236 protein-coding genes, 2 tRNA genes and 6 pseudogenes (2 of these 244 cut by a window edge) are annotated in these 221,019 nt (G+C 61.1%); 103 read left to right on the top strand and 141 right to left on the bottom strand.

All coding sequences use genetic code 11. From position 1 onward, the window contains the following. On the top strand, positions 1–254 hold the 3' end of the coding sequence (locus tag QMO82_RS28920; protein WP_183606102.1) for an MFS transporter. Its footprint begins 1,186 nt before the window's first position; 254 of the gene's 1,440 nt are visible here — the last part of the coding sequence; its start codon lies off the left edge, out of view; the stop codon is at positions 252–254. Between the two features lie 26 nt (positions 255–280). Here QMO82_RS28920 and QMO82_RS28915 read toward each other — a convergent pair whose 3' ends face one another. The 4 genes from QMO82_RS28915 to QMO82_RS28900 all read right to left on the bottom strand — a co-directional run bounded on the left by QMO82_RS28915 (position 281) and on the right by QMO82_RS28900 (position 4,436). Continuing rightward, a complete protein-coding gene (locus QMO82_RS28915) occupies positions 281–1,279 on the bottom strand; it encodes an NAD(P)H-quinone oxidoreductase (RefSeq protein WP_183606101.1) in 999 nt (332 codons plus the stop codon). A 180-nt stretch (positions 1,280–1,459) separates the two neighbouring features. Then, the gene (locus tag QMO82_RS28910) at positions 1,460–3,283 is read right to left on the bottom strand and encodes a GGDEF domain-containing protein (protein ID WP_183606100.1); all 1,824 of its coding nucleotides are present in this window, start codon (positions 3,281–3,283) and stop codon (positions 1,460–1,462) included. A 155-nt stretch (positions 3,284–3,438) separates the two neighbouring features. Then, positions 3,439–3,681, bottom strand: coding sequence for a type II toxin-antitoxin system ParD family antitoxin (locus QMO82_RS28905; protein WP_126826347.1), 243 nt, complete (start codon positions 3,679–3,681; stop codon positions 3,439–3,441). Positions 3,682–3,887: 206 nt separating this feature from the next. Further along, complete coding sequence (locus QMO82_RS28900) at positions 3,888–4,436, bottom strand: HdeD family acid-resistance protein (RefSeq protein WP_183606099.1); 549 nt, start codon at positions 4,434–4,436, stop codon at positions 3,888–3,890. Between the two features lie 154 nt (positions 4,437–4,590). Between QMO82_RS28900 and betI the strand changes: the two genes are divergently transcribed. From betI to betA, 3 genes are all read left to right on the top strand, one after another. After that, positions 4,591–5,172 (top strand): transcriptional regulator BetI, encoded by a 582-nt coding sequence (betI, locus tag QMO82_RS28895; protein WP_246718198.1) that lies wholly within the window; start codon positions 4,591–4,593, stop codon positions 5,170–5,172. Between the two features lies 1 nt (position 5,173). Continuing rightward, positions 5,174–6,637 (top strand): betaine-aldehyde dehydrogenase, encoded by a 1,464-nt coding sequence (gene betB / locus QMO82_RS28890; protein WP_183606097.1) that lies wholly within the window; start codon positions 5,174–5,176, stop codon positions 6,635–6,637. 179 nt (positions 6,638–6,816) lie between these two features. After that, the gene (gene betA, locus QMO82_RS28885) at positions 6,817–8,466 is read left to right on the top strand and encodes a choline dehydrogenase (protein ID WP_183606096.1); all 1,650 of its coding nucleotides are present in this window, start codon (positions 6,817–6,819) and stop codon (positions 8,464–8,466) included. A gap of 68 nt (positions 8,467–8,534) precedes the next feature. Here the strand turns inward: betA and QMO82_RS28880 are convergent, their stop codons facing one another. The 5 genes from QMO82_RS28880 to QMO82_RS28860 all read right to left on the bottom strand — a co-directional run bounded on the left by QMO82_RS28880 (position 8,535) and on the right by QMO82_RS28860 (position 10,775). Then, positions 8,535–8,942 (bottom strand): type II toxin-antitoxin system HigA family antitoxin, encoded by a 408-nt coding sequence (locus tag QMO82_RS28880; protein ID WP_183606095.1) that lies wholly within the window; start codon positions 8,940–8,942, stop codon positions 8,535–8,537. Positions 8,943–8,946: 4 nt separating this feature from the next. Next, positions 8,947–9,234: a type II toxin-antitoxin system HigB family toxin gene (locus QMO82_RS28875; protein WP_183606094.1), complete on the bottom strand. Its 288-nt coding sequence runs from the start codon at positions 9,232–9,234 to the stop codon at positions 8,947–8,949. Positions 9,235–9,342: 108 nt separating this feature from the next. Then, entirely contained in the window at positions 9,343–9,816 is a 474-nt protein-coding gene (locus QMO82_RS28870; protein ID WP_183606093.1) for a DUF6644 family protein, read from the bottom strand. A gap of 18 nt (positions 9,817–9,834) precedes the next feature. Beyond that, a complete protein-coding gene (locus QMO82_RS28865; RefSeq protein WP_183606092.1) occupies positions 9,835–10,221 on the bottom strand; it encodes a DUF6152 family protein in 387 nt (128 codons plus the stop codon). Between the two features lie 107 nt (positions 10,222–10,328). Next, a complete protein-coding gene (locus QMO82_RS28860) occupies positions 10,329–10,775 on the bottom strand; it encodes an Rrf2 family transcriptional regulator (protein WP_183606091.1) in 447 nt (148 codons plus the stop codon). Between the two features lie 420 nt (positions 10,776–11,195). On the opposite strand from QMO82_RS28860, the gene QMO82_RS28855 reads away from it, so the two are divergent. The 5 genes from QMO82_RS28855 to QMO82_RS28835 all read left to right on the top strand — a co-directional run bounded on the left by QMO82_RS28855 (position 11,196) and on the right by QMO82_RS28835 (position 16,149). Further along, entirely contained in the window at positions 11,196–11,954 is a 759-nt protein-coding gene (locus tag QMO82_RS28855) for a phosphoadenylyl-sulfate reductase (RefSeq protein WP_183606090.1), read from the top strand. Positions 11,955–12,089: 135 nt separating this feature from the next. Beyond that, the gene (gene cysD / locus QMO82_RS28850; protein ID WP_183606089.1) at positions 12,090–13,043 is read left to right on the top strand and encodes a sulfate adenylyltransferase subunit CysD; all 954 of its coding nucleotides are present in this window, start codon (positions 12,090–12,092) and stop codon (positions 13,041–13,043) included. Position 13,044: 1 nt separating this feature from the next. After that, positions 13,045–14,541: a sulfate adenylyltransferase subunit CysN gene (cysN, locus tag QMO82_RS28845; RefSeq protein WP_183606088.1), complete on the top strand. Its 1,497-nt coding sequence runs from the start codon at positions 13,045–13,047 to the stop codon at positions 14,539–14,541. Positions 14,542–14,896: 355 nt separating this feature from the next. Beyond that, positions 14,897–15,538, top strand: a complete 642-nt coding sequence (locus QMO82_RS28840) for a peroxiredoxin-like family protein (protein WP_183606087.1) — start codon at positions 14,897–14,899, stop codon at positions 15,536–15,538. Between the two features lie 197 nt (positions 15,539–15,735). Then, positions 15,736–16,149 carry a GFA family protein gene (locus tag QMO82_RS28835; RefSeq protein WP_183606086.1) on the top strand — a complete coding sequence of 138 codons (414 nt, stop codon included), beginning with the start codon at positions 15,736–15,738 and terminating at the stop codon, positions 16,147–16,149. Between the two features lie 80 nt (positions 16,150–16,229). On the opposite strand, the gene QMO82_RS28830 is transcribed toward QMO82_RS28835, so the two are convergent. The 6 genes from QMO82_RS28830 to QMO82_RS28805 form a co-directional block, all read right to left on the bottom strand. Beyond that, positions 16,230–17,174, bottom strand: a complete 945-nt coding sequence (locus QMO82_RS28830) for a phosphotransferase family protein (RefSeq protein ID WP_183606085.1) — start codon at positions 17,172–17,174, stop codon at positions 16,230–16,232. After that, positions 17,171–17,575 (bottom strand): GFA family protein, encoded by a 405-nt coding sequence (locus tag QMO82_RS28825; protein ID WP_183606084.1) that lies wholly within the window; start codon positions 17,573–17,575, stop codon positions 17,171–17,173. The genes QMO82_RS28830 and QMO82_RS28825 overlap by 4 nt, the downstream gene beginning before the upstream one ends. 157 nt (positions 17,576–17,732) lie before the next feature. After that, entirely contained in the window at positions 17,733–18,869 is a 1,137-nt protein-coding gene (locus tag QMO82_RS28820; RefSeq protein ID WP_183606083.1) for an MFS transporter, read from the bottom strand. Next, on the bottom strand, positions 18,862–19,629 hold the full coding sequence (locus tag QMO82_RS28815; RefSeq protein WP_183606082.1) for a DUF6065 family protein: 768 nt from the start codon (positions 19,627–19,629) through the stop codon (positions 18,862–18,864). Before QMO82_RS28815 ends, QMO82_RS28820 begins: the two co-directional genes overlap by 8 nt. Positions 19,630–19,644: 15 nt before the next feature. Continuing rightward, positions 19,645–19,935 (bottom strand): hypothetical protein, encoded by a 291-nt coding sequence (locus tag QMO82_RS28810; RefSeq protein ID WP_183606081.1) that lies wholly within the window; start codon positions 19,933–19,935, stop codon positions 19,645–19,647. Positions 19,936–20,017: 82 nt separating this feature from the next. Next, complete coding sequence (locus tag QMO82_RS28805) at positions 20,018–20,950, bottom strand: LysR family transcriptional regulator (protein ID WP_246718197.1); 933 nt, start codon at positions 20,948–20,950, stop codon at positions 20,018–20,020. Positions 20,951–21,019: 69 nt separating this feature from the next. Between QMO82_RS28805 and QMO82_RS28800 the strand changes: the two genes are divergently transcribed. After that, positions 21,020–21,991, top strand: a complete 972-nt coding sequence (locus QMO82_RS28800) for a quinone oxidoreductase (RefSeq protein ID WP_183606656.1) — start codon at positions 21,020–21,022, stop codon at positions 21,989–21,991. A 182-nt stretch (positions 21,992–22,173) separates the two neighbouring features. Here the strand turns inward: QMO82_RS28800 and QMO82_RS28795 are convergent, their stop codons facing one another. The 10 genes from QMO82_RS28795 to QMO82_RS28750 form a co-directional block, all read right to left on the bottom strand. Then, positions 22,174–22,677: a hypothetical protein gene (locus QMO82_RS28795; RefSeq protein WP_027685534.1), complete on the bottom strand. Its 504-nt coding sequence runs from the start codon at positions 22,675–22,677 to the stop codon at positions 22,174–22,176. Between the two features lie 447 nt (positions 22,678–23,124). Further along, positions 23,125–24,306, bottom strand: coding sequence for a cellulase family glycosylhydrolase (locus QMO82_RS28790; RefSeq protein ID WP_183606080.1), 1,182 nt, complete (start codon positions 24,304–24,306; stop codon positions 23,125–23,127). A gap of 16 nt (positions 24,307–24,322) precedes the next feature. After that, a complete protein-coding gene (locus tag QMO82_RS28785) occupies positions 24,323–25,702 on the bottom strand; it encodes a hypothetical protein (RefSeq protein ID WP_183606079.1) in 1,380 nt (459 codons plus the stop codon). Between the two features lie 2 nt (positions 25,703–25,704). Beyond that, positions 25,705–26,706: a glycosyltransferase family 2 protein gene (locus tag QMO82_RS28780; protein ID WP_183606078.1), complete on the bottom strand. Its 1,002-nt coding sequence runs from the start codon at positions 26,704–26,706 to the stop codon at positions 25,705–25,707. Continuing rightward, the gene (locus tag QMO82_RS28775) at positions 26,699–27,523 is read right to left on the bottom strand and encodes a hypothetical protein (protein WP_183606077.1); all 825 of its coding nucleotides are present in this window, start codon (positions 27,521–27,523) and stop codon (positions 26,699–26,701) included. The genes QMO82_RS28780 and QMO82_RS28775 overlap by 8 nt, the downstream gene beginning before the upstream one ends. Continuing rightward, complete coding sequence (locus QMO82_RS28770) at positions 27,520–28,407, bottom strand: DUF6492 family protein (RefSeq protein WP_183606076.1); 888 nt, start codon at positions 28,405–28,407, stop codon at positions 27,520–27,522. Before QMO82_RS28770 ends, QMO82_RS28775 begins: the two co-directional genes overlap by 4 nt. Then, positions 28,404–30,503, bottom strand: a complete 2,100-nt coding sequence (locus tag QMO82_RS28765) for a hypothetical protein (RefSeq protein ID WP_183606075.1) — start codon at positions 30,501–30,503, stop codon at positions 28,404–28,406. The genes QMO82_RS28770 and QMO82_RS28765 overlap by 4 nt, the downstream gene beginning before the upstream one ends. Continuing rightward, positions 30,490–31,650 (bottom strand): glycosyltransferase family 4 protein, encoded by a 1,161-nt coding sequence (locus QMO82_RS28760; protein WP_183606074.1) that lies wholly within the window; start codon positions 31,648–31,650, stop codon positions 30,490–30,492. The genes QMO82_RS28765 and QMO82_RS28760 overlap by 14 nt, the downstream gene beginning before the upstream one ends. Before the next feature lie 26 nt (positions 31,651–31,676). Next, positions 31,677–32,450, bottom strand: coding sequence for a glycosyltransferase family 2 protein (locus tag QMO82_RS28755; protein WP_183606073.1), 774 nt, complete (start codon positions 32,448–32,450; stop codon positions 31,677–31,679). Positions 32,451–32,566: 116 nt separating this feature from the next. Continuing rightward, on the bottom strand, positions 32,567–33,823 hold the full coding sequence (locus QMO82_RS28750) for a polysaccharide biosynthesis/export family protein (RefSeq protein ID WP_246718196.1): 1,257 nt from the start codon (positions 33,821–33,823) through the stop codon (positions 32,567–32,569). A gap of 549 nt (positions 33,824–34,372) precedes the next feature. Between QMO82_RS28750 and QMO82_RS28745 the strand changes: the two are divergent. Beyond that, positions 34,373–34,480, top strand: a pseudogene (locus QMO82_RS28745) (NmrA/HSCARG family protein); the annotation flags it as partial. On the opposite strand, the pseudogene QMO82_RS28740 reads toward QMO82_RS28745, so the two are convergent. Both QMO82_RS28740 and QMO82_RS28735 read right to left on the bottom strand, forming a co-directional pair. Continuing rightward, positions 34,466–34,592: pseudogene (locus QMO82_RS28740) on the bottom strand (LysR family transcriptional regulator); the annotation flags it as partial. The pseudogenes QMO82_RS28745 and QMO82_RS28740 overlap by 15 nt on opposite strands. A 110-nt stretch (positions 34,593–34,702) precedes the next feature. Then, complete coding sequence (locus QMO82_RS28735) at positions 34,703–35,740, bottom strand: LacI family DNA-binding transcriptional regulator (RefSeq protein WP_183606072.1); 1,038 nt, start codon at positions 35,738–35,740, stop codon at positions 34,703–34,705. A 470-nt stretch (positions 35,741–36,210) separates the two neighbouring features. On the opposite strand from QMO82_RS28735, the gene QMO82_RS28730 reads away from it, so the two are divergent. Continuing rightward, complete coding sequence (locus tag QMO82_RS28730; RefSeq protein WP_183606071.1) at positions 36,211–37,716, top strand: DegQ family serine endoprotease; 1,506 nt, start codon at positions 36,211–36,213, stop codon at positions 37,714–37,716. 192 nt (positions 37,717–37,908) lie between these two features. Here QMO82_RS28730 and QMO82_RS28725 read toward each other — a convergent pair whose 3' ends face one another. Together QMO82_RS28725 and QMO82_RS28720 are read right to left on the bottom strand one after the other, a co-directional pair. Further along, on the bottom strand, positions 37,909–38,280 hold the full coding sequence (locus QMO82_RS28725) for a hypothetical protein (RefSeq protein WP_183606070.1): 372 nt from the start codon (positions 38,278–38,280) through the stop codon (positions 37,909–37,911). A gap of 64 nt (positions 38,281–38,344) precedes the next feature. Beyond that, positions 38,345–38,734: a hypothetical protein gene (locus QMO82_RS28720; RefSeq protein WP_183606069.1), complete on the bottom strand. Its 390-nt coding sequence runs from the start codon at positions 38,732–38,734 to the stop codon at positions 38,345–38,347. A 169-nt stretch (positions 38,735–38,903) separates the two neighbouring features. Between QMO82_RS28720 and QMO82_RS28715 the strand changes: the two genes are divergently transcribed. From QMO82_RS28715 to QMO82_RS28680, 8 genes are all read left to right on the top strand, one after another. After that, the gene (locus QMO82_RS28715; RefSeq protein WP_183606068.1) at positions 38,904–39,206 is read left to right on the top strand and encodes a hypothetical protein; all 303 of its coding nucleotides are present in this window, start codon (positions 38,904–38,906) and stop codon (positions 39,204–39,206) included. 38 nt (positions 39,207–39,244) lie between these two features. Continuing rightward, positions 39,245–39,508, top strand: coding sequence for a DUF1488 domain-containing protein (locus tag QMO82_RS28710; RefSeq protein ID WP_183606067.1), 264 nt, complete (start codon positions 39,245–39,247; stop codon positions 39,506–39,508). 40 nt (positions 39,509–39,548) lie between these two features. After that, positions 39,549–39,911: a hypothetical protein gene (locus tag QMO82_RS28705; protein WP_183606066.1), complete on the top strand. Its 363-nt coding sequence runs from the start codon at positions 39,549–39,551 to the stop codon at positions 39,909–39,911. Positions 39,912–39,981: 70 nt separating this feature from the next. Then, positions 39,982–40,128: a hypothetical protein gene (locus tag QMO82_RS28700; protein WP_183606065.1), complete on the top strand. Its 147-nt coding sequence runs from the start codon at positions 39,982–39,984 to the stop codon at positions 40,126–40,128. 84 nt (positions 40,129–40,212) lie between these two features. Further along, a complete protein-coding gene (locus QMO82_RS28695) occupies positions 40,213–40,653 on the top strand; it encodes a pyridoxamine 5'-phosphate oxidase family protein (protein ID WP_183606064.1) in 441 nt (146 codons plus the stop codon). A gap of 207 nt (positions 40,654–40,860) precedes the next feature. Then, a complete protein-coding gene (locus QMO82_RS28690) occupies positions 40,861–41,097 on the top strand; it encodes a hypothetical protein (protein WP_183606063.1) in 237 nt (78 codons plus the stop codon). 63 nt (positions 41,098–41,160) lie between these two features. Further along, positions 41,161–41,328, top strand: a complete 168-nt coding sequence (locus QMO82_RS28685) for a DUF3606 domain-containing protein (protein ID WP_183606062.1) — start codon at positions 41,161–41,163, stop codon at positions 41,326–41,328. Between the two features lie 289 nt (positions 41,329–41,617). Beyond that, on the top strand, positions 41,618–41,815 hold the full coding sequence (locus QMO82_RS28680) for a hypothetical protein (RefSeq protein ID WP_183606061.1): 198 nt from the start codon (positions 41,618–41,620) through the stop codon (positions 41,813–41,815). Between the two features lie 581 nt (positions 41,816–42,396). Here QMO82_RS28680 and QMO82_RS28675 read toward each other — a convergent pair. The 17 genes from QMO82_RS28675 to rffA all read right to left on the bottom strand — a co-directional run bounded on the left by QMO82_RS28675 (position 42,397) and on the right by rffA (position 54,281). Further along, positions 42,397–42,582, bottom strand: coding sequence for a hypothetical protein (locus QMO82_RS28675; RefSeq protein ID WP_097619236.1), 186 nt, complete (start codon positions 42,580–42,582; stop codon positions 42,397–42,399). 192 nt (positions 42,583–42,774) lie between these two features. After that, entirely contained in the window at positions 42,775–43,122 is a 348-nt protein-coding gene (locus QMO82_RS28670) for a DUF1515 family protein (RefSeq protein ID WP_183606060.1), read from the bottom strand. Between the two features lie 15 nt (positions 43,123–43,137). Next, a complete protein-coding gene (locus QMO82_RS28665; protein WP_246718194.1) occupies positions 43,138–43,596 on the bottom strand; it encodes a hypothetical protein in 459 nt (152 codons plus the stop codon). Positions 43,597–43,660: 64 nt separating this feature from the next. After that, complete coding sequence (locus QMO82_RS28660; protein ID WP_246718193.1) at positions 43,661–44,083, bottom strand: hypothetical protein; 423 nt, start codon at positions 44,081–44,083, stop codon at positions 43,661–43,663. Continuing rightward, a complete protein-coding gene (locus tag QMO82_RS28655) occupies positions 44,084–44,311 on the bottom strand; it encodes a hypothetical protein (protein ID WP_183606654.1) in 228 nt (75 codons plus the stop codon). Between the two features lie 4 nt (positions 44,312–44,315). Next, entirely contained in the window at positions 44,316–44,678 is a 363-nt protein-coding gene (locus QMO82_RS28650; RefSeq protein ID WP_183606059.1) for a hypothetical protein, read from the bottom strand. Next, positions 44,678–45,142, bottom strand: coding sequence for a lysozyme (locus QMO82_RS28645; protein ID WP_183606058.1), 465 nt, complete (start codon positions 45,140–45,142; stop codon positions 44,678–44,680). The genes QMO82_RS28650 and QMO82_RS28645 overlap by 1 nt, the downstream gene beginning before the upstream one ends. Beyond that, the gene (locus QMO82_RS28640; RefSeq protein ID WP_183606057.1) at positions 45,117–45,371 is read right to left on the bottom strand and encodes a hypothetical protein; all 255 of its coding nucleotides are present in this window, start codon (positions 45,369–45,371) and stop codon (positions 45,117–45,119) included. Before QMO82_RS28640 ends, QMO82_RS28645 begins: the two co-directional genes overlap by 26 nt. 90 nt (positions 45,372–45,461) lie before the next feature. Next, entirely contained in the window at positions 45,462–46,592 is a 1,131-nt protein-coding gene (locus tag QMO82_RS28635; RefSeq protein ID WP_183606056.1) for an acyltransferase, read from the bottom strand. 721 nt (positions 46,593–47,313) lie between these two features. Further along, the gene (locus tag QMO82_RS28630) at positions 47,314–47,568 is read right to left on the bottom strand and encodes a hypothetical protein (protein WP_183606055.1); all 255 of its coding nucleotides are present in this window, start codon (positions 47,566–47,568) and stop codon (positions 47,314–47,316) included. A 255-nt stretch (positions 47,569–47,823) separates the two neighbouring features. Further along, a complete protein-coding gene (locus tag QMO82_RS28625) occupies positions 47,824–48,186 on the bottom strand; it encodes a hypothetical protein (protein ID WP_183606054.1) in 363 nt (120 codons plus the stop codon). 64 nt (positions 48,187–48,250) lie between these two features. Continuing rightward, positions 48,251–49,702, bottom strand: a complete 1,452-nt coding sequence (locus QMO82_RS28620; protein ID WP_183606053.1) for an FAD-binding oxidoreductase — start codon at positions 49,700–49,702, stop codon at positions 48,251–48,253. Positions 49,703–49,730: 28 nt separating this feature from the next. Then, complete coding sequence (locus tag QMO82_RS28615) at positions 49,731–50,495, bottom strand: TylF/MycF/NovP-related O-methyltransferase (RefSeq protein WP_183606052.1); 765 nt, start codon at positions 50,493–50,495, stop codon at positions 49,731–49,733. 37 nt (positions 50,496–50,532) lie between these two features. Further along, entirely contained in the window at positions 50,533–51,474 is a 942-nt protein-coding gene (locus QMO82_RS28610; protein ID WP_183606051.1) for a glycosyltransferase family 2 protein, read from the bottom strand. Positions 51,475–51,565: 91 nt separating this feature from the next. Then, positions 51,566–52,276 carry a WbqC family protein gene (locus QMO82_RS28605; RefSeq protein WP_183606050.1) on the bottom strand — a complete coding sequence of 237 codons (711 nt, stop codon included), beginning with the start codon at positions 52,274–52,276 and terminating at the stop codon, positions 51,566–51,568. Next, entirely contained in the window at positions 52,273–53,157 is an 885-nt protein-coding gene (locus tag QMO82_RS28600; RefSeq protein ID WP_183606049.1) for a methyltransferase domain-containing protein, read from the bottom strand. Before QMO82_RS28600 ends, QMO82_RS28605 begins: the two co-directional genes overlap by 4 nt. Further along, positions 53,154–54,281, bottom strand: coding sequence for a dTDP-4-amino-4,6-dideoxygalactose transaminase (gene rffA, locus QMO82_RS28595; RefSeq protein ID WP_183610820.1), 1,128 nt, complete (start codon positions 54,279–54,281; stop codon positions 53,154–53,156). Before rffA ends, QMO82_RS28600 begins: the two co-directional genes overlap by 4 nt. A 395-nt stretch (positions 54,282–54,676) precedes the next feature. On the opposite strand from rffA, the gene QMO82_RS28590 reads away from it, so the two are divergent. Next, entirely contained in the window at positions 54,677–56,305 is a 1,629-nt protein-coding gene (locus QMO82_RS28590; protein ID WP_183606048.1) for a hypothetical protein, read from the top strand. Positions 56,306–56,448: 143 nt separating this feature from the next. Here the strand turns inward: QMO82_RS28590 and QMO82_RS28585 are convergent, their stop codons facing one another. The 18 genes from QMO82_RS28585 to QMO82_RS28500 all read right to left on the bottom strand — a co-directional run bounded on the left by QMO82_RS28585 (position 56,449) and on the right by QMO82_RS28500 (position 74,073). Then, entirely contained in the window at positions 56,449–57,006 is a 558-nt protein-coding gene (locus QMO82_RS28585; protein WP_183606047.1) for a DapH/DapD/GlmU-related protein, read from the bottom strand. 91 nt (positions 57,007–57,097) lie between these two features. After that, positions 57,098–58,441, bottom strand: a complete 1,344-nt coding sequence (locus QMO82_RS28580) for a hypothetical protein (protein ID WP_183606046.1) — start codon at positions 58,439–58,441, stop codon at positions 57,098–57,100. Between the two features lie 112 nt (positions 58,442–58,553). Then, complete coding sequence (locus QMO82_RS28575; RefSeq protein ID WP_183606045.1) at positions 58,554–59,192, bottom strand: hypothetical protein; 639 nt, start codon at positions 59,190–59,192, stop codon at positions 58,554–58,556. A gap of 279 nt (positions 59,193–59,471) precedes the next feature. Beyond that, on the bottom strand, positions 59,472–59,777 hold the full coding sequence (locus tag QMO82_RS28570) for a hypothetical protein (RefSeq protein ID WP_183606044.1): 306 nt from the start codon (positions 59,775–59,777) through the stop codon (positions 59,472–59,474). Continuing rightward, positions 59,777–60,781, bottom strand: coding sequence for a tail fiber domain-containing protein (locus tag QMO82_RS28565; RefSeq protein ID WP_183606043.1), 1,005 nt, complete (start codon positions 60,779–60,781; stop codon positions 59,777–59,779). The genes QMO82_RS28570 and QMO82_RS28565 overlap by 1 nt, the downstream gene beginning before the upstream one ends. Then, positions 60,747–61,163: a GNAT family N-acetyltransferase gene (locus QMO82_RS28560; protein ID WP_183606042.1), complete on the bottom strand. Its 417-nt coding sequence runs from the start codon at positions 61,161–61,163 to the stop codon at positions 60,747–60,749. The genes QMO82_RS28565 and QMO82_RS28560 overlap by 35 nt, the downstream gene beginning before the upstream one ends. After that, positions 61,160–62,983 carry a hypothetical protein gene (locus QMO82_RS28555; protein WP_183606041.1) on the bottom strand — a complete coding sequence of 608 codons (1,824 nt, stop codon included), beginning with the start codon at positions 62,981–62,983 and terminating at the stop codon, positions 61,160–61,162. The genes QMO82_RS28560 and QMO82_RS28555 overlap by 4 nt, the downstream gene beginning before the upstream one ends. Next, complete coding sequence (locus QMO82_RS28550) at positions 62,980–63,687, bottom strand: hypothetical protein (protein ID WP_183606040.1); 708 nt, start codon at positions 63,685–63,687, stop codon at positions 62,980–62,982. The genes QMO82_RS28555 and QMO82_RS28550 overlap by 4 nt, the downstream gene beginning before the upstream one ends. Before the next feature lie 45 nt (positions 63,688–63,732). Continuing rightward, positions 63,733–64,302: a hypothetical protein gene (locus QMO82_RS28545; RefSeq protein WP_183606039.1), complete on the bottom strand. Its 570-nt coding sequence runs from the start codon at positions 64,300–64,302 to the stop codon at positions 63,733–63,735. Between the two features lie 277 nt (positions 64,303–64,579). Next, positions 64,580–65,365: a hypothetical protein gene (locus tag QMO82_RS28540; RefSeq protein WP_183606038.1), complete on the bottom strand. Its 786-nt coding sequence runs from the start codon at positions 65,363–65,365 to the stop codon at positions 64,580–64,582. A gap of 23 nt (positions 65,366–65,388) precedes the next feature. After that, positions 65,389–66,363, bottom strand: coding sequence for a phage major capsid protein (locus QMO82_RS28535; RefSeq protein ID WP_027664943.1), 975 nt, complete (start codon positions 66,361–66,363; stop codon positions 65,389–65,391). A gap of 32 nt (positions 66,364–66,395) precedes the next feature. After that, positions 66,396–67,478 carry a hypothetical protein gene (locus tag QMO82_RS28530; RefSeq protein WP_183606037.1) on the bottom strand — a complete coding sequence of 361 codons (1,083 nt, stop codon included), beginning with the start codon at positions 67,476–67,478 and terminating at the stop codon, positions 66,396–66,398. A gap of 41 nt (positions 67,479–67,519) precedes the next feature. Beyond that, positions 67,520–67,831 (bottom strand): hypothetical protein, encoded by a 312-nt coding sequence (locus QMO82_RS28525; protein WP_183606036.1) that lies wholly within the window; start codon positions 67,829–67,831, stop codon positions 67,520–67,522. Positions 67,832–67,844: 13 nt separating this feature from the next. Continuing rightward, the gene (locus QMO82_RS28520) at positions 67,845–69,971 is read right to left on the bottom strand and encodes a hypothetical protein (RefSeq protein ID WP_183606035.1); all 2,127 of its coding nucleotides are present in this window, start codon (positions 69,969–69,971) and stop codon (positions 67,845–67,847) included. Next, positions 69,971–71,542 carry a terminase gene (locus QMO82_RS28515; RefSeq protein ID WP_183606034.1) on the bottom strand — a complete coding sequence of 524 codons (1,572 nt, stop codon included), beginning with the start codon at positions 71,540–71,542 and terminating at the stop codon, positions 69,971–69,973. The genes QMO82_RS28520 and QMO82_RS28515 overlap by 1 nt, the downstream gene beginning before the upstream one ends. Continuing rightward, a complete protein-coding gene (locus QMO82_RS28510; RefSeq protein WP_183606033.1) occupies positions 71,508–71,978 on the bottom strand; it encodes a terminase small subunit protein in 471 nt (156 codons plus the stop codon). The genes QMO82_RS28515 and QMO82_RS28510 overlap by 35 nt, the downstream gene beginning before the upstream one ends. A gap of 13 nt (positions 71,979–71,991) precedes the next feature. Further along, complete coding sequence (locus tag QMO82_RS28505; protein ID WP_183606032.1) at positions 71,992–72,228, bottom strand: hypothetical protein; 237 nt, start codon at positions 72,226–72,228, stop codon at positions 71,992–71,994. A 1,290-nt stretch (positions 72,229–73,518) separates the two neighbouring features. Then, positions 73,519–74,073: a hypothetical protein gene (locus QMO82_RS28500; protein WP_246718191.1), complete on the bottom strand. Its 555-nt coding sequence runs from the start codon at positions 74,071–74,073 to the stop codon at positions 73,519–73,521. Between the two features lie 171 nt (positions 74,074–74,244). On the opposite strand from QMO82_RS28500, the gene QMO82_RS28495 reads away from it, so the two are divergent. Beyond that, complete coding sequence (locus QMO82_RS28495) at positions 74,245–75,096, top strand: dienelactone hydrolase family protein (protein WP_183606031.1); 852 nt, start codon at positions 74,245–74,247, stop codon at positions 75,094–75,096. Between the two features lie 198 nt (positions 75,097–75,294). Here QMO82_RS28495 and QMO82_RS28490 read toward each other — a convergent pair whose 3' ends face one another. Both QMO82_RS28490 and QMO82_RS28485 read right to left on the bottom strand, forming a co-directional pair. Next, positions 75,295–75,831 carry a YidB family protein gene (locus QMO82_RS28490; RefSeq protein ID WP_183606030.1) on the bottom strand — a complete coding sequence of 179 codons (537 nt, stop codon included), beginning with the start codon at positions 75,829–75,831 and terminating at the stop codon, positions 75,295–75,297. Between the two features lie 130 nt (positions 75,832–75,961). After that, complete coding sequence (locus QMO82_RS28485) at positions 75,962–76,300, bottom strand: hypothetical protein (RefSeq protein WP_183606029.1); 339 nt, start codon at positions 76,298–76,300, stop codon at positions 75,962–75,964. 438 nt (positions 76,301–76,738) lie between these two features. Here QMO82_RS28485 and QMO82_RS28480 point away from each other — a divergent pair, with 438 nt between their 5' ends. Beyond that, a complete protein-coding gene (locus tag QMO82_RS28480) occupies positions 76,739–77,515 on the top strand; it encodes an alpha/beta hydrolase (RefSeq protein WP_183606028.1) in 777 nt (258 codons plus the stop codon). 383 nt (positions 77,516–77,898) lie between these two features. Here the strand turns inward: QMO82_RS28480 and QMO82_RS28475 are convergent, their stop codons facing one another. Then, a complete protein-coding gene (locus tag QMO82_RS28475; protein ID WP_183606027.1) occupies positions 77,899–78,645 on the bottom strand; it encodes a glucose 1-dehydrogenase in 747 nt (248 codons plus the stop codon). Between the two features lie 107 nt (positions 78,646–78,752). On the opposite strand from QMO82_RS28475, the gene QMO82_RS28470 reads away from it, so the two are divergent. From QMO82_RS28470 to QMO82_RS28460, 3 genes are all read left to right on the top strand, one after another. Then, positions 78,753–79,097 (top strand): helix-turn-helix transcriptional regulator, encoded by a 345-nt coding sequence (locus QMO82_RS28470; protein ID WP_272783140.1) that lies wholly within the window; start codon positions 78,753–78,755, stop codon positions 79,095–79,097. A gap of 406 nt (positions 79,098–79,503) precedes the next feature. Continuing rightward, positions 79,504–80,598, top strand: coding sequence for a GSU2403 family nucleotidyltransferase fold protein (locus QMO82_RS28465; RefSeq protein ID WP_183606652.1), 1,095 nt, complete (start codon positions 79,504–79,506; stop codon positions 80,596–80,598). A 159-nt stretch (positions 80,599–80,757) separates the two neighbouring features. Further along, the gene (locus QMO82_RS28460) at positions 80,758–82,095 is read left to right on the top strand and encodes a TadE/TadG family type IV pilus assembly protein (protein ID WP_183606025.1); all 1,338 of its coding nucleotides are present in this window, start codon (positions 80,758–80,760) and stop codon (positions 82,093–82,095) included. 82 nt (positions 82,096–82,177) lie between these two features. Here QMO82_RS28460 and QMO82_RS28455 read toward each other — a convergent pair whose 3' ends face one another. Next, the gene (locus QMO82_RS28455; protein ID WP_183606024.1) at positions 82,178–82,651 is read right to left on the bottom strand and encodes a nucleoside deaminase; all 474 of its coding nucleotides are present in this window, start codon (positions 82,649–82,651) and stop codon (positions 82,178–82,180) included. Positions 82,652–82,733: 82 nt separating this feature from the next. Between QMO82_RS28455 and QMO82_RS28450 the strand changes: the two genes are divergently transcribed. Further along, entirely contained in the window at positions 82,734–83,012 is a 279-nt protein-coding gene (locus QMO82_RS28450) for a hypothetical protein (protein WP_183606023.1), read from the top strand. Here the strand turns inward: QMO82_RS28450 and QMO82_RS28445 are convergent. Together QMO82_RS28445 and QMO82_RS28440 are read right to left on the bottom strand one after the other, a co-directional pair. Then, the gene (locus tag QMO82_RS28445) at positions 82,996–83,253 is read right to left on the bottom strand and encodes a GlsB/YeaQ/YmgE family stress response membrane protein (protein ID WP_183606022.1); all 258 of its coding nucleotides are present in this window, start codon (positions 83,251–83,253) and stop codon (positions 82,996–82,998) included. The genes QMO82_RS28450 and QMO82_RS28445 overlap by 17 nt on opposite strands. A gap of 158 nt (positions 83,254–83,411) precedes the next feature. After that, positions 83,412–83,630, bottom strand: coding sequence for a hypothetical protein (locus tag QMO82_RS28440; protein WP_183606021.1), 219 nt, complete (start codon positions 83,628–83,630; stop codon positions 83,412–83,414). Between the two features lie 558 nt (positions 83,631–84,188). On the opposite strand from QMO82_RS28440, the gene QMO82_RS28435 reads away from it, so the two are divergent. Further along, on the top strand, positions 84,189–84,980 hold the full coding sequence (locus QMO82_RS28435) for an aldolase (protein WP_183606020.1): 792 nt from the start codon (positions 84,189–84,191) through the stop codon (positions 84,978–84,980). 15 nt (positions 84,981–84,995) lie between these two features. Here the strand turns inward: QMO82_RS28435 and QMO82_RS28430 are convergent, their stop codons facing one another. Further along, positions 84,996–85,346, bottom strand: coding sequence for an AraC family ligand binding domain-containing protein (locus QMO82_RS28430; RefSeq protein ID WP_183606019.1), 351 nt, complete (start codon positions 85,344–85,346; stop codon positions 84,996–84,998). A gap of 104 nt (positions 85,347–85,450) precedes the next feature. Here QMO82_RS28430 and QMO82_RS28425 point away from each other — a divergent pair, with 104 nt between their 5' ends. Together QMO82_RS28425 and QMO82_RS28420 are read left to right on the top strand one after the other, a co-directional pair. Continuing rightward, entirely contained in the window at positions 85,451–86,662 is a 1,212-nt protein-coding gene (locus tag QMO82_RS28425; protein ID WP_246718189.1) for an IS110 family transposase, read from the top strand. 717 nt (positions 86,663–87,379) lie between these two features. Then, a complete protein-coding gene (locus QMO82_RS28420; protein ID WP_246718187.1) occupies positions 87,380–88,666 on the top strand; it encodes a serine hydrolase in 1,287 nt (428 codons plus the stop codon). 141 nt (positions 88,667–88,807) lie between these two features. On the opposite strand, the gene QMO82_RS28415 is transcribed toward QMO82_RS28420, so the two are convergent. Then, the gene (locus QMO82_RS28415; protein ID WP_183606017.1) at positions 88,808–89,323 is read right to left on the bottom strand and encodes a hypothetical protein; all 516 of its coding nucleotides are present in this window, start codon (positions 89,321–89,323) and stop codon (positions 88,808–88,810) included. A gap of 209 nt (positions 89,324–89,532) precedes the next feature. Here QMO82_RS28415 and QMO82_RS28410 point away from each other — a divergent pair, with 209 nt between their 5' ends. Further along, entirely contained in the window at positions 89,533–90,216 is a 684-nt protein-coding gene (locus QMO82_RS28410; RefSeq protein ID WP_183606016.1) for a winged helix-turn-helix domain-containing protein, read from the top strand. Positions 90,217–90,274: 58 nt separating this feature from the next. After that, entirely contained in the window at positions 90,275–91,675 is a 1,401-nt protein-coding gene (locus QMO82_RS28405) for a HAMP domain-containing sensor histidine kinase (protein ID WP_183606015.1), read from the top strand. 50 nt (positions 91,676–91,725) lie between these two features. Here QMO82_RS28405 and QMO82_RS28400 read toward each other — a convergent pair whose 3' ends face one another. After that, a complete protein-coding gene (locus QMO82_RS28400; protein WP_183606014.1) occupies positions 91,726–92,529 on the bottom strand; it encodes a glycosyltransferase family 25 protein in 804 nt (267 codons plus the stop codon). Between the two features lie 543 nt (positions 92,530–93,072). Here QMO82_RS28400 and QMO82_RS28395 point away from each other — a divergent pair. Both QMO82_RS28395 and QMO82_RS28390 read left to right on the top strand, forming a co-directional pair. Continuing rightward, positions 93,073–94,056 (top strand): phosphotransferase enzyme family protein, encoded by a 984-nt coding sequence (locus QMO82_RS28395; protein WP_183606650.1) that lies wholly within the window; start codon positions 93,073–93,075, stop codon positions 94,054–94,056. A 63-nt stretch (positions 94,057–94,119) separates the two neighbouring features. Then, positions 94,120–94,240 (top strand): annotated as a pseudogene (locus QMO82_RS28390) (kinase); the annotation flags it as partial. Positions 94,241–94,262: 22 nt separating this feature from the next. Here QMO82_RS28390 and QMO82_RS28385 read toward each other — a convergent pair. Further along, positions 94,263–94,925 (bottom strand): hypothetical protein, encoded by a 663-nt coding sequence (locus tag QMO82_RS28385; protein WP_183606013.1) that lies wholly within the window; start codon positions 94,923–94,925, stop codon positions 94,263–94,265. A 352-nt stretch (positions 94,926–95,277) separates the two neighbouring features. Here QMO82_RS28385 and QMO82_RS28380 point away from each other — a divergent pair, with 352 nt between their 5' ends. Next, a complete protein-coding gene (locus QMO82_RS28380; RefSeq protein WP_183606012.1) occupies positions 95,278–95,511 on the top strand; it encodes a hypothetical protein in 234 nt (77 codons plus the stop codon). 209 nt (positions 95,512–95,720) lie between these two features. Here QMO82_RS28380 and QMO82_RS28375 read toward each other — a convergent pair whose 3' ends face one another. The 7 genes and pseudogenes from QMO82_RS28375 to QMO82_RS28345 form a co-directional block, all read right to left on the bottom strand. Further along, entirely contained in the window at positions 95,721–96,314 is a 594-nt protein-coding gene (locus QMO82_RS28375; protein ID WP_183606011.1) for a hypothetical protein, read from the bottom strand. Between the two features lie 13 nt (positions 96,315–96,327). Then, positions 96,328–96,525, bottom strand: coding sequence for a response regulator transcription factor (locus QMO82_RS28370; RefSeq protein ID WP_183606010.1), 198 nt, complete (start codon positions 96,523–96,525; stop codon positions 96,328–96,330). After that, positions 96,522–96,821, bottom strand: a complete 300-nt coding sequence (locus tag QMO82_RS28365; RefSeq protein WP_183606009.1) for a GcrA family cell cycle regulator — start codon at positions 96,819–96,821, stop codon at positions 96,522–96,524. Before QMO82_RS28365 ends, QMO82_RS28370 begins: the two co-directional genes overlap by 4 nt. Beyond that, on the bottom strand, positions 96,818–97,213 hold the full coding sequence (locus tag QMO82_RS28360) for a hypothetical protein (RefSeq protein WP_183606008.1): 396 nt from the start codon (positions 97,211–97,213) through the stop codon (positions 96,818–96,820). Before QMO82_RS28360 ends, QMO82_RS28365 begins: the two co-directional genes overlap by 4 nt. After that, the gene (locus QMO82_RS28355) at positions 97,179–97,544 is read right to left on the bottom strand and encodes a hypothetical protein (protein WP_183606007.1); all 366 of its coding nucleotides are present in this window, start codon (positions 97,542–97,544) and stop codon (positions 97,179–97,181) included. The genes QMO82_RS28360 and QMO82_RS28355 overlap by 35 nt, the downstream gene beginning before the upstream one ends. 65 nt (positions 97,545–97,609) lie before the next feature. Further along, positions 97,610–97,880, bottom strand: a pseudogene (locus tag QMO82_RS28350) (sigma-70 family RNA polymerase sigma factor). Between the two features lie 142 nt (positions 97,881–98,022). Further along, positions 98,023–98,250, bottom strand: a complete 228-nt coding sequence (locus tag QMO82_RS28345) for a hypothetical protein (protein WP_246718185.1) — start codon at positions 98,248–98,250, stop codon at positions 98,023–98,025. A gap of 77 nt (positions 98,251–98,327) precedes the next feature. Here QMO82_RS28345 and QMO82_RS28340 point away from each other — a divergent pair, with 77 nt between their 5' ends. The 4 genes from QMO82_RS28340 to QMO82_RS28325 all read left to right on the top strand — a co-directional run bounded on the left by QMO82_RS28340 (position 98,328) and on the right by QMO82_RS28325 (position 100,507). Next, positions 98,328–98,975 (top strand): S24 family peptidase, encoded by a 648-nt coding sequence (locus tag QMO82_RS28340; RefSeq protein WP_097619290.1) that lies wholly within the window; start codon positions 98,328–98,330, stop codon positions 98,973–98,975. Positions 98,976–99,777: 802 nt separating this feature from the next. Continuing rightward, a complete protein-coding gene (locus tag QMO82_RS28335; RefSeq protein WP_183606005.1) occupies positions 99,778–100,041 on the top strand; it encodes a hypothetical protein in 264 nt (87 codons plus the stop codon). Between the two features lie 11 nt (positions 100,042–100,052). After that, on the top strand, positions 100,053–100,286 hold the full coding sequence (locus QMO82_RS28330) for a hypothetical protein (RefSeq protein WP_183606004.1): 234 nt from the start codon (positions 100,053–100,055) through the stop codon (positions 100,284–100,286). After that, positions 100,283–100,507 carry a hypothetical protein gene (locus QMO82_RS28325; protein WP_183606003.1) on the top strand — a complete coding sequence of 75 codons (225 nt, stop codon included), beginning with the start codon at positions 100,283–100,285 and terminating at the stop codon, positions 100,505–100,507. Before QMO82_RS28330 ends, QMO82_RS28325 begins: the two co-directional genes overlap by 4 nt. Before the next feature lie 26 nt (positions 100,508–100,533). Here the strand turns inward: QMO82_RS28325 and QMO82_RS28320 are convergent, their stop codons facing one another. Then, positions 100,534–100,773: a DUF982 domain-containing protein gene (locus QMO82_RS28320; protein WP_097619294.1), complete on the bottom strand. Its 240-nt coding sequence runs from the start codon at positions 100,771–100,773 to the stop codon at positions 100,534–100,536. 276 nt (positions 100,774–101,049) lie between these two features. Between QMO82_RS28320 and QMO82_RS28315 the strand changes: the two genes are divergently transcribed. Continuing rightward, positions 101,050–101,673 carry an outer membrane protein gene (locus QMO82_RS28315; RefSeq protein WP_183606648.1) on the top strand — a complete coding sequence of 208 codons (624 nt, stop codon included), beginning with the start codon at positions 101,050–101,052 and terminating at the stop codon, positions 101,671–101,673. Positions 101,674–101,899: 226 nt separating this feature from the next. After that, a complete protein-coding gene (locus QMO82_RS28310; protein ID WP_183606002.1) occupies positions 101,900–102,058 on the top strand; it encodes a hypothetical protein in 159 nt (52 codons plus the stop codon). A gap of 1 nt (position 102,059) precedes the next feature. Here the strand turns inward: QMO82_RS28310 and QMO82_RS28305 are convergent. Then, positions 102,060–102,136, bottom strand: a tRNA-Pro gene (locus QMO82_RS28305). A 263-nt stretch (positions 102,137–102,399) separates the two neighbouring features. On the opposite strand from QMO82_RS28305, the gene QMO82_RS28300 reads away from it, so the two are divergent. Then, complete coding sequence (locus QMO82_RS28300) at positions 102,400–102,807, top strand: hypothetical protein (RefSeq protein ID WP_183606001.1); 408 nt, start codon at positions 102,400–102,402, stop codon at positions 102,805–102,807. A gap of 80 nt (positions 102,808–102,887) precedes the next feature. Here the strand turns inward: QMO82_RS28300 and QMO82_RS28295 are convergent, their stop codons facing one another. Beyond that, positions 102,888–105,863, bottom strand: coding sequence for an NAD(P)-dependent oxidoreductase (locus QMO82_RS28295; protein WP_183606000.1), 2,976 nt, complete (start codon positions 105,861–105,863; stop codon positions 102,888–102,890). Positions 105,864–106,500: 637 nt separating this feature from the next. Here QMO82_RS28295 and QMO82_RS28290 point away from each other — a divergent pair. After that, a complete protein-coding gene (locus QMO82_RS28290; protein WP_183605999.1) occupies positions 106,501–107,703 on the top strand; it encodes a TCR/Tet family MFS transporter in 1,203 nt (400 codons plus the stop codon). On the opposite strand, the gene QMO82_RS28285 is transcribed toward QMO82_RS28290, so the two are convergent. The 4 genes from QMO82_RS28285 to QMO82_RS28270 all read right to left on the bottom strand — a co-directional run bounded on the left by QMO82_RS28285 (position 107,695) and on the right by QMO82_RS28270 (position 113,352). Beyond that, on the bottom strand, positions 107,695–108,759 hold the full coding sequence (locus QMO82_RS28285) for a dipeptidase (RefSeq protein ID WP_183605998.1): 1,065 nt from the start codon (positions 108,757–108,759) through the stop codon (positions 107,695–107,697). The genes QMO82_RS28290 and QMO82_RS28285 overlap by 9 nt on opposite strands. 87 nt (positions 108,760–108,846) lie before the next feature. Continuing rightward, positions 108,847–112,242 (bottom strand): acyl-[ACP]--phospholipid O-acyltransferase, encoded by a 3,396-nt coding sequence (locus tag QMO82_RS28280; protein ID WP_183605997.1) that lies wholly within the window; start codon positions 112,240–112,242, stop codon positions 108,847–108,849. A 92-nt stretch (positions 112,243–112,334) separates the two neighbouring features. Continuing rightward, complete coding sequence (locus tag QMO82_RS28275) at positions 112,335–112,616, bottom strand: YiaA/YiaB family inner membrane protein (RefSeq protein ID WP_003546080.1); 282 nt, start codon at positions 112,614–112,616, stop codon at positions 112,335–112,337. Between the two features lie 49 nt (positions 112,617–112,665). Then, positions 112,666–113,352: a PspA/IM30 family protein gene (locus QMO82_RS28270; RefSeq protein ID WP_183605996.1), complete on the bottom strand. Its 687-nt coding sequence runs from the start codon at positions 113,350–113,352 to the stop codon at positions 112,666–112,668. A gap of 111 nt (positions 113,353–113,463) precedes the next feature. On the opposite strand from QMO82_RS28270, the gene QMO82_RS28265 reads away from it, so the two are divergent. From QMO82_RS28265 to QMO82_RS28250, 4 genes are all read left to right on the top strand, one after another. Next, positions 113,464–114,072, top strand: a complete 609-nt coding sequence (locus tag QMO82_RS28265; RefSeq protein ID WP_183605995.1) for a TetR/AcrR family transcriptional regulator — start codon at positions 113,464–113,466, stop codon at positions 114,070–114,072. Between the two features lie 467 nt (positions 114,073–114,539). Next, positions 114,540–115,337 (top strand): SDR family NAD(P)-dependent oxidoreductase, encoded by a 798-nt coding sequence (locus QMO82_RS28260; protein ID WP_183605994.1) that lies wholly within the window; start codon positions 114,540–114,542, stop codon positions 115,335–115,337. Positions 115,338–115,559: 222 nt separating this feature from the next. After that, a complete protein-coding gene (locus QMO82_RS28255; protein ID WP_183605993.1) occupies positions 115,560–116,351 on the top strand; it encodes a helix-turn-helix domain-containing protein in 792 nt (263 codons plus the stop codon). Then, entirely contained in the window at positions 116,326–117,864 is a 1,539-nt protein-coding gene (locus QMO82_RS28250; protein ID WP_183605992.1) for a GNAT family N-acetyltransferase, read from the top strand. The genes QMO82_RS28255 and QMO82_RS28250 overlap by 26 nt, the downstream gene beginning before the upstream one ends. Before the next feature lie 134 nt (positions 117,865–117,998). Here the strand turns inward: QMO82_RS28250 and QMO82_RS28245 are convergent, their stop codons facing one another. The 4 genes from QMO82_RS28245 to QMO82_RS28230 form a co-directional block, all read right to left on the bottom strand. Then, a complete protein-coding gene (locus tag QMO82_RS28245) occupies positions 117,999–118,856 on the bottom strand; it encodes a hypothetical protein (RefSeq protein WP_183605991.1) in 858 nt (285 codons plus the stop codon). A 109-nt stretch (positions 118,857–118,965) separates the two neighbouring features. After that, positions 118,966–119,100: a hypothetical protein gene (locus QMO82_RS28240; protein WP_277544201.1), complete on the bottom strand. Its 135-nt coding sequence runs from the start codon at positions 119,098–119,100 to the stop codon at positions 118,966–118,968. A 20-nt stretch (positions 119,101–119,120) separates the two neighbouring features. Continuing rightward, positions 119,121–119,603: a GIY-YIG nuclease family protein gene (locus QMO82_RS28235; RefSeq protein WP_183605990.1), complete on the bottom strand. Its 483-nt coding sequence runs from the start codon at positions 119,601–119,603 to the stop codon at positions 119,121–119,123. A 145-nt stretch (positions 119,604–119,748) separates the two neighbouring features. After that, positions 119,749–119,822: transfer RNA gene (locus tag QMO82_RS28230), tRNA-Gln, on the bottom strand. A 162-nt stretch (positions 119,823–119,984) separates the two neighbouring features. Here QMO82_RS28230 and QMO82_RS28225 point away from each other — a divergent pair. From QMO82_RS28225 to QMO82_RS28215, 3 genes are read left to right on the top strand one after another with little or no spacing between them, the layout of a single operon-like run. Beyond that, complete coding sequence (locus QMO82_RS28225) at positions 119,985–120,896, top strand: MBL fold metallo-hydrolase (protein WP_183605989.1); 912 nt, start codon at positions 119,985–119,987, stop codon at positions 120,894–120,896. Positions 120,897–120,926: 30 nt separating this feature from the next. Next, complete coding sequence (locus tag QMO82_RS28220) at positions 120,927–121,385, top strand: thiol-disulfide oxidoreductase DCC family protein (protein ID WP_183605988.1); 459 nt, start codon at positions 120,927–120,929, stop codon at positions 121,383–121,385. After that, positions 121,382–123,103 carry an SDR family oxidoreductase gene (locus QMO82_RS28215; protein ID WP_183605987.1) on the top strand — a complete coding sequence of 574 codons (1,722 nt, stop codon included), beginning with the start codon at positions 121,382–121,384 and terminating at the stop codon, positions 123,101–123,103. Before QMO82_RS28220 ends, QMO82_RS28215 begins: the two co-directional genes overlap by 4 nt. Before the next feature lie 541 nt (positions 123,104–123,644). Here the strand turns inward: QMO82_RS28215 and QMO82_RS28210 are convergent. Then, on the bottom strand, positions 123,645–124,553 hold the full coding sequence (locus QMO82_RS28210) for a DUF1499 domain-containing protein (protein ID WP_183605986.1): 909 nt from the start codon (positions 124,551–124,553) through the stop codon (positions 123,645–123,647). Positions 124,554–124,829: 276 nt separating this feature from the next. Here QMO82_RS28210 and QMO82_RS28205 point away from each other — a divergent pair, with 276 nt between their 5' ends. Next, positions 124,830–125,219, top strand: coding sequence for a hypothetical protein (locus QMO82_RS28205; RefSeq protein WP_183605985.1), 390 nt, complete (start codon positions 124,830–124,832; stop codon positions 125,217–125,219). A 15-nt stretch (positions 125,220–125,234) separates the two neighbouring features. Here the strand turns inward: QMO82_RS28205 and QMO82_RS28200 are convergent, their stop codons facing one another. Continuing rightward, a complete protein-coding gene (locus QMO82_RS28200; RefSeq protein ID WP_183605984.1) occupies positions 125,235–125,480 on the bottom strand; it encodes a hypothetical protein in 246 nt (81 codons plus the stop codon). A gap of 122 nt (positions 125,481–125,602) precedes the next feature. Here QMO82_RS28200 and QMO82_RS28195 point away from each other — a divergent pair, with 122 nt between their 5' ends. Both QMO82_RS28195 and QMO82_RS28190 read left to right on the top strand, forming a co-directional pair. After that, the gene (locus QMO82_RS28195; RefSeq protein WP_183605983.1) at positions 125,603–125,800 is read left to right on the top strand and encodes a hypothetical protein; all 198 of its coding nucleotides are present in this window, start codon (positions 125,603–125,605) and stop codon (positions 125,798–125,800) included. Between the two features lie 165 nt (positions 125,801–125,965). Beyond that, entirely contained in the window at positions 125,966–126,241 is a 276-nt protein-coding gene (locus QMO82_RS28190) for a hypothetical protein (protein ID WP_183605982.1), read from the top strand. A gap of 19 nt (positions 126,242–126,260) precedes the next feature. Here the strand turns inward: QMO82_RS28190 and ppdK are convergent, their stop codons facing one another. The 7 genes from ppdK to QMO82_RS28155 all read right to left on the bottom strand — a co-directional run bounded on the left by ppdK (position 126,261) and on the right by QMO82_RS28155 (position 135,167). Continuing rightward, positions 126,261–128,945, bottom strand: a complete 2,685-nt coding sequence (ppdK, locus tag QMO82_RS28185; RefSeq protein ID WP_183605981.1) for a pyruvate, phosphate dikinase — start codon at positions 128,943–128,945, stop codon at positions 126,261–126,263. A gap of 23 nt (positions 128,946–128,968) precedes the next feature. Beyond that, on the bottom strand, positions 128,969–129,187 hold the full coding sequence (locus QMO82_RS28180) for a hypothetical protein (protein WP_183906950.1): 219 nt from the start codon (positions 129,185–129,187) through the stop codon (positions 128,969–128,971). Between the two features lie 593 nt (positions 129,188–129,780). Continuing rightward, entirely contained in the window at positions 129,781–133,242 is a 3,462-nt protein-coding gene (locus tag QMO82_RS28175) for a chromosome segregation SMC family protein (RefSeq protein ID WP_183605980.1), read from the bottom strand. A 96-nt stretch (positions 133,243–133,338) separates the two neighbouring features. Beyond that, positions 133,339–134,115 (bottom strand): DsbA family protein, encoded by a 777-nt coding sequence (locus tag QMO82_RS28170; protein ID WP_183605979.1) that lies wholly within the window; start codon positions 134,113–134,115, stop codon positions 133,339–133,341. Positions 134,116–134,264: 149 nt separating this feature from the next. Further along, positions 134,265–134,570, bottom strand: a complete 306-nt coding sequence (locus tag QMO82_RS28165; protein ID WP_183605978.1) for a type II toxin-antitoxin system RelE/ParE family toxin — start codon at positions 134,568–134,570, stop codon at positions 134,265–134,267. Beyond that, positions 134,557–134,832 (bottom strand): type II toxin-antitoxin system ParD family antitoxin, encoded by a 276-nt coding sequence (locus tag QMO82_RS28160; protein ID WP_183605977.1) that lies wholly within the window; start codon positions 134,830–134,832, stop codon positions 134,557–134,559. Before QMO82_RS28160 ends, QMO82_RS28165 begins: the two co-directional genes overlap by 14 nt. 110 nt (positions 134,833–134,942) lie before the next feature. Next, positions 134,943–135,167 carry a TraY domain-containing protein gene (locus QMO82_RS28155; RefSeq protein ID WP_183605976.1) on the bottom strand — a complete coding sequence of 75 codons (225 nt, stop codon included), beginning with the start codon at positions 135,165–135,167 and terminating at the stop codon, positions 134,943–134,945. A gap of 59 nt (positions 135,168–135,226) precedes the next feature. Here QMO82_RS28155 and QMO82_RS28150 point away from each other — a divergent pair, with 59 nt between their 5' ends. Further along, positions 135,227–135,592: a hypothetical protein gene (locus QMO82_RS28150; protein WP_183605975.1), complete on the top strand. Its 366-nt coding sequence runs from the start codon at positions 135,227–135,229 to the stop codon at positions 135,590–135,592. Between the two features lie 65 nt (positions 135,593–135,657). Here QMO82_RS28150 and QMO82_RS28145 read toward each other — a convergent pair whose 3' ends face one another. Then, positions 135,658–136,155, bottom strand: coding sequence for a DUF721 domain-containing protein (locus QMO82_RS28145; RefSeq protein WP_183605974.1), 498 nt, complete (start codon positions 136,153–136,155; stop codon positions 135,658–135,660). 107 nt (positions 136,156–136,262) lie between these two features. On the opposite strand from QMO82_RS28145, the gene mutY reads away from it, so the two are divergent. From mutY to QMO82_RS28130, 3 genes are read left to right on the top strand one after another with little or no spacing between them, the layout of a single operon-like run. Then, positions 136,263–137,351 carry an A/G-specific adenine glycosylase gene (gene mutY, locus QMO82_RS28140; RefSeq protein ID WP_183605973.1) on the top strand — a complete coding sequence of 363 codons (1,089 nt, stop codon included), beginning with the start codon at positions 136,263–136,265 and terminating at the stop codon, positions 137,349–137,351. 2 nt (positions 137,352–137,353) lie between these two features. Further along, positions 137,354–137,968: an HAD family phosphatase gene (locus QMO82_RS28135; RefSeq protein ID WP_183605972.1), complete on the top strand. Its 615-nt coding sequence runs from the start codon at positions 137,354–137,356 to the stop codon at positions 137,966–137,968. A gap of 5 nt (positions 137,969–137,973) precedes the next feature. Then, entirely contained in the window at positions 137,974–138,339 is a 366-nt protein-coding gene (locus QMO82_RS28130; protein ID WP_183605971.1) for a nuclear transport factor 2 family protein, read from the top strand. Between the two features lie 111 nt (positions 138,340–138,450). On the opposite strand, the gene QMO82_RS28125 is transcribed toward QMO82_RS28130, so the two are convergent. The 3 genes from QMO82_RS28125 to QMO82_RS28115 all read right to left on the bottom strand — a co-directional run bounded on the left by QMO82_RS28125 (position 138,451) and on the right by QMO82_RS28115 (position 140,404). After that, positions 138,451–139,605, bottom strand: a complete 1,155-nt coding sequence (locus QMO82_RS28125; RefSeq protein ID WP_183605970.1) for a site-specific DNA-methyltransferase — start codon at positions 139,603–139,605, stop codon at positions 138,451–138,453. Between the two features lie 122 nt (positions 139,606–139,727). Further along, positions 139,728–140,078 carry an antibiotic biosynthesis monooxygenase gene (locus QMO82_RS28120; protein WP_183605969.1) on the bottom strand — a complete coding sequence of 117 codons (351 nt, stop codon included), beginning with the start codon at positions 140,076–140,078 and terminating at the stop codon, positions 139,728–139,730. Then, positions 140,075–140,404, bottom strand: a complete 330-nt coding sequence (locus tag QMO82_RS28115) for an NIPSNAP family protein (RefSeq protein ID WP_017993201.1) — start codon at positions 140,402–140,404, stop codon at positions 140,075–140,077. The genes QMO82_RS28120 and QMO82_RS28115 overlap by 4 nt, the downstream gene beginning before the upstream one ends. 72 nt (positions 140,405–140,476) lie before the next feature. On the opposite strand from QMO82_RS28115, the gene QMO82_RS28110 reads away from it, so the two are divergent. Beyond that, a complete protein-coding gene (locus QMO82_RS28110; RefSeq protein WP_183605968.1) occupies positions 140,477–141,163 on the top strand; it encodes a helix-turn-helix transcriptional regulator in 687 nt (228 codons plus the stop codon). Between the two features lie 106 nt (positions 141,164–141,269). On the opposite strand, the gene QMO82_RS28105 is transcribed toward QMO82_RS28110, so the two are convergent. After that, positions 141,270–142,073 carry a DUF3800 domain-containing protein gene (locus tag QMO82_RS28105; protein ID WP_183605967.1) on the bottom strand — a complete coding sequence of 268 codons (804 nt, stop codon included), beginning with the start codon at positions 142,071–142,073 and terminating at the stop codon, positions 141,270–141,272. Between the two features lie 179 nt (positions 142,074–142,252). Between QMO82_RS28105 and QMO82_RS28100 the strand changes: the two are divergent. Together QMO82_RS28100 and QMO82_RS28095 are read left to right on the top strand one after the other, a co-directional pair. Further along, positions 142,253–142,426, top strand: a pseudogene (locus tag QMO82_RS28100) (transcriptional regulator); the annotation flags it as partial. 269 nt (positions 142,427–142,695) lie between these two features. Beyond that, positions 142,696–144,528, top strand: a complete 1,833-nt coding sequence (locus QMO82_RS28095; protein ID WP_183605966.1) for a methyl-accepting chemotaxis protein — start codon at positions 142,696–142,698, stop codon at positions 144,526–144,528. A 93-nt stretch (positions 144,529–144,621) separates the two neighbouring features. Here QMO82_RS28095 and QMO82_RS28090 read toward each other — a convergent pair whose 3' ends face one another. Then, positions 144,622–145,521, bottom strand: a complete 900-nt coding sequence (locus QMO82_RS28090) for a LysR family transcriptional regulator (protein ID WP_183605965.1) — start codon at positions 145,519–145,521, stop codon at positions 144,622–144,624. 119 nt (positions 145,522–145,640) lie between these two features. Here QMO82_RS28090 and QMO82_RS28085 point away from each other — a divergent pair, with 119 nt between their 5' ends. Both QMO82_RS28085 and QMO82_RS28080 read left to right on the top strand, forming a co-directional pair. Continuing rightward, on the top strand, positions 145,641–147,029 hold the full coding sequence (locus QMO82_RS28085; RefSeq protein ID WP_183605964.1) for an MFS transporter: 1,389 nt from the start codon (positions 145,641–145,643) through the stop codon (positions 147,027–147,029). A 169-nt stretch (positions 147,030–147,198) separates the two neighbouring features. Next, positions 147,199–147,888 carry an HAD family hydrolase gene (locus QMO82_RS28080; protein WP_183605963.1) on the top strand — a complete coding sequence of 230 codons (690 nt, stop codon included), beginning with the start codon at positions 147,199–147,201 and terminating at the stop codon, positions 147,886–147,888. A gap of 50 nt (positions 147,889–147,938) precedes the next feature. Here QMO82_RS28080 and QMO82_RS28075 read toward each other — a convergent pair whose 3' ends face one another. Then, positions 147,939–148,508 carry a TetR/AcrR family transcriptional regulator gene (locus tag QMO82_RS28075; protein ID WP_183605962.1) on the bottom strand — a complete coding sequence of 190 codons (570 nt, stop codon included), beginning with the start codon at positions 148,506–148,508 and terminating at the stop codon, positions 147,939–147,941. A gap of 115 nt (positions 148,509–148,623) precedes the next feature. Next, positions 148,624–149,460: an enoyl-CoA hydratase/isomerase family protein gene (locus QMO82_RS28070; RefSeq protein WP_183605961.1), complete on the bottom strand. Its 837-nt coding sequence runs from the start codon at positions 149,458–149,460 to the stop codon at positions 148,624–148,626. 78 nt (positions 149,461–149,538) lie between these two features. Between QMO82_RS28070 and QMO82_RS28065 the strand changes: the two genes are divergently transcribed. Next, positions 149,539–149,715: a hypothetical protein gene (locus QMO82_RS28065; RefSeq protein WP_183605960.1), complete on the top strand. Its 177-nt coding sequence runs from the start codon at positions 149,539–149,541 to the stop codon at positions 149,713–149,715. 176 nt (positions 149,716–149,891) lie between these two features. Here QMO82_RS28065 and QMO82_RS28060 read toward each other — a convergent pair whose 3' ends face one another. Continuing rightward, a complete protein-coding gene (locus QMO82_RS28060) occupies positions 149,892–150,539 on the bottom strand; it encodes a hypothetical protein (RefSeq protein ID WP_183605959.1) in 648 nt (215 codons plus the stop codon). 263 nt (positions 150,540–150,802) lie between these two features. Between QMO82_RS28060 and thrC the strand changes: the two genes are divergently transcribed. Genes thrC through QMO82_RS28040 form a run of 4 tightly spaced genes read left to right on the top strand, consistent with a single transcriptional unit; the run spans position 150,803 to position 157,083 of the window. Then, positions 150,803–152,227 carry a threonine synthase gene (gene thrC / locus QMO82_RS28055; RefSeq protein ID WP_183605958.1) on the top strand — a complete coding sequence of 475 codons (1,425 nt, stop codon included), beginning with the start codon at positions 150,803–150,805 and terminating at the stop codon, positions 152,225–152,227. Between the two features lie 3 nt (positions 152,228–152,230). Beyond that, positions 152,231–153,529, top strand: coding sequence for a pitrilysin family protein (locus QMO82_RS28050; RefSeq protein ID WP_183605957.1), 1,299 nt, complete (start codon positions 152,231–152,233; stop codon positions 153,527–153,529). A gap of 30 nt (positions 153,530–153,559) precedes the next feature. Continuing rightward, positions 153,560–154,174 (top strand): GNAT family N-acetyltransferase, encoded by a 615-nt coding sequence (locus QMO82_RS28045; RefSeq protein WP_183605956.1) that lies wholly within the window; start codon positions 153,560–153,562, stop codon positions 154,172–154,174. Continuing rightward, positions 154,171–157,083: a sensor domain-containing phosphodiesterase gene (locus QMO82_RS28040; RefSeq protein WP_183605955.1), complete on the top strand. Its 2,913-nt coding sequence runs from the start codon at positions 154,171–154,173 to the stop codon at positions 157,081–157,083. Before QMO82_RS28045 ends, QMO82_RS28040 begins: the two co-directional genes overlap by 4 nt. Before the next feature lie 14 nt (positions 157,084–157,097). On the opposite strand, the gene QMO82_RS28035 is transcribed toward QMO82_RS28040, so the two are convergent. Further along, positions 157,098–157,583 (bottom strand): Lrp/AsnC family transcriptional regulator, encoded by a 486-nt coding sequence (locus QMO82_RS28035; protein WP_097619337.1) that lies wholly within the window; start codon positions 157,581–157,583, stop codon positions 157,098–157,100. Positions 157,584–157,688: 105 nt separating this feature from the next. On the opposite strand from QMO82_RS28035, the gene QMO82_RS28030 reads away from it, so the two are divergent. The 6 genes and pseudogenes from QMO82_RS28030 (at position 157,689) to QMO82_RS28005 (ending at position 162,395) form a co-directional block, all read left to right on the top strand. Further along, positions 157,689–158,900 carry a diaminopropionate ammonia-lyase gene (locus QMO82_RS28030; protein ID WP_183605954.1) on the top strand — a complete coding sequence of 404 codons (1,212 nt, stop codon included), beginning with the start codon at positions 157,689–157,691 and terminating at the stop codon, positions 158,898–158,900. A 92-nt stretch (positions 158,901–158,992) separates the two neighbouring features. After that, positions 158,993–159,175 (top strand): annotated as a pseudogene (locus QMO82_RS28025) (M20/M25/M40 family metallo-hydrolase); the annotation flags it as partial. After that, on the top strand, positions 159,172–160,332 hold the full coding sequence (locus QMO82_RS28020; protein WP_183605953.1) for a M20 aminoacylase family protein: 1,161 nt from the start codon (positions 159,172–159,174) through the stop codon (positions 160,330–160,332). The pseudogene QMO82_RS28025 and the gene QMO82_RS28020, both read left to right, overlap by 4 nt. A 119-nt stretch (positions 160,333–160,451) precedes the next feature. Then, positions 160,452–160,877: a hypothetical protein gene (locus QMO82_RS28015; protein ID WP_246718183.1), complete on the top strand. Its 426-nt coding sequence runs from the start codon at positions 160,452–160,454 to the stop codon at positions 160,875–160,877. Positions 160,878–161,000: 123 nt separating this feature from the next. After that, positions 161,001–161,309, top strand: a complete 309-nt coding sequence (locus QMO82_RS28010) for a Dabb family protein (protein ID WP_183605951.1) — start codon at positions 161,001–161,003, stop codon at positions 161,307–161,309. A gap of 381 nt (positions 161,310–161,690) precedes the next feature. Then, positions 161,691–162,395, top strand: a complete 705-nt coding sequence (locus QMO82_RS28005) for a substrate-binding domain-containing protein (RefSeq protein WP_183606647.1) — start codon at positions 161,691–161,693, stop codon at positions 162,393–162,395. 38 nt (positions 162,396–162,433) lie between these two features. Here the strand turns inward: QMO82_RS28005 and QMO82_RS28000 are convergent, their stop codons facing one another. The 6 genes from QMO82_RS28000 to QMO82_RS27975 all read right to left on the bottom strand — a co-directional run bounded on the left by QMO82_RS28000 (position 162,434) and on the right by QMO82_RS27975 (position 166,776). Continuing rightward, positions 162,434–163,333 carry a metal ABC transporter solute-binding protein, Zn/Mn family gene (locus QMO82_RS28000; protein ID WP_183605950.1) on the bottom strand — a complete coding sequence of 300 codons (900 nt, stop codon included), beginning with the start codon at positions 163,331–163,333 and terminating at the stop codon, positions 162,434–162,436. 16 nt (positions 163,334–163,349) lie between these two features. Next, complete coding sequence (locus QMO82_RS27995) at positions 163,350–164,222, bottom strand: metal ABC transporter permease (protein WP_183605949.1); 873 nt, start codon at positions 164,220–164,222, stop codon at positions 163,350–163,352. Further along, positions 164,219–164,968 carry a metal ABC transporter ATP-binding protein gene (locus tag QMO82_RS27990; protein ID WP_183605948.1) on the bottom strand — a complete coding sequence of 250 codons (750 nt, stop codon included), beginning with the start codon at positions 164,966–164,968 and terminating at the stop codon, positions 164,219–164,221. The genes QMO82_RS27995 and QMO82_RS27990 overlap by 4 nt, the downstream gene beginning before the upstream one ends. Continuing rightward, positions 164,965–165,093 carry a hypothetical protein gene (locus QMO82_RS27985; RefSeq protein ID WP_277544211.1) on the bottom strand — a complete coding sequence of 43 codons (129 nt, stop codon included), beginning with the start codon at positions 165,091–165,093 and terminating at the stop codon, positions 164,965–164,967. The genes QMO82_RS27990 and QMO82_RS27985 overlap by 4 nt, the downstream gene beginning before the upstream one ends. A 253-nt stretch (positions 165,094–165,346) precedes the next feature. Beyond that, the gene (locus tag QMO82_RS27980; RefSeq protein WP_183605947.1) at positions 165,347–165,832 is read right to left on the bottom strand and encodes a peroxiredoxin; all 486 of its coding nucleotides are present in this window, start codon (positions 165,830–165,832) and stop codon (positions 165,347–165,349) included. A gap of 92 nt (positions 165,833–165,924) precedes the next feature. Beyond that, positions 165,925–166,776 carry a protein-disulfide reductase DsbD domain-containing protein gene (locus tag QMO82_RS27975; RefSeq protein ID WP_183605946.1) on the bottom strand — a complete coding sequence of 284 codons (852 nt, stop codon included), beginning with the start codon at positions 166,774–166,776 and terminating at the stop codon, positions 165,925–165,927. Positions 166,777–166,916: 140 nt separating this feature from the next. Here QMO82_RS27975 and QMO82_RS27970 point away from each other — a divergent pair, with 140 nt between their 5' ends. From QMO82_RS27970 to QMO82_RS27960, 3 genes are all read left to right on the top strand, one after another. After that, positions 166,917–167,522, top strand: coding sequence for a YqgE/AlgH family protein (locus QMO82_RS27970; protein WP_183605945.1), 606 nt, complete (start codon positions 166,917–166,919; stop codon positions 167,520–167,522). A 135-nt stretch (positions 167,523–167,657) separates the two neighbouring features. Next, on the top strand, positions 167,658–167,849 hold the full coding sequence (locus tag QMO82_RS27965; protein WP_003546001.1) for a CsbD family protein: 192 nt from the start codon (positions 167,658–167,660) through the stop codon (positions 167,847–167,849). Between the two features lie 91 nt (positions 167,850–167,940). Continuing rightward, positions 167,941–169,014 (top strand): putative zinc-binding metallopeptidase, encoded by a 1,074-nt coding sequence (locus QMO82_RS27960; RefSeq protein WP_183605944.1) that lies wholly within the window; start codon positions 167,941–167,943, stop codon positions 169,012–169,014. 302 nt (positions 169,015–169,316) lie between these two features. Here the strand turns inward: QMO82_RS27960 and rnhA are convergent, their stop codons facing one another. The 5 genes from rnhA to QMO82_RS27935 form a co-directional block, all read right to left on the bottom strand. After that, on the bottom strand, positions 169,317–169,772 hold the full coding sequence (gene rnhA, locus QMO82_RS27955; protein ID WP_003584727.1) for a ribonuclease HI: 456 nt from the start codon (positions 169,770–169,772) through the stop codon (positions 169,317–169,319). Further along, positions 169,769–170,734, bottom strand: coding sequence for a homoserine kinase (locus tag QMO82_RS27950; protein WP_183605943.1), 966 nt, complete (start codon positions 170,732–170,734; stop codon positions 169,769–169,771). The genes rnhA and QMO82_RS27950 overlap by 4 nt, the downstream gene beginning before the upstream one ends. A 57-nt stretch (positions 170,735–170,791) precedes the next feature. After that, on the bottom strand, positions 170,792–171,793 hold the full coding sequence (gene ispH / locus QMO82_RS27945; protein WP_183605942.1) for a 4-hydroxy-3-methylbut-2-enyl diphosphate reductase: 1,002 nt from the start codon (positions 171,791–171,793) through the stop codon (positions 170,792–170,794). Between the two features lie 63 nt (positions 171,794–171,856). Next, positions 171,857–172,612, bottom strand: coding sequence for an SURF1 family protein (locus QMO82_RS27940; protein WP_183605941.1), 756 nt, complete (start codon positions 172,610–172,612; stop codon positions 171,857–171,859). After that, positions 172,605–172,985 (bottom strand): DUF983 domain-containing protein, encoded by a 381-nt coding sequence (locus QMO82_RS27935; protein WP_183605940.1) that lies wholly within the window; start codon positions 172,983–172,985, stop codon positions 172,605–172,607. The genes QMO82_RS27940 and QMO82_RS27935 overlap by 8 nt, the downstream gene beginning before the upstream one ends. Positions 172,986–173,219: 234 nt before the next feature. Between QMO82_RS27935 and QMO82_RS27930 the strand changes: the two genes are divergently transcribed. Further along, the gene (locus tag QMO82_RS27930; protein ID WP_183605939.1) at positions 173,220–173,861 is read left to right on the top strand and encodes a chloramphenicol phosphotransferase CPT family protein; all 642 of its coding nucleotides are present in this window, start codon (positions 173,220–173,222) and stop codon (positions 173,859–173,861) included. A gap of 163 nt (positions 173,862–174,024) precedes the next feature. Here QMO82_RS27930 and QMO82_RS27925 read toward each other — a convergent pair whose 3' ends face one another. The 7 genes from QMO82_RS27925 to QMO82_RS27895 all read right to left on the bottom strand — a co-directional run bounded on the left by QMO82_RS27925 (position 174,025) and on the right by QMO82_RS27895 (position 179,641). Beyond that, positions 174,025–174,903 carry a cytochrome c oxidase subunit 3 gene (locus tag QMO82_RS27925; RefSeq protein ID WP_183605938.1) on the bottom strand — a complete coding sequence of 293 codons (879 nt, stop codon included), beginning with the start codon at positions 174,901–174,903 and terminating at the stop codon, positions 174,025–174,027. A 60-nt stretch (positions 174,904–174,963) separates the two neighbouring features. Further along, positions 174,964–175,572, bottom strand: a complete 609-nt coding sequence (locus tag QMO82_RS27920; protein WP_183605937.1) for a cytochrome c oxidase assembly protein — start codon at positions 175,570–175,572, stop codon at positions 174,964–174,966. Further along, positions 175,569–175,709 (bottom strand): hypothetical protein, encoded by a 141-nt coding sequence (locus QMO82_RS27915; RefSeq protein WP_028755765.1) that lies wholly within the window; start codon positions 175,707–175,709, stop codon positions 175,569–175,571. The genes QMO82_RS27920 and QMO82_RS27915 overlap by 4 nt, the downstream gene beginning before the upstream one ends. After that, positions 175,709–176,659, bottom strand: coding sequence for a heme o synthase (locus QMO82_RS27910; protein WP_097619438.1), 951 nt, complete (start codon positions 176,657–176,659; stop codon positions 175,709–175,711). The genes QMO82_RS27915 and QMO82_RS27910 overlap by 1 nt, the downstream gene beginning before the upstream one ends. A 67-nt stretch (positions 176,660–176,726) precedes the next feature. Further along, the gene (ctaD, locus tag QMO82_RS27905; protein WP_183605936.1) at positions 176,727–178,433 is read right to left on the bottom strand and encodes a cytochrome c oxidase subunit I; all 1,707 of its coding nucleotides are present in this window, start codon (positions 178,431–178,433) and stop codon (positions 176,727–176,729) included. Between the two features lie 18 nt (positions 178,434–178,451). Then, entirely contained in the window at positions 178,452–179,336 is an 885-nt protein-coding gene (gene coxB, locus QMO82_RS27900; protein WP_032983170.1) for a cytochrome c oxidase subunit II, read from the bottom strand. Then, positions 179,336–179,641 (bottom strand): hypothetical protein, encoded by a 306-nt coding sequence (locus tag QMO82_RS27895; RefSeq protein WP_143540721.1) that lies wholly within the window; start codon positions 179,639–179,641, stop codon positions 179,336–179,338. The genes coxB and QMO82_RS27895 overlap by 1 nt, the downstream gene beginning before the upstream one ends. A gap of 11 nt (positions 179,642–179,652) precedes the next feature. On the opposite strand from QMO82_RS27895, the gene QMO82_RS27890 reads away from it, so the two are divergent. The 3 genes from QMO82_RS27890 to QMO82_RS27880 all read left to right on the top strand — a co-directional run bounded on the left by QMO82_RS27890 (position 179,653) and on the right by QMO82_RS27880 (position 182,543). Then, positions 179,653–180,315 carry an invasion associated locus B family protein gene (locus QMO82_RS27890; RefSeq protein ID WP_179874161.1) on the top strand — a complete coding sequence of 221 codons (663 nt, stop codon included), beginning with the start codon at positions 179,653–179,655 and terminating at the stop codon, positions 180,313–180,315. Positions 180,316–180,618: 303 nt separating this feature from the next. After that, complete coding sequence (gene tldD, locus QMO82_RS27885) at positions 180,619–182,034, top strand: metalloprotease TldD (RefSeq protein ID WP_183605935.1); 1,416 nt, start codon at positions 180,619–180,621, stop codon at positions 182,032–182,034. Positions 182,035–182,051: 17 nt separating this feature from the next. After that, complete coding sequence (locus QMO82_RS27880) at positions 182,052–182,543, top strand: GNAT family N-acetyltransferase (RefSeq protein ID WP_183605934.1); 492 nt, start codon at positions 182,052–182,054, stop codon at positions 182,541–182,543. Positions 182,544–182,562: 19 nt separating this feature from the next. On the opposite strand, the gene QMO82_RS27875 is transcribed toward QMO82_RS27880, so the two are convergent. Both QMO82_RS27875 and QMO82_RS27870 read right to left on the bottom strand, forming a co-directional pair. After that, on the bottom strand, positions 182,563–182,880 hold the full coding sequence (locus tag QMO82_RS27875; protein ID WP_183605933.1) for a pyrophosphatase: 318 nt from the start codon (positions 182,878–182,880) through the stop codon (positions 182,563–182,565). Between the two features lie 81 nt (positions 182,881–182,961). Continuing rightward, positions 182,962–184,245: a D-alanyl-D-alanine carboxypeptidase family protein gene (locus QMO82_RS27870; RefSeq protein WP_183605932.1), complete on the bottom strand. Its 1,284-nt coding sequence runs from the start codon at positions 184,243–184,245 to the stop codon at positions 182,962–182,964. A 222-nt stretch (positions 184,246–184,467) separates the two neighbouring features. Here QMO82_RS27870 and QMO82_RS27865 point away from each other — a divergent pair, with 222 nt between their 5' ends. After that, positions 184,468–185,505: a polysaccharide deacetylase family protein gene (locus QMO82_RS27865; RefSeq protein ID WP_183605931.1), complete on the top strand. Its 1,038-nt coding sequence runs from the start codon at positions 184,468–184,470 to the stop codon at positions 185,503–185,505. Positions 185,506–185,510: 5 nt separating this feature from the next. Here QMO82_RS27865 and pdxH read toward each other — a convergent pair whose 3' ends face one another. Next, a complete protein-coding gene (gene pdxH / locus QMO82_RS27860) occupies positions 185,511–186,131 on the bottom strand; it encodes a pyridoxamine 5'-phosphate oxidase (protein ID WP_183605930.1) in 621 nt (206 codons plus the stop codon). Positions 186,132–186,196: 65 nt separating this feature from the next. Here pdxH and QMO82_RS27855 point away from each other — a divergent pair, with 65 nt between their 5' ends. From QMO82_RS27855 to QMO82_RS27840, 4 genes are all read left to right on the top strand, one after another. Beyond that, positions 186,197–186,655, top strand: a complete 459-nt coding sequence (locus QMO82_RS27855) for an RT0821/Lpp0805 family surface protein (RefSeq protein ID WP_183605929.1) — start codon at positions 186,197–186,199, stop codon at positions 186,653–186,655. A 302-nt stretch (positions 186,656–186,957) separates the two neighbouring features. Continuing rightward, positions 186,958–188,139: a DnaJ C-terminal domain-containing protein gene (locus tag QMO82_RS27850; RefSeq protein ID WP_183605928.1), complete on the top strand. Its 1,182-nt coding sequence runs from the start codon at positions 186,958–186,960 to the stop codon at positions 188,137–188,139. A 122-nt stretch (positions 188,140–188,261) separates the two neighbouring features. Next, positions 188,262–189,080, top strand: coding sequence for an enoyl-ACP reductase FabI (fabI, locus tag QMO82_RS27845; protein WP_049736024.1), 819 nt, complete (start codon positions 188,262–188,264; stop codon positions 189,078–189,080). 24 nt (positions 189,081–189,104) lie between these two features. Beyond that, positions 189,105–189,695, top strand: a complete 591-nt coding sequence (locus tag QMO82_RS27840) for a histidine phosphatase family protein (protein ID WP_183605927.1) — start codon at positions 189,105–189,107, stop codon at positions 189,693–189,695. A 271-nt stretch (positions 189,696–189,966) separates the two neighbouring features. Here the strand turns inward: QMO82_RS27840 and QMO82_RS27835 are convergent, their stop codons facing one another. Beyond that, a complete protein-coding gene (locus tag QMO82_RS27835; RefSeq protein WP_003569889.1) occupies positions 189,967–190,227 on the bottom strand; it encodes a DUF1344 domain-containing protein in 261 nt (86 codons plus the stop codon). A 253-nt stretch (positions 190,228–190,480) separates the two neighbouring features. On the opposite strand from QMO82_RS27835, the gene QMO82_RS27830 reads away from it, so the two are divergent. From QMO82_RS27830 to ribB, 3 genes are all read left to right on the top strand, one after another. Then, on the top strand, positions 190,481–193,660 hold the full coding sequence (locus QMO82_RS27830) for an EAL domain-containing protein (RefSeq protein WP_183605926.1): 3,180 nt from the start codon (positions 190,481–190,483) through the stop codon (positions 193,658–193,660). Positions 193,661–193,844: 184 nt separating this feature from the next. Next, complete coding sequence (aroC, locus tag QMO82_RS27825; protein ID WP_183605925.1) at positions 193,845–194,942, top strand: chorismate synthase; 1,098 nt, start codon at positions 193,845–193,847, stop codon at positions 194,940–194,942. Positions 194,943–194,952: 10 nt separating this feature from the next. After that, a complete protein-coding gene (ribB, locus tag QMO82_RS27820) occupies positions 194,953–196,056 on the top strand; it encodes a 3,4-dihydroxy-2-butanone-4-phosphate synthase (RefSeq protein ID WP_183605924.1) in 1,104 nt (367 codons plus the stop codon). 143 nt (positions 196,057–196,199) lie between these two features. Here the strand turns inward: ribB and QMO82_RS27815 are convergent, their stop codons facing one another. Continuing rightward, the gene (locus tag QMO82_RS27815; protein WP_183605923.1) at positions 196,200–197,390 is read right to left on the bottom strand and encodes a winged helix-turn-helix domain-containing protein; all 1,191 of its coding nucleotides are present in this window, start codon (positions 197,388–197,390) and stop codon (positions 196,200–196,202) included. Between the two features lie 332 nt (positions 197,391–197,722). Here QMO82_RS27815 and QMO82_RS27810 point away from each other — a divergent pair, with 332 nt between their 5' ends. From QMO82_RS27810 to QMO82_RS27780, 7 genes are all read left to right on the top strand, one after another. Next, on the top strand, positions 197,723–198,397 hold the full coding sequence (locus QMO82_RS27810) for an energy-coupling factor ABC transporter ATP-binding protein (RefSeq protein ID WP_183605922.1): 675 nt from the start codon (positions 197,723–197,725) through the stop codon (positions 198,395–198,397). Next, positions 198,397–199,005, top strand: a complete 609-nt coding sequence (locus QMO82_RS27805; RefSeq protein ID WP_183605921.1) for an energy-coupling factor transporter transmembrane protein EcfT — start codon at positions 198,397–198,399, stop codon at positions 199,003–199,005. Before QMO82_RS27810 ends, QMO82_RS27805 begins: the two co-directional genes overlap by 1 nt. 24 nt (positions 199,006–199,029) lie before the next feature. Continuing rightward, on the top strand, positions 199,030–199,593 hold the full coding sequence (locus QMO82_RS27800) for a biotin transporter BioY (protein ID WP_183605920.1): 564 nt from the start codon (positions 199,030–199,032) through the stop codon (positions 199,591–199,593). Positions 199,594–200,072: 479 nt separating this feature from the next. Beyond that, positions 200,073–203,207 (top strand): chemotaxis protein CheB, encoded by a 3,135-nt coding sequence (locus QMO82_RS27795; RefSeq protein ID WP_183605919.1) that lies wholly within the window; start codon positions 200,073–200,075, stop codon positions 203,205–203,207. 47 nt (positions 203,208–203,254) lie between these two features. Next, a complete protein-coding gene (locus QMO82_RS27790) occupies positions 203,255–203,590 on the top strand; it encodes a response regulator (RefSeq protein ID WP_246718181.1) in 336 nt (111 codons plus the stop codon). Between the two features lie 163 nt (positions 203,591–203,753). After that, positions 203,754–204,542, top strand: coding sequence for an alpha/beta fold hydrolase (locus tag QMO82_RS27785; protein WP_183605917.1), 789 nt, complete (start codon positions 203,754–203,756; stop codon positions 204,540–204,542). Continuing rightward, positions 204,542–205,681 (top strand): PAS domain-containing sensor histidine kinase, encoded by a 1,140-nt coding sequence (locus QMO82_RS27780; RefSeq protein ID WP_183605916.1) that lies wholly within the window; start codon positions 204,542–204,544, stop codon positions 205,679–205,681. The genes QMO82_RS27785 and QMO82_RS27780 overlap by 1 nt, the downstream gene beginning before the upstream one ends. Before the next feature lie 260 nt (positions 205,682–205,941). Here the strand turns inward: QMO82_RS27780 and QMO82_RS27775 are convergent, their stop codons facing one another. The 3 genes from QMO82_RS27775 to QMO82_RS27765 all read right to left on the bottom strand — a co-directional run bounded on the left by QMO82_RS27775 (position 205,942) and on the right by QMO82_RS27765 (position 209,248). Then, on the bottom strand, positions 205,942–207,081 hold the full coding sequence (locus QMO82_RS27775; protein ID WP_183605915.1) for an acyltransferase: 1,140 nt from the start codon (positions 207,079–207,081) through the stop codon (positions 205,942–205,944). A gap of 232 nt (positions 207,082–207,313) precedes the next feature. Beyond that, positions 207,314–207,535 (bottom strand): hypothetical protein, encoded by a 222-nt coding sequence (locus QMO82_RS27770; RefSeq protein WP_183605914.1) that lies wholly within the window; start codon positions 207,533–207,535, stop codon positions 207,314–207,316. Positions 207,536–207,703: 168 nt separating this feature from the next. After that, positions 207,704–209,248 (bottom strand): methionine--tRNA ligase, encoded by a 1,545-nt coding sequence (locus tag QMO82_RS27765; protein ID WP_183605913.1) that lies wholly within the window; start codon positions 209,246–209,248, stop codon positions 207,704–207,706. Between the two features lie 349 nt (positions 209,249–209,597). Here QMO82_RS27765 and QMO82_RS27760 point away from each other — a divergent pair, with 349 nt between their 5' ends. Beyond that, entirely contained in the window at positions 209,598–209,987 is a 390-nt protein-coding gene (locus tag QMO82_RS27760; RefSeq protein ID WP_312865055.1) for a cupin domain-containing protein, read from the top strand. 99 nt (positions 209,988–210,086) lie between these two features. Here QMO82_RS27760 and QMO82_RS27755 read toward each other — a convergent pair whose 3' ends face one another. After that, positions 210,087–210,488 (bottom strand): thioesterase family protein, encoded by a 402-nt coding sequence (locus QMO82_RS27755; protein WP_097619390.1) that lies wholly within the window; start codon positions 210,486–210,488, stop codon positions 210,087–210,089. Positions 210,489–210,731: 243 nt separating this feature from the next. On the opposite strand from QMO82_RS27755, the gene QMO82_RS27750 reads away from it, so the two are divergent. From QMO82_RS27750 to dxs, 5 genes are all read left to right on the top strand, one after another. Beyond that, positions 210,732–211,667, top strand: a complete 936-nt coding sequence (locus QMO82_RS27750) for a histone deacetylase family protein (protein WP_183605912.1) — start codon at positions 210,732–210,734, stop codon at positions 211,665–211,667. 2 nt (positions 211,668–211,669) lie between these two features. Further along, complete coding sequence (locus QMO82_RS27745; RefSeq protein ID WP_003545921.1) at positions 211,670–211,921, top strand: exodeoxyribonuclease VII small subunit; 252 nt, start codon at positions 211,670–211,672, stop codon at positions 211,919–211,921. Positions 211,922–212,008: 87 nt separating this feature from the next. Then, positions 212,009–212,776 (top strand): SDR family NAD(P)-dependent oxidoreductase, encoded by a 768-nt coding sequence (locus tag QMO82_RS27740; RefSeq protein WP_183605911.1) that lies wholly within the window; start codon positions 212,009–212,011, stop codon positions 212,774–212,776. A 210-nt stretch (positions 212,777–212,986) separates the two neighbouring features. Next, a complete protein-coding gene (locus QMO82_RS27735; protein WP_183605910.1) occupies positions 212,987–213,910 on the top strand; it encodes a pirin family protein in 924 nt (307 codons plus the stop codon). A 154-nt stretch (positions 213,911–214,064) separates the two neighbouring features. Beyond that, complete coding sequence (dxs, locus tag QMO82_RS27730; RefSeq protein ID WP_183605909.1) at positions 214,065–215,981, top strand: 1-deoxy-D-xylulose-5-phosphate synthase; 1,917 nt, start codon at positions 214,065–214,067, stop codon at positions 215,979–215,981. Between the two features lie 206 nt (positions 215,982–216,187). On the opposite strand, the gene QMO82_RS27725 is transcribed toward dxs, so the two are convergent. The 3 genes from QMO82_RS27725 to QMO82_RS27715 all read right to left on the bottom strand — a co-directional run bounded on the left by QMO82_RS27725 (position 216,188) and on the right by QMO82_RS27715 (position 220,097). Continuing rightward, positions 216,188–216,649: a hypothetical protein gene (locus QMO82_RS27725; protein ID WP_183605908.1), complete on the bottom strand. Its 462-nt coding sequence runs from the start codon at positions 216,647–216,649 to the stop codon at positions 216,188–216,190. 292 nt (positions 216,650–216,941) lie between these two features. After that, the gene (locus QMO82_RS27720; protein ID WP_183605907.1) at positions 216,942–218,879 is read right to left on the bottom strand and encodes a methyl-accepting chemotaxis protein; all 1,938 of its coding nucleotides are present in this window, start codon (positions 218,877–218,879) and stop codon (positions 216,942–216,944) included. A gap of 222 nt (positions 218,880–219,101) precedes the next feature. Next, positions 219,102–220,097, bottom strand: coding sequence for a DUF4424 domain-containing protein (locus QMO82_RS27715; RefSeq protein ID WP_183605906.1), 996 nt, complete (start codon positions 220,095–220,097; stop codon positions 219,102–219,104). Between the two features lie 126 nt (positions 220,098–220,223). On the opposite strand from QMO82_RS27715, the gene QMO82_RS27710 reads away from it, so the two are divergent. Together QMO82_RS27710 and QMO82_RS27705 are read left to right on the top strand one after the other, a co-directional pair. Further along, positions 220,224–220,970, top strand: coding sequence for a TlyA family RNA methyltransferase (locus QMO82_RS27710; RefSeq protein WP_183606645.1), 747 nt, complete (start codon positions 220,224–220,226; stop codon positions 220,968–220,970). Further along, positions 220,967–221,019 carry the start of a class I SAM-dependent RNA methyltransferase gene (locus QMO82_RS27705; RefSeq protein WP_183605905.1) on the top strand. 1,198 nt of this gene lie beyond the right edge of the window, so the window shows 53 of its 1,251 coding nt (coding positions 1–53); it begins with the start codon at positions 220,967–220,969; the stop codon falls past the right edge of the window. Before QMO82_RS27710 ends, QMO82_RS27705 begins: the two co-directional genes overlap by 4 nt.

The following is a 221,019-nucleotide window of genomic DNA, read 5'->3' as shown; positions in this document are numbered from 1 at the left end:
TGCTGACGCTCGTGGCCGACAGCGAACAGGACAAGGCTTCTTCGGCGATTCCGACGATGAGTTCGCTCGGCGGCGCCTTCGGGGCCGCCTTCTCAGGCGTCATCGCCAATGGCGCCGGCCTCGTCGATCCCGGCGGCATATCGGGCGCGCTTGCAGCGGCGCGCTGGCTTTATCTGCTGATGGCGCTGCCGGGGGTCCTCGCCGTCGGCATATCCCTGACGCTCGGGCGCCGCGCCTCCAGCAGGACGCGCTGAGAGTGCTTTCTCCTGCTGGAATTGCTCTAGCCCAAACGCAGCATGATCTTGCCGACATGGCTGCCGTCTTCCATCAGCCGGTGCGCCTCGATGACCTCCTCGAAGGCGAAGACCTTGTGGATAACAGGGGCAACAGAGCCGGACTCCAACAGCGGCCAGACCTGCGACAGCAGATCGTCGCGGATGGCGCGTTTTTCCTCCGCCGTGCGCGGGCGCATGGTGGAGCCGGTCACCGTCAGGCGCTTCACCATGATCGGCGACAGATTGACCTTTTCGGCGAGCGCGCCGCCGAGAAAGGCGATGATCGACAGGCATCCATCCTTTGCCAGCGAGGCGAGGTTGCGCTCGAAATAGGAGGCGCCGATCATATCGAGGATGATATCGACGCCGCCGCCGGTCTCTGTCTTGATCACCTCGGCGAAATCCTCGGTCCGATAGTTGATCGCGCGCATGGCGCCGAGCGCCTCGCAGGCCTCGCATTTCTCGCGTGAGCCGGCCGTCACATAGACCTCGGCGCCGAAGGCGCGGGCAAGTTGGATCGCCGTGGTGCCGATGCCGCTGGAGCCGCCATGGATCAGCACCGTCTCGCCTTCCGTCAGCCCGGCCATCTGGAAGAGATTGGCCCAGACGGTGAAGAAGGTCTCCGGGAGAGCGGCAGCCTTGACCGCGTCATAACCCTTGGGAAAGGGCAGGATCTGGCCTGCCGGCAGCAGGCAATATTCGGCATAGGCGCCGCCATTGGCCAGGCCGCAGACCTTGTCGCCGATGCGATAGCCGCTGACGCCGGGCCCGATCGCAACGATTTCGCCTGCAAGTTCCAGGCCGAGAATCGGGCTCGCATCCCTGGGCGCGGGATAGCTGCCCTGACGCTGGGCGACATCGGGGCGGTTGACGCCGATAGCCTCGGCGCGCACCAAAACCTCGCCTTGACCGGGCACCGGCAGCGGCCGCTTGCCGATCATCATCACCTCCGGCCCGCCGAAGGACGGCAGATCGACGAAACGCATTTGCTGAGGCAGTGACATGACCCGACCCTCCCTGATCCGAAGCAACCGGAATAAATCAGCCCCGGAGGCTTGGGAAGGCTGGAAGTGGCAAGGGCGTCAATTCGCCTCGCCCGCGGCATCCGTGCAACTTGCGCGTCAGGTCTTTATTTTCTCGCATATCGTTGCTGCAAAACCGCTGCACAGTTTTGCGCGGCATGCTCAGAAAGACGCGCTGGGCTGCAGAAGATGGAAGACCAGACCTTCGTCGCTGTCCTTGGCGGCCGACTTGATGACGGCGATTTCGGCGCTGACGCGGTTGATATCGTCGATGACGAGGCCTTCCGGCAGTTCGATGACGCCGATCGAGCAGCGCATCAGCGGGAACAGGGCTTCGGCGCCGGTGCGGTCGTGACCGAGGATGCGGCCGGCGGCGCGGTGTTCCTCGGAATAGAGATCAAGCACGTCGTCATGGAAATCGCCGATCAGCCGGTCGAGAATTTCCGTCAATTCCTCCTGCGTCCAGCCGACGACGCCGATGAAGAAATCGTCGCCGCCGACATGGCCGAGGAAATGGCGCTCGGCGAAGAAATAGCGGCGCATCAGCGCGGCAAACAGCGAGATCGCGTGGTCGCCGAGATGGAAGCCGTAGGCATCGTTGAACGGCTTGAAATTGTCGAAATCGCAATAGCAGAAGTGGCGGACCTCATCGCCGTCGCGGCCGGACTGGCGCATGAAATCGCGAATGGCGCGATTGCCCGGCAGGCCGGTCAGCGGGTTCTGGTCCTGGGCGGTCTTCAGCTGCTTCTCGTTGATGACCTTGATCAGCGAGGCGGCGGAGACGACGCCGGCATAACGCATATTGTCGGTCAGGATCAGGCAGTTGCTGCCTTCCATATTGGCGAAGATCGCCATCAGTTGCTCGGCATCACTGTCGAGGCCGACGATCGGCGCCATCTCGACGAAATGGGAAATGCTGCGCTCGTACATCTTGTTCTTCAGGAGATCACGGCCGAAGGGCTGGTAGATATATTCCTTGAGATGATGCTCGTGGATGATGCCGCGCGGCTCGTCATTGGCGTTGAGGACGGGAAAGAAAGCCTGACGCGGGTTGCGGCGGAAGAGTTCGAAAACGCTGTCGATGCTGTCGTTCTCGTAAACCGTCGGCAGGAGTTCGATCTGCTTGCGGATCAGGATTTCGTCGAGCGACTGGCTGCCCCGTTTGCCTTTGCCGAGCTCCTGCAGATGCGGGAAGGACGACGCCAGCTCCGATAAATGCGTCGTCGGGCGGGAGACGAACCAACCCTGGACGAGGTCGACGCCGTATTCGCGGCAGGCGATGAATTCGGCCTCGGTCTCGATGCCTTCGGCGATGACGCGCGTGCCGAGCACATGGGCGATGTTGACGATGCTCTTCAACAGATGGCGCTTGCGCGGGCTGCGGTCGATCTCGGCGACGAAATGCCGGTCGATCTTGAGGTAATCGACGGCATAATCGCAAAGCAGCTTCATCTCGCCATGGCCGACGCCGAAATCGTCGATCGCCAGCTTGAAGCCGGCCTTGCGCAGCTTCGAAACCAGGCCGGCAAATTCCGGCACGCTGGTATTGTCGAACCGCTCGGAGAATTCGAAACAGACGGAGGATGGCGGAATATTGGCCTTGCGCAGATCCTGCAGCAGGTTCTCGACCAGGCGTTCGCCATGCGGGATCAGCCGGACATCGAGATTGAGGAACAATGTCGCGGTGGAAAAATTCGACAGCGTGGCGAATTTGGCGAGCGCCCGGCTCGCCAGCATCTGTTCGAACTGCAGCAGCTGGCCGGCCTGATGGGCCTCGTCGAGGATGTCGAGGGGCGTGTCGTAGCCGATGCGTTCCTGGCCGCGCATCAGCGATTCATAACCGAAAACCGTGCCGGTGCCGGCCTCGACGATCGGCTGGAAGGCGTTCTCGACCACCAGCTTGGCCAGCGTGACGATCTGATCGCTGGCATAGCGGCGCAGGACGCCGGGCTCGACGGCGGCAGCCGCAGACGTTCCAGTCTTCATGTGGGCCGATCTCCACTGTGACTTGTTCTTTTTCGTCCGGAACTTGCCGCAGAAGGATCAATGAACCCTTTCGCCAATGTGAAAGTTTTATGAAACGCGCAGGGCACCCACGCGTTCCGGCCCATTCAATTTTTCCAATGCAATCAAATGCTTGCTCAGGCGGAGCGACGGCGCTCCGCCTCGTGATCGGCGAACATGTCGGCGACGCATCTGCCGCCGGATGGCGCGCCCTCGTCGCCCAGAACATCGTCCCGGAATTCGTTGAGCTTCCGAGCGGTGTCCCAGAGGCGCAGCGCCTCGCGGACGACCTCGCTGCTCGAGGCATAACCGCCATTGTCGACGGCGGCGCGGATACCCGCTGCCTGTTGCGGAGAGATGGAAACGGTGACCATCGGCATGAACTTCCTCCCTTTCTGATCAGGCAGAACCCTGCCTTTGGGGGACGCATGACCATTTTCAGCATTCTCGGCGATATCAGCCGGTGCCTTGGTGCATTCGCACATAGGACGATCCGCGTGCTCGGACCAAGCCCTAACCCCTAAAGTCTAATCCCCTGTCATCCCCTTGTCAAAAAAGAACGGCCGGAACGCCGATTTCCACAGCTTCAACTGCGGATACCGAAGCCGAAAGCGATCATCATCCAGCCCTGGACGATGAGATCTGCCGCCAGGAAAAGGCCGAGGATCCAGAGACTGTTCACCGGCCAGCCGAGCGCGATGACGAAACCGGCAAGCGCAGTGATGAGACCGCTTGCGGTGATCCAGCCCCAGCCCTTGAGTGGCCGCATGCGCATGCCGACCCAGAGACGGAAGATGCCGGCCACGAGCAGCGCAATGGCCAGCAACAGGGTCAAGGCCGCCGAGGTGAAGATGGGATTGATGAAGGCGCAGATACCGGCAAGCAAGTAGAGCACGCCGCTCAAAGCCCAAAAGAGCACATGATCCCAGCCGCGCACTTGGAAGGCATGGATGAGATAGATGAGGCCGCCTGCCAGCATGAGCATGCCGACATAAAAGACCGAAGCGACGGTCGCCATCAACAGGTTGCTGAGAGCGATGAGGCCGCAGATGAGAAGCAGTACGCCGAGGCCGACGAACCATACCCATTTCGACCGTAGCGAGGATTCGGGCATTCCATCGAAGAGACTGGTCATAACACACCTCCTGATCAACTTCGCATATGTTGCGCCAGTTCTTCCGGAAAAGATCTGCGCCAGATCAAATTGACAAAGATTTTTATTGATTGGTCAGTCAATCAAAAATAATCTGGTCTGGTTTTCAGGGAGTTTTCGTTTGCCGAAGGTCGGAATGGAGCCAGTGCGCCGCAAGGCGCTTGTCGATGCGGCGCTGCGGGTGATCGGCGATCACGGCTCGCTTGCCGTCACCATGTCCGACATCGCCCGCCAGGCCGGCGTGTCGCCAGCCCTTGCGCATCATTATTTCGGCAGTAAGGAGCAATTGCTGATCGAGACGATCCGCTCGCTTCTGCGGCAGCTGCGCAGCGATACGGTGGCGGCCCTCAAGGCCGCCAGGACGCCGCGGGCACGGCTTTCGGCCGTCATTCGTGTCAGCTTCCACGCCGACCAGTTCGCGCCGGAGACGATAGCCGCCTGGCTTGCCTTCTACGCCGAAGCGCAGCGCTCGGAGGAGACCCGGCGCTTCCTGGTGATCTATGCCCGGCGGCTGCGCTCGAATCTGTTGGCCAATCTCAAGGCATTGCTGCCGTCCGACGCCGCAGAACGCATTGCCGAGGGCGCAGCAGCGATGATCGACGGGCTCTATATCAGGCAAAGTCTGAAATCCGCGCCGATCGGCATCGAAGCCTCGATCGCGCTGACGGAGGATTATCTGAACGCGCTTCTTTCCACCACCTCCCCCAAGGACAAATGACATGAAAGCCCAGCCGAAAGCCTCGCACTTCATCGACGGCGAATATGTCGAGGATACCGACGGCACCGTCATCGAGAGCCTCTATCCCGCGACCGGCGAGGTGATCGCCCGGCTGCATGCGGCAACGCCTGCGATCGTCGAAAAGGCGATTGCCGCAGCCAAACGCGCCCAGCCGGAATGGGCGGCGATGAGCCCGATGGCGCGCGGTCGCATCCTCAAACGCGCCGCCGACATCATGCGCGAGAGGAACCGGGCGCTTTCCGAACTGGAGACGCTCGATACCGGCAAGCCGATCCAGGAGACTATTGTCGCCGACCCGACCTCGGGCGCCGATGCCCTCGAATTCTTCGGCGGCGTCGCGCCGGCCGGGCTCAACGGCTCGCATATCCCGCTCGGGCAGGACTTTGCCTATACCAAGCGGGTGCCGCTCGGCGTCTGCGTCGGCATCGGCGCCTGGAACTATCCGCAGCAGATCACCTGCTGGAAAGCCGCCCCGGCGCTCATCTGCGGCAATGCCATGGTGTTCAAGCCATCCGAGAACACGCCGCTCGGCGCATTGAAGATCGCCGAAATCCTGCATGAGGCAGGACTGCCGAAGGGGCTCTTCAACGTGATCCAGGGTGACCGCGACACCGGGCCGCTGCTGGTCAACCATCCCGACGTCGCCAAGGTGTCGCTGACCGGCTCGGTGCCGACCGGCCGCAGAGTGGCGGCGGCGGCCGCGGGCAACCTCAAGCACGTGACGATGGAACTCGGCGGCAAGTCGCCGCTGATCGTCTTCGACGATGCCGATCTCGATTCGGCGGTCGGGGGCGCGATGCTCGGCAATTTCTATTCGACCGGCCAGGTCTGCTCGAACGGCACGCGCGTCTTCGTGCAGAAGGCTGTTAAGGACGAGTTCCTGAAGCGGCTGAAAGTCCGCACCGAAGCGATGTTGATCGGCGATCCGATGGACGAGGCGACGCAGGTCGGGCCGATGGTCTCCTGGGCGCAGCGCGAGAAGGTGATCGTCTATATCGAGAAGGGCAAGGCCGAGGGCGCAAGGCTGATTGCCGGCGGCGGCATTCCGAACAACGTCTCCGGCGAAGGCTATTACGTGCAGCCGACGGTGTTTGCCGACGTCACCGACGACATGACCATCGCCCGCGAGGAGATCTTCGGGCCTGTGATGTCGGTGCTCGATTTCGACGATGAGGACGAGGTGATTGCGCGCGCCAATGCCAGCGAATTCGGCCTGTCCGGCGGCGTCTTCACCGCCGACCTCACCCGCGCCCACCGCGTCGTCGATCGGCTGGAAGCCGGCACGCTGTGGATCAACACCTACAATCTCTGCCCGGTGGAAATCCCCTTCGGCGGCTCGAAACAATCCGGCTTCGGCCGCGAGAATTCGCTGGCGGCGCTGGAGCATTATTCCGAGCTGAAGACGGTCTATGTCGGCATGGGACCGGTGGTGGCGCCTTATTGAATTGAAACACATCTGCCCTTTGCCCCTCACCCTAACCCTCTCCCCGCTCGCGGGGAGAGGGGGCGTGCCAAACGCAGCGTCGAGGTTGGGGAAGCCGGTGCGGCATGTCCCTTCTCCCCGCAAGCGGGGAGAAGGTGGCGGCAGCCGGATGAGGGGCAGGCTCTAGGAAAGACAAGACTATGCAAGCAGATTTCGTCATCATCGGCTCGGGCTCGGCCGGCTCCGCCCTCGCCTACCGCCTGTCGGAAGACGGCAAGAACAGCGTCCTCGTCATCGAGGCGGGCGGCAGCGATTTTGGGCCGTTCATCCAGATGCCGGCGGCGCTTGCATGGCCGATGAGCATGAAGCGCTACAATTGGGGTTATCTGTCCGAGCCGGAGGCGAACCTCAACAACCGGCGCATCACCGCGCCGCGCGGCAAGGTGATCGGCGGCTCCTCCTCGATCAATGGCATGGTTTATGTGCGCGGTCATGCCGAGGACTTCAACCGCTGGGAAGAGCTCGGCGCCAGCGGCTGGGCCTATGCCGACGTGCTTCCCTATTTCAAGCGGATGGAACATTCGCATGGCGGCGAAGAGGGCTGGCGCGGCACCGACGGGCCGTTGCACGTGCAGCGCGGCGGCTTCACCAACCCGCTCTTCCGCGCCTTCATCGAGGCCGGCAAACAGGCGGGCTTCGAGACGACGGAGGATTATAACGGCAGCAAGCAGGAAGGTTTCGGGCTGATGGAGCAGACCATCTTTTCCGGCCGCCGCTGGTCTGCCGCCAATGCCTATCTGAAACCGGCGCTGAAGCGGGACAATGTCAAGATCGTCTACGGCCTGGCGCAGAAGATCGTGATCGAGGACGGGCGGGCGACGGGCGTCGAGATCGAACGCAAGGGCAGAACAGAGGTGGTGAAGGCGAACCGCGAGGTGATCGTCTCGGCCTCCTCCTTCAATTCGCCGAAGCTCTTGATGCTGTCGGGCATCGGTCCCGGCCAGCATCTGCAGGAGATGGGCATTGCGGTGAAGGCCGACCGGCCGGGCGTCGGCGCCAATCTACAGGACCATATGGAATTCTACTTCCAGCAGGTGAGCACCAAGCCAGTGTCGCTCTATTCCTGGCTGCCGTGGTTCTGGCAGGGGGTGGCGGGCGCGCAATGGCTGCTCTCGCGCGGCGGGCTCGGCGCCTCCAACCAGTTCGAGGCCTGCGCCTTCCTGCGCTCCGCACCCGGACTGAAGCAGCCCGATATCCAGTATCATTTCCTGCCGGTGGCAATCAGCTATGACGGCAAGGCGGCGGCAAAAAGCCACGGCTTCCAGGTGCATGTCGGCTACAACCTGTCGAAATCGCGCGGCAGCGTCAGCTTACGCTCCGCCGATCCCAAGGCCGATCCGGTGCTGCGCTTCAACTATATGAGCCATGCCGAGGATTGGGAGAAGTTCCGCCACTGCGTGCGCCTCACCCGCGAGATCTTCGGCCAGAGCGCCTTCAACGACTATCGCGGCCCGGAGATCCAGCCCGGCGAAGGCGTCCAGAGCGACGAGGAGATCGATGCCTTCCTGCGCGAACATCTGGAAAGCGCCTACCACCCCTGCGGCACCTGCCGGATGGGCGCCAAGGACGATCCGATGGCGGTGGTCGATCCGCAAACGCGGGTGATCGGCGTAGAGGCCTTGCGCGTCGCCGACAGCTCGATCTTCCCGCATGTCACCTATGGCAATTTGAACGGACCCTCGATCATGACCGGCGAGAAGGCCGCCGACCATATCCTCGGCAAACAGCCGCTGGCGCGCTCGAACCAGGAACCGTGGGTCAACCCGCGCGCGGCCGTCAGCGACCGCTGAAGCGCAGAGCGCTATTGGGCGCCAACTGCCACCGACCGATAGTCGCTGGTCGTCAGGGATGTCTATCGTCAGAGCGATAGAAATGCGGATGCCGGAATCAGAAATCGCTCGCTCAGCGCGCGGGCTTGTCGAACATTGATTTGCCGCTTCCCGCTCAAAATCTCAGACACGACGGACTGAGCGCCCACTTCCGGCAGCTCGGACTGGCCAAGGTTGCGCTCCTCCATGACATAACGGAGCGCATCGGCGCCGGTCACCGGAGGCATTGGACGGTTCTGCTCGTCATAGGCCTCAACGAGGTCCGCCATACGAGACGCAAGCAACGCCAAGGGATGATCCTCGTCGTCGCCAACTTCGGCAAGAATCTCGTCGAGTTGCTCCACGAGATGATCATACTCAGCTTCATTGGCCGGCGTGGCAAGAAGAGGAGCCACATGCGTCCAGTGCTCGCTGACCAGTTTTACAAGTGCGCTCATCGGCCTACCCCTTCCACGCTCCTTTGTCGTACTCGGCATGATCCATCATCCGCTGAATATAGACCTTCCTGAATTTGTAATGCACCACCGCGATCAAGCGCAGCTTGTTGCCGCCAATGTCGAACACGTGGTGTTGCCCGACTTTGTCTGTTGCTGGAAACAGTGCCTTCATATCCGCGAAGTCTGTCGGCTCCGACGATTTCATCAGTCGATACCAAGTATCCAGGGCATTGGCTGCTTGAGGCCATCGGTCTTTCGCCTCCCAGATCTTTTTCTGTGTGATGACGTGCATAAATCCGGAATCGCGACATCGCATTTTGCTATATACAATCTAGCGCAACCATCTGACTATAGCAAGTTGCTATGAAGGAGATCGAAGGCCGACGGGCGGATCTGTGCCTCAGAGGAAACCAATCCACCGACCGGCGAGCACGGCAGCGATCCAGACCGTAGCCGACAGCGCCGCAGAGAAGCGCAGGCCGGGCCGGACGATGCCTGTCGACACTGCCGTTTTCCAGCCTCGCCCGAAATGCACGATCAACAGGTTGAGGAGGCCGAGGGCGATCAGACCAAGCTTGGCGAGGAAGGCGGGATTGGCGGCATATTCGACCGCCCGGACTGTGAACAGGCAGAAACCGGTCAGAACAGCCGCGGCAAGGCCGACGCCGGCGGCGCGGGAGAGAAACGGGGCGAGGATCTCAACCGGCACCTTGCGGAACAGACCGGCGAGCCTCAGATCGAGCGGCAGGATGGCGCCGACAAGAATGCCGATCGCCAGGATATGGCCCGCATTGACGAACATATAGGCTGTTGCGGAGCGCCGCAGCGCGCCCGCGGGCGCGGTGGCTGACAGCCATTCGAGAATGTCGATCACGGCTCGGTTCGCCCGGGGTCAGTTCGTCCGGATGCGGTCGGGATAAATATCGTAGCGCTTCTCGCCGATGGTGAGGCGCACCGCCTTCATCCGCTTCTCCTTCGGATCCTGCGAACGATTTCCGAGCGCCACCACCTTATCGCCGGGCTTGGCGACGCCTTCGACGAAGCCCGAGCGTTCCGTCTGGCGCGGATTGCCGAGTTCGACCAGCCAGACGCCATCATCGGCGGTGGCGACATTCAGGGTCGGATGCGGCCCGCCCGTCGAGATCTTCTCTATGGTGCCGGCAAGCTCGATCTGATCCGCCTCGGCCCACGACCAGCCGTGATGGGCGGCGGCGCCTGTGGCGAAAACTGCCGAGAGCATGGCCGCAGCAACGATTCTCTGTGCTGAGATTCTAAACATGATGTCCTCCCTACCCGTCTGGGCAGGCAGGTGGAGCATCACCGGGCGAAGAAAAGGGATTTCACCAAATCTTGAAGAAAGATGTGGGCGTCAGCTCAACCCAATGCTCAGGCCAGCAGTCGGGTGACTTCGGCGCTGTGTTTTGGGGCGACGGCATCGGCGATGGTGGTCGAGAACAGCACCTTGCGGGTGGCGTCGGCCACCTTGGCGAAGACGTGGCGGATCTGGCAGTTCTGCTCACCGTCGCAATCGTCGCATCGGCGGTAGGCGGTGATCGACAGACATGGCAACGGCGCGATCGGGCCGTCAACGATGCGCAGGATCTCGCCGAAGGTGATGGCGTGGGCAGGTTTGAGCAGGAGATAACCGCCCTGCTTGCCGCGGCGGCTGGCGACGACGCCGTGATGTTTGAGGTCGAGCAGGATCTGTTCGAGGAACTTTTTCGGGATCTTTTGCTGCGCCGCGATATCGGAAATCATCACCGGTTCATCGGCATCGGCATCAGCCAAGACCGTGAGCGCCCGCAGCGCATATTTCGCCTTTTGCGTAATCATTTTTGACCATCGACACACACAGGCAGTGCAGATTTCCGCACTGCTACGGAAGTACTTTCGTCTCTATGGCACAACCCGCATGAACGGAATTTGAACGCGCCGGAGAAAGCCTTGAGAGACAAGCGTTTTGGCCTTGTTTTTTGCTCTCGGCCAAGCTCTGTTAATCTATGCCAAAAGCGCGCCTTCTGCACCATTTTCGGCATCACTTCAGATTTCCGATTGACAGGCCGCGTGTAACTCTACTATTTCTATAGACATTCAAGCTGCTCGTGTGGATTTTCATCCGCAGGCGGCTGCTTTTCTGTATCGCGGCGGCTTCGGAGAGATATTTGCTCCTCCGGCCGCAGCTTTCGAAATCCCTTTTTCTGTCCGATCCCTGTGTGAACTGCGATACTCCCGTCAACAAAGGACAGGATTCTCATGACTGCTATCAATCTGATTGCGGCAGACGGGCCGATTGCAGAAGCCAAGGCGCTGAATGACAGGCTGGCGAGTCTCGACCTTGCCGGACGTCTGTCGCTGGTTTCAGGCCTTGGCGGCCGTGTGGTGTTCACGACGTCACTCGGCATCGAGGACCAGGTGATCACCGCCGAGATCGGCACGCACCGCCTGCCGATCGATGTCGCGACACTGCAGACCGGCCGGCTGTTTGGCGAAACGCTGGCGCTGATCGAAGAGACCGAAAACCAGTACGATATCGAGATCCGCCGCTTCGAGCCGGAGAAGGCTGATATCGACGCCTATGCGGCGCAATATGGTCTCAATGGTTTCTACGAGAGCGTCGAAGCCCGGCATGCCTGTTGCGGCGTGCGCAAGCTGAAGCCGCTTGCCCGCGCACTCGATGGTGCTGCAATCTGGATCACCGGCCTGCGCCGCGGCCAATCGGCCAACCGCGCCGAAACGCCCTTTGCCGAATATGACGCCGAACGGCATCTGTTGAAGGTCAATCCGCTCGCCGATTGGGACCTGGAGGCGATCAAGGCCTTCGTTGCCGCAAACGGCGTGCCGATCAATCCGCTGCATGCCCGCGGCTATCCCTCGATCGGCTGCGAGCCCTGCACGCGGGCGATCAAGCCCGGCGAGCCGGAGCGCGCCGGCCGCTGGTGGTGGGAGCAGGACGAGACGCGCGAATGCGGCCTGCATGTCGCCGAAGAGGCCGCGGTGGTCGCCGCACAATAATCAACTTCACGGCTTACCGGATCAGGGCGCGGCGATCGCCGCGGGCTCTTGGGGGAAGCGAGCTTCCCCGGGGAAGCCAACACTTAAGAAATTGCCTTGCGGGCAGCCGTAAGGATCGACAGTCTGGAGTAAGACATGCCCGATAGCCGTCCGGATACGGAACTCAGCAATCCGCAGAGCACCAAGGCGCCGCTCGACCCGCATCTGAAGGCGCTGGAAAACGAATCCATCCATATCTTCCGCGAGGTCGCGGCCGAGTTCGAGCGTCCCGTGATGCTCTATTCGATCGGCAAGGATTCCTCGGTGCTGCTGCACCTGGCGCGCAAGGCCTTTTATCCTGGCCGTGTGCCCTTCCCGCTGCTGCATGTGAACACCGGTTGGAAATTCCGCGAGATGATCGCCTTCCGCGACGAGACCGCGAAGAAGTATGATCTCGATCTGATCGAGCACATCAACCCGCGCGGTGCGGCCGAAAACATCACGCCCTTCACCCATGGTTCGGCCGCCTTTACCGACATCATGAAGACCGAAGGCCTGCGCCAGGCGCTTGATGCCGGCCAGTTTGATGCCGCTTTCGGCGGCGCGCGGCGCGACGAGGAAGCCAGCCGCGCCAAGGAGCGGATCTATTCCTTCCGCACCCCCGACCATCGCTGGGATCCGCGCAACCAGCGGCCGGAACTCTGGAATATCTATAACGGCATGATCCGCAAGGGCGAGAGCGTGCGCGCCTTCCCGCTGTCGAATTGGACGGAGGTCGATATCTGGCGTTACATCCAGGCCGAAGACATTCCGCTGGTGCCGCTCTATTACGCCAAGAAGCGGCCCTTCGTGGAGCGCGACGGCATGATGATCCTGGCCGAGGATCCGCGCCTGGAACTGCTGCCCGGCGAAGTCCGCCAGGAAGGCATGATCCGCTTCCGCACGCTCGGCGACTTCCCGCTGACCGGCGCCATCCGCTCTGAGGCCACCACCCTCGAAGAGGTGATTGCCGAACTCGAAATTGCAACGGTGTCCGAACGCCAGGGCCGCGCCATCGATCGCGACCAGTCCGGCTCCATGGAAAAAAAGAAGCGTGAAGGATATTTCTGAGATGACCGCAGCCCAAACCGCCGTCTCGGCCGCCACCGTCGTCACCCTGCCCGCCGCCGAGCAGCAGAAAGCTCTGCGCGACTCGCGCCCGCTGCGCCTGATTACCTGCGGCAGCGTCGATGACGGCAAGTCCACCTTGATCGGCCGCCTGCTCTGGGACACCAAGGCGGTCAAGGAAGACCAGGCCGCCACCCTGCAGCGTGATTCCACCGGCAAGCAGAACGATCTCGGCCTGCCTGACTTCGCACTGCTGCTCGACGGCCTGCAGGCCGAGCGCGAACAGGGCATCACCATCGATGTCGCCTATCGCTATTTCTCGACCGACAAGCGCTCCTTCATCGTCGCCGATACGCCCGGCCATGAGCAATATACCCGTAATATGGCGACCGGCGCCTCGACCGCCGATCTCGCCATCCTGCTGGTCGACGCGCGCTACGGCATTCTCGAGCAGACGCGCCGCCACGCGACGATCGCCTCGCTGCTCGGCATCAAGCAGTTCGTGCTCGCCGTCAACAAGATCGACCTCACGGGCTACGACCGCGCCGGCTTCGACAAGATCAGCCATGACTTCCGGGAATTTGCCCTGTCGCTCGGCGTCAAGCAGATCACCGCCATTCCGATGTCGGCGCTGAAGGGCGAAAACGTCGTCTATTCCGGCCAGGCCGCCATGCCCTGGTACAGCGGCCCGACGCTGGTGGAGACGCTGGAGCTTGCCACTGTGCGCTCGTCGCAGACGGTCGGCTTCCGCCTTTCGGTGCAGCGTGTCTCGCGTCCCGGCGAAAGCTTCCGCGGTTATCAGGGCACGGTTGCCGGCGGCTCGGTCAAGCCGGGCGACAGCGTCATGATCCTGCCGTCCGGCATGGTCGCGAATGTCTCCAAGATCGTCACCTTCGATCTGGTGCGCAACGCCGCCGTCGCCGGTGACGCGATCACGCTGGTGCTCGACCGCCAGGTGGATGTGGCGCGCGGCGACATGATCGTCTCGATCGACGCCCAGCCGCAGGTCGGCCTTGCCTTCGACGCGCAGATCGTCGCCCTCCAGCCCGAGGGCATCGAGCCCGGCAAACGCTACTGGCTGAAGAGTGGCAGCCGCCGCCAGCGCGTGCAGGTGCAGCCGCTCAGCCAGCTCGAACTGAAGACCGGCACATGGAACGCCGCCCAGCGGCTCTACATGAACGCCATCGGCAAAGTCCGGCTCGTCTTCGACGAAGCGGCGATCTTCGACCCCTATGAGCAGAACCGCAATTCCGGCTCCTTCATCCTGATCGATCCGGAGACCAACAACACCGTCGCCGGCGGCATGGTGACCGGCAAGCGCACCGAACTCGGCGGGCTGCATAATGGCGAAGGCCGCGTCATCCTCTCGCTGCCGGCCGACCTTGCCGAACAGATCATGGCCAGCGAACTCTTCGCCAGCCGCAGCCACGAGGCCGAGGTGCGGCGGATGACGGCAGCCGAAGCGGCCGACCTCTGGTCGAGCGCTGCAAGCGATATCTGACAAGGGATAAGGGATAAGGGGCCAGCAAGACTGGCCCCTCACCGCAGCCGAATCCGCTGGCAAGGCTGGCGGATTCCCTGTCGAGCGGCAAAGAACCGATCAGAACCTGAGACTTTGCGATAGCGGCTTCGTGTCCGCTTCCGGCCCTAAAAAATCAGAGTTTGCATAAAACGGACTTTTCCCATTCACGATTCGCTGTTTACCGCTTGCCCGCGGGCCAATGTGGGGCCATGCTTAGATCGGATCCTGGCGGTGCGGTAAGGACGAGAGGTCAGGCCTTGCAACGCTCAATCTCGACCTCGAAGCACTAACGTGGCGCCTTTTCTCGACTGATCCCCGAGCGAGGAGGTTGTCCATGTCCACGCGCTATGTCGACCATCCGCTACAACCGGGCGACCGGGTCCCGAACGTTGTGTTTGATGCGATCTCACGCGAGGGGAAGATCGCACTTGATGATTTTCGTGGCCGCAGCCCATTGTTGATCGGTTTGTTTCGAGGCCTGCATTGTCCGTTCTGCCGGCGCCATGTCGCGGCCATGGCATATCTCAACCCGATGCTGCGTGAGAAAGGCGTCCAATCGCTGGCGGTGGTAAACACCCCGGTCGAACGCGCGCGGCTCTATTTCCGCTACCATCCGATACCCGATCTTCTTGCTGCTTCCGACCCGTTACGGGCTTCGCACCAAGCCTTCGGCTTACGCGAGGTCGGGATCGACACGGTCATGGCGATACGGATCGATCTTCCGGGCGAGTTGCCCGAGCCTATGGGCGTAATGGCAATGGACGAATTTATCAACGAGAAGGAAGGATATCAGATTACGGAAGCCGATCAGCAGATGATGACTGCCGACCACGGGCAGCTTGTCGGTGAGTTCCTAATTGACCGGGAGGGCATCGTACGCTGGAGCTTCACTGAAGTTCTGGAGGCTGGGCTCCAGACATTCAAGGCACCGAATTCCCAGGAGTTGATGTCGGCCGCTGCCCAAGTCGCACATTAACAACGAAAAACTCGCTCGACGACCCACCGCCCGGATGGTGCTCAGTGGCATTTCCGCGATCTACATTTGAGCTTCCGTGAGCCTGAATCATATCAGGTCTCACCCCCTTCGCATCGCCCACCCTGACCATTTGCGGTTCGGGCCTGCGCTTCACCCCCATTCAACGTAATTTCACCGTGCAAGCGGGAGGAGTTTCCATGGCCAATGCCCAATGCGCCTGCGGCGCTCTGAGACTGATGCTCAGCGAACCACCACAATTGACTGCGCTGTGTCACTGTTTGGCTTGCCAGCGCAGAACGGGTGCGCCGTTCAGCGCAAATGCTTTCTATTGGATTGGCTGTGTCGAAATATCTGGAACGTCTACAGAATTCATTCGCACTGCCGAGAGCGGTCGCAAGGTCCGAATGCATTTTTGCCCAACTTGCGGCTCGACCGTCTATTGGAAGGCCGATGCTGCGCCGTCCTGGATCGGGGTGGCGGTCGGTTCCCTTGCCGACCCGGCCTTCGCGCCACCTGCCATATCAGTCTTCGAACAATCGAAACATAAGTGGGTGCAGCTCGACGAAGCGGTAGAGCACTTTCAAAGCCATCCAATCCGCCAATTGGAATGAATTGACGCGGGCACCGAAACTCGGCTTTTCGGGCCTGAGCCGACTTCGAGATCAGCGGAAGCTCTTTCGCTGCCTGATTGCTAGATAACCATTTCTCTGAGATCGCGGATAAGTCCGCCAGGGCCATCCTCGGCCGCAGCGTCTACGCCAATCTTCGTTAGCCAGCCCCACATGCTGACCCGACGGAAAAGAGTGTAGAGCCGAAGCGCCCTTTCGCTGTCCGGGTGATCGACTGAGCCGTAACCTTCCAGAATGGGCTGATAGCTGCGCGGGTCTTTATGTGCAGAGCAGAAAAGGGCCTTGGCCAAATCGAAGAGCCTATCCGCAGCGCGTGCGTTTCCAAAATCGACAAGCCCGCTCAATTCAAGTCCGCCAGCCTTGCCACGCAACGCCAACACGTTGCCCTGATGAAGATCGTCGTGGGCGAGGACTGCGGCATCGCTTGCGTCAAGAAGATCGAAGCTGCCCTTGGCAAATTGTTGCATACGGCGAGCCAGCTCGGGATCGCCGCCAAGGTCGCGAAACCGCCGAAACACATCGTCAAACGCTGCCGTCATGTATTCTGCGTTCGTGTGTACCGGTTTGTCGATGCCGTGGCCACGCACGTAGCCATACCCAGGCATCGGTACCGCATGAATACGTCTCAGAAGCTCCCCCATCTGGCGATAGACGTTTTTGATATCAGGCTCGGCCATCCAGTGACGAAGCGAGCGGCCCGGCAGGTGCGTCAACAAGGAATAGCGCAGCGGCAGAAGGGACCGCGATTCATCGACGCGCAGCCAGGTGGGAACCGGCAGCGTCAAACCTTTTAGCCAGCCCGCGACGAGCGCCTCCTTAGACGGTCCCCACTCGGGCTCGTCCGGATAAATCTTGAGAACCAGCGCCCCATAATCGGAATTCGCAAGATCGATCTTGTAGACCTCAGTGCTGCCGCCCTCCAGCCGGGAGAGCCCGCTGATGGTGAGGCCAGGCTCGAGCTGCTGGATGAGCTGCAAGACAGTTCCAGCGTCCAGTTCGAAAGTCATCCTTCGTCTTTTCCCGAAACGATCTCATTTCCTTCGTGAAGCACAGCTCCGACGACCGCTGCCAGCCAAGGTTCACGTCGAATGGCCCACACTTCGACCATCGGACTGATAGCGTAAGGCGCTTCATCAAGGGTCCCCAGAAACACTTCTACGCCGTCATCGAAGAAAAAGAAGAGCCGAGAACCACAGGCAGGACAGAAGGATCTTTTATCGAAAGTGCTGACTTCTCCGGACATCTGGAATTGCCGACGATGCCAATTTGCCGTTGCGGAGAAGGCGGAGCCAGTGATCTTTCTACACGTCTTGCAGTGGCACAATCCTGACTGATAGGGCTCGCCCCGGACCTCATAACGCACTGCACCGCATAAGCATCCACCTGTTCGAATTGCTTCGGCTGGCATGTTCTCCTCCCGCTTAAAGGCGTGACAACTAACTAAAGACACCAGCAGAAATTAATGACGCCAACCGTGAACATCAGGTTCGTCAGCTCTTCGGCTTCATCACGTATCAAGGTATCTCCGAAATTGGCCCCCATGCTCACACGGCGTGTGGTGTCACCTATCCGGCCTTCCGCTGAGGCATGGAGGTACACCACAGCAGGAGTACCAGTGGCACCGAGGACAGGACGATTGACGGGCTTCGCGAGCTCCAGTCGAACTGATACAGATAAAAGGCGCCGCCCAAGCGGGCCGAAAGGATGTCGAGACACGATACCAGACCGAATTTCGATGAATCGACGTATGAAAATGCGAGCGCGGTCGACGGAATGTTCGCTAACGCCATGGCAATCCCCACCGTGAACATGACCCCGAGGAGCCCAGGCGCGGAATTGACTGGAAGCCCGGCAAAGGCGACGAGTGCAAGGCCCGAAAGGATCGCCGAGAAAATGAGGCAGCGGGGAAAATAATCACTGCGAACTTTTCTCATCGCATACGACAGCGCAGTGAACGCGATCCAAGGACACGCGCCGAGAAGGGCAAGTTGGGTATCGGAAAATCCATCCCGGGCCGCCCTGAGTGGGACGGCGTACATGAGCCAGGTTAGCTGCCCGTAGATGATGAAGACGGTCCCGAGGACCGACAGCAGCCCCACCAGTGAGTTCGTCGTTGGATTGCCGGCCGCCGGCGCAGTTTCCTCGTCGGATCCGGTGGATGACCCTACCGCGATCAGCGAAAACGCCACAACCGACAAACCGAGGATCAGGGCCACCGAACTGCGAAGTTCGAAGAGTTGCGCCACAGCGATCAACGCCAGGGGAGCAGCTACGCAGACAACACCTGTGGTGGTTGCCCAATAGGAAAGATATCTGGTTTTATCTTTGAAGGTCACGGAGATGATGGATGGAATAAGGGGCGAGAAGACGCCAGCGCCGAGCCCCATGAGCACCCGGCCGAACAGCAGGCCAGAGAAGGCATTCGAAGTGACGAGCAGCAGCGCGCCCAGAGAAAATATCACCAATCCCCCGCGGAAAAGCGCGATAAGGACGCGAGAATTCTTGGCGAAGTAGGACGGTACAATGCCCGTCACCAGGGCAATGTTGTAGGAATAGGCCAGGAGGACGCTGTTTTCAGAACTAATGCCGAAATCTTTCGAGAGGCTCGCCAGAACGATCGGAAAGATCGATATATCCGCCGTGTAGGATGACGCGGCCGACAGCACCGACAGGAAGAGCCTCCGATTCCGGGGTTCACTCATTCTTTCGAGACTTCCGTGACCGCCGCGCGTAGCTGCCCTTTTCCCGTCGGGGACCGACGCGATCCACGATCGTTTGCTTGTACGCCGCCCAATCGTCTTCCTGGAAATCATCCAGAGATTCTACAAAGTCGAAATCCCTGACGCTTCCCAGTGCCAGAAAACGAAGATCGATGGGATATATCTGTAAAATCGGCTCATTCCGCCGGAAGATGACTTCAGTATCGGTCTTCAAAATCTTGATATTGGTAAAGAGCGGGCCGAACCATTCGTCCGTCTCGATGATGCCCTCATACGTAAAGGTATGATTGTTCTGCATGTAGTTAATGGGCGGCCGGACATAGGCGAAAATGCCGGGCGTGGTCTTCAGGACCAGTCCGCTCCACAGCTGAAATGAACCAGGCTCCGGCACCGAGGAAATGAACGGCGGAGAATATCCCTGCACGTCCGCCGGGGCGGAGGCGTTGAACTGGTCCTTGAACTTGGGAAACTGGAGGGTGTCTGCCTGAATCCAGTCCTCGATCCCTGCACATTTGAAGAAAATCACCTTGCCGTCCCACATGACACGGAAGTCGAGGGGCGGAAAGACGTACCATCCCAACTGGGAGGCGAGTCTCACGGGTTCGCAATACCTATACGCGCGCACGGGCAATGTGCCGGACGCGGAGGAGTCCGCAGGAATCGGCTTTACGGCGGAAGGAACCATGCGCAGGAAGGTTACACCAACGTCAGCGCCTGACTTGGCCACGACTGGACTGCGCATGGTTGGATTGTCCCGTTAGGCTGCTTCGTCAATCAAAGTGACATCGAATGCCGGGCTCTTATTCGCGATATGGACCCGGCCGTCATCGCTGAAGTCGGCAACGTCAAACGCAGGGCTCTTGTTGGCAATATGTACCTTACCATTGTAGATAAAATCGCCGATATCAAACGCAGGACTCTTGTTAGCAATATGCACTTTACCACCGTCGATAAAATCGCCGATGTCGAACGCAGGGCTCTTGTTGGCAATATGAACGTTGCCGGTGTCAGCAAAATCAGCGCTGGCGAAAGAAGCGTCATGTTTCATGTCACCACCTATGGTTAAAGCGGCAATATCGCCGCGCACTCAACTTAGCATTGAGCGTCTGTTTGTCAACGCAGAGGCCGAATCACCCGGGTCTGTCAACTCGCCGGATCTTCCGAGCTTGCGGCGCACCACCGGCCAACTGAGCGGACGACTTCCCCAGAGCATTCTTCAGCGCATCGACGACGACGCGGACGGAAGGGACGTCTTTGATATCAGAATGGACAACCAGCCAGACCTCTCTTGTCAAAGGCCGTTCGGTCTCAATGCGCTGGAGACCAGCGGACTCCAGGGCGGCAAAATCGGGGAGCATGACGACACCGGCGCCAAGGCTTGCGGTTGCGGCCTGAAACTCCAGAACGGATGACCTCACGGCGATCGGCCGGCCGGCGGCCAGTTCGATCAGCCGCAGCTGTTGCGGCGAGGTGTTCATGGTTTCGTCGTAACCGATGAAGGTCCAGTCCGACGGCGGAACCGTTTCGAGATAGGTCTTTGATGCGTAGAGATGAAAGCTTGTCTCACCGAGCTTGACGATGGCGTAATCGCCGTCCTCGGGACGCGACATTCGTACGGCGATATCCGCCTCTCGTCTGTTCAGGGACGCGAGGCGCTTTTCTCCGACGAGCGTGATCTGAACACCGGGATGGTCTCGCCTGACGGCCGCGATCGGCTCTGCCAGGAACACGCTTGAGAGAGCGGGAGGCGCGCTGATCCTCACATGGCCATGCAATTCCGTGGCGCTGCTGCGACCAAGCTGCTCGATTGCCGCAGTCTGCGTCGCGACAAGAGCTGCGCGCTTGGCAACCTGCTCTCCGTCCGCGGTCAACATGATGCGCCGTCCGCGGCGGTCTATGAGCTTGCGACCCAGGCTGGCTTCAAGCGACGAAATGCGCCGACTGATCGTCGCGTGTTCGACGCCGAGCTGCTTTGCGGCGCCAAGCAACGTTCCGGACTGCGCGAGCGCCAGGAAATGCCGAAGGTCGTCCCAGTCGATCTTTGTGAATTCTCTCCCAATCATTGTGCAGCAATAGGGAATTTTCACACATCATGCCATCGCTTAGTTTGTGCCCATGAAGGAGCACGAGAGATGACTGACCAGATCATATGGCTGAACGCCCCTGGTGACATCACCCAGTTCCATATCGAGCATCACCGTTGTGAGCCTCCCGGTGATGGCGAGATAAAAATCCGTCATCAGGCGATCGGAACCAACTTTCTCGACGTCTATCAGCGAAGGGGCATCTACCCCATGCCCTCCTACCCCGCGGTGATCGGTGCCGAGGCGGCGGGCATCGTCGACGATGTCGGTCCTGGTGTCTCCATGTTCCAAAAAGGTGACCGCGTTGCCTATGCCGGGCCTCCGGTTGGAGCCTATCGCTCCACGAGGAATATTGCCGCTGAAAGGGCGATCAAGCTTCCCGGTGCCGTTTCAGCAAAAACGGCAGCGAGTTCGCTGCTCAAAGGCATGACCGCCTACTTGCTGTTGAAAAAGACCTATGATGTGCGTGCAGGAACTCAGGTGCTGATCCATGCCGCAGCGGGCGGGCTTGGGAGCATCCTCGTTCGTTGGGCCAGATCGCTCGATGCCACGGTGATCGGGACGGTCGGCTCTTCCGAAAAGGCTGCACTCGCCGCATCTTATGGAGCCGATCAGCTTATTGTCGGACGAGACGCCGATATCGTCGCGGAAGTGAAACGCCTGACGAACGGGATTGGTGTCGACGTCGCCTATGACGGGATAGGCGGCGACACGCTTCTCAAGAGCATACGCTCTGTCCGCCCATTCGGCATGGCTGTCACCATCGGCCAGGCCGCCGGTGCTATCCCACCGGTGCCTGTCGAGGAACTTCGTCCGGGCAAGGCGCTCTGCCATCCGAGCATCATGGCCTGGTGCGCCGATATCGGACAGTATCGCGAGGCTGCTCTCGCTGCAGTCCGGATGATGGAAACAGGCATCGTTTCGCAGATCGGTGCCGAATATCGTTTGGCCGATGTTGCGAAGGCGCACGAAGAGATGGAATCCGGACGCTCGGCGGGCAGTATCCTGCTGATCCCTTGATTGCTCAGAGTCCGTTCAAGACAGCGGGTAGCGGGGCGGCCTTCTCGTCATGAGCTTAATCATTGCGGCCTGGATGAAGAAGAGGCTTAGAGCTGAACCGCACCCAGGGCACGCATGTTGCAGCTCGGCCGACTTGGTCACACACAAAGCGAGGCAGACCTCGATTCCCTGCCAAGCTACAGTTATTTGGGCTTACGCAGATCGAGAGATCCAGTCGGAATAGGAACCACACTGGCAAGTCGTTGGCCTACCACCGCACCGATTGTGGCAACCCCGGAGGTATTCCTGGATGCGGGCTCGATCTGGCGAAGAAACAGCCCGCTATCGTCTGCAAGTGATCCGATGGTAATCATCGGCTCATCGTCCACGAAAAGTATCAATCCAATGCCGGATCCAACCTTATCCTCCACCCTGCATGGCAGAGCTCGCAGCACGGTCTCCGCGTTTGTCGAAAACAGGGATTTCACAAGCCCGCCAAGTGCTTCGACCTTATTGACGAACGGCCGCACGACAAGCGTCACCGCTTCTTCTTCAGATAGAGTGAGTTCGACGGAAAACTGAGCCGGCGCAGAACCGGTCGGCAGGCAAGCGCTATAAAGCTGAAAAATCGCGGCGCGGGCGAAATTCAAGCGTGTATCATGGGATTCGGCTTCGACGATTGATTGGAGAAAGCGTGAAGAGTTCACTGCCGGAATCCCTCTTTCGAATCGGGATAGCCCGATGATGAGTCAATATACGATACCGCTTCTGGGAGCGAGCCGTCCGCATTATTCATGTTACCAACTGCTGACCTTCGAAAATCTCCCGTTTGTCCCCAATATCCTGGATATACCGCGAATATCTGGCGAAGCTAGACCCAGTTTAGATCGCAAGAAAATATGGAAGTATTTAGGTCAATATTCCGGCGTGTTGAGAACGCTATCACTCGTCCGTTCGCGCCACCATCCCGGTTCGCGGGCCGCTTCCGATCATCGGGTCACGCGTGTTTTCGTCTTGAAATCGGTTTCCGCCTTCGAACGATATGCCACATGTTGTTGGCAGCCATCAAATCGAATGGCAACACCCGGTGCCGTAACCGATCCATCGCTCAAGACGACGAATGGTGAACGGCGGAATGGCTCCGGTGGCCCTGCTTATTGAAGCTTGAGGGCGGCGTCGCGCAGAGCCTGCCAAGCAGGGCTTCCATCGTTATGGATGTCGAATTTGTCGTAGTCGTCCTGGGGATAGAGGCCCGAGTCCTGGGTGCTGGTGAGCCGCCAGACCACCCAGCCTCCGCAATCCGAGGTGGCGATCGTGTTCAGCCACGTTCCATAGGCGTTTGCCTGATCGGCATCGGATCGCGGAATTCCAAACTCCTCCAGGATCACCGGTTTTCCGATATTTCGCCCGATCGCGCAGTATTCGCGAATGCGGGCATCGAAATCGGAATGGCTCATTTTGACGTAGGATGGGTAGCCATGCCACGTGCCGAAATCGACGCTCGGAATGTTCATATCCGCCAGCTTCTGATCCATGTTCCCATGGCCCGTCGTTACGAGCTGTTTCGGTGCCAGGGATTTGACATAGGCTGACATTTCCGAGACCCAGTCATGAAGGAGCGGTTTGGGATGGATGTCTGGTTCGTTGGCCAGATCCCAGGCAAATATGGTGGGGTCATCGGAATAGCGGACACCGGTAATCGTGTTGACGCGCGACAGAACGTGCCGGACCCATGCCTTATAATCGCGTCGGGTTCGCGGATCAGCGGCAAAAAAGGTGTATTTGTCCGAACTCCCGTACCAGGCGTTCATCTGCTGGGCACCGCCCGTGTAGGCCCAGAAATCGACGAATGCGAGGATCAGCTTAAGCTTGCGCTTCGCCGCTTCGGCGATGAGGTAATCGACCTTTTGCAGGCCGTCAGGCCCGTCGTTGGGAACCATCTTGTTGGTTACCGGATCCCAACTCATCATATAGATGCCCTTGGTTCCCAGATTGCTGGAATCGGCCGTGCTTTTTGAATTCCAGATCGTCGGCACCCGGCCATCGAGCGACCCTATAACCGGTTGTAGGAAGGTGCGCACCACATTGGCACCCATTGCCGTGGCATCGTCCAACACGCGGGTGACTTCGCCTGACGAGCCAAATGTCAGATAATGGTTGTTTACGCCGGCGACGTGAAATGGCTTGCCGTTCAGCAGGAAGCCCCCCTCTTTCGTCGTGACGAAAGATTGCTGCGCAGATGACTGCGCGTCCGTCGATCCGACTTGAGCAGACCAAAAAAGCGCCAGCGCCGCAGCGCCGATAGCGAAATTCCGGAAATTGTGAACACGTCTCATGCGAAGAAACTCCCTTTCAAGCCCTTGACGCAATGCCGATTTGGTCTGTCTCGTCGAGGGAATTGCCGCATGTCGAGACACCGGCTGCCGCTGATGGCGCGATGGTGGACGGCGTCGCAGTGTGCCGTGTGGCCCGATACAATGCCGGGGATAGAAGCAGGCCTTCCAGCGAAACAGCAATGACCCAGAAGTTGGCTGTGCCTGCGATCCCGAATTGCGCACCACCGACGGCGGCCGCGATCTCCAGCACCGCACCGCCGGTCAGAACGAGCGTGGCAAAACCCAGGCGCCGTCGGACACGTTGAACCGCCAGATAATGATACTTCAACGCCATTCCGAAAGCGGCGACGCCCAGAAACTGGAGGCCATTTCCTGCAGTCACAGCATAGGCCGGATTGAATATCCAGAGCATGAAGCGCGACAGGAAGAGGAACGCCAAGGCGGTCGCCGCGCAGACCAGCATCGACAAGCCGAGCGACAGGCGCAGGCGCGAAGGAAATAGCTCCGGCTCCCGCATGGCGATGGCAAACAGCACGGAGGCGAGTGAAGCAGGGACTAGAAGCGCGACGTTCAGCACCGTCCAGGCGGCATAGAAGGCGGCGTTGATCTCAGCGGACAGCATCACCGTGACGACAAAGGGCAGCAGCAGCGCCGGCGCCTGAACAGCCATGCTGAGCGTATGATGGCCGAAAACCTGTCCGAGCACCGGGCGGAAGGCGTGGATCTCCGGCCGGTGGAAAACGCGCCTGCCGGCATAAACAAGAAGCCCGGCCACGACGACCAGCGAGACAAGCTGCCCGGCAAACCAGGTGGTGAAGATCGCCAGTCCGCTGGCCCCCCGGCCAAGTGTCAGGCCGAGAGTGATCAGTAGAAGAAGCTTGCTGGCGGCGAAGACGACATTTCGGGCCAGTTGAAGGCCGCTGCGCAGAAGGCCAACCAGGGCTTGGTCGAGCACGAGGGTCACGGCCGTCAGAGCGCAACCAACGACGAAGAAGAGATCGGTCGCGGAGGAACCGACGATCGAGCCAAGCTGCGTCGATGTACAGGCTGCGATAACAAGATAGATCAGCCCCACGACGATGGAGGCGCTGAACGAGGCCAGGAGGGCGCCCGTCAGAAACGAGCCTGCTCTTTTCTGACGGCCTATCTCGCCCATCAGGAAGGGCCCGAGACCGACTTCACCGAGATTCGCGAGGAGATTCATCAACGATATGGCAGCGGCGGCGAGCCCAACAGCTTCAGCCGAGAAGGAACGCGCCGCGAACCACCAGTAGACGAAGCCGAGAATGGCCGTCATCAGCGTTCCAAGCCCCAGCATGCCTGCATTGAGGAGCAAAACCGCCTGATTCATCAGGAGGCTGCGGACCTTAGTCATGGCGGCGCTGAGGGTCATCATGCCTATTCCACCGGTTCGAGAGCGCGAGCAGGAATGGAGGTGAACGGTCGCGTGAGGGCAGCGCGGGTCCGGCCGAGAGCGAAGCCGGCCGCAGTGGCCGCCAGGCCGGCGCCCAGCGCGACGGCGCGAAGAAGGCCGCTCGGCTGGCCGAGCAACATATCAGCGAATCCCCGCATAACCCCTTGGGGCAACGTCCTCGTCATATAGGTCTTTTCCGACGCCAGCGCCTCGCCGGAGCCTGCCATCAACGATAGGCTGGCCTTTGAAAGCCCTTCGGCCCAGCATCGATAAAGGAAATATTTCCACGTCGCGCGATCGGCGGGTATGGCGTGATCGCTGCCGCTCGATGGCTCGAAGACGAAACGGCTATGTGGCAGAGCCTTGGTTGCCCGGATGCAGAGTTCAGTTTCCTCGCATCCGAGCGGCAAAGCCTTGGCCGTTCGGCCCAAGCCGGAAGCGAAACCGCCCGTATGATCGAAGACGTAGCGGCGGATGCACATGGACGCGCCGATGAGGTTGCGCACCGGCCCCGGATGAAGGCCGCGATAGGTGCAGCCGAGGGTCCACAGGAATTCGTCGGGAAACCAGGACGGACGGTCTGTTTCCCACAACGGGCGGATAGCGGACACGGCGCCCAGAACCGAGGGATCCTCGAGTTGCCGCACCAAGGTCGCCAGCAAATCCCGATCCGACACGGCGTCGTCGTCGAGAAACAGGATGACCTCGCCGCGGCTGACAGAAATTCCGGTGTTGCGGGCGCCGGAGAGGCCGGGCGGATGAATGTTCTCGACGATCCTGACCGGGGTTTCGAAGCGCTTGGCGCGCAAACGCAGCGCCAGTGCCGGATTGTGATCGACGATGACGACGATCTCATCCGCGCCCGGGACCTGGCGCGCTGCCGCCTCGATTGCTTTGTTGAGAATGTCCCAACGCTGGTCGGAATAGCAGCAGATGACGATTGCCGTCGTGAGCTTGCCGGGCACGGGGTGCTGGAAATTATCCATTTTTCCTCTCCGGAGCGAACTGAAGGGTTATTCCGGTCGGTGCCGGCGACTGGAGCGTGTCGATGGTCATCCAGACCTTGCGGTAGATCGTTCCCCTGTCGCCGCCCTTGTAGAGCCAGGCTTCCAGCCGTGCGGGCGGGCGCGTTTTTGTCGGTACGGAGAATTCGAAGGTTTGGCTGGAGGAAGGCGCCAGTTCGAAGGCTGGCATCTTTCCGATCAACGCGCCGCCCAGCACAAGATCAAGACTGTAAAGCGTCTTGGCGTCTTCCGAATTGCGCACGCCGACCGTTACCACATTGTTCGTCCAGTTCCATTTGGGCACCATCCAAAGCTCGGTGAAATGAAACGGCTTGCGTTCAAGCGCGACCGGGCGCGCCACGAGGACGGAACTTGTCGCCAAGATCATTGAAGCTGCGAAGGCCCCAAAACGGCGGCCGGGCCAAGCCCAGAGAATGGCTGGAACCGGCCTTGCGCGCTGCAAAACGACATTCAGCCACCGAACGGCAATAGTCGTCAGGCCCAGCGCGTAGACCCAGCCTCGCGCATCGAGATGCCCGACGACATGCAGCAGAAGCCCCAAAAAAATGCAGGCCGCGAAGCTCAGGAACACCGAGAGCGTCCCCCTCATGACCATATCGCCCTCTATGCGCAGGGTGTCCACCAGCATGCGGCCCGGGAGATACAGTATCAGCGGCGCGCAGAGCGCCAGGCGGACCGCCTTCCAGGTCGCAAAGGTTTCGGGCAGCCACGTTACGACCAACGCAGCGGCAAGAACCCACAGCGGAATGATTCCCAGAAAGACACGGCGGGCCATCATCGGGGACGAGCTCCTGCATCCGCCCATGCCGTCGCGCCGATGATCTGAGCGGCGCCCGGGTTCACCTTCACGAGCTTCCGCCGTATCACGTTCGGGTCGAAGGATTTCTGGACGAGATGAACGATCTTGCTGTCCAGCCGGCTCACGGTGAGACCGAGACGGCTATGGATCTGCGTCAGATAGGTCCCGCGCGCATCGCGCATTGTCGGCGACTGGTGCATCACGTCGAGCAGAAAGACCGAATAGAGCGTCCATTCCCCGAACCGTGTCTGGTCTTTTGACGCACTGAGACCCTTGAGCAGCTCGACATAGGGTTTTGAGCCGTATTTCGACGCGATGTAGTCATTCAGCGCGATGAGCCATTCGCGCTTGAAGCAGAAGAAATCGTTGATGAAATCGACGTAGCGAGAAGACCGGGCCGGCTCGACGCCGAGGATCTTTGCAACATTGCGCAACCGTTTCTTCTCGAAACGGTAGTGCAGATCGGGAAGCCTGTGGCTGGAATAATAGAGAACCGGCTCGCGCCCGTCGATCAGATCGGTCCTCGCGATGGGCCGCAGCAGCAGTGTATCCGCGCCGAGATTGCAGAAATGCTCGGTCCGGCAGAATTCGAAGGCGCGCAGCTTGATGATCTGCTGCCGAAACCAGCCCGGAAGTTCCAGTTCGCTGGCCGAAAGCCAGTCTGTGTCGCCGGTGACGGCGGCGCCAGGCATGAGACCCTTCGCGTCGAGGAAGGCTCTTAAAGCCGCCGGGTTGTCGGTGACCATGGTCAGGTTTCCCTTGTCGGGGAAATGCTGCTGGTAGGAGCGCAGGGACGCTTCGAGAAAATATTCGATGTCCCGCGAATGGACGCACATGAAAGCGTCGATACGGCTATCGATCATCGCAAATCTCCGTCTGTTCGTCCCAAGGATTGCACCGGCTCGCCGGTCCGCTTACCAGGGACGCCGGGCTGCCGTGTTTTCCCGAGCCGCCCGACGTCGAAAATGACCATGAAGCCGTTGTCGAAGGTGCGGTCGACATCGGGCTCGGAGTTGAATTTGAGCAGCGACGACGACTGGAGCGGGACCACGTGGTTTCGGTCCTGCGCGCCGCCGTCGAAATAGACGCCGACGCCGGGCAGGCCGGTGGTCATGCGCAGGTCGACCATGACGAAACCGATGCCCGAGTCGATCAGCAGCTTGCGTTCCATCGGACCGAGATCGGCTGCGGTGATGGCCATGCCTGTATCCTGCCCACTCTCAAGCGTGGTCGAGACCTTTTGCCGGCCGTAGGTAGACAGGAGCAGGCGATTGATCCGGTCGGCTGCGAAATGCTGGTCGCCGCCCAGCCATTCCCGGGTCCACCTTGCGGCGCTGATCCCCATCGGTTCTATCGACGAGGAGTCGGCCGACACTTCATAGCCGGCCGGAACCAGGATACGTGGTCCCTCGGAGCTGATGACGCCAGCAATCAGCACCGTCGTTGCGGCGGCGGCAAGCGCCGTTGCGCGCAGCCAGCCACGCGACGTGCCGTGCCAGAACGCCGCGACGGCCACCGCGACGACAATTGCCACGCCGAGGAAGGATAGCGAGCCGATGCGGTTGCCGATCTCCCACCCACTGCGCGTCAGGCGGAAGATGATACTGACGGGATAGGCCAGCGTCACCAAGACGAGGACCTGGAGAAGGCTTGACCGCCATAGGCGCCATCTGGTCGGCGGCCAGAGGATACTCGCATTCCGGTGCTGCCCATTGAAAACGAGCGAGCGGAGAAAGCCGGTGAGAAGTCCCAGGCAGATCAGCGCGACGCCCGCCATCGTCAGGTAACGTTGCCAAGCCGGCGCCAAGGCTCCCGTGTCCGATACGAAAAGCTTACGCGTCGAGGTCGAACTCGATACGAGTTGCGCTACCTCGTGTATGCCGCCTGCCAGTACGGGAAGGATGTAGCTGCCGGTGGGGTTCCCGACGATCTTCGACCAGACGACCGGAGCAATCACGGCGATCGAGGCTAGCAGGATCGCCTGCCGCCTCTGCATAGCGGACGCGCCCTGCCTCAGGCATTCCATCACCGCCGTGCCGCACAAAAGGGCCGCGCAAAAATAGGAGGTGAGATGATGAGTAGCCGCGAGCGCCACGATCAGGACCGTGGTGGCGACGACCGTCGGCCAGCCTGCCGCGCCGCTTCGCTCCATGTGTCGGCTTTCCGAAGCCAACAGCACCGCCGCAAGCATGGGGATCGCCAGGCTTTCATAGGAATAGTGGACGTCGAACAGCAAAAACGTGGACGAGCCCATGTAGATCAGGCAGGCGATCGAGGCGATCCGTGCCGAGCCCGTGATCTTCTCGAAGAGCAGGAATAGCGTGAGCATCAGCATCATCCGCGCCGCCGCCAACACAATCAGGCCTGCCGCGAAAACGGACAGTCCGGACAGGTTGACCAAAGCGGACGTTATCAGCTCTAGCCCGGGATAGAGCGGGCTGACCGGCAAAAGCGGATTGGGCAGGAACAGTCGCCCCGCCTCCAGAATGTCGTTCACCGTCGCCCAGTGCAGGAATTCATCATGGTCTATGAAGGCGACAGGCGCGCGGATGAGGCGTACCACGAAGAGGGCTGAGGTGACGATCACTATGAGCGCCAAGCGCTCCAGGCGGCTGGCACCCGGATGGATGATTCGCGCCGCCGCAGGGAGAAAGATCGCGGCGACGGCGCAATAGAACGTGGGAACCGCCCAGCCCTCTCCCAGGCGACTGGCATTTGCAGCAAGAGCGGCCACAACAAGGGCGCAGCTGCATAGGAAGGCAAAGACCGGCGACATCCCCAGCGACGAAGGATCGGCAACACCCTCGACCGCGCTGTCCTGCCTGCGCAGGCCCAGAAATGCGGCGATCCACAGATCGACGCGGGGAATGGAACCCCTTCCCGTATAGCCATGACGATAAGCTCCGTCCTGGTAGGCCTTCTGCCGGCCTGGAGAAGCCCGCCCCTTAACAACGGTCATCGTGCTTCAAATCTCCAAGCAGTGCTGGACCGGTTCGCAGTTCAGGCTGCGGATGCGAAAGTACGCGTCTGTACACCATCAGCAGCCGGTCCGTGCAATCGTCCCAGTCCGGCAACCTCGTCTCGATTGAGATCGGCCCCGCGTCCATGGCAGCGAGCATTTCACGCGCGGTGAAGGCTGGCGAAGCGTTGAGCGGAACGGATCGCACGAGGCCCTCCTCAGCCAGCTCCCGAAAGCCGGATGTGTCGGTGGTCAGTACGGGAGCCTTGACCGAAAGCGCCTCCATAACCGCCACGGGATGAGCTTCATAATCGCTGAGGAGCACGACCAGAGCGGCCGAAGACAAAAGAGCGGCCATTGCGGACCGGTCGGTCGGCGGAATTGCCCCGATCTCGACACGGTTGCCGAGCCCGAGTTCGGCCACCTGCTGACGCAGCTTCGCCTCATAGGGCCCCTCTCCCAGGATCCGAAGGCGCATATCAGGGATTTTTGTTGCCAGCACACTAAATGCAGCAAGCGCGCGATGATGACCTTTATAACGCTCCAGCCTGCCGAGCGAGACAATCAGCGGCCTGTCGTGAGGTGGAGCCGGCCGCCGCCCGGACGTTTCGGGCAGGCGCGCGCCATTGGGGATAACGATGAACCGGTCTCGCTCGATTGCCATATTCCGGCTGAATAGATCGGCTTCGAACCGCGACACACCAATGAGTTGCGCTGCCCTGGCAGCCAGAGGCGCAAGCATTCTATGTTGGAAGCGCCGGATCGAGGACCGAAATCGTGACGAATGGCCACCGCTGTGAAAGGTGACCACGAAAGGAAGCCCCTCGCGCGATGCGGCGGCCATTCCCAGCGGTGCCAGAAAGGTGTGGTAGCCCTGAACATGCATCAGGTCCCAATCACCTTCGGCGACCGCCCTGAAGACGCCGGGGGCGAAGCACCAATCCCGCCCACGGGGAAACGTCTTCAGCCTGACAATCTGCACGCCGTCTCGGGTTTCCGTAGGCGGAAGAAGGCCGTCGGGATTGCCCGTCAATACCGTCACCGTATGCCCCTTGCGCACGAGCCGGATTGCGACCTCGCTTACATGGGTTTCCGTTCCTCCGGCAAAAGGCAGGTATCTCGCGCTGAGCATCAAAATGCGCATCATGCGGCCTCGCCAATTAAATCCAGACCTCAGGAAATGCCCTGCTCGAGGACTTGGACGCCCGTCGGCGTACTGACGCGTTCTCGGAAGATCGTCTTCAGCACGCGCCAGCCATCCGGAAGGGCACGCAGATTGCTGACGCCGTAGATACGCTCCGATTCAAAGCTCGCGACTTCCATGATTTTGAGATTGTTCTTCAAGGCCCGCAAATTGATCAGCGTCTCAATTTCGAAGCCGTCGCAATCGGCACGCAGCAAGGGAACATGCCGTCTCCAAAAACCCATGTAGCCGTAGCACAGATCGCTAAAAGAGCTGCCATAGAGCATCCGGACCAGGAGGGTCAGGCCCAGATTGCCGAAACGGCGGATGACCGTCATGTCGCTGGTGCCGCCACCCTGCATAAAGCGCGACCCCTTGACGAAATCCGCACCTGCAACAAGAGCCGCGACGAACAGGATGATTTCGTAGGGATCCATCGATCCGTCAGCATCAAGCATCACGATCATATCACCAGATGCGGCTTCGAAGCCCGTCCGCAATGCGATGCCTTTGCCCTTCTTAGGCTGAAGTACGATCTTGACATCATCGCGCATGCTTCGCGCTATGTCAGGCGTTCCGTCTGTCGATCGCCCATCGACGATGATAATTTCATGCACCCATGTCGGTATGCGGGGCAAAAGCAGCTTAATGTTTTCCGCTTCGTTCAAGGTCGGAATGACGAGTGAGGTCCTTGGCAAATTGAACATCGGACCTTGGACCGGCATCGAGGAATGCGATGATTCTAAAGCTTCGATTGTAGACATAAGCTCTCCTTGGCGTTTTGGACCGCGTGACAAATCGCAAATCGACGATGCCCCTGAGCTCTTTGCCCGAGAGGAGGACTAAACTCTCCCAGTCGGGAAGAGTATGTGGTTAAGCCTCAATGTACTTTGATCAGATCGCCAGGCTGTAAGACCGTTTCTTCGGTCGCAGGTTCGACGATGACACCATTCGGTCCAGGCCGGACGATTTCGAATTCAACATCAGCGGTATCATTCGACGATACCATGGACCGAAAAATTTCAAGATCGCTCTCGGTCGTCTTCAACGCCGTGGATAGGCCTCTTTCGGCATCCGCTGCCGACTTTTCGATCTCGATCTTGCGTTCGATACGATCGCGCTCAACGTCCTGTTTCGCTGCCGCCAGCCGTTGCTTTGCGCTCTCGACATCGATGACGGCTTGCTGCTTTCGATCTTCCGACTCGGTCAGTTCGCTCTGAGCCCGGGTCAACTCAATGCTGGTGACAAGTTTGTTTTTGGCCAAATTCTCGATACTTGCCAGCCGATCCTGACGGACCCGAATGGTGGCGTCATAATTGCCGACGCGTGCCTGACGCAGATCGAGATCGGCCTGAGCATTGACAACAGATTGTGCGTAAGCACTGCTCTGCGCATCCTTGCTCGTCGTTACCAATTGGCGCTGCCATGTCTCATCATCCAGCAACCGTTGGGCATCGGGATCGGGACCAAGAACAGGTGTCCCAATGCTGGCAATTTGCACGGAATCGCGCTTCGCCCTGAGCACCTCGGTTCGCGACGCAAGCCGCTTCAGATCGGCCAACTCAGCCTTCAACCGCTCGATCTGGCGTGTAATTTCCACGCTCTGCCATGGCTCGATACTCTTCGCCGCCATGCCACCCGCTTGCGCAACGGCATGCAGAACAGTCATGCCGTCAACATATCGAAACGAGCCGGGATTACGAACCGGGCCGGTAATATAAACAGGCTGGTGCTCAATCTTGACGATACTCACGAACCCCTTTCTGCCGACCAAGCTTTCGTACGAAGGAAGAATTATCGCCTCCACATCCGCCGGAGGAAGCCCTCGAACCGGGAAGCGTCCCAAAAGCGGAAGCGAAATCGTTCCGTCCGCTTCAACGACGTATTCGCCGGTGAGCTCGGGCCGCTGGTAAAAGTTCCAGGGAACCGTGCCCCGTGAGCCCGTCCAGCGATCTTCGACGGAGGCCAAGCTTTCGTAAAATGCGAGATTCAATTTATCGCCTGAGCGAAGACCGTCACGCAACAATTGAGGCTGCCGGGCCGAAGTCTCACCAGATGTCACAACCGAGACAGATTCCGTGGGCGCAGGCAACTCTTCCGCTGCTGACGTCAATGGAACAATTACTGCAAATACCATACAGAGTATTGTTTGCTTTAGGCGAGAACCGCTTCTCAACCTATATTCAGGCATATCTGGCGATATTATCTTCGAAAGCTTCATGTTTTCGGATTTCCGCCTTGAAAGCGCTGGATCGCCCCCGGATCTGTTTAAGGTTAACATAATATTAATCATATTCAATAGTACTTAAGAATGATTAATACATCTTCCAAGCAGCCCAAGAGTCTAACTTGGAAAAAATTCAATAAACGTAATAACTTGCAGCGACGGGCAGGACTTCTAAACCCTTGGTCTTATCGATTTATTTGACGATTTGCAGGGTGATCTTTACGACCTTTTGCAATCCAGGCCTTAGCTTTGGTCCACCAGCCATCGGCGGGGAGATTTCTGAACCAAGCCCAGGGTTAGAGAATGGCTTCGAGGACGATACTTGCGCCGTCGCGATCCTGGATGTCGGCAGATTCCGGGGATGGCTTCCGGTCATCCGGCCCGACATTCTGATCCGGCGGGCGAACCGATTTGTATCCGCCTGGCTGGCAAAGCCATTTATCCGAAAAATGGCATTATGTTGCGATAGGCCGTCAAAAGGATCTCGTTGCTGCCTTCAACGGCGCCCATGGCGCATTTCTGATGACACCGCCGATCGCCCCGCCGGAGAAGTTCATTGAGGTGCCGTGTCACAGTGGATTGACCGACACCCAGCTCTCTTGCAACCATCGACAGGTTACCGCGTTCTGCGACGAACAAAGGTGCGCATTCTGCCGAGAGACAGTCCCGCGCTATCCATTTTTCAGTACAGTGATGCTCATTCATTCCATATAGGGAATAATCTGGGCTGCGCCTAGTTCGAGCATGGCCGACAATTCAGTGGTATTTCATTCGGCAGATCGTACCGCGCTACCGCGTCGAACCGCGCGCTATGATGGAGAAGCCGAGGTCGGCCTTGTCCTCGTCGGGGGGCTCGTCGCGGACGGCGCGCAGCAGCATGTCGGCGACGCGGTAGCCGATATCGTAGCGCGGTATATGCACCGTCGTCAGCGACGGCTCGATGAAGGCCGAAAATTCCAGATCGTTGAAACCGCAGACGCCGAGATCCTCCGGCACGCGGATGCCGCGCTCCTTGCATTCGATGAGGACGCCGAGCGCCATTTCGTCGCTCTGGGCAAAGACGGCATCGACATCGGGCACGCGCTGCAACAGGCGGGAAAACAGCTCCCTGCCGAGGCCGGTGCGGCTTGCCGCCTCCCCGCCGATGATGAGATCGGGGTCGAAATGCCCGGCCTCCCGCATCACCGCCTCATAACCTTCGATGCGCCGGCGCGAGCGGACATCGGCGCCGCGGCCCATGAAAGCGATCCGCTTGTAGCCTCTCGACAACAGGAAACGGGTGGGTTCGACGCCTGCCGTATAGTGATCGAGGCCGACGACCAGCGTTTGCGGCTCCTGGCTGAGATCGGTGATATGGGCGATCGGACAGGCGGCGCTGTCGATCAGCGGCAGAAGATTACGATAGGATTCGGCGCCGACGATGATGACGCCGGCCGGTTTCTGCGTCAGGAAGGATTTCAGCAGGCCGGCCTCGCCCTCGGCATGGCGCAGCGTATTGGAATATTGCACGGTGAATTCGGTGTCGCGGAAGCGTTCCTCGATCCCGATCATCAGGCCGGTGAAGCCGTACTGGTGCAAGGCGGGGGTGATGACGCCGACGACGCCGTTGTGGCGGCCGGCCAGCGCCCGGGCAGCAAGATTGGGAATATAGCCCATCTCGTCGACCGTGCGCAGGATCACCTCGCGAAGATCCTCCGAGACGATCTGAGGATTGCGAAGCGCGCGCGAGATGGTGATGGGGCTGACGCCCACCTTTTTCGCAACATCGCTCAGTTTCACCTGCGTGCCGCGCCTGGCCTTCCGCCCCGGCCCCACTGAATTGGTCATTGCCCCTCAAATACTGCCTGCGAGACTCACCTGCCCTCGATTCGAGGCCCTTTACTTTCTGAAGAAGAAATAATTTAGAGTCTACTAACGTTTTAAATTAGCACCAGAATCTGGGAATTAACCGGCGGGAAGAGCCGCTGGATCGTCTGACGTGACATACGGGCGTGCCGGGCGGCCGGATCACCGCCTTCGGGAAGAGGTGCATTTACTTTCGAACGGAAACGAAGATTAAATTCCAGTAATGTCTTACAAATCGGCAATATAAACATGATCAATATTTAATTTGTAAATCCGCGGGCCGCAATCATATGAATCCCGAGCGCGAATTCTTCTTTTCGCCCGGCCGCACCCAACGACTGCGCTGCGACGAGAGAATTGCCGCCAAACGCCATCCGACGCCAGGTCCAGGGGGAAACCCGACGCCATCCCAAGCCAACGCTCCCGCAAGCGCCCATCCAAGGACCATCATCATGTCACACATCCTCCGCAAACATCGCGCCGCAGCCCTGGTCGGGGCCGCCATCATCGCCGGCGCGGCATGCCTGCCGTTCGCCATCAACGCCTCCAACGCCATCGCCGCACCCGCCGATGCCGGCGGCATTCTCGCAGCCAGCGGCTCCTTCGCGTCGATCGTCGACGCCGACAAGCCTGCCGTCGTCACCATCACCACGACGATGAAGGCAACCGATGTCAGCGCCGGAGAGCAGGATTCGCCGATGGACGAGCAGTTCCGCCAGTTCTTCGAGGATCAGGGCATCCCGCTGCCGCGCCAGGCCCCGAAAAACCGGCCGTCGCAGCAGGCCATGGCGCTCGGCTCCGGCTTCATCATCAGCCCGGACGGCGTGATCGTCACCAACAACCATGTCATCGACAATGCCGTCGACATCAAGGTGATGCTCGACGACGGCACCGAACTGCCGGCCAAGCTGATCGGCACCGACCCGAAATCCGATGTCGCCGTCGTCAAGATCCAGGCGCCGAAACCGCTGCAGACCATTGCCTGGGGCGATTCCGACCGGCTGAAGCTCGGCGACCAGATCCTGGCGATCGGCAACCCCTTCGGCATCGGCACCACGGTGACGGCGGGCATCGTCTCGGCGCGCGGCCGCGACCTGCACAGCGGACCCTATGACGACTTCATCCAGATCGACGCGCCGATCAACCACGGCAACTCCGGCGGGCCGCTCGTCGACCGCAGCGGCAATGTCGTCGGCATCAACACCGCGATCTATTCGCCGAACGGCGGCAGCGTCGGCGTCGGTTTCGCCATTCCTTCCGACGAGGCCAAGGCGATCGTCGCCAAGCTTGAGAAGGACGGTTCGATCGATCACGGTTATCTCGGCGTGCAGATCCAGCCGGTCACCCGGGATGTCGCCGATGCCGTCGGCCTCGATAAAACAGGCGGCGCGCTGGTTGCCGCCGTCACCGCCGATACGCCGGCGGCGCATGCCGGTGTGAAGCCGGGCGATATCATCACATCGGTCGGCGGCGAGACCGTCAAGACGCCGAAGGACCTGTCGCGGCTGGTGGCCGACCTTTCGCCGGGGGCCCAAAAGTCCCTCGGCGTCTGGCGCGACGGCAAGACGATCGATCTCAATGTCACCGTCGGCGGCAATGAGGACGGCCAGAAACAGGCCGCCGTCGAAAGCCCCGACACTCAAGGCCAGAGCAGCGGCCAGCCGAGCCTCGGCATCGGCCTTGCCGATCTGACGCCCGACATGCGCCAGCAGCTCAACCTGCCGCGCGCCGTCAGCGGTGCGGTGGTCGCCAGCGTCAATCCGGATAAGTCGGCGGCTGCCGCCGGCATCCAGCCGGGCGATGTCATCGTCTCGGTCAACGACAGGCCGGTCCACAACACCCGCGACGCCAAGACCGCAATTGCCGACGCCGGCAAATCAGGCCGCAAATCGGTGCTGCTGCTCGTCGAACGCGACGGCAGCAAGACCTTCGTCGCCGTGCCATTCACCGCGGCCTGAGGCGGCCGCGTCCGGCAGCAAGACCTTCGTCGCCGTGCCATTTGCCGCGGCCTGAGACGGATCGCGTGGGAAGGAGAAGCCCGCAAAAGCGGGCTTTTCGACCGGCCGGCGTGCAGCGCCTTCGAACCGCGCTCGGCTCCGTCAGCGAAGAAGTCCATACAGGAAGCCGTCGGCTCCTGCTTCCTATCTTGTTCAGGGGGATGTCAGCTTCGTCTTCTTTGCGCGAATGCGGGATCTGCCTCTTTGGCGGTTTGCCTCTTGCTGTTTTATCGCATCGGATTGGCTGCGTTGGGCGGCCTCCAATTGCTGCCGCGTCGGCAGATCATGCTCGTAGATGGGATCGCTGAAGGCCGTCGCGTTGTCGAACGGCCCCTTATGTGTCCGCGCCACACCATAGGCTTGGCTATCGGCGCTATCTATCCCCTGCTCCGCTGACGGGGAGCGCGCACGACGAGCCTGTGTTATCAGATCGTCTGCGGTCGGGCTTGGCGTTGCGCTCTTCTGGGCGGAAGAGACGATTTCGCCTTTCCTGGCGCCGTCCTGATCGGCGCGATTCCGGGACATGTCTTCATCCTTGTCGTTGTGTCATCACCGCTGCTGCGTTGCCACCTTCGGCGGCGTTCGCCGGTTATCGCTCAGGCAGCCTGGTTTTTGGAAAGCGGTAACCGAGCGGCCGTTGCCATGCGTTCGCACGCCTCGGCGCCGTATACCGGGCAATGCGATAGGCCTTCGCCGGAGCGCCGCCATCATCCTGCCATCTCGCAAAGGAAGCGTCGTCGATCGCCGGAGGAAGCGGGCCCGAACTCAACTGGGTTGCGAGATACATTCTCAGAGCGGATTTCAGCGCGGCCTCATCGACGATTCCCATTTGGAAACAGTGAATGAGAAAACTTGTCGCGCTGATCTCGCTGATATCGATCGCGTAAGTTTCGCCACCGCGAAAGCCGGCCTTTCGAAGAATGCGCTCCAGCATTCTCAAATTGGTGACATCGAAAAACGGATCAGGTGTGGAAGACATACAGTCCTCCTTCGTTGGGGCTAGGGTTCACGCCCCAAGCAGCGGTGCCCTTGTCGTGCCCGCCGATAGATCAGCTTGCGCCCTTTGTCGTCCGACCGCAACCTCATTCGGCAGCAGCCATTGATAACGCCGTGGCGGAACCCATTTTAGGGAGAGGAGGATACGCATCATGCTGTTCAACGGTGAAGCGACCCTCAGAAAGCCGTCGGCTCTTTCGGTTTCGGAGAGACGTGCTCTCATAGATCACCTGAGGGCGGCGATCGCGCGTCTGAGCCACGGGCTGGCCGCCGGCGGATTGGTGGAATTCGTGCCGCCTCTCGTGGAAATTAACCGGGTTCTGCGGGACATGACCGACGAAATTTCCCGCGCCGACCCTCTTCATTCCGACGAGGTCATCACCGGCACGGTGCACTTGATCAAGAGATCACAAGCTTTGCTTGATAACCGGGTCATCGTCGAGACCATCCACTGAGAACAGCCGGCCGCACTCACTTCCAAGGATCAACCGCAATGGCACTTATCTTTCCCAACAGAAGTCGGAGTTTCGACGAAGCGAGAAAAGCTGTCCGTTTCACCGGATATGATGGTATGTTCGAGGTGAGGTTTCTGGTCGAAGAAGCAGCACTCGGCGGTGCGATCACCCGGAATTCTTCCGAAGCCGAATACCTGAATGCCTTCGATGCTGCGCGCGCTTCCATTCAGGAAGCCGCATCGAGAGCTTATCAGCATCGACGCGGCAACAACTTCACGCTCAAGGCCGAAGACTTTCGCTAATCGCTGGAACGCGGCGAGCTGAGACAGGGGAGCAAAGCCTATGGTTTCCACACGATTCCGCCCGAAAGACCTGAAGCTGGCACGCTGCCATATCGTGAAAGCGGCGCACCGCGTTGCCGATCAGGAAATGGTGATCAGAAAACTGTCGCTCAAAGGCAGACCTTCAGGATTGGCCTACGAGCTGTTGGGCAGGCTCTACGACGATCAACGGCGAAAACTCGATCGCCTGAAATTGATCGAAGCGATGGTTGAGGTAAAGGCCCCATCTTGTACGGGCGCGCTCCACCATCCTGGCACGCCGGCGCCGCCCTGTGCAATTGTGCGCAGTTGTGTGATCGTTCTGCCGGACCGGCAATCCCCCACGCCTTGTAGTGAAACTGACGGGCGCCCATATTTGCTATAGCGGCAGTTTGTGAACGGGCGCTGCTTCCGGGGTAGTGAGAGACCCCCAGCCCCAACAGAAGGAGGACATCATGTCTTCCATGGTAAGCATCCATTCTTGGAAAAGCCTGGCCCAGTCTATCGGCAGGTTCCGGTACATCGACTTCCTGGTGAAATTGACACCCGCAGTCAGTGTGGCCTTTATCGTCTACATCATCTTCAAGGATATTTTTTGGTAGGCGCTGCAAGGTTATTGCGGCGAGCAAGACGGTTTGCTGCCGATCAAACGAAGGGCTGTAACGCTGACGGGATTGGATAATGCGATGCAACTGCGAGAAATGGCTGAACGAGACTGCCTCGCCTTTCTGGCAGGCCACAGCCGGGGCCACTTAGCGTGCCTGGGCGACAGATATCCCTATATCGTTCCGATCCAGTATGCGTATGAGAAAGATCGGCTTTTCATGTTTTCCATGCCGGGCCTGAAGATCGATCTCATGCGGGCCAACTCACCGGCCTGTGTTCAGGTTGAAGAATTCGGCGAGAACGGCACCTGGAAGAGCGTTCTTGTCCAGGGGATCTACGATGAATTGACCGATACGCCGTCCCGCCATGACGAACGTATCCACGCCTGGTCTCTTCTGCAGAAGCAACCGTTTTGGTGGGAACCCGGATCGCTGGCCCTGAACTCGGAAAGCGAAGACGCCGGCCCGTCCATATTCTTCGGCATCTCAATTGACATGGTGTCGGGGAGGCAAGTGGTTTAAGGTGCAGCCTTGAGATTGGCCGCGCCTTACCTTCGATTCGCAGGGCGGCGTTGCTGCACGATATATGGAACTCCAGACAGACACGGCTGAGCGCTGTCCGATACCAGCCTTCCCATAGGGGCGCGGATTGCTTGATGCATTTTACGAACGCGGCTGCTGAAGCGGCATTGCGCGTTTAATCGCACGCGACCACCCATAGGGAAAACGATGAACCAGGCACCTCAGACCGAAGCGCTTTTCAACATCACCGGACACTTCGTGGAGGAACTGAAGGCCGTTCTTCACAGCGAGAGCATCGTCGAAGGCTCCGACTACGAAAACAGCGCCTTCGATGAAAAGCGAAGGGCGGAAGGATTTCACCTGCTGCGCTTCCACAAGACCGCCACCGCAGATCAGGCAACGCAGATCTGGGAAAAACATACGATAGCCCGGTCTCATCGGTAATACGGAACGAAGCCAATCCGAGCCAGGATTTCCGTGACCAGGATTTCCGTGAAAGGAAAAATCATGACCAATGACAAGACGAAAAAAGCTGGCGCGACCGACGGCCCCTACGACGTCATCTATTTCGCCAAGAAGCACCGCATTTCCAACGAGGATGCCAGGGACATCGTCGAAAAATATGGCACCAATCGCAAAGAGGCAGACAAGGCGGGCCGCCGCATCAGCGCCTGAACGGGAAGCGGAAGCGCGTCGCACGAATTCAGTTCGATGCGACGCGCGTCAACCGATGCCCCCTGCTGCTGGCTGCGATGCCACGATGCAACATCGGCGGACGAATTAACCCTACTGGCTTACCTTAATATCAGCATGCCCTTGAATACATCGGGCCCTATGCCATCCTGTCTCCAGGGTAGCATTTCTGGTTCCTGAAGCAGCTCGCCGGAACCCCTGGCCCGCCCTCCAATCGGAGAGGCCGGCTTCCAGGCATCGGGCCCGAGCAAGATCAAATGGAGGGTGTGCGATGAACAACGTGTTGGAATTTCGGGCAAAATGCCCGCATGCCGACAGTCTGTCCGACTGCCGGGAAGCGCTTGAATCGGCCGTCATGAAAATCGTCAGTGACGCGGTCTGCAAGGGATATCAGCCTGCGGAAGCCGCCATGGTGGTTGCCGATATCGCCGACGACTACATTCTCATGCTGTCGCGGCAACGGCATTAGAACTACGGGATCGTGCTATCACTCTTTCATAGAGCAGGATGGTTTTAGGCCGGGCCGGCCTAAAGTCATCCTGTTCTCTTTCCGGCTCGCCCATTGCGTCGAGGCGGCGGCGGGCGCGCAGTCTGGCGCGATCGCATCTGAAATCGCAGATGGCCAGTGGACCGCACAGCAACTGCAGGGGTAGCAGCAATGGCACAGGAGACGAAGCCTGCTGCACGGTCCGTCGGCCACAACGCCGGTCCTTGTCGGAAGTTCCCGCGGGTGCGGGGCTGAAAATGAGCCGGCGTTCGGGCCTCTCTGCCGAAGCAACAAGCAAGAATTGTTCCCGTTATATTCCAATCGTTAGACTGGTATGCCCCCGGCGCCTGAAAAAAGAGAGACCTCCATCATCGTGCCGACAAAACCCCGCCGGAGCGGGGTTTTCTGCTGGTACGAGCGACGTAAGCCGGAGATCGGTCACCTCGGAAGTCCGGCAACAGGATTTCTGTCCCTCACCTTCGCGGGTCTTTGCTCCGTCCACTCAATCTTTAAATCATCGCCGTAACGCGGCGTGAATGACCCCAAGTCAAGCGCCGCCGCCGCTAACGCCAGCGCGGCTGGCGCGGCGGAGCATTGGCCCGGATCTCATGAAGCGGCGCGTGGGACCCGAGAAGTTTCTTCAGCTTCTTCTCCTCCGCCGGACCGATTCCGAACTTGCGGCAATGTTCTGCAACATCATGCTCCCGCGGACCGGGAATGCGAACTTGGCGATCGTTCATGCTCTTCATGACTGTTTCCTCCTGAGAGGAGAACCAGCAGGGCGGGGATTTGTTCGTTAGCAAATGCTAAAATTTAGAAGGTCCGGTTGGGAGCAGGCAGCAAGGGAAATCCCGCGGCGACGAGGCCCCCTGCCTATTGTGAATCTCTGAGTTCACTTGTCATCGACGGCATCCGGGATCGTCAATGCCGGTAAAAGCTCTTCACCGGTGCAGGTACTTCATCACCTGGTCGAACACGCCGGCGAGGCTGACACCGAGGGCCGTGCCGCCGACCCCGACGATCCCGAGAGCACCAAGCCCCATCAGTTTCCATCTGCGCACGTCGTCGGTCACCGGCCGCATTTCCGAGATATCCTCTTGCACGGCCGAGACGGTGCCTTCGACCTTGGCGACCCGGTCGACGAGCAAATCCAGCCGGCCGTGCATCTGCGACCGGCTGTTATCCGATTTTATCTCTGACTGCCGGAAGGCGTCACGGAGATTGCGGACCTCGGCAAGGAGTTCCCCCATTTGCTGATGCAGGCGCGGGTCGAATTCGGATGCGTTCATGCTGATGCCTCTGAATTAGGGATAGAATTTCAGCTTCTCGGCTTGCGACAGGCGGCTGACAAATCGCAGCCACCCTTGCAAGGTCGGATGGACATAAGACGTGCTGTCGAGATTCATGCCATGGGCAAGCAGCGCGGCATTATCCTGGACGTTGGTTGCGAAGATTTCCTGCATTTTGTAGTCGGCGGTCCCGTCGCCGTTGTCGACGCGGCCATAGGTGTTTCTCGACGTCCATAGGCCAGGCTGATATTCGAACATGATACGGGTGCCGTCCGGCACCGAAGCCGGCAGCTTGAACGTGTCCCATGTGGTCACGCCGTCCTGGTTGCCGGGATGGCCAATGACGTTCCCGCGGGGAAACATCTCGGCGGCCGCCGACTTCGTCGGATCGGCGGCCGCCGTAAACGCAAGCAGCTGCTCAATGACCTTGGCGTAACGAGAGCTCGCCTCGATGGTGTTGTTCACCGTCGTCAACGTGGTTGTCCACAAGGCGGGAACGGTATAGCCCGCGACAGTCCGCCGCTGTCCGACGAGCCGGTCATGGTCGGAATGATGGTGGCGCCGACGACATGGATGCTGGCCCCATAGCGCGTCTTGACGCGGTCGACCAGGCCGAGCTTGGCGTTTGACCAGGTGCTTGCCGTGGCGCTGTTGTCGTTGCGGCGGCCGGACTGGCGATGTCGGCGTTCGGCAAGATCGTCTCTTGCGGCGCGAGATTTCCCTCGCTGCAGCCAAAGCCGACGAAGGGAATGAGGAAATCATTGGTCGGATAGTCCGGAGAGCCGAAGAACAGCTTCGAGCACTGGTAGTTGAGGCCGGCCGTGCAGGTCTGCGTGAAGCCGGCCGGCCAGCGGGTGCCGGTGGCGGCCGGCATATAGCGGTTGGCATCCGCCACCCATGGCGGCGGCGCTGGATCAGTTCCGCCGATCGGATTAACAAGGGCAAGCGAGATGGCATTCATTTATCGCCGTGGTCCAAATCTGCTGCTGAGGTCGTCATAAAATTGCGCGCTGCGCCGCTGGCGGGCATTGGCGCGGTCGAGCGCCTGGCGCTCGCGGGCGAGGATGGCGATGACAGGCTCGCCTTCCCTGACGGGCGCATGCGCTTCCTGCCGGCGCAGATCGTCGGGCAAGGGCGGCAGAGCGATGCCGGCCGCCGCCTGCCCCTTCGTCGCCGAGGCCCTGTTCAGCCGCTCAGTGGCGGAGCAGCCACTGACGATCAGCAGCAGTGACAGCGCAAGCGCGGTTCTTTTCCGAAAGCTGACGTTCATAGGATTGGATCTCGATTTCGAGTGTGTCTCTGGCCGCCTGCTCGGCCGCTTCTGCGGCCAGCAGGCGCTTGCGGTGCTCTTCGGTGGCGAGCGACGCCGCGTTGCGCTGGCGTTCCATCTCGGCCGCCTTTGCCTCGGCCGCGGCCTTCTCGGCCAGCAGGACATAGCCGGCCCGCGCCTCCCGGGCCGCCGAGGGATAGCCGATCGAAACGGCATAGAGGTGATAGAGGAGAAGGCCGGCGGCGATGCCGGCGCCCATTTTGAGGGTGTCGAACAGGGAGAACATCAGATGCCCTCCAGGCAGAATTGGCGCTCTTTCTGCCGGCGCCGGGTCAGGCCCGGAAAGACGATGCCGGCGGCGCGGTTCCACTTCAAAAGCGCCTCGCAGCCCTCGGCCGTCCTGCCCTGGTTGATCAGCCTGACCGCGCTCGAGCCGCAGGCCGCCTTGACGCCGACATTGTAGGCGAAGGAGGTCAGCGCCACGAAGCGGGCATCCGGCAGGGCCACGCGCACGCAGCTCTCGACGCCGCTCGCATAGGTCTTGAGCTCCAGCGCCAACAGCGCCTTGCACTCTTCCACCGTCCTGCGGTCGCCGGGTTTGACGCCATTGGTGCTGCCGTAACAGATCGTCCACGGCTGCCCCTTTGTGGCCGGATCGGGATAGGCATTCTGGCGCAGTCCCTCGAACGAGCCGACCAGCGCCACAGCCATCGCCGCGGCGGCACTACCCTTCTGCAGGCGGTTTGCCATTCAGATCTCCTGAAATTGTCTGCTGAACGAAAATGCGGGCGACGATCGCCGCAACGGCCACGAGGCCTGTGATCACCGACATGGCGAGCTGGATGTAAAGATTGTGCGACACCCAGGTCGCGGTGACGAAATTGATGACGGGCTCGAGGACGATGCAGAGCAGCGCCAGCGCCATCAGACGGATGGACCAGGCGTGCTTGATCACCGCCCGCCAGTTATGGACGAGCATGGATAGGATTGTGGATGCAGAAAAACACCCTGCTCGGGGAACAGGGCGACCTCTTTGGGTTATTCAGCAACGCAACAGCGTCAACGGAGCCTATGGAGTAACCGGATAAATCCGATCACGGAGTCTGAATATGGGCTGCTCGATGTATTTGTAGGACAATGCGGCTAACAGCAGCGTTATTAGCGCGAAGACCCAAAACACAGTGAAACCATGCAATTCACGCTTCATGCCAAAATATGGCTCCAGCCAACGCGGTGTCACGATGAAATAGAACGAGTAGTTCACGACTTGGTGATAGACATAGGCACCGTAACTACGCTTGCCTATAAAAACTAGAACAGGATTTTCCATCACCTTCGCTGCGGTTTGCGCCCTGCCAACAGCCCAGAAAAATATCAGCGATGCGGCGATCATATAAACTGGCACGTCGTCAAAACTACTCCGAAATATGAGTGCACCTTCGCTCGTCACTGTCAGTGACAAGAGGCAGAGCGCGGATATGCCAGCCACCATTATAGCAGAGAAACAGCGCGACACTGCGGGCGTAGCCCGGGCTGTTGAGGTGATTATAGCGACCGATGCGCCGGCAGCCAGTGAATCCAGATTTCCGAGTGTGACTAAGACATTCGCCTGTCCAAGATCGGCCCACCAGGCGAAAGCGCGCCATCCGATCGCCAGGGGAAACGCCGCCAGTAGAGAAAGCTTCCACGTATTCGGGCGAAGAAAGATGACTATGGGCGCCCAGAACAAATAAAACTGCTCTTCAACCGCAAGCGACCACCACGGGGCGGCTGGTCCATAAGTTCCGATATCGCTTCTAAGAAATACATTTGAGAGATTCTGCACGAAGAAGACGTGATAGATTACGTCTTCCCGCACAGCGTCATTCAGTCCCAGGCTAATAACAAATACTAGCGCGAGGTAATAGATAGGCTGAATGCGGAAAAATCGGCGGCCATAGAAGCCCTTGAGAAGCTGGAACCCTGCAATCTCACCCCTTTGGCGTGCTAAGTCGACTAGTATTCTCGTTATCAAGAAACCACTGATCACGAAGAATATCAGGAGCCCGCCACGCCCCAAGTTGACGAATTTGTAAAGATGGGGAAGAGGCAACCAATGAGCTATCAGCACCAAAAGTAGCGAGATTGCTCTGAGCCCATCTAAGCCGCGTATGCGGTTGCGCGCCTGTCTTCCGATCTCGCGATGTGTAAGAGCATCCAACGTCCAATCCCTCCGTCTCTCGGCGGAATAGCGCAATCCTGCGTGGATTGAAAGCGCTGGCAAACGTTATCGCGTTGTATTGCGGTGCTTCACGATAGCCAGTTGACATTGCTTGCTGCCTCTTGGCCGTCTTCGTATCGGCTGCAGCTTCGATCGTGAGGCGCTTGGCTTCGATTTGCGAACCATCCAGGCGGCAAGGCTTACCCGATCGCATTGGCGACCTCCGTCGAATCTCGGCTACAAGCAGCGGATAATCCTCGTCGACAGGTGCGACTGCTTCCAGAAACGTGCGGGCCTAAACGGCCTTCTACGCAAAAATCAACGCTTGGCCGGTGCCAAGCGTGATGTATTCCAACCGTTCGCCCGCAGCCGCTGCGTCAATGCAGCCTTAAGTGAGGCCTTGATCATCCCCATCGTCAAACGAAAGGCCTGAGGACACGCCAAATGCATCGCGGACGATAACGCGCGGATGCGTATCGTCGACGATCTTGAACGTAGGGGAAAACATCCGTCATACAGTTGCCATGGTAAGGGCCCGGCGGTGCTCACTTCGTTCGAAACGGTCATAATTGCCTCATCAACAGAAAAAGGCGGCCCCGAAGAACCGCTTTTGTTTTCGTTTTCTAAGTTCGTTACCACCTCTTGAATGAGAGAACGGCTCAAGCAGGTCAGTGCAAAGGTTCATGCCATTGGTGTTGCCACAGCCATGGCCGCGGCGGCACTACCCTCCTGCAGGCGGTTTGCCATTCAGTTCTCCCGAGATTTTCTGCTGAACGAAGATGCGGGCGACGATCGCCGCCGCGGCGAAAAGCCCCGTTGCCGCCGACATGGCGAGCTGAATGTAGAGGTCGCGCGACACCCAAGTTGCGGCGACGAAATTGATGACGGGCTCAAGCACGATGAAGAGCAGCGCCAGCACCATCAGGCGGACAGACCAGGCGTGCCGCAGCACAGCGCGCCAGTTGTGGACGAACATGGGGTGGGCTCCGGAATGTGTGAGGATGTGAAAAAACGCCCGCCTCCTGGGTGGAGACGAGTGCGAATTGAGATGACAACGATGTGGGTTGGTGTCCAGTTCAACGTTAAAGGACACTAGATTAGCTCAGAGAGGCAAGGCCATCGGAGCTGAACTCCTTCTCTGTATCCGCCTCTCCAGTCTCGTTAAAACACCTTATAGTGTCAACGAAACCGGCAGCAGCACGCCATGGCAGGTCACCTTTGGATCGCACACCTAACGCGTGCCAGCAATAATTCCCATGAAGATCAATAGAATAGCAAAAAGCCGCGTCGCTGTTACCGGCTCGCCAAAGAAGACCATGCCTCCAATAGTCACAGAAGCAAACATCACCCCGATGAAGATCGGATAGGCCAATGACAGTTCATAGCGTTCCAGCACGGCGAACCAGGCGATCGACGCGATAAGTGTCATCGCATACGACGAAAGAATAAGTGGATCACTTAGGTAACGAATGACCCTTGTCAGTAGGGTAGCAGAAGCAACCTGGTCGGCCAGCACTCCCACGCGCCATTTGGTTATGAATTGACTGTACAGCGTAAGAACGACGGTCGGCAGGATCGCCAGAAGCAACTTCATGGCGTTGCGCTCGGGCCGCAAATACTATGAGGGACAGGCTGCCACCCGCTCGAGACCTCGGTGATCATGGAATAGCATGCCCGTAGCGATACATGTCCAGCATCTCAGGCGGTATGCCCCAGTCCTTGGCGCCAATCTGATCGTGCAAGCGTTCCACCGCGTCGCGCATGTTTGCCGCGATCTGGTCCGGCATGCGGCTCGTCGCGGGCGAAAATCCGTGCTGGTAGGCGGCGCTCATCTGGTGGCGGACCGCTTTCGCGACAGCTTCATCCCGCGTCATCGTGCGCAGTGGCTTACGACTAGGTGCAAAAAACGCGTAACGCTCGTCTACGGCTTCGCCGTGCAACATCTTCGCCATCACCTCGGAGATCAAAGGAGCGAGATGGAATCCGTCTCGCTTTGTTCCTGTGGCAGCGAAAAGATTGTCGATCGACGTCTTGCCGAGTAACGGGTAGGTGTCCTGGCTGTTCGGTCGCGCGCCGACGTTCACACGGATCAGGTCGGCTCGGTAATAATTACTATTAATTTGCTTTATGGCCCCGTTGAGCAGGCCTTCTATGCTCGTCAGGCGACCATGCACATGGAGTTGCGGCGCAATAAAGTTACTAGCCCCGACGAGCACATGATCGTTCGGCTCGTTTGGCCCTTGGAAATAGGGCGCAGCATACAGGCCACAGGCCAGACCGCGGTTAGGGGTACGGATGACATGGGAGAGTGCGTCATCCGGGCTGCGGATTTCTATCGATGTGCCGATGCCATAGAAGATGCGCTGGATCAGTTCCCGCAACCCGCTGCGATCGAGGACATCCCATGCCGTCGCGCCGGTAGCCAGGACAAACTGGTCGCCCTCAACCTGTTTGCCAGACATCAGAGTGACATAAGTGATCACCCCATCCGCATGGTTGAAACGATCGACACCTTCATCGATGAAGCGCACATTCGGTGCTCGGCGTAGCGCACCCTCCATCTTCTCCAGCATGATGCGCGGATTAAACCAGCCCTCGTTGTGAATGAAGAGGGCGCGGCTCGCGCGGTAACGCTGGTGCGGCTTATAGTGGGGAATGTCTTTCGGCGAAATAACATCGTGCTGCTCGTTGAAATCGATCAGCGCACTGAGAATGGCGTCGAAATTAAGGTCATCAAGATCGTCGGCGGCATTGTTGTTGACGACGTAAGTACCTGACTTAAAGCATCCGCCGCCCGAGCATCCCTGGCAGGCAGAGCAACCAGAGGGAAGTCTGTCCCCCGCTGCGTCGATAAGTGACTGTTCAAAAGCGGGCCAGAGGCGCGTCGCACGATGACTCATCTCAAATCGAAAGAGATCGATATCGGTATCGAGACCGCCATGCTCAATTTCCGCGAAGGAATTGAGCATGGCCGCCGCGGCAAGCGTCGCGGATCCCGGGCGCTGCGGTGGGCCGACCACAACGATCTCATCCGAAGCGTTTACGCGCCGCAGCAAGCCGAAGGCGATCGACAATCCCACAACGCCGTTTCCCAGCACCACCCGTCTCATGTAAACTCCAAGCGATCGTAAATACGAGTTAGATCTTCTTCAGATAACACAGCCCAGGATAGGTAGGGCATCGGTGCAGACTATGGCCGTATCTACCGATGATGTTCTCTGCATAAACGCGTCCTTCAGCCGGAATGACATTTCTGGTCAACTGCCAGAAAGCAGCAATGCCGCCGGGTACCATCCGCTGCCAAACAACCTCGAAGGCTTCGAGCGACGGCTGATAAGAATTCACATCGAAAAAGGCAAGCGCCACAAATTCATGGGGATTGTCAGAAAAATATTGCGGGATAGTCTCGCAGCAGTCTCCCTTAATCACCTTGTGCTTGTCGAAATTGTTTCCCATGGCGTTGGACTGTTCATGCAGCTTCAGCAATTCAGCGAGATAGAAAGCATATTCCTCGCCTCCGACGCCATAGGTGCCGTCGCGATGCAGCTCGGACGGAGCATCCTTGTCGGAGAAGCCGACATAGCCCTCGAACGTGTCGAAACAGGCAATCCGACGATTGAGATGCAGAGGTTCGTAGATGGCCCGGAGGTTCTCGCACAGCACGGCAGTCTGGCCGCGCCATGTGCCAATGTCCAAAATGGAGCCGGGAATATCGACAATCTGTACATAAATATCCCGGATCGCCAGAATGCGCGCCAGCAATGAACCACGCAGGAAAAGACCGGGCGAACGCTCTTTTTCCTCCGGCGTTGCAGGATAGGTCTTCTGCAACTCGAATATCTTGTGCCTGGCATCGATGCTGGTGGAAGGTGAATAGCTGATAGAGGTGGATTCGTGCGACATGGTCTATCTCTGATTTTTGGATAAGCAGCTGATATTTCTAGCTCCAAAATCTGTCCTTGATAATGTAGAGCGGACGATTTTGAACTTCCTTGAATATTTTCCCAACGTAAAAGCCGACAACCCCCAAGCAAATCAGCTGGACACCAAAAGCAAACAGGCCGATCGCAGCAAGTGACGTGAATCCGGGTTCGATGCTGGTCAAAAACAAGCGCATCATCACAAGCAACACGCCCATCATTGCACCAAATGCACTAAGGAGCAGCCCCAGCGACATCATGATGATCAGTGGGCGCTCGGAAAAATACAGCAGCCCATCAAGCCCCAGCCGCAGCCGCGACCAGAAATTATAGGACGACCTGCCCTTCAGTCGCTCCCGGTGGGCGATGCGCGTGTAACGTGGCGAGAAGCCCAGCCACTGGTCAAGACCTTGAGGAAACCGCGTTTTTTCTGTCAGGCAATTGTAAGCATTGACGTATCGGCGGCTCAGCACACGCAGGGGAGACGTGTTCTGCGGCGAATCGAGACCGGTCATGATTCGAAAAAAACTATAATAGAGCCGAGCGGTGATGCGATTGACCAGCGGGCTTTCGCGTTGTTCGTACTGTCCGATCACGATGTCCGCCTTCGTCGCCGCCATATGCTCGAGCAATGTTGGAATTTGGTCCGGATGATCCTGCATGTCGACATTCATTCGAATGATGACATCGCCCACGGCCTCGCGAAATCCGCAAGCGATGGCGATGTGCTGGCCGAAATTCCTGGACAGATCGATGATCTTGACGAAATCGAACTCGGCCTGCAACGGGAGCAGCAGTTCAAGGCTGTTGTCCCGGCTACCGTCATTAACGAAAATCAGCTCCAGTATCGCCCCAAGATCCTCGCGGCCTGTAAATGCACGCATGACCCGCTGAACCTCCACACACAGGTCACCGGCCAAACCGCCATCGCCATAGATGGGCACCACAATGGAGTAATTCACAGCTTGAGCCCGATATGTGCGCAGCCAACCTGCTCAGCTGCAAACCCAGAGGGCCAAGCATCCTCGGTTTCGCAAACGAAAGTCAAACGGCTTACCATCCTGCTGCTCCCTGTTGCGGTCCGGGCGCGGCCACAAATCCTGCCCCGTGCCCATTCAGAATAGGATCGATGATGCTGACTTGCCCGTCAAAAACACCGTGAAGCTGGGTATAGTCCGGATACGGGCCATAACTCATCCATTCCACCGTGACCCCTGCATCCCGAAACATCGTTTCGTCCAAATACACTTTCGCGGACGGACCCGACAAATAATGCGTCGCGCCAGCCGCAAGGCAAGTCGCAAGAACGCGCTCACTTCGCGCCGAGTGCGGCGCGTACATTCTGTCGCGGGTGATCAGAACATCCAGCTTTAACATCGCGACAAAATGCCTGAGAAACAACTCATTGATTTCAGTCAAAAAATTCAATTTTCCGGCTTGACTGTAGAGAGCTTCGAGAACAGGAAGAACGACTTTGGCGGCCAGCGCGGCTTCATAGGCCTGACGGATCTGGGCAAAATGCCGCTCGGCCCAGTCGCCCTTGATTTCAACGTCCTCAATGGGCTGCCCCAACCTGCCGCTGGTCACCACGGGAATGGTGATCCAGCGCGTGCCCGTTGCGGTCTTGATCTTGTTCCGATTGTGCCAGTGGCCCTTGCTGTAGGCGACCTGATCATAAATGATATATTCATCGCAGCGGCTGATCAGGTCGAAGAAGCCACGCCAGGGAACATAAGCTGACTGTATGATCGCCACGCGTTTCATGGCCGCGCACCTGCAGTCTTTCTTGCCACCACGAAACGCGATCCGCCGGCCGGCAAGCGCACCCCGAGGCGGATAAGCTGTCGCTCGCCATCCAGCAACACCTCGAACGACCTGTCCACGAACCACGGCAGTTGCAGCTCCCGCGCCGGATCATGATCCTTGGAGCGGCTGCGCGTGGAGCGCTGAAGGGCGAAAACCGGCAACAGGCTTGTCACAAATGATGTCGAGAAAATCACGTCGAGACCGGCGGCAGCACATTTTTGCTCCAGTTCGCCGCGCCGATAGCGGCGTTTGTGGAACGCCAGATCATCGTTGCGGCTCCAAAGGCCGGGGTGTTGCGGAACCGCCAGCAGCACTCCGCCGCCCGCCCGCAGGGCCTGGGCCATTTGCCGCAAGACCAGTTCGTCCTCTTCGATGTGCTCAAGTACGTCGAACGCACAAAGCAAGTCGAACTCTTCACGGAAAGGGATGTCGCGTGCATCCATCTGGAAGAGTTGCCCCGCCCCATTCAATCGCTCGCTCGCGTAAGGCAAGCCATTCAGATAGATCTCGCTGCCGCACAGCACCGCATGCGGAAGAGCCTCGCGCAAAGCCGTGAGGACGAAGCCCGTGCCGCATCCCACTTCCAGCGCCCGTTGGCTGTTGACAAAATACCGTCGCACCAGATCTGTGATCAGGCGGTTTCTGGCTCGAAACCAGAAGCTGCCATGCTGCAAGGCCTGAAGCTGTTCATGTGAACTGCTCGCAAAACCGTCGTTGTCATGGGCAAGTGCAGGCGCAAAGGACAGAAAACCATCTTCCTGCGGCACGAGCGTGTCACAGTTGGGGCATCGCCAGATGTCCGCCTCATACACGGCATCGCACACCAAACAGCGTTTCATTGCGCAAATTCCAGAACCCGGCGCGCGACACGGGCAATATCTGCCTCGGTCAACCCGCCATGCAAAGGCAGCCGAAGCAGGGTTTCTGCCGTCTCGTTGGTGATTGCCATCGACGACGCCGTTAGTCCATATCGTTCCCCGGCTGGCGAAGAATGCAGAGGAACATAGTGCGTAACGCCCCCTATGCCTTCCGCCACCAATTTGCGGCGCGTCTCTTCGCGACGATCAAGATTGGTGAAGCGCACATGATAGATATGTCCGTTATGTGCAGCGTCGGCCGGGATTTCAGGAAGACGCAACCCGTTATGGCCGGCCGCTTTGAATATTTCATCATAGGCATGCCACAGCGAAAGCCGATGCCGCGTCAGCTCCTCGGCGTACTCAAGCTGAGCTAGAAGCACGGCAGCCACCAAATCGGATGGCAGGAAGGAGGATCCCATATCCTGCCAGTCGTATTTGGCGACTTCGCCGCGAATGAACTGGGAACGATTGGTGCCTTTCTCCCGGATGATTTGCGCTCGCTCGACCAGAGCGGGATCATTGACGATCAAGGCCCCACCTTCACCGGAGACAACATTCTTGGTCTGATGAAAGCTCAAAGTGGCCAACTGGCCGAATGTTCCGAGAGCACGGCCTTTCCAGGAGGCCCGGTAAGCCTGGGCTGCATCTTCCACCACAGCCAGTCCATGGCGCGAGGCGACAGCCAGAATAGGCTCCATCTCGCACCCCACTCCGGCGTAGTGAACGACGAAGATTGCCTTGGTTCTCGGCGTAATGGCAGCCTCAATCAGCGTTTCGTCGATATTGAGCGTATCGCTGCGAATATCGACGAATACCGGCACAGCCCCGCGCAGCACCACCGCATTGGCCGTCGACACGAAGGTGAACGACGGCATGATAACCTCATCCCCCGGTCCAAGGCGGAGAAGCATTGCCGCCATTTCCAAGGCGGCGGTACACGAGTGGCATAGAAGCGTGCTGGCGCCGTACAGCAAATCCAGATGCGCATGACATCGCTTTGTGAAGCTCGCATCGCCGCCCCACTGGCCCGAGAGAAGGCATTCGTTGAGATAGAGCGCCTCCTTCCCGATCAGGTGAGGCAATGCGAAAGAGACACGATTCATTCACGAACATCCGAAGCAGCATAGCGTCAAAGGCTCGACAGCAAAAAAGCCCCCGCCTTGCGCCCCTCCTAAAATTATAATCCACATAAGACAAGCGATATTCCCGCCAGATCGCGGTCATACGCCATAATGCTGGCGGCGATACGTCTTTTACTTAAGGGTACCGTTGGGTTTGCAAATAGTGGCTTAACCAGGACCATTTTATCAACGGCACGTCCGGCAACCGAATCACACTCGTGGCTATTGCATCTGTCCGCCGATCCCGTTCATTGGATCACCGTCGTCTTCGTTGGCTCATCGAGTTTGACGTTGGCAAGAAGCACAAACAATGACAGAGCCCACAACGCTATTTTTAACAAAAATGGATGTCCCGTTTGCCCAAGGAAAGCCATGAGATGCCGGACTTTAAAGGATTTTTCAAAAAAGCTGAATTGCAAATCTTTCTCGTCTACATGGGCGCCCATCTTCCAATATTTCTTTTATCGGATGCACGATATTGGGATGACTGGAGCCTTTCTGGCGCCAGCAAAGAAATGCTTGTGAATGTTTTTACGCAGGCCGGCTTTCCCCTTCTCGGATATTATCATTATGCGGTTCAATTGATCGGCTGGTGGTTTTACGCTTTCTCAACCTTTGCACTTGGCTACCTCGTCATTCATGTATTCTATCTTATCCTGAAGTCTTTCGATTTCTCAAAATCTGACGCAACAGCACTTTCATTTCTCGCGGCAGCTTCACCTGTTTACTTTGCCAGAATTGCGGCCATAAACAATCCAGGACTATTTTTTCTACTGGCATTTGTTTTTGCTTTATATCTTTTTATAATTTCGGCGATGAACAAAAATGTATATACAGAGTATCTTTCCTACTCTGTGTTTATGTTTTCTTTTCAGTTCAACGCCCTTATACCGTCGTTTCTTTTGGTGTTTTTTATTGCTGCCTTCCTGTTTTATAAGAAGGCCGATGCGTCGACAGGCTCAATTCACTATGGAAGCTATTTGAACAAAATCAAATATATCACAAAGAGAACAGCTGCAATTGTGCTTTTGCCCTTCCTTTATGCCATAGTACAACATTTTTTATTCAAAAAAAGCGGTATGTTTTCCGCCAGCTACAACGTCATCGCCATCAATTTCGGCACAATACTATCGGAATTCAAAGTCGTAATTTTATACTTATTCCCATATGATGGAATATTTATTGGAAAGCCAGTCGCCCTGACGATATTTTTGGCTGCCTTGTTCATTGTTTACTTGACAAGATCTAATACCGCAGGGAGCGGCACTGAAGGTGAATGCAGTGGAAAAGGATTGATAGGCATCGGTGTCGTGCTGTTGGGTCTGGGAGCCTCGGCCTATGTATTGGTTGGAAAGGAACCCTCTTATGAGCCTTGGATGGCGACCCGCTTTCAAGTGCTGCTTCCGTTCGGCGCCGCCTTTTCTACCCTGGGTCTTTTAAAGATCATCTGTGCCGTTTTCCCGGCGAAGAATCCCGATATGCGCCATCGGATGAAAGTGGCCTCATTTGCCGGCTTAATGGTGGTGTTCATTGTGAATTGGTGGTCTGTTTATGCCACCTTTTATGTCGACCACCTGCGCCAGGAGGCTTTTGCCGATACCATCAGGAACACCCCCTCTCTGCAAAGCCGCAATTACGTGATCCTTGATAGATCTGGCCTGAACGCATTCGATACGATGCCCGGATTGGGAGAATATGCCGGGTTGCATGAGGTCGCGACAGGGAAACACGATGCATTGATCTTGGATTATGACTCCATGACTTTGTATGGCGGCTGGTCGGGATTTGTTGACAATTTCAAACGGTTCTTGGGACCCTGGTCGAAAGTCGAAGACGCGGCGTTGGACGTTCCAGGATGCCTCTACATCGTTCGTCGCGGACGCGACGTGCAAAGCAAGTGGTCCTATGCGGTGAGTGCTTTTATCGTCAAGATAAGAGATCCTAAACACTATACGGCAAGGCATCTCTTAAGTTTTGATGGCCCCTATTGCCAATCGCCTCGGTGAATGTGACGTGCACGCCGTAAATTAGCTAACTGGCGCTGACTGCGATCTTGAACGAATGGCAAGCGTCATCCATGAGGTCGGGCTCAAGAGCCAAACCTGCAAGCCACGAGGGACGGCGGTATTGATGAAGCCCGGGATGCGATTTAAGTGCGGTATTTGACGACTTTCGCTGGAGAGCCAACGGCGATCGCATATTCCGGAATGTCGCTGAGGACGACTGAATTCGCGCCGATAACGGCGCCTTTCCCAATCTTCACGTTCATCAGGATTTTGGAACCAGCGCCAATCCAGACATCATCGCCGATCTCGACAGAACCTATATCAGCCTTCTGCAGTCGGATAGGCATGTTCTTACGCATGCCGTGGCTATGATCGACGATCTGCACATCGGAGCCGATCAAAACATCATTGCCTATGGAGATACAATTTTTCGCGGTGATGACATTGCGTCGGCCGATCACCGTATTGTTGCCGATGAAGACCTTCGGCTCCGGCATTGTCAGTTGAAAGAACGCTTCGTCCTGGATTGTGACGCCAGACCCGACTTTGAGAACCGCATGCTTCACCATGCGGAACTCTGCGCTGCGCTTTACCACGAGATCGTTACCGGCCGCTGTGAAGTAGCGAAAGCGCTTATAGGCGGTAGTGATCCGCTGGATTAGTCCGCCTCTGTTTCGATATGATGCCTTGTCGATCTTCATGCGGGAGCTCTACTACGAAATCCTCCCGCATGGGAAGTGGAAGCCATCGGTCCATACCCATAGCTGCCTGCAGACCCATCCGACATAGACCTCAGTTAATGCGACCGCGCGTGTCGAAGTATCCCTGCGTCGAAATGGTGTAAGAAGTCAATGAAGTGGAAGAGGCAACATTGTAGATTTGACCGGCAGAATTGGTCCGAATATCCATCTGTCGTGAGAATGCCTGCGACACCGCGGTATTGACGAAGTTCTGGCCAAACCCGGTTGACGCAGACGGTAAGCTCGTTCCCAATGCTGGATCCCAATGGTTGATATTCGCGATCGCTCCGCCAGTGTTGACTATTTGAGCCACGATGCGAGCCATTACCGGAAAGGCTGGGGGCACTTTCAACGTTCTCAAGGCGGCGGCTGTGGCAATCGTGCTTACGTCAGTCGTCGGCACCTTGTATGCGAAGAAATCCCCATCTTGGACGAAACTCACCCATGCCCCAGATACCCTGAGGAGAGCTCCAATACGGCGCTTTCTGTCATAACTTCCAGGCATAGTGGGGGACGTCGCGCTTGCGGAAAGAAGCGAGTCGACAACACCTGTGTCCGACCGAGCGATGATATAAGGGTAGTACCATCCATCCGCGATTGCCCCAGTATCAAGCCAGCCATTGCCGGAGCCCACGGCCCACGCGACGTTTCCGGCCTTGATCAACATACTTGCAAGGCTCATGAGAACTGGGGTTGCACTATCGCTTGCTGCCGCACCGGCTGCGATATCGATCGAGTTGGTTGGATCGCCGGCATTGTTGGAAAGAGTCAGCCCGTAGATATGTCCAGCCGGTGCGGATGCCGCCACCGTCTTGAGCGTTGTCGCTATCCCGTCAGTGAAGAACGCCGTACCACTGCAGATGATGAATGCCGAATAGCCGTTCGGAATGACGAGCGTAGCCGCACCGTCGATCGTCTCTGCCCCGCTGGGGTCAATCGTCACGGCGGCACCGTCGGCGATCACCATATAATGCCAGTTGGCACCGAGTGTTGCGGCTGCTGTCAAGGTGACGGTAGCGACTGCAGTAAAGCGATGTACTGCGGCATCGTCGGATCCTACGGCTGTGTAATCCCCCGACTTCGAGGCGAAGACCATGGCGTGATCGAACGCGACATCAACGCCGTTCTGCGTGAAGCCGAGTAGCCCGCCACCCTTGAGATAAAGGCCGGTCTGAGGAACTGAGGCAAATCCGATACCGGGCGCAGACACGGTCCCGCTTGCGGCCTTCAACGGCGCTACCATCGGCGCCGAGCCATCGCGCGGCAGCGAATTGGTGATTTCGTTGCCGAGGTCGGTGGTCAGCGCGTTCCATGGCGCCGGGTCGATGACCTGGCCGACGGAAGGTGTCGTGCCGGCGGGCTTGGAATACACGCCGGTGGATGGGTTTCTGGGCATTGAGCTTCTCCGAAAAGGAAAAGGCCCCGCGAATTGCGAGGCCTTGGATCGTATATGCCACCCATATCCTTGGTCAGGGCGTCATTCGCGTGATCCTGCCATAGAGGGTTGATTACCAGCCGCCACCACCGCCGTTTCGACCGCGTACTCTAAGAAGCGCGCGTGTAAGAGCAGCCTTCGCGCCGGCTCTACGACCACTTTCCGTAGCGGTTTCGGCCGGCATCATACGGCGCCCCTTTAAAGTATCCATAGCGAGTCCTTTCAAAGCCTCTTCGCTAGCGCCACGGAAGGCCTGCTCGGCTCGGTTGCTGAAACCACCTTCCCCGTTCCCGAAACCTTCAACAGCACCGAGCCCGATGTTGGTCATCCTCCCTGGCGGCAACTTAAAAGCTAGGTCAGAGGCCAAACCTCCGGCGCGCTGCAGCGTTTCGGAGACATAGGGATGCTGTTCGTCGAAGGCTCTGTCCATCCCGCGCTGATTAGCGAGTGCGTTGTCATACCGCTCTCCAAACGTTTCGCCTGGCAGCGGCGGAAACAAAAAATCAGGCAGCAGTGGATCAGCATAGGGCGCCAGCAATGCAGCTGTCCCAGCGTCCATTTCGTCGAGATAAGGGCCGACGACAGTGCCACGGCTGAAGGCGCGTAATGCATTGTTAACCGAGAGGTCGCCGGAGTGCCCCGCATAAGGGTCATTTCTAAGCTCGGCAACTTTTCTCGGTGGTACAACCGGTGTTCTATTAAAGTCTGACATTACGACTCCTGTGGATGGTGGTTGGGATCGACATGGCTTCCGAACAGCAGCTTGGAGATCTGCCTCAGTTTTAGGACGGGTCGGAGCGGACCGCCGGCTTCTTCAGCGCTTGCAGAATTGCGTCGCCATCGCGCGCTGCCGCGGTGGGACATTCGCGTTGGCAATGGCCTTCAGAAGCGGCTAGCCTCGGTCCGCTCATCGGATTTGGGGTTGAAGATGGCTGCTGAACCGCGAGTGGGATGCTGGCGCCCCAAGACGGCAACGAAGGCTCATGAGTTGTCAGGGAACATTGCGCTTGCCGACGAAGATCGACGGCAGGAAGCCGGGAAACTTCGCCGGCGGAGTTGAAGGCGTGCCTATCGGCGCAGCGGGGGCTTCGGCAGTCCCTGCTCTCTGCTCCTGATCCGCCTGCCTAATCTCCAGCCCGCCCATCAGCGCCTGCGCCAGCCGCGCCGCGCCCTGCCATGGCGATTGCACCGGGCTCGCATCCATGCCCTGCTGCAACATCGCGTAGGCCAGCCGCTTGCGCTGGTCGTCGATGTCGCTCTGCGTCTTGCCGGTATCGCCGCCGAAAATATATGCCATCAGCCCACCGCCCTTCCGTAATCGACGCGGTCGAAACCGTCTGCGTGTTCGAACACCGATTCCGGATGAACCTCGCGCACATCATCGGACATCAGGCCGATCTGCACCGGACCGCCCTTCTTGTACCGGAAGGAGTAGACCGGCAGGCCGTTATCCAGCGTGCCGACGCGTTTGATATCTTCCTTCAGCCGACGGTCGGACTTCGCCCAGCCGCCGAGCAATGATCCGCCCAGGCCGAATAGACCGCCCATCGCGGCGTTCGATTGGGCAACCTGGCGGTCATAGAGGCCCATCTTCTGGTTGAAATTTTCGTTGATCAACCCAGCCTGATCGACCGTCGGCAGTTGCGTCGTCGGCGTGTTGACATAGCTCGGCTGATGCACCTGCGAGCCCGACATCAGCGCCGAAATCTCGTTCAGCGGCTGGTTTCGCTCGGTCAGGATCGAGTTCTGGGCATTCGAATACATGTCGCCGAGATACTGGTCGGAGGCGGCCTGCTTGCGTGTCGAAAAATCGCGCATGGCGTTGTCATAGGCGGCCGAGCCCATCGAGATGCCCTTGTCGGCCAGGCTCTGATCGAGGCTCGCCTGGTCGCGGTCCCACTGGTTGTTGAAGCCGGACCGCCAGTGATCATTGACATATTTGTCGACATTGCCGGCGCTGAGATCGACATTGGTGCCGAGCACGCCGGATATTTTGTTGGTCTGGTCGTTGGCGAGCTTGGCAAGGCCGAGCTGCGTCTGCTGCGTCTGGTCGTAGATCGCCTGGTTCTCCGGCGAATAGCTCTGATAGGCCGAATAAACCGGCATCCGATAGGTCTTGCCGTTCTGATCGGTCATCGGCGTATAGCTGCTAATCTTGTATTCCAGCGAACCATCCGGCGTGTACTGGTTGGTGTGGCTGAGGCCGGCATTGGCAATGGCGGTGTCGACGTTGGTCGCCGTCTGCGCCGCTGCGGTCTGTGTCGGATCAGGCGCCTTCGGGGCCTTCGGCGTGGAGACCATAGGGAAAATCCTCCTTCATGATTGCGTAAAGCAGCGCGTCGCAGTCGCCGAAATAGGCTTGTTGGCGGCCTTCCGGACGGGCACCCAACCTTGCGAGCACCGTCTGGGCGGCGATGTTGTCGGCGCGGGTCCTGGCGGTGGCCCGGCGGCAGCCGAGCTGATGCACGACATAACGAAAGACGGATCGCATCAGCGCCAGCGACAGCCGGTCGGCGGCCAGCGAGACCTCGACGTCATGTTCGGTCCAGACGTTGAAGACGAAGCCGGCGATGATCCGGCCGCGGTCGACATGGGCGAGCGTGGTGTAAGGCGGGTGGAAGCTGACGCCGATCCTGGCCCCGACCCAGGCCGCGATCTCCTCGCGCGGTTCGGAGACGATCAAATCGGCGCGCCCTTTTCGTAAAGCACCGAGCCGCCGACGACGGCGGCCTCGGAGACCGAACCTGACGAGCCGGAGATCAGCGCGCGGATCGTCGGCGCCAGCGCCGAACCCGCCCCGCCGGCAGAGGCGAATTTGCGGACGAGCGAAATGCCCGGGAATTTGGACACGCCCCAGATCGCCGTTCCCCATTTCGCCGCCGCATTCTTCTCGACCGAGGACAGAAGGGCGGTTGGAATCTTCGTCTGGTAGTCCACGGAGATGCCGGCATACATCACCGTGGAAACGCCGATCTGCGCCGTCACGCCGATCAGCTTCGAGAGCTTGGTCGAGAGCCCGTCGCCATGCCGGCTCCAGGCGCCGACCATCAGCGCGTCGATCGCCACGCCATTGTCGTTGGCGCCGACCTCGGCCTCGTAGACCGTGCCGTCGGCGCTGCCGAAGAACAGCCGGTCCTGCCATGTCGCCCAGCAGGAGGCCGGCATGCCGACGAAGCGGCACCAGGCCCCGGTTTCGGTGTTCATCACATATTGATAGGGGCCGGAGGAGGACGGCAGGTTGACGATCGCCATCTGCCTGGCCGGGAAGCTCGAAAGCTGCCACGCCTCGGATGTCGTGCCGGTCGCCGCCACCGTCTCGCGCCAGGTCGGGCCGATCTTGGCGGTAATCGCCCCGAGGCTGGTGGCGCCGCGATCGAGCTGCACGGCCTTGGTGATCGGCACGATGCCATCCGTCGTCATGATCGCCAGGTCGGCGCCGACCGACAGCAGGCATCGATCGCTGCCGAGCGGCCGGCCGAGCTTGAAGGTGCCGATCAGGCCCCAATTGGCAGCATTCGAGGGATCCGACCCCTGGAAGACGATCACCTCGCCCTCCGAGGAGATCAGCACCAGGCACTGCTGCAGGCCTGTGGAAACGGGGATGGTCCAGACGTTGATCGCAACCAGCGTGCCGCCATATTTCATGTTGCCGCCGACCGGCAGAACCGTGGCGGCGCCGCTGACGGCATCGGTGGCGAGATACCAGACATTGGTCGAGTTCTTCTCGATGAACCAGAGGCGCGAGCGATAGGCCGTCACCGCGATCAGCAGCGAGGCATCCGGTATGCCGGTGATCATCGTCGAGGTTACGTAAGGTGTCGCGACCGCGCCTCTTTCGAGCTGCGCATTGGTGACCGAGCCCGTCACGGTGACGACAAGCGTGCCGGCCGCCGGCGTGAAGCTGAGCGACACCCGGTTGTTGACGCCGGTGCCGTTCAGCGTGCCGGTGAAGGCGCCGGAAAGGGCGACGGAGCCGGTGCCGAAGAAGCTCAGCGTATAGGCCGTGTTGCGCACGGCGACGTTCTGGGTGGTAAGCGTTGCGGTGCCGGTGAGAAAATTGTTCGTCCAGGCGGTGCCGTTGAAGAGCAGCGGCGTGTCGAGTCCGTTGACGAGACGCAGGAACTCCTGGCCGGCCGGGTTGGTATATTGCTGCACCGACCAATGGGCGCTGGAGAGGCCGGAGACGACGGGCGCACCGACGGCGCCGCCCGCCGTCACGTCGTAGATCTTGTCGCCGGCGGCGGCAAACAGCCTGTTGCCGACGCCGGAATAGGCAATGACCGTCTGCACGTCGGCGCCAAGCCCGGTGGCGAAGCCGAGGAAGCCATAGCGGGCGCGCACCCGGTTGGCCTCGGGAAAGAAATTGTCGAGCTGAAACGCGGCATCGGCGGGCATATCCGCCATCTCGACATCGGTTCGCCAGCCGCCGATCGGCGCGATCCAGTCCTTGCCCGGCGAAACGCGGCGGGTGCGGCCATTGGGGGGAACAGGTCTGCGGGTCATGGATTTGAAACCGTGATCGTGCCGGGCCAATAATTCTCGGGCGTCTGGCCCCTCGCCGGCAGCGAGAGGTCGACGGGCGCTGCGGCGCGATCGGCGCCGATGGCGGCTTCCTTGGACCGCTCGAAACTGGCGATCTCCTCGCCATAGTCGAGGCCCTTGGCCCGCTTCCAGCGCCAGATCAGCGAGAGTTCGAGAAGATCTTCGGGAAAACGAGCGGTATCGGTATCGTTGGCCCAGTTGCCGGCCGTGGTCGCCCCGCCGTTCACCGCCACCCAGAAGCCGGAGATATATTCGTATCTGATCGTCTCGCCCGCGGCGTTGGGGTAGATGTCGAGCCTGCCGCCCGACATCCGCCAGATCTGCGGCACCGGGTTCGAATTCAGGATCGCCTGGCGCTGCCAGGTCTGCGGCTCGACGGGACCGTTCAACTGCCAGAGGCGCGAAGCGTTCCAGATCTTCGCATTGGCGGCGAAGCGGTCCCAGTCGGCCGGCGGCTCGGCAGGCTCGGGGTTGTCGCCCGTCGCGGTGAATTGCCGGTCGACCGTCAGCGCCGACCAATCATGCTCGCGCATCAGGTCGCGGCCGGCGCGGGTGGAAAGGATGCGCAACTGCATGATCTGCGGATCCGCCGAGGACATGACGGCCGTCGGCGGATCGAGGTCGATTTCCGCGCAGACGTTCTGAATGATGGTCAAGAGCGACATGCGGAAGATCTCCGGGTTCAGGTCGGGATGCTTGTCAGGGCGTCTTCAGGCTGCTTGCCGGCTGCGGCTCTTGCTGCCCTCGCCTTCCCTGTCGATCGCCTCGAAGCGCAGGGCCATCTCCTTCATCTGCTCCTGCAGGCGGGTGACCTCGCCCTTCAGCCGTTCGTTTTCGGCGGCAAAGGCGGAAGCGGCGCTGGAGTTCTCGGCGGTGGCAAGATAGCCGCGTGCGGCGGCGACGAGCTCGTTGGCGCCCATGCCGATCTTCTGCTTGGCGGTATCGGAGAGCGCCGCGAGCTGCTCGACGGTATAGATGTTGACCGCCTCCATCTCCTTGATCTGGCTGGGCTTGAGATAGGGCCATTGCGAAAGCGGCGTGCCGGTCAGCTGCTCGCGGGCCTCGGCCCCTTCCTTGAAGCGCTTATAGGCGTCGGCAAAGCGCCGTTTGTCGTTGTCCGTCACCTCGCGGTAGACTTCGGTATGTTTGTCGCCTGATATGAAGATGCGCACGAACTCCTTGTCGGCAAAGATCGGCCGGCCTTCCCTTTCGGTCAGAAAGGTCTGTTCGACCGGCTCCAGGCTGAAGGAGGCATAAATTCCGGTGTTGCTGTCGGGCATGGTGCTTGCTCGCTGTTGATGGCGGGGAAATGAGGGATTGGCGCCGGAGCGCCGGCTGTGATGTCGTGCCGGTGGCCGCCCCTCACTCTGGCCCTCTCCCCGTTCTGACGGGGAGAGGGGACGTGCCCCGCGATAGGTCTGGGGGGAAGGGAGAGGGTGCTGCATATCCCCTTCGCCCCGTTTACGGGGAGAAGGTGCCGGCAGGCGGATGAGGGGCAGGCCGCGCATAAAGAGGTCGGCGAAAACGGGCGCCGAGGCGCCCGTCGATGACTCGAGTTTAGTTCACCTTCGACAGGAACGGCCGCATCAGTGTCGCTTCGAGCACGCCCGTCGCGGTGATGGTGATACCAGTGCCGTTGGCGGTGGCACTGGCCGAGAGCGTGATGCTCTGGATGACGCCGTTCGGGCTGTAGGTGATGCCCGAAATGGTCGCGCCGCCCGGAATGCCGGTGCCGGCAACCGCCGCGCCGATGAACGGGCCGGAACCGGCATTGAGGCCGGAAAGGCTCGTCAGCAGACTGGAGCCGTTGACGGTGGTTGCCGTAAACGTCTGGTTGGCCGCCGCGAAGTTGACGTTGGCGATGGCCTTGGTGGTTGCCGTGGCCGAGGCCGGGGCACTCGCCTGGCCTGCGGTGGCGGTGGTCTCGGCAACGACGAGGGCCGCCGTTGCGGTCGCCACCTGCGACGGCGCCTGGCCGTTGCGCTGCAGCCAGATGTAATAGGTGCCGGCGGCCAGTGTGATGGCACCGACCGGGCCGCCGGTCAGCGTCGGCGGCTGGGCAGCCCCCGAAAAGACGCCGCAGCGCTGGCCGACGACGGCAGCCGCCGTGGTCAGCAGCGAAGCGACATAATCCCGGGTCCACTGGAACCACTGGCCGGGCTGAAGGGTCGTCTGCGAGGCCAGCACGAGCTGGCAATAGACCCATTCGGATTCACGATCGCCGCCGGCGATGGCGCCGAGGGCGAAGTTCGGCCCGGGAATACCGGAGCCGGAAACGATCGGGCCTTCGACGACGAACGGGTTCGCGCCAAGACGATCGGACTGGATTGATGCGATCGACATTTGCTTGTTCCTTTCGTTGACGATCAGGCGAACAACACGCCCTGCAGGAAGGCGTTGTTCATGGTGAGGTTGCCGGCGAAGCCCATGAGCTGCACGAAGGCATCCTGGTTGGTGTTCATGCGCTCGTCGCCGATCGGCGCCATGTCGCGGTCGCGGTGCGGGCGGTAGAACAGGTATTTGGTGTTCAGGAAGAACATCTGGTTGAGCGGTGCGCCGCCGCCGAAACCGCCGTCGAAGATCACGTCGGCGCCCATATATTGCAGCGACTGGAAGCCGGCCATGCCCTTGTCCGCCGAGGTGATGCGCTGGATCGCCTGCAGCGATTCCCAGTAGAGGCGGAAGAAGTTGTTGTCGGCGACGACAAGATCCGGCGCGTCGGAGCCGCGCACGCAGGACATATAGAGCCGGTTCATGTAGCTCTGGATGTTGGCGTTCGAGGCAGCCGCACCGCCATCGGCCGAGGCCGAGAATTTCTGGTTGCGCCAGAAACCCCAGGTGGCGCGCGAAATGCCGCCGACGGTGCCCGAGGTCGGCGAGGTCGAGATCAACAGCTGCAGGCCGCCGATCTGCCGTCCGCCATCGGCGGTGCCGTCGGAATAGCAGTCAAGCGCGATGTTGTTCTTCAGCGTCGTTTCGGCGTTTTCGATGCGCTGCTCGAGCAGATCGAGGATCGCATCCTCGCCGGAGTTTTGCAGCTGTTCGAGGCCCGACATGGAGACGGCGACCGCCGCCTGCTTGAGATCGTATTCGGCAGCGGTGATGACGTCGGAAGGCTGGACGTTCAGGATATCGTAGCCGGAATAGCGCTTGAAGCTGCCATTCTCTTGATATTGCAGTTCCTGGACGATGGTGCGGCCGCCGGAGATGGGCTTCTTGCGGCCGCGGCTGTTGAGACGGGTGAGAAGACCGTTGTTCTTCGTCACGTCGTCGGCCACCGTGCCGCTGCGGTTGCGCAGCGTCGTGGTGACGATTTCAGAAAGGTTGGGCGAGATGGGCATTGATCATTCCTTTGATCAGAATTGGCATTTGATCAGACCTGACCGCGCGAAAAACGCATGGCGTCGCGCAGCGAGTCCCGGATGGAGGTGGGCTGGCCTCTTGCCGCGTCGCGGGTCGGGCCCGGCGCGGAGGAACCAGAGATGGATCGCGAGGCGCGGCGGGCTTGATCTGCCGCTGCGGCCCTCTGGGCTTGCTGTGGATGGACAGGAGCCGGCGCAGTCTGGCTGATCAACTGCCGGCGAATGTCCGGGCGCATCCAGCATGCGGCGTCGTAGGCGTCCTGAAGCGACGTTGCCCGCCCTGCATTGATAAGGGCGACCATGTCGTCAAGCACATCTTCGGCGTGCGCGTTTACCGGGTCGGAAAGGAAGGCATCGACTTGAGTTTCGGTGTCCCTTTTCCGCAGAACATGTTCGACCGTCGCCTCGACATTGATGGATCGCGGCTGCGGCCCTCCTTGCTGTAGTCCGGCCTGCTGCGGATTACGCTGCAGGATCTCCCCCGTCTGGCCATTGACGAGGGCGTGAAGATTGACCCCGGCCATCCTGGCGACGTGAACGACGGTGTTGACGGGATCGTGGATGAGCGCCTTCTCCCAGTCGATCGCCCGGCGCATGACATCGGCATGGGTCATGCCGGCCTGGCGGATGAGCGGCGTGAACTCCTCGAGCCCCTTGTAATCCTGCAGGACGCGGAAGCCGTTATCGACCTCCTGTTCCCGCTTGGTAATCGCCGCCTGCACTTCGCCGGGAAGGCTTGCAAATTGCGCCTTGGCTTCCGCCGACCAGCCGGGCGGAACCCGGCTGCCAATGGATGCGGGCTGGTCGCCGCTCTGCGCTCGGCTTTGTGCTTGCGGCGTCTGCTGCTGGGCGGCCAAAGCGGCGTTGGCTGCCGGCGCCTGCCCTGCCCTCGCCGCTGCGGCTTGCTCCTGCCCCTTGGCCAGGAAGCGGCCATTGTCGCCGTCGCGCGGCTGGCCGGTGAGTTCGCCCGGTCCATTGCCTTCGACGGTGTCGATCGCCGCCTTCAGGCTGTCGCGGATGCTCACCGGCGCCCCGTCGGACGCGCCAAAATCTTCGCTGCCGTTGCCGGCCTCGTTCAGGTCTTCCATATCCATTGGGAAAGTTTCCTATTTCGGGGATTGATGCCCGTTCAGGTTCAGGCGTTGTATTCGGCGTGAACGCGCCGCAATTCGTTGCGGATCGCCTTTCGATCCGTCATCGGTGTCTCGATCGGCTGCGGCTTTTCATTGCCGATCTCGACCACGCCGGCCGCCCGGTAGGCGGAGCGCAGCCTGGCCTTCGAGGTGTAATGCCTGCCGTCATGCATCGACTGGATATCGATGCTGTCGCTGATGAAATGCGGCGACGGCAGATCCGACTGCGCCGGGTTGTGCGCCGGCATACAGTGGTGCGGCCATTGGTCGAGCTGGTGCCAGCCGCCGCAGACGCGGCAATAACGTTCTCTCATGCTATTGCTCCGGCTATTGGTAGAGGGGTTGCGCGCTGCGCATCTGGTCGATCGCCTGCGCCGCCATCTCGCCGCGCGCCTTTTCCACCGTTGCGCGGTGCTCGATCTCGGCCTCTGCGACGCCAAGCTCGGCCTTGCGCTGTTCGGCGCCGGCCTTCACTTGAGCGGTCTTCAGCTTGATCATCTCTCCGGGCGCAGGCTGCGGCTCCGGCTTCGGGGCGCTGGGGGCTTGAGAGAGCTGGGCACCCACCTGCTCCAGCGTGCTTTCCAGCTGGCGGCCGGCCCTGAAGCCGCGGGCGGCAAAGAGCAGCGTCTCGACCATGACAGGCGCCAGCATCGGGTTCTGCTGCGCCATGGCGCCGGCCTGCTGCAGGAAGCCGCCGATCATCTGCACGAATTCCATGCGGCGCTGCTTTTCGGCATCCTCGTCCGGTTCGATGGTCGAATCCGTTTCGATTTCGATCTGGAAGCCGCGAATGCTGTCGTTGCGCAGGAGCTGCACCACCTCGTCGATCGTCGGCGCCTGCATCATCTGTTGCAGCTGCGGCGGCATTTCGGGCGGCGCCATTTCGGGGGGCGACTGGGCCGGCTGGCCCGTCTGCTGCGCCGCCATCTGCATCTGCTGCATCTGCATTTGCACCTGCTGCTTCTCGGCCATTGTCGGCAGTTTGATGCCGCTGACCAGCATCAGCGTTTCCGGCTGAAACTGATCGCAGATGATTTCGCCGGCAAGGCGGATGATATCGCGGGCAAAGCGCGCCAGCTCGGCCTGGCGGTCGCGGATGCGGATCGAGCCCCACTGGCTCTTGATCCGCTGCGCCGTCGCCGTCTCCGAGGCCTGGGTGTCGCCGCGCACGATGTCTGATATGCCGGTGATCTGGTAGACATCCTCGATCAGCTGCTTGCGCGCCGCCATGCAGGCAACGATCACCTTCTGCACCTCGTCGATCGGTAGCGTCACGATCGCCTTCGAGCCGCCCTTGTCGGTGAAGGCAGCCCATTCCGGGATCGGCACCATGACCATGTCGTTTTCAGGCCGCATCGCCTTTTCGATCGCCGGCGAGATCGCGCCGTCGCCGGAGGGATAGAAGATCTTAAGCCGCAGCTGATCGGTCAGCTTGTTAATGCGCTTGGTCAGCAGGTCGATCTCGTCGCATTGCTGCTGATAATAGACATAGTCGGGAACCGGGATCAGCGAGCTCGTCGACATCGTGCCATAGGCCGGGCGCGGGCACGGCCAGAAATGGGTGAGATCGAGCGGCGGCTCCGAGACTTCGAGCGCTACGGGCGCGCCGTCGGCGATCCAGACGGTATAATTCTCGCTTTTGCACCAGATCTCCCAGATATGGGTCTTGCCCTCATTCTCGGCGCGCTCCGCCTGGCTTTCGCCCTTTTTGCCGGAAGCACCTCCTGCCGCCGGCGATGTCATCGCCTCGCGGCCGAAACGTTTCTCCATCTCCTCGTCGGTCATCGGCACGCGCCGCGCCACCCAGGTGACATCCTTCCAGCGCCGCGCCGGCGAATGCAGGAAATCCGACCAGTGGACATAATCGATGCAGACACGCTCGTCGGCGATCACCTCAGGCAGAGCGCCGCCATTCTCACCCATGTCGCCAGGCAAACCGCTCGGCAAGCCGCCGAGGTGACCCTCAGGCAAGCCACCATTCGCCGGCGGGGCGGAAGGCTCGACGCCCATGTCGAGCGGCTCGAAATCGGCCTCGTAGCGCAGCCACACCGTGCCGCGGGCACACAGCAGGAAATCGTCGCGCACCGCCCGCATGATGGAGTCGATATCGGCTTCGTCGCCTGTATAGGCGAGGTTGCGTTCGACGAGCTCGGAGGCGATGCGCGCCACCGGCTGCGCATCCTTGAAGCGGCGCTCGACCACCGGCTGCGGCACGCGGGCATAAACGGCCGGCTGCAGCACCGAAGTATTGGCCCAAAGCATCGGAAACCGGCGCTTGGCCGCGCTCGTCTGGTCCGACTGCTGGTCGAGATAGATCTTCTCGATCTTGACGCAGCGGTCATGCCAGGACTTGAAATAGCGCTGGGCGCGCTCGAGCTCCTGCTGCCAGTGGGCGCCGACCTTTGCTGGATCCCAGCGTTGCCCGCCCTCTGAAGCCGTTATTTCATCTTCCATCAAACACGCTCACTCTGTCTCGGGGTGGAATCGGCAAATTCGTTGAAGGTCATCGTCTGGAAGGTCGGCAGCGCCTTCGGCTCGGGCTTCAAAGGTTCGGGCGCCAGTCCGGTGAAGATGATCGCCAGCCCCCCGAAAGCGTCGGCGCCGTGCGAGGCCCAGTTGTGCAGCGGCTCGTCGCGGAAGACGCTCAGATCCTCGTCCCAGTCCTTGCGGTAGTTCCTCAGACACTTGATGCCGTCGATGCAGCCGGCCTGATCGAATTCGACCTTTGCCAGAATCCGCCGCGTGCCGTTGATGCGGTCGTGGACATAGGCGCGCTCGACCTTGCGGACCGTGCCGAGACCGCGCGCCTTGACCTCTTTCAGCATGATTTCGATGCGGGTCATGCCGCCGCGCGTCCATTCCCTGACCTTGATGTCATGCGGCATGTTGTGGACGCCGTAGACATAGCCATGCTCGGCGCCACGCCGCGCCAGCTCGTCGAGCATGCCGTCCATGCCGGTGCCGGTATGCTCGAAATAGCCGATCATCCTGACCCGGCCGGGCAGCACCTGAAACAGCCAGACGCTGTTGGTATCGTCCATGCCGATGTCGGAGATGGTGTGGACGGGATAACCTTCGACATGCGGGAAAACCCCGATGCGCTCCTCGGCGTCGGCCACCGCCATCTGATCGGCATAATAGGCACCCTCGACGCTCGCCTCGAACGCTTCGGCCGGCGTCGAGGGATATTCGCGCTTCATGTCGCCGAGCTGGGTTTCGGCCTTCTTGACGTACCAGGCCTTCTGCCCGTCGGTGAGCGTGATGCCCTGGTCGGCCAGATTGCGGAAATACTTTGCGAAAGCATCGGTGATGATGACGCCCTGGGGCGCGATCGCATATTGCGGCTCCTTCCACCAGGGGAAGAAATGAAACTTGAAGTCCATTTCGGTCAGCTCCAGCGCCTGGCGCTGCTTGACCTGCGAATCCTCGCAGAGCGAATAAAAATGCCCTTCCTGGCCTTCCGCCGTGCTTTCGACGAAGACCAGCTGGCCGGCCTGCACCGTATTCAAGGCACCGGTGCGGACTTCCCTCGCCTTCTCGGGATATTTGGCGCAAAGCTTCCCGTATTCGGAAATATGCAGATATTGCAGCGTTCCCGAGCGCAGCGAGGTGCCGACACGGATGCTGGAATTATTGGCGAGCAGCAGTTCGGTCTGGTTGGCCCTGACGACAGTCACGGCGTTGCGGATAGCATCCGGCAGATTGTCATAGGGATATTTGATCTTGTCCCGGAAGATCGTCTGCACGTCGCCCAGCGTATGGGCGATGGTGCCGGCCCTGATATCCCGGTTGAAGACGCAGGCATCGAGCATGAAGATCTGGATGAAGGTGGTGAGACCGAGCTGGCGGGCTTTCAGCAGCACATTCAAATAATGCATCTGCTCGAAAAACGTCATCTGCGTCCAGTTCATCTCGAACCTGACGCGTTTGCCCGCCTTGTCGGTGATCCAGTAGAGATTGTTCAGCCGCCAGCGCCAGTCGGAAAACTGGTCAACCGCCGTTTGGAAGTCCGCGCGTCCGACCATTGATATCTTCCAGCAGTTGCGAGACTTCGCCGGTCACGCTCTGTTCGGGCTCGACCTTGGCGCCGTATTTCTTCGGTTTCAGCTTCTCGGCGACCCATTGCCGGGTGGCGATGCGCAGCTGCGACCGCCTTATCGCCTCGCCATTCTCCTGCCAGCCGGTGGTTTCGCCGGCGGCGTTCTTCTTCTCGATCCAGTCATTGCTGCGGTCGTCGGCGATCTCGACCAGCTCGTCGACGAAGCCGTCGGCCAGGATCTCGCGCGCCAGCGCATAGCGCGCCCGAAACGCCGCCTTGCTTTCATCGGCGAGCCAGGAGAGCACCGTCGATTTCGCCGGCATATCCTCATCCCGGCAGATCGACCGCAGGCTTTCCCTGTCGGCGATGCGCTCGCAGATTTTCTCCGCCAGCGCCTGGGTGAACTTGGTCGGCCTGCCCATCGGGTGGAAAGGCTCAGAACAGCGCAATGATGTTGGATGCCGTGGTCCCGGTCAGCGCCACGATCGCCGCATGAACCGGCAGGATCGTCCCGGCCGGCACGTTTCTGAAGACGACCGGATCCATGTCGCGGCGCGGCGCAATGGCCACATCGCCCGTCATGCCGATATGGAGAGCACACGCACCGACAATGGCGCTATCGTTCGGCGTCGCCGCGGCGGCCCGCGAGGCCGGAGCAATCGAAGGGTCCATTGCAGTTCTCCATGTGGGGGGTGGATGTCCTGCCGACACGGCCGCATGACGCTGACAGTGGGCGTCTTGTGGAAAACGGCCCTCCAACCTCCGTCATCCCAGGCCTTGAGCCTGGGATCCGTGCCGCCGCTGATGGAGGCCAAGGTGGATCCTCGGGTCAAGCCCGAGGAGGACGGAGCAAGGGGTGAGCGCTGTGGCAAATCCACGGCAGCCGCGCAACGACGCTGCCCGGTTCACAAACCTAGACGAATGGCGCATCGACCGGGCGGCGCCGACGTGGTCGCCATCCTTACGGATTCAAATTTCGCAGCTTGGATTTACAGTAGTCATAACGAATGTGTCAGGGGGTGATCAAGAACTGATTGCGGCTCTCGCGCCAGTTTAAAATTGGGCGTCAGATTGCTCTACCCTGCACCGACGACGGATTTGGCAAAACACGCTCCCCACCCTCCGTCATCCCAGGCCTTGAGCCTGGGATCCATGCCTACTGCTGCTGGAGACCAAGGTGGATCCTCGGGTCAAGCCCGAGGAGGACGGAGCAAGGGGTGAGCGCTGTGGCAGATCCACGGTGGTGGCTCAGTGACGCTGGCCAGCTCGGAAGCCTTAGCGAATGGCGCATACGACCTGAGAACGGCGCCAACTTGGCCAACATCCCCTGGATTCAAATCTCGCAGCCTGGATTTACGGTAGTCATAACTGAGCTGCCAGGGGGTGATCAAGAGCTGATTTCGGCTCTCGCGCCAGTTCGAAATCGAACCTGGCCGACGCAATGGCGCCAAATTGCTCTACCTGCACCGACGAGGGATTTGGCAAAACGCACACCCCACCCTCCGTCATCCCAGGCCTTGAGCCTGGGATCCACCTTGCTTCCACCAGCAGCGGGCATGGATCCCAGGGTCAAGCCCTGGGATGACGGAGCAAGGGGTAAGCTCCGTGGCAATCTGCAGTGGCGGCTCAGACGCTGACCGGTTCGCAAGCCTTCGCGAACAGCGCATAAGTTCGAACGGCGGCGCCGACCTTGACCGTCGACATCACCTTTAGATTCAAATCTCGCAGCTTGGACTTACGGCAGTGGTAACCGACCTGCCGGGGGGTGATCAAGCGCTAACTTCGATCGATTTCCGAGCCGGCAGCGATATGCGGAAGTTCCCCTCAACCCCCGTCATTCCAGGCCTTGAGCCTGGAATCCACGCCCCTGACACGAGCAATTCGAAGGCGATGACGGAGCAAGAGGTGAGTTCGTGGCAAATCACAATGGTAGGGTGATCAAGGCTGACCCGCGCGCTTATCCTATGGCCGCGTCAGGACTGACGTCTCGACCCAGGTGTTCAACAGGTCGTTCCGCTTGCCGACAACGACGACCTTCATCCACGTGTTCTTGCCTTCGATCAGATAGGCCGTGCCGCTTTCCTTGCGGTCAGTCGTTACTGAACCCACCGAGGCTGCCGAAAGGCCCGCTTCGAAGGCTTCGAACTCGGCGCTCGAACAGCGCAAATCCGCCGAACGATCGTCCGCCAGGACGCCGAAATAATTGAGCTCGCAGGTAGCAGAGAACAGGCTTCGATATTCCTGAAAACGGAAGTGGAACTGCAGCCCATTCGGCATCTCGTAGGTCCCGCCGCCGGTTCGAGGCTCAGGAGTTGGATTGACGATGGGAGAAGGCTTGTCGACGGTCCAATCGCCTCTATCAATTCCGCTTTGCAGGGCAGCCAGGCTTTGACCATTCAGCACGCAAAGCTTCAAGGTGTCATTGAGAGGGCACGCGGCCACCCCATCCCCACTCATCAGGATCGCAATCACCAACGCTGCCAGAAAACGCACTTGACCTCCCCAAACCATCGCCATCGAACCCACCGGCACCTTAGGACTTATGCCGGAGAAGGCAAGACGACGCCCCTTCCCTGAAATCGGAAAAACCAAGCGCGTTCATGCCTGGATTGAGGCGACAAGCGATATCATCCAGCGTGAACGAGGAATATACTGTCAACAGGCTGTCGATCGCCGGTGGAGGAGTCTGTGAAAACCACCGTCTACGGACTTTTTCTTTGCCTTGCCGCGTTTCTCGCCGTCACGCTCGCCGGAAACCCGGCCGATGCCGACGAGCTGGTTCGCTTCGAAAGCGCGCCGGTCAAGCTCAGCCCCTTTCGAATCAGCAAGGCAAGAGAACAGGGAGAAATTCTTTCCCAGCCGCAGGGCACGCCGTTGCTCGGATATTTATCCCGCCCGGAGGGTGATGGCCCCTTCCCGGCCGTCGTCCTCCTGCATGGATGCGAGGGCATGCGGTTGAGCATCAAGGAGCTTTGGCCGCAACGGCTGGTCGCATGGGGCTACGCCGTGCTGGTCGTCGACAGCTTCACCACCCGCAACATCCAGGACACGTGTCAAACCACTCTCCCCGATCGCGTCTTCGACGCCTATGGCGCTTTGAATTTTTTATCGAAACAAAACTTTGTCGATATCAGGCGCGTCGCCTTGATGGGCTTTTCGGCGGGCGGCACTGCGACGCTGGAGGGAACGAAAATCGAAGGCAACGAACAGCTGATGGACCACAAATTCAGGGCAGCGGTTGCCTATTATCCGGTCTGCGCGGCCAGTCAGGGCGATGCGACGGTGCCGATCCTGATCTTGAGTGGCGATCGAGACAATTGGAGCCCGGCTGAACGTTGCCGGCAGAGGCTTGCCCGCCTGAGCGACGACAGCCCGCCGATCGAGCTCAACATCTACAAGGGCACTTACCACGATTTCGACGCCCCGGAATTCAAGGTGGGGCGGAGGGTGTTGGGTCATATCGAAAAATACAATCCGGACGTCGCAGAAAAGTCGATCCGCAGCGTGCGCCTCTTCCTGCGAAAATACCTCTCGAACTGAAGCCCGAGGTTCCGCGGAGGATGGAGCGCCGGCGGGGAATTTGGCAGAACCCCACCCCCAGCCTCCGTCATTCCAGGCCTTAAGCGTGGGAATCCATGCAAGCCGTAGGCGCCAACCCGCCGCGTGTGGCCCATGAAGGTGTGGTGACGCGCGCCGGTCTGGTCGCGCGCGCCTATCGCAAGTCCAGATGCCTCTCGGCTAGATATTGCTCGGCCGCACCGACGTGGGGGAATTGCTCGCCGACGAAAAAAGGTCCTCTTCGGCGGTCGGCAGCTTGCCCTCCGGGGTCAAGTCGTCGACGGCCTTGGGAAGATCGCGGCTCAGTCGCCCGAGAATCTCTTCACGCGAAAGGCCGGTATTTTGTGCAATTTCGTTCAAAACATCCGGGCCGAGGGCTTCGGCGAGCTGGCCGTCATTGATCTCGGCATTCTGGCCGGGCTTGACCCAAGAGTCGATCTTGTCGCCGTGGCCATTCTGCTGAAAGGTCTTCAAGAGATCGCCGAGACCACCGCTGACGATGCCGCCAGAGGTCAATCCGCCGAGAAGCCCGCCAAGACCGCCCGAGCCGCCCAATCCGCCGAGGATGCCGCCAAGCCCGCCCGGCTGCTGGCCGCCACCGGGACCGGCCCGCTGCGGGTTCTGGATGCCGCGCAGGAGTTCCCCGATCTTGTCTCTGTTCTGGTAGCCGGCAACGGCGAGAACGGCGAGAAGCGCCTTCAATTGACCGCTCATCATGATGAAATCCTCCCATGGTGTTAAAGACTGCAGGCGACCCAAGCAGAGTGCTGCATGGGCAGCAATGTGCAGAGCGGCCAAAGGTTCCGCGCGGGCTCTCAAAGGTCCGGCCAGCCTGCCACACACCCAGTCAGATTTCCGGGCAACCGCGCCGGTTGGCAAAGCTCATCTGCTCCGGTCCCCGGCGCGTCATCCCCTGGACGACGATGCGGCGCGGCGACATGCGGACGATCTGCACCCGTCGCAGTCCTTCGCCGCGGGCGATGTCGAGCGCATCTTGCGGATCGCAGCCACGCGGCCCGCGGCGGTATCCGTCATAGCGGTCACGGTCGCGATCCCGGTCGTAAACGCCGACGCCGCCGGGGCCGATCCGAAATTCCAGATCCTGCGCCGCCGCGATCGTCGGCGAGACCGTCAAGCCGGTCATGGCGGCCAGGCCGACCAGTATGAACTGAAGAGATTTCCGCATGAGTTCCTCCCATGGTTTTTTGCTTTATCGCAACATCAACATCGCCATTGGGATTTTGTTCCTTGGAGGTAAGACCAGCAGGCGCCCGGGGCATGACCGTTGCAGGGCCCAAGAGAGCCTCTTCCCGAGGCGGGCAGACCGCAGGCCGGAGGGGAGCGGGTGCCTACCAATGCTGAAGCCCGCGGTGTCATGCGGCGAACAGGCCGTGTTGGCGATCGACAGGACGGCGTCAGCTTGTATGGCAGGACCGCCGAGGTTGAGGACGATCGCCATGTCTCGACCCTCTTCTCTCTAGGAACGCTTGTGCATATATTGCCGCTATGCCGAGCACACCAACGCCGCAGCGGGCCGCGGTTGCTGCAAAGAGTTCCGGACACTTCAAAACCGGCGGGTACATTCTGTCGTGGCGCTACAAGGTACTTGCTGATCTTGCCGCTGATGGCGGTCATCGCCTACATGGCGCTGGTGGGTCTGGTCTATCTTTCTCAGCGAGCCCTGCTTTATCCCGGAGCCGGCGCCACGCCTGCTCCGGAGCCCGCGAGTTGGGGCGAGACGGTTCACGTCAAGACGCCCGATGGAGAGATGCTTCAGGGACTGTACAACCAGGGCGACAGCGACAAGCCCTGCGTGCTGCTCTTTTTCGGAAACGGTGACCGCGTCAACAATTACGAGTTTCTCGCACAGGCGCTGGCCACGCGGAGGATTGGATTGCTGGCGATTTCCTATCGCGGCTATCCCGGATCGACCGGCTCGCCCAGCGAGCGGGGGCTGCTGACAGACGGCATCGCCGCGTTCGACTGGCTTTCGGCACACGCCAGAAGCGAGATCGTCGTGCTGGGCCGGTCACTTGGCACTGGCGTTGCTGTCAATACGGCCGGGAAGAGGCCGGCCGTGGGCGTCATTCTTGTGTCTCCGTACCTGTCGGTTCTGTCGATTGCGCAGGCGCATTATCCGTTCCTTCCGGTCGAGGCTCTTCTCAAGGATCCCTTTCGCTCGGACCTCAACATCGCCAAAGTCAGACAACCGAAGTTGTTCCTCCACGGCCGGCTTGATGATAGCATCCCGCTTTCTTCAGGGCAGGCGTTGTACCGCATCGCACCCGAGCCCAAGACGATGTTGATCTATGACGGTGCGGGTCACAACGATATCTTGAACGATAGAATGGTCGGTGACGTGATCCGTTTCGTGGAAGCGCTGCAAGGAAACGGGCCCTAAATCCCGTCAGGTGGAGCGGTTTCCGGGTCGTGCTGGGAGGCAACGCCTGGGACCGGCACGCCAAGGCGAGTGACGTGTTTGGCCCCATGCGGCTGCGCCGGCGGCGTGTTCGGCGAAAGCCACCTCCAACCTCCGTCATTCCAGGCCTTGAGCCTGGAATCCATGACCGCAGCCGATCGAACCCAAGTGGATCCTCGGGTCAAGCCCTGGAGCAGTTCCAGGAAAAGTGCGAAGCGGTTTTCCCAGGCAAAGCGCGAAGCGCCTTTGCCGGGAATTGCGCAAAAACAAAGAACAGAGCGGTTCGGCGTTTCCGTTGAAAGCTGAACCGCTCTGGGAAGACGGAGCGCGGGGTGAGCGTCGTGCTTTAGAAAGCCGAACCGACCTCAGCGAAAACCGCCGCTGGCGGCCAAGCGTTCGCCGGTCAGCCAGCGGGCATCGTCGGAAGCGAGGAAGACCGCGACGCCGGCGATATCGTCCGGCTGGCCGGTGCGGCCGAGCGGCGTCTGGGCGACCATCGTCTGTTCGAAATCCGAGCCGATGACGCCGGCGGTGTGCGTCCCCTCGGTCTCGACGATCCCGGGCAAGATGGCGTTGACGCGGATCTTGCGCGGGCCGAGCTCCTTGGCGAGCACGCTGTTGATGCCCTCGACGGCGCCCTTGGTGCCGGTGTAGACGGCCGAGGTCGGCGGAGCCAGGCTGGTGACCACCGAGGAGATGTTGATGACGCTGCCGCCCTCACCGAGATGCTTGACTGCGGCCTGGGTGGTCAGGAGAACACCGAGAACATTGACGTCGAACATGCGGCGGTATTGTTCCTCGGTCACCTCGTCGATCGGGGTGAATTCATAGACGCCGGAGTTGTTGACCAGCACGTCGAGCTTGCCGAATTCTTTGACCGCGGCATCGACCAGACCCTGTGCCTGCTCGGCCTTCGAAACATCGCCCTGGACGGCGATGGCCTTGCCGCCGGCCGTGTTGATCGCCTCGACCACCGCGTCTGCTCCAGCCTTGCTCGAAGCGTAATTCACCACCACTTGCGCGCCTTCCGCCGCAAGAGCCTTGGCAATCGCGGCGCCGATGCCTTTCGAGGCCCCCGTGACCACTGCGACCTTTCCCGTAAGCTTAGCCATATCCAATTCCTTCTGGGGCGGACTGCCGTCGAAGCTGACGGCCTTGTTCCGTAGTTCAGAAATTCGGAACTGTTGATCTTAATGTCAAGGGACGCTATATAAAATTCATGAGACCGCTCTTTCATCCAGCCCTGGAGGACATCCGGCCCGAGGCGATCCTCTATGCGCTGTCCGATCCGGAACGCGCCGCCATCTACGCCCGGCTTGCCGGCGCCGCCTGCGGCAACACCTGTTCTGCGCTTGCCGAACTCGGCGACCGCATCATCCCGAAGTCATCGCTGTCGAACCATTTCAAGGTGCTGCGCGAGTCCGGGCTGATCGTCAGCGAACGCCAGGGCGTGGAGATGCGCAATCAAACCCGCTGCACAGAGCTCGACGAACGCTTCCCGGGCCTGATCAAGGCCATTCTCAGTGCTTACGGACAGATCCCCGGCGAGCCGAAGACGGATTGACGGCCCTTAAAGCAGAATGCTCAATCGAGATCGCCTGGGTCCTCGGGCCAAGTCCGGGTAGATTGCGCTTTCTGATTTCGCCGCCGGCATTTCATCATCCTCCGCGACTCGACGTGCAGCTCCAACCCTCCGTCATCCCAGGCCTCGAGCCTGGGATCCATGCCCGCGGCTGATCGAGGCTTGCTGACGCATTTCCGGACAGCCCGTTATAAGGTCTTGGCAGAAACTTATAACGGGCGATGATTGACAAGGTCAAAGGGAGTTATAAGGTCTTGGCAGATACTTATAACGCCACTGTGAGATGAGTGACGAGGAACTTCGCCAAGCGGAGAAAGGCCGGTTCGACAAAGCGATGTCCGAACTTGCCGCCAGACGGGACGCCGCCCACGAAAAGGACGAACTGCCAATGATGAAAGAGATCGACATCAGCTATAGGACGATGTTCGCGGAACTGGCGCAGCGGACGTTGGACGGACAGTTTCTGGCGGACTTCCCGCTGGAAGGGTGGTTTGTGACCGTCACCGTGAAAGGCCGTGATTACTGGTATTTCGATCTCCCCACTCCCGAAGGCAAGGACAAGCGAAGCTATGTCGGTCCGCAGAGCGACATAGCGATCACAGCGCGGGTGAAGGCCCACAAGGAGATCAAGGATAACATCCGGGCGCGAAGGCGCATGGTAAGCACGCTCCGTCGTGCCGGCCTCCCGGGTCCGGATAATTTCGCGGGCGACATCACGAAAGCCCTCGCGGATGCGGGTTTGTTCCGTCTGCGTGCAGTCCTGATCGGGTCGGTGGCATTCAGCACCTATGCTGGGATGCTCGGCGTTCGCCTGCCCTCATCTGCTATGCAGACCGGCGACGCGGACTTCGCGCAGGACTTTGCTATTTCTGCAAGTGTCCAGGACAGCCTGCCTCCAGTTCTCGAAGTCCTCCAGTCGGTCGATCCCGAATTCCGGGCCGTTCCCCATGCGGCAGACAAGGCCAAGATTGTCGCCTTTCAGAACGCCAAGGGCTATCGGGTGGAATTCCTGACGGGAAACCGGGGATCGGATGACTATACGGGCAAACCCTCTCCGATGCCTGCCCTCGGCGGTGCGTCGGCGGAAAACCTGCGCTTCCTGGACTATCTGATCTACGAGCCTGTGCGCACGGTGCTTCTCTTCCGCGAGGGTGTGAACATCCTCGTTCCCGCTCCCGAGCGATATGCAGTCCATAAGCTCATCGTATCGTCCAGAAGGCTCACTGACACTCTAGGACGCGTAAAGGCGGACAAAGACCTCGCGCAAGCGTCCTTGCTTTTCCAAGCCCTTGTCGAGACACGCCACGATTCCGAGCTGACAGATGCCTGGGCGGAAGCGTGGGATCGAGGGGATGCATGGAAAGAAGCCATCTGCAATGGTCTCCTGAGGCTCCCTCATAACGGTGTCGAAGCGCTCGGCAAGGCTCTCGGATCGGAGATGCCCGATTTGGAAAAGTTGAGAGCCGAAACTCGCCCGAGGTGATTTCACTGCCGGACGCGACCGCGGCGCTGATGATAGCATTCTCTCGCGATTAATGAGAACACAACCATACGTCTTTGCCTTTGGTTTAAGTTCCGCTGTTAGTGATCGCCGCGTAGCGATCTGGTTGTGAGACAGCCACTAGGGGAAGGCAGCCTTTGCATGTTGCGTCGTTTCATTCTTGATCGATCCGGCAATTTCGGAATCATGACGGCGCTGCTTGCCGTCCCCCTGCTCGGGGCGGCGGGTACAGCCATTGATTTCGGCAGCGCCCTGTCGCTTCGCACCGAACTCTATGCCGCTGCGGACGCGGCCGCCGTCGGATCCATTACACCTAAGTCGGATGCGGCAACGCAGGCAAACACCATGTCCGGCGACGGGTCGCTGACGCTCGGAAAATCCGAAGCCCAGAAGATCTTCTTTTCGCAGATGTCCAAGAAACATGGCGACGTGCCCGTCACCGTCGACATCAGCGTTCAAAAGAAGGGCGGCACGCTCAGCTCGACCGTCTCCTTTAACGCGGCGATGCCCACGAGCTTCATGCAGGTGATGGGATTTCATGAGATCGCCGTTTCCGGGACGGCAACCGCCCAGTATGAGACCCCGTCCTACATGGATTTCTTCATGCTGCTTGATAACACCCCATCGATGGGCGTTGCCGCCACCACTGATGACATCACCGCCATGAAAAAAGCGACGATCAACGGCCACGATGGCGGCAAGGATAAAAACTGCGCCTTCGCATGCCATATCGTTTCCGAAAAGGGCGTCGAGGACAAGAACAGCTACTACAATGTCGCCCGCAACAATGGCGTGACCATCCGTATCGATGTGGTCGCCGCCGCCGTCAAAGCCTTGATGGCCAAGGCGGAGGACACGCAGTCCATGCCGAGCCAATTCCGCGTCGCGGCCTATACGTTCGGCAAGACTGCCCAGGACGCCAAAGCCGCCAAGCTCTTCAAGGTCTCCGACCTCGACTATGATCTTGACGCCGTGGCCGCCGCGACGGACATGATCAAACTGATGAGCATTCCCTATCAGAACTATTATAGCGACCAGCAGACGAGCTTTGACGAGGCGTTGAAAGGGATCGAAGGCGAGATCACGGGTAAGATCGGCTCGGGCACCAGTAATGCCGATCGCCAGAAGATCGTATTTTTCGTCGCTGACGGTGTTGGCGACAGCTATAAGCCGACCGGCTGCACCAGCCCGAAAGGCACAAACGGCGGACGCTGCATCGAACCGATCGACACGACCTATTGCAAGAAGCTCAAAGACCGCGGCATCAAGGTCGCCGTCCTCTATACGACCTATCTGCCCTTGCCCGACAACGGCTTTTACAAGGACTGGGTCAAGCCTTTCGAGACCAAAATCGCCACGAAAATGGAAGAATGCGCAACCCCCGGCTTCTATTTCGCCGTCAGCCCCACCGACGGCATTGAAGAGGCCATGGAAGCCCTGTTCCGGAAAATCGTCAGCGCCCCGCGGATAACCAGCTAGGCTCAGGACTTGTTGATTTGAGCCGATGCGAGATTGAAAGTGTTGGAGCGTCCTTTGTGCGTCAGCAGGGACGCACGGCGCTCTAAACCTTGCCCAGATGCTTCGGCCAGAATTCCTGGTGGACTTCGGCCGCGTCGTCTTCGAGGTTCGTCGGGCCAATCACAGTGACGTTGCGCGCGCCGGTTTGCAACACCGCCCGGCTCGGCACGTTCAACCCGATCCCAGCGATCTCGCCAAGCCGTGTTTCCGAGCAAGCAAACACCATGCGCCCGATGCCCGACCAGTAAATCGCGCCGGAGCACATCGCGCACGGCTCCGTGCTGGTGTAGAGCGTGCAGTCACCGAGAAAAGCAGAGTCGTGGTGCTGCGCCGCCAGTTTTACCAGGTTCATCTCGGCGTGGTTCGTCATATCGTGGCCGGTGAAGACGCTGTTTTCGGCGCGCAGGATGACTTCGCCGTCCTTCACCAGCACCGAGCCAAACGGTTCATCGCCGCCTTCCATCGCGGATCTTGAAAGCGCAATCGCCTCGCGTAAAAACGGCTCGTGGTTTTCCATCAGAGTCCCCAGCTAGAGCGGCATGAGTTTGTGTTGAATCGGAGGGATTTCCAAGGGGCGGCGAATCAGATTCAAGTCGGCGATGTATCGCCACAACCGTCATTTCCTGGCTCTGATCAATGTCCCGAGCGTCGCGGATATCGAAGGCTCGGTCGTCGACGACGCGGTAGGGGACCGGTTACGTGGCTGGACGGCGAAATCGGGCGACAGGGCTCCGGTGCCGTCCTGGCCGCCCTGCCCCGGAGCCTCATCCGACGCCGCATGGAAGCGCCGTCGCCTCAAGCAACGCTCGAGCGCGATCCGCGAGTGTGTGAAAGGCGGCCGGATTGCAGCCGCCCGTCTCGTCAGGCCGGACGTCTGACCATTCTCGCAACGGCGATGAGGATGCAGGCTCCGATGAAGCCCGCGATCAAATAACCCAGCCATCCGCCGAGGGCGACGCCGAACAGCGACAGGATGAAGTTGGCGACGATGGCGCCGACAATGCCGAGAATGATGTTCATGAGCACGCCCATATTGCTCTTCATGAGCAATTCGGCGAGCCAGCCGGCGATGCCGCCGATGACGATTGCGGCGATCCAGCCAATACCTGCATTTTCCATAGCAATTCCCCATTGTGAATTATGAGCGGCCGGTCCGGCAATCACGTCTCGCAGATCGAAGCTAGGCCGATTGCCAAGCGGCAAGACCATAACCTTCGCGAGGCCAGTTGGTTCCACAAGCCCCCAAGAGATCGCATACCCTGGCGATCTGATTGGGGTCACTTGTCGGCCGCGGGCCAATCGTTTGCAGGCTCCTCTATCGCGGCCGTGTCGTCGTCCGCGGGGTCGGGGTCGCGTTCAAGGGCAACGCGCAGAATACCGACCTCCTTGATCATCGCGTCGAAGACTTCCTGTTGCCTGGCCCCGGCCGCAACGCAGTCGTCAACGAGATTCTCCAACTTCGCCCGAAGTCCGGCCTTCCAATGAGTTTTGCTCATCACCTTCTCCTCCGCCTTACAGCTTCTTCCGCAAACGCGATCCATGCGGAGCACTGAGTGTTCCCGCCGCCTTGGATGGGCCGGCGGCCGCTGGCGCGCACAGCAGAGTTGGCAGTTCGATTATCGCGAGATCGTGCGGGATGAGGTCGCGGCGAACGGGTAAGGTGCTCGCCTGGCGTTTCGTTGCCCGCACCGAGAAATCGGAAAAATCGGTGCGTTCACCATCTCCGTCGCGTCCGATTGGCACGCCGCAACCTCGACGGATTAACCGGCAGCCGCAGCAATGGTTCCGCCCTGCCAAGACCAGAAGCCGCGCCGCTGAGCAATCGGGCGGCCGCCTCTGCGTTGGTAGTTTGGCGGAAAGCGACTCCCCACCCTCCGTCATTCCAGGGCATCGAGCCTGGGATCCATGCCCATTGCTGATAGAAGACCGGCGTGGGTAAAATATGCCAATGAAGCGAACCATGTTTGTCTCCAGCCGGCTTGATGCGAAGCTGAACCGGGCGTAATCCAGAAGCATAGCCACCCTCTCCTTCGACACCGATCTGAAACGAACCCATGGCGCACTCCCTCAATACAACCCCCTCGCCCGCTGGCGGCCCCAACCAGCCCAAACTCGATGCGGACGACATCTGGCAGGCCCGCGTCGATCTTGCGGCCTGCTTCAGGATGGCGGCAAGGCTCGGCATGGAGGAAGGGATCTGCAACCACTTCTCGGCCGTCGTTCCCGGCTATGACGACCTGTTCATCGTCAACCCTTATGGCTACGCCTTCGCCGAACTGACGGCCTCGATGCTGTTGATCTGCGACTTTCACGGCAACGTGGTGTCGGGCAGCGGGCAGCCCGAGGCCACCGCTTTTTACATCCACGCCAGGATTCACAAGAACATTCCGCGCGCCAAGGCGGCATTCCACACCCATATGCCCTATGCCACCGCCCTTTCGATGACGGAGGGCGATCCCCTGATCTTTGCCGGGCAGACCGCATTGAAATTCTATGGACGCACGGCCGTCGACCGGAACTATAACGGCCTGGCGCTCGACGCGCGCGAGGGCGATCGGATCGCCGCCGCGATCGGCGATGCCGACATCGTCTTCATGAAGCACCACGGCGTGATGGTCTGCGCCCCCAATATCGCCGAGGCCTGGGACGACCTCTATTACCTCGAGCGCGCCTGCGAAGTGCAGACGCTCGCCCTGTCGACCGGACGCGAAGTCCTTGCCGTCGCGCCTGAGATCGCGGAAGCGGCGTACCGGCAAATGCGCGAAGGCGACCCGGAGTCGGCCCGGCTCCATCTGGAGTCCGTGAAGCGCGCGCTTGATCGCAGCGAGCCCGAATACAGGCGCTGAGCCGCAGACCGCGATTTACGCGTGCACCGGCCGCCAATGCGGATAGGTGACATAGGCGGTGAGCGCCCCCTCCTCGTGCGAGCGGATGGTCACCGCTTCGCCCTTGGGCATGTAAACGATCTCGCCTGGCCCGGCGGTGACTGTTCCGGCATCTGTCGAGACCGAAAGCCGCCCTTCCAGCACGATCATGACGTCGTCGACATCAATCGTCTCGGCAAGACTCTGGCCGGGCGCGTAGCGTCCATAGCCGATGGTAATCGGCCCTCCGTGCCGCTCGTCGACCAGATTGCCGACGGAGATGTCTGCCTCCTGTCCGGGGGAACGCTCCAACGACGCATCGGCGATCGTGAACTTACGCATCTTCATCGTCTTCCTCCATTGCCGCATGCAGAGGTAGCGCGGAAATTTCGCACGCCAAGACGGATGGCAGACGCACGAGGAGGAGGTTCTCGCTCTCATGGTAAGGCCGTATGTCCGTCTTCGCGCCTGAGGTGGCTCGCCCTACACTGGTTTTCCGAGGGTTGCTCGGACAGGCCGAGCCGATCCTCATCACAGGAGGACGAGCCGTGGCAGATTATAGAGAAGCTTTTGTCGGAATCGATGTCGCTAAGCTGAAGAATGCGATTGCTGTTGCCGAATCTGGCCGGGAAGGAGAGGTCCGCTATTTCGGCGAGGTTGATGCATCCTATGCCAGCATGCGCCGCATTATCCAGCGAATAGCCGCGAAGTTTGATCTTGTACATTTCTGCTACGAAGCTGGCCCAACCGGTTACGGCCTGCATCGGCTGATCCAATCCCTTGGCCATGAATGCATGGTTGTCGCCCCATCATTGATTCCAAGGAAGCCAGGCGACAGGGTGAAGACAAACCGTCGAGATGCACTCGCGCTCGCCCGGCTATTGAGGGCCGGCGAGCTCACAGCGGTGTGGGTTCCCGATGAGGGTCATGAGGCGATGCGAGACCTCGTTCGCGCCCGGGCTGCTGCAGTCGAGACGCTGCGGGTTCACCGACAACAGATCAGCGCCTTCATGCTCAAGCATGGTCGCATCTATCCACGCAGGAAGGGCTGGACGATGCGATATCTGTGCTGGCTGCAGGAGCAACAGTTCGATCACCCCGCGCATCAGATCGCTTTGCAGGAAATGGTCGAGGCGGTGCGCGTCTCGAAGGAGCGCGTCGAACGACTGGAGAAGGTCATCGAGGAATTCGTACCGAACTGGTCTCTTGCGCCGGTCGTCCGATCTCTACAGACGCTAAGAGGGGTCGATCTGATCGTGGCCGTCACCTTTGCCACGGAGGTCGGCGACGTGAGCCGATTTGAAAGCCCGCGCCAACTGATGGGCTATCTCGGCCTGGTACCTGGCGAGCGATCAACGGGTGAAACGGTTCGACGAGGTGCGATTACCAAGGCTGGCAACGGCCGGGTTCGGCACATGTTGGTCGAGAGCGCCTGGACTTATCGCCATCCGCCGAAGGTCGGCGCGAGGAAGCTGTACCGTCTGGAGCAAGCGCCGCCGAAAGTGCGGGAGATAGCATGGAAGGCTCAGAGCCGGTTGACGGCTCGTTATCGAATGTTGACCGGACGCGGAAAGCGAACGACGGTGGTTTGTACCGCCATTGCCCGTGAGCTGACCGGCTTCATGTGGGCTGTTGCAAGGGAGGCGCAGGCGATCAGATCATAGATCGCCACATCGAACTTGCACCTCGCGCATGGGCGGGGGCGGAACAACGGCAGGGGAACACCCGTCAGATGCTTTGTGGCCGGCATTTGACCGACGCCCGCAGTAAGATCGGAGCAGCCCCGGACGCACTATCGGGAATGCGGTAGCCAATCCGCGCATCAGAGCTTAATCACCGACGTCCTTGAGTTCCGCCTCCACCCATACGCGATCATCATCATGAACAGCCGTTCGTTTGGGCGGTCGGTTCCTCGCGCCTAAAGCATTGACAACGGACATCAGAGCTGACCGGCTTCATGTGGGCTGTTGCAAGGGAGGCGCAGGCGATCAGATCATAGATCGCCACATCGAACTTGCACCTCGCGCATGGGCGGGGGCGGAACAACGGCAGGGGAACACCCGTCAGATGCTTTGTGGCCGGCATTTGACCGACGCCCGCAGTAAGATCGGAGCAGCCCCGGACGCACTATCGGGAATGCGGTAGCCAATCCGCGCATCAGAGCTTAATCACCGACGTCCTTGAGTTCCGCCTCCACCCATACGCGATCATCATCATGAACAGCCGTTCGTTTGGGCGGTCGGTTCCTCGCGCCTAAAGCATTGACAACGGACATCAGAGCGATGTTCCGCTCGCACCTTGTCAGCAAATCTCAATAATCTTGACATGTGCCTGAGTGACTCGCAGCATTGGTCCGTTACTCAAAGCCGCCGAAGCGGATAATGACAGCCATGCTCGGACACCCCAAAGCACGACGGCGGATCGGAGCGATTGCGATTGCCGTCGCAATTTTATCAGTTGTTGGGTCAGAGGACACAGCATCCTCGCGAGATGCAAGCCCGGTTTTTTCTCCAACAGGCCCAGACGCTTCTGCCTATGGAGAAGCCCTTGGCTATCCGATTGGAGCACCGCTCAAATTGCAATCGAATATGGTGGGCAACTACAGCCATGCAGATCAGCTTGATCCGACGCATCGTGTGACCGCAGACAAGCCTTCGCTACTGGCCCGTGCGCCGCAGGAGGTGGAGCTGACCTATACGTTCCAAGGCCAGACACACACCCTGCAAGATTATCTCGATCGCAATCCCACAACCAGCTTAGTCGTCGCACGGGACGACACTATTCTGTTCGAGCACTACCAGTATGGTCGCACTGATCACGACCGCTTTTATTCGCAATCCATGGCGAAGACGATTACGGGCATGTTGATCGGCATCGCGATCGACGAAGGTGCGATACATTCAATAGACGACCTCGCGCAAACCTATGTACCAGCGCTGACAGGCACGGTCCTTGGACAGACGACCATTCGGGCGTTGTTGCAGATGACTTCTGGCATCCAGTTTGGACAGGACTACGGCGGTTCTGATGACGATGCAAAGCTTACCCGATTGCTCTTCAGTCGATCCGCTCTCTCGACGAGCGAAGTTATATCTCAGTTCGACGTTAGAGCTGCTCCACCTGGAACCCACTGGCACTACGCCAACATCAATCCCGAAGTACTAGGCCTCGTCCTGACGCAGGCCACGCACATGACAGTGGCCGAGTACCTTCAGCGCCGAATCTGGGAGCCGATGGGGGCTGAATCTGACGCAAGCTGGGTAATAGATCACAATGGTCAGGAGATCGCTTATTGCTGCTTCAGTGCAACCGCCAGGGACTACGCACGCTTCGCCCTGATGCTCGCACATGATGGCGCTTGGAATGGCAAGCAGATCGTACCCAAGCAATGGATTGTGGACGCCACGCAGCCGGTGACGGCTGGCTCTCCCCTCGCCATCGAGCAAGGTGCGCACCCTTGGGGCTATGGTTACCTGGTCTGGCTCATGCCTGCGCCACGCCGGACGTTTGTTATGGAGGGTGTCGAAGGGCAGCGCATTTTTATCGATGTAGCGACCCATCTGGTTCTGGTACATACGGCCGTTCGGCGGAAGCCCACGCACGATGTTGGAGACTCGGAATTGGTTGCGCTCTGGCGTGCTCTTCTCCAGCAAGCAGATGCTAGATGAGCGCATAAACTCCCCGTGCTCGTCCATGGAAAACCGATCGCAAACTAGGGCGACGAGGACATCGTGGGAGCAGAACAGCGGTTACCTCTCATGGTCTCCTCGCCCATGAGTTGGTCTACCTCAATCAATTCGCAAATCATTTCAGAAATTACACTGAACGGCCGAACAGTTCACAATCACCTCTTGCCATTCGTAGTACCACAACAGACCTTGCGCGATAACAGTCGAGACCGCGACAACCAATATCATCTGTCGGAGCGTGAGGGATTTCCAAAACATAGACCGAGCTAGAAGTAGGCAGCTCGTTATTCCTGCCGGAAACATCAAAACTGGCACCCATGAAACAACTTCTGCTTCAAATCGGTCTTTCGACGAACAGCACAAGAAGTATTTGTGGTCTTCCGAAAGCCCAAAAATGACCTCGGTCACCGCTATATACCCACTCCAAACCACCGACACCGGGCCAAGAAGAAACCCCACGACAGCGACGACGAGGAATGCCCCGAATAAAAACAGGAACAGCTTCAGGCCAAGCATAAAAGCGAGTGTTTTCAGAACGAGGAAGACTGGCGATGCCAGAATACAAAGCAACACCGCCGGTGCCCAAGCCCGCTTTTGTCTCTGAGCTGGAAGGTCGACTTCGGCTTGCACATCCATGCGTGGCCCCTCAAATGTGAAAAAGCGAAACGACCATATGGTGATAGTGCGTGGCCAAAAGCGCTAACTGTATGCTGATCACACTGTCAAGCATCGGAATGGCTCAGGCTCCAACTCCCCGCCCATCACCTTACGAATCCGTAAGTTGTAGCCAAGCCGTCCTCTCGGCTAGATCTTGCCCACCAGGCATGCCGGGAACGATCGGGCTGATGCGAATCCTGCTTATCGAGGACGATACCAAGACGTCCGATTATATCGCCAAGGGTTTTTCCGAGGCCGGGCATGTCTGTGACGTGGTTGGCGACGGTCGCGACGGGTTGTTTCAGGCGCAGCGCGAGGCCTATGACGTCGTCGTCGTCGATCGCATGCTGCCGGGCCTCGATGGGTTGGCGATCGTGCGTTCACTGAGGGCTGCCAAGGTCGGCACGCCGGCGCTGTTCCTGACATCGATCGGCGGCGTCGACGATCGGGTCGAGGGGCTGGAGGCGGGCGGCGATGATTATCTCGTCAAGCCCTTTGCCTTTTCCGAGTTGATGGCGCGGGTCAATGCGCTTGGCCGCCGGCCGCCGGTGCAGGAGCAGAAGACGGTGCTGAAGGTTGCCGATCTCGAGCTCGATCTGATCCGGCGGGAGGCCCGCCGCGCCGGGCAGGCGATCGAGCTGCAGCCGCGCGAATTCACCCTGCTCGAGGTGCTGATGCGCGGCGAAGGCCGGGTCATCACCAAGACGATGCTGCTGGAGCGGGTCTGGGATTTCCACTTCGATCCGAAGACCAGCGTCGTCGAGACCCATATCAGCCGCCTCAGGGCCAAAGTCGACAAGCCGTTCCAGGCCCAGCTTCTGCACACGGTCCGCAACACCGGATACAGCCTGCATGCGCCTCGAACAGGATGATTTCAGGCCCGTCGGCCTGAAAATCTCAAATCCTGTTCGCAATTTAAAGAGTAAGAGCATGATGTCGCCCGAAAACCGCGCACACTTTTCGGCATCATGCTCCAGCCTGCGCAGGAGCACGCCGTTCCGGCTTGCCGTCACCTTCGGCGTGCTCTTCGTCGTCACCTTCATTTTGAGCGGCGCAATCATCTATCACATGCTGCGCCTCGGCCTCGGCCGCGATCTCGAACAGTCGCTCACCGAGATGAATTCGCTGATCGTCTCGACCTACGAACCCGGCGACACCGGGGATCTCATCAACACGCTGAACAATTATGCGAGCTTTCAATCCACCTCCGACGGGCTTTATTCGCTGACCGACCAGGCCGGCAGGAAACTCGCCGGCAATTTCGCGGCACCGCGCATCCCGAACGGCGTCCATACCGTCACCTCAGGCGATGTCGGGCTGAAGGGCCATGAACGCTACCGGATGCAGGTGTCGACGATCGGCCCCTACAGCCTGGTGGTCGCCGAAAACTTCAACGATGTCGACGAGATGCTGAGGATCGTGCAGGTGAGCCTCGAATGGGCGGCGGCGATCGTCGTCGCGACCGCGATCGGCGGCGGCGCCTTTCTCGCCGTTCGCGCCCAGGCGCGGCTGGACAGGGTGGCGCTGACCATGAACGACGTCGCCCAAGGCGCGCTCGACGCCCGCATTCCGATCAGCGGCAACGGCGACGATCTCGATATGGTGGCGATCCAGATCAACGCAGCGCTGGAGCGGCTGCAGACATTGGTCGACAGCATGCGGCAGGTGAGCGCCGATATCGCCCACGATCTGAAAACACCTCTCAACCGGCTGCGGCTGACGCTCGATGCCGCGGTGGCCGGAAATGACCGGCAGGCCGATGTGTCGGCCCTTCTCGACGAAGCGAGACACGAGAGCGACCGGATCAACGCCACCTTCGAGGCGCTGCTGCGCATTTCCCAGATCGAGGCCGGCGCCCGCAAGGAGCGTTTCCAGGCGACCGATCTCGACGCCGTGCTTGCGGTGATTTCCGAGGTCTATGTCGATGTCGCGGAAGACGCGTTGATGTCGTTGACGATCGCGGAGCGCTGTCCGGCGCTCATTCGGGGCGACCGTGATCTGCTGACGCAGATGATCGCCAACCTGGTGGAAAACGCGATCAACCACTGCCCGGCCGGAACTGGCATCACGGTTTCGCTCCGCTGCCGGAACGGCCGGGCCATCGTCTCGGTCGCCGATACCGGCCCCGGCATTCCCGCCGGAGAAAGGGACAGGGTCTTCCGGCGTCTCTACCGGCTCGACAAGAGCCGCACGACGCCGGGAAGCGGGCTTGGGCTCAGCCTCGTCAAGGCGATCGCCGACCTGCATGCGGCTGAGATCACCATGGCCGACAATCATCCCGGCCTCACCATCTCGATCGCCTTTCCGCTCATCCCGGGTGAACGGTCTTAACCGCTCACCCCAGAGGAGCGGTCCTAGCCGCTCACCCCGGGGGAGCGGCCCTAACCGCTCACCCTCCAGGCGGCGAGACGGCGGAAGCGGCGAGCAAACCGGCGCACCTCAGCCGCCGTGCGATAGGGCAGGACACTCCACGGCCGGCGGCGGCCGAGCCGGTATGCCGACAGCCCGGCCTGGATCTGCGAGCAGGGATCCGCCCTTTGGCTGACCGGCGCCGGATCGACGAAGCAGGCCTTCAGCCCCTCATCGAACTCCAGATCGAAGGCGAGATCATAAGGCAGGCGCATCGGCAGAAGCGCACCGGCGATCCACTCCGCCGCCCGGCGGTTGATGAGATAGGCGCCGGACCCCTTCTCGCGGGTGAGCGCGATGGCCAGCGAGCGCGACGCCGTCAGCGCCTCCACCCTGTGCTTTTTCCCGGAACTGACTGTGGACAGGCGCAGGATGTCCCAGCGCTCTTGGTGCTCAAGGGCGGCATCGAGCAGCTCGGCCAGATCGTCATCGAAATCGAGATCGTCTTCCAGAATGAGCGCGAACTCGGCATTGCCGGCAAGGAACCGTTTGGCGCATTCGACGTGGCTGAGATAGCAGCCGATCTCGAAAGGGTTCGGCCGGCGGCCGTGCCGGCTGAGATAGGCTGCTTCGTCAAAACCCGGATGCGGCAGGCTGATGACCGCGCCATCGACCGCCGCCACGCGTTCGAAGGCAAGGCCGAAGTCCGCCAGCAGCCGCTCCATGCGAAACCGCCGCAACGGCGCCCGGTCGAGATTGATCAGGTAAGTGTTAACCCGCAGGCTGACCGGATGGATCGCCGGCATAAGGGCGGCAGGTGTGGCGCGCATATTCATGAGAGCTGGCCTCGACTTGACAATGACGGCGCCAAGCCTGCGCTCGAAATCTCACGGGGACCTCGCCCGGACTATACATTTTGGTAAAGTGCAGCGGTCGAACGGCCGAGGCTGCATTTCTTACGGATTGGTATGATCCCGGCAAAGTGCGCGTGAGAATCCCGCGCTACCAGCGTCGTGCGGCACGCCGTGGACGCCTCCCTTCCCGCGATCGAAACCGACAACCAGCGAGCCTTCGATGACGACAGCGACCCACTGCGTGCCGCGCCGGATGATCCTTGGCAGGCCGACGGCGGCGAGAGTGGATCCTCGGTCAAGCCCTGGGAGGACGGAGCGTGGGGTGACGTCTGGAGCAAGGACAGCGACCCATTCGGGCATGATCGGCGAACCGCGCGCCAAGACGAATGCAGACTCTCGATGAGGAAATTCGATCTCCGCGCCGCTGAAAAGCTGGCCTGGTCAGCACGGCGCCGATATGGTTGCAAAAACACGGCCCCGCAACCCCGGAAACAGCCCTCTCGCAAAGCCCCTACGGACAGCCCTATGCTCGACTTTGATCCGCTCTATTCAACGCCTCAGGTTGAGGCTGTCGAACAGTTCATCAATCATCACTATCCGCTTGCAGGACCGCTTTCCTGCCGATTGCTTCAACGTGGCCTGAATGATGTGTATCTCGTCGTTGGCAGCCACAGCGAGCGTTATGTCTTCCGGCTTTCCCACCGCCGCGCACGCGGTCCAGCCGACGTGAAAACCGAAACGGCGTTCCTGATGCATCTTTCGCAATCGGGCGTTCCGGTCGCAGCCCCCGTCCCGACACGTGATGGCAGCCTGTTCGTTCAGGGAAATGCGCCGGAAGGCGGGCGCGAGGGCGTGCTCTTCCGGGCGCTCGACGGCCGCCAGCCGTCTACGACGGATGCCGGCGATGCCCGGGCCAACGGCAAGACTCTTGCTCTGCTGCACAATGCGGCCGAGACATTCTCGCCGGACGGCGCGCGTTATCGGCTTGACCTCGAACACCTGCTGCATCGGCCCCTCGCCCGAATACGCGATAGCGGCATTGTGGAGGACGCGGAGGTCCGCAGCGATCTCGAAACCATCGCGGCACGAACCGCAAAGGCGATCGAAGCCTTCGGCGATCTGACCAGGACCTATTGCCATGGCGATTGCCACGGCTTCAATGCGCGCATCAACGACGCCGGCGAAGCCGTATTTTTCGATTTTGACGACGGCGGTCCGGGGTACCTTGCCTACGACCTGTCGGTCTTCCTGTGGGCGCAAGTCTCCTTCGGCCGAAGTTCGACCGCCATGTGGGACGCCTTCGTCGACGGTTATCGAGCCGTCCGGCCGATAACCCCAGACGACTTCGAAGCCGCCCATCGCTTTGTGATCGTCCGCCACATCTGGCTGATGGGCGAGTATGCAAGCCGGGCCCAGGAATGGGGAAGCGAGACCGTCGGCTGGATCGCGCGGGAAGCGCATTTCCTCAAGACCTGGGAGACCGCGCGATTTGTCGATCGTTTGTTTTGAATTCAGTTATCGGCCTGACCGCAGCCGGAGGAAGAAGCACACAGGGTAAATCGCAAAGCCGCCCCCACGCTCTACCTCACTTGCGGTCTTCCCGGTTCGGGGAAGCCAAGCCGAAACCGGTCCGTGCCGAGGGAGGGTGGAGAGCCTGCAATGGCAGATCGCCCTGCGTGCCCTCAGGCTTCGAAGACGTGGCCTGGGAACACCGTTTACTCTTCACCTGTCTTCGGAAAGAGATGAGTGACATTGGAGCCAGGGGTCTGAACCCTCGCTGCGGTCTTCTTGCTGTCATTGCTGCGTTCGCCAGCAGCTTGTACGACCGAGGCAAATCCATCGCGCTGCCTGTAGTAGTCAGGTTTTTCCGGAAGACTGAGATCAAAATCGGCAAGCAGTCGCTCGATGAGGTCCATCGCCTTCGCCGCGATCACCGCATAGCCCTCCTGGCGACGCTCGAAAAAACTGTCGAAGCCTGGGCTGGAGAGATCAAGGTTATCCAACGCGTTCCCAAGGTTCGTCACCCGGTTCGATAACCATAAAGCCTCATGGAAGAGCTCGTCGCCCAAGAGGCTCAAATCTTCAGCCCGTGGAAGGACAAGAACCGGATCCGCCGTGTGGAAGACGAATTCGCCTTCGTTGGCTGGGTTGAACTCAGGCGTATCGTGAACGGCAGCGTATGCGGCGCCGACAAAATCGTCCAATGCCAGAGCTGTCAGCATCGCCGCGCTGCGCGCTTTGGCTTTTGGGTTCCGCGCGCGTTCAGCACTCGTCCACCGCAGTGCGCTCGGTATGATCGTGCCGGCGGCGAAACAGCCAGCCCCAATCATCGCTCCGACTAGCATGATGCCCTGAGTTGTTTCGAAGAACTGCGTCAACACCTACCTCGTAGAGTTCGAGAAGCGATTTGCATCGGTCGCACGCAGGACGGAATCAGTACCGGCTGTTGCAGTGTGCCTCGCTTGAAAGCGATTAGGAATGCTCTCCTGAAGATGAGATCTCGACGGAGTAGATTCAAGGTTTAGTCCGTATGCCGCCTCTGCCGCATGACCCGTCGTCGAGAAGCTTCCGGATGGCCGTGATGTTTCCACGCAAACCCGGCGGCAGGGCTGCTTCTGGTGGTTCATCTTCGAAAGCGGAGGAAATGTTCCAATCCATTGTTACCCATTGACCTGAACAGGTTTCACCCCAATACGGTCAGGCCAGCCAGACGACAACAGGAGTGTAATAATGAGCGAACCGACCGTAGCAGATGCAACAAACCGCATTTATGAGTCGCTCCAGGCGGACAACGCCGACATCGACGTGCATGTCGCCGCCCTCAAGGCAGCGTTGACGCGGGCGGGTTTGAAAGAGGCCGTATTCGACCCGGCCAGGCTCGTGCAGAATAACCGTTCTGGCAGGAAGCGGATGGAGGCCTACTTTCGGCAGCGCGGTGTCGTGGTGAAATTCTCAGCCTCGTGAAGCCTTGCCGTGAAGGCAGACGGCTGTAATCACAGATGTCGCATTCCCCCCTCGCCCCGCTCCCGCCCGTGTCTCCAGGCCGCTGCTGACGGAGGCCAGCGTGGATCCTCGGGTCAAGCCCGAGGACGACGGAGGGTGGGGTGAACTCTGCGGCAAGGACAGCGATGGCGGATGGGATGTAGGCGAATTTCGCGTCCGTCGCTCCGTCGTCAACCGGCCCTCGCCCCTCGCAGCGCCGTCAATCCCCGCCGCAGCCACAACAATTGCTGCGGCGGCATCTGGCGCAGATGTTCGTAATCCATCACCGTGACGTTATAGACGGTGCTTCTGACCTGCGGGCCGTCCTGGCAGCGCAGCAGGATGCCCTGCAGCGCCATCATGCGGTTGCTGGCCTTGCGGGCGCGGTCGGCGATGGTGTCGGTCACCTCGCCTTCGTGGCCTTTGACGGCGAAAAGCGATTGCGCCCGCGGGCTCGGGGCCGGGATGCCGGTGGTCTTGTGGTAGCGGGCGATTGCCTCGGCATAGTCGTCGCCGGCCTGGCGCTGCTCGGCGGTGATCAGGCCGTCGAGGAACATGCGGCCGAGCGTATAGCCGGCGAACGGGCTTTTGACCGTCTCGTCATCAACCGTCCGGCCGAAACCGTGGATGCGGCGGCGGGCTGATATCGCGACGCTGATATTGTCCTTCTCGGTTTCGAAGGGCTTGATCTTGCCGCAGGGAAACCGCTCGACATTTGCCTTGCGCGGCCGGCCGGCGCCCTTGTTTGCCCGCCCCGTCTTTGCCTTGGCTGCTTTGCCACCCATGCTGATTGTCCTTCTATCGAATGATGCCGTTACGAAGTGCGGCGGCGACCAGCGCCGTATCCTTGAAGACGCCGAGCCTCGCCTTGGCGTTGGCGATGTGCGTGTTCACCGTGATGTGGGAGATGCCGAGAATGGTGCCGATCTCGGCGGCGGTCTTGCCCGCCGCCATCCAGCCGATGATTTCGGTTTCGCGTGGGGTCACTGGGCTCATGGCTCTGGATACCCATCGATAGAGGGCACGCGCGGCATCGTCACATGCGCACCCGACAGCGTCACCCGCGTGACCCGGTCGGGATGGCGAATCGGCGCCGGCGCCGGGCGGGTCTCGGCCAGCGGAGGCCTGATGTCCTGCCGTGCCGGAAACCTGTCGCGGTTGCGGCGCGCCATGTTGATGACGGTGTTCTTCTTCGATCCGAACAGGTTGGCGATCTCTCTTGCCGAGAGCCCCTCCTGCCAGAGCGTCTGCGCCCTGACGATCTTGTCTTCCGTCCAGAATAGGCCTCTCACCTCAATGCCTCCTCGGGCCGTGCGGCTCCTGCAATGATCGGGTTGTCGGGAAACATCTTCGCCAGTTCCCGCCTGGCGTTGCGGCTGCCGTTCGCCGCGTCGCGCAGCAGCTGCATCTTGTAGGCGGCGACTTTCGGCTGCGGCGTCTCCGCTTGCCGCTCGCGGCGGGGGCGGCTTTGCGCTTCGATCGCCGCCTGCTGACGGCGGCATTGCTCGGCGAAACTGGCGCAGCTCGGGGCGAAGGCGCGGTTATGGTTTTTCACCTTTCCGGAGATGAAGAGTTTGGCGGCCTGCCAGACAGCCTCCAGCGGAATGCCGTCGATGGCGACGAGATAGGCGCGGATCTGCATGTCGGGATCAGTGCCTGTTGATGCCGGGAAACCCGAAAGCATCCCCGCTATGATCTTCACCGGAGAGGAAATCTCTTGCGGCATCGACTGTCGTCCTTCTCGTGCTGCTGTTAATCGACTGGGCTTCCCTCGCCTTCTCCTTGAGGTACCAGTCGCTTTTGATCGCCTGCCAGCCGCGGAAGATCTGCATCTCAGCGGCGCCGACCGGGTCGCCGGTCAGCAGATATTCCCTGGCCTGGATCCGGGCCGCGTAAGCCGTCAGCGGCCGCTTCAGCGTGCGCTTGCGATATTCGATGATCGCTGCCGCCAGCTCCTGCCCCAGCACCGGGCTGAGGATCTCCATGATGTCCTTGTCGATTGTTGCCTTCGCCATTGTTTCCCTCGCCATTGTTTGCCTTTCCCGGCCGAGATGGCCGACCTCAAACCCGCCGCCCCCCCTCAAATCCGGCCGCCGGCAAAATTGACCGGCGTGCCCGGCTTGAGGGGCCGGCGGGCAAACCGGCGGGTTTCCGCGCCGGCGTGATCCTGCTGGGCGGTGTCGCCCTTCTCGGCGCTGCGCAGCCGGTGGATCTCGATTTCGACCGAAGGCACCGACATCCCGAGGATGGCTGCGATTTCGATATAGTCCCGGCCGGTGCGGAAGAGCTCAAGCGCGTTCATGCCGGCATCTCGGTGCTGCGTCTGGCGCGGCCTTGGCTTGGATGCTCATCGTTTCATCCTTGTTTTCGATTGCGAGAACGGCTCGCCGTTGTTGCGGGAGAAAAAGCTCCGCTCGTCTGCATGGGCTGCCGCCGGGGATTGAGAGGCCGGCGTCGCCGAGGGAGGGCGACGACGCCGGCCGCCGATCGCCGTCAGGGAGGAGTGACGCCGTCGGGATGGGTGATCAAAAGAGCGCCGGGCAGGATCTCCCGCATCTCTTTCGGGCTCGTCGGCCGGCCGCAATTTTCGCAGTGGCGCTCGATCACCTCGGCGATCGACAGCGCCTTGCCGCACATCGCGCACCCGGTGTAGCGGGGGCAACCGCTGTAGCGGGGAAGTCTGGGCCCGTCATGGATGATGTCGCTGTGTGTCATGCTCATTAGGGTACAATTAATACCCGTTATGTCAAGCGTAATAGGGCATTACATATACCTTTTTTTAGGGTATAATTTATATCATGTTGAAAGATCAGGAACAATTTGAGCGCGAAGAACGCGCAAAGCGGCTTGTCATGGCCAGGAAGAATGCCGGCTTTGCCGGGCCGAAGGCGATCGTCGATCGGCTCGGCTGGAACGCCAATGTCTACAAGGCGCACGAATCCGGCCGCAACGGCTTCGGCATTGCCGATGCGAAGAAGTATGCCCGCGCGTTCAAGGTCAATCTCAACTGGCTGCAGTTCGGCACCGGCAACGCGCTCGATCCGGATGAGCTGCCGGTTTCCGTCGCGGACGTGCCGAAGATCTCCTGGGTCAGCGCCGGCCAGTTGAGCGAGCAGGCGCCGATCACCGACTTTTCGGAATTCCCGACCGTCGCCGCCCTCGATCTTCCCGATGGCGAATGGATCGCGCTCGAGGTCGAAGGCAACTCGATGAACAAGATCTCGCCGCCCGGCTCGATCATTTTCGTCAATCTGCGCGACAAGCGCCTGGCGCCGAACGCGCTCTATGTCGTCGCCGACGAGACGGGCGCCGCCACCTACAAGCGCTACCGCCCGAACGACAATCCGCCCTTCCAGCCCGCCTCCTACGAGGACGTGCCGCCGCCGGAATTCCAGGGCGCCGTCACCATCGTCGGCCGCGTCCGCCGATCGATCATCGAGATGTAGGGATGGAGCTCAAATCTCGGAAGCAATGATCAATGAAACCAATATGATCCGCCCTTCCGCGCGTGCCGGCAAAATCTGGTTCTATATCGTCACGACAGCGGTGCTGCTTCTCGCCTTCAGCGCCGCGCGGCAGATGTACGGCCTATAGGATTTCGCTCTGAAGCTCGCCGGGCCCCGCCGGAATCATGACGCATATCGGGCGGCCCACCCTCTGAAACCACAAATTGCGGAAGGTCCGGCTGCCGTTCGCACACCCTCGTCACCGTCCTTCGGCAGCGCCCTCGGATCGTAGAATTCGGCGATCCCAGGCCGCTTCGATCACTTGCCGGTGATTTCGAGTTCGCGCGCTTGGCCGGCCTCCTTTTTTGCTTTCATCATCTACTCCAACTTCAGTTCTCTATCCTCTCTCTTAGGCTTAGGAGGAGAAGGTTCCTGAAGGCTGGTGAGGGAGGGTTCCGGCCAAAGCTTCCCCCTACCCCATGAGCAAAGCCCATGAAGCCGGGAGAGCATTGGCCAGGTCCTGAAGGCCGGAGCCGGGATGGGACACGTGCCAGAGGGGCCATTCGCTTCGCCCTCGTCCTGATTTTCTGACAGCGCACTTAAGGACTTTCGCTTCCCGCGCCGCTGGGCTTCGTCAGCTCGGGAGTTGCACCCGGTCGCCCAATCACTGGATCCAGAGATACACCTACGATTCGTACCTCGTCAATCATGAGGGTATTTTTAATACCTTTTAGGATTGACGTGATGGGGTATTATATATACCTTTCTTCGCAAGAGATCAGAGGCGCGGGAGGACGGGGCGATGCAGCACATCCGCAATATCGAAACCGAGGAGAGCAAGCGGGATGCCCGCTGGAATGCGGCGCGCACGGCCCATGACTGCCGCGCCTATATGGCCAACGAGGCCCAGCGCATGGGCGCCCTCGGCTTTGCCTTTCTCCGCCGTCCCGAACATTCGATCCGCGGCCCGTCCTGGCTGCGCGGCGCTGCCGCCAGCGTCGAGGCGCATTACCGCTATGCCCGCGAGATCATGGGCATCACCGATACCGATCAGCTTTACGCCTGAGGGGAGCTGAGATGCCTGCGGCCAATCCCACATCCGAACCCTCGACCGAGAGCCGTCCTGCCGCCCGATGGGCCGGGACAAGCGAAGAGACCCATGCCAAGGCCCGCCTCACCGCCGGGACACCCGATCTCCTGACCGCGCTGGTGGAGGCCGAACGTTTTTTCGACGGCAGCAACGATCGCGGCTGCCCGCTTCACCAGAAGATCCTTGCCGCCATCGACACGGTGAAGGGCTGTGCAGCATGAGCGATTGCCTGATCAAAGCCTTTGCCGACTGCGCCTGCCCGCCCGGCGAATGCCTGGAAAAGCCCCTCACCCCGGCGCCGGTCACCTTCGTCTCGTGGCGGACCCAGGCGATCGCCTGCCTTACCTTCGGCTTCCTCGTCGCGATCGTTACGGCCGCCTGGATGGAGACGCAGTTCAAGAACCAGGATCTCAGCTACCAGGAGCGGGTGTCGTGGAAGTGAGCCAGGGCTTTGCCGGATCCTTCAGCTCAGGAGCTGTACTTGATGTCGCTGGCCTTCGCCGCGGTGATGAATGCGCGGCGCACCTGCTCGGGCTCGGCGGCATCGTTGAAAACATCAAGCACAAGCCGTTCGGCCGCCTCGGCCGCCGGCGTCTGCTCCGGCCAATCGTTCAGCAAAGTGTTGCCGGCCTGAACGACATTATAGACCGTCCTCACCTTGCCATTGATGGTGATCTTCACCGGCTTGAACCTTCGTCGCTTGCTCATGATACAGCCCCCACGCTGGCCACGCGACTCAACGAATCACTTGGCGACTCGTTCCGGTTGATTCTGAAGCGCGGCGAATCGAACATGGCGCATGCAACGCCCGACGAATTGTTCAATCGCGTCCCGGTTATCATTTTTTGTCAGGCGGAAGGCCTGACGTCCTCCGGCACAACCTTTATAATACTGTACAATTGCGCGCGTGTGCTCTTTTTGCTACAGCTTTTTGTTGAGTTGCCCTGTATCCCTTGGTTGCATTGTAACGCATGGGGTACAGAGATGAAGTTGACTATTGCCACCACTTTCCTAGCACTTGTCGCAACCACTGCTTTGGCAGCCGATGTCGTTCAGGACGTACCGGCCGCTCCCGTTGCGGCTGCGCCTGTGTTCACCTGGTCGGGCCCGTATTTCGGTATTGATGGCGGCGCCGGATGGCTTAACGGTGATTTCGACTTCGGCGGCGGCAGCGCTTCTGAGGATTTCAACGGCGGCGTCTTCGGCGGATTTGCTGGTTATAACTTCCAGTTCGATAGCATTGTCGTCGGTATCGAAGGCAATCTGGAACACAACTGGAATGAGAAGGACACGCTGGGGGCCGAAATTGGGACGGATTGGGCCGGCGCCGTTCGCGGTCGGGTCGGCTACGCCTTCGACAAGGCGCTGATCTATGGCGCAGCTGGCTGGACCGCCACGCGCGGTTACGTCGACGTGCCGGGGTTCGACAAGGAAACGGAGACCTTCAACGGTTACACCGTCGGGGCTGGCGTCGACTTTGCCGTCACCAACAACATCTTCGCCCGCGGCGAGTACCGGTACAACGACTTCGGCGAGAAGGACATCCTTGGTGTGGATGTTGACCTGGATCAGCACGAACTCAAGTTCGGCGTCGGCGTAAAGTTCTAAGAACTGTCTGCCAAGAAGCAGCACTGAAGCCTCGCCACGTTGGCGGGGCTTTTGCGTTTCCCTCGATACGAATCGGCCCGGCCTTTGGCTTCCCCTCTCACAAGGGGCACCTCCTCACTCACATACGCCGCTGACGTCGCCTCGGCCACCTCGCTGATGCCAGCCGCAACCGACGGGTGGGAAGCATCCGGCCCCTGGCCATGACACTTGAGAGTTGGAAAAGCCTATGGCCGGCATCGCCCGGGTCATCAGCCAAATGCCGGTGTGGATCCACAACCGGCCGCGCCGGGAGGAAGACGTAACCATTCATTGCCGCAAGCATTGCCGTGCTTTTCGAGCCAACAGCGCCCGAACACGAAAAACCCCGCCGAAGCGGGGTTTCTAGCTGGTCGGAGTGGAGTGATTCGAACACTCGACCCCCACGTCCCGAACGTGGTGCGCTACCAGACTGCGCTACACTCCGTGACCAGCGGCGCTTCTATAGAACAGCCTATCTGGTTGCACAAGCACCAAATTCCAAAAATCCGGCGGAATTTTTGACGGGTGGATGACAGGGCCGGCGGTGCGCTGCTGCTGCAAAAAGACACACCCGGAGCAAATCGTCGGGAAGTACCACAGGGGCAATTTTCTTTTGCCGGGTTCCGCGCTAAAGGGCTCGACGGGACAGGCGAAACCGCCCGTAAAAGCGGCGTCGCAGCCAATGCGCTAGAGATCAGGGACGACACGATGAAATTCCGCACCATGACCGCGGCCGGGCTTGCCATTGGGCTTGCCGGATGCACGACCATACCTTCCGCCGGCAATCCGATCGAGGCCCGCTGGGTCGGCAAATCGGCCGGCATCTTCTTTGCTGCCTACGGACCGCCGATCAGCGACCGCGAGGAAGGCGCCACCACCGTCTATACCTGGCGCGGCGGCTACAAGACCGTGCGGATCCCAGCAAAATATGCCGAAGGCGCCGACGGCAAGCGCGGCAAGCAGATCGCGTCGGCCCGCACCGCCTATCTGCGCTGCCAGGCCGAAATCACCACCAGCTCCGATTACACGATCCGCGACATCCGCACCGTCGCCGACATCCCCGGCGTCAGCGGCCCATCCTATTGCGCCGAATTCCTGGCGCCGGAACAGAAGTAACGGGCGGTTTGCCCAAGGAAGCGAAGACAGGCGGCCGATGTGCCGCCTGTTTTGTTTTACCGGGTCACTGCCGGTGCAGCTCAGCCCTCCGCCGGCCCGTAGAGGCCGAGCTGATCGAGAAGCGCGCGCTGCCTGTCGGCGTTTTCGACCAGAAGGCCGGTGTAGCGTTCGACGATCCGGCCGCGATGAGCCGGGTCGGACACGGCGGAAAGCGCGCCTGATATGGCGGCGATCTTTTCCGAGGCCTGGCGCAATTCTTCCAGAAGCTCTGTCTTGCCGGCGGCCGCCGTGACGACCTGCTTCGTCACCTTGCCGATGCCGGCCGGCGTGCGGCTGCCGGCCGAGATATAGCCCTCCGACAGGTCGCCCTTGAGATTGACGACGGATTTGAAGCGGATGACGTCGAAGATCTGGTCGACCGCCTGCTTGGCGCCGGTCACCCGCGAGGGGTGGTCGGTGTCGGCGGCGGCGTGCGGCAGCAGCTCCAGTCTGCCCTTGTGGCGCTGTTCGAGCGGCAGGTAGGGCAGCATCGGTCCGCTGAGCGTGCCGGTCGCGGCATCCTTGAACAGATCGGCGTCGATTGCCGCGTGGGCGATCTTGCCGGAGGACAGCGCTGCGTCGAGCGCATAGGGATCGACGACTTCGCCGCGGTCGTAATTGACCAGCACGGCGCCGTCCTTCATGGCGGAGAGCACTTTCGCGTCGACGGTGCCGGCATTGGAATAGAGGCCGGTCGATGCGTCCAGGCGGCCGAGGCCGATATGGACGGAGAGGACGTCGGCGCCGCTTGCCGCTTCGACCGGGCTGGCGGCATAGCCGAAGCCCTCGGCCTCGATCCAGCGCCGGTGATGCTCGCGGGCGTAGATCGCCACCGTCATGCCGAAGGCCTTGGCGAGCTTGGCGACTTCGCGGCCGATATTGCCGTAGCCGAGAACGGCAAGCTTCCGGCCGTCGAGCTTGGCCGTCGGGAAATCCTTGAGCTGACGGCCGGTGTCGAAATCGCCGCCGGCGACCAGCCGGTGCAATCTATCGACCGGCAGGTCGGGAACGACCTTCAGGATCGCCTTCAGCACCATCTGGGCGGTCGCCCGGCTGTTGATGCCGGGCGTGTTCATCAGGGCCGCGTCGCCGCCCTCGCCGTTGCCGCCGCCCCAGGAGGCCGAGCCCATATTGCCGGTGCCGGCGCCGATGCGCACGCCGCCGCGCGGGAAGACCGAGGCCTTCGGGATGAAGGTCGCCGCGGCGATCAGCGCGTCGTACTGGCCCTTGTCGGTCTGCGGCAGGATCTCCGCCTCGGTGCTGAGGTTCGGCTGATAGAAGAAATGGATGCGGCCCTTTTCGAGCCTCGCGCGGTCACTGAGCGGGCCGAGATGGAAGCTGCCGCCCTTTTCCTCGATATAGGCCTTGACCTCGCTGTAATCAGGCTCGCCGTCGGCGCCGAAGCGCAGGCCGACCAGATCGGCGATCAGCACCGTATAGGCGTGGTTCGGATCGTCCTTGCGCACGGCGCCATCGGCCTTATCAGGCGCCTCGAAGGTCACGCCGTGCTTGGCCAGTTCCTCTTCGAGAACGACGATCTTGGCGCTGAGATAGGCATATCGCAGATTTTCCAAGAGCGCGACGACATCTTCGGGCTCGCGGATGCCGCCGACCCAGGCGCGATAGTCGCCGGGTGTGCCCGGGAAGGCATTGACGTAGCGGGCGGCATCGAGGCCGGGCTTGTATTCGCCGTTCGGATGGGTGATGCCCTCATAACCGAGCAGCTGCTTCGAGCGGGCAATGATGCGGGCGTGGATGCCGGCATCGGTGATATCAGCGTCCTCGACCTTCAGAAGCGTCACCGCCGCGCCGCGGCGTTCGGCATCGGCGACTACAAGCGACAGCAGCGGATGCGCCTTGACCCATTCGTCGATCACGGCGCGATTGGCGGCGGAGCGGCGGTTGAGCTCGACGACGGAGCCGACCCTCGCCTCCGACTGCAGCAGGCCGAAGGTGGTCTCGGCAAAGGCGAGTGCGCTGTAGGTGTTGATGACGCCGCCGAGCATGCGGTCTTCGGCCGGATCGTAGAACGGCCCGGCATCGACGGAGCGCTTGGCCGAAAACGGCTGCCTGGGATCGATCGGCGGGGCGATCTTCAGCTGGCGCGGGATCGCCCAGGCCGGATCCTGCTGGTTCTTTTCGATCAGCGCCAAAGCATGCGGCGTGAAGGAGGCGACGAAATAGCCGGAAACCCCGCCGATCGCCTTCTGGAACGGCATGAACAGGCAGCATTTCGCCATCACGGCGCTGACGAGTTCAGGCTCCCAGGGCATGGCGCCGAGCATCGAGGTGGCGTCGAACACCGCATGGCGATTGACCGGATCGCCGTCGAGCCAGGTCAGGAGTTCGCGGACCTCGCCGCTGGTATAGGCATTGGCCCCGGTCGTCTCGTGGCCGACGCCGACGAAGATCGAAACGCCGAGGGCGGCAAGCTCGGCCGCCGTCGGGATCACGCCCTCGGAGGCGGCGAAATGAATGCGGCTCTCGCAACCCTTTTCGGCAAAGCGCTGCATCTCGATCAGCTGTGTGGCCCAGGACTGGCGGAAGAAGCCGGCGGCCTTGGACGGATCGCTCTCCGGCCGCGGCGTATCGACATAGACGTGCTGGCCGGCGTCGTTGGCATTCATCAGGTGCTGAATGCAGACGGTGAAACCGCTGTGGCCGCCGCCGAGCCCCACCGCCATGCGGTTCACCTTGGGAAAGCCGAAATAACGATGGATCGCCCGCATCATGTCGGTCAGGATCTTATCGGCCGGATAGCCGCGATGCATGCTGCGGGAAATCTCGGCCGTGGTGAAGCCGCCGATATCGTTGCCCCGGTCGTCGAACTTGCGATAGGTCTTTTCGATCCAGGCGTCGAAGGCGATGCGCCGGAGGCGGCTGTCCACCTCGTCGGTCGTCGCATCGGTGATCGGCCCGACGCCGAAGAACGGGTTGGACGGCAGTTTCGGCGCACCCGAGGCGGTCTGCCGAAGGGCGGTCAATCGCTGTTCCTGCATCTGCGCGATATCGGTCATTGCCTGCCTGTCTCCGGAGCTGAAGTTACCGTCATGGTGAAGCGACTGGCCCGCGTCGACAAGCTCATATGCGCCGAACGACAAGCGAAACGCGTCATTGCTATGGCTGCGGTGATGTTCGCGCGTTTGGCAGCAGGCGAGACGCGCCCAAGCCGGCCCCTCATCCGCCTGCCGGCACCTTCTCCCCGTAAACGGGGCGAAGGGGATGTGCCGCACCCTCTCCGTCCCCCACCAGCCCCTCGCAGGGCACGTCCCCTCTCCCCGTTCTTACGGGGGTCCGAAGGACGGGTCGAGACGAGTGGCTCGACCCCGGTAAGGTTAGGGTGAGGGGCAGCCTTTGGGTCCGAGGCCCATTGCCTAGCCGCTCACCCGCAAAAACAGGCTTGCCGCAAAGCGCCGGCCGGCGTATGTCTTGCCCGTCGCGAAAAGCGACTGCCTTCCTTGATCCGCTCAGTGGCGGAGTAAACAGGTGGACGAATGGTCGTCCAGGTGGTCGAGCACACGCCATCCATGCGCTTTCCGCCATGGTTCGGCCAGCACTCCCAGAAACCAAACGCCTGACCCTGCTCAGGCCTCATCGTGAGCCATCGGCGCGCGTCAACGGCGCTGTCGCGCTCGCGTCGACCCGGAACGCGCCATGACCAGATCCCTTATCGTCATCTTCACCGCCATTGTCCTCGATGCCGTCGGCATCGGCCTCATCTTCCCGATCCTGCCGCAGCTCTTGCAGGACATCACCCATGCCGAAAACGTCGCGCCCACTATCGGCACGCTGACCGCGCTTTACGCGGTGATGCAGTTCATCTTCGCGCCGGTGCTCGGGGCGCTCTCCGACCGGCTCGGCCGGCGGCCGGTGCTGCTGATCTCGCTTGCGGGTGCTGCCGTCAACTACCTGTTGCTGGCCTTTGCACCCAATCTGCTGCTGCTGTTCGTCGGCCGGGCGATCGCCGGGCTGACCAGCGCCAACATTTCGGTCGCGACCGCCTATATCACCGACATTTCGCCGGAGGAGACGCGCGCCCGCCGCTTCGGCCTCTTCAACGCCATGTTCGGCCTCGGCTTCATCATCGGCCCGGTTCTCGGCGGCGTGCTCGGCGACCACTGGCTGCGGCTGCCTTTCATCGCAGCCGCGGCGCTGAATGGTGCCAACCTGCTGCTCGCCCTCTTCATCCTGCCGGAATCGCGCCCCGGCAGCCGCGAAAAGATCGCGCTGTCGACGCTCAATCCGCTGAAGCCGCTGCGCGCGGTGCTGGAGGTCAAAAGCCTGCTGCCCGTCATCATCCTCTTCTTCATCTTCAGCGCCACCGGCGAGGCCTACGGCACCTGCTGGGCGCTCTGGGGAAGCGACGCCTTCCACTGGAGCGGGCTGTCGATCGGCCTGTCGCTCGGCGCCTTCGGCATCTGCCAAACGCTGGCCCAGGCCTTCCTTCCAGGCCCGGCCGTCAAGCTCTTCGGCGAACGCGGAGCGATCCTGACCGGCGTCGCCGGCGTCTCCATCGCGCTGACCGTCATGGCCTTTGCCGGCCAGAGCTGGATGATCTTTGCGATCATGCCGGTCTTCACGCTCGGCGGCATCGGCGTGCCGGCGCTGCAGTCGCTGGCGACCCGGCAGGTCGATGAGAAAGGCCAGGGCCAGTTCCAGGGCGTGCTGGCCTCGGCCGTCAGCCTCGCCTCCATCGTCGCGCCGCTCGGCTTTTCCAGCATCTATTTCCTCGTCCGCCAGCAATGGCCGGGCGCCATCTGGCTCTCGGTCGTTGCCGTCTACGCACTCGCCGTGCCGCTGGTGCTCGATCTCAGGCTGAAGACGTCCGATCCGGAGCGCCGCACTGGTTCACGATGACGGGCTGTTCTTCCAGGTCAGCCCGAACACGCGCAGCCAGTTGTCGAAAGCGAATTTCGCCAGGCCCTGTGTGTCGAAGCCGAGGTTGCGCATCGCGTCGAACAGAAGCGGCAAGCCGCTGGCGTCCTTGATCGCGCGAGGGATGACCGCGCCGTCGAAATCCGATCCGAGGGCGACCCTGTCTTCGCCGACGCGGTTGACGAGATAGTCGATATGGCGGGCGACGGCCTCGAGCGGGGTATCGTCCTTCAGGTGGCCATCGGCTCTGACGTCGTTGACCGAGAGGTTGAAGCCGATGACGCCGTCGCTATCGCGGATGGCGTCGAGCTGCCTGTCGGTGAGATTTCTGGTCGACGGGCAGATGGCATGGGCGCAGCCATGGGTGACGACGAGCGGGGCGTGGCTCAATGCCGCCACATCCCAGAATCCCTTTTCGTTCAGATGCGAGAGATCGATCATGATTCCCAGCCGATTGCAGGTCCTGACCAGCTCCTTGCCGATCTCGGTCAGTCCGGGACCGGTATCCGGCGACCTGGGATAGGCGAAGGGAACACCGGAGCCGAATATATTCGGGCGGCTCCAGACCGGCCCCAGCGACCGCAGGCCCGCCGCATGCAGACGATGGAGATAGTCGAATTCGCCATCCACCGCTTCGGCCCCTTCCATATGCAGCACGACGGCAAAGGCCCCTTCGGCTCTGGCGGCGGCGATCTCCTCGACATCAACCGCCATGCGCATCCGGCCATCGGAGCGGCGGATCAAGATTTCCAGCGCCAGGCGCTGTGCCTCGATCTGCCGGCGGGCATGGAGCGGATCGACGGTCTCGGCATAGATAACCTCGTAGCCGTTCCCGGTGATGATCAGATCATTTTCCGGCTGGCGCTCCGGCCCTGCATGCAGCGCAAACAAGCCGCCGGCCAGGCCGCCCTCGCGCGCCCTCGGCAGATCGAGATGCCCGCTTTCCGACCGCGAGAGAAAGTCCCGGCCGGAGGATGTGTATTCCGCAATGAATTGCACCGCGTCATTGTGCCCGTCGAAGACATCGATTTCGGCCATGTCGGTTTCCTCTCGGAACTATCACCGGCGTCTTGCAACGCGCCGGCAACAATTCCCCGGTTGCGCCTGACGCCCGCCAAGCCACGCCTACGCCGCCTCCCCGGCCTGCACCGCACCCTCCGCCAGCTTGCGCGCCGCGACGAAATCCACCTTGCCGGAGCCGAGCACCGGCACCTTGCCGATATTGACCTCGGCCGGGACCATCATGTCCATTGCGCCCTTGGATTTGGCGAAGGCGAGGAATTCGGCGCGGGTGGCGGTGGGGGCGTCGGTCAGGAGCACCAGCCGCTCGCCCTTCTTGGCGTCGGGCAGCGAGGAGACGACCGACAGCGCGCCCGGCCAGAGCTCGGCGGCGAGCGTCTCGACGGCGGCGAGCGAGATCATTTCGCCGCCGATCTTGGCGAAGCGTTTGGCGCGGCCGCGGATCTTGACGAAGCCGTCCTCGTCGATGGTGACGATGTCGCCGGTGTCGTGCCAGCCGTCGACCAGCGGCTCGAGCACGCCGGGCTTTTCGGCGCGGAGGTAACCGGCCATGACATTGGCGCCGCGCACATGCAGCCGGCCGCCCTCATCGATGCCGGGCACCGGTTCGAGCTTCCATTCCATGCCCGGCAGGATTTTGCCGACCGTGCCCGACTTGTTGTACATCGGCGTGTTGATCGAAATGACCGGCGCCGTCTCGGTGACGCCGTAACCTTCGAGGATGCGCAGGCCGAATTTTTCCATATAGGTCTGGCGGGTCGAGGCCTTCACCGGCTCGGCGCCGGAGAAGATGTAGCGGATCGAGCGGAAGTCGTAGGGATGCGCCGTCCTGGCATAGCCGTTGAGGAAAGTGTCGGTGCCGAAGATGATCGTGGCGTTGGAGACATAGATCAGCTCCGGCACGATGCGGTAATGCAGCGGCGACGGATAGAAATAGACCGGCACGCCGGAGATCAGCGGCAGCACCGTGCCGGCCGTCAGCCCGAAGGAATGGAACACCGGCAGGATGTTGAACACCTTGTCGCCGCTGTGGAAATCGATGCGGGCAGCCGCCTGGGCGGCATTCGAGAGGATGTTGCGGTGGGTCAGAACCACGCCCTTCGGCGTGCCCTCGGAGCCCGAGGTGAAGAGGATCACCGCCGGATCATCCGGCTTACGCTTGACCAGCGGCCGCGCCTTTCTCACATAACCCAAGATCTTGTCCTTGAGTGAGATTTCGGCCCGGAGATCATCGAGCCAGACGATCGTCACCTGCTTTTCCATCTCCTCGATCACGGCACCGAGCTTGGCCTGGGTGACGAAGGCGCGCGAGGTCAGCACATGTTTGACTTCGGCGGCCTTGCAAGCGGAGAGGATATTGGCGGCACCGGCGGTGAAGTTCAGCATCGCCGGCACCTTGCCCGCGCTCATCACGCCGAGCAGCGTGGCGGCGGCGCCATTGGCATTCGGCAGCATGACGCCGAGGTTGGTTTCCGGGAAGCGGGCGCGAAATTTGGCGCCGAGCACGGCAGCGCCGGTGAGCAGCTTGCCATAGGTCAGCCGGCCGGTGACCGGATCTTCGACGGCGAGCTTGCCCATGCCGAATTCGCCACCTGCCTGAATGACGCGGTCGAGCACGGTGGACGAGGTATCGGCGGTCTGGAACAGCAGGTTCGACATCACCTGATAGAGGGCGGCACCTGCCGCCGTGCGGCGCTTGCGGCCTTTCAGCTCCGGCGGCACTTCGAGCTTCACCGGCTCGAGAATGGTGACCTTGACCTTGGGGAACAGCCGGCGGCGGATCTTGCCGTTATCGAGATAGGAGAGATAGCTCTTCTCCAGCCCGTCGATCTTCACCGGCACGACCATCGAGCCCGTCTTGTCGGCGACCATGGCGGCGCCATCATAGACCTTCATCAGCGTGCCGGTCACCGTCAGGCGGCCCTCGGGGAAGATGCCGATCGGGTTGCCGTCCTGCACCACCTTGATCAGCGAACGCGTCGCCATCGGCTTTGTCGGGTCGAGCGGCAGGAATTTGCACATCTTCAGGAAGGGGCGCACCCACCAGGCCTGGGCGATCTTGTAATCGACGGCAAAGGTGGGCTCTTCCTCGGTGATGGCAAGCGCCAAGGCGCCATCGAGCAGACTGACATGGTTGAGCGCAATGATCGGCGCGCGGCCGGCCTTCTTGATATTCTCCAGCCCCTCGACCTCCAGCCGCATGAAGGCGCGGAACAGGATCGAGATGAAATCGCGGAAGGGATTGGTCGGCAGCGTCTTCAGCATCAGCCAGGCGACGGCAAAATTGAGGACGCCGAGGCCGATCAGAATCTCAGGAATGGAAGCGCCGAGCTTCTGGACGGCGGCAACCAGGCCGAGGCCGACGGTGATGAACAGCGCCGACAGCACATTGGCGGCGCCGATGACGCGGGCACGGCGATCCTCATGCGACCAGGTCTGCAGGGCGGCAAAGGTCGGCACGGCGATGAAGGCGCCCGAGATTGCCATGCCGGCGAGATCGATGGCGACGCGGATGGTATTCTCTCCGGCAAAGAAGGTGCCGATCGTCGTCGCATGGCTTGTGGAAGCCAAGCCCCAGAGGTTCCAGGCGAGATCGAGGCTGAAGAGGCCAAGCAGCGCCGTGCCGACAGGGGCCGGCAGCAGCACGATGCGGCCGGATGACATCCAGGCGGCAATCGCCGAACCGACGGCAACGGCGATGGCAAAGACGGTGAGATAGGCCGGCACGACGAGCTCGGAGCCGCCGAGCAGCTCGGTCACCATGGTCGGCAGGATGGAGAGAACGAAGGCGCCGACCAGCCAGAACCAGCAGTTCATCAGCGCCGAACGCCACAGGCGCTTATCGGCGCGGATTTCCTTGACGAGGGTGTAGCTGGAGCGGATGACATTGCGGTCGATTTCGAGATCCGGCGCCTTGGAGCCGGTGGGCGGGATCATCCGGCTGGCCAGCCAGCACAGCACCGAAAGTCCCATCATCATCGTGCCGAAGATCAGCACATTGTCGCCGCCGGAAAAGGCGAAGGCGGCGATGATCGTGCCGGCGAGGATGGCGATGAAGGTGCCGCCCTCGATCCAGGCATTGGCCTTCGGCAGGTCGCGGCGTTCGAGATGATCGGGCAGGATGCCGTATTTGATCGGCCCGAACAGCGCCGAGACGACGCCGAAGCCGAACAGCGCAGCCATCAGCACGAAGATGGACGAAAACGCGAGTCCGACGACGGCAAGGGCGGCGACCGCGATCTCGCAGCGTTTCAAGAGCTCGGCGATTTTCGCCTTGTCGTGCTTGTCGGCGAGTTCGCCGCCGAGCGCCGAGAGCAGCAGGAAGGGCACGATGAGAATGACGCCGGCAAGCGTCACCAGGGCGGCGCCTTCACTCGCCGACATCTTGAAGAGAATGAGGAACACCAGGGTGTTCTTGAGGAAATTGTCGTTGAAGGCCGTCAGGAACTGGGTCCAGAACAGCGGCGCGAATTTCCTGGAGGTCATCAGATTGTGTTGCACGGCGGGTCCCTCGTTCGACTGGCAGAGAAGGCCACAGAGTTGTTACGCAAAAGTTGAATGCGGTAACAACTCTGCGCTGTGGTTAACCAAGATCAATCTTCATCGTTACGATTGAACTTGACCAGCAGTTTCTCGGTGCGGGCATCCTCGACCTTGCGGATCAGCTTCTCGGATTCGGCATTGTCGCGCAGCGTCTTGGTGATATTCACCGTGGTCTGCACCAGCATCAGAATGCCCATGGCGAGATAGCCTTTGCCCCAGAGATCGAGCGGCATCATGTAGAGGCCAAGCGCCAGCATGAAGGCGGCCGAGCCGAAGGAGATGTAGGAGAAGCTGACCCAGCTGGCGGAATGTTTCTGGAAACTGTCGTTCATTGTCTTAATCCTTATGGTTCGATGGATGAATGGTTGGATGGATGCGATTTCAGGCGGCAGGCGTGATGCGGCTCTTCAGCCGCGCCAGCACATCATCGGCGGATGAGCGCAGCGGCGCGCCGAAGCCGGCATTGGCAAGCTTCTCGATGATGCCGGCCGGGCGGACGGCGCCTTCCATGTCCTTCAGGGCGGCCGCCGTCAGCTCATTCTGGCTCTGGCGCAGGCGAAGGCGCGCCAGGGTCTCCTCGGCATCGTCGAGCGTGGCAAAGCCTGGGCCGGCGACTACGACATCGAGCTTCTGCGCCTCTTGCGTGGCCCGCGCCAGCCGCTCGCCACGCTGCAGTTCCTGCAGCCGCGCTTCGGATGCGCGCACGATGCCCTTCAGCTTGTCGATCGCCCCGGTGAACTGGGCTTGCGCCTTTTCCGATGCATCGCGCTCGGCTTCCAGATAGGCGATCGCCTCGGCCGCCTCGCGGGCCAGGCCCTCATTGCCTTTCGTCAGCGCTGCGGAAGCGCGAACTTCGAGATCGGCGATGCGGGCAACGATCGTTGCGTGCTGCCCCTTCTCCTGTTCGTTCTGGGCGATGGCGACCGCGACACTGCGGCGGGCCGACTGGATCGATTGGGCGGCATCGCGGATCTGCTGGGAAAGCAGCGGCACGGCGTGGCAGTCGGCGAAAGCCTGTTCGGCATCATGCGCCCTGCCCCGCAACAAAATGGAAATCAGTTTGAACATTTCCTTCCTCCGGTTTATGAACGTTGTTCACGAGATGACTTATGCCAGAATCATGAACGTCGTTCAAGATAAATTTTGAACGACGTTCAAAAAATCGAAGTGGAATGGTTAATGGCCGGTAGGCGAGAAGAAAAACGCGAAGACCTGAAGGCCCGGCTGATCGAGGCGGCGCGCGAGCGTATCGCCAAAGACGGGCTCACAAATCTCAGAGCCCGCGACATCACCCAGGATGCCGGCTGCGCGCTCGGCGGCCTCTACACGGTCTTTTCAGACCTCGCCGAGCTCGTCATCCACGTCAACTCCGCGACGCTGAAGGCGCTGGAGGCGAGGCTGACCCTTGATAAAACCAAGGACCGGCCGCCGACCGACCGGCTGCGCAACCTGGCGCAGGGTTACTTAAGCTTCGCCGTCGAGCACCGAAACCTCTGGAAGGCGCTGTTCGAACACTCCCCGCCGGAATCGAGCCCGACGCCGCAATGGCATCTCAACGAGCACCTCTTCCTGATGGATGTGATCGCAGAACCGCTGGCCGAACTGCAACCCGACATGCCCCCCGAAGACCGCGCCATCCGCGCCCGCACCCTCTTCGGCGCAGTGCACGGCGTCGTCAGCATCAGCCTCGAAGGCCGCTTCGTCGGCTTGCCGCTGGAGCGACTGGCACGGGAGGTGGATGAACTGGTGCAGACGATTGCGGCGGGGGCGGAGCGGCGGAGGGGGTGATGCGGGTGATTTCGTTGGTTTAGTGGGGTAGGATTTGTTGGGACGCCACCCCACCCTCCGTCATCCTCGGCCTCGAGCCGAGGATCCATGCCCGCTGCTGATGGCAGCGGCGTAGATCCTCGCGTCAAGCCCCTGAAATCGCGACCCAAATGCCCCTCATCCGGCTGCCGCCACTGCCAGGGTCGAGCCACACGTCTCGACCCGTCCTTCGGACCCCCGTAAACGGGGCGAAGGGACTATGCCGCAAGCTCTCCGTTCCTCGCCAGCCTCTCGCAGGGCACGTCCCCTCGCCCCGTTTTTACGGGGAGAGGGTTAGGGTGAGGGGCAGGCATCCGCACAAACGAGACAGCCGTGGCTCACAGTCTGAGATAACGGAGCGCTAGAACCCACACCCCAACTCCCGCATTGAGCAACCCAACGAAAGCTGATTGACTGACGCCCTCCACGCCGCCGCGAAGGGAAACCCCATGAGCCGCATCTTCATCACCGGTTCCACCGATGGCCTCGGCCTTGCCGCCGCCCGCACCCTCATGCAAGAAGGCCACGACGTCGTGCTGCATGCCCGCTCCAGGGAGCGCGCCTCCGCCCTCGCCGAGATTTCGGCTGCCGCCCTCGGCATCGTCATCGGCGATCTCGCCAGCGCTACCGAGACGCGCTCGATTGCCGAGCAGGTCAACGCCATCGGCCGCATGGACGCCATCATCCACAATGCCGGCATCTACCTCGAGCGGAGCCGGGGCGAATCGCCGGAAGGCCACGCCAAGACGCTGGCGGTGAATGTGCTTGCCCCCTATCTGCTCACCGCATGGATCACGCGCCCCGATCGCCTGGTCTATCTCACCAGCGGCATGCACCGCAGCGGCAGCAGCACCCTCGACGATATCGACTGGAAGAAGCGACCGTGGAACGCCAGCCAGGCCTATTCGGAAAGCAAGCTCTATATTGCGACCCTCGCCGCCGCCATCGCCCGCCATTGGCCGGATGTTCTCAGCAACGCGGTGGATCCCGGCTGGGTACCGACAAAGATGGGCGGCGCCGGCGCACCCGATGATCTGGAGATGGGGCACCTCACGCAGACATGGCTTGCGGCGAGCGATGCGGGAGCTGCGAAGGTCAGCGGCCGGTATTGGTACCATCGCCAGCAGCGGGAGGCGGCGGAGGAGGTGACTGATACTGGGTTTCAGGATGCGCTGATGGGGAAGCTTGCCGAGCTGACCGGCGTTCGTCTGTTTGAAGAGCACACGGGTGAGGCGAGATCGGGCTAGCGGGCGTTGCCGCGTTCGAAGCCTATGGAAGGCGCTGTTCGACCACTTTCCGCCGGAAAACACCTGACGCCGCAATGGCATCACGGCGGACATTGAAGATAGCCCCCTGTGGTCTTTTTCCTACACCGATCAATATAATGGCCAAGCATCTCCCAATGCGACCCAATATTCCTTGCAAGGAATATTGGGCTGGGTTACCAAGCTGTGAAATGGAGCATGCGCATGGGTAAATTGGCTGGAAAAATCATCGAAGCGTCTGAAGCAAGCGGCTCACGCGCCGATCATGCCGAAGGCTTAGACTTGCGTCGGCTCCGGCTGTTGTCTGGCCTCACCCAAGCTGAAATGGCGAGCCGACTAAACGTTCAGCAGGCAGCCGTATCGAAAATTGAAAAAGGTGGAGAAGTCTACCTTTCAACCGTTCAACGGTATGTGGAAGCGCTGGGAGCTTCTTTGCGCGTGGGTGCGGTTTTTCCAGCGGACGCGCGGCTTGTGTTGCGCATTAAGGAAGCTTTCGATGCCGAATACGGCAACGATGATCAACTCGTCTTTCCTCTGCTGGCGGATGAGCCGTTTCGAGCGCAGAGAGACGTAGTGCTCTCGATCAGACCCCAGTATTCCGAGAAGATATTGGAGGGACGCAAAACGGTTGAACTGCGGCGTCGTTTTCCCGTGTCAGCGCCCGGCGGCACGATTGCCTATATTTACTCCACCTCCCCGGTTCGAGCGATGGTCGGTGTAGCTGAGATCAAAGACGTTCTAAAATTGCCGATCGAACAGATCTGGGCCGAGTTCGAGGACACGGCCTTTATCGAGCGAGGCGACTTCGATAGCTACTTTCAGGGGCTGGACTTCGGCTTTGCGTTGCTCTTTGAAGATGTGAAGTCCTTTTCAAGGCCGATCCCTCTAAACGAGCTCCGTGAGCGGTTTAGCTTCGAGCCTCCTCAATCCTATTTGTACGCAAGCCGCGATCTTCGAAAGGCCTTGAGACATGAGGCAGCAGTCGTATCTCATTGATACGAATATCCTAATCGGGCTAGAAGATTATCGTGCTGTCGAGGCAGCCTACGCCAAATTCTCAAGTCTCGCCGCCGCGCACAAAGTCAATGTCTTCGTCCACGAAGCTGCGCGTGACGATATTGCTCGCGACAAAGATGCCGAGCGGCGAAGAATATCGCTCAGCAAGATTGCAAAATACCAGATCCTCGGCAAAAGACGCGGCCTGACCCAGGCAGAACTAGAGGCCGAGTTCGGTCCTCTCAGGAAGCCAAACGATATCGTAGACGCGACCCTTCTGCATACGCTGAAGAACGACGTCGTCGACTTTCTCGTTTCGCAGGACAAAGGGCTTCATGAGCGAGCCCTGAGACATTCAGCTGAGTTGGGACGCCGCGTTCTGTTCGTCGGCGACGCGGCCGATCTTCTCACGCAAACCTACGAACCAAAGCAGGTTCCGATCCGTCACGTCGCGGAGGTCGACGCGCATATGATTGACCACGAAGACGACTTCTTCGACAGCCTTCGCGATGGCTATCCCGAATTCGACGACTGGTGGCGCGAAAAGTGCGTGAGGCAGCATCGCTCCTGCTGGGTGGTGTATGATGACAACAAGCTTGCCGGCCTGATCGTTCGTAAGGACGAGACCGCTATCGACACGGACGCGGTCACAAAGGTGGGAAAAATTCTGAAAGTTTGCACGTTCAAGGTCGCCCCCGATAAGCGCGGTGTGAAATTGGGAGAATTGCTTCTTAAGCAAGTGCTTTGGTACGCCCAGACGAACGGCTACGACCTGGCGTATCTCACGACCTACGAAGATCAGGCCGCGCTGATTAACTTGCTGGAGTTTTACGGTTTTCGCCAAGCTGGCAAAAAGCCTGACGGCGAACTGATTTATGAGCGGGCATTCTCTTTAGAAAAGCTCGCCGAAGATCCGGCAGTCACAGCCTACGAAGCCGCTCGGAAGAACTATCCTCGGTTTCTGGTGACCGACGAAATCAGGGGCTTCGGTATCCCGATTAAGGAGGAGTATCACGATACGCTCTATCCGGATCTATGGAACCCAAGGCAACCGGATTTGTTCAACGGAACTTCGAGAGCCGACCGCCCGGCGCGTCCGGGAAATACAATCCGAAAGGTATATCTTTGTCGGGCGCCTTCAAATCTGGGCGCAGCGGGTTCGCTGCTATTCTTCTATAAAAGCGCATCAAGGGAGCAGCCTTCTCAAGCCATTACAGCTCTTGGAATATTGGAAAGCATCACCCTTGCCAAATCTACTAGAGAGCTTATGCATCTGACGGGAGGAAGATCCGTGTACAGTGAGCAACAGCTAGAAGGGTGGAACGCCACGCCAGCGCGACCGATCAAAGTCATCAATTATCTGCTTGTATCGTACATCGAGCCGGCGATTGGTCTTGATGAACTGCGGCGGATGGGCGTCGTGAACGGCAACCCTCAGCAATCTATCTATAAAGTAAATCCTGATCATATAAGGCTCTTGCTCGACCGTGCGAATCTTGAGTTTGAAGTATAATGCGCTCAGTCATTACGCCGTCGCCCACTCCGTGGCGGCACGCGCGCAGCTGGCAACCGAGCGCATGTAGGCACTGTGACGCCATAGAAAAGGTGTCACATTGGATTTTACAGATCGCAAGAAAAGACCGCAATCTAACGCCTTCCAAAATCTTGAATTTCATTTCTAACTGCGAGAATTCGTATTTTTTTAATACGCCCATCGGCGGCTTCGACGGACGTGTACATTACCGCGACGGCGGACCTAAGATCATCCCCAAGACGCTTTCGACGCGTATAGGAGGAAATACTTCCTAACAACGTATCAACACTCAGCCTATCTACGTCTGAACCCAGTTCAAACGGCACTGATCTACCCTCCTCCAGATCGAAGGCGCGTCCTGTCCCTTGGTTCGCATTGAAACTGGCCATGCTGAATAGCTTCAAGCGAATGTCATTGTTGATAACACTTTCCCACATGTACTGTTTGGTTTGAGGATTGAACTGCACAATTGGAGCAGGAGCAGCAGCTTGAACATTGAGATTGATGTTCATTACCCCGTGATTGATCACGTTATGCCCCAGCCGGACTGAGGGTTCCACCGCTTCAATTAGCGCGGCAACGTCGCCACCGCGCTCCACCTCCAATTCTTGCACGGATGCAGGAATGGCTTCCTCGTTTCCGCCGGTCACACGTCTGTAGACGACTTTGAAAAGATCATAGAGAAGGTTGCCGCCTGCACCCAGTGCAAGTCCTCCGGCAACGGGTGCACCAATGACTGCCGCCTGGTAACCAATCTCATAAAGTGACTCAAAGCTTCCTGGGCGTTGCGCAAGGAGATTGAAAGTCAAAGGTATTCGGCCAAATTCCTTTCGACGAACCCGACCTTCCACAAGGAAATTCGCTACAATCAACATCGACCTAGTGAGGCCTTCTAGCGACTTTGTCCCCTCATATGCTGGAATTTTGTGTTGTTCCGCTAGCCCGCCCTCAAATTTAACTTCCAGTAACACCTAATCCCCCAATCCTCAGCGCCCGATGCAACCATGTATAGAATAGAGTCGCTGAATAGCAATACACCGATTGATAAGGCAACGGGAGAAAGTATCCGGTAACCTGCCCTCAAATATTCAACATTGGCAATGACTTCACGATCGTCATGGTTTCCATGTTGATGGTGATGACGCGCTGGAACAGTTCAGCGGAGGGCTGGTTACCAGCCGGGCTCGATGGCGAAACATCGGGCTGGCTGCTCAACTACGTGACTCTAGAGCGAGCTAGTGATTCTTCCAGGTGTTGTGTTGAGACTGGAGAGCGACGGAACAATAGACTTCGAGAAGGCATTGCGTGGTCGGGTCGGCCTCCAAAACATAACGAAAATTCATAGTGGAAACGCGCTGCAGACAGCGCCGGAACACAGCCACGAAATCAGGATCGGTCATTAGAGCGGCTCGCGTTTCACCGCCCCTTCGATAGGGAGCTCTAAGTCTCCCCGTCTCGATGCGAGCGAGCTTGAACGCGAAAGGCGCCTTGTTGTGATCGGAGCTTTGCCCGGTATGTTCACGATATCGCTTATCGAGGCGATCTGTGCGGCCGACGTACAGCGGCGCTTCGTTGTCTACCATTTGTTCCGAAAACAAATAGACACCTGACCCTTTCATATCCGGACGCGCTATCCCGTTCCTAACCGGGGTCATGCGCATGAGTTCTTCGAAGCGTTCCGGAAGCCGTGCAACGATTTCTGCAAATCTCTCGTTCATTATCCACCACTAGCGTCGCTGCCACGCTAGCTGCTTCGTTATGTTCTCGGAAGCCGTTTCATCATATGATTTCGGCGGCAGAGGGTGATCGTTGCCGCTTTGAGGGACGAAACTTTAGAGGGAAGTGACAAGCAAACAAAAATCGTGGCTGGGGCGCCTGGATTCGAACCAGGGATGACGGTACCAAAAACCGTTGCCTTACCGCTTGGCGACGCCCCACCAGAGCTTGAGCGGAAACCGCTTGCTCAAATCGACGCCTGATTAGCAAAGCTCTTCGCCTGTCACAATGACTAAGTTTAACCCGGCGCAGATTTATGCGCTGCGCAGCACCCGCCGTCGTGCTAGGAAGTGGCGACGTCATTGGCCCGAGATCATTCCTTCATGGACAGTCCCGCATTCGACCTCGCTTTCGAGCCGGCCTATGGGCAGGCCGTGCCGGTTGTTTCAGGGGTCGAGCGGGTTACAGTGAACAATCCCGGTCCTTTCACCTTTTTCGGCACCAACAGCTATATTGTCGGCGCTTCCTCGGTCGCGGTCATCGATCCCGGGCCGGAGGATGAGGCGCATTATCAGGCGCTGATGGCAGCGCTTGGCGACCGCGCGGTGACGCATATCTTCGTCAGCCACACGCACCGCGACCACTCGCCGCTTTCCAAGCGGTTGCAGGCGGCAACGGGGGCGGTGACGGTGGGGCAAGGGCCGCACCGGCCGGCGCGGTCGCTCAGGGATGGCGAGATCAATCCCTTCTCCGAAAGCTCGGATCTATCCTTCGTGCCCGATATAACGCTCAGTGACGGTCAGACCCTGTCGGGTGATGGCTGGTCGCTGAGCGCGGTGCTGACGCCGGGGCATACGGCCAATCATGCCGCCTTTGCGCTTGAAGGCCGCGACATCCTCTTCTCCGGCGATCACGTCATGGCCTGGTCGACCTCGATCGTCGCGCCGCCGGATGGTTCGATGGCGGATTACATGACCTCGCTCGACCGGCTGATTGAGCGCGAGGACGGCCTGTTGCTGCCCGGCCATGGCGGGCCGGTGACGGAGCCTGCCAGGTTCCTCAGGGCGCTGAAGGCGCATCGCCTCAGGCGCGAGCAGGCGGTGCTGGCGCGTGTCCAGGCAGGCGACCAGCGGATTGCCGAGATGGTGAAGGTGATCTATCGCGATACCGATCCGAAGCTGCATGGGGCGGCGGCCCTTTCCGTGCTCGCCCATATCGAGCATCTCATGGAGCGCGGCGAGATCGCGGCGGATGGGCCGCCTTCGCTTGCCGCCCTCTACCGGCCGACGGCATGAATATGAGGGTGGGGTCATGAGGATGGGGACATGACGATGAAGCCGCAATCCGATTACAGCTATCGCAGCGATGCCGATGTGCCCGGTTTTGCCGACGACCGGCCGCTGATCGTCTTCGATGGCGAATGCGTGTTCTGCTCCGGCTGGGTGAAATTCGCGCTGAAACATGACAAGCGGCAGCGATACCGGTTCCTCGCGGCGCAGACGCCGCTCGGCCAAGCGCTCTACCGGCATTACGGGCTGCACGCGCGCGACTACGAGACCAATATCCTGATCGAAAACGGCCGCGCCTTCTTCAAATCCGACGGCTCGATCCGCATGGTGGCGGGCCTCGGCTTTCCCTATTCGCTGATCAAACTCTTCCGGCTGCTGCCGCGGCGGGCGGCCGATGCGCTCTATGAATTCATCGCCCGCAACAGGCTGAAGATCGCCGGGCGGCAAAGCTGCATGGTGCCGACGCCGGAGCAGCGAAGCCGGTTCATTGCATGAGCGGCGAGAGATTTTGTGTTCTCATCATCGGCGGGTACGGCACTTTCGGCGGGCGGCTTGCCCGGCTGCTTGGCGATCAACCCAGGCTGAGATTGCTGGTTGCGGGGCGCTCGCTTGAAAAGGCTGACGATTTCGTTGCAGATCTCCGGACCCCAAAAGATGGAGCCGAGGGCCTGGGAAGCAACAATCTCGGCGCGATGGTGCAGGCCGTCAGCTTCGATCGAGACGGCGATCTCACCGAACAGCTGACGCGGCTGAGGCCTCATCTCGTCATCGATGCCTCGGGGCCGTTCCAGACCTTCGGGAAGGATGCCTATAAGGTGGTCGAGGCCTGCATCGGCCTCGGCATCGATTATGCCGATATCGCCGATAGCACCGGTTTCGTCGCCGGCATCAGCGGGCTCGATGCTGCGGCCAAGGCCCAGGGCACCTTCGCGCTGTCAGGGCTCAGCAGCCTGCCCGCCCTCTCCTTCGCAGCACTTGATGCGATGGCGCCGCATTTCTCCCGGATCGAATGTGTCTCGGCGGGCATTGCCCCGTCGGCGCATGTGCGCATCGGGCTCAATGTCGTGAGAGCGATCGCCACCTATGCCGGCAGACAAGTCACGGTGCTGCGCGATGGGCGGCCGGCCTCTAGGCGCGGGCTGATCGATGCGATGCGGGTGACGGTGGCGCCGCCGGGGGGCACGCCGCTGCGCAGCCGAAAATTCCTGCTGGTCGATGCACCGGATCTCACGCTGCTGCCGCAGCACCTTGCCGATCTCAAATCCAGCTTCACCGGTGTCGGCACGGAGCCGCAGCCGCTGCAGCACTTGCTCAGCCTTGCGGCCAGGCTCGTCCGCCTCCGGCTCCTGCCGTCGCTGCTGCCGTTTGCGCGGCTGCTGCAGCGCGCCAGCCACGCTTTCGCGATCGGCGAACATCGCGGCGGCATGTTCGTCCGCGTCAGTGGCATCGATCACGCGGGAAAGCGGCTGTCCTGCGGCTGGCATCTAATTGCCGAAGGTGATGACGGGCCGTTCATTCCCATCGTCGGCGTCGACGCGCTGGTGCGCCGGCTGCTGAGCGGCGTGCGGCCGGAGAATGGCGCCCGGCCGGCGGCGGGGGAATTGCAGCTTGAAGATTTCGAATCGGCCTTCCGGCGGTTTTCGATCACATCCGGCATCAGGATGGAAAACGAGGAGACGCCCCTGCCGCTCTACCAGAGAATCCTCGGCAGCGCCTGGGAGCGGCTGCCGCCGGCCATTTCAGCCCTGCATGCGGGCGGGGCGCGCGTCGCCTCCGGCCGGGCGCGGATCGAGCGCGGCGGCGGGCTGCTGGCCAGGATCGTCGCTGGGGTGATCGGCTTTCCCAAGGCGGGCGAGGATGTGCCGGTCACGGTGCGTTTCGTTGCCGATGGCGACAAGGAGATCTGGACACGCGATTTCGGCGGCACGGTGTTCCGCAGCTGGCAGGCCGAGGGCAAGGGCCGCGACCGGCATCTGCTCGCCGAGGTGTTCGGGCCGTTCCGAGTGCTGATGGCGCCGGTGCCGGATGGGGAAAAGCTGCGGCTCGTGGTGCGCGGCTGGCGGTTTTGCGGCATTCCGCTGCCGATGTTTCTGGCGCCGGGTGGCGATACCTATGAGGAGGAGCGGGATGGGCGGTTCCACTTCCATGTGGAAATTGGTGGGCGGCTGACGGGGTTGGTGGTGCGGTATACGGGGTGGTTGGTGGTGGAGTGAGGGGGTGGCTGCCTTCGCGCGGATGGCTGCCCCTCACCCTAACCCTCTCCCCGCTCGCTGGGAGAGGGGACGTGCCCTGCGATAGGTCGGCGAGGAACGGAGAGGTTGCGGCGATTCCCCTTCGCCCCGTTTACGGGGAGAAGGTGGCGGCAGCCGGATGAGGGGCTGGTCGGCGCGCCGTAATACCCCCTCTGCCCTGCCGGGCATCTCCCCCACAGGTGGGGAGATCGGCTGGGTTCACTGACTTCCCCAAACAATGGGCGTCCAACACGGCGAAACGGTAGATGGGCAGGAAGTTCAAGCCACTTGTGATCTCCCCACCTGTGGGGGAGATGCCCGGCAGGGCAGAGGGGGCTGACAGGGCACGCCCTTCGCCGTCATTCCTTCCTCGGCGGGCTTGAAGAAGGGGCCGCCGCCTGCGGCGGCACCGTATGGGCGTCGAATCTGCCGCACCGTATCCCGGCCCTTCGCTTGGGCTCAGGGCGTTCGCAACTGCAATCGATTCGCCGGATCGATTGCTGGCGCTTTGCGCCACCGTTGCTCACCCACCCGCAATTCCCAACAGCTCGGCATCCAGCGCCTTCAGATAATCGCCGGCGATTGCGGCGCTGAAGCCGAGGTCGTGTTGGCCGTAGCGGGAGGCGACGCGGATGTCGACGAAGGTGGTTTCGGCCTCTTCGCGCAGGCGGATCAATATATCGAAGCGCAGGCCGAGGATCAGCGTGCGGTTGGTCGCCTGCAGCGTCACGCCATTGGCGCCGCGGATCAGCTTGGCGACATCGTCGTCATAGGGGCGCGGCGTCGGCACGGGGATGATGCCCGGCGCATCGGCAACGGCGTCATCGCCGGGCTGAGGTTTTGCCGGTTTGTCCTCGGGGTCGCGGTCCGGCTCGGTGGTGCCTGTTGTCTTGACGATCGTGAAGCCGCTCTGCTTGGCGACCTTGCGCACCGCTTCCAGCACGCGGTCGAGCGCGCCCTCGTAACGCCGGCCGGTGAGTTCGGGATAGGCTGCCATCTGCTTTTCGCGATCCTCGGGCGTCACCTCAATGTTGCGCTTCAGCCAGATCTGATCGGCGTGCGGCGGCGACAGCCAGTCCGGAGCCGAGGCCGGATCGGTGGAGACGTCGTGAATGTCAGGCAGCGTCATGTAACGCTCGGCGGCAAGGGCGCCGAGGCCAAGCGGAAAGGCGGCATAGATCAGGGCGGCGAGCGCCGCCAGCCCGCCTTCGGCGCCCGTCACCCAGAGGCTGCGCAGCCCGAGCGCGGCAAGCAAGGCGGCCAGCAGCGCGCAGCCGGCGGCGGCAATCAGCAGCAGCACGAGATAGGGGGTGGCGAGGCCGCCGAAACGATGGGCGATCAGCACCGCCAGCGCCAGCACCAGGGAAAACGCCCCGAGCAGCCGCGAAAAGCGGGCGGCGTTGGAAACGGGGCGGTCGAAGCGGATGGCCATCAAACTTACCGGTTGCTCGTCAGCGCCCGCGCGTTCGACCACGCAAATCGCCATAACCCTGTTTAGAGCATGATGCCGAAAAGTGTGAAGCGGTTTTCGGACGAGATCATGCTCTATTCTTGGATTTCGATCCGGATGAATTGAAACTGTTGTCTCGGAATATCCGATGAATTCACGGGCGGAGGCGCCGCCTCCTTCATGAGTCCTTGCTGATATGTCAAAAAGGGGTCATTCTGCCGCGGTTTCATCTCCGATTTTAAAGCAAGGAGAGACGGGATGATTTCAACCGAGATGGCAGCAAGGCCGCAGGCGTCTGCGCTTGGCGGGATCGACCACGCCGAGCCGATGCTGCCGATGGAGCTGCTCGAGCTCGAACTTTCGCTCGAAGGTTATGCCGGCGGCGATGCCGGCTTCTGCGAGGCGGTGCGCCGGGCGGCGAACCGTTCGGGCGGCGAACTGCTGTTCGACCTGCCGGCCGGGGGGCTAATCGAGGATTGCCGCCGCATCGCGGTGCTGCGCATTCCCGATGGCGGCAACGAGATGCGCGTCGTGCTGGCATTGCTCGATCATAACGGCACCGAAATCCGCATGCAGGCGCCGGATGAAGAGACCGCGCATCTGGCGCATTTTGCCGATGCCTTCATCGAAGTGCTGGAGCGGATCTGAGCGTCGCGGTGAGTTTTAGCGCCGTTCCGCCGCGGCTTCAGCCAGGCTGCGGAAGGGAAACTTGCGCCCGCACTCGCATTTGATCATGAAGTTTTCCTGGTGATTGGACGGGCGCTGCACGCCGAAGCCGCGCGGCAGCTGATCGACCTTGAAATCCGGATGCTTGCGCTTGGGATCATCAACTTCCGAGGCTTCGGCAAAGCCCTCATTGCCGCATTGCGGACAGCTCAGTTTCTTCGAAAATCGATCGCGGATAGCCATGCTCGTTCCAATATTTGCGCGCCCCCTCATACAGAGGAATCCCCCTTGTGCATAGGAAGGTGGGCGGCGAAAGTGGAACCATCTGCCGGGGCTGCCGTTCCTTTTTTCAAAAGGAGGCGACCATGCCCAGCAGAGACCCGATACCGACCCCGAACGCCGACACGCCGCGCGGGCCGACACCAACCCCCGGCATTCCCGACCCCATCCAGCAGAAACCGCCGCTGACGCCGGCGCAGGACCCGGGCGATACCAAGAACCCGCAGGATAAGCCGCTTGATCCGGCGCTGCTGCCGATCGGGGATCCGGCTGGGGCAGCGTGAAGTCTGATGAGAGCATCAAGCTCGCTCTCCCTCACCTGTGCTCGTCACATGTGACGTAGGAGAGGTGGTGCGTGCGGCCCCCTTCTCGGCGACGCCAGATACCCTCGCTTGACGGCATCGCCCGAATGGACTTTCCTCAGAGCGATCATGCCAAGGAATACACCGATGCGTACTCGTCTTCTCATCACTCTCCTCGCGGTGACGGCCACCCTCTCCGCCTGCCAGACGATGACGCCGGAGGAGCGGCGGGCGGCGGATGAGCAGCGGTGCCTGAGCTATGGTTTCCGCCGCGGCACGGATGGTTTTGCCACCTGCCTGCAGCGCATCGATCTCGACCGGCGGGCCGAATCGCGGGCGCAGAGTGCGGAGTTGATGCAGAGCATGGCCTGGGATCTGAACGGGCCTTATATCTACCGCGATCACTGGCGGCATCATCACTAACCCTGGGGCTGCCCGGCTTTTACTTGCCCCCGCGGTCTTTCAGACTGCCTGAAATCACCGCCTGCGCCGCCGCCAGTCTCGCGATCGGCACGCGGAACGGCGAGCAGGAGACGTAATCGAGGCCGATCGTTTCGCAGAAGTGGATCGAGGCGGGGTCGCCGCCATGTTCGCCGCAGATGCCGAGCTTCATGTCGTTGCGGGTGCGCCGGCCGCGTTCGGCGGCGATGCTGATCAATTCGCCGACCCCGTCGAAATCGAGCGAGATGAAGGGATCGTGCTCGATGATACCCTTGCGCTGATAGGTGGGGATGAAGGCCGAGGCATCGTCGCGCGAGATGCCGAAGGTGGTCTGCGTCAGGTCGTTGGTGCCGAAGGAGAAGAATTCGGCGGCTTCGGCGATCACATGGGCGCGAAGGGCCGCGCGCGGCAGCTCGATCATCGTGCCGACGAGATAATCGATCTTCATGCCGGCCTCGCTCATGACATTGCCGGCCACCGCGTCGATTCGCGCCTTGACGTAATCGAGCTCGGCGCGCAGGCCGACCAGCGGCACCATGATCTCCGGCACGACGGCCGCCCCGGTCTCCTGGGCCGCGGCGACCGCCGCCTCGAAAATGGCGCGGGCCTGCATCTCGACGATCTCGGGATAGGAGATCGCCAGCCGGCAGCCGCGATGGCCGAGCATCGGGTTGAACTCGTGCAGTGCATCGACGCGCTGGCGAAGAGCGGATGGTTCCATGCCCATGGCGAAGGCGACCTCGGCGACCTCGTCATCGGTTTTCGGCAGGAATTCGTGCAGCGGCGGATCGAGCAGGCGGATCGTCACCGGCAGGCCGTGCATGACGGTGAAGAGACCGGTGAAATCCAACCGCTGCATCGGCAACAGCTTGTCGAGCGCCACCCGCCTGCCCTTCTCATCCTCGGCCAGGATCATCTCGCGCATCACATGGATGCGCTCGCCCTCGAAGAACATGTGCTCGGTACGGCAAAGGCCGATGCCTTCGGCGCCGAAGGAGCGGGCGGCGCGCGCATCGGCCGGGGTATCGGCATTGGTGCGCACCGTCATGCGCCGGGCGCGGTCGGCCCACCCCATGATGCGGCCGAAATCGCCCGACAGCGCCGGCTGGGTCATCGGCACCTCGCCCTTCAGCACCTGGCCGGCCGAGCCGTCGATGGTGATGATATCGCCCTTCTTGAGCGTCACGCCGACGCCGAGCAGCCGCTCGTTGCGCTGATCGATGCGCATGGTGCCGGCGCCGACGACGCAGGGGATGCCCATGCCGCGGGCAACGACCGCCGCATGGCTGGTCATGCCGCCGCGGGTGGTGAGAATGCCTTCGGCGGCGTGCATGCCGTGAATATCCTCGGGGCTGGTCTCGACCCGGAGCAGGATGACCTTGCGGCCTTCGGCCTCCGCCTCGACGGCCTCTTCGGCGGTGAAGACGATGGCGCCGGTCGCAGCCCCCGGCGAGGCCGGCAGCCCGGTGCCGATCACCTGGCGGGTGACGCGCGGATCGATCGTCGGGTGCAAGAGCTGGTCGAGGCTCGAAGGCTCGATGCGCAGCACCGCCTCGTCCTCGGTGATCACTCCCTCATCGACCATGTCGACGGCGATCTTCATTGCCGCCCGGGTCGAGCGTTTGCCCGAGCGGGTCTGCAGCATCCACAGCCGGCCGCGCTCGATGGTGAATTCGATATCCTGCATGTCGCGGTAATGGATCTCGAGCTCGGTGCAGATGCGGAGAAGTTCGCGGAAGGCCTCCGGCATCAGCTTTTCCATCGAGGGTTTTTCGGAGCCGGAGGAAATCCGCCCCTCCTCGGTGATGCTCTGCGGCGTGCGGATGCCGGCCACGACATCCTCGCCCTGGGCATTGACGAGGAATTCGCCGTAAAGCGCCTTTTCGCCGGTCGAGGGATTGCGGGTGAAGGCAACGCCTGTCGCCGACGCATTGCCGAGATTGCCGAAGACCATCGCCTGGATATTGACCGCCGTGCCCCAGCCTTCCGGAATATTGTGGAGCTGGCGATAGGTGACGGCACGCGCACTCATCCAGCTGGAAAAGACCGCACCCACCGCGCCCCAGAGCTGGACTTCGGGATCCTGCGGGAATTCCTGCGCGAGCTCCTCCTCGATCAGCTTCTTGTAGAGCGAAACGATATGCTGCCATTCGGTGGCGCTGAGTTCGGTATCGAATTCGTGGCCGAGTCTCGCCTTCTCGTCTTCCAGGATTTCCTCGAAGGCGTCGTTGCCGAGGCCCATGACAACATCGGCATACATCTGGATGAAGCGGCGGTAGCTGTCCCAGGCAAAACGCGCATCGCCGGCATCATGGCCGAGCGCCTGCACGGTCTCGTCGTTGAGGCCGAGATTGAGCACCGTGTCCATCATGCCAGGCATGGAAACGCGGGCGCCGGAGCGCACCGATAAGAGCAGCGGCTGGCTGACGGAGCCGAAGTGGCGGCCGGTGACGGCCTCGATATCCGATATGCCGGCGCGCACCTGCTGCTTCAGCCCGTCGTCGATATGGCGGCCGTTCTTGTAATAGGTGTTGCAGGCATCGCTGACGATCGTCAGTCCCGGCGGAACGGGGAGCCCGAGGGCGCACATTTCCGCGAGATTGGCGCCCTTGCCGCCCAGAATCTCCTGATCGCGCGCCCGGCCCTCAGCCTGCCCGTCGCCGAACTTATAGACCCACTTGGTCATCTTCCCCCCACACCAAACCGGAATTAGCTTAATCCGTTGGTGTTGAAATGAAAATCGACAAATGCGGCGGAATGTTGCATTGCACAATAAATCTTTGGCGGCGCGGTGGATGAAACGATTGAAACAATCCCCGGCAGCGAAGACGGCATAAAAAAAGCTTTGCGGGACTGCAACATGTCCCGCAAAGCCTTGTTTCCGTCCGGCCAGGAAAACCGGACGGGGGGTCCCTCAACCCAGCGCATCTCCCACCTTCATCTTTTGGGGAAACGCGCTATCGCTTTGTTTTCATGCAATTCCGGCGAAAGTTGCCACACGCTTTTCTGAGGAAAATCGCTCGCGCCCTGCTGGAACTGCCTTAAGCTTTCCGGCTCTTGCCCTCTGCCCGGAAAACCGCACGCAAATTCGAAAATCCCGCGCCTTGATCACCCGCTTTTCAGCAAGGCATTCAGGTTGCGTTGAAACAACTTCTAATGCAAGTCAGCGAAAAGAGCATCACCCAAATGGGGTACGAACGGCAAGAGAGCCGACCTTTTTTGGTGTTTATTGCTTGGCGTTTGATTTTACGCAATTTCCGGGCGCAAAACCGCTCGGACATTTGCTTAAATTGCGTCTGGGCTTGGGCGGCGGGTCCGCCCGAGCATAACGGAGACGAGAGGGCGCGATGGCAAAAGGGGAGACGCCCGGAGCATTGTCTTGGTCAGCAGGTTCCCCATCCTCCGTCATCCTCGGGCTTGACCCGAGGATCCACACCGCGAGCACTGCCGGGGCGCGACAATAAGAAATATCGCCCTTCCCTAACGCCAAGAGACACCGCAAAAGCTCTTCTCACCAAACCTCAGGCAATCTCGCGCAGGCGCTCGGCGGTCTGCAGGTCGACGGAGACGAGTTGGGAGACGCCCTGTTCGGCCATGGTGACGCCGAAGAGGCGGTTCATGCGGGCCATGGTGATGGGATTGTGGGTGATGATGACGAAGCGGGTTTCGGTGGAGGCCGCCATTTCGTCCATCAGGTTGCAATAGCGCTCGACATTGTGGTCGTCGAGCGGCGCGTCGACCTCGTCGAGCACGCAGATCGGCGCCGGATTGGTGAGGAAGACGGCGAAGATCAGCGCCATCGCCGTCAGCGCCTGCTCGCCGCCTGACAGCAGCGTCATGGTCTGCGGCTTCTTGCCGGGCGGGCGGGCGAGGATTTCGAGGCCGGCTTCGAGCGGATCGTCGGATTCGATCAGCTGCAGCTCGGCGGTGCCGCCGCCGAAAAGATGGGTGAACAGCCGCTGGAACTGGGCGTTGACGATGTCGAAGGCGGCGATCAGCCGTTCGCGGCCCTCGCGGTTGAGGCTCTGGATGGCGCCGCGCAGCTTGCGGATCGCATCGATGACGTCGTCGCGTTCCTTGATCAGCGCTTCGAGCTTCTCGCTCAGCTCCTTCTGTTCCTCGTCGGCGCGCAGGTTGACAGCACCCAGCCGCTCGCGCTCGATCCTCAGGCGTTCCAGCTCGCGCTCGACTTCGCGCGGATCGGGAAGCGCCTGCATGGTCGGGCGGCCGGTCAGCTGCAGCGCCTCGTGCGGCGCGACGTTCAGGACCTCGCGGATGCGGCCTTCGCTTTCCTGGCGCTTCTCGCGAGCGGAGACCAGGCGCTCCTCGGCGCGGCCGCGGCGTTCACGGCATTCGGCAAGTTCCGACAGTGCCGTCGTCGCCTTGTGATCGGCTTCGCGCTGGATGCGTTCGGCCTCGGCCAGAACATCTGCGGCCTGGCGGCGCGCTTCCTCGGCCTTCTGCAATTCGCTGAGCAGAGCGCGGCGCTTGTCGTCGAATTCATCCGGCGCCAGTTCGAGCTCGGCTGCCTCGTCGCGCGCCTCTTCCTCGCGCTCGCGGAGCGTGGCGACATGGTCTTCGCCGCTTGCCGCCCGCTGGCGCCAGGTCTCGCGCTCCTGGCCGATCGCCATGATGCGGCGCTGGCGGGCCTCGTTTTCCCGCGCCAGGCTTTCGTGGCGGGCGCGGCTCTCGGCCAGCGCGCCGCGATCGGTCGCAACTTCCGCCTGCTGGAACCGCAGCCGCTCGTCGATCGCAGTCAGATCCGGCGCGTCCTCCAGCTCGATGCGGGCATTTTCTTCCTGGATAGCGATCTCTTCCAGCTGCGTGCGCAGCTGGCTGGCGGCCTCGCTGACGACATCGCGGCGGCGAATGAGATCGCCGGAGGCACGCTCGGCGGCAACAAGCGCCTCGCGCGCCTCAGTGAGATGACGCGCCGACAGACGGCTCATGTCACGCGCTTCGGCAAGCCGGCGCTCCTCGGCGCGGATCGCTTCGGCCGCCGCTGCCTGCCGCTCCTCGGCTCCGGCAAGCACGTCGCGGGCAAGGGCGGCTTCGCCTTCGAGTTCGGCCAGGCGGTTCTTCTGGGCAAGGCGGAGCGCCGCAGCACTCGGGGCATCGGCGCCGGTGACGTGGCCGTCCCAGCGATAGACCGCGCCCTCTTTCGTCACCAGCCGCTGGCCTGTTTTCAGCGCCGCCATCAGCGACTGCGCCTCCGCTTCCGCGACCAGGCCGATCTGGCGCAGGCGGCGGGTGAGTGCCGCCGGCGCGCGGACATGGGTCAGCAGCGGCGCAACACCGGATGGCAATGCCGGATCGGCGGCGCCATCGCCATTGTCCGACCAATGGGCCGGCGCCTCGGCATCGAGCGGCGATTCCAGATCGTCGCCGAGGGCGGCACCGAGTGCGGTTTCGAAGCCGCGGTCGACCTTCAGTTCGTCGGCAACCGGGGGAAATTTGCCAGCGGCCGCACCGGCGGCCAACATGCGGGAAATGGTGCGGGCCTCGGTTTCCAGCGCATTCAGGCTCGAGCGGGCCTGATCGACCGGGGCGCGCGACAGCGCCTCGGTCTGGCGGGCGCCCGCAAGCGCCTGCTCGACCAACTGAACCGCCGCTTCCGCGTCGGCGACGGCGATCTCGCCGGCTTCGACGATCGCGCGTTTTTCGTCGGGATCGGGCAGGGCTGATATCTTCTCGCCGATGGCTGACAATTCGTGGTTGGCCTCGTCCATCTGGCGTTCGAGGCGCATCCGGCGGTCGGCGAGATCGCGGATGGCGCGCTCCAGCTGGTTGCGGCCGGCAGCGGCCTCGGCACGCTCGGCCGTCAGCTGGGTGAAGATGCGCTCGCTGTCGGCCAGTTTTGCCGCCGCGCCCTCGAAGGCCTCGCGGGTTTCCTCGGCATAACGGCCGGAATCGGCGAGGATTTCTGCAATTTCCGCCTCTTCGGCATCGAGCCTCGCAAGGATGACGGCATTGTCGGCCACCAGCCGCTCTTCGCGGCTTATATCCTCGGCAAGCTGGGCGAGGCGACGGGTCAGCTCGTCACGGCGGCGCAGGATGCGGCCGGCATCTTCCTCCAGCTGGCTTCTGGCGATCTGCAAGCGCTGCAGGGCGGCGGCGGCGCGCGCCTCGCCCTCGCGCAGTTCCGGCAGCTTCAGGCTGGCGATGCCCTGGTTCTTCGCCGCCTCCATCTGCATCTGCGCCTTTTCGGCGACGACGGATGTCGCCTGGTTCAGCGCGCTGTCGGCCTCGGCCTCGGCCTCCTTCGCCTGCACCCAGCGGATATGCAGCAGCATCGCTTCGCGGGCGCGGATATCGGCAGACAGCGTCTTGAAGCGGTTCGCCTGGCGGGCCTGCCGCTTCAGGCTCTCGATCTGGCTTTCGAGCTGCGAGGTGACGTCGTCGAGGCGCTCGAGATTGCCTTCGGCGGCGCGCAGCCGCAGCTCCGCCTCGTGGCGGCGGGAATGCAGGCCTGAAATGCCGGCCGCCTCTTCGAGCAGCTGGCGGCGGGCCTGCGGCTTGGCCTGGATCAGCTCGCCGATACGCCCCTGCCCGACCATCGACGGCGAGCGGGCGCCGGTGGAGGCATCGGCAAACAGCAGCTGCACATCCTTGGCGCGGCTTTCCTTGCCATTGATGCGATAGAGCGAGCCCTGCTCACGCTCGATGCGGCGGGTGACCTGGATCTCGTCGCTGTCGTTGAAGGCGGCAGGCGCGGTGCGCTCGCCATTGTCGAGATAGAGCGCCACTTCGGCGGTGTTGCGCGCCGGGCGGTTTCCCGAGCCCGAGAAGATCACGTCGTCCATGCCGGAGGCACGCATGTTCTTGTAGGAATTCTCGCCCATCACCCAGCGCAGCGCCTCGACGAGGTTCGACTTGCCGCAGCCGTTCGGGCCGACGACGCCGGTCAGCCCCCGCTCGATGATGAATTCCGTCGGCTCGACGAAGGATTTGAAGCCGACCAGGCGCAGCTTGTTGAACTTCATGCAGAAGCTCCGCAGCGCGGGACGGGCTTGCCACGCAGCCACAAAAAAACGGGCGCACGGCTTTCGCCGTCGCCCGTTCTATCGAAACGATCCGGTTCAGAGCAGGCTGTCGATGAGCTTCGACAAAGTGTCAACCGGCATGTCTCCAGAGTAGCGCTTGCCATTGATCAGGAAAGTCGGGGTGGCGTTGACGCCAAAATCCTTGGAACCTCTTTCCCGCGTGGCGTTCACTTCATCCAGAAGCTTCTGGTTCGTCAAGCATTTCGTGAAGCTATCCTCAGTAAATCCGGCAAGCTTCGACATCTGCAGCAGTGCGGCGCGGCCATCATCGGCGGCGGCCCAGACCTGCTGCTGCTTGAACAGCATCGAAACCATCGGGAAATACTGTTCCGGCGTGCTCAATTGCTCCGGATTGGAGGCGCTGCAGCGGGCAAGCATGAAGGCGGCGGCAGCGCGCGGGTCGAAGGGGAATTCGCGGATGATGAACTGCACCTTGCCGCTGTCGACATATTTCTGCTTGATGGCGTCGAAGGTGGTGTTGTGGAAATGGGCGCAATGCGGGCAGGTCATCGACATATATTCGACGATCTTGACCGGGGCATCGGCCTTTCCGAGCGCCATCTCCGGCAGCGTGCCGGGCTTCAGCACTTCGGCCATGTCGACATCACCATCGGACTCCGGCATTTCGGTCGCCGCCGTGGCCGCCGTCTGGATGGTGTCGACATTGGTGCCGTCGGCCATGGTCTTGCCGGAAGACGAAGCATCGGCAGCGTCCTTGCTGTCGTTGCAGGCGACAAGCGCCACGGCAGCTGCGGCGATGGCGATACCGCTGAGCAGGCGGCGTTTCGTCAGTTGCATTTCGGACATCTGCATGGGTTCCCCATAACTAATGAGATTGACGGCGTGACTGTGCGATATAACGGCTGACGGCCGCCCACAAGCCACGGTTCACCAACTTCCTTCAAAGAATTGTGACCTTGATGGGACCGAAAGCGGACGTTGCGTTCCGAAATGAGCGATTCTCAGTTTTCACGGAAGGCCGAAGGCGTATTTCGGCCGGCATAGAACAGCCTCAACACCTGCACCCGATCCTTCACGACCCGGTAAGCGATCGTCACACGCCGCTCGAAAACCAGAATTCGAACACCCTGGGCAAAATCCTCGCGCGGCGCTCCCCTTTCCGGCATGTCTTCCAGACCATGACAGACCTGCCTCAGCCGGCGGATGAAGTCCATCGCCGCCATAGAATTCTCCGCAGCTATGAATGCGTAGATATCGAGCAGATCCTTCTCCGCTCTAGGACCAAATACGACCTTAAGCGCGACCATCCTCAGCCTTCATCCGCTCGGCATGCAGATGTTCGAGCCGCTCGAAGACCGTATCGGCATCGATATCCGAACCCGGATCATCGATCGCCTCGCGGATTTTCAGACGCATGATTTCGTCGATCGCATTCTCTTCCCGGTCGAGCGCGCGCAACGCGGCGCGAATGACCTCGCTCGCCGAACTATAAGCGCCCGATTGCAGCCGTCCTTCCAGGCTTTTCTGCTGACTGCCGAGCGTAACCGTAATGGGTTTGCTGCTGCGCATTCCTGTTCACTCCTATCAAGTGATTACAGTGTAATACACCCGTGACAGAGTTCAAGTCAGACTTCACGCCCAAGCTTTTCAGGCTGGCGTTCGGCTGCTCGAGATGAAACTCAATCTTCCGCGCTATAACGCGCCATCAATTCGCCCAGTGGCACCGTATCGCTCTCGCTCCGACGAAGCTCTTCGAGGCGCTTTTCGGCAAGATAGATATCTTCGAGGTCGTCGAGCTGCTTGATCATGGCTTGCCGCGCATAGAAGCACTTGCTGCGGCCGGTACGCTTGGAAAGCTCAATCAGCCGTGCTTCGATATCAGGGGGCAATTGCAAGACCAGCATGATTTTTCTCCCGTCTGCTGTACAAGCATAGCAGACGACTATTCAGAGGGGTATTTTGAATGCATTTTTTGACGAAGACTTTTCTCTATTGCGCGCTTATTGCCTCGGTCGCATTGGCCATGAAGGTCACAAGCGCTGCCGCCTCTGAAGACGGCGGGAATATTGTTTTCAATCAGATGCTTAGATGTCTAAAGCTGCCTGCGGACGCGCCGAGTGCTTATAACTTCCTGATTGTGGCGGTCATCAAAGACGGATCTGCCGACTTTTTATCCGTCAACTTCCGCACACCGCCATCCGAATGGGAAAAAACGGCAGCCCCATTGATCGCTGACGCAATCACACAATGTGAGCCTTACAATTCGATTTCGGGCAGAACGGAATTCGCTGTCACCCGTGAGCTTGTTGAAGCGGGATCAAAAAACTAGGCACACGGAGATGGTGGTGCCATGGCACCCCAACGCGTTGCCGATCAAGTTAGGCCTTTTGCTCATCAGCGTTGTTTCCCCTGCTTCCCCATCACCGCCGTCCCCAAGCGCTGGATCGCGTGGCGCAGCTTGTCTCCCTCTATCCCCTCCATCATGCCTTCGAGCTTGCGGGCGGCCTCGCCCTTCAGCGGCGGCGGGGTGCGGGAGCGGCGGGGGGCTTGGGAGACCGGCTTCTGGACGATGCGGATTTGGTGGACGGCGGCGAAGCCGAAGAAGCTGTTGATGCGCTGGATGAGTTCGCCCTGGGCATGGGTGAGGAACAGCGCACGGGCGCCTTCGCAGGCGATGGTCAGCACACCGGGGCGGAAGCCGCCGGCCTCGTTGCCGCCGCGGGCCCAGGCGATCTTTTCCGGCCGGGTGCAATCGGCGAAATCCTCGCCGGCGATTTCGCTCCACGAGCCGAGCAGCGCCGTGTTGATGCCGGCGCGGCGCGCAAGCACGGGATCGATCAGCCCGTTCGCCAGCTCGGAAATCTGCTTTGCACCTTTGCGTGGATAACTCATCGAAAACCTTGGGGGCGCCGGACAATCGCACAGGAATTGACGGGACCGACTTGATCGCGCGGCATTGCTTCGCCAAGTATAGGCACTTCCCCGCATCGCGGCAAATCATGACGCTCATCACACTCGACACGCCATCCGCCAAGCCCCTGCTCGACTGGTACGACCGCCACCACCGCGACCTGCCCTGGCGCATCTCGCCCGGCATGGCGGCGCGCGGCGTCAAACCCGATCCCTATCACGTCTGGCTTTCCGAAGTGATGCTGCAGCAGACGACGGTGCAGGCGGTCAAACCCTATTTCGAGAAGTTTCTGCAGCGCTGGCCTGAGGTGACCGATCTTGCCGCAGCCGAGACCGAGGCTGTGATGGCCGCCTGGGCGGGGCTCGGCTATTATGCGCGGGCCCGCAACCTGAAGAAATGCGCCGAGGCGGTGGCGACAGAGCATGGCGGCGTCTTTCCCGACACCGAAGAAGGCCTCAGATCCCTGCCCGGCATCGGCGACTATACGGCCGCCGCCGTCGCAGCCATCGCCTTTGACCGGCAAGCGGCTGTGATGGACGGCAATGTCGAGCGGGTGATCTCCAGGCTCTATGCGATCACGACGCCGCTGCCGGCTGCCAAACCGCTGATGAAGGAGAAGGTGGCGCTGCTGACGCCGGCGGCCCGGCCCGGCGATTTCGCCCAGGCGATGATGGATCTGGGTGCGACGATCTGCACGCCGAAGCGGCCGGCCTGTTCGCTCTGTCCGTTCCGCGGATCGTGTGAGGCGCTGAAGCTTTCCGATCCCGAGCTCTTTCCGGTCAAGGCGGCGAAGAAGGAGAAGCCGGTGCGCTACGGCGCGGCCTTCATCGCGGTGACCGGTGATGGCGAGATCCTGCTGCGGCGGCGCGCAGAAAGCGGCCTGCTCGGCGGCATGACCGAAGTGCCGACGACGGCGTGGACGGCGCGTATCGACGGCGAGACCTCGGCTGCGGCGGCACCCTTCGAGGCGGCCTGGCAGTCCGCTGGCACCGTCATCCATGTCTTCACCCATTTCGAGCTCCGGCTTTCGATCTGGCGCGCGGCGATCGCCGCGAAAATCGGCGCTGACGGATGGTGGGAGCCGGTTACAAATCTTGAAGCCCAGGCCTTGCCGACCGTCATGAAAAAAGCGATCGCAGCGGCTATTCCTCTCGCGTTCAAAACATCCAAGGGATGACCATGACCACCGGCATAAAACATATCGTTTTCGACATCGGCAAAGTCCTTATTCATTACGATCCGCATCTTCCCTTCAGCCGCCTCATCCCCGATGAGACCGAGCGCAACTGGTTTTTCGCCAATATCTGCACCCATGACTGGAACATCGAGCAGGACCGCGGCCGCAGCTGGGCGGAGGCCGAAGCGCTGTTGATCGAACAGCACCCCGCCCGCGAAGAGCATATCCGCGCCTTCCGTAAATACTGGCATGAGATGGTGCCGCACGCCTATGAGGATAGCGTTGCGATCATGGAAGGGCTGATCGCCGAGGGCCGCGACGTGACGATGCTGACCAACTTCGCCTCCGACACCTTCCGCGAGGCGCAGGCGCGCTTCCCCTTCCTGACCAAACCACGCGGCGTCACAGTTTCCGGCGATGTCGGACTGATCAAGCCGGATATCGCCATCTACGAGACGCACACGAAAAGTTTCGGCCTTGATCCCAAGGCGACGATCTTCATCGACGACGCGCCGGTCAATGTCGAAGGCGCCAAGGCCTATGGCTGGAATGCGGTGCTGTTTTCGGGCGCGGATAAGCTGCGCAGCGATCTTGCCGGTTACGGATTGAAGGTCTGAGACCCATGGCATTCGACCCCGCAGAAGAAATCGAACGTTTTCACGCCGCCATCAACGCCCTCGATTTTCCCGCGATCGAGAGCTATTTCGCCGAGAATGCCACCTATGTCTCGAACGGCGTCGGCAGTCTTGCCGGACGGACTGAGATCATGGCTGCCTTCCGGCGTTACTTCGACGACTATCCCGACCAGACGGCGGAAAATTCACTGGTGGAAACGTTGACGCCGCTCTCCGGCCGCGCGGTCTGGTCGCTTCGCGCCACCCACAGCCAGACCGGCAAGCCGCTGGTCCGCCAGGGCGAGGAGACGATCAGCTTCAACGAAGAAGGCCGCATCACGCGGGTCGAGGTCACCGATTACAAGAATTTCTGAAGCAGCACCTCAGAAATAGAGGACGCCCGGGATTCGACCCCGGGCGTCTTGGTCTTCTTCCGCAACTGGAGGAAACCGGAAGAAGGTATTTCGATCCGCCGAAGGTGGTGCTCACTCCACCTTTGCCAGATCACTGCGGATGACGGACCTGAGATCGTCGATCGGGCGCAGGGACTGCCCGTCTTCGAAATGCCAGAAGGTCCATCCGTTGCATGCATCGAGACCCTGCACCTTGGCGCCGAGACGATGAATAGAGCCGGCCTCGCCGCCGGAAGCGACGGTGCCGTCGGCGCGCACGATGGCGCTGTAGCGGCGCCTGGCGTCGGTCAGCACCTGGCCGGGCTTGATCAGGCCGCTTTCGACAAGCACGTTGAAGGCGACACGGACTTCGGCCTTCTTGCCGGTCATAACAGTCAGTTCCGCCTTGCCGAGCGGCTCGACGGCGGCGATGCGGGCCGAGGCCGCATCGATATAATCCTGTTCGCGCTCGATGCCGACGAAGTGGCGGCCGAGGCGCTTGGCGACGGCACCCGTCGTTCCCGACCCGAAGAAGGGATCGAGGACGATATCGCCAGGCTTGGTCGAGGCCATGATGACGCGGGCCAGCAGCGCTTCCGGCTTCTGGGTCGGATGGACCTTCTTGCCGTCCTCGCCCTTCAGCCGCTCATTGCCGTTGCAGATCGGGAACAGCCAGTCCGAGCGCATCTGCACGTCGTCATTGGCCGCCTTCATCGCATCGTAATTGAAGGTATAGCCCTTGGCCTTGGCATTCGGGCTTGCCCAGATCATCGTCTCATGGGCGTTCTGGAAACGGCGGCCCTTGAAATTCGGCATCGGATTGGTCTTGCGCCAGATGATGTCGTTCAAGATCCAGAAGTTCAGATCCTGCAGCGTGGCGCCGACGCGGAAGATATTGTGGTAGGAGCCGATCACCCAGATCGAGCCCGTCGGTTTCAGCACCCGCCGGCAGGCGAGCAGCCAGGCGCGGGTGAAGGCGTCATAGGCTTCGAAGGAGGCGAACTGATCCCATTCGTCGTCGACGGCATCGACCAGCGACTGGTCGGGACGATGCAGCGTTCCGCCGAGCTGGAGATTATACGGCGGATCGGCAAAGATGATATCGACGGAGTGGTTGGGCAAAGCTTCAAGGGCGCTGACGCAATCACCCTTGATGATCGTGTCAACCCAGGAGCCCGGCCTGGAACCCTGCCGGGAATCCGACTTGACGGAAGCCTTGAGGTCGGCAAGCGGAAAAACTGATGCCATTCTGATACTCACTCATACGCTCTACGCTTAACTGTCCGTTATGGTTACGCAACTTAGTTACCAAAGCCTGAAGCACTGGCCGATTTCGGGAATTAATTCCGCCGGCCGGCTGCCGCCGGCGATCAGGCGGCGTCGTGAACCCTACGGCTGTCATCCGGCGCCTCGTCGCGTTCGAACATGCCGTAATCGCGGACGACACTGGCGATGCGCAGGCGATAATCGGCGAAGATGCCGCCGCGTCCGGCCTGCTGGGCGGCCCGGTGCGCTTCGAGATTGCGCCATTCCTTGACGGCCGCCTCGTCGCGGAAGAAGGACAGCGACAGCAGCTTGCCGCGGTTCGTCAGGCTTTCGAACCGCTCGATCGAGATGAAGCCGTCGATCTTTTCGAGCTCAGTTCGCAGCTCGCCGGCGAGATCGAGATATTTGTGGCGTTCGCCCATATAGGGCACGACTTCGAAGATGACGGCGATCATGGCAGCACCAGCTTGGCGTGAGGGGCGGAGACATTTTTGAGGAAGATGCGATCCTCCTTGAGGATGAAGCCTTCGCGTCTGGCAAATTCGTAGTTCTCGCGGCCGAGCGGGTCGGCTGCCAGCCTGGCGCGATAGGCTTCGTAGGCGGCGAGGCTTTCGATATTGTAGACGCCGTAAGCCGTCGTTGCCGATCCCTCGTGCGGGCCGTAGTAGCCGATCAGGTCGGCGCCGTTCTTCGGAATCGCCTGGCCCCAGTTGCGGGCATATTCGGCAAACGCCTCCTTCTTGAAGGGGTCGATCTGATAGCGGATGAAGCAGGTGATCATGTCGTTTCTCCTTTGGCTGCCCACCCGTTTTCGCACATTGCCTGACGGCGATGCTTCGGTTACGATCGAAGTATGAAGGAAGGTCCTGACATTGCCCAGATCGGCGCGCTGATCGGCGATCCCGCCCGCGCCAACATGCTGGCAGCACTCACCGGCGGCCGGGCGCTGACGGCGACCGAGCTTGCCGGCGTCGGCGGCATCACCGTGCAGACGGCGAGCACGCATCTCGCCAAGCTCGAAGCCGGTGGTCTGCTAACCCAGCGCAAGCAGGGGCGCCATCGTTATTTCACCCTGGCCGACGAGGCCGTCGCCCGGCTGATCGAAAGCATGATGGGCTTTGCCGCCGGACGCGGCCATCTGCGCCACCAACCGGGGCCGAAGGAGCCGGCGCTGCGCAAGGCGCGCATCTGCTACGATCACCTGGCCGGCGATTACGGCGTGCGCATGCTCGACAGCCTGATTGCCTCAGGCGCGATCGACGCGGTCGGCGAAGGCCTAGCGCTGACGGAAAAGGGCGAAAGCGACCTCAAATGCATCGGCATCGATGTCGGCGGCCTCAGAACCTCGCGCCGCCCGCTCTGCCGCTCCTGCCTCGATTGGAGCGAAAGACGCGCCCACCTCGCCGGCAGCCTCGGCAAGGCCCTGCTCTCCAATTTCCTTGACAAGGGCTGGGCGCGGCGGACCACCGAGAGCCGCTCGATCATGTTTTCTCCGGAAGGCGACCGGCAGTTTTTAGGGCTTTTCCCGGTCGATGGGTAGAGCAAATCCAGCGCAAGGATGGAGTCGCTTTTATCAGGCCTCGGCCGATCAGATAGAGGAGGCTGCGAGATCATTTTCGCTTGAGGCAACGCTTCTGCAACACAGATCAAAGGTCTGCATCCTGCCCGCCGGACAGAACGATTACATTCCTTCCTGACTGATTTTTTGCCATTCGTGCGAGCGTTGGCAAAAATTGTTCTTCTGTGAACGCAATGTCCATCGTGGCGCGAGGTGACCGCCATTTGGTTGGCTTTACAAACTCTCCAAAATCATGACGCACTATTTTATCCGGCTGCCCAATATCGCACCACTCCCGGACCCACCAAACCCAAAAGTCCGCCGCTTGCAAGGGTGGAACATGCTTGTCGTTTTCGAATACTGGAATTGCTGCGTAACGATCTCGAATATCGTTCGGTCGATGAACGATGTATTCCGCCCACATCCGCTCGACGGATTTTCTGTCTGACGTCTCGTCCATATGAAATTGAACTACTTCATTCTGCGGAATGATTCGATCGAGCTGCGGCCGTTCTAAATGGAACTTGTCCATAAGACACCGTAAGGCGATCCAGTAGTAATTTTGCCGGTCCCATTCTATCGCAGCTCCTGGAATGTAAATTCGATTCCGCGCGCGGTTGAATTCTGACCTGTTGAAGCGAGCGGATACAAAGACAGGTACGTGCTTGTTTATGACCGAATAGAAGAAGCCGACCTCTTCGAAGCGGTGCACCATCTCGGCCATGTGAAAATACCGATGGCCGTGGGCATCAACGCGGCCAAATCGCTCTGTAAACAAGCACCATTCGGCGGAGAAAGTGGCCCAATCCTGATCTGTCGCGATGCAGCCGCCGATCACGTAAGCATCACCATCAGGTGTGTAGCTTTCGTCGATGTAAGCATGCCAACCCAAGACGCGCTCCTTCCCTCCTCCTATGCTCCATCACTTTTGGTTATACCCTTTACGAGTAACATCCAACCAGAGTGCAGCGGGTGATGCAGACAGACTTCTTGTTCCAACCGTCCGAGGACTCAGGCGGTCCATCAACTCCCTGATTGCTGCCGTCCTGCTGTTCTTTTAGCTGGTGCGACTCCTGTCTCGACTGGAGCGAAAGACGCGCCCACCTCGCCGGCAGCCTCGGCAAGGCCCTGCTCTCCAATTTCCTTGACAAGGGCTGGGCGCGGCGGACCACCGAGAGCCGCTCGATCATGTTTGCTCCGGAAGGCGACCGGCAGTTTTTGAAGCTTTTCCCGGTCGATGGGTAGGTTGCTCTTTGACGGCCACTCCGGAATACGACGTCTCTCCGGCCTCATCCTGAGGTGCCCACAGGGGCCTCGAAGGACGGGGCCGGCCACCGACGCTTCTTCACCCGGCGATATTGGCATGCTGGACGGGAACAGCCGGATGAAACCGCCGTTTGCATGAGCCAAACACCACAACCTGTTGTTTTTACGCGGCTTAGCGACGCCTCGCTGAGAAATCATTAAACATGTTTCGATACTCTCAGGTTCTACATTAACGTGAGAGCCCCGCTATGGCGTCGATCCAGCATAAGATTATCATTGCAAGCGTTGCGATTTTCGCCTTGGCGGGCGGCGCCACCGGCGTCGGCATCTGGTCTGCCTCCACCCTCTCGGCCAACAGCGCCGATGTCGCCCAGTCAGCGCAAATTCTGCGCAACCACATGCAGGCCGACATGATGCATGACGCACTGCGCTCCGACGTGCTGGCCTCGCTGCTGGCGTCCAACCCGGCAGCCGGCATCGACCCCGATGCGGTGAAGGCGGATCTGGCGGAGCACAAGACATCGTTCCGGGAGATGATCGACGCCAACCGGGCGCTGGCCACTGACGAAAAGACCAAAGCGATCCTTGCCGGTATCGAACCTCCCCTCATTGCCTATGTCGAAAGCGCCACCAAGATTATCGATCTTGCCGGCCGGGATCCGGCGTCGGCATTGAAGGCCTTGCCCGAATTCATGGCGCAGTTTTCTGCGCTGGAAACGGGAATGGAACAGACCGGCGACCAGATCACTGCGACATCCGACGAGATTTCCAAGCGCAGCGCTGAGGTAAAGGCCTTGGTGGGCATGGCGCTGAAAGCAATTCTGGCCTTGGCTGCAATCTTCGCCATTGGCCTTTATTTCCTGACCCGCAAGAGCGTCACCAAACCCATCCTCGCCCTTTCCAACGATATGCAAAGGCTTGCCGGCGGCGACACGGCCATATCAAGCACCGCGATCGGCCGCACCGACGAAATCGGCGTAATGGCATCGGCTGTCGAAGTCTTCCGCCAGGCGGCGATTGCCAACAAGCAACTCGAACAAGACGCCGAGGCAGCGCGCCTGCAGGGCGAAGCCGAGCGTGTCACGGCCCGCAAACAGGCTGACGAGGATGCCGCCGAACGGCTGCGGGCAGCGACCTCAGGTCTTGCCGCCGGCTTGAAGCGGCTGGCGTCGGGCGATCTCGCCTTCCAGATCGAAGAGCCGTTCGCCCCCGATTTCGAGAGCCTGCGGCATGATTTCAACATGTCGATCCGCCAGCTTGACCAGACGCTGGGCGCGATCGCGGCTGCCATTACGGCGATCGATGAAGGCACCAGGGAAATCGCCTCGGGGGCCGGCGATCTGTCGAAACGCACCGAACAGCAGGCAGCCTCGCTCGAAGAAACTGCCGCAGCGCTCGATCAGATTACCGCCAATGTCTCGAACTCGAGCAAGCGCACCGACGAGGCGCGCGCGGAAGCCACTGATGCAAACCGCAATGCCGCCAAGTCTTCGGAGGTCGTGTCGCATGCCGAAGAGGCCATGCGCCGCATCGAGGCGTCGTCGCAGCAGATCTCCAGCATTATCGGCGTGATCGACGAGATCGCCTTCCAGACCAATCTGCTGGCGCTCAATGCCGGCGTCGAAGCGGCGCGCGCCGGCGAGGCCGGCAAGGGCTTTGCGGTGGTGGCCCAGGAAGTCCGCGAGCTCGCCCAGCGATCGGCGAAGGCGGCGAAGGAAATCAAGGGCCACATTGAGAAATCGTCGGAGGAAGTGGAAAGCGGCGTCAAGCTGGTTCTCGACACCAGCCAGGTTCTGAGCGCAATCAGCGAACAGATTGCCCGCATCAACCAGCACATGGATGCCATCGCCGTCTCGGCACGGGAGCAGTCGACCGGCCTTGCCGAGGTCAATACCGCCGTCAATTCCATGGATCAGGTGACCCAGCAGAACGCCGCGATGGTCGAGCAATCGACTGCTGCATCCAGTCAGCTGGCGCAGGAAGCCGCCAAGCTGCGTGAACTCGTTTCCCGGTTCAAGCTTCGTGCGACGGCTTCAACGCAATCCGTAGCCGGCCGGCGGAGCGCACAGTGGGCGGCCTAACGGCTTCGTTGCAAACCCACCGTGCCCTGAAGACGATCGGTCACTCATTCCAGTGAAACTGGGGCGAAGCGCTTGTTTTGGCTGGGCGCTCACTCAGCTCATCGCGTGGAACGTCTCGAACATCAGCGCCCTCAGCCAGCGATGCGCGAGATCTGTATCCATGCGGGGGTGCCAGGCCTGGACGATGTTGAAACCCGGCACGGCGATCGGCAGGTCAAAGGTCCTGATCTCCCTTGTCGCGGCGGATTTGCAATAGGATTTTGGAATCGTGCCGATCAGATCGGAGGCCGCCGCAACGGCGATCACCGCCGGAAAGCTCGGCACGATCAGCCTGACATCCCGGTCGTGGCCGAGTTCGGCGAGCGCCCTGTCGATCGGACCGGCGAAATCCGCCTGCGTCGAAAACAGCACGTGGCCCCAGGCGGTATAGTGCTCGACCGTTATCCGATCTGCATCGAAGATCGGATGCCCTGCCCTGGCGACACCGACGAACCGATCCTCGAAAAGCGTCTGGCAACGCAGCTCGCCGCTGTCGCGCGGCAGGACGCCGATATCGAGATCGATCGCCGCGTCCCGCAAAGCCTGAACGTCCTTGTCCGCTCTTGGCGCAAAACGAAGCCTTATTCCCGGCGCAGCCTTGGTCACGGCGGCGCTGAGGTCGGCGGCGTAGAGAAGCACGAACGCCTCGTTGGCGCGGATCGTGAAGTCGCGCCGCACCTCCCGGATTTCCACGGTCGATGGCGGGCTCAGCACCGTTTTCACAGCGTCTTTCAACACATGCACATCTTCGGCAATCGCCAGGGCATGGGGCGTCGCGACCATGCCGCGCCCGGCCGGCACGAGGATCGGATCCCCGAGCGCCGTCCTCAAGCGGGACAGCGTCCGGCTCATGGCCGATGTGCTGAGGCCAAGACGGCGAGCGGCAGCCGATACGCTCTGCTCGCGCAGCAATGCGTCCAGCGCCACCAGGAGATTGAAATCGAGATCGGACATGGCGCAAGTCTAATCAGGCATGGCGCCAGACGCAACGGTCTATTGATTTCGTTGCGTCTGGCGCATGATTTCGGCGAGGGGTAATGAGTGGGCCATCGCACAAGCACCGAGGAGTTCCCATGTCCCTCACCTACACCGCACCGATCGCTCAAGACGGCCTGGCGTCGCCTCGACGCTATCTGGCCGTTGCCCTCTTGCTTCTGGCCGTTGTTCTCGTCGTTCTCGACGGCGCAATCGCCAACGTCGCCTTGCCCTCGATCGCGCTTTCGCTGCACGCGCAAGCGGATAATACCGTCTGGGTCGTCTCGGCCTATCAGCTGGCCGTGCTCGTCGCCATTCTTCCCTGTGGGGCGCTCGGTGAAATCTACGGCGCGCGGCGGGTCTTCCTGATCGGCGTCGCGCTGTTCACCGCAGCTTCCGCGGCCTGCGCTCTGGCGGGTGACCTGCCCTTGCTGATCCTGGCCCGTTTCGCCCAGGGCCTCGGCGCCGGCGCGATCATGGCGCTGGCAATGATGAACCTGCGCCAGGCCTTGCCGCAGCACATGCTGGGTCCGATCATCGGCATCAACGCCATGATCATCGCCATTTCTTCGGCTGCCGGCCCGGGCATTGCCGGCGCCATCCTTTCCGTCACCAGCTGGCCCTGGCTGTTTGCGGTCAATATACCGCTTGGCATCATCGTTCTCTTCGGCGGCGGCCTGCTGGGGCACGTCGAGGGCGCGAAGCGAAAGCTGAATGCGAAGGCGCTGCTGGCCAATACGGCGATGTTCATCCTGTTCTTCTCAGGCGCCGACCGGATAGCGACCGCGCCGGTCAGCGGTACGGCGCTCATCGCGGCATCGCTCGCCTGCCTTTTCGGCCTGCTGCGCCTCGAACGGAAGAGTGACGTCCCGCTTGTCCCGACGGACCTCCTGGCGACGCCGGCATTTCGCGTGGCGGTGATCGCATCGATCTCCTGCTTCTGCGGCCAGATGCTGAGCACCATCGCACTCCCCTTCTACCTGCAACATACCCTGCACATGACGCCGGTTCTGGCCGGGCTCTATATGATGGCCTGGCCGGCTGCGACCGCGATCATTGCGCCGGTCTCGGGACGTCTGGCAAACCGCGTCAAGACGGCATGGCTTTGCGCCATCGGCGGAGCGCTGATGGCGGTTGGCCTTCTGGTGGCCGGCCTCACCCCGCCCGATCCGAGCGGTATTCCATTTCTCGTCGGCACGGTGATCGCCGGCCTCGGTTTCGGGCTGTTCCAGACGCCGAACAACCGCATTCTCCTGCTCTCGGCACCGAAAGCCCGAAGCGGTGCGGCGGGCGCCATGCAAGGCACCGCGCGGCTGCTCGGCCAGACGCTCGGTGGGATCTCGATGTCGATCATTTTCGCAACGTTGCCATTGTCGACAGCACTCAACTTTGCAGTCGTCATATCAGGCGGCTGCGCTGCCATGGCAAGCATGGTCAGCCTGAGCCGGGCGCGCTACGAGGTGGCGGGGCCGCCCGGAGCGACCTGAACGAGCGTCGTCGCCACCCGGGTGAAGCCGGGGGACCCGGAGCCGGCCGCTTGCCGCATCGCAGCCATGCTTGGGATCAGGTTGAGCTTTGGCCGGGCATCGTGTAAAGCCGCAGCATTCCCGGACAAGACCCAGGCTTTCGGCCCAGATTTCAGCAAGGCGTGAACATATGGACGGCTTCGACCTCATCATCTTCGACTGCGACGGCGTTCTGGTCGATTCGGAAATCATCGCCGCGGAAGTCGAATCCGCGCTGCTGACGGAGGCCGGATATCCGATCAGCGTCGAAGAAATGGGCGAACGCTTCGCCGGCATGACATGGCGCAACATCCTGTTGCAGATCGAGCGTGAGGCGAGCATCCCGCTTTCGGCCTCGCTGCTCGACAAGTCGGAGAAGATGCTCGACCTCAGGCTGGCCAACGACGTCCAGCCCATTGCCGGCGTCGAATTCGCCGTCTCCAGGCTGCCGATGAAGCGCTGTATTTGCTCGAATTCGAGCAGCAAGCGGCTCGACATGATGCTGAGCAAGGTGGGGCTGAAGCCGCTGTTTGCGCCGAACATTTTCTCCGCCAAGGATCTCGGCCCCGACCGCGCCAAGCCGAAGCCCGATATCTTCCTGCACGGCGCAAGCCAGATGGGCGTGTCGCCCGATAGGGTTGTCGTGGTCGAGGATTCCGTGCACGGCGTGCATGCGGCTCGCGCCGCCGGCATGCGCGTCATCGGCTTCACCGGCGCCTCGCACAGCTATCCCGCCCATGCCGACAAATTGACCGATGCCGGCGCCGAAACGGCGATCTCCCGCATTAACGACCTGCCGGGCGTCGTCGCGGCATTGGCCGCCTGGGACAACGTTCTCTGAAGCGCCGCCAGCCCGCTCTGGTTTGAGCGTATGGCTGCCCGCACGCTAATCTAGAGCTCCTTGAGTGCCGTCGCGGTCTCGGAGAGGATTTCGTCGGACAGGCCCCCTTCGCCGATTGCTCGTGCCATGGCAAGGGCACCAACCAGTGCGCTGAGTACCAAGCAGGCGCGACGTCGATCACCAGCGGCGTCCGTACCCGGCGTCAACCCGGCCAGAAGCTCGAGATACTGCTCGACCTGGCGTCCGTAGGCCGAGCGGGTTCGATCATCCGCGCGCGAAATGTCCTCGGCCAACCCGGCCACTGCGCATCCGGCCTCAGGGCGGGCGCGGTGGGCTGGGCTGAGGTAGTCGTCGACGATCGCTTCGAGCGCCCGTCTGCCACCCTGACCGGACGCAGCCACTGTCCGGGCACTTCCCTGAGCCAAGGCGCGTTCCACCGCGGCGCCGACCAGTTCATCTCGGGACTCGAAATGACGGTAGAAGCCGCCGTGCGTCAGGCCGGCTTCCCGCATCAGCTCCGCTACTCCGACACCGTTTATACCACTGCCGCGCATTCGAGCCGCAGCGATGTCGACGATTCGATCGTGGCTTGCCGCCTTGTCAGCTTTCGAACTACCCATGAATGGACCTCCTGCCCCGATGCGACACCAGTTATATCCTAACGAGTTTGGTAACAATCCAGTCGAGGCGAACGAACCCCAAGGCTGCGGCCCACTCCAGGGGCCGCTGTTGGTATCATTGGGTTTCGGTGCTGAGATTGCCGAGGTGATAACTCATGCGCGCCTCGAAGTCAGAACCCACTTCATCGCGCTTTTGCGCTATCCGGGCTCCCCGCTCAGGGACCGTCGGCCAAGAGAACGAGTTGAGGAAAGCGTCCTGCGTCTCCATCAGGTCCTCAGCGGACGGCAGGGTTTTGCGGTTGATCAGCCGCTTGGCCTCGGCGAGCGCAGGCTTGTCGAACGACGCGATGCGCCGGGCGAGGTTGTCGACGTGGGCGTCGAGTTCATCATCGGGGAGTGCGCGGTTCACCCACCCGTAATGCGCTGCCGTTGCTGCGTCGAAATCGTCGCTGCCGAGGACGATTTCGAGCGCCCTGGCCCGTCCGACGAGGAGTGGCAGGCGCTCGGTCGCGCCACCGCCTGGGAACACGCCTGCCCCGACTTCGATCTGAGCGAAGATTGCTCGCTCCAGGCTGGCAAAACGCATGTCACATGCCAGAGCAATTTCAGAACCGCCGCCGCGCGTACGACCCCGAATCGACGCGATGGTTACGACCGGGGAGGTGGTCAACCGTGTCGTGGCATCGATGAACGTCGGCAGACCAGTCGGTCCCGGCGTCAGGGGAAAATCGGCGAACCGGGAGACGTCGAAGTGATTGACGAAGAAGTCCGGGTCAGCACTATCGAACACGACCACCCGCAAGGTGTCATCGGACTCGATGAGACCGACGATCTGCTGCAGCTCGATAAGGGTTTCTGGATCGCAAAAGTTCAGCGGCGGATTGTTGAAGGTCACCCGCCAGTATCCCGGCGCTGCCTCGGTGATCGTGAATTGGGTCAGTGGAGCATTCATAAGAAAGATACCTTCGTTCTAGGGCGCTGAGCACCGGAAGTGTCGGGTGCGCAGACCAACTGATTGACAACAAAGAGGATGACAATCATCATCCTCAACGTCAAGATGACAGTCATCATCCTCATTGTCAACGACGCGACCGCCGAGACCATCGGGCAACCGCTACAGGCGGCTGGGGAAGCGGAGCCGCTCAGAAAAATCGGCGTCTCGATGGCGTCGATCGAATCGTCGGCGGGGACATCGCCGCCGCCATGATCTGGTTACGCTGAATGTCGATCCCGACTAGCCCTCTCCCCGCAAACGGGGAGAGGGGGCGTGCCCTGTGAGAGCGAGAGGGGAACGGAGAGGGCGCGGCATGTCCCTTGGCTACGGGGAGAAGGTGGCGGCAGCCGGATAAGGGGCCGCTATCGGATGCAGTTTCCGGGACAGCCCTAGCTGCTCTTCTTGGTCTTCGCCGGCTGGGTGTCGAAGCCGACATTGACGCGCACCAGGGCGCCGGCGCCGGCCGGCATCTTGATGCCGTCCTTGCGGAAGATCACCTGCGTGCCCGGCGCGCCTGCCGGGATCGCGGTCGCGAATTTGGTGACCTCGGAATAGAGCACGGTTTCGCCGTCGAGGATGGTGACGCGGATCGGCAGCGTCACCGGGCCTGGCGCACCGGCCGGGCCGGTGATCAGGCGCAGCTGGGCGACGACCGTCATCGTCAGGTTCGTGTCGTTCAGCGTGCACTGGCGGGTGTAATCGCCGAAGGAGGCCTGGAAGACGATCTGCTGCGGATCGTCCTTCTTGCCCTTGGCATAGGTACGGAAGATCGCATCCTGGTCACGCATGAAGATCTGCGGGCAGGCGCCCTGGACGACGGGGGCGACGGTGCCTTGCGCCGTCGTGGCGGTGCCGATCGACGGATTGTTCGAGGAGGGGTTGGCGGGTGCCAGCGGCATGATCTGGGCGGTGCCGTTCGGCTGGGCCGGCGATGCAGACGACTTGCTGTCGCCGCCTATGCCGAGCGAGTTACAACTAGCGAGCAGGGCAAGAGCAGATGCGGAGACGATGAGACGCGAGACCTTGCCGAGCACCATATTCCATCCCTTGTACAAGCGTTTCTTGGAGGCCCTATGTCTTTTTCACGAGGCCTTTCATGACGGTTTGCGATGGTCTATATCAGCGGCGCAAACAAAAATCGATTGGGTAAGCACCGTTTTGATGCACTTTTCGCCGCCGGATGCGGGCAACTTCAACAGGATACCCGCGATGGCGTGCCTGCAGGGCAGCCACTCTCCAACTTTCGGCAGAGCGAGCCACGGCTGCGCCCGGCCGGGTTTCTTCCAGCGATAGATCAAGGATGACGAACGTGGACTATATCTCGACCCGCGGCGAGGCCCCTGCCCTCGGCTTTTGCGACGCCCTGCTGACCGGGCTGGCGCGCGATGGCGGGCTCTACGTTCCCCGGGAATGGCCGAGCTTTTCCAAGAAGCAAATCCGGGCGCTGCGCGGCAAGAGCTATCAGGAGGTCGCCTTCACCATCCTGTCGCCCTTCACCAATGGCGAGATCCCCGACCACACCTTCCGGGCGATGATCGACGAGGCCTACGGCACCTTCCGCCATCCGGCGATCGCGCCGCTCGTCCAGACCGGTCCGAACAGCTTCGTCATGGAGCTGTTCCACGGCACGACGCTCGCCTTCAAGGACGTGGCGATGCAGCTGCTCGCCCGGCTGATGGATTATGCGCTGGAGAAGCGCGGCGAGCGGGCAACGATCGTCGGCGCCACCTCGGGCGATACCGGCGGGGCTGCGATCGACGCCTTCGCCGGCCGCGAGCGCACCGACATCTTCATCCTGTTCCCGCATGGCAAGGTCTCGCCGGTGCAGCAGCGGCAGATGACGACCTCGCCGTCATCAAATGTGCATGCGCTTGCGGTCGAGGGCAATTTCGACGATTGCCAGAACCTGGTGAAGGCGATGTTCAACGACGTGGCCTTCCGCGACAAGGTTCGTCTGTCGGGGGTCAACTCGATCAACTGGGCGCGCATCATGGCCCAGATCGTCTATTATTTCACGGCAGCGGTGGCGCTCGGCGGGCCGGACCGGAAGATCTCGTTCACGGTGCCGACAGGCAATTTCGGCGATATCTTTGCCGGCTACTGCGCCAAGCGCATGGGCCTGCCGATCGACCGGCTTGTCATCGCCACCAACGAAAACGACATTCTGGCGCGGACGCTGAAGACCGGCCGCTACGACATGAAGGCCGTCAAGGCGACGACTTCGCCGTCTATGGACATCCAGATCTCGTCGAACTTCGAACGGCTGCTGTTCGAAGCCTATGGGCGCGACGCCTCCAAGGTGCGCGCCGCGATGGAAAGCCTCAAGCAATCCAACGGTTTCGAGATCGGCGCGCAAGCGCTGAAGGCGATCCGCCGCGATTTCCGCGCCGGCCGCGCCAGCGAGAGCCAGGTGGCCGAGACGATCCGCAAGACCCATGCCGAGACCGGTTATCTGCTTGATCCGCATTCGGCGATCGGCGTCTTCGTCGCCAACAAGAAAGAAAAGCCGAATACGCCGATGGTGACGCTTTCGACCGCGCATCCGGCGAAATTCCCGGTTGCCGTAAAATCGGCCAGCGGTATTGACCCGGCGCTTCCGACGTGGCTTGCTGAACTGATGCACAGGGAGGAGCGTTTCCAGATCATCGAACCGGAGCTGAAAGCCGTGGAAACCTTTATCGGCAAACATGCCCGCGGCGAGACGACGGCAGGCGCAGAAAGATAGCCAATGACAGTTGAGTGCACCCGGCTGAAATCCGGGCTGACAGTAGTTACAGAGACCATGCCGCACCTTGAAAGCGTTGCGCTCGGAGTCTGGATCAAATCGGGATCGCGTAACGAGACGGAAGACGAGCACGGCGTCGCCCACCTGCTCGAGCACATGGCCTTCAAGGGCACGGCGCGCCGCTCGGCCCGCCAGATCGCCGAGGAAATCGAGGATGTCGGCGGCGAAGTCAACGCCGCCACCTCGACCGAGACGACCTCCTATTACGCCCGCGTCCTCAAGGACCACGTACCGCTTGCCGTCGACATCCTCGCCGACATCCTGACGGAATCGGCCTTCGAGGAGGAGGAGCTGGAGCGTGAGAAGCAGGTGATCCTGCAGGAAATCAACGCTGCCAACGACACGCCCGACGACGTGGTGTTCGACCGGTTCTCCGAGGTCGCCTATCGCGACCAGACGCTCGGCCGGGCAATCCTCGGCACGCCGGAGACCGTCGTCTCCTTCACGCCGCAGCAGATCCGCGGCTATCTCGGCCGCAACTACACGACCGACCGCATGTTCGTGGTCGCCACCGGCGCCGTCGAGCACGAAGAATTCGTCCGCATGGTCGAGGAGCGTTTCGCCAGTCTGCCGACGTCGCCTTCCGCCCCGCCGGTCATGGAAGCGGCGCGTTATATCGGCGGCAGCGTGCGTGAACCGCGCGACCTGATGGACGCGCAGATCCTGCTCGGCTTCGAGGGCAAACCTTACCACGCCCGCGATTTCTACTGTTCGCAGATCCTCGCCAATATCCTCGGCGGCGGCATGTCCTCCAGGCTGTTCCAGGAGGTGCGCGAGTTCCGCGGTCTCTGCTATTCCGTCTATGCCTTCCACTGGGGCTTTTCCGACACCGGCATCTTCGGCATTCATGCCGCGACCGGCGGCGAAAACCTGCCGGAACTGGTGCCCGTCATCATCGACGAGCTGCACAAATCAGCCGATCAGATCCACCAGAAGGAAATCGAGCGCGCCCGCGCCCAGATCCGCGCCCAGCTGCTGATGGGCCAGGAAAGCCCGGCGTCGCGCGCCGGCCAGATCGCCAGGCAGATGATGCTTTACGGCCGGCCGATCTCCAATCCGGAGATGATGGAACGGCTGGAAGGCATCACCATCGAGCGGCTGACCGATCTGGCCGGCCGGCTGTTCTACGATACGGTGCCGACGCTTTCAGCGATCGGGCCGCTGGAACAGCTCGCACCGATGGAAGACATCACCGCTTCGCTTTCGGTCCCGGCACCGAAGACGATGCAGGCCGGCCGCTGAGCCGGCGTTCGTCCTTGCCGGGAGTGATCGATGCCAAAATCGGTGTTTCGGTTTCTGTCGCGGCAGCCGGAAGCGGTGGAGCTGGAGAACGACAGATATCTCTTGCGCCTGCCGCGCTACCAGGATTTCAACCAGTGGCACCGGCTGCGCGCCGAAAGCCGCAAGTTCCTCGAACCCTGGGAGCCGACCTGGCGGCGCGACGAGCTGACGGAGGGCGCCTACCGCGCCCGCGTCATCCGCGGCAAGCAGGAATATGCTTCGGGCCAGGCGATCCCGCTGTTCATTTTCCTCAAAGACGACATGACGCTCGTCGGCGGCATCACCATCGGTTATATCAGGCGGGGTGCGGCACAAAGCTGCATGATCGGCTACTGGATGGGCGAACGCCATGCCGGCCAGGGGCATATGTTCGCCGCTCTGCAAATGGTTATTCCTTACATCTTCACCGGGCTTGAGTTGCACCGTATCGAAGCAGCCTGTATTCCAGATAACGCGCGCAGCATCCGTCTGCTTGAAAAGGCCGGGTTTCAGAAGGAGGGCTATCTGCGCGGATACTTGAAGATCAACGGTCAGTGGCATGACCATGTGATGTTTTCACATCTCGCCACCGATACGGATAAAGGCAGGAAAACCGACAGCCGATGACCAGAGACCGCATGCTGCCCAAGTCACCGTCCGGACGAGTGATCGCGGTGATCGCAGCCCTTTTCCTGGCAGCCTTCGCCTTGATGGCGGGCGCTGCCCAGGCGGCCGAACCGGTGAAGATTTCCCGCGACGATACCGCGCTCGATCTGACCGCGACCACCGAAATCTACGTCAACCAGGGCGAGGCCTTCCAGGTTTCGACGGCCGCGGGCGCCGACGGCATCCGCCGCCGTATCGAAGTCAGGGCAAGCTCGGAGAACCACCAGGGCGACTGGGCGGTGTTTGCGCTCGCCAATGTTTCGGAGGAACAGCTCGAGCGCGTCATCGTCGCGCCGCATTTCCGTCTGGTCAATTCCAAGCTGTTCTGGCCGGATCTCGGCTCGCAGCGCATCAGCGCCATCACGCCCAGCGAAGGTTTCGCGCTCGACCGGCAGCCGAGCGACGAGGCCGACGTCTTCCGCATCACGCTGAACCCCGGCGCCGTCATCACCTTCGTCGCCGAGCTGTCGACGCCGGAGTTGCCGCAGATCTATCTCTGGGAACCGAACGCCTACAAGGACACGATCAACGCCTTCACGCTCTATCGCGGCATCGTGCTCGGCATTGCCGGCCTGCTCGCCGTGTTCCTGACCATCCTCTTCGTCGTCAAGGGCACGTCGATGCTGCCGGCAACCGCAGCCCTTGCCTGGGCGGTACTCGGCTATATCTGCGTCGACTTCGGTTTCCTCGGCAAGCTGATCAGCGTCGCCTCGGCCGACCAGCGAATATGGCGCGCCTGCGCCGAGGTGGCGCTGGCCTCCAGTTTCGTCATCTTTCTCTTCACCTATCTCAACCTCAACCGCTGGCATGCGCATCTCGGCTATGCCACGCTTGCCTGGGTGCTCGGCCTTGCCCTGCTGTTCGGTGTGGCGATCTACGATCCGTCGATTGCCGCCGGCATCGCCAGGCTGTCCTTCGCGCTGACGGCGGCGACCGGCCTGCTTTTGATCATCTATCTCGGCTTCAACCGCTATGACCGCGCCATCCTGCTGGTGCCGGCCTGGGCGCTGACGCTCGTCTGGCTGTTCGGGGCGTGGCTGACGGTCACCGGCCGGCTTGACAACGACATCATCCAGCCGGCCCTCGGCGGCGGCCTGGTGCTGATCGTGCTCCTGATCGGCTTCACCGTCATGCAGCACGCCTTTGCCGGCGGCGCTTTCCAGCAGGGGCTGTTTTCCGATCTCGAACGGCAATCCCTAGCGCTGACCGGATCCGGCGACATGGTGTGGGACTGGGATGTGGCGCGCGACCGCGTCGTCACAATTCCCGACGTCTCGGTCAAGCTCGGCCTATCGCCAGGCGCCATGCACGGCGCGGCCCGCAACTGGCTGCCGCGGCTGCACCCTGATGATCGCGACCGCTTCCGTGCCACCCTCGACGTGCTGCTCGAACATCGCCGCGGGCGGCTGAACCACGAGTTCCGCATCCGCGCCGAGGACGGCCATTTCCATTGGCTGCTGATCCGTGCCCGGCCGGTGCTCGGCTCGAACGGCGAGATCATCCGCTGCGTCGGCACGATCGTCGACGTGACCGAGCAGAAGAATTCCGTCGAGCGGCTGCTGCACGATGCGCTGCACGACAATCTGACCGGCCTGCCGAACCGCCAGGTCTTCCTCGACCGGCTGCAGTCGGTGCTGGCGCTGGCGCCGGGCGGCGACACGCTCAGGCCGACGGTGATGGTGATCGATATCGACCGCTACAAGCTGGTCAATGATGCGCTCGGGGTCGCTGCCGGCGACAATATTCTCATCGCGCTGACGCGGCGGCTCCGCCGGCTGCTGAAGCCGCAGGACACGCTGGCGCGGCTTGCCGGCGACCAGTTCGGCCTGATCCTGGTGTCCGAGCACAATCCGGCCAAGGTTGCCGATTTTGCCGATGCGATCAGCAAGGCGATCATGGTGCCGATCAACTTCGCCAATCGCGAGATCATCCTGACGGCCTCGGTCGGGCTTGCCTCCTGGGTCGACCGGCAGGAAAGCGCCACCGGCCTGCTCAGCGACGCCGAGCTTGCCATGTACCGGGCCAAACGGGCCGGCGGCAACCGCGTCGAGCCGTTCCAGCCGGCCTTCCGCGACTTCGGCACCGACCGGCTGCAGCTGGAAACCGATCTGCGCCGCGCCATCGAGCGCAAGGAATTGTCGATGGTCTACCAGCCGATCGCCAGGCTTGAAGATGTCGAGGTCGCCGGTTTCGAGGCGTTGATGCGCTGGGAACATCCCAAACGCGGCAATATCCAGCCATCCGAATTCATTCCGATCGCCGAAGCCTCCGATCTCATCGGTCCGCTCGGCATGTTTGCGCTGGAACAGGCGACCAACGATCTGATGAGCTGGCAGAACCAGACCGGCGAACTGCCGATCTTCGTCTCGATCAATCTGTCGAGCGTGCAACTGCTCAACAACGAACTCTATGACGATGTGCGGTCGGTTCTCGCCAAGACGCATTGCCAGCCATCGCGCCTCAAGCTCGAACTGACGGAATCCATGGTGATGGAAAATCCGGAACAGGCCCGCCTCGTCTTACAGAAGCTGAAGGAAGCCGGCATCGGCCTGGCGCTCGACGATTTCGGCACCGGCTATTCGTCGCTCGCCTATCTCACCCGCTTCCCCTTCGACATGATCAAGCTCGACAAGGCGCTTGTGCGCGACGGCAGCGACAAGAAGGCGACCGTGCTCCGTTCGGTGATATCGATGGCGCGCGAGCTTGAGATGACGGTGGTGGCGGAGGGGATCGAATCCAACGAGGATGCGATCGAACTCGCCAAGATGGGCTGCAGCTACGGACAGAGCTATCTCTTCGGGCCGCCAATCCCTTCGGAATCGGTGCTGCGGCTGCTTCGGGAGCGCTTTCCGCTGACGAAGCGCGCCTGACCGGGCGATCGGCCTCAGCGCTCGACGGGAACGCTCAAGCCGACCTTCACCCGATCCATCGCGACGAATGTCCGAAAGCGCTTGACGTTGTTATTGCCGAAAAACAGCCGCCGCGTCAGAGCCTCGTAGTCGGCCATTGCCGGGACGACGATGACCAAAACGAAATCCGCCTCGCCGGTGACGTAGTAGCATTGCTGGATTTCAGGCGCGGCCGCGAACTGGCTTTTGGCCTCTTCGATCTGTTTTGACGTTTCGCTGATAACCTCCACCTCCACGAAGATGGTGATCGATTGCCCAAGCGCTGCGGGGTCGAGAACCGCGACGTTCGCCTGGATGACCCCCTCCTCTGCCATCCGTTTGATCCGGCGTTGGACGGCCGGCGCAGACAGGCCGACGGCTTCGCCGATGGTCCGCTGCGGCGTGCTATTGTCCCTTTGCAGGATCGCCAGGATTTTGCGGTCAAAAGCATCCAGCTGCGGAAATTTTCCCGGTCGGCTCAAAATGAAGGCTCCAACGAAACAAACTTGCAAAAATACCCGCGAAATACAGCGCCTTTTTCACGTCGGCTGCAATATGTTTCAAAGGACAACGCAAGTGAGGCGCCCATGTTTCTGCTGAACAGCTCTTCCGACTATCGTCAGCCGCTTGACCCACGCGACGCCGAAATCCTCGGCCTGGATGCCGCAAACGCCGTCGAGCGCCACCTGACCTTCCGGGAAAACCATGCGGAAACGCCGCTCGTCGCTCTGCCGGCGCTGGCCGCCGAAATCGGTGTCGCCTCGATCCACATGAAGGACGAAGGCCACCGCCTCGGCCTCGGGAGCTTCAAGGCGCTTGGCGGCGCCTATGCCGTGATCCGGCTCGTCCTCGATGAAGCGGCGCACAGGCTCGGCCGCGCAATCGATATCTCGGAATTGCATTCTTCGACTGTCCGCAAAATCGCCGAGACGATGACGGTGGCCTGCGCCACCGACGGCAATCACGGCCGCTCGGTGGCGCAGGGTGCGCAGCTGGTGGGAGCACGGGCGGTGATCTCAGTGCATTCCGGTGTCAGCGACGAACGTGTCGCCGCCATCGCTCGCTTCGGCGCGGATATGATCCGTGTCGACGGGACCTATGATGATTCCGTTCGGGAGGCCGCGCGCATTGCCGAAGAAAAAGGCTGGACGATCGTGTCGGACACCTCATGGCCCGGCTATGAGCGCATTCCCGGGCTGGTGATGCAGGGTTACACCGCCCTTGTCCGGGAAGCCCTGAGGGCAATGCCGCAACCGCCGACCCATGTCTTCATTCAGGCAGGTGTCGGCGGGATCGCCGCCGCTGTCGCAGGCCACATGGCCATCGCCTTCGGCGACAAACGCCCGACCTTCATCGTCGTCGATCCCGCCCGCGCCGCCTGCCTGTTCGAAACGGCTCGGGCGGGACATTTGGTGACCGTTGCCCACGGCGAGCCGACTATCATGGCGATGCTCGAATGCTACGAACCTTCCCTCGTCGCCTGGCGTATTCTCTCCCGGGTCGCCGACGCATTCATGACGGTGGATGAAGACGACGCGATCGCAGTGATGAAGCGGCTTGCCGATCCCGCTGGAAACGACCCCGCGATCGTCGCCGGCGAAAGCGGCGGAGTGGGTCTTGCCGGGCTGATCGGCGCCATCGGCGATCCGGCGATCCGGCAAGCACTGTCTCTCGACGGACATTCCCGCATCTTCCTGGTGAACACCGAAGGCGCGACCGACCCCGGCAAATATGAAGAGATCGTCGGGCTGTCACCAGCCGCGGTCGCCGCGAAACACAAGACCGGAGCTTCAGGTTGAGCCATCGTTCGATCGATTCCTCTCGCCTGCTCGGACGGATCGCAGAACTCGGCGAGATCGGCCGTGATGCAGGCGGCAGGCTCGTCCGGTTGGGGGACGGTCATGACGCCCAGATGATCGCCGGTATTGCGCCCAGCGCGATGATCTTCGTGCCCAGCCGCGGCGGCATCAGTCACAATCCGAAGGAGTTCACGGCCGACACGGAGCTTGTCGCGGGGGCGAATATCCTCCTCGACGTCGTTTGCGGACTTGCAACAGGGGAACTGCCGAAATGAGCGTGGACTACCAGATGCTGGAACAGGAAATGACCACCTGGAGGCGGGACCTTCACAGCCATCCCGAGTTCGGCTTCGAGGAGCAGCGGACGGCGGCTTTCGTCGCGCAAAAGCTGCGGGAGTTCGGGCTCGACGAGGTTGTCGAAGGTGTTGGAGGCACAGGGGTTGTCGGAACCCTGAGGCGCGGCGGCGGCAACCGCTCCATCGCGCTGCGCGCCGACATGGATGCCCTTCGGATCACCGAACAGGGAGAGAAGTCCTATCGGTCGCAGAGCGCCGGTGTGATGCATGCCTGCGGCCATGACGGCCATACGGCGATGCTGCTTGGCGCCGCCAGGATGCTGTCGGAAGACGGCGATTTCGACGGCACTGTCCGGTTCATTTTTCAGCCTGCCGAGGAGTGGGGCAAAGGTGCGTTGGCGATGCTCGCCGATGGTCTGATGACGCGCTTTCCATTCGACGAAATCTACGGCCTGCACAACATGCCAGGTCTTCCGGTCGGCGTTTTCCAGACCCGCGTCGGCGCGATCATGTCGGCGGAAGACAATTTCGAGATAGTGCTCAAGGGCGTCGGCGGACACGCCGCGCGTCCGCACTGGGGCAACGAAGTCCTGGTCGCCGCCTGCATAGTGGTGACGAACCTCCAGACGATCGTTTCCCGAAGGCTCGATCCGACGGATATCGGCGTCGTCTCCGTGACGGAACTGCTGACCGACGGCACCCGCAACGCTCTGCCTGGACTGGCGCGCATTCTGGGCGATGCCCGCAGCTTCCGCCCCGAGGTCAGCGCGGAGATCGAGAAGCAGATGCGCCGCATCGCGGAGGGCACCGCACTCGCCCATAATGTCTCGGCCGAGGTGAACTATACGAGAGAATTCGTTCCCCTTCTCAATGATGCCGCCCTGGTCGAGGAAGCATTTGCCGCAGCCCGCAGCGTCTTTGCGTCCGAGAACATCAAGGTCCGGCGCGAGCCGATGACCGGATCGGAAGACTTCGCGCGCTTCCTCGAACATGTCCCCGGCTGCTTCGTCTTCCTGGGCAATGGCGAAGACTCAGCGCCGCTTCACAATCCGAACTACGATTTCAACGACGACGGACTCCTCCATGGCGCCAAATTCCACGCAAGCATCGTCCGTAGACGGCTGAACGCAAGCTGAGATCGCATTTTTCACCGGTACGCCGGCGTCTGCCCGGCGCGCGCCCTTCCCTCTCATAAAGGGCCATTGACCAACGGCCTGCGATGTGCGCCTCTCATTGCTTGCACAAGGAAAATCCCATGCTCAAGTTTCTGCTCACCCTCTCGATGGGTGTTTTTTGCGTATCGCCGCTTCAGGCCGGCGATATCACTCCCGTTACCAAGAGCTGCCAGCCGGGGGCAAAACAGGCGCAATGCGAGCGATGGGTCACGGATATCAAGAAAGCCGTCGAGCTGGCCTATAAAGGCGACCACGGGGCGCAGGTGACCGTTGCCTTCTGCCTGTCCACCGGTTGCCATGGTGCTGTCGCCATCGACAAGGTCGCCTCCTGCAGCTGGCATCTGGTCATCGCCAATTCCGGTTCGACGACCGTGCTCGACAGTTCCAACACCAGGAACACCTGCAGACCGATGACAGCGGCCGAGAAGGACGAAGCCCGCGCGCTGGCAAGCGATCTCGTCCAGAAGATCTACAAGCGGCCCCTGGTCAAGACCGACCAGATGTAATCTGCCCGGGCCTCGGCTTGCGGCGCAACGCTTGCGTGAAAATAAATCTCATTGCCCTCCCGGCTTTCGCCGCTATTCTCCACCCAAAGAAAATCGGGCCACAGAAAATCGGGAGGACCACGGATGATCCTGCACTGCGTATTCCTGCGGCTGAAGACCGCGGTGACGACCGAGGACAAGGAGTCGCTGTTTGCGGCGATCGTCGCCCTGAAACAGGTCATTCCCGGCATATTGGATATCAAATACGGACCGAATGTTTCGCCCGAGGGCCTGGATGGCGGCTTCGTCGACGGTTTTGCCGTGACCTTCGAAAGCGCCGCGGCACGCGATGCCTATCTCATCCATCCCGAACATGTGATCGTCGGCGAGCGCATCGCCTCGTCGACGGATGGAGGCCTCGCCGGCATCCTGGTCTTCGACCTCAATCTTTAGAGCAGTCCAGTTCCTGGAAGCGCAGTACCGTTCCCAAGCTTTTGTTTGAAGGCCTGCCCTTTCGTTTGGGCGGCGAAATTAGAGCAATTCCAGGAAAAGTGCGAAACGGTTTTCCGTCCGGAGTTGCGTTAAAACAAAAAGTTAGAGATTGCCAGAACCTTCACGTGCCGTTTCAATTGCGGTCTTCGGCTTTATCCTGCCTTGAGCAGACTCATCCATCCCGAGCATGTGATCATGGGCGAGCGCATCGCCTCGTCGACGGATGCGGCCTTGCCGGCATGCTGGTCTTCGACCTCAACCTCTGAGAATGGCCGGCAGTTGCCGAATGCAGGCTGGAGCCGTATCGTAGCGGACATCGTTTCACCGACCTCGGGTTGGGCCATGACTCAGGAAATCCGGCTTTTTGGCGCGATCGCGGTTCGACCCGCCGTCCTTGCCCTCCTTCCCCGGTTCGAAACCGCCACGGGATTGACGGTTGCGGTCAAGTGGGAGGTCAATCCGACAGTAAAGAAGCAGATTGAGGCCGGGGAAGCGTTTGACCTCGTCATCATCAATCCGCCCATGGTTCGGGATCTGACCGCCTTGGGAAAGGTCATGGGCGGGAGTGACGTCGCGTTCGGCAGAATAGGGATGGGCGTGGCGGCCAAGGCGGGCAGTAGACCGCTCGACATCGGGTCGGTAGAAGCATTCACAGATGCCTTGAAGAGCGCGGCATCAATTGCCTACGCCAGTGACGGAACCAGCGGTGGCTACTTCTTGGGCTTGCTGGATCGCCTGGGAATAGCCGATGAGGTGAAGCCCAAGCTCGTGGCCATAGCGGGAGGGCAGACGGCGCTGGCGGTAGGCCGTGGGGAAGCCGAGTTGGCAGTCGTTCCCGTGACTTCGATTCTCGCCGCGGCTCCCGAGGTCGTGCTTGTCGGTCAGTTTCCGGCAGAACTCCAAAGTTATATTGACTTCGCCATTGGCATCAGCGTCGATTCAAGGGACGCGAAAGCTGCGAAACGGCTGTCGGAGTTTTTGGCTTCCCCTGCCGTTGACGATATCCTGAAGGTCAAGGGTGTCGAGCGCCGTCGAGAGAGTGCTTGATAAGCGACGATCGGCGCACGACCCACAGTCCTCGATTGTCAGCTCGATTTCGCCATGGCGGCGGCGAGCTGGTCGACATTGTATTTGAACATCTTCTCGTAGGTCGGCGCCGGCCCCTTGGCGTCGGACAGGGACTCGACATAAAGCTCGCCGCCGGGCTCGGCACCGGTTGCCTTGGCGACCTGCTTGACCAGGCGCGGATCGTTGGAATTCTCGAAGAAATAGGCCTTCACATGCTCGCTCTTGATCTGTTCGATCAGCTTGGCGACGTCGGCGGCCGATGCCTCGCTTTCCGTGGACAGACCGAGTGGGGCGAGGAAGCTGACATTATATTCGCGGCCGAAATAACCGAAGGCATCGTGGCTGGTCAGCACCTTGCGGCGATCGTCGGCCACCTTGTCGAATTTCGCATGGGCGTAGGCGTTCAGCGCGTCCAGCGTCTTCGTGTAGTTCTCGGCATTGGCCCTGAAGGCGGCGGCGTCCGCGGGATCGGCCGCTGACAGCGCCTTTTCGATATTGGCGACCCAGATCTTGACGTTGACGGGGCTGTTCCAGACATGCGGATCGGTGATCTTCTCGCCGTCCTCTTCCATGGTGCTGACGTCGATGCCTTCGGAGACGGTGACCGGCTTGCCCTTATAGCCCGAGGCGGTGATCAGCCGGTCCATCCAGCCTTCCAGGCCCTCGCCGCTGACGAAGGTAAGCTGCGCCGCGTTCAAATTCTTCGCATCAGCCGGCGACGGCTCGAATTCATGGGGATCGCCGTTCGGCCCGACGAGGCTCGTCACCTTCACATGCTCGCCGCCGACCTGCTTGACGACATCGGCAAGCACGGTGAAGGACGCCACAACCTTCAGCGTTTGCGCGGAAGCGGGCATGGCCGACAGCGCCATCAAGGCGGGGATGGCTGCGGAGAGAAGCAGTCTGTGCGGGTTCATCGAAGTCTCCTTGGGATCAGCCCTTCAAATGCGGGCGGGGAAAGAAGCGCCGGGCTAAGCCGGAGGGCGCGAAAAGAATCGAAAAGCCGTAGAGGATCGCCGCCGTCATGATGATCGTCGGGCCGGAGGCGAGTTCGAGATGGTAGGAGGCGATCAGGCCGAGATAGCCGGAGGCGGCGGCACTGGCAGCCGCAATCGCCATCATCACCGCCAGGCTGCGCGACCAGAGCTGGGCGATGGCGGCCGGCAGCATCATCAGTCCGACCGCCATCAGCGTGCCGAGCGCCTGGAAGCTGGCGACGAGGTTCAGCACCACCAGCAGCAGGAAGAACACGTGATAGACAGGGCCGCGCCCGCCGACGGCGCGCAGGAAGCCCGGATCGAAACATTCCGCCACCAGCGGGCGGTAGATGAAGGCGAGGATGACGAGGGTCAGCGAGGTGATCGCGCCGATCAGATAGAGCGCCGATGCATCGATCGCCAGGATGGTGCCGAAGAGCACATGCAGGAGATCGATATTCGAGCCGCGTAGCGAGACGATCAACACGCCGAGCGCCAGCGAGGCGAGGTAGAAGCTGGCGAAGCTCGCATCCTCCTGCAGCACGGTCATCCGGCTGACGGCGCCCGATAGCAGCGCCACCGACAGGCCGGCAATCAGGCCGCCGAGGCCCATCGCCGTCAGCGACAGCGATCCGGCGACCAGGTAACCGATCGCCGCACCCGGCAGTACGGCATGGCTCATGGCGTCGCCCATCAGGCTCATGCGCCGCAGCATCAGGAAAACGCCGATCGGTCCGGAGCCGAGCCCGAGGCAAAGGCAGGCGACGAGCGCGCGGCGCATGAAGCCGAAATCGGCAAAGGGCGCCAGGAAGAGATCATAGGCCGTCATGCCGCCGGCGCCTCTTGAGGTTCGCAGGCCTCGGCATCCTCATCCCAGCGCTCGGCCATGGCGCGCGCCTTCATCAGATTGGCGGATGACATGACCTCTGCGGTCGGGCCCCATCCCACAAGCTCGCGGGCAAGCAGCAGGGTCTCGGGGAAATGCGTGCGGACGAGGTCGAAATCATGCAGCACTGTGATAACAGTGCGGCCCTCGCCATGCCAGCGGGCGACGATATCGATGAGATCCTTGGTGGTGCGGGCATCGATCGCGGTAAACGGCTCGTCGAGCAGGATGATGCCGGCATCCTGCAGCAGCAGCCTGGCAAAGAGCACACGCTGGAACTGGCCGGCCGAGAGCGACCCGACATGGCGCTTGCCGAAGCCTTCGAGCCCGACGGCGGCAAGCGCCTCACCTGCCCTTTTCACCTCGCCGGGCGCGATGCGGCCGAAAGCGCCCGTCTTCTTCCAGGCGCCGAGCATGACGGTGTCGATCACCGAGATCGGAAAGCGCCGATCGATCTCGGCCGCCTGCGGGAGATAACCGAATTCCGCCCGCCCTAACCGATGCTCGACCCTGCCTTCGGCCGGGCGAAGCTCACCCATGATCGCCTTCAGCAGCGTCGACTTGCCCGCCCCGTTCGGCCCGGCAATGGCCGTCAGGCTGCCGGAGGCAAAGGCGCCGGAGACATGATGGACGGCGGGGTGCCTGTGATAGGCGACGGTCAAATTCTCAAGACGGATCAGCGGCGTCATGGCAAGAGAACCGCCCAGTAGATCGCCAGCCACAGGAGCGCAACGACCAGCGCGATGCCGATCACCCTAGATAAAGCCGACTGTCCCAGCAGGCTGACGGAAGGGCGGTCGTGGCTTGGTAGCATGGCTGATCCTACAATGTAATAACATTACGGTTATGTTATAACGATTGCGGCAAGATTGAGGCGAGGATTGAAGCTCCCACACAATTGAAAGAGGCGACCGAACGGCCGCCTTTCATGTGTCGCGATGTCTGTTATGAGGTTTTGGACGATGTGAGGCTGGAACCCTCACGCACAGTCGTTCAATGGCACGCACAACGAGCGCTGCACGTACAGCCCCTCCCCCTTGTGGGAAAGGGCAGATCTGTTCGAACGCTTAGAGCTGTTCCAGCATTGCGGCAGCGCCCGAGACGGTTGCCTGGCCGGGGCTTTCCTCGATATTGAGGGCCTTGACGACGCCGTCCTCCACCAGCATCGAGTAACGCTTGGAGCGGAGGCCGAGGCCGCCGGCGGAGAGGTCGGCGTCGAGGCCGACGGCCTTGGTGAAGCCGGCATCCCAATCGGCGAGGAAGTGGATCTTGCCGACGCCGCCTGAGGACTGTGCCCAGGCGCCCATCACATGCCAGTCGTTGACAGCGACGACGGCGATGTCGTCTACGCCCTTGCCGAGGATGGTGTCGCGGTTTTCGAGATAACCCGGCAGGTGATTCAGCGAGCAGGTGGGCGTAAAGGCGCCCGGCACGGCAAAGAGCACGACGCGCTTGCCGGAAAACAGCTGCTCGGTGGTAATTTCAACAGGGCCGTCAGCCGTCTTTTCCTTAAAGGTGGCGGCAGGAAGCTTGTCGCCGATCGCGATGGTCATGGTCTTCTCCTTGGGTTCGGGCTTTGGGGGTTCTGCGGGTTCCAGCCTGGCGGCGGGCGCCGCAGGGGATCTGCAGCGACTATAAGATCCGGTCATTCAAAGGCAAGCGTCGTCTCCATCGCCCGCGCGCCGTCGATGACAAGCACACCCCAGCGTTTGCCTGATATGTCGTAATTCTCCGGCAGCTTGCCGATAGCGATATCGACCTTGAAAGTGGCGCCGTCGCGTTTGCCGCCGATCTGCTTGGTGAAAGCATAGCCGCTCGGCCCGGTGACGATGATATCGGGCGCGCTCTTGCCTTGACCTAGGCCCTCGCCCGGCAAAACCAGCGTCAGCGACAGCGTCTTCCCATCAGGCGACATCGCATGCGCCGTCACGTCGAAATCGGTCGATGGCGGCTTCGGCAGGGTCGCATCGGCGTCCTTGAGGATCGCCTCCTCCTGCGGGTGCGACTGGATGGCGGGGCCAAGCTTCAGCCGAAAATTCGCCTGGAAGGGTATGCAGATATCCCTGCAGATGCCGATGAAGGCGGCAGCGTCGATCTCGACCGGACCCTTGCCCGCCGCCGTCAACGAAAGCGGCAGCGTCACCGGCGCATCATAGGCGATATCCTCGATCGCGCCGTTGAAAAAATGCTTGGGAACGGGATAGGCGATGGCATCGAGCGAAACACCGCTGCCCGCCGCGATGGTCACCTGCGGCGGAATGCCATTGCCGCCGGGCTCCTTCCAATAGGTGATCCAGCCGGGTTTCGGCTCGATCTGCAGCGCGGCGCGGATTTTGCCCCCGGCATCGGGGGCGAGCGCCACCAGGCGCATGCGGCCGCCCTCATTGTCCGCCCAGCCGCTCATTTCCGCATGGGCGGAACAAAGGGGGACAAGGGCGGCGGCCACCGAAATGACCGCAAGGAAAAGCCGACGCGGAACCGAGGAAATAACCATCATGGAACAACGGTTTACCGAAACTGGTCTTTGGCCGCCAGCAGCCGCGGCGATTTAAATCTTCATTTTCAGTTGATTGATGTGTGACATTGGCCCATGCTTCTCTTGTCAAGGCCTCGGTGCGGTTGGCAGCAGGAGGAACGATGTCCTTATCGACGCTGAAGAACAGACGGGAACGTGGCTTCTTCGATGGCCAGTTCCTGATCGCCATGCCCGGCATCGAAGACCGCAACTTTGCCCGCACGGTGATCTATATCTGCGCGCATTCGGATGCCGGCGCCATGGGCTTCGTCATCAACCGGCCGCAGAGCCTGACCTTCACCGATGTGCTGCTGCATCTCGATATGATCAAGCAGGAAGATTCGATCGTGCTGCCGCAAAGGGCGCGCGACTTCCCGATCCAGACCGGCGGCCCGGTGGAAAGCGGCCGCGGCTTCGTGCTGCATTCGGACGATTATTCCAGCGACTCCTCGATCCCCGTCAGCGACGACATCTGCCTGACGGCAACGCTCGACATTGTGCGCGCCATCTCCAAGGGCAATGGCCCGACGCGGGCGACGATGCTGCTCGGCTATTCCTCCTGGGCAGCCGGCCAGCTGGAAAACGAGGTCGTCAACAATGGCTGGCTCACCTGCCCGGCCAATGAGGAACTGATCTTCGACCGCAGCCTCGACGACAAATACGAGCGGGCGCTCGCCGGCATGGGCGTGACCGCCGCCATGCTTTCGGCCGAAGCCGGGCATGCTTGAGACGCAGTTGGCCCGAGCAGCAATTTTGTCCCGAGAAACAGCTGGCTCGAGCCAGCGGGAACGAATAGCCGCAAGTGACGTTTCATTTCGGCAAGCATGGGCAAGAGGCCCATGCTGACCAAGGAGACATCACATATGGGTAGCACCAGCGACAAGATTTCCGGTAAGGCCAACGAGATTGCCGGCAAGACCAAGCAGGCCGTCGGCAAGGCCACGGATGATCGCGAAATGCAGGCCAAGGGCGCCGTTCAGGAAGCCAAAGGCAAGGGACAGGTCGCGACCGGCAAGGTCAAGGACAAGCTCAAGGGCGCCGTCGACCGGCTCTGAGCCACAAGCTCATCCGTCATGCACCATGCCTGCTGCGCCTCTCGCGCGGCAGGCATTTTTAATCCGCTCCCAACGCTTTGCAGAGATAACGATGAAGCTTTTCGCCTGCGACAATTGCGATCAGGTCGTCCACTTCGACAACCGGCATTGTGTGCGCTGCAACCATCGCCTCGGCTTCCTGCCCGGCGATCTCGCCATGCATGCGCTGGAGCCGCGCGACGACGCGCTCTGGCAGCTCGTTTCCGATCCCGACCGCGAGGTGCGCTTCTGCGCCAATGCCGGCCTCGATATCTGCAATTGGCTGGTGGACGGCGAAAGCGGGAGCGAATTCTGCGTCGCCTGCCGCCATAACCGGCTGGTTCCGAACACCGACACCCAGAACGGCATCGACCGCTGGCGGCGCATCAGCCAGGCGCAGCGTCATCTCTTCTATTCGCTCTTGCGCTGGAGGCTGCCGCATCCCGATCGGGCGCAAGACCCGCAGGGCGGCCTGGTCTTCGATTTCCTCGAGGATTCCCTGCAAAGCAACGGCTATGTCGTGCCCGCCATGACCGGCCACGAGGAAGGCCTGATCACCATCCGCGCCGCCGAGGCCGACGATGCGACGCGCGAACAGGCGCGCAGCTCGATGAACGAACCCTATCGCACGCTGCTTGGCCATTTCCGCCACGAGACCGGCCATTTCATCTGGAACAAGCTGGTGCGCGACCAGAATCGCCTCACGGATTTCCGCGCCGTCTTCGGCGACGAACGGCAGGATTATGCCGCAGCCCTGCAGAGCCATTATGCCGGCGGCGCGCCCCTGGGATGGCAGGACAATTTCATCAGCGCCTATGCGGCATCGCACCCCTGGGAGGATTTCGCCGAATGTTTCGCCCATTACCTCCATATCGTCGACACGCTGGAAACAGCCCGCGCCTTCGGCATCGCGATCGATCCACGCGGCCATGAGGAAATATCGGGCGAGGTCGATTTCCTCCCCTACCGGGCCAGAAGCGCCGAACAGCTGGTCAGCGCCTGGGTGCCGCTCAGCATCGCCATCAACGCCATCCAGCGCAGCATGGGCCAGCCGGACTCCTACCCTTTCGTGCTCTCCTCACCTGTTGTGGCAAAACTCGAATATCTGCACCGGCTGATCCAGGCCGCCGCGGCGCGGCAGCAATAGGCGACGAGAGAGATCCTCATTCCCTTCCTCGGGCTTTGCCCGAGGGATGTCACAGGAGGGAGCAAGATGAGAGGCAATCCTGCCCATCATCGACTCTCTCCGAAGCCCGTCGGTTGGTGGCGAGTGGTAAGCCAGCGGAGAGTTTGGCGCGAACGCCACCCCAATCTCCGTCATCCCAGGCCTTGAGCCTGGGATCCATGTCTCGTGCTGATGGACACCAGCGTGGATCCTCGGGGCACGCCCGAGGATGACGGAGGGTGGGGTTGGCGGAGAGCTTTCTGGCGAATGCGTGAGGCAGCTTCCTAAAACGAAACCGCCTTGCCCTTCTTGAACGGCTCCATGCCGCGGCGGGCGAGTTCGTCGGCGCGTTCGTTTTCCGGGTGGCCGGCGTGGCCCTTGACCCAGTGCAGCGTCACCTTGTGGCGGTTGCGGGCTTCCTCCAGCGCCTGCCAGAGCTCGGCATTCTTCACCGGCTTCTTGTCGGCGGTCTTCCAGCCGTTTTTCTTCCAGCCGAAAATCCACTTGGAGATGCCATCTTTGACATAGGCGCTGTCGGTATAGAGATCGACCTCGCAAGGGCTCTTCAAGGCCTGCAGCGCCGAGATCGCCGCCAGCAGCTCCATGCGGTTGTTGGTCGTATCCGCCTCGCCGCCGCAAAGCTCCTTTTCGACGTCGCCATAACGCAGCACGGCGCCCCAGCCGCCGGGGCCGGGATTGCCGGAGCATGCGCCGTCGGTGAAGATATCGACGTGTTTCATAGGCTCAATCCGTATTCGGCGGCCGAGCCGATCTGGCGGTGGAAGCGCAGTTTGCGCAGATATTCGAGCGGGTCCTTCTTGGTGACCATGGCGCCCTCCGGCGTCGTCAGCCAGTCATAGAGCCGGGTCAGGAAGAAGCGCAGCGCCGAGCCACGCGACAGCACCGGCAAAGCGGCGATCTCTTCGCCGCTCAGCGGCCTGACGCTCTGGTAGCCCGCCAGCATCGCCGTGCCCTTGGTGATGTTGTAGGCGCCGTCCTTTTCGAAGCACCAGGCGTTCAGGCAGATCGACACGTCATAGGCGAGCAGGTCGTTGCAGGCGAAATAGAAATCGATCAGGCCGGAGAGTTCGTCGCCCAGGAAGAAGACGTTGTCGGGGAAGAGGTCGGCATGGATGACGCCGGCAGGCAGGCTCTTCGGCCAGGCGGCGGCGAGGAAATCGAGTTCGCCGCGGATCTCGGTCTGCAGGCCGGGCTCGACCTCGCCGGCGCGCTCTGCCGATTTCTCCCAGAGCCCTCGCCAGCCATCGATCGACAGCGCGTTGGAACGCTTGAGTTCGAAACCGTCGCCGGCCACATGCATCTCGGCCAGTGCCCGGCCGACCTCGCGGCAATGCCTGGCCTCCGGCTTTCGCAGCCACATGCCCTCGAGGAAGGAGATCAGCGCCGCCGGGCGGCCGGAGAGCGAGCCGAGCAGCGCGCCGTCGCGTCGCGGCAGCGGCAGCGGGCAGGACAGGCCGCGGGCGGAGAGATGCTGCATCAGGCCGAGAAAGAACGGCAGGTCGGTCTTTTCCACCCGCTTCTCATAGAGCGTCAGGATCAGCGGGTCCTTGGAGGTGTGCAGCAGAAAATTGGAGTTTTCGACGCCTTCGGCGATGCCCTTATAGGAGAGCAGCGTGCCGGCGTCATATTCCGTCAGGAACCATTTCAGATCGTCTTCGGCGATATCGGTATAGACTGCCAAGTGAGGTCTCGCCCTTCATGCCCTGTTGATATTGGATTTGCCGGAGGAAAGGCCGATCTAGCCGTTGACGAAAGCCATGTCGGCCGCCGTCAGCTCGATGTTGCGCAGTTCGCGGTTGACGAGGAAATTTTCGGTCTCCTGCACCGTTTCGGCCAGCTCGACGCGGGCGTCGAAGCGGGCACGGAAAGCCTCGATGATCTCGTTGACGATGACCTCGGGGGCGGAGGCGCCGGCGGAAAGGCCGAGCGTCGATATCGCCCCGATCTCGTCCCAGTCGAGTTCGGCGGCGCGCTGCACGAGGATCGATTTCTTCGCCCCTGCCCTGAGCGCCACTTCGACGAGGCGCTTGGAATTGGACGAATTCGGCGCGCCGACGATGATGAAGAGATCGCAGCCGGGGGCGGCCTGCTTCACCACTTCCTGGCGGTTGGTCGTCGCATAACAGATCGAGTCCGCCGCCGGCGCCGTCAGGTTCGGGAAGCGCTCGTGCAGGCGGGCGATGACGCCGGCCGTATCGTCGACCGACAGCGTCGTCTGGGTGACATAGCCGAGATTGTCGGGATCGGCAGGGAGATAGGCATCGGCATCCTCGATCGTCTCGATCAGCGAAACCGAGCCCTCCGGCAATTGCCCCATCGTGCCGATCACCTCCGGATGGCCGGCATGGCCGATGAGGACGACATGGCGCCCGAGGCGATTGTGGCGCATCGCCTGCTTGTGGACCTTTGAGACCAGCGGGCAGGTGGCGTCAAGATAGAAGAGGTTGCGGCTCGCGGCATCCTCCGGCACGGATTTCGGCACGCCATGGGCGGAGAAGACCACCGGCTGGGCGCGATGTTCGGCCGGGATCTCGTCCAGTTCCTCGACGAAGACGGCGCCCTTGGCCTCCAGCCCCTCGACGACATAACGATTGTGGACGATCTCGTGGCGCACATAGACCGGCGCGCCATAGGATTTCAGCGCCAGCACGACGATCTGGATGGCGCGGTCGACGCCGGCGCAGAAGCCGCGCGGGCCGCAGAGCCTGATCGTCAAGGGAGGTTTCGCCGCAATATTCATGTCTGTTCCGGGTTGAGAGATTTAGGGACCTCTAGCCCAATATGGCCAAGAATTGAAGCGATACTATTGCGGGGCTGCCTTGGTCCCCTTGCGGAACCAGGAGATCACCACCACGACGACGAGCACGGCAGCAAGCCCGTACCAGGTAAAGGCATATTGCAGATGGTCGTTCGGCAGATCCACCTGGGTCACCCCGCCGATCGGCAGGCCGGCCGGATTGGGGGTGGAATCGGCATCGACGAAAAAGGGAATGACGCGCGCTTTCTCCAGCCCGACGCTGGAGGCCATGACGTCGAGGTCCTTCCAGTAGAAGATGTTCTTGGCGACGTCGTTGTCGGGCACCACCCAGGAGGGCTTGCCGGTCAGTTTGCTGCGCGCGAGACCGGTGACGGTCTGCTGATCCGTCAGCTGGCCCTGCATGCGCATCTCCGGCTCCTTATTGTCAAAGGGAACGAAGCCGCGATTGACGAAGAGCGCCCGCCCGTCGGCAAGTTCCAGCGGGGTATAGATGTAATAGCCGGTCTGGCCGCGCCAGGTGGCGAAGAAGTGCCGCTCCTTGTTGTTGATATAGCGGCCGGTGGCGGTGACCTTGCGATATTCGATATCGCCGCCTGCGGCCGCTATCGCCTCGATGTCGGCGAGCGGCACGGGGCTTGCTGCCTGGCGCGCGGCGATATCGGCAAGCAGGCCTTCCTTCCAGTGGAGGCGCTCCACCTGCCAGGTGCCAAGCGAAATCAGGATGGCGAGCGCGATCAGCACCAGGATGCCGGTTGCAACAGGCAGCCGGCGGCGCGGCGTTACGTGCTCTATTTCAGTCACTGAGGCGTCCTTCGCGGGCATTGTGGCGGTATTGCATGGCGATCAGGATGCCCTTGAACCAGCGCAGCGTCGTGAGCGACAGGATGATCGTCAATGGAGCAAAGAGCAGGATATGCACCCAGATCGGCGGTCCGTAATTCACCTGCAGCCACAGCACCATGCCGATGACGATGAAACCGACGATGAGGATGACGAAGACGGCCGGGCCGTCGCCGGAATCGGCGAAGGAATAATCGAGGCCGCAGGCGGCGCAGCGCGGTTTTACGCCGAGCAGGCCATCGAACAGCTTACCCTCGCCGCAGCGCGGGCAGCAGCCCTTGATGCCTGTCTTGACCGGATCGACGGGGGGAAAATGGGCGCGGTCCTCGTTCATGCCATTCCTTTGCGTAACCTTGGCGGCCGCGGCTTTTTCAATGCCGCCTTAACTCTCCCATAAATTATTCGCAGGACGAAGGGAAATGCCTGCGCGATTTCGTCACTGCAGAATTCCCCGAATCCGAATGCATTGAAGGGATTATGCGGAAAATCAAAGGGTTACAGCGTCCTTTGCTCGTCACCAAAAGACACGGCGCTGGTCTGATTCGCGCCAAACAGAAGAAGAAAACTGATGACCAACGACAGCCATTCCGTGCAGATCATTATCCTGAACGGCGCGCCGCGGAGCGGCAAATCAAGCATCGCCCGCGCAGTACAGGAACATTTCGAAGGGCCGTGGCTCAACCTCGGCGTCGACAGCTACAATGCCATGACGCCGGAGCGCTACCTGCCGGGCATCGGACTGCGGCCGGGCGGCGAACGGCCGGATCTGGAGGAACTGGTGCCGTTCTTTTATGCAGCACTCTACGAATCGATGGCTATCCATGCCGGGTTCGGCCTCAACGTCGTCGCCGATCTCGGCCATCACGATGGCTATTCGCAGCCGCTTGGCATTCTTGCCGATTGCGCCCGGCGCCTGGAAGACTTCCCCGTGCTGTTCGTCGGCGTGCGCTGTCCGATCGAGACGATCATGCAGCGGCGCGAGATTGCCCAAGAAGGGCGCGAGACGCTTTATCTCAGCGCCACGCGGGACGTGCCCGTTCCAGAACCGGTGCAACGCTGGCAGGACGAGGTGCATCGGCCCGGCATCTACGATATGGAGGTCGATACATCAGTGCTGACACCGCTCGAATGCGCCGAAGCGATCCGCCATCAGCTGGATCTCGGTATTCCCCAGCCTTCGGCCTTCGAACGGATCGCCGGGGAGCGTTGAGGCGATAAAGGCGCGCACTGAGCGCTCATCGCGGTCCAAAGTGTCGACCATCAACCCGGTCGTTCAACTAGCGTCAACAGCCGTGGCCGAGGTCGAGCAAAATGACACCCACCAACAAAAAAGGCGGGCACGAGGCCCGCCTTTTGCTTGACTATGGCTCCGATCAGCCTGCGGCCAGCGGAGCGCCCCAGCCGCCCCAGACGTAGATGCAGAAGAACAGGAACAGCCAGACGACGTCGACGAAATGCCAGTACCAGGCGGCCGCCTCGAAGCCGAAATGCTGCTTCGGGGTGAAGTCGCCGCGCAGCGCGCGCAGCAGGCAGACCAGCAGGAAGATCGTGCCGACCAGGACGTGGAAACCGTGGAAGCCGGTCGCCATGAAGAAGGTCGCGCCGTAGATCGAATTCTTGAAGGCGAAGGGCGCGTGGGCATATTCATAAGCCTGCACGGAGGAGAACAGGATGCCGAGCAGCACCGTCAGCGTCAGGCCCTGGATCAGGCCCTTGCGGTCGTTGTGCAGCAGCGCATGGTGCGCCCAGGTGACCGTCGTGCCCGACAGCAGCAGGATGACGGTGTTGTAGATCGGCAGATGCCAGGGATCGAGAACCTCGATGCCCTTCGGCGGCCAGGTGCCGCCGGTGTAGAGCAGGCGCGAGGCCTGGATCGCTTCGTTCGGATAGAGGCTGGCGTCGAAATAGGCCCAGAACCAGGCGACGAAGAACATCACTTCGGAAGCGATGAACATGATCATGCCGTAGCGCAAGTGCAGCGAGACGACGCGGGTGTGGGCGCCCTCATGGGCTTCCTTCACCGTATCGGCCCACCAGCCGTACATGACGTAGAGAACCAGGGCGAAGCCAATATAGAAGAGCCAGGGATTGGCGAGTTCGGCGCCGGCGACCTTGAACGAACCGCCGTTCAGGTAGCGCATGTAGCAGACGCCGCCGATCGCCATGATGAAGGCGCCGAGCGAGGCAAGAATCGGCCACGGGCTCGGATCGATGATGTGATAGTCGTGATTCTTCTGATGAGCATCGGCCATGTAGCTATCCCCGGTGTCTTCCTTCACTCCGCTCCCGGCATAGCCGGAAACGAGCCTTGATCAAAGTTTCTTTTCCATCTTCTCCGCTCCACCCTCATTCGAAGCCAGAGGCTTCGGACCCTCTTTCGGGTAGAACGTATATGACAGCGTCACCGTGTGGATGTTCTTCGATTCCACCGCCTTGACGATGTCAGGATCGATGTAGAACACCACCGGCATGTCGAGCTTCTCGCCCGGCTTCAGGTCCGTTTCCGTAAAGCAGAAACATTGCACCTTGTTGAAATAGACGCCCGCTTCGCCCGGCGTGACGTTGAAAACCGCCTGGCCGCGCTGGGTCTCGTTCGAGCGATTCTCGGCAGTGAAATTCACCTGGATCGTTTCGCCGATCTTCGGATTGACCTCGCGCTCGACCGGCTTGAAATCCCACTGAAGGCCCGGCGCGACATTGGCGTCGAAGGTGACGCGCATGGTGCGGTCGAGCACCACGCTCGACACCTGGTCGACGCGCTGGGTCGTGCCGTTATAACCGGTCACCTGGCAGAAGATGCGGTAGAGCGGCACGGCGGCATAGCTCATCGCGCCCATGCCGAAGACGAAGCTCAGGCACATCATGACGACGGCGCCGTTGTTGCGGCCCTGTTTCTTCGGTGCGGCGGCGTTGTCGCTCATCCGGCCATCCCCCCGCCGATCTTCACGATGGTGATCGCGTAGAAGAGAATGACGAGGCCGGCGAGCACCAGCCCGAGAGCGACGTTGCGGTTGCGGCGCGACTTGCGCTGCGCTTCGGTGAGCTTGACCATTTCCATCAGAACCAACCTCCCGCATGCGAGACCAGCAGCGAGGCCAGCCGGTCGATCATCAAGGCGGAGAACACGGCGAAGAGATAGAAGATCGAAAAGGCGAAGAGCTTCTTGGCCGGGATCATCTTCAGATCGCCGTCGGGCATGCGCCAGACGGCGATGGAACAGTATATGAAGATGGCGCCGAGGGCCGCAGTGACGAGGCCATAACCCAGGCTCGCGAAACCGAGGAAGGACGGCAAGACCGCGCAGATGGCGGTCAGCACCGCATAGGCGACGATCTGATGTTTGGTCACCCGCTCGCCGGCGACATTCGGCAGCATCGGCACGCCGACGGCCTCGTAATCGCGCATCTTGAAGAGGGCCAGCGCCCAGAAATGCGCCGGCGTCCACAGGAAGATGATGAGGAAGAGAACGGTGCTCTCGATCGTCACGCTGTTGGTGACGCAAGCCCAGCCGATCATCGGCGGGAAGGCGCCGGCGGCACCGCCGATGACGATGTTCTGCGGCGTCGAGCGCTTCAGCCACATGGTGTAGACAACGGCGTAGAAGAAGATGGTGAAGGCGAGGATGCCGGCCGAGAGCCAGTTGACGGCCAGGCCGAGGATGACGACCGAGAAGCCTGACAGCACCAGGCCGAAGGCGAGCGCCTCCGACGGCGCGATGCGGCCGGCCGGGATCGGACGGTTGGCGGTGCGGCTCATGATCGCGTCGATATCGGCGTCATACCACATGTTCAACGCGCCGGAGGCGCCGGCGCCGACGGCGATACAGAGGATGGCGATCAGCCCGAGGACGGGATGGATGTGACCCGGCGCCAGCACGAGACCGGCAAAGGCAGTGAAGACCACGAGCGACATCACCCGTGGTTTCAGCAATTCAAAATAATCGCGCGCACTCGCTTCCGACAATTCGCCGTCCTTTGCAAGCACCTCGTGATTGTCGATGACCGTCATCATTCCGTCCTGAATGTCAAACTATCAGGACGCCGTATCGAATGCGGCGTCCTGATGATCCGCGCAATTACTTGATGCGCGGAAGCTGTTCCCACTGGTGGTAGGGCGGCGGCGAAGGCAGCTGCCATTCGAGCGTCGTTGCACCCTCACCCCACGGATTGTCGCCGGCAACGCGCTTCTTGGCGAAGGCTTCGAAGACGCCGTAGAGGAAGATCAGCACACCGAAGGCCGAGATGTAGGAGCCGATGGAGGACACATAGTTCCAGCCGGCAAAGGCATCCGGATAATCGATGTAGCGGCGCGGCATGCCGGCCAGACCGAGGAAGTGCTGCGGGAAGAACACCAGGTTGACGCCGATGAACATGATCCAGAAATGCAGCTTGCCGACCAGCTCGTTGTACATGTAGCCGGTCATCTTCGGGAACCAGTAGTACCAGCCGGCGAAGATCGCGAAGACGGCGCCGAGCGACAGAACGTAGTGGAAGTGGGCCACGACGTAATAGGTGTCATGCAGCGAGCGGTCGAGACCGGCATTGGCGAGCTGGACGCCGGTGACGCCGCCGACCGTGAACAGGAAGATGAAGCCGATCGCCCAGAGCATCGGCGTGCGGAACGAGATCGAGCCGCCCCACATCGTCGCGATCCAGGAGAAGATCTTCACACCTGTCGGAACGGCGATGACCATCGTCGCGAAGACGAAGTAGCGCTGCGCGTCGAGCGACAGGCCGACCGTGTACATGTGGTGGGCCCAGACGACGAAGCCGACGGCGCCGATCGCGACCATGGCGTAGGCCATGCCGAGGTAGCCGAAGATCGGCTTCTTCGAGAAGGTCGAGATGATGTGGCTGATCATGCCGAAGCCCGGCAGGATGAGGATGTAGACTTCCGGGTGACCGAAGAACCAGAACAGGTGCTGGTAAAGGATTGGGTCGCCGCCGCCTTCCGGAGAGAAGAAGGAAGTGCCGAAGTTGCGGTCGGTCAGCAGCATGGTGATGCCGCCTGCCAGAACCGGCAGCGACAGCAGGAGCAGGAAGGCGGTGATCAGCACCGACCAGGCAAACAGCGGCATCTTGTGCAGCGTCATGCCGGGCGCGCGCATGTTGAGGATGGTGGTGATGAAGTTGATCGCACCGAGGATCGACGAGGCGCCGGCAATGTGGAGCGCGAAGATCGCAAGATCGACCGCCGGGCCCGGCGTGCCGCTGGTTGCCAGCGGCGGATACATCGTCCAGCCGCCGCCCGTGCCATAGGCGCCTGCCGGGCCTTCGACGAACATCGACAGCAGCAGCAGCGCGAAGGCGGGAACGATCAGCCAGAAGGAGATGTTGTTGAGGCGCGGGAAGGCCATGTCGGGCGCGCCGATCATGATCGGCACCATCCAGTTGGCAAAACCGCCGATCATCGCCGGCATGACCATGAAGAAGATCATGATCAGCGCGTGCGCCGTGGTGAACATGTTGAACATCTGCTTGGCGCCGTCGATGGCGGCATCGCCCTCATAGCCGTAGACCATGGAGGCCAGGCCGTGGAAGATCTGAATACCAGGCTCCTGCAGCTCCATGCGCATGGCAACCGACAGCGCGCCGCCGATGATGCCGGCAATGATCGCGAAGATCAGGTAGAGCGTGCCGATGTCCTTGTGGTTCGTCGAGAACAGCCAGCGATTGACAAAGCTCGGCTTGTGCCCGTGATCGTGGTGATCGTGATCGTCATGCGCGTGGTCGTGGTGGGCGTGATCATGAGAATGATCGTCGTGAGCGGAAGGTCCAGCCATTGTCCCGATCCCCTTTAATTACTGTGCTTCGGCAACGTCGAGGGTCTTTGCGGGACCATCGGTTGCGGCCATGAGTGTCTTGTAGGCGCCGGGCAGGTCGCTGGCGGCTGCGGTCAGCCACTGCTTGTACTTGTCCTCGGAGACGACGCGGATGGCGATCGGCATGAACGCATGGTCCTTGCCGCAGAGCTCGGAACACTGGCCATAGAACAGGCCCTCGCGCTCGGCCCTGAACCAGGTCTCGTTGAGACGGCCCGGCACGGCATCGATCTTGACGCCGAAAGACGGCATGGCGAAAGCGTGGATGACGTCGGTCGGCGCCGAGGTCACGAGAACGCGGACCGTCTTGTTGACAGGCAGGACCAGCTCGTTGTCGACGGCGAGAAGCCTCGGATAGATCGACTTGTCTTCCTTGCCGGCAGCGGCGCGATCCTGATCCTTCAGCAAGTAGGAATCGAAAGCCAGCGGGCTCTCGCCCGAACCTTCATATTCGTAGTTCCACTGCCACTGGGTGGCGGTCGCCTTGATCGTGACGTCGGGGTTTTCGGGCAGCGTCAGCTGCGCCGTCAGCAGGTTGAACGAGGGAATGGCGAGAAGGAGCAGCACGAGGACCGGCCCCACGGTCCAGGCAATCTCGATCAGCGTGTTATGGCTCGTCTTCGAGGGAACCGGGTTCGCGCTGGCGCGGAACTTGAAACAGACGACGATGAGCAGGACCAGAACGAAGAGCGTGATCGGAACGATAAACCACAGGGTATATTGTTCGAACCAATGAATTTCCCGCATGATCGGCGTTGCCGCCGGCTGCAGCGTCGCCTGCCACGGCATGGGCTGGTCGGCATATGTGCCGGAAGCAAAAAGCAGACAGACCAGCGTGGTCAGGGCTGCATAAGCCTTCTTCATCACCTTATTATCTCCCTCGAGCGCTTGACCTGCAAAATAGAACGCAGAATCCTTGCCATCTTCAGCGCTTCAAACCACAGTTTGGCATTTGCCGCAACAGGCCAGAGCAATTGTCTATGCGGCATTTTTGCTGAAAGCATAGGCAGGCGGGAACGGCAAAACATCCCAAGTTTTTCATCAGCATATGAAAAATCGGCTTTCCGGCCAATCCGCGCGCGACACATTATTTCGCAAAGGTCCAATTTCCGCCGCAGTCCCCCGGTTTTCACGGGGTGGGGCTTTTCATTTTTGGTGGGCAGCTTCAACAATAGCCGCAATGATTCGATATCCAGAGGTTTCCATGGGTTTCCGTTCCCTCGCGCAGTCGCTTCTCGTGACTGCCAGCATCGCGGCCGCAGCGACGACGCCCGTTTTCGCGCAACAACCCACGCCGTCACCGGCCAAGCCGCCGGCTGCCGCGCCGGCGCCTGCTCCTGCCCCGGCGCCGCAGCAGCCGAATGCCGCCAGCCCGAATATCCAGGTAACGCCCGGCCAGACCCAGCCGCAGGCGCCGGGCACGGTGAAGTCCAATCACGGCGCATGGTCCGTCGTCTGCGACAAGCCGGCGGGCGCCGCGACCGAACAATGCGCGCTGATGCAGAATGTCATCGCCGAGGACCGGCCCGAGGTCGGGCTTTCCGTCGTCGTGTTGAAGACCGCCGACCGCAAGTCGAAGATTCTGCGCGTTCTGGCGCCGCTCGGCGTGCTGCTGCCGAACGGCCTCGGGCTCAATGTCGACGGCAAGGATATCGGCCGCGCCTATTTCGTCCGCTGCTTCGCCGACGGCTGTTATGCCGAAGTCGTGCTCGAGGACGAACTGCTCAAGACCTTCCGCAGCGGCGCCCAGGCAACCTTCATCGTCTTCCAGACCCCCGAAGAAGGCATCGGCATTCCTGTTGATCTCAAGGGCTTCGCCGAAGGTTTTGACGCTCTGCCGTGATGGCGGGCTGCGACGGCGTCGAGCGTAGAGTGCAACTACGCTCCCATTCCGTCACCCATCGCCGTCCTTACTCCAGAAGCTCAACCCATACTCCGTCATGCTCGGGCCTGTCCCGAGCATCTGCAGCCGGCTGATATGTAGCAGATCCTCGGCACAAGGCCGAGGATGACGGAGGGCGCGTTTTGCCGCTCCCATCCCTTTAAAAAAAAGAATTATTCGACGGCGGGGCTTCACTCCTTATTATGTGGAGCCCTATCTAGGGAGTAAGTGCATTCCTGAACGCATGCCCATTGGAGCCATACCATGACCACCGATCTCCTGACGCTTTTCGATGCCGACGAAGCGACGATGCGCAAGCACGTGGCCGAAGCGCTGTCCGGCGCCGATGACGGCGAGCTGTTCATCGAGCACTCACAGGCGGAAGCGCTGACCTTCGACAATGGCCGTCTGAAGGGCGGCAGCTTCAACACCGAGCAAGGGTTCGGCCTGCGCGCCGTGGCCGGCGAAGCGGTGGGTTACGCCCATGCCGGCGATCTCTCGGTGGCGGCGCTGAAGCGGGCGGCGGATGCCGTCGGCGCGGTGACGCGCGGCTATTCCGGCTCTTATGCCGCCGCACCCCAAGGCACCAACAAGAAATTCTACGGCGACCAGAACCCGATCGGCCAGCCGAGCTTCGAGGAGAAGGTCAAGGTCCTGCAGGACATTGACGCCTATCTCAGAGGCAAGAACGACAAGGTGCGGCAGGTGACGGCCTCGGTCGCCGCCAGCTGGCAGGTCGTCGATATCCTGCGTGCCGACGGACACCGTGTGCGCGACATCCGGCCGATGACGCGCATCAATATTTCGGTGATGGTCGGCGAAGGCGATCGCCAGGAGAGCGGCTCCTACGGCCACGGCGGGCGCATCGGCTTCGGCGATTTCATCGCCGAGGGCAGCTGGCAATACGGCGCCGACGAGGCGCTGCGCCAGGCGCTCGTCAATCTCGAAGCGATCGACGCGCCAGCGGGCACGATGGATGTCGTGCTCGGCTCCGGCTGGCCTGGCGTGATGCTGCATGAGGCTGTCGGTCACGGGCTGGAAGGCGATTTCAACCGCAAGAAGACCTCGGCCTTTTCAGGCCTTCTCGGCCAGATGGTCGCCGCGCCTGGCGTCACCGTCGTCGACGACGGCACGATCGACAACCGCCGTGGCTCGATCACCATCGACGACGAGGGCACGCCATCGGGCTACAACGTGCTGATCGAGAACGGCAAGCTCGTCGGCTACATGCAGGATCGGCAGAACGCCCGGCTGATGGGCATGCAGCCCACCGGCAACGGCCGCCGCCAGGGCTATGCGCATGTGCCGATGCCGCGCATGACCAACACCTATATGCTCGGCGGCGACAAGACGCCCGAGGAGATCATCGCCTCGGTGAAAAAGGGCATCTATGCCGTCTCCTTCGGCGGCGGCCAGGTGGACATCACCTCGGGCAAGTTCGTCTTCGGCTGCACCGAGGCCTATCTGATCGAGAACGGCAAGGTCGGCGCGCCGATCAAGGGCGCGATGCTGATCGGCAACGGGCCGGACGCGATGAAGCGGGTGTCGATGATCGGCAACGATATGAAACTCGACACCGGCATCGGCAATTGCGGCAAGGCCGGCCAGTGGGTTCCGGTCGGCGTCGGCCAGCCGCATCTGCGCATGGATCAGATCACCGTCGGCGGCACGCAGACCTGAGGCGAAAGGATTCTCTGATGGCGGACATCGAAATCAGACCCTTCGCATCAGATGACGCCGATGCCGTGCTGTCGGTGATCCTGCCGATCCAGCGCGAGGAATTCGGCATCGACATCACCGCGGATGCACAGCCGGATCTCCGGGTCATTCCGGATTTCTATCAGTCCGGCAAAGGTGAGTTCTGGGTCGCCGTCAAGGACGGTGCCATCGTCGGCACGGTTGGGCTGAAGGACATCGGCAACAACCAGGCGGCGCTGCGCAAGATGTTCGTCTCAGCCGCGGTGCGCGGCCGCGAGCACGGCGTGGCGGCACGGCTCCTCGATCGCCTGATCGCCCATGCCAGGGACGCCGGCCTCACCGATATCTTCCTCGGCACGACCGACAAATTCGTCGCGGCGCATCGTTTCTACGAGAAGAACGGCTTTAGCGAAATCGCCAAAAGCGCCCTGCCCCGCTCCTTCCCGCTGATGGCGGTGGACAGCAAGTTCTACCGTTATAAGGTCGGCTGACTTTATCGGCCGACCTGCATCAGCTCTTCGGCACCTCCGCCGGCCGAAACAGCCACTTCCGTTCGATCGCGGCGGCAAGATCGAGATCGTTGTGGCGGGCAAACAGCAAGAGATGGCCGAGAACGTCGGCGGCCTCGTCGGCGAGGTCGCGCTGCATGTCTTCAGGCGAGCGGCCCTTCGCACGGCCGCGGCCGGTCAGCCGGTTCCATGCCTGGGTCAGTTCGCCCATTTCCTCCTGCAGCTTCAGCAGGAACCAGTCGGCATCGCGCTCGATATTGTTGGCAGCGACATGAACGGAGGATGAGGCTTCGAACTGGTCGGCAAGACGGCGCAGCATGGATGTTCTCCTTTTGTTTATGGAGGAGACGCTGATTCCCGATGCTTGTCCAGCGTGAATTGCCGCAGTGCGCGGTGGCGATCAGCTGTGGTCCGGCAGCAGCATGCAGTCATAGGAGCGCTGCTTCAGCGCATCGCAGGCCGAGACGGCGGCATCCTTGCTGGCAAAGCCGACGAAGCGGGCGCGGTAGATCTTGTTGGCGCCCTGCCCGACCGCCTCGGTATAGGGCGAAGCGGAAACGAGCGGCGCGCCGCCTTCCGACTGCGCCTGGGCGAGAAGCGCACGCGCGGCATCGGCGCTCGGCGCGGCCGAGATCTGGATCTGCCAGTCGCCATCAGCCTGTTTCGCCGAGGTCTTCACTGTCTTGCCGGCGTTCAGGATTTCGTCCATCGCGACCGGGCGCTCCAGCGGCACGACGGCGTCGTCGGCATAGGCCAGGCTCTTGGCCGCGAGATCGTCGACTGGCCGCGGTGCGTTGAGCGGCACCGGTACATCGGCAGCATCGGCGGCGGAGGCGACTTCGACGGCTTCCTTGGCGCCGACGCTCGCCACCAGCTTGGCGCCGCCGGAAGAGGAGGCACGGCCGAGATAGCGGTCGAGCAAACCCGCCATCTTGTCGTCGCGGCTGCGGGCGGTGCGGCCGCCGAGCACGACGCCGACCACGCGGCGGTTGCCGTCCCGGACGGCGCTGACCAGATTGAAGCCGGAGGCGTTGGTGTAACCGGTCTTGATGCCGTCCATGCCCTGGTAGCGGTACATGAGATTGTTGTGGCCGCGCACGGTGCGGCCGCGAAAATTGAAACTTGCCGCCGAAAACAGCCGGTATTCGTTCGGATAATTTTTCATCAGCGCGACGGCGAGCGTCGACATGTCACGCGCCGTCGTCACCTGGCGGCCGTCCGGCAGGCCTGATGCGTTGACGAAGACGGTGCGGCTCATGCCGAGCTGGCGGGCTTTGGCCGTCATCATCTGGGCAAAGCCGCTTTCCGAGCCGCCGAGCTTCTCGCCCATGGCGGAGGCGGCATCATTGGCGGATTTGATGATCATGCCATAGACCGCCTCGCGCACGGTGATCGTGCCGCCGGCCTTGACGCCAAGCTTGGTCGGCGGCCGGGAGGCGGCGTATTTCGACATCTTGATCGGCGTATCCCAGGCGATCTTGCCGCGTTTCAACGCCTCGAAGGTGAGATAGAGCGTCATCATCTTGGTCAGCGAGGCCGGATGGTTCAGCGTATCGGCGTTTTCGGCGGCGAGAACCTTGCCGGTGCGGGCATCGAGGATCAAGGAAGCGCTGCCGGCAAGGGCCGCAAGCGGCGCCGAAACGGCAAGCGTTACGGTCAAAACAGCCGCCAAAAGCTTTCTCATGCATGTCCCCTTGATGCGCCAGGCTCGTCAGTCAGATCGGCATTTGTGCCGTAATATGACAGAAGCCGTAAGTTTGGCGCGACTTTGAGGCAACGCCTACCATTTTTCTAGTCTTTTCATCGTCTTGGTTAATGCGAAATGAAGCATCTGCGCCGAATCGGGATTCAGCAAGGCTTAAGTCGCTCTTGCTAGTTTCCGACAAAGGCAGGGGACAGACGGCGGATGACGGGACAATTGAAGCGATTGGCAAAACGCGCAGCGATCGGCGCCGGGCTCGAGCTTTCCTGGCTGCTCGCTTTGGCAGGGCTGATGCGGCAAGCGCGCGGACGGGGCGTCGTCTTCACACTGCATCATGTCCGTCCGCACGTGCCTGAGGCTTTCGAGCCGAACGCGCATCTCGAAATCACCCCGCGCTTTCTCGATGCGGCGCTCGGGCGGCTGAAGCGGGAGGGTTATCGCTTCGTGCCACTCGATCAGGTGCCAGGGCTGCTGGCGGAGCCCGAGGGTGGGAAGCCGTTTGCCGCTTTCACGCTCGACGACGGCTACATCAACAATCTCGAACATGCGCTGCCGGTATTCGAGCGGCACCGGGCGCCGTTTACAGTGTTCGTCGCCCAGGGTTTTGCCGAGGGCTCGCACAGCATCTGGTGGGAGACGCTCGCCGTCCTGTTGCGTCGGCAAAACGAAATCCACTTCGATTTCGGCCGCGGCAGCGAGCGGCTGGCGCTCGACAGCCCACAGCAGCAATGGCACGCCTTCGACCGCTTCGCCTGGTATATCCACCGCTCCGATGAGGCGGGCGCCGTCGCCGCCATCGACAGGCTGGCGCGGGAAAACGGCATCGAGCCGACCGATATCACGCGCGAACTGGTGATGCAGCCCGATCAATTGCGATGGCTCGCCGGGCATCCGCTCGCATTGCTTGGCGCCCACACGATCAGCCATCGCGCGCTTGCCCGCCTGCCGGAAGCCGAAGCGCGGATCGAGATGCAGGTTTCGGCTGATTACGTCGAGGCGGTGACCGGCATCCGTCCCGAGACGATCGCCTATCCCTATGGCACACCGGAGGCTGCGACCGGCCGCGAAGCGAGGATTGCCCGCAATCTCGGCTTTACCTTAGCGGTCACCACCCAGCCCGGACTGCCGTCAGCGCAGCTGACCGGCTATCTCCCCCGCATGTCGCTCAACGGCTTCTACCAGAAGCGACGCTATGTCTCGGCGCTCGCCTCCGGCATTCCGCTGAAGCTGATGGGCCGGTAGGCCTTTCAGGGATACATCCTGACCTTGTCCCATTCGCCTTGCGGGGATGGCCGGCGGAATTCGACGCGGTCATGCAGGCGGAATTTCTGGTCTTTCCAGAATTCGATCGAGGTCGGCCGAATGCGAAAGCCCGACCAGTGGGCGGGGCGGGGAATCTCGCCGATGGCGTAACGGGCGGTGTATTCGGCTACGGCTTTCTCAAGCGCGAATCGGCTTTCGAGCGGGCGGGACTGCTTGGAGGCCCAGGCGCCGATGCGGCTGCCGCGCGCCCGCGTCTGGAAATAGGCGTCGGCTTCGGCGTCGGTGACGACCTCGACGGGACCGCGCAGCCTTACCTGGCGGCGCAGGCTTTTCCAGTGAAAGCACATGGCGGCCTTTTTCTGGCCCAGAATTTCACGGCCTTTCTGACTCTCGAAATTGGTGTAAAAGACGAAACCGTCGTCATCGAATCCTTTCAGGAGAACCATGCGGACATTGGGAAGACCATCCTCATCGACCGTTGCCAGCGCCACGGCATTCGGGTCGTTGGGTTCGGAGGCCTCCGCTTCTTTCAGCCATTCGGCAAAGAGCTTGAAGGGTTCGCCACTTTCGGTAAAGTCACCGCTTGTTAACTCGTTTGCCGACATATTGGTTCAAATGCCCCGGATTATTCAAAACTCGCCCAGCTTTTGATAACTGGACAGGACGCAGGGTGGAAGTCATAGCAAAGTCAAATCGCCATACAAAGGGCCTGCGGCAACGCAGCAGCGCGTTCTTCGTCATTGGCGTTGCCATGCTTTTGCTTTCCGGCTGCGTTGGCAGCGGCATGGATTTTTTGAGCGAAGCCAAGGTCGACCGGTCGGTGGCAACCGGCACCGTGCCGCAGACGCCGCCGAGCACTGACACGCTCTCCGACGAGATGACCGTGCGCAACGCCGTGACCTCGGCCGACGTGCAAAGGCTCGAAGGCCAGCCGCTTCCCTGGGCGAATGCATCGACGGGCAGCGCCGGCGTCATCGATACGATCGTCGAGAACAATGAGTCGGGCCAGGTCTGCCGCCAGTTCCGCACGACCCGGCATTCCTATGTCGGCATCGCCAAATTCTACGGCAAGACCTGCCTCGTCGGCGGCGGCAACTGGCAGCTTTTGAGCTTCCAGCCGGAAAGCTGATTCCGGCGGGAAAGCTGATTCCGGCGGGAAAGTTAATCCGGCGGGAGAGCCGATCTGGTTCACCGACAGGTTAACGCCCGACGGCTTTCTAGCGAATGCTTAGCAAAGAGCTAACCATTCGGGGCAAAACACTCCACATCTCTCCATAGAAATAAGAAGTGATTAGCAACTCCAACGCACGATCGGCGTTGAGAGTGGCTCTGCCTGCCTTTGCGGCGGGTGGCGCCGCGCACGTGATATTGGAGTTTCGGGATGCCGGGCAAGGACGTGGCTTCCCGCATCGCAACACCGGCGGTTTTGACATGCGCGATCCTTACAAAATTCTGGGCGTCAAGCGCGACGCGGCAGCAGACGAGATCAAGGCGGCTTGGCGCAACATGGCCAAATCAGCCCATCCCGACCACAATCAGGGCGACCCGTCGGCGACGGCCCGATTCGCCGAGATCGGCCGCGCCTATGAAACGCTGAAGGACCCGCGCAAACGCAGCCTGTTCGACAATGCCGTGCGGATGGCGGAAGCCAAGAAACAAGAACAGACGATCATGCAGCAGCGCCAGGCCGCGCGCGAGGCTGCGATCCGCGCCAAGGCGGCGCAGGCCAATGCCGAGCGGGTGATGGAAGAGCTGGCGCGTGCCGCCCAGAAGGCGGCCGCCGACGGCTCCAGACAACAGGCGGGAACGGCTGAGCCTGCCGACGAGATGGTCGAGCGCATTTTCGGCGCCCAGGCGCGTGCTGCGGCCGGCGGCCAGGCGCAGGCTCGCCCGCAACAGGCACAATACCAACAGACCCAAAACCAGCAAAGCCAGAACCAGCAGGCCCCAAACCAGCAGCCAGGCGACGCCGCCGAGGCCGACACCAAGGGCGACGAGGAAACCGGCGAGACCGTCGCGAATGCCGGCGCCACCCTGCCGCTGCCGCTCAGCATCCTGACAAACCTGGTACGCCGTTTCACCGGCGCCAAGGATACGGGTCTCGAAAAAGCACCGGATGAGGTGACGACGGCGACGGTGACGATCGACGACGTCTTGAAGAGCGGCTGGATCACCGCGTCGCTGCCGGAGGGCCGCGAAATCGGCTTCGCCTTGCCGGCAGGCACGACAGACGGTCACGAGATCAGGCTCAAAGGTCAAGGTTTCAAGCTGCCGGGCATGCAGCGGGGCGACGCCGTCATCAACATCCGCATCGCAGCCGATCCGCGCTTCACGGTCGACGGTTTCGATCTGCACGCCGTGCTGCCGCTCAGCATCGAAAATGCCGTGCTCGGCACCGAGGCGCGCATCGACGGACCGAGCGGGCCGCTGAACGTTACCATCCCCGCATGGTCGGGCTCGGATAAGACGATCAGAATCCCCGGCCAGGGATTGCCCCGCGAAGAGGGCGGCAGAGGCGATCTCGTCGTCGAATTGCGCATTATCCTGTGGGAAAAACCCGACGATAAAGTCACCGATCTCATGCGGAGCATGCGCGAAGGCCTGTTCCTATGAAATTTTTATGACATTCGCACCCTTTGTTACGATACCTAACAGTTGATGATCCAGGCCAAGCTTGAACCGATTAACGGCCTATGCCATAGGCAGGATCGATCAGAATTCCTAGGGAGCGAAATATGGCTCAAGCATCCGGCCTCATGGCAGGCAAACGCGGCGTCATCATGGGTGTCGCCAACAATCGTTCGATTGCGTGGGGTATTGCCAAGGCCATTCATGCGCAGGGCGGCGAAGTCGCGCTCACCTATCAGGGCGATGCGCTGAAGAAGCGCGTCGAGCCGCTCGCCGCCGAAATCGGCGCGACGCTCGTCGGCCACTGTGACGTCGCCGACGAAGCCACCATCGACGAGGTTTTCGCCAACGTCGAAAAGCTGTGGGGCAAGATCGATTTCCTCGTGCACGCGATCGGCTTCTCCGACAAGGACGAGCTGACCGGACGCTATGTCGACACCTCGGCCGACAATTTCGCCAAGACGATGCAGATCTCCGTCTATTCCTTCACCTCGGTCGCACGCCGCGCCGAGAAGCTGATGACGGATGGCGGCGCCATGCTGACGCTGACCTATTACGGCGCCGAAAAGGTAATGCCGAACTATAACGTCATGGGCGTCGCCAAAGCCGCGCTCGAGGCAAGCGTCAAATATCTCGCCGTCGACCTCGGGCCGCAGAACATCCGCGTCAACGCCGTCTCGGCCGGGCCGATCAAGACGCTCGCCGCCTCCGGCATCGGCGATTTCCGCTACATTCTGAAGTGGAACGAATATAACGCGCCGCTGCGCCGCACCGTCACCATCGAGGAAGTCGGCGATGTCGGCCTCTATCTCCTGTCGGACCTCTCGCGTTCCGTCACCGGCGAAGTGCACCATGCCGACAGCGGCTATCATGTCATCGGCATGAAGGCGGTCGACGCGCCCGACATTTCCGTCGTCAAGGACTGATCCCCTTCATATGGATGCGAGACCGTGCTTATCTACGTGATCAGACACGGCCAGACCGCCTGGAATGCCGAGCGCCGCCTGCAGGGCCAGAAGGATATCCCGATGAATGCCACGGGCCTGGAACAAGCCCGGCAGAACGGCGTGGCACTTGCCGGGATTCTCGGCGACACAGTCGATGACTTCGATTTCGTCGCAAGCCCGCTCGGCCGCACACGCGCGACGATGGAAATCATGCGCGCCGCGATGGGCCTGCCGCCGCTTGCCTATCGCACCGATCCGCGGCTGGTCGAGATTTCCTTCGGCGACTGGGAAGGCTCGACGCTGAAGGAGCTGAAGGCGACGCAGCGCGAGCGGGTGGCGGAACGCAACGCCTCGAAATGGGATTTCATCCCGCCCGGCGACGACGCGGAAAGCTACGAAATCCTCTCCTGGCGCACCGGCTCATGGCTGCAATCGGTCGATCGCCCGACGGTCTGCGTGACCCATGGCGGCGTCATCCGCACGTTTTTCCAGACGATATCAGACCTGCCGAAGAGCAGTGCCGCGGAAGGCGCAATCCCGCAGGACCGGATCGCCAGGATCGACACCGCTGAGCGGACGATCGTCTGGCTGTAGGCATCGCCAGCCCGCTCAGTTAGGTCGGGTTGGGGATAGGAGCGAGTTGTCGGCCCAGGAGATTGCCGAGACCTGCCCTCATCCGGCTGCCGCCACCTTCTCCCCGCTCGCGGGGCGAAGGGACCATGCCGCGACCTCTCCGTCCCATCTACGTCTCGTATGGCACGTCCCCTCGCCCCGTTTTTACGGGGGTCCGAAGGACGGGTCGAGACCAGCGGCTCGACCCCGGTCAGATTAGGGTGAGGGGCAGCTGCCTCCTCCAGAGTCCTGACTACTTGACGATATCGAGATCGTTGATGACGCGTTTGCCGTCGACCTCGGTATAGAAGACGATCACCTTCACGCCGGCTTCGAGGCCGTCGAAATTGAATTCCTCAGGCGCCTGATAGGTTTTGCCGTCATCGAGCGTCAGCACGAGATTTGCTGTGTCGACCTTCTTGATCGTCGCCTCGACATCGGCGCTCTCGGCAAAACCGCTCATCGGTGAGAGGAAACTTGCTGTTGCCAAAAGCGTGGCGACGACGAAACGCATGGCGACAATCCTTTTGAAACGCTGCACGAGAGGCTGCACGGAAAAATGACTGGCCACAGATAAGCTCCTGAATATGGCGAAAATTGCCCGGAAGAATGGCTTTTCCCGCCCAATTGATGAATAGGATTTTAAATATAATCAAGATGCCGCGGTAACCCGGGTTTTCCCTTCCCGGGACTTTTCGGCATTGCCTGCGGGCAATCGTAAATTAACCCCCGCGCCCTACAGTTGCCCGGAATATGGGGGTATCATTTTGCTTTCCAGGCTGAGCGACAACAAGCAGTTACGGCGCGTGTTGAAGAATATCCGCGTCTCGTTTCTGGTTTCATCGTTCGTCGCCCTTGTCGTCATCCTGGTCGGCTTCGGCCTCGACCGGGCCAATACTGCGGCTTATGAACGCGAACTTCATATCCGCACCGAAAGCGAGGCGAACCTCATTCGCGCCCGGGTCATGGCCGAGATCAACATGGACCTCAGCATCGTCCGCGACCTGACCAACCTGATCTCCGTCAGCGCGGCGAACGGAGAGGAGATAGAGCGGCAGATCAACTGGCTGCTGATCCAGAATCCACCCTTCATCCATATCGCCGTCGCCCCCGATTTCATCGTCAGGAACGTCTACCCGCCGCAATCCGGCAATGAGCGGATCGGCCGCGATGTGCGCGAAGCGCTCTTTTCACGCCAGGCGATGACACCCGCAGCCGGCGATCAGTCGGCGCGTTTCTATGGCCCGATCAGTATCGACGGCCGGGACGCCTTTGCCATATTCTTCCCGGTTTTCGTCAAGGAGAACGGCCAGCGGCGGGTCTGGGGGGCGGTCGAGCTCGTCATCGACCAGCCGATGTTCTACGAGGCGACGGGGCTGATGCCGGCGCGCGACCGCGAGAACCGGGAACGGTATCCGCATCTCGACCATCTTTCGATCGCCATCCGCGATATCGGCTCGCCGGCGAGGGCCGCGACGACGGCACCCTTCTTCGGGTCGTCCGATATCGACGGCAAGGATCCGATGCGTCAGAAGATCGGCTTTGCCGGCGGCAAGTGGGAGCTTTCCGTCGTCCCGAACAGCGGTTGGGACGCGATACCGGAAAACCGAACCGAGCTGCGCCTGATCGTCGGTGCCGCCGGCATCATCATCATCGTCCCGATCTTCTTCGCCACGCTCCTGCTCGGCGAACGCAACCGCAACATCACCGAGTTGGAGACGCGCGAGGCGAAACTCAAGGAACTGTCGCAGCGGCTCGATCTGGCGCTGGAATCCTCGAATATCGGCATCTGGGAGCTGCAGGATCAGGATCATACGAGCAGCCTGCTCTGGGATGCGCGCGCCGCCGCCCTGCACGGCAAGCCGGCGCAGGAGACAAGCCGGGCGCTCGACGAATGGCTGGCGACGATCCTGCCCGAGGACCGAGACATAGCCGAAGTGCACTTCTTCAGCTGCAGCATCGCCGGCGCGGCCTGTACGGCGCAATACCGCATCCTGCTTGCCGATGGCGGTATTCGCCATCTCCGCTCAGTCGGCGCCTTGTATAAGGATGCCGCCGGCGTCAGCAAGACGATCGGCATCGTCTGGGACGTGACGACAGATGCGGAGACGACCGACACGCTGCGCAAGGCCAGGGACATGAGCGAGGTCAAGAATGCCGAGCTGGAGCTGGCGCTTGAAGAGCTTTCCAGCCGCGAGGCAGAGCTCGCCGAGCTGTCGAGCCGGCTCGACCTTGCGCTCGATTCCTATCAATGCGGCATTTGGGAAGCGCGGCTCGGCCGGGGCGGCTCGATCTGGAACGAGCGCATGCATGAGCTCTACGGGCTTGCCCCTCGCAACGGATTCATGACCGAGGAGATCTGGCTTGGCTGCATCCACCCCGAGGATCGGCCCTCGGCGCTCGAAAGCGCACGTTACTTCAAGAAGAACGGCGATACGCACACCCTCGTCTGCCGGGTGATGGCAAGCGACGGCCAGGTGCGCTATGTGCGCTCGGTCGGCAAGGTCCACCAGACGGGGACCGGCGAAATGAAGATCATGGGCATCGCCTTCGATGCCACCGAAGACGTGCTGATGACGATCCGGCTGAAGGCGGCCAAGGACGAGGCGGTCGCCAAGAATATCGAGCTCGAGCTTGCCAAGAACAGGATCGAACACAATTCGCTGCATGACCCGCTGACCGCACTCGCCAATCGCCGCAAGCTCGACATTGCGCTTGAAAATCTCACCCATGACGGCCGCCGGCAGCGGCAGAAATTCTCGATCCTGCACATCGACCTCGACCGCTTCAAGGAAATCAACGACACGCTCGGCCATGCCGCCGGCGACGCGATGCTGGTGCATGCCTCGAAAGTGCTCGCTAGGAACGTCCGCGGCAGCGATCTCGTTGCGCGCATCGGCGGCGATGAATTCGTCATCCTCGCGCTCGATGTCGGCGACAAGGAAATGGCGGAGCTTTCGACGCGGATCATCGAGGAGATGCGCCAGCCCATCGATTTTCAGGGTTTTTCCTGCCGCTGCGGCGTGTCGATCGGGGTGGCGCTTGCCAACGGTGCCCATGTCGATGCGCGCAAGGTGCTGATCAATGCCGATATCGCGCTTTACCGCGCCAAGAGCATGGGCCGCAACCGCTTCGAATTCTTCAATCACAATCTGCAGGCCGATATCATCAATACCAAGCGCACGGCAGACGAGATCCTTTCCGGCATCGACAATGGCGAATTCACCGCCTGGTATCAGCCGCAATTCTCGGCCCGCACGATGGAACTGACGGGCGTCGAGGCGCTGGTGCGCTGGAAGCATCCCTCCAAGGGGTTGCTCACCCCGGACAAGTTCCTGCGCATCGCCGACGAGATCAATGTCGTGCAGATGCTCGACCGCATCGTGCTGGAAACGGCGCTGCGCGACAAGATGCGCTGGACGGCGCGCGGTATTGCCGTGCCCAAGGTCTCGGTCAATGTCTCGGCGCGGCGGCTGCATGACGGCAGCCTGCTGGAATCGCTCGCCGATCTGCATATCCGTCCGGGCGAACTCTCCTTCGAACTGGTGGAATCGATCTTCCTCGACGAGAGTGAGGACGTCGTCTCGCACAATCTCGAGCGCATCAAGGCGCTCGGCATCGATATCGAGATCGACGATTTCGGCACCGGCCATACCTCGATCGTCAGCCTGCTGAAGCTGAAGCCGAAGCGGCTGAAGATCGACCGTCAGCTGGTGCAGCCGATCGTCAGTGCCACGCAGGAGCGGGCGCTGGTCAGCTCGATCATCGAAATCGCCCGCTCGCTCGGTGTCGAGACGGTGGCCGAAGGGGTGGAGACGGCAGCGCATGCCGAATTGCTGCGCGATCTCGGCTGCGATATCCTGCAGGGCTATGCCTTCTCGCGGCCGCTGTCCTTCGACGATTTCACCGCGGAAGCAACCGGAACGAGGTGGCGGCTGGCCTCATGACCGCCGCCTTCCGACGGCGGGACGCCGGAAGGCATCGTCATCCGGAAACAGCATTTCCGCACCTGCCGGTTTGACGCAAAGAAAGGCTTTTGCCTCGGCGGTTTTTTGGCCTATGAGTGTCGCGCCTTTTCAAGCAATGGCGCGGCCGGCGGCGACCGGCCTTGGCGCGCCACCGTGGGAACACATGTCGCACAATACATTCGGTCACCTCTTCCGCGTAACCACCTGGGGCGAAAGCCATGGGCCGGCGCTCGGCTGCGTCGTCGACGGCTGCCCTCCGGGGCTGCGCTTCACGCTTGCCGACCTGCAGGTCTGGCTCGACAAGCGCAAGCCCGGGCAATCCCGTTTCGTCACGCAGCGGCGCGAGGAGGATCTGGTGAAGGTACTCTCCGGCGTGATGCTGGACGCCGACGGCGAGACGATGACGACTACGGGCACGCCGATCTCCATGCTGATCGAAAACACCGACCAGCGTTCCAAGGATTACGGCGAGATCGCAAGGCAATACCGCCCCGGCCATGCCGACTATACCTATGACCTCAAATACGGCATTCGCGATTATCGCGGCGGCGGCCGCTCGTCGGCGCGCGAGACCGCCGCACGCGTTGCGGCCGGCGGCATCGCCCGTCTGGTCGTGCCTGGCGTCACCGTGCGCGGCGCGCTGGTGCAGATCGGCAAGCACAAGATCGACCGCCGCAACTGGGATTGGGACCAGGTCGGACAGAACCCGTTCTTCTCCCCCGATGCGGCGATCGTGCCGGTCTGGGAGGAATATCTCGACGGCATCCGCAAGACCGGCTCGTCGATCGGCGCCGTCATCGAAGTGATCGCCGAAGGCGTGCCGGCCGGCCTCGGTGCGCCGATCTATGCCAAGCTCGACCAGGATATCGCCTCGCTGCTGATGTCGATCAACGCCGTCAAGGGCGTGGAGATCGGCAATGGTTTTGCCGCCGCCGAAACCTCGGGCGAAGACAATGCCGACGAGATGCGCATGGGCAATGACGGCGTGCCGATCTTCCTTTCCAACAATGCCGGCGGTATTCTCGGCGGTATCTCCACCGGCCAGCCGGTGGTGGCGCGTTTCGCCGTCAAGCCGACCTCGTCGATCCTGACCGAGCGCCAGTCGATCGATGCCGACGGCAAGAATGTCGACATCCGCACCAAGGGCCGGCACGACCCCTGCGTCGGCATCCGCGCCGTGCCGATCGGCGAGGCGATGGTCGCCTGCGCCATCGCCGACCATTATCTTCGCGACCGCGGCCAGACCGGCCGTCTGAAATAGGAGCGCCCTCATGTCTTATGATCAGAAGCGCGTCGTCGACGCCATCAGGGCCTTCGAGGCCGGCGAGATCGTCGTCGTCATGGACGACAATGACCGCGAAAACGAAGGCGACCTGATCGTCGCCGCCGTCCATACGACGCCGGAGAAGATGGCCTTCATCGTGCGCCACACCTCCGGCATCGTCTGCGCGCCGATGCCGAAGGAAGAGGCCAAGCGCCTCAACCTCAACGCCATGGTGGCGGAAAACGATTCTGCCCATACGACTGCTTTCACCGTCTCGGTCGATTTCAAGCACGGCACGACCACCGGCATCTCCGCCGACGACCGGACGCTGACGGTGCGCAACCTTGCCAATCCGAATGTCGGTGCCGCCGATTTCGTCCGTCCCGGCCACATCTTTCCGCTGGTGTCCCGCGAAGGCGGCGTGCTGATGCGCTCCGGCCATACCGAAGCCGCCGTCGACCTTTGCAAGCTCGCCGGCCTGCCGCCGATCGGCGTCATCTCCGAACTCGTCAACGATGACGGCACCGTCACGCGCGGCCCGCAGGTGGTCGACTTCGCCGAGCAGCACGGGCTGAAGCTCGTCTCCGTCGCCGATCTCATCGCCTATCGCCAGCGCAAGGAAACGCTGATCGAACTCGGCACCAGCTTCGACGTCGACACGCCGTTCGGCAAGGCCAAGGCCCATACCTATTCCCTGCCCTGGGACCCGATGCAGCATCTCGCCGTCGTCTTCGGCGACATCCGCGACGGCGTCGACATCCCGGTGCGCCTGCACCCGGAAAATGTCGCCGAGGATCTCTTCGGCAAGAACAGCCCGGTCGATTTCTACATGCAGAAAATTTCCGAGGAAGGCCGCGGCGTCATCGTCTATCTGCGCGAGGGCTCGGTCGGCGTCGGCCACACCGACAATGGCCGGAAGGCCCGCAACCAGGGCCGCGAAGCCCATGCCGAAGCCCAGACGCGCGACAGCGAATGGCTGGAAATCGGCCTCGGCGCCCAGATCCTCAGGGATCTCGGCGTCAGCTCGATCAAACTGCTGACCAGCCGCGAACGCCACTATGTCGGCCTGGAAGGTTTCGGGATCAAGATCAGCAAGACAGAGATTTGCTGAACGGGCGTGAGGAATCCAGCCACGGCGCGTCCGCGCCGTGAATGACTCATTTGCTTCTACGAATAGAGTTTCCCGCACCCAAGGACTTAGGTGCGCTGGATCCCTGTGACAAGCACAGGGATGAGGGAGTGAGGGTAGTTCGACTACCCTCTCCACCCGTCGAGCAGCTCCACCTTATCCACACCCGCAAACCGCGCGATCCGATCCAGCTCCGCCTCCAGCCTCTCCAACCGTCCGGCCGACGGCTTGACGCCCGGTTCCAGCCAGAGCCGTTTGACATCGAGCGTCGATTTCTTCCGATCCGCCTTCATGTCGATGCGGCCGATCAGCCGGTCGCCTTCGAGCAGCGGGAAGACATAGTAGCCATATTCGCGCTTCGGCTCGGGCACGAAAATCTCGATGCGGTAGAAAAAGCCGAACAGGCGTTCGGTGCGGTTGCGGTCGCGGATCATCGGGTCGAAGGGGCTGAGCACGCGGATGCGCGGCGGCGCGCCGGGGTAATCGTCGAGGGTGGAGAGGAAATCGGCAAAGGCCCAGGACGGCCGCGGCTTGGCCCCGAGCGCCGGTTCGATCAGCACTTCGATCAGCTCGTCGCGATGGGCCGAGACCCAGGCCTTGGCCTCATCGGGCGAGACCAGGTTCCAGAAGGCCGATATTTCGCCATGGGTGGCAAAGCCGAGACGAGCGAGCGCGCTGCGGCAGGCCCAGTCGACGAACTCCTCGCGACTCACCTCCGGCTCGCGGAATTCGGCCGGGATGACACGTTCCGCCAGGTCATAGATCTTCTGGAAATTCGAGCGGCCGGCGATGGCGAACTTGCCGGTGTGCCAGAAATATTCGAGCGCCGTTTTGTTCGGATGCCAGTTCCACCAGCCGCCGGAGACGTGGCCGTCGGCCTTGATGTCGCGCGCCAGGATCGCGCCGTCGCGCTCAACGCGCTCATAGGTCTCCGCGAAAGCCGCCTCGAAGCCCTCGCCGCGCCATTTGCGCCAGCGTTCGGCGATCACCTTCTCCTGATGGCGGAACTTGTGTTTCCAATAGACGAAGAAGGCGCTCGGCAGAATGGAGGCGTCATGCGTCCAGTGCTCGAACAGCGCGCCGTCCTTTTCGAGGAGCGCGGTGAGATGCTCGCGCCTGTAGGTCTGGTTGCGGGAAAACAGGATCTGGTGATGCGCTCGCTCCACCGTCTGGATGCTGTCCACCTGGACGAAACCCAGCTCATGGATGAGCTGCAGCAGGCCGGCCTTGGTCAAGGCGCGGTTCGGTGGAGCGCTGAGGCCCTGCTTGGCAAGAAAGACACGGCGGGCGTCGGAATTGGAAAGCAGATTCGTCATGGCGACATCATAATCCGGAAAATCTTCCTAGCCACCCGATATCGTGATCGGATATCGACAGCGAGATTTGCGCTTTGTAGAAGCAGTGCTGTCAGGTTGGCGCCGAGCGGCTGCCCCTCACCCTAACCCTCTCCCCGTAAAAACGGGGAGAGGGGACGTGCCTTGCGAGAGGTTGGCGGGGGAACGGAGAGGTTGCGGCATAGTCCCTTCGCCCCGTTTACGGGGGTCCGAAGGACGGGTCGAGACACGTGGCTCGACCCCGGTTGGTGGCGGCAGCCGGATGAGGGGCCGGCATCGGCAATCTCCTCCGATGAAAAATGCGAGGGATTGGTTTGGATATTCGTTTCGAAGGTGCCGGGGTCAGTTTCGGGGCGCGGGTGGCGCTGCAGCCGCTGACGCTCGGCATCCGTGGGAAACGCATCGGCGTCATCGGGCTGAACGGTTCGGGCAAGACGACGTTCGCCCGGCTGATCAACGGATTGACCAAACCGTCGGTCGGCCGCGTCAGCGTCAACGGCCGCGATACGAGCGATGAAAAAGCTGCTATGGCCGATGTCGGTTTCATCTTCCAATCGCCGCAGAACCAGATCATCCTGCCGATCGTCAGGGACGACATCGCCTTCGGGCTGAAGCGGCGCGGCTTCACCAAGGCGGAGATCGAGGCGAAGGTCGAGGGCGTGCTGGCCCGTTTCGGCGCTGAGGCGCTCGCCGATCGCCGGGCGCATGAGCTTTCCGGCGGAGAGCTGCAGGTGGCCGCCCTCTGCTCGGTGCTGGCGACGGGGCCAGGCATTCTGATCCTCGACGAACCCACAAACCAGCTCGATCTCAAGAACCGGGCGCTGGTCGAGAAGATTATCGCCGGACTTGACGAAAGCGCCATCATCATCACCCATGATCTGGACCTGATTGCCGATTTTGAGCGGGTGCTGCTGTTTCATGAAGGGCGGCTTGCAGCGGATGCGCCGGCTGCCGAGGCGATCGCCCGCTACAAGGAGATCGCCGCCTGATGCAGTCGCTCTATGTCGAAGGCAATAGCGTGATGCACCGGCTTTCGCCGCGGCTGAAGCTGTTGTCGCTGACCGCCTTCGGCGTCCTCCTGTTCATCAGCGGGAATCTCGTCCTGCTTTCGATCGCGGTGCTGCTGACGGCCGTTCTCTACAGCATGGTCGGCCTGCCGCTTGCCGATGCCCTCGGGCGGCTGCGGCCGATCTTTCTGACGATTGCGATCGTGGCGCTCTTCAACCTCATCTTCAACCCCTGGCAGCAGGCGCTCGTGCCGCTGCTGCGGCTGACGGCGCTGATGCTGCTCGCCGCCACCGTGACGGCGACGACCTCGATCACCGAGTTCATCGACGAGGTGACCGCACTTGCCCGCCCGCTCGAACGCATAGGCTGGGTGCAGGCCGACGATATCGGCCTGGCGCTTGGGCTGGTGCTGCGTTTCGTACCTGAGATCGTCGGCCGTTATCAGGCGATTCGCGAGGCGCACAGGGCCCGCGGGCTGAAGGCCCGGCCAATAACGCTGCTTGCACCGCTGATCATCCTGACGCTCAGGGATGCGGATAATATTGCCGCGGCGATTGACGCGCGCGGCATTCGGCGGCATGTGAGTTAACGACCTATAAACATGGAATTCATGATGAGCACTCGCGATCTCGTTCTTACCGCCCTCTTTGCCGCGATCATCGTGGCGCTCGGCCTGCTGCCGCCGATTTACCTCGGCTTCATTCCGGTGCCGATCACCGCGCAATCGCTCGGTGTCATGATGGCCGGCGTCGTGCTCGGCGCGCGGCGCGGCGCGATTGCCGTGCTGATCGTGCTGGTGCTGGTCGCCATCGGTCTTCCGGTGCTTTCCGGCGGCCGCGGCGGGCTTGCCGTCTTCGCGTCGCCGACGGCGGGCTTCCTGATCGGCTGGATCTTTGCCGCCTTCGTCACTGGCTATCTCAGCGAGCGGCTGATCAACGATCGGCAATCCGGCCTGGTGCAGACGGTGAGCTTCTTCCTCACCGCCATGGCCGGCGGCATCGTCGTGCTCTACGCCTTCGGCATCACCTATCTCGCCACCGTCGCCGGCCTGGGCTTCACGAAAGCCTTCGTCGGCTCGATGGCCTTCATTCCCGGCGACGTGATCAAGGCCTTCGTCGCAGCCCTGCTCGGGCGCGCCGTCATGGTCGGCTATCCCCTGCTGCCGATGCGCGCGTAGAGCATCAAGCCCGATCCTATCAAGTAAACGCCCCGATGGCCGCCGAAGGCGGCCATCGGGAATTTGCCCGGCCTGATGACCTTGCTCAATGCGGAGCCATGGTCGTTGAGCGATGGGGCGCCTCCTGAGGATACTGTGCCGAGAAGCGGCACCCCGATCAGCCCCAGGCGCGCCCCTGATCCCCGGATGCAATTCATGGCGCAGGCACGTGGCCGGCCTTCACTTGTCCGCAACTAGTTCTATATCATCACGAGTTCTCATGCGAGTGCAGTCCCACCATCTGCACGGTGCTGCTTTAACCCGCAAACCGAACTCGATTGCTTAGCAGCGTCATCTCAATATCAGGTTCAAGACCAAGAGGGCTGCCGAATTTCGAAGGTCAGAAGAGCAAAAATGACCTGGCGGACGCCAAGTCGCAACGGCCTTTACACGGGAAAGCCAGTCGCTCCGCGGGGCATTCGCATGGAGGCGATATAGACGTGAACGTGGCAGCAAAACCGTTAATTGTCGGAATCGGAGCTTCCGCTGGTGGCCTCGAAGCGTTCAAGGCTTTCTTCAGCCACATGCCGTCCGACAGTGGTATGGCGTTCGTGCTGGTCCAACACCTTGCTCCAGACCATAGGAGCATGCTGTCCGAGCTTCTCGGAAAAACAACGTCAATGCTGGTCACGGAAGCCGTAGACGGAATGACGGTTATCGCCAATCAGGTGTTCGTCATTCCGCCGAATGCTACGCTGACAATTGAAAGCGGCGTCTTGCGTCTAGAAGTGCCTGCACCTCCTCGTGAGCATCGCAGACCGATCGACACTTTCTTTTCCGCACTCGCTGACGACCAGGGCGAAAATGCAGTCTGCATCGTACTTGCTGGTACCGGAAGCGATGGTGCCCTGGGGCTGAGCGCGGTCAAAGAAAATGGCGGCCTTACCATGGCTCAAGCCGAGTTCGATCACTCCGCGAAGGGCGGTATGCCCCATAGCGCCGTCGCGACTGGATTCGTTGACGAGGTGTTGCGCGCTGAAGAAATGCCGGCGCGTCTCAAGTCCCATTTTCTGCACTTGCAGCATGTCGCGTCGCAAAAACACGCGGACGGAACCCGGCTGGATGCGACCGAGCATCTGCCAACGATCGCGAAGCTTCTGAGGGCCAAAGTCGGCCACGATTTCAGCAACTACAAAGAAAGAACTTTTACACGAAGAATTCAGCGCCGGATGCAGGTCCTTCAGGTCGACTCGGTCTCCGTCTACACCGCCCGCCTCAAGGATGAACCTCACGAACTGGACCTGCTTTTTCGTGAACTTCTTATCGGCGTTACGCAATTCTTCCGCGATCCGCAGTATTTTGAGTCATTACAGAATCTCGCCATCACCAAGATTCTGGACGGCAAGGCGGCCAATGACACGATCCGCGTGTGGGTGCCTGCTTCCGCCAGCGGCGAGGAAGCCTATTCCATCGCGATCCTCCTGAAAGAGGCAATTGACAGACGGGGCCTGCCGCTGAAGGTGCAGGTATTTGCCACCGACATTGATGAACGGGCGGTGACCTTTGGGAGAGCGGCCCGCTATTCCAATACCACCGGCCTTTCGCTCGAGCGACTCGGGCGCTGGTTTTCCGAAGACGGTGGCGAATTCTGCCCGATCAAGGAAATCCGCGACATGTGCATTTTTTCGGTGCAGAGCGTCGTCAAAGACCCACCGTTTTCGAAACTCGATTTGGTCTCCTGCCGCAACCTGCTGATTTACATGGACGCCGCATTGCAAGATCGCGTGCTCAAGACCTTTCATTATGCTCTGAAATCAGGTGGGCTCCTGTTCCTCGGGCCGTCCGAGGGCGTGACGCGGCAATCAAATTACTTTTCCAGTCTCGATAAAAAACATCGCATCTTCCAGCGCCGTGACGTGAATGCTGTAATCCCCGATCTTCGAAGGAGTGGAGCGGCGGTCGTCACGAATGCAACGCTCGATGACGCCCGAGTGAATTACACCGGAGAAGATCGCATCGCCAGAAAAGCCCGCCATGCGATGGAGAAATACTCACCCGCCTATCTGGTTGTCGAAGGAAACGGTGACATAGTGCAATTCTCGGGTGGCGAAGCGGGCCGCTATCTCGAGCCATCCTCCGGTACCGCTAGCCTCAATCTTTTCGTTATCCTCCGAAAATCTCTTCGGCCGATTGTCCGTGCTGCCCTGAGGACAGCCATAGCAACGAAGGGGCCGGTGATTCAGGACGGCATTGGGCTGAGGATCGATGGCCGCAATCAGACCGTCACGGTCATCGTTGAGCCGATTCCAGCTACCGAACCTGGAATTTGCCTCGTTGTATTTCGTGACACCGGGCCGAGCGGGCATGCCACCACCGTCCCGGATGAGAGTTCCGATGATGACATCAGAGCCGTCGAACATGAGTTGCGAACGGTAAAGACGCAACTCCTGTCGACCATCGACGAATTGGAGGCGGCAAACGAGGAGTTGAAATCGGCGACCGAGGAGTATCAGTCGGTCAATGAAGAGCTTCAGTCATCGAATGAAGAGCTGGAGACGGCAAAGGAGGAAATGCAGTCGGTCAACGAGGAACTGCAGACGATCAACGCGGAGATGGCGGCCAAGAACGAAGCGCTTGCACGCGTGAATAGCGACATCAAGAATCTTCTCGACAGCACCGAGATTGCAACGCTGTTTTTGGACAATGAGTTACGCATCAAATCCTTTACACCGCGAATGACCGGAATCTTTCATTTGCGGGACGAGGACAGAGGGCGGCCGATCACGGATATCGTTACGCTGTTGGATTATCACGACCTGAGGCGCGATGTGATGGAGGTGGTGAGCGAACGCTCGATACTGGAACGCGAGGTTCATCTTACCTGCGAAAGCACGACTTTCATCTTGCGCATTCGCCCCTATAGGACAGTCGAGAATACAATTGATGGCGTCGTGTTGACGTTCGTGGATATCAGCGGCCGCAAGGAAACGGAACGCCATACCGCTCTCATCATGAACGAACTCGACCACCGCGTGAAAAATATTCTGGCGGTCGTTTCGTCTGTCGTTCGGCAGACTTTGAAATCCAGTGAAACACCGGCTGCCTTCGCGGCCAGCGTTGAAGGGCGTATAACCGCAATCGCCAACGCTCATAGCCTGTTGACCGTAGAGGGGGGGCGTAGCGAAGCATTCTTGCGAGACCTCGTCAGGCGCGAGCTTTCCCCTTACGACGAACGCGGAATGAATATTAACGTGGGGGGCCCCGAGGTTACGCTTACCCCAAGAGCGGGGCTGACATTGGCGTTGGCCATTCACGAACTTGCCAGCAACGCGTCCAAATACGGGGCACTTTCCGTCGATTCCGGTCATCTCTCGGCTACATGGAGTGTTGACGGGAATGCGACCCATCCGAAACTGATCTTCGTCTGGGCGGAAACAGGTGGTCCGAGCGTAGGCCTGCCCACGCGGAGCGGGTTTGGCACCAAGTTGATCGACCGCACGGTGAGCCATGATCTGGATGGCGAAGTGAAGCGGGAGTTTCTACCCTCCGGTGTGCATTGTACCATCGAAATTCCTCTGACCAGTGAAATCGGTCACCTCGCCCTCAACCGGGACGGCCAGAGGGTCGGAAAATGAACTCTGAAACAATCAGCTTCCGGCTCCTCGTCGTCGAAGACGAACTGTTGATCGCGATCGAACTGGAAGACGTTCTCAGGGCGCTTGGATGCACGGTCATCGGACCCGTTGCCAAGCTTGTCGATGCGATTGAACTCGCCAGCACCGAGAGCCTGGACGCAGCGATCTTGGATGTGACCATTCGTGGAGGACAGGTCTTCCCCGTTGCCGAAATACTGCTGGAACGCGACATTCCTTTCGTTTTCGCCAGCGGCTATGGTGATTGGGCCTTGCCCGAAAACATGCGCGACAGGCCACGCCTGACGAAGCCGTTTACGACCGTCGAACTAGAAGAACAGATTAAGCTGCTCTGCGCCCAAGCGATGAAGCGAAAAATGCGTTGACGCGAGGAAGGCTCGCGCACCACCCAGCCTCTACGCGCCCGTCCGAGATGAATGACCTCGATGCCGCGCTGCGGCAGGACGCGACCATCGAAGCCGTTGCCTGGATGATCTTTCCCGTTCCAAAACAGGCGGAACACGCTGCGAAAGCAGGGAAGAGGACGAGATGACCGTCATCGATCGAAATCATGTTCAAGTCCGGGGTGATGGCCAGCGTGCGATGATCTTTTCGCATGGATTCGGGTGCGACCAGAATATGTGGCGCTTCGTGGCGCCGGCTTTTGAGGGCGACTTCAAGACGGTGCTGTTCGATCACGTTGGCGCAGGACGATCCGATCTTGCGGCTTATGATGCCGGAAAATACTCTTCCTTGTCGGGTTATGCGGATGACCTGGTGGAAATTTGCCGTGCGCTCGCCCTGAGGCAAACGGTCTTCGTCGGGCACTCCGTCAGCGCGATGATTGGCGTCATCGCGTCGCTGGAGGCACCGGAACTGTTTGAAAGCCTGATCCTTGTCGGGCCGTCGCCGCGCTATATCAACGACGGTGATTATATCGGCGGCTTCAGCGCGGCTGAGATAGACGAACTGCTGAAATCGTTGGACGACAATCACTTGGGGTGGTCTGCCGCCATGGCGCCCGCCATCATGGGCAACCCCGATCGACCGGAACTTAGCGAAGAGCTGACAAATAGTTTCTGCCGCACCGATCCTGAGATCGCCAAGGCGTTTGCACGGGTGACCTTCACCTCAGACAATCGCAGCGACCTTCCGCAGGTCACCGCCAGAACGCTGGTCCTTCAATGCCGCGATGATATCATCGCCTCCGAAGAGGTCGGCGAATTCGTCCATCAGCAGGTCCCAAACAGTCAATTGGTCGTGCTGAACGCGAGTGGCCACTGCCCTAACCTCAGCGCTCCAGACGAGGTCATCTCTGCAATCCGGTGGTTCGTCTGATGAGCGGTCCCGACACGCAGATCTCCATGCCGGCGGAAGACCTTGAGGACTTGTACGAAAACGCGCCATGCGGCTATCTTTCGCTGCAGCCGGACGGGCGCATCGTCAAGGTGAACAGAACGCTGTCGACCTGGATCGGCATTCCTGCCGATCAGCTCCTCGGCAAACGGCTTCATGACCTGCTCAACATGCCGGGCCGTATATTCTACGAAACCCATTTTGCGCCTTTGCTGCGCATGCAAGGGTTTTTCAATGAGGTTGCCCTCGATCTCGTGACGGCGGACGGCAGAAAACTGCCTGTGCTCGCCAATGCCATGGAAAGACGCTCAGAAGACGGTGCCTTGCTTTTCACCCGTGTGACGATGTTCCAGGCTGCCGAGCGTCGCCGTTATGAACGGGAGTTGGTCGACGCGCGCGCAGCGGCGGATGCTGCCGGCGCCATCGTCAAATCCCAGCTCGACTTCGAACAGCAAACCGCCGAGTTGCGGGAGCAGTTCATCGCCATCCTTGGCCATGACCTGCGCAACCCGCTTGCCTCGATTGCCGCTGCAGCGCGTATGCTGCGAAAGGAAGAGCAGACCGATCGTTCGATGAAAGTTCTCGATTTGATGCAGGGCAGCGTCGTTCGCATGTCTGGCCTGATCGACAACGTCCTCGACTTCGCGCGCGCACGATTGGGTGGCGGCATCGAGCTCGACAGGCGAGCGGAGCAGCTCGAGCCGCTCCTGCGGCAGGTCATCGACGAACTCCGCTATAGTCACCTCGACCGCAGGATTGAGGTGAGCATCGAATTAGACGGCCCTATAAATTGCGACAGCAGCCGGATTGGCCAGTTGGTGTCTAATCTCTTGGGAAATGCTCTGACCCATGGGACGCCGGACGAACCGGTGCGGCTATCTGCGGCAACCGTCGACGGAAGACTGGAGCTTTGGATCGCCAACGGCGGCGCGCCGATTTCCAGCGATGCGATGACACGGCTTTTTCAGCCTTTCTTCAAAGGCGAAGCCGGCACGAGTCAGAGAGGGTTGGGGCTGGGTCTGCACATCGCGTCGGAAATCGCCCGCGCCCATGGCGGGACGATCACGGTCAGTTCCGATGACGACGAGACGCGCTTCACCTTTGTGATGCCGTTGGATTGATCCGTTGAAGATGGCTATGCGGACCTGGCGGTGGCACCGTCTCGAACAACATCTGCCCCTCACCCTACTCTCTCTCCGTAAACGGGTAGAGGGGACGTGCCACGCGACAGGCGGTGGGAAACGGAGAGGTTGCGGCATACCCCTTCGCCCCGCCTGCGGGGAGAAGGTGCCGGCAGGCGGATGAGGGACAGAAGCCACGGGTTTTCACGCTACGATAGGACTCGGCCGGCCGCCGTCACATCATCCAAAACTCGCCGCACCTAAACCCGAGACTCTTTCGTCTGAAAACCAGCAATTCGTTGCCCAAGCCTGTCGAAGACCAATCGCAAGACGCTGCGGATGGGAGGCTCTCCCCATTTGCACACAGCCAGCGACATTGCACAGACGATCGCAACGGCCAAAGCCAGCGCCAACAGCGGTGTCATCCCCAGATCGGTCAGCCAGTCGAGAAGTTGGACGCCGATCGCGAAATGCAAGAGATAGAGCGGGTAGGTCATCGAGCCGAGGGTTTTGACCGATTGAAGGAAGGCAGTCGGCAGACGACTGATCTGCTTGGCATAGGTCACGCCTGCGACGATGAAGATCAGCCCCGCCACCCAGATTGCGACTGCGGGAAACGGCGAGAAGGAATGACCAGCTGCGGCAAGAGTGCGCTCGCTGGTATTTTCGCCTGCCATGTATATCTGAGCCGCCCCCGTCACCAGCGCGCAGATCAAACCCACCCAGGAAATTCGGCTCATCCGGCCTTGAGACAAAAGCCAGATGTAGATGCCAATCGCAAATTGGCAGCCGTAGTAAAACGGGATCGCCCGCCACGCGGTCTCGGTGAATATGGCCAGAATGTCTGAATCAGGAAAGGCGTTTAACAGAGCGATAAAAACCGTGCTGGCCAGCGACAGGCCGAGCGCCAGGGCAGGCATCCTCGCCTTCTGACCCATCGCACACATGATGAAGACAAGCGCGTAGAAACAGATCTCACAGGCCAAGGTCCAATATTGGCCATCGATCCATGGCCCGCCAGGGTAGAGGGTGATCGACCGCAGATAGTTCTTGATGATGCGTCTGTTAACATCTTGAGTTGCAATGACAATCAGCGTCAGTGACGCACAAATCCATACTGCTGGATAGAGCCGCAGAATTCGCCCCTTGAGAAACGACATCGCAGTGGCGGCAGCGGCAGAGTTGACGATAACGAGCCCTGATATGACGAAGAACAATTCGACGCCCACCCATCCGGGCTGGGCAACATTCTCAATCAGGGGCATTTTGTAGGGTCTTAGATATAAGGGCGAAGCCCAGGAAGCAAATCCAAGATGAAACATCGTTACCATCAACGCACACACAAATCTTAGTGCGTCGATGCCGTAAATATACGGGCTGCCGGCTTCAGATTTTACCATAGCGATTTTCCCCCAAAACCTAGTCCACTACTACCTGGACTTGGATATTGGCGCAAGATACTCGCAGTTGGCGTAGGATTTATGAGTGTGGATCAGCTAGTCCATTTGCCCGTCAGATAGCTTCGGCAACCCTGTCTACGTTCCGGTCTATTGTCGTCACGGCCCGGCCCGAAATCCGGGTAACAAAAAACCGCCTTGAGGCGGTCGGGCATTCTATCGATTTCAGTTTGATTTAGTCTCCTCCTCCGCCATCTCCGCCACCGCCATCACAGCCGCCGTCGCCTGAGGCGTCGAACCAGCCTCCACCTCCATCGCCTGAGCCTCCCGAATTGCCCCACCTGCGCTTGGTGTTTGCGGTGGTCTGGGTGGTGGCGCCTCTTTCTGCCCTTGCGATCAGCGCAAAGATCAGTGCGAAGCCTCCAACGAGCGCGGTAACCACAAGAAATGTCTCCAATCAGTATCCTTTCGTTGTTTCAGGAAATCTCGTTTCCTGACTAAAATAGTAGATTATTTTCCCGCTCCCGGAAATAGGCTGAATATGAAACTTTCATGACACTCTGGATCACGTCAAAACTCTGCGCTGCCTAAGTTGCAGCGCAGAGGATCTCGGGCTGATTCCCCTTCAAGCCGCCGCTCTTTGCGGAAAGAGGACGGCTTGCGGAGCGGCTTTGACCCCACCCACGATCAAGGTGTCTCGATAGAGGCGCGGAGACGGTATTCCCAGCCTGGAATGCAGCTTTGCGGCCGACCCCGGCAGGAACGGCAGGAGGCAGCGGGCGATGATTGCAAGGCCGAAGACCTGTTCGGCCAGGCAAGCGCCGAGATGCGCGGCGGTCGCCTTCCGATCCTCCGGCGTGAGATCGCCAAGCAGCGCTTTTGCATCCGCCCATGGTGCGCGTTGTGTAAACCGCCTGTTCGCCGCGCCGACAAACTCGAAAATATCCGCGAGGCCGACATGGAGTTCGTAGGCATCGAAGGCCTGGGCCACCTTCTCCGGAAGGCGGGCGGCAACCTCGACGAACTCATTGTCTGGCACCGGCGGAACGATGCCGTTGAACGAGGTAGACAGAAGGGCAAGCACCCGGTTGGCGAGATTTCCGAGCTGCCCTGCCAACTCTCCCGACCAGGCGGCTTCCAGACGGTCGTCTGAGAAATCGCCATCGTCACCCGAGCGTATATGCCGGAGCAGGTAATATCGCAGTGCATCCGGTGTTTCGTAGGATTGGATGATGCCTTCCGGATCGATGCCGTTGCCGGCCGACTTGCCGATCTTCCTGCCGTCCACCGTGACGTAGCCGTGCACCAGGATCGACGATGGCGGCGGCAGGCCTGCGGACAGCAGGATGGCCGGCCAGTAGATGGCGTGGAACTTGGAGATGCCCTTGCCGACGACGTGGATGCGTTGGCCGCCGTTCCAATAGTGCTGCGAGAGGGTTGGATCGGACCCGTGGCTGAGACCGGTGAGGTAGTTCGCCAAGGCATCGAACCAGACGTAGACGACCTCATCTCCATCGGGGACGGGCACGCCCCAGCCACGCGCCCGCTCCGAACTGCGCGACACGCTGATGTCGCTCAGGCCACGCCGCAGCAGGGCAAGGACCTCGTTGCGACGATGGGCTGGAACGATCCGAAGCTCGCCGGTCTCGACGAGCTCAAGCAGCCGGTCGCCGTATCGCGAGAGCTGGAAGAACCAGTTCTCCTCACGGATGGTCTCGAGGGCAATGCCGTGTTCCGAGCAGCGCCCGTCATCGAGTTCCGACGGCTCGTAAAATTGCTCGCAACCGACGCAATAGAGGCCCTCATAGGCCTTGCGATAGAGGTCGCCATTGCCAGCGCAGGCCCCCCACAAAGCGTGAACGCAGGCAATATGCCTCGGATCGCGCGAGGTGCGGACGAATTCCTCGTTGGAGATATCGAGCAGGCCGCCAAGGCGCTCGAACCGGTCGGCGTTGGCATTGACGAAGTCCCTCACCTGTTGTCCCGCGGCTTCTGCCGACCTGACATTCTTCAGGCTGTTATCGTCGGTTCCGCACTGGAACCTGATATCGTGGCCGAGAAGGCGGAAATGGCGGGCATAGGCATCGGCCTGGACGAGTTCGAGAGCGAAGCCCACATGCGGAGCGGCATTCACATAGGGTATCGAGGTGGTGATGTAGATCTTGTTCATCGGCGTTTCCTTTCGAAGGCTGTTATTGCCCGCGAGACGGATCGACCCATGAAAAGACCGCCTCGAGGGCGGTCGCTGGTGCATTCTGGACCCACGAAACCCGCCACGCTATGAGCGCGGCATCATCATCACGAAAGTGCTGATCACGGTGTTGTCCATGCAATTTACCTAGCATCAACTGCCGTTTCGAACAAGCGCGCGCTTTGACCGGGCATGATGCTTCCGCTTTGTCACGGAGCCGTTGCGGACAAAACGGGGGCCGCGGGAGTCAAACCAATGAAGCGACTCTGGTACAGTCCCTGGGGTGAACAATGTGATACCACCAGACTCGAATTTAGGGGCGAATTCTATGAATGTGATCGATCACGGCAATAGTGCCTGCGAGGCGTGGCGCGTTGGCGTTGAAACCCGGATGCACATTTCAGCCTGCAACGGCGCAACGGCGCTTTGCATATTCGAACAATGGGTAGCGCCCAAAGTCGGAGCACCAACGCATTGGCATTCTGCGGAGGAAGTCCTTACCGTGATCGCAGGGAAAACCGAGATGTGGATCGATGAGGATCATATGATCCTAACCAGCGGCCAATCGCTTATTGTCCCAGCGCATCGGAAACATGGCTTCCGAAACGTTGGCTCGGCGATCCTTCATATACATGCTGTTCTCGCGTCAGCAAGTTTCGAGGCAACGTTTGAAGGCTCCTCTGAACCTGTCCGGCGCTGGCTCCCATCATCAGAGTAGTTGCTGCAAAAATCCTAGGCAGGCATCAACACCGGAATCGATCTTTGGTATTACGCACATTTTGAAAACGAAAGGGCATCCCAGCCGCTACACAACACCCTAATCCAAGAACCGATACAGCCAGTCGCGCGTTTCCTCCGGCAACGAGGCCGGCGACTGGTCTTCGGGCGCGTGGGCCTGCCAGATGATTTCCACCTCGGCGGCGCGCTCGTCGCCCGTCTCGACCGCAATGAGGAAGCCGATGGAGCGGACGCCGATCTTGTCGACGGTGGCGGTGAAGGTTACCGGCTCGTCATAGTGCAGCGGACGGTGGAGCATGCAGGAAACCTTGCTGGGGCTATAGACCGGTTCGTCATCGACATCGGGCCGCGACGACCAGAAGGTTGCAAGCACGGATTCGGCATAAGAAATATAGGAGGCCAGAAACATCCGGCCGTTCATATCGACATCGCGAAACGGCACGCGCATGTCCGTCACATCAGGACGCTTCGACTGACTCATCAACGCAACTGCCTTACAAAATTCCCCATGGACGACAATACTGCATAATTCCTTGGATCGAAACCGATTTAAAGACAAAATTATGCAACAGTTCAAAGTGTTACAGCGTCCCCGAAGTAAACGGCACAAAGACACAATGATGCAGCGGATGGTCGGACGGCGCGACAAGCGTGCTTGTTGAAATCGTCGGGCAATGCCCCATCTGCTGTGGCACATGACATAAGCGACCGATAGAGTGTCTCCATGAGCACCCGTCTTTATCAACATCCGATCTTCCTGGAACACGTGACGCCCGCCGGCCATCCGGAGCGATCGGACAGGATCCGCGCCATCAACGTCGCGCTGGAACATCCGAATTTCGAGCGGCTGGAGCGCCGGCAGGCGCCGCAGGCGAGCGAGGATGCGGTGCTGCTGGCCCATCCCGAAGAGCATCTCATCGCCGTCATGCGGGAGATCCCTGAGGAAGACGGTGAGATCAACCAGATCGAAGCCGATACCTATGCCAGCAGTAAAAGCCTGCAGGCGGCGCTGACCGGCATCGGCGGGGCGATGGCGGCGGTGGACGACGTCTTTACCGGCCGGGCCGACAATGTCTTCGTCGCCGCCCGCCCGCCGGGACACCATGCCGAGAAGATGACGGCGATGGGCTTCTGCTTCTTCAACAATGCCGCAATCGCCGCCCGCCATGCGCAGAAGATCCATGGCGCCGAGCGCATCGCCATCGTCGACTGGGACGTGCACCACGGCAACGGCACCCAGGATATCTTCTGGGACGATGCCTCGGTGCTGTTCTGCTCGACGCACCAGATGCCGCTCTATCCCGGCAGCGGCGCCAAGGACGAGAAGGGCACCCACAACACCATCGTCAATGCGCCGCTGTCGCCGAATGTCGGCAGCGACCATTTCCGCGAGGCGTTCAAATCGCGGGTGCTGCCGGCGCTTGACGATTTCCGGCCGGATCTGATCATCATCTCCGCCGGCTTCGACGCGCATCACCGCGATCCCTTGGCGCAGATCAATCTGACCGGTGAGGATTTCGACTGGGCGACCGGGCGTGTGCTCGAACTCGCGGACCGGCACGCCAAGAACCGGGTCGTCAGCCTGCTCGAAGGCGGTTATGATCTCGAGGGACTCGCCGAATCGGCGGGCATGCATATTCTGCGAATGATGAAGGGTTGAGAATGACTGACAGCGCCAAGCCGGAGGTATCCGGCCTTTCCTTCGAAAAGGCGGTTGCCGAACTCGAAAGCATCGTCGCCCGTCTGGAACGCGGCGATGTGGCGCTCGATGAATCGATCGAGATCTATGAGCGCGGCGAAGCGCTGAAAAAACATTGCGAGACGCTGCTTTCCGCCGCCGAAAACCGCATCGAGAAGATCCGGCTCGACCGCGCCGGCAAGCCGCAGGGCGTTGAGCCGCTGGACGGCGCCTGAGGCGTACCGAACTCCCTTTGAAGGCGCTTGGCGATCGGCTTCAGACCGATCTATGATCCCCATCCAAAACGATGAGGGGACAAGGCAATGACGGACAGATTGAAGGGCAAGGTCGCCATTATCTCGGGCGGCGCAACCGGCATGGGTGGTGCCGCCTCGAAGCTTTTTGCCGCCGAAGGCGCGCGTGTTGCGATCATCGACCGCAATGGCCAAGCGGCAGCCGAGACTGTCCAAGCGATCCGTGAGGCCGGCGGCGAGGCCGATTGCTGGACTGCCGATGTCTCGGACGAAACCGCCGTCAATACCGCCGTCGCCGGTGTGGAGGAACGCTATGGCGCCGTCACCGTGCTTTTCAATCATGCCGGCACCATCGTCATCAAACCTTTCCTCGAAACGACGCTGCAGGAATGGGACTGGCTGCACGCCGTCAATGTGCGCTCGATGTTCCTGATGACCAAAGCGGTGCTGCCGAAGATGATTGCGAGCGGCGGCGGATCGATCGTCTGCACCTCGTCGATCTCGGCGGTCGCCGCCACGCCGATGGAAGTGCTCTACGACACGACCAAAGGGGCGGTGCATATGTTTGCCCGCGCCATCGCGGTGGAATTCCGTGATCGCAACATCCGCTGCAACGCCGTCTGCCCCGGCTTCATCCGCACACCGCATGGCCTGCGCGAGGTGGCCGACCTGCAGGCGCTCGGCGTCGATGTGTCCGATGCCGCCATTGCCGCGCAGCAGGGGCGGATCGGCGAGCCGGAGGATGTGGCGCGGGCGGCGCTTTATCTCGCCAGCGAAGAGTCGAGTTTCGTCAACGGCGCCCATCTCTTCGTCGACAATGGCTTCACGGCGATCTGAGCCATCCGTGCGGCGCGCTTCAAAGTTAGGGCGTCCTTGGCACGTCCCGTTGGACGTGCGGCGCGCTAATTGCTATCCCTGGTCGATGCGCTACTGCCTCATTCCTTAGATCGGGATCGATTTAGGGAGAAATTATGCAGCAATTCAAAACTATAGCATCCCTTTGCGCGTCTGAAAGACGCGCGGCACTGTAGTGATCGGAGATCCCTGATGTCCTTCTTTCCCGGTAAAGACCCCCTGCCCGGCGATGCCTTCGCCTGCGACGCGATCGAGAACCTGATCATCCCGCGCACCAGCGATATCGGCGGCTTTCAGGTGCGGCGGGCGCTGCCCAGCCGGCAGCGGCGGCTGGTCGGGCCGTTCATCTTCTTCGACCGCATGGGGCCGGCGATCCTGAAGCCGAATGAGGCGCTCGACGTCAAGCCGCATCCGCATATCGGGCTGTCGACGGTCACCTATCTGTTCGACGGCGAGATCCGCCATCGTGACAGCCTCGGCACCGAGAAGGTCATCCGTCCCGGCGATATCAACCTGATGACGGCGGGGCGCGGCATCGTGCATTCCGAGCGCACGCCCGATAATCTCCGCGGCCATCCGCTGCTGATGTCGGGGCTGCAGACCTGGCTGGCGCTGCCAGACGACAAGGAGGAGATCGACCCGTCCTTCGCCCATACGGAAAAATCGGCAATGCCACTGATCGAGACGGCAGGCGCGCGCGGGCGTGTGGTCATCGGCTCGTTCGAAGGCATGACGTCGCCCGTCGGCGTTTTCTCCGATACGCTCTATGTCGATCTCGACCTGCAGCCCGGCGCCAAATTTCCCTTCGGCGCGGCGCATGAGGAGCGCGCCGTCTACGTGCTCTCGGGTGAAGTCGTGATCGCAGGCGACCGTTTTGCCGCCGACCAGCTGCTGGTCTTCCGGCCGGGCGATGCGATCACGCTGGAAGCGGGCAGCGATGGCTGTCACCTGATGCTCTTCGGCGGCGCGGCGCTCAATTCGAAGCGTTATATCTGGTGGAATTTCGTGTCCTCCTCGAAGGAGCGGATCGAAAAAGCCAAGGAGGAATGGCGCACCGGCCGCTTCGATATCGTTCCCGGCGACGAAGAAGAATTCGTGCCTTTGCCGGAAGGCTGACCTGACGAAATAGAGCAGGATATCATCCGAAACCGCTCACACTTTTCGGCATCATGCTCTAAGGTGAAAACCTTCGGTTCCTGAAATGCACTTGTTTTGCCGCAATCTAATCGAATAAAGCGGAACAAGGAAAAGCAAGAAAGAGCGCCCGCCCGTGACACAACTGCCGAAGACCCCCCTGCTCGACCAGGTCATTTACCCCGCCGACCTGCGCAAGCTCGAGGATCGCGACCTGCCGCAGCTTGCCCGCGAAGTTCGGGACGAAATGATCGATGCGGTGTCGCGCACCGGCGGTCATCTCGGCGCCGGTCTCGGCGTCGTCGAATTGACGATCGCCATCCACAGCGTCTTCGACACGCCTGAGGATCGGCTGATCTTCGACGTCGGCCATCAATGTTATCCACACAAGATCCTCACCGGCCGACGCGACCGCATTCGCACGCTGCGCCAGGAAAACGGGCTGTCCGGCTTCACCCGCCGGGCCGAAAGCGAATATGATCCCTTCGGGGCGGCGCATTCCTCGACCTCGATCTCGGCCGGCCTCGGCATGGCGATCGCCGCCGATCTCGACAAGACAGACCGCCGCGTCATCGCCGTCATCGGCGACGGGGCGATGTCGGCCGGCATGGCTTATGAGGCGCTGAACAATGCCGGCGCGCTCGATGCCCGCCTCATCGTCATCCTCAACGACAACGACATGTCGATCGCGCCGCCAACCGGCGCCATGAGCGCCTATCTCGCCCGCCTCGCCTCCGGCCGCACCTATATGGGCTTCCGCGATCTCGGCAAGAAGCTGACGGCCTATCTCGGCAAGAACATCGACCGGGCGATCACCCGCGCCGTCGAGCATGCGCGCGGTTACGTTACCGGCGGCACGATGTTCGAGGAGATGGGCTTTTATCATATCGGCCCGATCGACGGGCATTCCTTCGACCACCTGCTGCCGGTGCTGCGCAACGTGCGAGACAATGGGCGCGGGCCGGTGCTGATCCACGTCGTCACCCAGAAGGGCAAGGGCTATCCGCCGGCGGAAGCCGCGGCCGACAAATATCACGGCGTCAACAAGTTCGACGTCATCACCGGCGCCCAGGCAAGGGTCAAGCCGAATGCGCCGAGCTACACCAGCGTTTTTGCCGAAGCGCTGGTGCAGGAAGCCGCCCTCGACGACAAGATCGTCGGCATCACCGCCGCCATGCCGAATGGTACCGGCCTCGACAAGCTCGCCGAGGCCTTTCCGTCGCGCTGCTTCGATGTCGGCATTGCCGAACAGCATGCCGTCACTTTCGCCGCCGGCCTTGCGGCGGAAGGCTACAAGCCGTTCGCCGCCCTCTATTCCACCTTCCTGCAGCGCGCCTATGACCAGGTCGTGCACGACGTGGCGATCCAGGGGCTGCCGGTGCGTTTCCCGATCGACCGTGCCGGCTTCGTCGGCGCCGACGGGCCGACCCATGCCGGCTCCTTCGACACTGCCTTCCTCACCACCCTGCCCGGCTTCGTGGTGATGGCGGCGGCCGACGAGGCCGAACTCAAGCATATGGTGCGCACGGCTGTGGCCTATGACGCCGGGCCGATCTCGTTCCGCTATCCGCGTGGCGAAGGCGTCGGCGTCGACATGCCGGTACGCGGCGAAATCCTGCAGATCGGCAAGGGCCGCATCGTCAAGGAAGGCACCAAGGTGGCGCTGCTTTCCTTCGGCACACGGCTTGCCGATTGTCTGCTCGCCGCCGAGGATCTCGATGCGGCCGGGCTTTCGACGACGGTGGCCGATGCGCGCTTCGCCAAGCCGCTCGACCACGATCTGATCCGCCAGCTCGCCCGCCACCACGAGATGGTGATCACCGTCGAGGAAGGCTCGATCGGCGGTTTCGGCAGCCATGTGATGCAATATCTTTCGAGCGAAGGCCTGCTCGACAACGGCCTGAAAATCCGCTCGCTCGTCATGCCCGACATCTGGATGGAACAGGCCAAGCCCGAAGCGATGAACGCCCATGCGGGGCTGGACCGCGCCGGCATCGTCTCGACGGTGTTCAAAGCGCTGGGCCGTGGGGTTGCGGTTGGGGTTGCTGGGTAGGGTCATCAGAGGGCGTGCCGTGTGGCCCCCTCATCCGCTCTACGGGCACCCTCTCCCCAAGAGGAGAAGAGGGAATCGAGACGTTGCGGCATATCTCTTCTCCCCTCGGGGAGAAGGTGCAGGCAGGCGGATGGGGCCGCGAAACCGCGGAAATATGTAGCGAATTCTACCAACGACCGTTTTCCGCCCAAACTGGACTTGAAAGATCATTCGATGGAGTTGATCCAGTCGTGAATACGTCGCGCCGTTTCGACAGGAGACAAGTGTGTATTGTCGATTGTTATCCGATAGGTCGCGCCGTCGTCGAACAATACACGCTCTGCTACAAGTGCTTCCCAAAGCTTCGGCTTCTGAATTTTTCCAAGGGTTCCACGTTCTTCGCTCACAATGCGATGTGCATTCGCAACAGGAGAGCAAGTGAGCGTAACGGAGAAGAGAGGGCATCCCCGTGCTTTTGCCAAATCGATGATCGCTTGCCAGTTTTCTTCAAGAAATCCACTCGTTCCACCACGAGCAACAACATTCGTGAAAATGATGGGCAGAGCTGGGGGCAGCTTCATAATTGCCGCAAATGCGGCTGATCTGACAGAACGTACTAATTCGTAGTACTCTAGTGTTCCACTCTCGGCCACAGCGCGTCCGACATTCAAGATGGTATGGTTGTCCAAGAGCTTTCCGTCGATAGCGGTTCTCAACTCGCGTCCGGTCGTTAGTTTTCCGACTCCCGGCCACCCATTCAAGTTGATTAGCATCGTAAACTCCCGTCAAATGCGCGGCAGAGTATCCATACTCCATGTCACTGTCATGGCCGCTTCCGGCGCAAAGCTGCCAACGCCGCATCGATCGGTTGGTGGCATTTGCTCCATAATTCCGCGAAACCGCGTCTTCCCCAATAAAAAAGGCGGCTCATCCACTGCACCGCCCTCTTCATATGAGATCCCTTCCTATGAAGGGTGTTTCTCAGAACTCCGTCCACTCGTCCTGAACCACAGCCGCAGCGCTCGCCTGCCTGCCGCCAAAAGCCTGGGCAACCGTGCGGGTGAGCGCATGGGCCGGCGAGGCGACCGGGCGAGCGTTTGCGGCAGCAACAGTCGCGCGCGGGGCCGGGGCCGCTTGGCCGAGCTTGAACTGGCGCAGCAGCTCGTCGAGGGCGCTGGCTTCCTGGGCGAGCGCATGGCTTGCGGCGGTCTGTTCCTCGACCATGGCGGCATTCTGCTGCGTGCCCTGGTCCATGTTGTTAACGGCGGTGTTGATCTCCTGCAGGCCGATCGACTGTTCGCGGGTGGCGGTGACGATGGCGCTGACGTGGTGGTTGATCTCCTGCACCTCGGCGACGATCGCTTCCAGCGCCTTGCCGGTCTCGCCGACGAGGGAGACGCCGGCATTGACCTGTTCGCCCGAGGTGGTGATCAGCGCCTTGATTTCCTTGGCCGCCTTGGCCGAGCGCTGGGCAAGTTCGCGCACCTCCTGGGCGACGACCGCAAAGCCCTTGCCGGCTTCGCCGGCGCGCGCCGCTTCGACGCCGGCGTTCAGAGCCAGCAGGTTTGTCTGGAAGGCGATATCGTCGATGACGCCGATGATGTTGGAGATTTCGCCCGAGGACTTCTCGATCTGCTGCATGGCGGAGACGGCCTTGCGGACGACTTCGCCTGACTTCTCGGCGCCGAGGCGGGTGCGCTCGACGAGATTGCCGGCATCCTCGGCACGCTTGGCGCTGTCGCGCACCGTCGTCGTCACCTGTTCGAGCGCTGCGGCGGTCTCTTCGACGGCGGCAGCCTGCTGCTCGGTGCGGTGGGCGAGATCGTCGGCGGCCGAACGGATTTCGCCGGCACCGGCATTGATCGCCGAGGCGTTGCGGCCGACCGATTGCAGGGCCGCCTGCAGCTTTTCGACGGCGTGGTTGAAGTCATTGCGCAGGCTGTCATATTGCGGCGCGAACGGCGTCTGGATACGACCGGCCATATCGCCATTGGCAAGCTCGGCAAGGCCGCCCGCCAGAGCGTCGATGGCATGGCGGAGTTCGCCTTCCTCGCGCGCTTTCTGCTCGTCGCCTGCCCGGCGCTGGCGCTCGGCGTCGTCGCGCATGCGCTCGGTCTCGCCGGCAAGACGCAGCTTCTCGATCGCCGCCTGCTTGAAGACCAGCACCGACTGGGCCATGCGGCCGATTTCGTCGCCACGCTCGACGGCCGGGACTTCGATGTCGTTCTGACCGCCGGCAAGGCGATCCATGGCCGCGGTCATGCCGACGACCGGGCGGACGATGGTGCGCGACATCAGCCAGGCGAGCACGGCGGCGGCCAGCGAGGCGGCAATGCCGCCGGCCAGCAGCGTCGTCTTCAGATCGCTGTTGGCATCGGCCCGGACCGCGGCGAGCGCATCCGACTTGGCGCGGGCGGTTGCCTTGATCTTGGCGGAGGCCTGGCGGAAGCCGTCGAGCTGACCCTTGGTGGCGTTGACGCCGATCTTGACGACCTCTTCGATCGGCATGTCGGTTTCCTTGCGCGCCTTGGTCTGCGGCTCGGCAAGTTCATGGAAATAGAGGTCGGCGGCCTTCTGCATGCCGTCGATCATCTCGACCAGCTGCGGCTCGCCGGCCGCCGTCTGTTTGGCGGCGGCAATCGCCTTCAGCATGCGCTCGCGATTGGCGAAGACATCGCCATAGGTGCTGTCGCTGCGGAAGAGAATGAAGCCGCGCAGATTGACGGCCTGTTCGAGCATCGCCTGCAGCGCATCGTCGATCTGATTGACGAGCAGTTCGGACTTTTCCTGCTCGGCGGAAGCGGCCGCCGAGGCCGTCGCCTTGGAATAGACGAAAGCGGATACGGCGACAAAAATGAGAATGAGGGCTGCGAACGTGGCCGCAAGTTTACCGTTCAGGGATATGTTTTTGGCGGACATCGGTGATTTCTCCTGGCGACAGTCGACGCGGCGAGAGGCGGGTCGCGCGAAGGGCGCAACCGCAGGGACGTTTGAACCTGAGAACATGATCGGCGTGGAAACGCTTGCGCCTTCATGGCGCCGAGCGGTTCGGACGAACCGCTGCAATCAAGCCGAACCTTATACAAGCGAACTTTAAATTTGTTTAAATTGGTGCATCGCAGCAGCGGCCAGGGCTGATGATTATTGCGCCGCCTCCGGCGGATTGAGGATCAGGATGTCGAAATCCTTCTCAGGATCGAAATCCTCTGCCGTCATCCGGAAGGTCGTCGGGCCGATCTTCTCGACGTTGCTACCGCAGAAGCTGATGAGACTGCCGGGCTTGCCCTTATCGATCGTCAGCTGGAAGCGCCGGATCGGCCCCGCCCAGTTGGCGCCGGTCGACAGCACATAGGAGATCCAGCTTTCGGTATAGTTGGCGCCGCCGGCCTCAGCTTCCCCAGCCCGCTGCCGGACGGTCCTGACGAAGTCCGCATCCAGGCAGTATTTGCGGGAATATTCCTCGAAGCGCTCGCCCTTCGGCTCGCCACCTTCGAGAAAGCTGATCGCCACAGTGCCGCCGACGGCCGGCTGATAACGATGCTGGACACTCACCTTCTTCTTCGCCGGAAAGGTGGTGCGCCACCAATAGGTCGAGCGCAGCGTCCAGAGCGGCACGAGGGAGACCTTGGCATCGCCCTCGTCCATGGGATAGACGATGCCGCGGGCGATCCAGTCCTTCCGCACGGCTTCGGGCAGCTTGGCCAGTGCTGCGGCCGTCTTCTGGCTGTAGGGCAGCACGGGAATGGCGTATTTGGCGAACTCGTCGGTCACGTCGATGCCGAGCGAGACGACCCGCTGCTGCAGCTTGGCGGTGATCGGCTTGCCGTCCTGCACGGTGGAAAAATGCAGGAAATTGTCGCTGTCGTAATCTGATATGGCGGAATTGTTGTCGACCTGACCCGTGATATCGGGCATCGGGAAGGCGACCAGGCTCTCGACGTCCTTGTCGGAGCTGTTCTCGAAGACATAGTCGACACGCACTTGCGACGCGGAGATGAAGAGATCCTCTTCCGCCATGCTGACATCGTCGGATTGGGCGAAGATCAGCCCGCCGGTCTTGACCTCGGCCATCGTGTCGTTCGCGAGCGCCGGCGATGCAATCCCCGCCGCGACAAGAAGAGTGAAGAGCTTCAGCATAAGACACCCCCTGCGGCTGCCCCGCGATCGCCGCGGCAGGATTATCGCCGAAAGCTTTCGAGGGTCAATGACGGTCTCGGGAACAAAATGCTTGCAACCGGCGGCTTTGCCGGTCATTCACAGCCGATGTCAGATCAAAACAGCCAACGCCTCGACCAACTTCTCGTCTCACTCGGCCTCTTTGCCAGCCGTTCACGGGCTCGCGACGCCGTGCAGCGCGGCACCGTCAGGATCGGCGGCCAGGTGGTGACGAAGGCCGGCGCGCTGTTTGGCGCAGACGCGGCAATCGAGATCGACGATCCGGCGCAGGACTACGTCTCGCGCGCCGCGTTGAAGCTTGCCGCCGCCCTCGACCATTTCCGCCTCGATCCCGCCGGCCATCGCTGTCTCGATATCGGTGCTTCCACCGGCGGCTTCACCGAGGTGCTGCTGCAGCGCGGCGCTGCGCATGTCACCGCGATCGATGTCGGCCATGGGCAGATGCATCCGCGCATATCAGGCGATGCACGCGTGACCAACAAGGAAGGCCTCAACGCCCGCAACCTGGTGGCAGAGGATATCGGCGATTCCGCCACCTTCATCGTTTCCGACGTCTCCTTCATCTCGCTGAAACTGGCGCTGGCGCCGACGCTCGATATCGCCGAACCGGGTGCTATCGCCGTACTGCTGGTCAAGCCGCAGTTCGAGGCCGGGCGCGAGGCGATCGGCAAGGGCGGGCTGCTCAAGGATCCCTCCTCTGCGCCCGCCGTCGCTGCGGAACTGCAGCGCTGGTTCACCGAGGACATGGGCTGGAACAGCCTCGGCCTCATCCCCTCCCCGATTTCCGGCGGCGACGGCAATCAGGAATTCCTTCTGGCAGGATTGAAACCGTGAGCACCGAAACCGTCACGATCGAAAAGCTCGGCGCCCAGGGCGACGGCAT

Origin of the sequence: Rhizobium sp. BT04 (assembly GCF_030053135.1) — a bacterium.
GTDB lineage: Bacteria > Pseudomonadota > Alphaproteobacteria > Rhizobiales > Rhizobiaceae > Rhizobium > Rhizobium binxianense.
This window is presented reverse-complemented; position numbering and strand designations above follow the sequence as displayed.

Coding starts and splice junctions, on each gene's coding strand:
- QMO82_RS28330 (WP_183606004.1), top strand. CDS start 100,053: ATGCCTGCGGCCAATCCCACATCCGAACCCTCGACCGAGAGCCGTCCT.
- QMO82_RS28510 (WP_183606033.1), bottom strand. CDS start 71,978: ATGGGCAGGCCGACCAAGTTCACCCAGGCGCTGGCGGAGAAAATCTGC.
- QMO82_RS28295 (WP_183606000.1), bottom strand. CDS start 105,863: ATGACCGATATCGCGCAGATGCAGGAACAGCGATTGACCGCCCTTCGG.
- QMO82_RS28250 (WP_183605992.1), top strand. CDS start 116,326: ATGAGGCAGCAGTCGTATCTCATTGATACGAATATCCTAATCGGGCTA.
- QMO82_RS27880 (WP_183605934.1), top strand. CDS start 182,052: ATGGCGGACATCGAAATCAGACCCTTCGCATCAGATGACGCCGATGCC.
- QMO82_RS28680 (WP_183606061.1), top strand. CDS start 41,618: ATGAACAACGTGTTGGAATTTCGGGCAAAATGCCCGCATGCCGACAGT.
- QMO82_RS27990 (WP_183605948.1), bottom strand. CDS start 164,968: ATGACGCCGCTGATCCGTCTTGAGAATTTGACCGTCGCCTATCACAGG.
- QMO82_RS28180 (WP_183906950.1), bottom strand. CDS start 129,187: ATGCGCTGGGTTGAGGGACCCCCCGTCCGGTTTTCCTGGCCGGACGGA.
- QMO82_RS28555 (WP_183606041.1), bottom strand. CDS start 62,983: ATGACCCGCAGACCTGTTCCCCCCAATGGCCGCACCCGCCGCGTTTCG.
- QMO82_RS27750 (WP_183605912.1), top strand. CDS start 210,732: ATGAGCACCCGTCTTTATCAACATCCGATCTTCCTGGAACACGTGACG.
- QMO82_RS28785 (WP_183606079.1), bottom strand. CDS start 25,702: ATGATGACCCTCAGCGCCGCCATGACTAAGGTCCGCAGCCTCCTGATG.
- pdxH (WP_183605930.1), bottom strand. CDS start 186,131: ATGTCGGCAAACGAGTTAACAAGCGGTGACTTTACCGAAAGTGGCGAA.
- QMO82_RS27935 (WP_183605940.1), bottom strand. CDS start 172,985: ATGAACGAGGACCGCGCCCATTTTCCCCCCGTCGATCCGGTCAAGACA.
- QMO82_RS28695 (WP_183606064.1), top strand. CDS start 40,213: ATGCAACTGCGAGAAATGGCTGAACGAGACTGCCTCGCCTTTCTGGCA.
- QMO82_RS27960 (WP_183605944.1), top strand. CDS start 167,941: ATGAAGCTTTTCGCCTGCGACAATTGCGATCAGGTCGTCCACTTCGAC.
- betI (WP_246718198.1), top strand. CDS start 4,591: ATGGAGCCAGTGCGCCGCAAGGCGCTTGTCGATGCGGCGCTGCGGGTG.
- QMO82_RS28000 (WP_183605950.1), bottom strand. CDS start 163,333: ATGAACCCGCACAGACTGCTTCTCTCCGCAGCCATCCCCGCCTTGATG.
- QMO82_RS27925 (WP_183605938.1), bottom strand. CDS start 174,903: ATGGCCGATGCTCATCAGAAGAATCACGACTATCACATCATCGATCCG.
- QMO82_RS28095 (WP_183605966.1), top strand. CDS start 142,696: ATGGCGTCGATCCAGCATAAGATTATCATTGCAAGCGTTGCGATTTTC.
- QMO82_RS28030 (WP_183605954.1), top strand. CDS start 157,689: ATGTTTCTGCTGAACAGCTCTTCCGACTATCGTCAGCCGCTTGACCCA.
- QMO82_RS28670 (WP_183606060.1), bottom strand. CDS start 43,122: ATGAACGCATCCGAATTCGACCCGCGCCTGCATCAGCAAATGGGGGAA.
- QMO82_RS28115 (WP_017993201.1), bottom strand. CDS start 140,404: ATGATCACCTGCTTCATCCGCTATCAGATCGACCCCTTCAAGAAGGAG.
- QMO82_RS28820 (WP_183606083.1), bottom strand. CDS start 18,869: ATGAGTGAACCCCGGAATCGGAGGCTCTTCCTGTCGGTGCTGTCGGCC.
- QMO82_RS28615 (WP_183606052.1), bottom strand. CDS start 50,495: ATGTCGCACGAATCCACCTCTATCAGCTATTCACCTTCCACCAGCATC.
- QMO82_RS28135 (WP_183605972.1), top strand. CDS start 137,354: ATGACCACCGGCATAAAACATATCGTTTTCGACATCGGCAAAGTCCTT.
- QMO82_RS28070 (WP_183605961.1), bottom strand. CDS start 149,460: ATGAATGCTCCACTGACCCAATTCACGATCACCGAGGCAGCGCCGGGA.
- QMO82_RS28775 (WP_183606077.1), bottom strand. CDS start 27,523: ATGATGGCCCGCCGTGTCTTTCTGGGAATCATTCCGCTGTGGGTTCTT.
- QMO82_RS28485 (WP_183606029.1), bottom strand. CDS start 76,300: ATGCGGAAATCTCTTCAGTTCATACTGGTCGGCCTGGCCGCCATGACC.
- QMO82_RS28265 (WP_183605995.1), top strand. CDS start 113,464: ATGGCCGGTAGGCGAGAAGAAAAACGCGAAGACCTGAAGGCCCGGCTG.
- QMO82_RS28750 (WP_246718196.1), bottom strand. CDS start 33,823: ATGGTATTTGCAGTAATTGTTCCATTGACGTCAGCAGCGGAAGAGTTG.
- QMO82_RS28300 (WP_183606001.1), top strand. CDS start 102,400: ATGAAATTCCGCACCATGACCGCGGCCGGGCTTGCCATTGGGCTTGCC.
- QMO82_RS27985 (WP_277544211.1), bottom strand. CDS start 165,093: ATGCTACCAAGCCACGACCGCCCTTCCGTCAGCCTGCTGGGACAGTCG.
- QMO82_RS27785 (WP_183605917.1), top strand. CDS start 203,754: ATGACCGTCATCGATCGAAATCATGTTCAAGTCCGGGGTGATGGCCAG.
- rnhA (WP_003584727.1), bottom strand. CDS start 169,772: ATGAAACACGTCGATATCTTCACCGACGGCGCATGCTCCGGCAATCCC.
- QMO82_RS27965 (WP_003546001.1), top strand. CDS start 167,658: ATGGGTAGCACCAGCGACAAGATTTCCGGTAAGGCCAACGAGATTGCC.
- QMO82_RS27890 (WP_179874161.1), top strand. CDS start 179,653: ATGATTCGATATCCAGAGGTTTCCATGGGTTTCCGTTCCCTCGCGCAG.
- QMO82_RS28130 (WP_183605971.1), top strand. CDS start 137,974: ATGGCATTCGACCCCGCAGAAGAAATCGAACGTTTTCACGCCGCCATC.
- QMO82_RS28905 (WP_126826347.1), bottom strand. CDS start 3,681: ATGCCGATGGTCACCGTTTCCATCTCTCCGCAACAGGCAGCGGGTATC.
- QMO82_RS28210 (WP_183605986.1), bottom strand. CDS start 124,553: ATGGCCATCCGCTTCGACCGCCCCGTTTCCAACGCCGCCCGCTTTTCG.
- QMO82_RS28630 (WP_183606055.1), bottom strand. CDS start 47,568: ATGTTCGTCCACAACTGGCGCGCTGTGCTGCGGCACGCCTGGTCTGTC.
- QMO82_RS27805 (WP_183605921.1), top strand. CDS start 198,397: ATGCAGTCGCTCTATGTCGAAGGCAATAGCGTGATGCACCGGCTTTCG.
- QMO82_RS28810 (WP_183606081.1), bottom strand. CDS start 19,935: ATGAAACATGACGCTTCTTTCGCCAGCGCTGATTTTGCTGACACCGGC.
- QMO82_RS28040 (WP_183605955.1), top strand. CDS start 154,171: ATGACCAGAGACCGCATGCTGCCCAAGTCACCGTCCGGACGAGTGATC.
- cysN (WP_183606088.1), top strand. CDS start 13,045: ATGACCGCAGCCCAAACCGCCGTCTCGGCCGCCACCGTCGTCACCCTG.
- tldD (WP_183605935.1), top strand. CDS start 180,619: ATGACCACCGATCTCCTGACGCTTTTCGATGCCGACGAAGCGACGATG.
- QMO82_RS27850 (WP_183605928.1), top strand. CDS start 186,958: ATGCGCGATCCTTACAAAATTCTGGGCGTCAAGCGCGACGCGGCAGCA.
- QMO82_RS28580 (WP_183606046.1), bottom strand. CDS start 58,441: ATGCCCAGAAACCCATCCACCGGCGTGTATTCCAAGCCCGCCGGCACG.
- QMO82_RS28730 (WP_183606071.1), top strand. CDS start 36,211: ATGTCACACATCCTCCGCAAACATCGCGCCGCAGCCCTGGTCGGGGCC.
- QMO82_RS28220 (WP_183605988.1), top strand. CDS start 120,927: ATGACGATGAAGCCGCAATCCGATTACAGCTATCGCAGCGATGCCGAT.
- QMO82_RS27930 (WP_183605939.1), top strand. CDS start 173,220: ATGACCAACGACAGCCATTCCGTGCAGATCATTATCCTGAACGGCGCG.
- QMO82_RS28270 (WP_183605996.1), bottom strand. CDS start 113,352: ATGTTCAAACTGATTTCCATTTTGTTGCGGGGCAGGGCGCATGATGCC.
- QMO82_RS28790 (WP_183606080.1), bottom strand. CDS start 24,306: ATGAGACGTGTTCACAATTTCCGGAATTTCGCTATCGGCGCTGCGGCG.
- QMO82_RS28605 (WP_183606050.1), bottom strand. CDS start 52,276: ATGAAACGCGTGGCGATCATACAGTCAGCTTATGTTCCCTGGCGTGGC.
- QMO82_RS28315 (WP_183606648.1), top strand. CDS start 101,050: ATGAAGTTGACTATTGCCACCACTTTCCTAGCACTTGTCGCAACCACT.
- QMO82_RS28110 (WP_183605968.1), top strand. CDS start 140,477: ATGAAGGAAGGTCCTGACATTGCCCAGATCGGCGCGCTGATCGGCGAT.
- QMO82_RS27745 (WP_003545921.1), top strand. CDS start 211,670: ATGACTGACAGCGCCAAGCCGGAGGTATCCGGCCTTTCCTTCGAAAAG.
- ctaD (WP_183605936.1), bottom strand. CDS start 178,433: ATGGCTGGACCTTCCGCTCACGACGATCATTCTCATGATCACGCCCAC.
- QMO82_RS27765 (WP_183605913.1), bottom strand. CDS start 209,248: ATGAACAAGATCTACATCACCACCTCGATACCCTATGTGAATGCCGCT.
- QMO82_RS28505 (WP_183606032.1), bottom strand. CDS start 72,228: ATGGACCCTTCGATTGCTCCGGCCTCGCGGGCCGCCGCGGCGACGCCG.
- coxB (WP_032983170.1), bottom strand. CDS start 179,336: ATGAAGAAGGCTTATGCAGCCCTGACCACGCTGGTCTGTCTGCTTTTT.
- QMO82_RS28045 (WP_183605956.1), top strand. CDS start 153,560: ATGCCAAAATCGGTGTTTCGGTTTCTGTCGCGGCAGCCGGAAGCGGTG.
- QMO82_RS28545 (WP_183606039.1), bottom strand. CDS start 64,302: ATGCCCGACAGCAACACCGGAATTTATGCCTCCTTCAGCCTGGAGCCG.
- QMO82_RS28425 (WP_246718189.1), top strand. CDS start 85,451: ATGTCCGTCTTCGCGCCTGAGGTGGCTCGCCCTACACTGGTTTTCCGA.
- QMO82_RS27755 (WP_097619390.1), bottom strand. CDS start 210,488: ATGAGTCAGTCGAAGCGTCCTGATGTGACGGACATGCGCGTGCCGTTT.
- QMO82_RS28770 (WP_183606076.1), bottom strand. CDS start 28,407: ATGATCGATAGCCGTATCGACGCTTTCATGTGCGTCCATTCGCGGGAC.
- QMO82_RS28540 (WP_183606038.1), bottom strand. CDS start 65,365: ATGTCGATCGCATCAATCCAGTCCGATCGTCTTGGCGCGAACCCGTTC.
- QMO82_RS28590 (WP_183606048.1), top strand. CDS start 54,677: ATGCCGGACTTTAAAGGATTTTTCAAAAAAGCTGAATTGCAAATCTTT.
- QMO82_RS28090 (WP_183605965.1), bottom strand. CDS start 145,521: ATGTCCGATCTCGATTTCAATCTCCTGGTGGCGCTGGACGCATTGCTG.
- QMO82_RS28565 (WP_183606043.1), bottom strand. CDS start 60,781: ATGGTCTCCACGCCGAAGGCCCCGAAGGCGCCTGATCCGACACAGACC.
- QMO82_RS28235 (WP_183605990.1), bottom strand. CDS start 119,603: ATGAACGAGAGATTTGCAGAAATCGTTGCACGGCTTCCGGAACGCTTC.
- QMO82_RS28175 (WP_183605980.1), bottom strand. CDS start 133,242: ATGAAGTTCAACAAGCTGCGCCTGGTCGGCTTCAAATCCTTCGTCGAG.
- QMO82_RS28085 (WP_183605964.1), top strand. CDS start 145,641: ATGTCCCTCACCTACACCGCACCGATCGCTCAAGACGGCCTGGCGTCG.
- QMO82_RS28765 (WP_183606075.1), bottom strand. CDS start 30,503: ATGACCGTTGTTAAGGGGCGGGCTTCTCCAGGCCGGCAGAAGGCCTAC.
- QMO82_RS28515 (WP_183606034.1), bottom strand. CDS start 71,542: ATGGTCGGACGCGCGGACTTCCAAACGGCGGTTGACCAGTTTTCCGAC.
- QMO82_RS28150 (WP_183605975.1), top strand. CDS start 135,227: ATGCATTTTTTGACGAAGACTTTTCTCTATTGCGCGCTTATTGCCTCG.
- betA (WP_183606096.1), top strand. CDS start 6,817: ATGCAAGCAGATTTCGTCATCATCGGCTCGGGCTCGGCCGGCTCCGCC.
- QMO82_RS28780 (WP_183606078.1), bottom strand. CDS start 26,706: ATGGATAATTTCCAGCACCCCGTGCCCGGCAAGCTCACGACGGCAATC.
- QMO82_RS28440 (WP_183606021.1), bottom strand. CDS start 83,630: ATGAGCAAAACTCATTGGAAGGCCGGACTTCGGGCGAAGTTGGAGAAT.
- QMO82_RS28640 (WP_183606057.1), bottom strand. CDS start 45,371: ATGCTCGTCCATAACTGGCGGGCGGTGATCAAGCACGCCTGGTCCATC.
- QMO82_RS28065 (WP_183605960.1), top strand. CDS start 149,539: ATGACAATCATCATCCTCAACGTCAAGATGACAGTCATCATCCTCATT.
- QMO82_RS28260 (WP_183605994.1), top strand. CDS start 114,540: ATGAGCCGCATCTTCATCACCGGTTCCACCGATGGCCTCGGCCTTGCC.
- QMO82_RS28520 (WP_183606035.1), bottom strand. CDS start 69,971: ATGGAAGATGAAATAACGGCTTCAGAGGGCGGGCAACGCTGGGATCCA.
- ribB (WP_183605924.1), top strand. CDS start 194,953: ATGTCTTATGATCAGAAGCGCGTCGTCGACGCCATCAGGGCCTTCGAG.
- QMO82_RS27800 (WP_183605920.1), top strand. CDS start 199,030: ATGAGCACTCGCGATCTCGTTCTTACCGCCCTCTTTGCCGCGATCATC.
- QMO82_RS28645 (WP_183606058.1), bottom strand. CDS start 45,142: ATGGCAAACCGCCTGCAGAAGGGTAGTGCCGCCGCGGCGATGGCTGTG.
- QMO82_RS28690 (WP_183606063.1), top strand. CDS start 40,861: ATGAACCAGGCACCTCAGACCGAAGCGCTTTTCAACATCACCGGACAC.
- QMO82_RS28475 (WP_183606027.1), bottom strand. CDS start 78,645: ATGGCTAAGCTTACGGGAAAGGTCGCAGTGGTCACGGGGGCCTCGAAA.
- QMO82_RS28155 (WP_183605976.1), bottom strand. CDS start 135,167: ATGCTGGTCTTGCAATTGCCCCCTGATATCGAAGCACGGCTGATTGAG.
- fabI (WP_049736024.1), top strand. CDS start 188,262: ATGGCTCAAGCATCCGGCCTCATGGCAGGCAAACGCGGCGTCATCATG.
- QMO82_RS28840 (WP_183606087.1), top strand. CDS start 14,897: ATGTCCACGCGCTATGTCGACCATCCGCTACAACCGGGCGACCGGGTC.
- QMO82_RS28165 (WP_183605978.1), bottom strand. CDS start 134,570: ATGGTCGCGCTTAAGGTCGTATTTGGTCCTAGAGCGGAGAAGGATCTG.
- QMO82_RS28380 (WP_183606012.1), top strand. CDS start 95,278: ATGAGCGAACCGACCGTAGCAGATGCAACAAACCGCATTTATGAGTCG.
- QMO82_RS27775 (WP_183605915.1), bottom strand. CDS start 207,081: ATGGTAAAATCTGAAGCCGGCAGCCCGTATATTTACGGCATCGACGCA.
- QMO82_RS28405 (WP_183606015.1), top strand. CDS start 90,275: ATGATGTCGCCCGAAAACCGCGCACACTTTTCGGCATCATGCTCCAGC.
- QMO82_RS27915 (WP_028755765.1), bottom strand. CDS start 175,709: ATGGAAATGGTCAAGCTCACCGAAGCGCAGCGCAAGTCGCGCCGCAAC.
- QMO82_RS28585 (WP_183606047.1), bottom strand. CDS start 57,006: ATGAAGATCGACAAGGCATCATATCGAAACAGAGGCGGACTAATCCAG.
- QMO82_RS28310 (WP_183606002.1), top strand. CDS start 101,900: ATGGCCGGCATCGCCCGGGTCATCAGCCAAATGCCGGTGTGGATCCAC.
- QMO82_RS28160 (WP_183605977.1), bottom strand. CDS start 134,832: ATGCGCAGCAGCAAACCCATTACGGTTACGCTCGGCAGTCAGCAGAAA.
- QMO82_RS27870 (WP_183605932.1), bottom strand. CDS start 184,245: ATGAGAAAGCTTTTGGCGGCTGTTTTGACCGTAACGCTTGCCGTTTCG.
- QMO82_RS28325 (WP_183606003.1), top strand. CDS start 100,283: ATGAGCGATTGCCTGATCAAAGCCTTTGCCGACTGCGCCTGCCCGCCC.
- QMO82_RS28145 (WP_183605974.1), bottom strand. CDS start 136,155: ATGAGTTATCCACGCAAAGGTGCAAAGCAGATTTCCGAGCTGGCGAAC.
- QMO82_RS28460 (WP_183606025.1), top strand. CDS start 80,758: ATGTTGCGTCGTTTCATTCTTGATCGATCCGGCAATTTCGGAATCATG.
- QMO82_RS27715 (WP_183605906.1), bottom strand. CDS start 220,097: ATGCTGAAGCTCTTCACTCTTCTTGTCGCGGCGGGGATTGCATCGCCG.
- QMO82_RS27760 (WP_312865055.1), top strand. CDS start 209,598: ATGAATGTGATCGATCACGGCAATAGTGCCTGCGAGGCGTGGCGCGTT.
- ppdK (WP_183605981.1), bottom strand. CDS start 128,945: ATGACCAAGTGGGTCTATAAGTTCGGCGACGGGCAGGCTGAGGGCCGG.
- QMO82_RS28455 (WP_183606024.1), bottom strand. CDS start 82,651: ATGGAAAACCACGAGCCGTTTTTACGCGAGGCGATTGCGCTTTCAAGA.
- aroC (WP_183605925.1), top strand. CDS start 193,845: ATGTCGCACAATACATTCGGTCACCTCTTCCGCGTAACCACCTGGGGC.
- QMO82_RS28080 (WP_183605963.1), top strand. CDS start 147,199: ATGGACGGCTTCGACCTCATCATCTTCGACTGCGACGGCGTTCTGGTC.
- QMO82_RS27720 (WP_183605907.1), bottom strand. CDS start 218,879: ATGTCCGCCAAAAACATATCCCTGAACGGTAAACTTGCGGCCACGTTC.
- QMO82_RS28450 (WP_183606023.1), top strand. CDS start 82,734: ATGTATCGCCACAACCGTCATTTCCTGGCTCTGATCAATGTCCCGAGC.
- QMO82_RS28200 (WP_183605984.1), bottom strand. CDS start 125,480: ATGGCTATCCGCGATCGATTTTCGAAGAAACTGAGCTGTCCGCAATGC.
- QMO82_RS28255 (WP_183605993.1), top strand. CDS start 115,560: ATGGGTAAATTGGCTGGAAAAATCATCGAAGCGTCTGAAGCAAGCGGC.
- QMO82_RS28005 (WP_183606647.1), top strand. CDS start 161,691: ATGACTCAGGAAATCCGGCTTTTTGGCGCGATCGCGGTTCGACCCGCC.
- QMO82_RS28360 (WP_183606008.1), bottom strand. CDS start 97,213: ATGCTTTCGGGTTTCCCGGCATCAACAGGCACTGATCCCGACATGCAG.
- QMO82_RS28685 (WP_183606062.1), top strand. CDS start 41,161: ATGACCAATGACAAGACGAAAAAAGCTGGCGCGACCGACGGCCCCTAC.
- QMO82_RS28875 (WP_183606094.1), bottom strand. CDS start 9,234: ATGCACGTCATCACACAGAAAAAGATCTGGGAGGCGAAAGACCGATGG.
- QMO82_RS27815 (WP_183605923.1), bottom strand. CDS start 197,390: ATGACGAATCTGCTTTCCAATTCCGACGCCCGCCGTGTCTTTCTTGCC.
- QMO82_RS28050 (WP_183605957.1), top strand. CDS start 152,231: ATGACAGTTGAGTGCACCCGGCTGAAATCCGGGCTGACAGTAGTTACA.
- QMO82_RS28430 (WP_183606019.1), bottom strand. CDS start 85,346: ATGAAGATGCGTAAGTTCACGATCGCCGATGCGTCGTTGGAGCGTTCC.
- QMO82_RS27910 (WP_097619438.1), bottom strand. CDS start 176,659: ATGACGGTCATCGACAATCACGAGGTGCTTGCAAAGGACGGCGAATTG.
- QMO82_RS27920 (WP_183605937.1), bottom strand. CDS start 175,572: ATGAGCGACAACGCCGCCGCACCGAAGAAACAGGGCCGCAACAACGGC.
- betB (WP_183606097.1), top strand. CDS start 5,174: ATGAAAGCCCAGCCGAAAGCCTCGCACTTCATCGACGGCGAATATGTC.
- QMO82_RS28355 (WP_183606007.1), bottom strand. CDS start 97,544: ATGGCGAAGGCAACAATCGACAAGGACATCATGGAGATCCTCAGCCCG.
- QMO82_RS28285 (WP_183605998.1), bottom strand. CDS start 108,759: ATGGCCGAAATCGATGTCTTCGACGGGCACAATGACGCGGTGCAATTC.
- QMO82_RS28465 (WP_183606652.1), top strand. CDS start 79,504: ATGATGAAAGAGATCGACATCAGCTATAGGACGATGTTCGCGGAACTG.
- QMO82_RS28415 (WP_183606017.1), bottom strand. CDS start 89,323: ATGGATGTGCAAGCCGAAGTCGACCTTCCAGCTCAGAGACAAAAGCGG.
- QMO82_RS28470 (WP_272783140.1), top strand. CDS start 78,753: ATGAGACCGCTCTTTCATCCAGCCCTGGAGGACATCCGGCCCGAGGCG.
- QMO82_RS28715 (WP_183606068.1), top strand. CDS start 38,904: ATGCTGTTCAACGGTGAAGCGACCCTCAGAAAGCCGTCGGCTCTTTCG.
- QMO82_RS28915 (WP_183606101.1), bottom strand. CDS start 1,279: ATGTCACTGCCTCAGCAAATGCGTTTCGTCGATCTGCCGTCCTTCGGC.
- QMO82_RS28500 (WP_246718191.1), bottom strand. CDS start 74,073: ATGGCGATGGTTTGGGGAGGTCAAGTGCGTTTTCTGGCAGCGTTGGTG.
- QMO82_RS28275 (WP_003546080.1), bottom strand. CDS start 112,616: ATGAACGACAGTTTCCAGAAACATTCCGCCAGCTGGGTCAGCTTCTCC.
- QMO82_RS28760 (WP_183606074.1), bottom strand. CDS start 31,650: ATGATGCGCATTTTGATGCTCAGCGCGAGATACCTGCCTTTTGCCGGA.
- QMO82_RS28575 (WP_183606045.1), bottom strand. CDS start 59,192: ATGTCAGACTTTAATAGAACACCGGTTGTACCACCGAGAAAAGTTGCC.
- QMO82_RS28075 (WP_183605962.1), bottom strand. CDS start 148,508: ATGGGTAGTTCGAAAGCTGACAAGGCGGCAAGCCACGATCGAATCGTC.
- QMO82_RS28320 (WP_097619294.1), bottom strand. CDS start 100,773: ATGAGCAAGCGACGAAGGTTCAAGCCGGTGAAGATCACCATCAATGGC.
- QMO82_RS28225 (WP_183605989.1), top strand. CDS start 119,985: ATGGACAGTCCCGCATTCGACCTCGCTTTCGAGCCGGCCTATGGGCAG.
- QMO82_RS28675 (WP_097619236.1), bottom strand. CDS start 42,582: ATGAAGAGCATGAACGATCGCCAAGTTCGCATTCCCGGTCCGCGGGAG.
- QMO82_RS28395 (WP_183606650.1), top strand. CDS start 93,073: ATGCTCGACTTTGATCCGCTCTATTCAACGCCTCAGGTTGAGGCTGTC.
- QMO82_RS28420 (WP_246718187.1), top strand. CDS start 87,380: ATGACAGCCATGCTCGGACACCCCAAAGCACGACGGCGGATCGGAGCG.
- QMO82_RS28010 (WP_183605951.1), top strand. CDS start 161,001: ATGATCCTGCACTGCGTATTCCTGCGGCTGAAGACCGCGGTGACGACC.
- QMO82_RS28535 (WP_027664943.1), bottom strand. CDS start 66,363: ATGCCCATCTCGCCCAACCTTTCTGAAATCGTCACCACGACGCTGCGC.
- QMO82_RS28825 (WP_183606084.1), bottom strand. CDS start 17,575: ATGCCAGCCGAAGCAATTCGAACAGGTGGATGCTTATGCGGTGCAGTG.
- QMO82_RS27995 (WP_183605949.1), bottom strand. CDS start 164,222: ATGACGGCCTATGATCTCTTCCTGGCGCCCTTTGCCGATTTCGGCTTC.
- thrC (WP_183605958.1), top strand. CDS start 150,803: ATGACGAACGTGGACTATATCTCGACCCGCGGCGAGGCCCCTGCCCTC.
- QMO82_RS28710 (WP_183606067.1), top strand. CDS start 39,245: ATGGCACTTATCTTTCCCAACAGAAGTCGGAGTTTCGACGAAGCGAGA.
- QMO82_RS28880 (WP_183606095.1), bottom strand. CDS start 8,942: ATGAGCGCACTTGTAAAACTGGTCAGCGAGCACTGGACGCATGTGGCT.
- QMO82_RS27835 (WP_003569889.1), bottom strand. CDS start 190,227: ATGCGTTTCGTCGTCGCCACGCTTTTGGCAACAGCAAGTTTCCTCTCA.
- QMO82_RS28600 (WP_183606049.1), bottom strand. CDS start 53,157: ATGAAACGCTGTTTGGTGTGCGATGCCGTGTATGAGGCGGACATCTGG.
- QMO82_RS28345 (WP_246718185.1), bottom strand. CDS start 98,250: ATGAGCATGACACACAGCGACATCATCCATGACGGGCCCAGACTTCCC.
- QMO82_RS28570 (WP_183606044.1), bottom strand. CDS start 59,777: ATGGCATATATTTTCGGCGGCGATACCGGCAAGACGCAGAGCGACATC.
- QMO82_RS28855 (WP_183606090.1), top strand. CDS start 11,196: ATGACTGCTATCAATCTGATTGCGGCAGACGGGCCGATTGCAGAAGCC.
- QMO82_RS28815 (WP_183606082.1), bottom strand. CDS start 19,629: ATGCGCAGTCCAGTCGTGGCCAAGTCAGGCGCTGACGTTGGTGTAACC.
- QMO82_RS28805 (WP_246718197.1), bottom strand. CDS start 20,950: ATGATTGGGAGAGAATTCACAAAGATCGACTGGGACGACCTTCGGCAT.
- QMO82_RS28015 (WP_246718183.1), top strand. CDS start 160,452: ATGCTCAAGTTTCTGCTCACCCTCTCGATGGGTGTTTTTTGCGTATCG.
- QMO82_RS28530 (WP_183606037.1), bottom strand. CDS start 67,478: ATGGATATGGAAGACCTGAACGAGGCCGGCAACGGCAGCGAAGATTTT.
- QMO82_RS28290 (WP_183605999.1), top strand. CDS start 106,501: ATGACCAGATCCCTTATCGTCATCTTCACCGCCATTGTCCTCGATGCC.
- QMO82_RS28735 (WP_183606072.1), bottom strand. CDS start 35,740: ATGACCAATTCAGTGGGGCCGGGGCGGAAGGCCAGGCGCGGCACGCAG.
- QMO82_RS28705 (WP_183606066.1), top strand. CDS start 39,549: ATGGTTTCCACACGATTCCGCCCGAAAGACCTGAAGCTGGCACGCTGC.
- QMO82_RS28650 (WP_183606059.1), bottom strand. CDS start 44,678: ATGTTCTCCCTGTTCGACACCCTCAAAATGGGCGCCGGCATCGCCGCC.
- QMO82_RS28020 (WP_183605953.1), top strand. CDS start 159,172: ATGAGCGTGGACTACCAGATGCTGGAACAGGAAATGACCACCTGGAGG.
- QMO82_RS27970 (WP_183605945.1), top strand. CDS start 166,917: ATGTCCTTATCGACGCTGAAGAACAGACGGGAACGTGGCTTCTTCGAT.
- QMO82_RS28445 (WP_183606022.1), bottom strand. CDS start 83,253: ATGGAAAATGCAGGTATTGGCTGGATCGCCGCAATCGTCATCGGCGGC.
- QMO82_RS28660 (WP_246718193.1), bottom strand. CDS start 44,083: ATGAATGCCATCTCGCTTGCCCTTGTTAATCCGATCGGCGGAACTGAT.
- QMO82_RS28620 (WP_183606053.1), bottom strand. CDS start 49,702: ATGAGACGGGTGGTGCTGGGAAACGGCGTTGTGGGATTGTCGATCGCC.
- QMO82_RS28400 (WP_183606014.1), bottom strand. CDS start 92,529: ATGAATATGCGCGCCACACCTGCCGCCCTTATGCCGGCGATCCATCCG.
- QMO82_RS28725 (WP_183606070.1), bottom strand. CDS start 38,280: ATGTCCCGGAATCGCGCCGATCAGGACGGCGCCAGGAAAGGCGAAATC.
- QMO82_RS28125 (WP_183605970.1), bottom strand. CDS start 139,605: ATGGCATCAGTTTTTCCGCTTGCCGACCTCAAGGCTTCCGTCAAGTCG.
- QMO82_RS27865 (WP_183605931.1), top strand. CDS start 184,468: ATGACGGGACAATTGAAGCGATTGGCAAAACGCGCAGCGATCGGCGCC.
- rffA (WP_183610820.1), bottom strand. CDS start 54,281: ATGAATCGTGTCTCTTTCGCATTGCCTCACCTGATCGGGAAGGAGGCG.
- QMO82_RS27875 (WP_183605933.1), bottom strand. CDS start 182,880: ATGCTGCGCCGTCTTGCCGACCAGTTCGAAGCCTCATCCTCCGTTCAT.
- QMO82_RS27735 (WP_183605910.1), top strand. CDS start 212,987: ATGTCCTTCTTTCCCGGTAAAGACCCCCTGCCCGGCGATGCCTTCGCC.
- QMO82_RS28830 (WP_183606085.1), bottom strand. CDS start 17,174: ATGACTTTCGAACTGGACGCTGGAACTGTCTTGCAGCTCATCCAGCAG.
- QMO82_RS28335 (WP_183606005.1), top strand. CDS start 99,778: ATGCAGCACATCCGCAATATCGAAACCGAGGAGAGCAAGCGGGATGCC.
- QMO82_RS28190 (WP_183605982.1), top strand. CDS start 125,966: ATGCGTACTCGTCTTCTCATCACTCTCCTCGCGGTGACGGCCACCCTC.
- QMO82_RS28410 (WP_183606016.1), top strand. CDS start 89,533: ATGCGAATCCTGCTTATCGAGGACGATACCAAGACGTCCGATTATATC.
- QMO82_RS28435 (WP_183606020.1), top strand. CDS start 84,189: ATGGCGCACTCCCTCAATACAACCCCCTCGCCCGCTGGCGGCCCCAAC.
- QMO82_RS28900 (WP_183606099.1), bottom strand. CDS start 4,436: ATGACCAGTCTCTTCGATGGAATGCCCGAATCCTCGCTACGGTCGAAA.
- QMO82_RS28170 (WP_183605979.1), bottom strand. CDS start 134,115: ATGCAGATGTCCGAAATGCAACTGACGAAACGCCGCCTGCTCAGCGGT.
- mutY (WP_183605973.1), top strand. CDS start 136,263: ATGACGCTCATCACACTCGACACGCCATCCGCCAAGCCCCTGCTCGAC.
- QMO82_RS27975 (WP_183605946.1), bottom strand. CDS start 166,776: ATGATGGTTATTTCCTCGGTTCCGCGTCGGCTTTTCCTTGCGGTCATT.
- QMO82_RS28865 (WP_183606092.1), bottom strand. CDS start 10,221: ATGTTTAGAATCTCAGCACAGAGAATCGTTGCTGCGGCCATGCTCTCG.
- QMO82_RS28835 (WP_183606086.1), top strand. CDS start 15,736: ATGGCCAATGCCCAATGCGCCTGCGGCGCTCTGAGACTGATGCTCAGC.
- QMO82_RS27710 (WP_183606645.1), top strand. CDS start 220,224: ATGTCAGATCAAAACAGCCAACGCCTCGACCAACTTCTCGTCTCACTC.
- QMO82_RS28800 (WP_183606656.1), top strand. CDS start 21,020: ATGACTGACCAGATCATATGGCTGAACGCCCCTGGTGACATCACCCAG.
- QMO82_RS27980 (WP_183605947.1), bottom strand. CDS start 165,832: ATGACCATCGCGATCGGCGACAAGCTTCCTGCCGCCACCTTTAAGGAA.
- QMO82_RS28755 (WP_183606073.1), bottom strand. CDS start 32,450: ATGTCTACAATCGAAGCTTTAGAATCATCGCATTCCTCGATGCCGGTC.
- cysD (WP_183606089.1), top strand. CDS start 12,090: ATGCCCGATAGCCGTCCGGATACGGAACTCAGCAATCCGCAGAGCACC.
- QMO82_RS28550 (WP_183606040.1), bottom strand. CDS start 63,687: ATGTCGCTCTTGACCATCATTCAGAACGTCTGCGCGGAAATCGACCTC.
- ispH (WP_183605942.1), bottom strand. CDS start 171,793: ATGAATATTGCGGCGAAACCTCCCTTGACGATCAGGCTCTGCGGCCCG.
- QMO82_RS28375 (WP_183606011.1), bottom strand. CDS start 96,314: ATGGGTGGCAAAGCAGCCAAGGCAAAGACGGGGCGGGCAAACAAGGGC.
- QMO82_RS28480 (WP_183606028.1), top strand. CDS start 76,739: ATGGCGGTCATCGCCTACATGGCGCTGGTGGGTCTGGTCTATCTTTCT.
- QMO82_RS28625 (WP_183606054.1), bottom strand. CDS start 48,186: ATGAAGTTGCTTCTGGCGATCCTGCCGACCGTCGTTCTTACGCTGTAC.
- QMO82_RS28720 (WP_183606069.1), bottom strand. CDS start 38,734: ATGTCTTCCACACCTGATCCGTTTTTCGATGTCACCAATTTGAGAATG.
- QMO82_RS28525 (WP_183606036.1), bottom strand. CDS start 67,831: ATGAGAGAACGTTATTGCCGCGTCTGCGGCGGCTGGCACCAGCTCGAC.
- QMO82_RS28060 (WP_183605959.1), bottom strand. CDS start 150,539: ATGGTGCTCGGCAAGGTCTCGCGTCTCATCGTCTCCGCATCTGCTCTT.
- QMO82_RS28195 (WP_183605983.1), top strand. CDS start 125,603: ATGCCCAGCAGAGACCCGATACCGACCCCGAACGCCGACACGCCGCGC.
- QMO82_RS27780 (WP_183605916.1), top strand. CDS start 204,542: ATGAGCGGTCCCGACACGCAGATCTCCATGCCGGCGGAAGACCTTGAG.
- QMO82_RS28370 (WP_183606010.1), bottom strand. CDS start 96,525: ATGAGCCCAGTGACCCCACGCGAAACCGAAATCATCGGCTGGATGGCG.
- QMO82_RS28120 (WP_183605969.1), bottom strand. CDS start 140,078: ATGATCGCCGTCATCTTCGAAGTCGTGCCCTATATGGGCGAACGCCAC.
- QMO82_RS27740 (WP_183605911.1), top strand. CDS start 212,009: ATGACGGACAGATTGAAGGGCAAGGTCGCCATTATCTCGGGCGGCGCA.
- QMO82_RS28340 (WP_097619290.1), top strand. CDS start 98,328: ATGTTGAAAGATCAGGAACAATTTGAGCGCGAAGAACGCGCAAAGCGG.
- QMO82_RS28860 (WP_183606091.1), bottom strand. CDS start 10,775: ATGATTACGCAAAAGGCGAAATATGCGCTGCGGGCGCTCACGGTCTTG.
- QMO82_RS28215 (WP_183605987.1), top strand. CDS start 121,382: ATGAGCGGCGAGAGATTTTGTGTTCTCATCATCGGCGGGTACGGCACT.
- QMO82_RS28205 (WP_183605985.1), top strand. CDS start 124,830: ATGATTTCAACCGAGATGGCAGCAAGGCCGCAGGCGTCTGCGCTTGGC.
- QMO82_RS28700 (WP_183606065.1), top strand. CDS start 39,982: ATGTCTTCCATGGTAAGCATCCATTCTTGGAAAAGCCTGGCCCAGTCT.
- QMO82_RS28490 (WP_183606030.1), bottom strand. CDS start 75,831: ATGATGAGCGGTCAATTGAAGGCGCTTCTCGCCGTTCTCGCCGTTGCC.
- QMO82_RS28910 (WP_183606100.1), bottom strand. CDS start 3,283: ATGAAGACTGGAACGTCTGCGGCTGCCGCCGTCGAGCCCGGCGTCCTG.